Source organism: Rickettsia endosymbiont of Gonocerus acuteangulatus (assembly GCF_964026435.1).
Classification (GTDB): Bacteria; Pseudomonadota; Alphaproteobacteria; order Rickettsiales; family Rickettsiaceae; genus Rickettsia.
The window spans coordinates 1,600,846-1,831,531 of the sequence record NZ_OZ032147.1 but is presented as its reverse complement, the minus strand read 5'-3'; the positions used below and the strand labels follow the sequence as shown (position 1 = coordinate 1,831,531).

Here is a 230,686-nt window from a genome sequence, read left to right as displayed (position 1 = left end):
AGTAAATTATCTGCTGTTAGCAAATGCTCATCTGTAAGAATTTTTAGATTACCTTTAGCATATATTAATCCCTTATTTTCATTATATTCTACAAAATCAGCAATTAAATTATTAATTTTAACGCCGTTGCTTTTTGTCAAGCTATTTGCAAAACTAAACAAAGGAGATATTACGATAATAAATAGAAATATTACCCGTAGCATTTATCATTAACCAAATATTTAAATAGTAGGAAATAATAGCAAGCTATTATTAATATAGCAAATAATAAAAATTTTGCTTGCTCTTTTGATTATTGGAGGGTTATTCTATTGGGATGACACCGAACACGCTTTTCGAGCCATGCGACAACACTGGCTTGACCACGTGATAAAAAAAACAAAAAATATCCCAATGTTAGATAATTTTACTTCCAGTCAAACTACTAAAGAATTTTCCGTTAGTGAGCTTTCTAACAAAATTAAAGAATTATTAGAAAATAATTTTGGTTATATTAAAGTAAAAGGCGAGATTTCTGGCTTAAAAATAGCTAGTTCAGGACATGCTTATTTTAACTTAAAAGAAAACACTGCAATTTTAGCTTGTACTTGCTGGCGTCCTATTCTTGCTAAAATCAAGTTTCCGTTAAATGACGGGATGGAAGTAGTAATTAGCGGCAAGCTTTCGAGTTATGCCGGCAATTCACGTTATCAGCTATCAGTCGAGAATTTACAGCCCGCAGGACTCGGAGCTATGATACAAATTCTAAACGAACGTAAAGCACGTTTAGAAAAAGAGGGATTATTTAACAAAATACGTAAACCTATATCATTTTTACCTAGTAAAATAGGCGTTATAACTTCAATAACTGGTGCTGTTATACAAGATATCATTCATCGAATACGTGAACGTTTTCCAACTCATATAATAATATGGCCTGTTAGTGTACAAGGCGAGAATTCTGGTAATGAGATTGCTGAAGCTATAGATGGTTTTAACAAGCTAGAAGAAGTAAATAAGCCGGATGTTATAATAGTTGCAAGAGGCGGTGGTTCTATCGAAGATCTCTGGTCATTTAATGACGAAGTACTAGTGCGTGCTACTTACAACTCCAAAATCCCTATTATCTCAGCTGTAGGTCATGAAGTGGATTATACTTTGATAGATTTAGCAGCCGATAAAAGAGCACCTACCCCAACTGCTGCCGCTGAATTTGCTGTACCTGTGCGGTCTATTTTAAATAGTACTCTGCAATCTTATGAAAAAGTATTAGTAACTAATACAAAGCAGCTAGTTAAAAATCATGAACAAGCTATTACAAATTATGATAAAATAAATAGGTATCTTGCTCATTATATGAATCATAAACAACAATTACTCGATGAAACAGGCTTTAACCTACTAGACTCCTTACCATGCCTAATTAGTCTAAAAGAAACAAAGCTTAAATCATTTTCAAAAGAAAGAATCCATCCTCATAAAATCATTACTTATAAGACACTCGAATTAACACATAAAGCCGCTTATATCATAAAATCGGCAAATAATACTTTGAAAAATTTTGAGTATAAATTAGAATTAAATAGTCTGTTACTATTAAGCTTAGACTATCATAATGTACTAAAACGTGGCTTTGCTATAGTTAAAGGGGAATCAGGTAATTTTGTATCTTCTAAAACTACTACTGAAAAAGTTTTAAATATACAATTTTTTGATGGGAATATTAAAGCAGTTCGTGATTAATTTTATTTTAAGGTGTGTGAAGAAATGAAAATTTTCAAACTTTTTATTTTTATATTAATTATTTAAAAAAGTTTTTATTCCTTAAGCAATTCAATACCTAAACAAGAAGCAGCTTTAGAATGCGAGAACTTACCTGATAAAAAAACTTTAACAACTGCATGGTATATAAATGAGCCTTACCAATACTGGATGGTTACTTCAAACGGTAGTGCTAATATTTCTGGTATAGATATTGAATTAATTAATGCTCTTGCTGCAAAAATAGATATTAATATCGAATATCACCAAGATAATTGGTATCAAGATCAATTAGATATTCAAAGTGGTAATGCTGACATGACGGCAGGGGCTACTTATACTAATGAGAAAAATAATTACGCTTATTTTTCAAAGCCATATCGCATGGAAGAATTCTCTTTATTTATTATCGAACAATTAGCTAAAAAACTAAGTTTTCAAAATAGTGATGAATTAATGGCACAAATACGCTTATTTAATCTTCAGCTTGGAATAGTAAAAGGTACGATATACGGGGAGCAAAAATTTACAAACTTTTTATTTGACAATAAAAATCAAGATATAATTAAAATATATCAAAATAATGTAGAATTAATAAATGGGATGTTAAAAAAAGAGATTGATGGTTTTATCAGTGATAAAATAGTCGGTTCAGTTAATATTTTAAACAAACCTACAGATAGAAAAATAGTAGAAGTTCCTTATAAATATTAAAACCCCGTTACATTTAATGTTCAGTAAAAAAACCGTATCTTTAAATGTAGTTGAACAATTTAATTTTGCTATAGATGATTTTCTTACAAGTAGCGAATATAAAAAAATTGTTAAAACTTACATTTATCATATTTTACTGCCGAAATCTATCGACTCACACTGGTGTCATATAATAGGATTACTTGGCAGCATTGCTTTTGCCTTTTCTGGAATTATTTTAGGTATAAAAAATAATAGTACCTTATTCGGTACATTTTTATTGGCAATATTGCCATCTGTTAGCAGCTGTATAATGCTTGATTTAATAATAAATCACGATACAGGGCATTTAAATCTATATTTTACCCCATCTTATTTTTATTATATATTTACAGTGGTGCTACTTGGTTTTATCGCTGTCAAACTATTTAGTTATTATAACAAATTACTGAAGATAGTTATTTAGAAAATTCTTTAAACAATACAATCGCAGTTTGTGATGCATTCGGACAAGCAGCTTTTATAATCATCGGTGTTGCAATGGTTATTATTCAGAAGATTGAACCTCTAAATTTTGAGGGTCCACTATTTGCATTTCTTACTTCTAACGGCGGAATTATAATCAGAGATTTTATTCTTGGAGAAAATTCTGTAAAAAGAGTACCAAAAGGTCTTAGTATTGAAATAACGCTAATATGGGCTTTAGTCTTTAGTATATTGTTAGATATGTATGGTGCTAATCCAAATTACGATACGATAAAATATTTTATGATCATAATAATTGTCAGTGCATTTATTACCCATCTTCTACTTTATCATTTTGGTTTCCGTGAGTGGAGATTCAGCAATAAGGAAGTAATAACTAACGAACCAGAAAGTGACACAGAAAAATAAAATAGACTTCTTACATAACTTATTTTATAAAGAAAACTAGGTTTTGCTCGAGAGGTTTAATGAAGATTGCTACTTGGAATATTAATTCCATAAAAATGCGAATTAATATATTGCGTGATTTTTTAGCAAACGAAAATCCAGATATTTTATTACTACAAGAATTAAAATGCGAAAGTGATAAATTTCCTTTCGAGGAGTTATCTGATCTACCTTATAATTTTTATGTTCATGGACAGAAATCATATAATGGTGTTGCCATTCTTTCAAAATTTACTGCTGATGAAATAGTTAAAGATTTTCCAAATAATCACTGTTCTAATCAAGCAAGATTCATAGAAGCAAGAATATCACTACCTATCGGATTTTGTAATATAATTTCTTTGTATGCTCCTAATGGTTCAATGGTGGGTAGCGATAAATTTACGACAAAACTAGCTTTCTATGATAGTTTTCTTAATTATCTATCAAGCAAAAAATCTTTTGATGAAAAAACCATTATAGGTGGTGATTTTAATATTGCACCTTTTGATATTGATGTATATTCACCTACAGCACTTGCAAATACTACCTGCTTCACGGAAATTGAACAAAAAAAAATGCGGACTATTTTAAATTCTGGATTTGAAGATTGTTATAGGTTCTTGCATCCAAAAAAACAAGAATTTTCATGGTGGGACTATAGAGCTGGATGTTTCGAACAAAATAAAGGTATGAGAATAGATATGATCCTTGGTAGCAATAATAGCATTGACTATCTGGAAAATTGCTATATGTATTATAATTTAAGAACCAAGGAAAAACCCTCCGATCATATACCGGTAATTGCTAATTTTATTGTCACCTCATGACTTGCTAACTAGTTCCAATTAAAAAAATATCAAATATACTACTAATAAATGAAGAGTTGGATAGACGAAGTTTTATTTGGAAAAGAGTAATCGGTCCATAAGACGAGGAGCGGCAGCAGTTACTTAATACGTGAGCACCACAGTACTTATAGGACAACGTAGCCAATTTTTCAAATAAAACGAGTATATATATGCTTCCATCAATTGCTAAACATGCAGCAAGTCATCAAATCCATCCTCTCAAAAAGCATGGGCAGAACTTCATTTTTGATAGTAGCTTATGCGATAAGATCGTGCGAGCTAGTGGACTTGAAGAAAATAGTAACGTTCTAGAAATAGGACCAGGCACAGGCGGGCTTACTAGGTCAATATTACATAAAAATCCAAAACTTTTAACAGTTATTGAAAGAGATGAAAGATGCATCCCATTACTTAACGAGATTAAAGAACATCACCCTAATCTAAATATCATTAAACAGGATGCTCTTAAACTCAAATAAAAGTAATCCCCGCCGCAAGCAGCGGGGTATTTTAGAAGAAAGCTAGCTGATGATCCTCATGCAGTTTCTGATATTCCTTGCCTTGGTTTTTTACGTATTTTCCTATCATATTCTCATTTCCATGCTTACCTACCGTACTCATAAAATATCCATCAGTCCAAAATTCTCCACCCCATAATTGTTTCTTTACCTGTGGACACTGTCTAAATATTTGACGAGCTGTAACACTTTTAATTGTTGTTACTATTTTTGTTACGCTATAGGTTGGTACAGATTGTACCAAAAAATGGACATGATCTTCATCAACCCCTATTTCTAAAAATTTTATTTGATATCTCTTTTCTATCTCTAAACATATTTCTCGTAATACTTGATCAACTGATACGTCAAACACTGCTCGGCGATATTTTGCTGGAAATACCATGTGATACAGCAGTACCGTAACATTATGACTTTTATGTATATATTTGCTCATTCCGCCATATTACGCCGCAAGCGGCGGGGAATATACCCAAAAGAGATTTAAATGATTTAAACCTTGGTAAACTCACTATCATTTCTAATCTACCATATCATATAGGAACTGAACTAGTAATCAGATGGTTAAAAGAAGCAAGCCTTATTACTAGCATGACATTGATGTTACAAAAAGAAGTAGTAGAGCGGATTTGTGCTAAACCCTCGACCAAAGCATATGGTAGGTTATCGGTAATATGTAGCTTAATTGCAACAGTAGAAAAATGCTTTGATGTAGCACCTGCAGCTTTCTACCCGCCTCCTAAAGTATATTCAGCGATAGTTAAATTGACTCCTTTAGAAAATATACCAAATAGCGATTTAATAAGTAGAGTTGAATTGATAACTAGAATGGCTTTTGCAGGACGCCGAAAAATGATTAAATCATCACTAAAAAACCTTGCCCCTAACATATCTGCACTTTTAGCTAAGCTAGATATAAGCGATAATTGCCGAGCAGAAAACCTGACTCCTAACCATTATTTATCCTTGGCTAGTTTGATATAATTAAGGCTCATATGTCATTGCTGCGTATGCATTATTGCGTGTATCATTTTCTCGTCATTGCGAGGAAATTACGAAATAATTGACGAAGCAAGGAAGTAAAAAATGCTAACCTAGAGCATTTTTTATTATTTTTTCTGGATTGCCACGCTCATTGCATTCGCTCGCAATGACGATTTCCAATCCACACAACAACATCTATAATTAATGATATATTTGTAACAAAATAAATTTGCTTACATAAAAATTTTCAAAGGTTTGGTATAATTTAGCTTGAAAGCTGTTATAGCTTTGTTATAATTAAACTTACAAAACAAAAAAGGTTTATAAAAATGAAAAATTTATTAAAAGTTCTATTAGTTCTAGCTTTCTCAACAACAGCTTTTGGTGATATGGGTAGCAATATGAAGTGGCCTGATCCTGCTTCTGTAACTACAGATGCTATTATGAAAATGTCAACAGCTGATGTAAATGGTTGGTTAGCAAACTTAACAGCTGATCAATATGGTAAATTATCTTCAGATGTACAAAACTGGATGAATACTGGTTTAACAATGGATCAATATAATATGCTAAAACCTGAAGTTCAAGCATTAGTAACTAAGCCTGCTTCTATGTAATCGATAATTCTTTTAGATTTATTAAAGTTAAATTTTAGGTAGGTTTAGAGTAGTTTTATATTTACTCTAAACCTATTTTTATACTTTCTTCTCCAAAAACTTCCGCAAACAAAAATACAAAAAATAATAAAAAATTCTTATATTTTACTGTAAAAAGAAGTAATATTATCTATTTTGATTTATATATGTATCCTTAATAAATGAAGAATATATAATAAAAAATATATTGTGATAAATTTATAAGCATTATTGCATGGATTAAAAAGCACTTTCGGTGTCGTCCCCGTGGCTTGTACCTATGTTGGTGCATGATTCAAAAAACACCCAGTATGTCATCCTCGCAAAAGATGATGGGAGTAGACCTAATACAATGAGCAATACCTAACCCCTTTTGCCTTTATCATCGAACATTTAAAGAAAAATAAAATTAATTATGAAAATATTTATTACTGTAATAATCATGGAAATTTTAGCTGGAGCAGAAGTAGATTTATTTGTTCCAAGTTTCCCAGATATACAAGACACGTTTAACCTCTCACCCTTTATGACAGAGTTACTACTTGGTGTGAATCTAACCGCTTATTGTATTACCTCGCTTATAGTTGGTAATTTAGGGGACAGATACGGACGCAAACCAATAATCATACTTGGGTTACTAATTTTTAATCTTGGCAGTTTATTTTGTGTATTTTCCAATAATTACGAAAGCATATTATTTGGCAGATTTTTGCAAGGTGCTGGAATATCAGCTGTTGCGGTGTTAGTATATGTAGTACTTGCTGATATTTATTCAGTGCAGGAACAACAAAAATTAATGGGAATTCTAAATGGCACTATTTCGCTTTCTATGGCAGTTGCTCCCGTTATAGGTAGTTACGTTAATTTATTTTGGGGGTGGCATGCTAATTTTGTTTTATTACTTGTTTTAGGGCTTATCAGCTTAGTCCTTGCAATATTTTTTATCCCAAAAGGACAAGCTAATAGTAAAGTACAAATTTCCTTAAAAGAATATTATCCTATTTTCAAATCACAAAAAGCCATATATTATATACTTACCATGGTGTTTCTTGCACAAGGATATTGGATATTTATTGGAATTGCCCCTATTCTATATATGCAAGATTTAGTAGTTAGTTTAGAATATTTCGGATTATATCAAGGATCGATGGCAGCTTTATTTTCAGTTATGAGTTTTACAAGCGGCTATTGCTTTAAAAAATTTGGTGTTAAACATTGCTTTTACTTTGGCATTATATGTGTAGTATTGTTTTTACTTGGAAGTATTACATTAGCTATATTTAACATAAATGACCCATTAATAATAACAGCTGTGACGCTTTTATTATCGCTTGGCATAATATATCCTATTAATATATTATGGCCAATGCTGCTAGAAGCAATTCCTGATGGTAAAGCCCGCATGACCGCTATTTTTACCTCGGTTAGATTAATTCTAACAGCTATAGGATTACAATTAGTAGGTTGGTTATATAATGGCACTTTTGCTCCTCTTGGAATCACTATATGTGTTACTACGGCATTTGGTTTAATAACGTTACCTAAATTATTTAAATATAATAAAATCTTTGAGATTTCTAATGGTGGGTGAATCTGTTCTATGTCATTCCTGCGTAGATGACAATCCAGAAAAAATTATAAATACAACACAGGAGGCTTTGCCCGCGTGGATCAGTTTTTCCGTCATTGCGAGGAAATTACGAAGTAATTGACGAAGCAATCCAGTAAAAAATGCTAACTTATAGTATTTTTTATTATTTTTTCTGGATTGCCACGCTCATTTCATTCGCATAGCTCAGGCGATTCTCGATCCACGCGGGCAATGCCAACACAGGATGATAATAAACAACAAAAATGATTAATAATAACTTTATCTTTACAGTAGCTTTTAGATATTTTAAAGCCAAAAAAAATGAAAAATTTGTTTCTATTATTTCAGGATTTTCTTTGCTTGGAGTAATGATCGGCGTTGCGGCGTTAATAGTCGTTATGTCGGTTATGAATGGCTTTCATACAGAACTAACTAAAAATATTATTGGTTTAAACGGCGATATAGTTATAAGTCCACAAAATAGTAGTATTGATAATTACAAAGAAATTAAAGCTAAATTATTGCAGCAAGATTACGTAAAACACGTAAATATTATTGTTAATGGTCAAGCTTTGGCACTAGGCAAAAATAATAATAGCGGTGCTATTATTAAAGGTATTGATTTAAACGATTTAAAATTAAAAAATGAAATTTTTAAAAATGTCAATTTTGGTAGTTTTGATAATTTCCACGGTAAGAATGTAATAGCACTTGGACAAGGTTTAGCTGCTAATTTAGGTGTAACAGTTAACGATAAAGTTAAACTAATTTCACCGAATTCCATTTCCACCACTTTTGGCAGCGTACCAAGATCAAAAGAGTTTAAAGTTATAGCAGTTTTTAACAGTGGTATGTATGATTATGATTCAGCAACCATATTAATGCCACTTGAAGCAGCACAAAATTTTCTATCTCTTGGAAATAATATAAACTTAATTGAAGTTAATACCCTGCACCCTGATAAGGCTCTTGCATATTCACATAAAGTGCAGCTGTTACTAGGTACAAATTTACAAATATCTAGCTGGCAAACTTTGAATGCACCATTCTTAAGTGCTTTAGCTGTTGAGCGTACAGCTATGTTTACTATCCTTTCTTTAATCATCACAGTTGCTGCCTTTAATATTATCTCAAGCTTATTTATGCTAGTGAAAGATAAAACTTCTGATATAGCAATTTTAAGAACAATGGGAGCAAGCACTAAACAAATAATGTTAATTTTTATCTATAATGGCATGTTTATTGGTTTGCTTGGTACTATACTTGGCTTAATTCTTGGTATTACTTTTTCTTATAATATCGAGACTATCAAGAACTTTTTAGAAAATATAACCGGTACTAAGATTTTTGAAGCAGCAGTTTATTTTCTTTATAGTCTACCATCAGAAGTAAGAAGTCAGGATATTATCTTAATCGCTTCTTTATCTATAATATTATGCTTCTTAGCAACAATTTATCCCTCTTATAAAGCTTCAAAATTAAATCCTGTGGATGCCTTAAGATATGAGTAATAAAATCCTAACTTTAAAAAATGTCTCTAAACATTATTGGCAAGGCAACTCTATTATTAGAGTATTAGATGACCTTAATTTAAATATCAACGAGGGCGAGCTAATTACTGTAATTGGCTCTTCAGGTAGTGGTAAATCGACTTTACTACATATTGCAGGCTTGCTTGATAAACCAACTAATGGCGAAGTTATTATTGCAAATAGCGAGTATAAAACAAACCATCTAATCCGTCTTAATTATTTGGGTTTTATTTATCAACAACATCATTTATTAAAAGATTTTACTGCAATTGAAAACGTTATTATGCCTCGACTTATTAATGGCTCTAACCAAAAAGAAGCAATAGAAGCAGCAAAAAATATATTGGATAGTTTGGGTCTAGGTAAAAAGCTATATAATATGCCAGGTGAATTATCAGGAGGGGAGCAGCAACGTGTCGCAATAGCACGCAGCTTAATTAATAAGCCAAAAATTATCTTAGCAGACGAGCCTACAGGCAATTTAGACCCTAAAACTACCAATGAGGTATTTAATTTATTTTTGAAAGTAGCCAAGGAACAAAATACAGCTGTTGTGATGGTAACACATAATCATGAATTAGCACATAGAATGGATAAATTATATAAGTTAAAGCATGGAGCATTAAATATGTCTTGATTTAACTTCTTAAAATAAGGATAATAATAATTAACTCTTTTATTAAAAAAGGTTAATGATGGCTGAACCTATTATATTTACTCTTTTACTTGGTGGTAATAATCAAATATTAGAAAAAATATCTAAAGAAACAGTTCTAGACCTACCAACAATTGTCTCACTTCAGACTAATAAAGAATCAAACATACCAGATAAAGATCGTATTTTTGCAGAAATACTTAAAGAATCTAGGGAACAAAATAAAAGCCCTATTTTTAATGTTCAGCTCAGTAACAATAACACAGCCCCTATTTTTAAATTGCAAGATTTAATCAATCTACAAAATTTAAATATAAAAAGTACTATTACTTTTGAGCATTATAATTCATTAGCAGAAAATCCTACATTAGCAGCCTACTGGAAAGAACTTTTTACAAAAACCAGCCATGTATTTTTTGCAAATGAGCAAGATAGGGAGCTCGCTATAAATGAAAATACAATAAATAGAGGTAAAGCTACTACTATTACAGATATAGATTCAGTGCTATCAGTTCTTAACAACCTTGCCGATGATAAAAAGGTTAATAAATTACTTTCCGGCACTATACCTGACAAAGCAGAATTAGATAAGCTAGTAAAAACAACTAAAAATCAAGGAGGAAGAGTAATTGTAAAAACTTGGCCCTTATCCTTAGATCAGGCAATAAATCTTATAACAGCTAAATTTGGTATTACTTCTGAAGATCAAATTTATGGTCTTAAACTTGAAATTACCGAAATTTTAAAAGATCCAAATAATGCTGCTGAAAATCTTAAAAAATATGTATCTCTAATATCACGGCAATTTCAAAAAGATTTAGGAAAATCCGAAGTAAATCCTATAGATTTTAATTTCGATAGAGAGAAATTATGAAAAATATTCCTGATAATCAACAAAAAGAACCGACTATATCATATGAAACTAAACAGCCAGAACAGCCAAGTTTTTTTAGAAGAGTCTTTAACTATTTTAAAAGTGTAATAAATAGTTACTTTGGTACAAAAGAGGAAGCTCACCCCCCTCAACCACAACAATCTAATCTAATACAAAAACAGAAGCAGAGTTAATTGAATTACCAAAAGAACAAACGCAAGAAAAAACCAAGCCAACTTTAACGACAACAAAGCAACAAGCTGCACAACAAATTAATGCTAATTCCTCACAAAAAGATTGGAAAAAAGTAGGAAAGACAAAGCAAACTTATAAAGCAATGATATCAGATGATAATTCTACTAGACAGCAACGACCTACTTCTACATATCAAAAAAATAAAAGTAATCCCCGCCGCAAGCAGCGGGGTATTTTAGAAGAAAGCTAGCTGATGATCCTCATGCAGTTTCTGATATTCCTTGCCTTGGTTTTTTACGTATTTTCCTATCATATTCTCATTTCCATGCTTACCTACCGTACTCGTAAAATATCCATCAGTCCAAAATTCTCCACCCCATAATTGTTTCTTTACCTGTGGACACTGTCTAAATATTTGACGAGCTGTAACACTTTTAATTGTTGTTACTATTTTTGTTACGCTATAGGTTGGTACAGATTGTACCAAAAAATGGACATGATCTTCATCAACCCCTATTTCTAAAAATTTTATTTGATATCTCTTTTCTATCTCTAAACATATTTCTCGTAATACTTGATCAACTGATACGTCAAACACTGCTCGGCGATATTTTGCTGGAAATACCATGTGATACAGCAGTACCGTAACATTATGACTTTTATGTATATATTTGCTCATTCCGCCATATTACGCCGCAAGCGGCGGGGAATATACCCAAAAGAGATTTAACATGTTTAATAGGTGTTCTAGTTTTGTTGCTCCATCATGATCAGGTGCAAAAATTCGATAATCTATTACCCAAAACTTATTAATATCAGGGTTATAATATACCAGACTCACTACTCCTATACCTTTAGTAACTCTACCTGTAGCTCCACTGTACTGCGATCTTGCAATTTCTATTTGCTTCGTATTCCTTTTATTTAAAACCGTATCATCAAATATTGTATATCCATTAGATGAAAAAATAACATCATTCTTGATGTGTTCCCATAACTGTCATTGCTAAAATAAAAGGGACCAGTAAATTGCACGAAAAAGGGACCAGAGAAGTTGGTGTGACCTAATAAGGTTAATGTGCAATATTCACTAGATAATTAAGCAAGTAAATATCTAGTGATACAATGATAAGAATAAATATGTATACAACAATTATCACCCTTTATAAACAAGGCAATAGTCAAAGGAATATTGCCAAACTAACAAGAACAGACCGCAAAACAGTACGAAAAATAATAAACCGCTATGTAGAGGCTGGTACAGAATCCCCAGCAATCTATGAACGATCTTCAGTTTTGGATTTTTGGCACGAAAAAATAATTGAGTTATTAGAAAAAAATCTGAGTTACATAAGAATTTTTGAGGAGTTAAAAAATCAAGGTTATACAAGCAGTTATACTTCTTTGACCCGTTATATCAAAAAATATAAAATTAAGGATAACAGTTGCATTCGTTTTCATACTTTAGCAGGAGAGGAAGCACAAGTAGATTTTGGTGACATAGGCTTACAGTATAATTCTAAAGGGCGTAGAGTTAAAGCATATGTATTTAATATGCGTTTAAGCTATAGTCGCCTTGATTATTATGAAGTAGTGTTTGATCAAAGTTGTCAAACATGGATTCAATGTCATATCAATGCATTTAATTATTTTGTTGGTAGTCCAAAAGTAATAAAACTTGATAATCTTAAAGCTGGAGTAGTAGATGCCAATTTTTATGAGCCAGTATATCAGAAGGAATATAAGTGCTTAGCCGATCATTATGGAATTTTACTTTCTCCTTGTCGAGTGTATCAACCGCAAGAAAAAGGCAAAGTTGAGTCGGGAATAAAATACGTTAAAAATAATTTTTTTGCTGGTCGTAAATTTGATAGATATGAAGAATTAACAAATGGTCTTGCAAATTGGTTAAATAAGGCCAATAGCCGAATACATGGTACTACTAAGAGAATACCTAGAGAACTGTTTGAGCAAGAGGAAAGAAGTAGTTTGATTCCTTTACCATTAGAAACTTTTGATTTGTCATCTTGGCATAATCGAAAAGTAGCAAAAGATTGTCATATTACCATAGATAATAATTATTACTCTGTACCAGCAAAATATATATACAGTGAGGTAATGGTACAATTGTCCCCAAAACTTGTTCAAATATTTTCTATACAAAATGATTTAATAGCAAGACACGTTAGAACAGAGGGCAAGGGGATATTTACCACTAATCCGTCTCATTATGCTAAATACAAACGTCTATGCCCAGGTTTTATAGAATATAGTGAACATTATCAACAACAAATGCAGCAGATAGGGAATAATTGCAGTTTATTATTAGAATCATTACAACAAACAAGAGTGAATGATTGGCAACGTTGTGCACGAGGTATCATTTCTTTACGTAAGGTTTACAATGATGACTTAATAGATAAAGCCTGTCATAGAGCACTACATTATGGTATAAGTTCTTACTCTAAAATTAAGAATATTTTAAATAGTAATGCAGTAAACTTACCATTACCAGAGTTTGGAGGTAATAATGCAGAACTTATTTAATGACCTACGAAGCTTTAGATTATCAGGTATAGTCAATAGTTTAAATGAAAGGATTATTTATGCTCAAAATAATAAACTAGGATTTAAAGAATTTCTATCACTATTATGTGAAGATGAAAAATCTAACCGTAAGGATAATAATTACCGTCGCCGTAAAAGTGCTGCTAAATTGCCGGTAACTAAAAATTTAGAAGACTTTGATTTTAATTTCCAACCAAGTGTTGATGCCAAAGTAATAAGTGATTTATCAACTTGTGATTATATTAATACTAAGGGAAATGTAATATTCATAGGTGATTCAGGAACTGGGAAAACTCATCTTGCCATTGGGCTAGCATTAAAAGCTTTAACACGAGAATACTCTGTATATTTTACTACGGTATCGGATATGCTTTATAATTTACATATTGCAAGAGCAGATAATAGTTATCACAAAAAGGTTAAATCTCTTTTGGGTATATTCCCCGCCGCTTGCGGCGTAATATGGCGGAATGAGCAAATATATACATAAAAGTCATAATGTTACGGTACTGCTGTATCACATGGTATTTCCAGCAAAATATCGCCGAGCAGTGTTTGACGTATCAGTTGATCAAGTATTACGAGAAATATGTTTAGAGATAGAAAAGAGATATCAAATAAAATTTTTAGAAATAGGGGTTGATGAAGATCATGTCCATTTTTTGGTACAATCTGTACCAACCTATAGCGTAACAAAAATAGTAACAACAATTAAAAGTGTTACAGCTCGTCAAATATTTAGACAGTGTCCACAGGTAAAGAAACAATTATGGGGTGGAGAATTTTGGACTGATGGATATTTTACGAATACGGTAGGTAAGCATGGAAATGAGAATATGATAGGAAAATACGTAAAAAACCAAGGCAAGGAATATCAGAAACTGCATGAGGATCATCAGCTAGCTTTCTTCTAAAATACCCCGCTGCTTGCGGCGGGGATTACTTTTATTTACTCCTATCGTTTGATTTATTAATTCTTGATGAGCTCGGGTTTAAGCAATTGCCAAAACATTCAGTAGAAGACTTTTTTAATATTATTGCTAAACGATATGAAAATAAATCTACCATTATTACCACAAACAAGGATTTTGAAAAATGGAATGAAATATTTGCTGATGAAGTATTAACTCATGCAATTATTGATCGAGTGGTACATCATGCTCATATACTAAACATAAAAGGTAAAAGTTATCGTATTAATAACTATAAATCTGGAGGTAATATGGCATAAAAATTTTTAAATATAGTGGTTCCTTTTTCGTGCAATTTACTGGTCCCTTTTTAATTGACAATGACAACAGAGGTCTTTAAAACTTATATTAGGGATGTATTAATTACAGAATTACAACCTGGGCAAACCGTTATTATGGATAACATTAATTTTCATAAAAATTCTAAAGTTAAAGAGTTCATTGAATCCATTGGTTGTACCATATTGTATTTACCAACTTACTCTCCTGATTTAAATCCTATAGAGCATTACTGGTTTAAGATAAAAAATGAAATTAGGAAAGTTGTAGAAGATTTTGAAACATTTTATGATGCTGTTTTTAATACTATTAAATTGTCAGTATCTTAATGATTTATGCTATAGCAACTAATTCCTTTATCACTGCCCTTATTGATAACCATACAATTAAATTATCATGTTTTTGCCTATTATAATGTATTGATATCCTTTCAAATTCAGGATAATTAGCTATATCTTCTTCTTCAACATATGGCATGAACATTGCTAATGATTCATTCACCATTGCTTTATCTGGAGAGCTGGCTAATATTTCTTTTCCTACTGCATCATTTAGATTTATCACATGATTAATATTATGAATATTACTATCAAGAAAAATATGATCAAAATTCTGATCTAATAGTTCTTGTATCTCTTGGCTATTCTGGATTACAGTTAGTTTATTAGAATGAGCAAAACTAGTAATTTCCATAATGGTTGGGGGTATGTGCTTTCCTAAAAAATCTATTATGCATACTGCTCTTTGTAACGATTTTAAGTCTAAGTGTAATATAGAGCCTTGCTTAATACATCCAGTTGCTAAGACTACGGGATAACACTCTTCTGGTACATCTTGATAATGTACCTCTAAATTCAAGTTTTTAGCTTCTTTATAATACAATAATACAAAATGCTTTTTACTCTCAAATCCTATACACTTTAGCTTTTTTAAAGCCCTGACTAATAAATCTTCATTGTGGACCTTATAATATAATCTAGCAGGCATCATTGGCTCATTGGTAGTAGTATAGATTACTGTATCATTATGATCATTAATACAATTAGTTATCATACTATTTATTATCCTCTACTTGTTTTAGTAATGCACTTTTTCTTCTATAACTATCTGATTGAATTTCTAAAATTGTAGCATGATGAATGAGCCTATCAATCGCTGCTACAGTCATAGAATTAGTAGTAAAAATGCTATCCCACTGACTAAAAGGTTGGTTAGCAGTTACAATCATACTACCAGATTCATATCGTTGAGCAATCAACTCAAACAATACATGTGTTTCTCCTTCATCTTTACGTACATAACCAATATCATCAAGGATAATAACATCATACTTATCTAATTTGGTCAGTTCATTTGGTAATCTATACTCTTTACGTGCAGCTTGTAAAAGCTGTACTAGTTTAGTAGTAGATATAAATAATACCTTAACATGTTTCTCCACTAAAGCATATCCTATTGCAGCCGCTAAGTGACTTTTGCCTACTCCAGACGGACCGAAGATTAAAAGATTTTCTGATCTCTTTATCCAGGCAGTATTAAAAGCTAATTCCTCTATCTTAGCTTTATTCAGTGGCTGTACTTGACTAAAATCAAAAGTGGTTAAAGATTTACCAGGTGGTAAGTGTGCTTTCCTAAGATATAGCATAAGTCATTAAGGTACTGACAGAGCGAGAGTATCATGTTATAGTAAGCAAATATTAACAAGCATGTAAAGAGATATGGCACGAGCATATGCAATAGAACTAAGACTAAGAGTTATAAAAGCTGTAGAAAAAGGGATACGAATAAGTAAGGTAAGTCAATTATTTAATGTAAGTCGTGATACTATACAAAACTTACGCTATGTTTGGTTCTAAATATCGTAAAGATGGAGAACGCAGCTGTTGTTGCATATAGTCATCTAAAAGCCCTAACTTTATTTGGTAAACCGTTTTACCGATTGTATTTGCAGTCCTTTTGAGAAATGCCCAAACTAAAAATGCCCAACTAATATGATTACGTTGAATACGCTGTTTCCTGCATTGACAACGTTCTATCCCAGTAAGTTGCTTAATTTCTCTGTGCATGCTCTCAATTACCCATCGAAAGCCACACTCATCTTGTGCAGCTTTAGAAGATTTTTGAGTTTTGTTATTGGTAACAACATACTCAACTCTGTTGGTAGAAACAGTAAATTTAAACAAATTAACATGCTTATTTTTAGCAAAGCCTTTTATATGAATCTCTACTCCATGCCTGATCTCTTCATCTGAAAATGTCAACTCTTTTACAGCTTTATAAGGTTTAGAATCGTGTGTTTTACTAACGTTTCTATTGGCTTTAATAGGGGCATAATAATATTTCCCCAGAGAGTCAACATGTTGCATAATTTTGTGTGTAGAATACCATGTGTCAAAAAGTACTGTTTGAAAAGGAATATTCTTGCTATAAACAGCATTATTTAACATGTTTAATAGGTGTTCTAGTTTTGTTGCTCCATCATGATCAGGTGCAAAAATTCGATAATCTATTACCCAAAACTTATTAATATCAGGGTTATAATATACCAGACTCACTACTCCTATACCTTTAGTAACTCTACCTGTAGCTCCACTGTACTGCGATCTTGCAATTTCTATTTGCTTCGTATTCCTTTTATTTAAAACCGTATCATCAAATATTGTATATCCATTAGATGAAAAAATAACATCAAAACTTACGCTATGTTATAGCACATATGCTAAAAACCCTTACTACAAAGCTATGTTTTTACAGTGCATCACTTTATAATATCCTTTAATTTATAGGAATTATATCAAACATAGCGTAATTTTTGACATCATTCTTGATGTGTTCCCATAACAAAGAAGGTGTATATTTTTCATTCCTTAAAAATCTATTAATAACATCATGACTACATTTCTTTGCATGTTCAGCGTAGTAGGTTAAACTATAATTCTTTTGGCTAACTATTAAAAATTGACAATAATCTGTCTATTAATTGGTATTGCTTGCAACTTTATCCTCTTTGACATGTTTAATTATTTTTACAATAATTTATCACTTTTTTACTCATAGCGTAAGTTTTGTATATTTAATGTAAGTCGTGATACTATATATAAATGGAAAAAATTAAAAGATAAGCAAGGTACTTTAGAAGCAGCAACTGGTTATCAGAAAGGACATAGTCATAAGATAAAAGATTCAGAATCTTTTAAAGAATTTTTTAAAGCTAATATGAATAAAACATCAAAGGAGTTAGCAAAGCAATGGGGTAATATTGCATCTGTAACTATTTTAAGACAAATCAGAAAACTTGGCTATAGCTATAAACAAAACTCATTTTCATCCGAAAAGAGATATTAAATTAAGAAATGAATTTATAGCAAAGATACAAACCATCACAAAAGACAAATTAGTATATCTTGATGAATCTGGAATAGAGGATAATGCTTGCAAAGAGTATGGATGGAGCATTATAGGACAAAGGTGTTATGGAGAAAAGGTGTATCAACATAAATTTAGAATAAGTATGATAGCTGGTCTTTGTAATGGTAATCTTATTGCTCCTGTAATATTTGAAGGTAATTGTAATACAGAGGTCTTTAAAACTTATATTAGGGATGTATTAATTACAGAATTACAACCTGGGCAAACCGTTATTATGGATAACATTAATTTTCATAAAAATTCTAAAGTTAAAGAGTTCATTGAATCCGTTGGTTGTACCATATTGTATTTACCAACTTACTCTCCTGATTTAAATCCTATAGAGCATTACTGGTTTAAGATAAAAAATGAAATTAGGAAAGTTGTAGGAGATTTTGAAACATTTTATGATGCTGTTTTTAATACTATTAAATTGTCAGTATCTTAATGATTTATGCTATAAGCTTGTACTTTTTTCCTATGACGTGTCTCTACCTCCTGTTCTAAAAGAATAGAAAACAGTTTATTATAACTCCATCCTTCAATTTGTGCCTTCTCTAAAAAGTTTTCCCATGTCTCAAGTATAGTCAATAATCCTAATTCTTTTAGAAGAATTGGTAAAGTTGCAGAATCATGCATAACAACCTCCTACAGCAAACACAGATAAAAGATGATCATATGTTTGTAGCGAATGTTGTGTTACTCCTATAGGTGGTAATAATGGATTATTACTACAAGATTGAAAACGTATTTGCAATAAACTCAAAGAAGGTATCTGACCTTTAGAAAGAGATGACAGCACCAATTCTCCTAGTGCCAGTTCACAATCATAATCAGCAGCTAACTTTAAAATACCTACCATTAATTTATTCGCATGCTTTGGCTTACAATGCTGATTAATCAAATTCCAAATGTTTTTATATGTCTCATTTGGTAAAATATCATCCCGTAGAATAGAACCACGAAATGCTCCAGGCTTCTTTATCAAAGCATTTACTAAATGGCGGTAATTAATACATCTAGATCTTTGCCATTTTTTATTTTTATCAACTCTTACTTTTGCTAGATTTAATACATGATCAGCACCTAAATAACATGCAAGATAACTATCATAAATATGAATCTTCAGTTGCTGACCAATCAAACGTGATGGTACAGTATACATAACTTTTTGTACCGATATAGTACTAGACGTTGTTACCCTTGCAGTGATCTCAGTAAAATCAATCGTTCTTTTTTGAGGTAGTAATTGTAAATAAGGTCGCTCAATATTAAGTTGTGCTTCATGACGGTTATTGTGTTTTTGAACTATCACATCTATAAAATCTTGATATTCTTCAACTGATTTAAAATCATATGAACCACGGAGTAAAAGAGCTTGTTCTAACCTTCTTTTGAGATGCCCATGTGCTGCTTCAACACTGCCATGTTCATGTCCTTTACCTCGATTATTTCTGGTAGCAATCATACCATAATGGATACATATTGCTTCATAACTTTTAGTTATATCTTCTTCACTATTTGAATCTCTTTTGGGTATATTCCCCGCCGCTTGCGGCGTAATATGGCGGAATGAGCAAATATATACATAAAAGTCATAATGTTACGGTACTGCTGTATCACATGGTATTTCCAGCAAAATATCGCCGAGCAGTGTTTGACGTATCAGTTGATCAAGTATTACGAGAAATATGTTTAGAGATAGAAAAGAGATATCAAATAAAATTTTTAGAAATAGGGGTTGATGAAGATCATGTCCATTTTTTGGTACAATCTGTACCAACCTATAGCGTAACAAAAATAGTAACAACAATTAAAAGTGTTACAGCTCGTCAAATATTTAGACAGTGTCCACAGGTAAAGAAACAATTATGGGGTGGAGAATTTTGGACTGATGGATATTTTACGAGTACGGTAGGTAAGCATGGAAATGAGAATATGATAGGAAAATACGTAAAAAACCAAGGCAAGGAATATCAGAAACTGCATGAGGATCATCAGCTAGCTTTCTTCTAAAATACCCCGCTGCTTGCGGCGGGGATTACTTTTATTAGAGATTTTTAAAAGCTGCTGATAAACTATCTGTTCTATGCTCACGTGGGCAGCCACCTAACTTCCATAAAGCATCCTGTAGTGATTGAGATAAAGCAGTAAAGCTCTCTCCACCTTGAATAATTTTCATAAAAGACCAATTGCTATAAGCTAAGCGAAAGTGATATAAAATATGCTGAAATACCTGACCTTTAATTGTAATATTAATACCTTTTAAGACAGTGAAATCTGATAAACATTGATGTCCCGGTTCATGTAACTGACGAAAAACAATTTCTTTCTCCGGACCATGTAGTGCTTTCCACTTACTAACACGTCTTTGCATAGTTCTTAATATACTATCCGGATATTCTCCAGGATGATGATCCTGTAGATATTCTAATAATGTTAATGATGTTAAATGTGGTATTTGTTCTAATAAAGGCACTATAATTGGTTCCCACACTTTGTCTAAAGGATCATTAATACGTTTAGAAACTTTTTTATATTGTTTTTGTGGTAGCCCTCTTCTTTCTATATTTCTAGCAGTACGTTCTGAAAATCCTGCTTTAGCTGATGCAATAACTTGGTTTAAACCTGCTTTTCTTAATGTCATATATACCTTTACTTGTTGGTGTGTTATTCTTTTCCCAGACATCTTTGCAACTAATTAATTTGTTTAGATGTCTATTTTATTATCGGCAAAGAAAACTGTCACCCCTCGGCAATAATATCTGTCATTGCATAGTTGAAAAAATTAAAGAAACAAACTGGGGATGTCAAAGCAAAAAGTGGTTATCATACAGGACATCGTAGAATAATAAGAGACATAGAGGGATTTAAAAAATTTATAGAATTAAATTTTGATAAAACCACCATGGAGCTAGCTAATAACTGGAGTCAAAAAGTATCTGCAAGTACGATATCAAGATTGCTTAATAAATTAGGTTATAGTTATAAAAAAACTTTTCTTCATCCCAAAAGGGATATTGGTCTAAGGAATGAGTTTATATTGAAACTAAAAACTATAGATAAACAAGATTTAGTATTTATCGATGAGTCTGGGATAGAAGATAATAGCTGTAGAGAACACGGGTGGAGCATTATCGGTCAAAGATGTTATGGTGAAAAGGTCTATCAACATAAATCACGGATTAGTATGATTGCTGGGCTGTGTGTCAAAGATATTATTGCCCCAATAATATTTGATGGGACCTGTAACAAAACTTACGCTATGTTTGGTTCTAAATATCGTAAAGATGGAGAACGCAGCTGTTGTTGCATATAGTCATCTAAAAGCCCTAACTTTATTTGGTAAACCGTTTTACCGATTGTATTTGCAGTCCTTTTGAGAAATGCCCAAACTAAAAATGCACAACTAATATGATTACGTTGAAGACGCTGTTTCCTGCATTGACAACGTTCTATCCCAGTAAGTTGCTTAATTTCTCTGTGCATGCTCTCAATTACCCATCGAAAGCCACACTCATCTTGTGCAGCTTTAGAAGATTTTTGAGTTTTGTTATTGGTAACAACATACTCAACTCTGTTGGTAGGAACAGTAAATTTAAACAAATTAACATGCTTATTTTTAGCAAAGCCTTTTATATGAATCTCTACTCCATGCCTGATCTCTTCATCTGAAAATGTCAACTCTTTTACAGCTTTATAAGGTTTAGAATCGTGTGTTTTACTAACGTTTCTATTGGCTTTAATAGGGGCATAATAATATTTCCCCAGAGAGTCAACATGTTGCATAATTTTGTGTGTAGAATACCATGTGTCAAAAAGTACTGTTTGAAAAGGAATCTTCTTGCTATAAACAGCATTATTTAACATGTTTAATAGGTGTTCTAGTTTTGTTGCTCCATCATGATCAGGTGCAAAAATTCGATAATCTATTACCCAAAACTTATTAATATCAGGGTTATAATATACCAGACTCACTACTCCTATACCTTTAGTAACTCTACCTGTAGCTCCACTGTACTGCGATCTTGCAATTTCTATTTGCTTCGTATTCCTTTTATTTAAAACCGTATCATCAAATATTGTATATCCATTAGATGAAAAAATAACATCATTCTTGATGTGTTCCCATAACAAAGAAGGTGTATATTTTTCATTCCTTAAAAATCTATTAATAACATCATGACTACATTTCTTTGCATGTTCAGCGTAGTAGGTTAAACTATAATTCTTTTGGCTAACTATTAAAAATTGACAATAATCTGTCCTATTAATTGGTATTGCTTGCAACTTTATCCTCTTTGACATATTTAATTATTTTTACAATAATTTATCACTTTTTTACTCATAGCGTAAGTTTTGACAATTTAAAACTGAAGTAATACAATAGATAACAAGGAGATTGGGATGAGCAATACACTACCACCATAACCGGCAAAAAAAACTGTCACCCCTCGGCAAAGAAAACTGTCGTTGCATAAATGCTGAAAAAGAAACTTTATATTTATTAAAAAGCCCTAAAAATGCTAAGAGATTAAAGCGAACAATGAATGATTTTGAAGCAAATAAAAACTTTAAAACGACTTTTTTACAAAAACTCAAATGAAAAAAATTTTAGGAATTGAATCAAGTTGTGATGATACTAGTGTTTCTATAATAACTGAAGATAGGGAAATCTTATCGAATATAGTCATATCACAAAATACAGAACATGCAGATTATAAGGGAGTAGTGCCGGAAATAGCCGCACGTTCTCATTTAGCTAATCTTGAAAAAGCTATGAAGCAGGCTTTACTTGAAAGCAATACTAGCTTAGATAAAATTACGGCAATAGCTGCAACTTCAGGACCTGGTTTAATTGGCGGCGTTATAGTCGGATCAATGTTTGCAAAGTCCCTCTCTAGCGTTTTAAATAAGCATTTTATTGCAGTAAATCATTTAGAAGGACACGCATTAACTGCAAGATTGACCGATAATATCCCATACCCATATTTGCTTTTGCTAGCTTCTGGTGGGCATTGTCAATTTGTAGCAGTACTTGGGCTTGGAAAATATAAGATTCTTGGCAGTACTATCGATGATGCAGTAGGTGAGGCTTTTGACAAAGTAGCTAAGATGCTTGACTTGCCTTTCCCAGGTGGTCCTAAAATCGAAAAAAGGGCAAAGCTTGGCGATCCTTATAAATATAAACTCCCAAAGCCAATTATTAATAGTGGCGATTGTAATATGTCTTTCTCAGGACTTAAAACGGCAGTGCGTACTTTAATAATGAGTTTACAAGAGATTAACGATATTATAATTAACGATATAGCAGCAAGCTTTCAGTTTACGATAGGAGAAATTTTAAGCAGTAAGATATTAGAGGCTATTAAAGCTTATGAACAAATAACACATACCCCTAATAAGAATATAGTGATAGCCGGCGGAGTAGCCGCTAATAAATATTTGCACGAAATATTAAGTAATCGTACCAAAATACATGGCTACCAACTTATTTATCCTCCCACAAAGCTTTGTACCGATAATGCTGCAATGATTGCTTATGCAGGGCTTGAGCGTTATAACAATGAACTATTTACCCCTTTAAACTTCTGCCCTAAAGCTAGATGGAGCTTGGAAGAAATATAATTATACCTTTGATACTTTAATATTGGGTAAGCATAGAAATTGGTAATAGTTGTGATGAAAATACTATAAGTAAGTAGAACAGAACCTATTTAAAATAATAAGATTTTAAATAGGTAATGATGAACAGAAAATATAGACACTTATCTCGAGAAGAGAGATATAGCATAAGTCATTAAGGTACTGACAGAGCGAGAGTATCATGTTATAGTAAGCAAATATTAACAAGCATGTAAAGAGATATGGCACGAGCATATGCAATAGAACTAAGACTAAGAGTTATAAAAGCTGTAGAAGCAGGGATACGAATAAGTAAGGTAAGTAAATTATTTAATGTAAGTCGTGATACTATATATAAATGGAAAAAATTAAAAGATAAGCAAGGTACTTTAGAAGCAGCAACTGGTTATCAGAAAGGACATAGTCATAAGATAAAAGATTCAGAATCTTTTAAAGAATTTTTTAAAGCTAATATGAATAAAACATCAAAGGAGTTAGCAAAGCAATGGGGTAATATTGCATCTGTAACTATTTTAAGACAAATCAGAAAACTTGGCTATAGCTATAAACAAAACTCATTTTCATCCGAAAAGAGATATTAACAAAACTTACGCTATGAGTAAAAAAGTGATAAATTATTGTAAAAATAATTAAACATGTCAAAGAGGATAAAGTTGCAAGCAATACCAATTAATAGGACAGATTATTGTCAATTTTTAATAGTTAGCCAAAAGAATTATAGTTTAACCTACTACGCTGAACATGCAAAGAAATGTAGTCATGATGTTATTAATAGATTTTTAAGGAATGAAAAATATACACCTTCTTTGTTATGGGAACACATCAAGAATGATGTTATTTTTTCATCTAATGGATATACAATATTTGATGATACGGTTTTAAATAAAAGAAATACGAAGCAAATAGAAATTGCAAGATCGCAGTACAGTGGAGCTACAGGTAGAGTTACTAAAGGTATAGGAGTAGTGAGTCTGGTATATTATAACCCTGATATTAATAAGTTTTGGGTAATAGATTATCGAATTTTTGCACCTGATCATGATGGAGCAACAAAACTAGAACACCTATTAAACATGTTAAATATAATGCTGTTTATAGCAAGGATTCCTTTTCAAACAGTACTTTTTTTGACACATGGTATTCTACACACAAAATTATGCAACATGTTGACTCTCTGGGGAAATATTATTATGCCCCTATTAAAGCCAATAGAAACGTTAGTAAAACACACGATTCTAAACCTTATAAAGCTGTAAAAGAGTTGACATTTTCAGATGAAGAGATCAGGCATGGAGTAGAGATTCATATAAAAGGCTTTGCTAAAAATAAGCATGTTAATTTGTTTAAATTTACTGTTTCTACCAACAGAGTTGAGTATGTTGTTACCAATAACAAAACTCACAAATCTTCTAAAGCTGCACAAGATGAGTGTGGCTTTCGATGGGTAATTGAGAGCATGCACAGAGAAATTAAGCAACTTACTGGGATAGAACGTTGTCAATGCAGGAAACAGCGTATTCAACGTAATCATATTAGTTGGGCATTTTTAGTTTGGGCATTTCTCAAAAGGACTGCAAATACAATCGGTAAAACGGTTTACCAAATAAAGTTAGGGCTTTTAGATGACTATATGCAACAACAGCTGCGTTCTCCATCTTTACGATATTTAGAACCAAACATAGCGTAAGTTTTGTTAAATTAAGAAATGAATTTATAGCAAAGATACAAACCATCACAAAAGACAAATTAGTATATCTTGATGAATCTGGAATAGAGGATAATGCTTGCAAAGAGTATGGATGGAGCATTATAGAACAAAGGTGTTATGGAGAAAAGGTGTATCAACATAAATTTAGAATAAGTATGATGAAAATGCAAGGACTAAGTAGAACAAAACCTATAAATTTTCTGCCCAAATTTCATTGGGGGTTTTATAACCAAAAATCTTTCTTGGCATGTTATTTAAAATCTCAGCAACATTGTCAAGACCTCTTTGTGTAACGGTAGTAATATCTGTATTTTTAGGTAAAATTCTATGAATCATAGAATTCATTTTTTCCACTAATGCTTTTTGTCTAGGGCGGTATGGATCACAAAAGACAAAACTTACGCTATGTTTGATATAATGCCTATGAATTAAGGGATATTATGAAGTGCTTCACTATAAAACATTGCTGTGTAATAAGAGTTTTTAGCATATTTGCTATAACATAGCGTAAGTTTTGAAGAAAGTTTGAAACCCAGATAGTCTATAGGCAACATGCCCCACAAACTCTTTGCCATTATCCATAGTAATAGTCTTTCTCACACTATTTGGAAGAGTTTTTATCTTTCTTAAAAAACCATTGGTAACTGTTGTAGCTCTCTTGGAGTTATTCAGCACTAAAATAATCTTTTGACTCTTCAAAACTTACGCTATGTTATAGCAAATATGCTAAAAACTTTTATTACACAGCAATGTTTTATAGTGAAGCACTTCATAATATCCCTTAATTCATGGGCATTATATCAAACATAGCGTAAGTTTTGTCTTTTTATCCACCAGTGCACCAATATTCATACTTTGATTACCTTTATGAAATGTAAGATCTGCCTCAAAATGCCCTACTTCTACCTTTTTCGTAGCTATTGCATCACGCTGATGTATTGAGATCCTTTGTGGTATAATGATCCTTTGACGCCTCTTCCCTCTTTCTTGCCTTTTATATCTTTTAGAAGGTAAATAGCTATATAACTTTAATTTAGCTGCTACTGCAGAAGTGTAAACAAATCTATATATACTTTCTGTACTGATACACAAAGCTGTATTTTTGTCTAGTTTTAACTTTCCGGCTATAGCATCCGGCGACCATTTCTTGCGAATCATAGCATTTTTAATATAATCTAACAACATAGGGTTCTTTTCTATTTTTAATAACTCTTGCTGATACATCCTGTTTTCATATTTTTCCTGAGCAACACAAGGCATATACTTATCTTTTACCTTATTTCTTTTTAGCTCCATACTAATAGTGCTTTTAGACCTCGTAAGATGTTGTGCTATCTTATTAATACTGACGCCTAGGTCATACATTCTTTTTATCTCATATCTCTCTTCTCGAGATAAGTGTCTATATTTTCTGTTCATCATTACCTATTTAAAATCTTATTATTTTAAATAGGTTCTGTTCTACTTACTTATAGTATTTTCAGCTCTTCTGTAACAAGATACCATCCTGTGCAGATTTAGCTTCTAAAGCTTTGAGTCTTTTCTTTAAAGTCTCGAGATCATTGCGTAGCCAAATAGAACGTACCCCACTGGATGATACTATAATACCCTGTTTCAATAACTCTTGGCTCGCACGAAGCTGACCAAGAGCAGGATTTTCTATAGCAAGATTTATTACTGCTTGTTCTATATGTTCTGATACACGATTCTTAAGTATAGGTTTCTTACGACTTATATCTGTAAGTGCAGCTTCTACTCCTGTCTCATACAGTTCTTTAAATCGGTAAAAGCTATCTCTTGAATAGCCCATTACTTTACACGCAGTGCCTAACACTGCCTAGTTGTTTTGCAAGTTCTAATAATCCTAATTTAGGTTTGATTATTTTTTGATCATAGTTTGACATATTTTTCCTATTAATTGATTTTTATACAAAACTTACGCTATGTTTGGTTCTAAATATCGTAAAGATGGAGAACGCAGCTGTTGTTGCATATAGTCATCTAAAAGCCCTAACTTTATTTGGTAAACCGTTTTACCGATTGTATTTGCAGTCCTTTTGAGAAATGCCCAAACTAAAAATGCCCAACTAATATGATTACGTTGAATACGCTGTTTCCTGCATTGATAACGTTCTATCCCAGTAAGTTGCTTAATTTCTCTGTGCATGCTCTCAATTACCCATCGAAAGCCACACTCATCTTGTGCAGCTTTAGAAGATTTGTGAGTTTTGTTATTGGTAACAACATACTCAACTCTGTTGGTAGGAACAGTAAATTTAAACAAATTAACATGCTTATTTTTAGCAAAGCCTTTTATATGAATCTCTACTCCATGCCTGATCTCTTCATCTGAAAATGTCAACTCTTTTACAGCTTTATAAGGTTTAGAATCGTGTGTTTTACTAACGTTTCTATTGGCTTTAATAGGGGCATAATAATATTTCCCCAGAGAGTCAACATGTTGCATAATTTTGTGTGTAGAATACCATGTGTCAAAAAGTACTGTTTGAAAAGGAATCTTCTTGCTATAAACAGCATTATTTAACATGTTTAATAGGTGTTCTAGTTTTGTTGCTCCATCATGATCAGGTGCAAAAATTCGATAATCTATTACCCAAAACTTATTAATATCAGGGTTATAATATACCAGACTCACTACTCCTATACCTTTAGTAACTCTACCTGTAGCTCCACTGTACTGCGATCTTGCAATTTATATTTGCTTCGTATTCCTTTTATTTAAAACCGTATCATCAAATATTGTATATCCATTAGATGAAAAAATAACATCATTCTTGATGTGTTCCCATAACAAAGAAGGTGTATATTTTTCATTCCTTAAAAATCTATTAATAACATCATGACTACATTTCTTTGCATGTTCAGCGTAGTAGGTTAAACTATAATTCTTTTGGCTAACTATTAAAAATTGACAATAATCTGTCCTATTAATTGGTATTGCTTGCAACTTTATCCTCTTTGACATGTTTAATTATTTTTACAATAATTTATCACTTTTTTACTCATAGCGTAAGTTTTGATATATAACTTCTCAGTTATCTACATACCCACAAACTCATCTAATTTCAATCTTAATATGTCAGATCAAATCTGAAGGTTTACAACTTAGGAGTATGATTGAAAATACTATAAGTAAGTAGAACAGAACCTATTTAAAATAATAAGATTTTAAATAGGTAATGATGAACAGAAAATATAGACACTTATCTCGAGAAGAGAGATATGAGATAAAAAGAATGTATGACCTAGGAGTCAGTATTAATAAGATAGCACAACATCTTACGAGGTCTAAAAGCACTATTAGTATGGAGCTAAAAAGAAATAAGGTAAAAGATAAGTATATGCCTTGTGTTGCTCAGGAAAAATATGAAAACAGGATGTATCAGCAAGAGTTATTAAAAATAGAAAAGAACCCTATGTTGTTAGATTATATTAAAAATGCTATGATTCGCAAGAAATGGTCGCCGGATGCTATAGCCGGAAAGTTAAAACTAGACAAAAATACAGCTTTGTGTATCAGTACAGAAAGTATATATAGATTTGTTTACACTTCTGTAGTAGCAGCTAAATTAAAGTTATATAGCTATTTACCTTCTAAAAGATATAAAAGGCAAGAAAGAGGGAAGAGGCGTCAAAGGATCATTATACCACAAAGGATCTCAATACATCAGCGTGATGCAATAGCTACGAAAAAGGTAGAAGTAGGGAATTTTGAGGCAGATCTTACATTTCATAAAGGTAATCAAAGTATGAATATTGGTGCACTGGTGGATAAAAAGAGTCAAAAGATTATTTTAGTGCTGAATAACTCCAAGAGAGCTACAACAGTTACCAATGGTTTTTTAAGAAAGATAAAAACTCTTCCAAATAGTGTGAGAAAGACTATTACTATGGATAATGGCAAAGAGTTTGTGGGGCATGTTGCCTATAGACTATCTGGGTTTCAAACTTTCTTTTGTGATCCATACCGCCCTAGACAAAAAGCATTAGTGGAAAAAATGAATTCTATGATTCATAGAATTTTACCTAAAAATACAGATATTACTACCGTTACACAAAGAGGTCTTGACAATGTTGCTGAGATTTTAAATAACATGCCAAGAAAGATTTTTGGTTATAAAACCCCCAATGAAATTTGGGCAGAAAATTTATAGGTTTTGTTCTACTTAGTCCTTGAATTTTCAACTTACAGTGTTACCTTTTAAAGAGGAAGAAGCACGTATATATGCAAAAATTATAGATAATTTATATAAAAAGCATATAACTATTGATACTAATGATTTATTAATTGCAGCGACAGCAATAACTCATAATTACCCTATTCTTACCCTAAATACAAAAGACTTTAAAAGAATTCCTGGACTAGAAGTATTAACAGTTTCGCTTAAAGATTAAAATGTTTCAAAATACTAAACTATCATTTTTTCTTGCTAATTTTGAGCTAGTGTTCGACTTTAGCACGCAAAATCAATTAATAGCAGTAGCGTTTTTACTAATTACCGCTATTGCAAATTTATATGCGATTTCTCAAAATAGAAAACTTGAAAGTTTAATTGGTAGTTTATATTGTCTTTCATCTCTTACTTGCTTATTTTCAAGCGATTTTATCTCTATGATAATTTCGTTAGAATTTATGACAATTTTTGCCTGCATAATTATTTTTATAGGAAGTCGTAGTGTAAAACATACTAGGCAATATTTCTTAACTCATTTATTTAGCAGCGGATTAATTCTAATTGGCATGAGCTTGTTAATTGACAAAACAGCTAATATAGCTTTTACTCCATTAACAACAGCGATATATAATTCTGAATTACCGGCAATATTAATACTTGCAGGCTGCTTAATTAATGCTTCAACTATTTTCTTCAACGGATGGGTAGTTAATTGTTATCCTAAAGCTTCAAGTAATGGGATGATTTACCTACTTAGTTTTACTACTAAAATCGCATTAATCACCATATTTAAATTATTTAGCGGTCTTGAGATACTTAAGTTTTTCGGTCTAGCTATGATTATTTATGGTTTAATATTTGCTTTAATAGAAAAAAATCTCCGAAAATTAATATGTTACCTTACCGTTTCGCAGCTTGGTTTTATTTTAGCAGCCATCCGATTAAACTCTCCTAGAACCTTATATCTCATTCCAATTTTTATATTTATGCATATATTATATAACGGAGTATTTGCTTTATATTTTGCTATTATAGAAGATTCAAACAAAATTAAAAATTACCAAGACCTTAAAACTACTAAATATAATCCTATTTTATTAATTGGATTTGTACTTACCATATTAATATATGGCTCTATACTTCCTATTAATTCTTCTTATATAAAATTAGAACTAGTAAATGCTTTAAACGAAAACTACATTATGATTTTCTTTAAAATAGCAACCTGCACTATATTATTTAGCTTGGCTTTAGAAATGAGATTAATGTCATTCCCGCGAAAGCGGGAATCCAGTACTGTCGTACCGTTGTTATACCTAACCTCCTGCCTTATCACCTTAGGAATATGTGCATTTTATCCTGTTCAAATTTCTAGTGTAAGTAATAACTTATCAATTATCTTAATTGCACTATTCTTAGCTTTGCTACTCCGCTCATTGCCACGCATTTCAACAAAAAATATTAACCTTGATCTATACCGCTATATACAAAAAATTACTTACTTCAGTATTACCAAATATAAAGAAGCAAAAAGTGATGAAATAGAGAAAGATGAATATTTTAATTTCAAAGCTTTCTGGCAAGATGTTTTAAGTAAAATATCTGCTTGGCATAATGGTCAAACTGCTATATTTATTATAATATTGATGTTAATTAGCCTGATTTTAGTATTCAATGTCATTCCCGCATAGGCGGGAATCCAGCATAAAGTGAGATAAATCGAGCTTTTAATTTAAGAAATTTAACGTATTTAAACTTTTTAGTGACTGGATTCCCGCCTACGCGGGAATGACATCAAAGCTCCAACCCTATAACACTTATAAAAATATGAAACCACCTATTGCTGACAAACAAAACTATAATAATGATTATTACCATTGGCTGCGTGATCCTAAATGGCCAGATGTACAAGATAATAAAATCCTAGATCATTTAAAAGCTGAAAATAAATATACCGAGCATTTTTTTGCTGATTTACAAGATGATAAGGAAAAGATTTTTGAAGAATTAAAAGGACGCATTAAGCTAGATGATACATCCCCATACACTAAGAAAAATGATTATTACTATTACCATCGAGTAGAAGCAGATAAAAACTATCCGATATATTGCCGAAAATATAAAAATATAAATGCTCCTGAAGAAATAATATTAGACGTTAATCTTTTAAATACTGGCTTTACAGATGTTGGCGAAGTTGCAATATCACCTGATCAAAATTTAATGGCTTATAGTGTCGATTTCACCGGCAGCGAAAAATATGACATCAAAATATATGATCTCAAAGAACAAAAATATTTATCTGACATAGTGAAAGAAGTAGCTCCTACTATAATTTGGCATGAGAAATTAAAGGGCTTTTTCTATATTACTATCAATGAGAATCAACGCTGGGATAAAGTAATGTTTCATCATTTAGGCGAGGATGCAACAAATGACAAGCTCATATTTGAAGTAAAAAACTCCGCTCACTTTGTTAGTGGTGAGAAATCTAGTAGCCGCAAATATTTATTTATCAATACAGGTGATCATAATGAAAATGAAATTTATGCTATTTCTATGGAGGATGATAGCTTTACGCCAAAATTAGTACGACCTTTAGAGAGTCATATATTTTATGATGTAGCTCATCATGGGGATTATTTTTATATCAAAACCAATTATAAAGCTAAAAACTTCCGTATAGTCAAAGTTCCGGTAGATAACTTTAAAAATGATGACTGGCATAATGATTATATTAAGGAAGAACAAGATAAATATTTGAAAGATTTTGATATCACAGAAAATTACCTTATTTTAAATTATCGTGATAATGGCTTACCGCTGGTCAAAATAAAACGATTTAGCAACTCTTTAGAGAAAATTGTTTCCTTTCCCGACGAAAGCTTCCAAGCAAACGGCTATTCCACTAATTTCGATGAAGACGATATACGCTTAAACTACTCTTCTCTTGCAAGACCGAGTACCACTTATAGCTATGATTTTGATGGTAATAAACTAACAATATTAAAAGAGCAGGAAATACCATCTGGTTTTAATCCTGATGAGTATAAAGTAGAGCGAATATTTGCAGATAATCAGGGCGTTAAAGTTCCCATCACCCTCTTTTATAAAAAGTCCCTATTTAAAAAAGATGGCTCAAATCCTTTATATTTAATGGGTTATGGAGCTTATGGCATCGCAATGCCGGTTAATTTTAGAAATATGGCAGTAACACTTAGCGATCGTGGTTTTGTTTACGCAGTTGCTCATATTAGAGGCGGTGATGATCTTGGGCATGATTGGTATAAGGCTGCTAAATTCTTAAATAAAAAAAGAACTTTTGAAGATTTTATAGCTTGCTCAAAAACCCTAATTCAAGAAAAATATACAAGTAAAAATAATATAGTAATAATGGGCGGTAGTGCCGGCGGTATGTTAATCGGCTATGTTCTTAATGAGAAACCAGAACTCTATAAAGTAGCCGTCGCTCACGTGCCATTTGTCGATGTCCTTAACACCATGCTTGATGAGACTCTGCCACTAACTCTTTTAGAATATAATGAATGGGGTAACCCAAAAGAAAAAGAATATTTTGACTATATCAAATCCTATTCGCCTTATGATAACGTTAAAGCACAAAACTACCCTGCTCTATTTGTTACTTGCGGTATATCAGACCCACGTGTAGGATATTGGGAACCAGCAAAATGGGTAGCAAAATTACGTGAGTACAAAACTGATAATAACCCCTTATTGTTAAAAACAAATATGGATACGGGGCATAAAGGTGCTGCCGGTCGTTTCGACTATCTTAAAGAAACAGCTGAAGAGTTAGTATTTATTTTTAAGGTGTTTAATGTAGGGGTTTAGTGGGGTTTATGTCATTCCCGCGTAGGCGGGAATTCAGTAACTAAAAGTTTTAAAACTAAAAGCTCAATTTCTCTCGCTTTATGCTGGATTCCCGCCTACGCGGGAATGACATATAAGGCGTTTTTCGATCCACACCACCACCATGGCATGACACTATATAAGGTTAAACATGTTTGACAATAAACTCAGTAAAGATTTGTTACTATCTGCTAGAGCTAATAATACCAAAACTTACGCTATGAGTAAAAAAGTGATAAATTATTGTAAAAATAATTAAACATGTCAAAGAGGATAAAGTTGCAAGCAATACCAATTAATAGGACAGATTATTGTCAATTTTTAATAGTTAGCCAAAAGAATTATAGTTTAACCTACTACGCTGAACATGCAAAGAAATGTAGTCATGATGTTATTAATAGATTTTTAAGGAATGAAAAATATACACCTTCTTTGTTATGGGAACACATCAAGAATGATGTTATTTTTTCATCTAATGGATATACAATATTTGATGATACGGTTTTAAATAAAAGGAATACGAAGCAAATAGAAGTTGCAAGATCGCAGTACAGTGGAGCTACAGGTAGAGTTACTAAAGGTATAGGAGTAGTGAGTCTGGTATATTATAACCCTGATATTAATAAGTTTTGGGTAATAGATTATCGAATTTTTGCACCTGATCATGATGGAGCAACAAAACTAGAACACCTATTAAACATGTTAAATAATGCTGTTTATAGCAAGAAGATTCCTTTTCAAACAGTACTTTTTGACACATGGTATTCTATACACAAAATTATGCAACATGTTGACTCTCTGGGGAAATATTATTATGCCCCTATTAAAGCCAATAGAAACGTTAGTAAAACACACGATTCTAAACCTTATAAAGCTGTAAAAGAGTTGACATTTTCAGATGAAGAGATCAGGCATGGAGTAGAGATTCATATAAAAGGCTTTGCTAAAAATAAGCATGTTAATTTGTTTAAATTTACTGTTTCTACCAACAGAGTTGAGTATAGCATAAGTCATTAAGGTACTGACAGAGCGAGAGTATCATGTTATAGTAAGCAAATATTAACAAGCATGTAAAGAGATATGGCACGAGCATATGCAATAGAACTAAGACTAAGAGTTATAAAAGCTGTAGAAGCAGGGATACGAATAAGTAAGGTAAGTAAATTATTTAATGTAAGTCGTGATACTATATATAAATGGAAAAAATTAAAAGATAAGCAAGGTACTTTAGAAGCAGCAACTGGTTATCAGAAAGGACATAGTCATAAGATAAAAGATTCAGAATCTTTTAAAGAATTTTTTAAAGCTAATATGAATAAAACATCAAAGGAGTTAGCAAAGCAATGGGGTAATATTGCATCTGTAACTATTTTAAGACAAATCAGAAAACTTGGCTATAGCTATAAACAAAACTCATTTTCATCCGAAAAGAGATATTAAATTAAGAAATGAATTTATAGCAAAGATACAAACCATCACAAAAGACAAATTAGTATATCTTGATGAATCTGGAATAGAGGATAATGCTTGCAAAGAGTATGGATGGAGCATTATAGGACAAAGGTGTTATGGAGAAAAGGTGTATCAACATAAATTTAGAATAAGTATGATAGCTGGTCTTTGTAATGGTAATCTTATTGCTCCTGTAATATTTGAAGGTAATTGTAATACAGAGGTCTTTAAAACTTATATTAGGGATGTATTAATTACAGAATTACAACCTGGGCAAACCGTTATTATGGATAACATTAATTTTCATAAAAATTCTAAAGTTAAAGAGTTCATTGAATCCGTTGGTTGTACCATATTGTATTTACCAACTTACTCTCCTGATTTAAATCCTATAGAGCATTACTGGTTTAAGATAAAAAATGAAATTAGGAAAGTTGTAGAAGATTTTGAAACATTTTATGATGCTGTTTTTAATACTATTAAATTGTCAGTATCTTAATGATTTATGCTATATGTTGTTACCAATAACAAAACTCACAAATCTTCTAAAGCTGCACAAGATGAGTGTGGCTTTCGATGGGTAATTGAGAGCATGCACAGAGAAATTAAGCAACTTACTGGGATAGAACGTTGTCAATGCAGGAAACAGCGTCTTCAACGTAATCATATTAGTTGTGCATTTTTAGTTTGGGCATTTCTCAAAAGGACTGCAAATACAATCGGTAAAACGGTTTACCAAATAAAGTTAGGGCTTTTAGATGACTATATGCAACAACAGCTGCGTTCTCCATCTTTACGATATTTAGAACCAAACATAGCGTAAGTTTTGAATAATTTAGCTATAATAAGAATATTAAATGACACAACCAATACAATTAACCCAAATCTACAAGACGAGACTGGGAAAACTGCCTTACATTGGGCAGTAATAAATTTAAATCCTCTTATAACTTGCTATATACTTAAATATAAAAACATAGATATTAATATCCAAGATAATAGAGATTGCAATGTATTACATTACCTAGCTAAAACAATAAGTAACCTTAAATTTACTAATAAAGATATATCATTTGGCCCTGTTGCAAATAGGAAATATTAGTATATAAGAATAGGGAATAAATTGTCAAAACTTACGCTATGTTATAGCAAATATGCTAAAAACTCTTATTACACAGCAATGTTTTATAGTGAAGCACTTCATAATATCCCTTAATTCATGGGCATTATATCAAACATAGCGTAAGTTTTGTTGTTATAGATAAGCTTTATGAATTTTTTTAAGAGACGTCATTTTAAATACGATATAATAATATGGGCAGTAAGGTGGTACTGTAAGTATAGCATAAGTCATTAAGGTACTGACAGAGCGAGAGTATCATGTTATAGTAAGCAAATATTAACAAGCATGTAAAGAGATATGGCACGAGCATATGCAATAGAACTAAGACTAAGAGTTATAAAAGCTGTAGAAGCAGGGATACGAATAAGTAAGGTAAGTAAATTATTTAATGTAAGTCGTGATACTATATATAAATGGAAAAAATTAAAAGATAAGCAAGGTACTTTAGAAGCAGCAACTGGTTATCAGAAAGGACATAGTCATAAGATAAAAGATTCAGAATCTTTTAAAGAATTTTTTAAAGCTAATATGAATAAAACATCAAAGGAGTTAGCAAAGCAATGGGGTAATATTGCATCTGTAACTATTTTAAGACAAATCAGAAAACTTGGCTATAGCTATAAACAAAACTCATTTTCATCCGAAAAGAGATATTAAATTAAGAAATGAATTTATAGCAAAGATACAAACCATCACAAAAGACAAATTAGTATATCTTGATGAATCTGGAATAGAGGATAATGCTTGCAAAGAGTATGGATGGAGCATTATAGGACAAAGGTGTTATGGAGAAAAGGTGTATCAACATAAATTTAGAATAAGTATGATAGCTGGTCTTTGTAATGGTAATCTTATTGCTCCTGTAATATTTGAAGGTAATTGTAATACAGAGGTCTTTAAAACTTATATTAGGGATGTATTAATTACAGAATTACAACCTGGGCAAACCGTTATTATGGATAACATTAATTTTCATAAAAATTCTAAAGTTAAAGAGTTCATTGAATCCGTTGGTTGTACCATATTGTATTTACCAACTTACTCTCCTGATTTAAATCCTATAGAGCATTACTGGTTTAAGATAAAAAATGAAATTAGGAAAGTTGTAGGAGATTTTGAAACATTTTATGATGTTGTTTTTAATACTATTAAATTGTCAGTATCTTAATGATTTATGCTATACGGTATTAGCTATCGAGATTTAGAAGAGATGTTAGAGGAAAGAGGTGTAGAGGTAGATCACTCTACAATTTACCGTTGGGTTCAGTATTATGCCCCAAAGATATTAGATAAATTAAAATGGTGCTGGAAGCCTAAGTCAGGGTTTAGTTGGAGAGTATGAAAATTCAAGGACTAAGTAGAACAAAACCTATAAATTTTCTGCCCAAATTTCATTGGGGGTTTTATAACCAAAAATCTTTCTTGGCATGTTATTTAAAATCTCAGCAATATTGTCAAGACCTCTTTGTGTAACGGTTGTAATATCTGTATTTTTAGGTAAAATTCTATGAATCATAGAATTCATTTTCTCCACTAGTGCTTTTTGTCTAGGGCGGTATGGATCACAAAAGAAAGTTTGAAACCCAGATAGTCTATAAGCAAGATGCCCTACAAACTCTTTGCCATTATCCATAGTAATAGTCTTTCTAACACTACTTGGCAGCGTTTTGATCTTTTTTAAAAACCCAGTGGTAACTGTTTTAGCTCTCTTGGAGTTATTCAGCACTAAAATAATCTTTTGACTCTTTTTATCCACCAGCACACCGATATTCATACTTTGATTACCTTTATGAAATGTAAGATCTGCCTCAAAATGCCCTACTTCTACCTTTTTCGTAGCTATTGCATCACGCTGATGTATTGAGATCCTTTGTGGTATAATGATCCTTTGACGCCTCTTCCCTCTTTCTTGCCTTTTATATCTATTTAGAAGGTAAATAGCTATATAACTTTAATTTAGCTGCTACTGCAGAAGTGTAAATAAATCTATATATACTTTCTGTACTGATACACAAAGCTGTATTTTTGTCTAGTTTTAACTTTCCGGCTATAGCATCCGGCGACCATTTCTTGCGAATCATAGCATTTTTAATATAATCTAACAACATAGGGTTCTTTTCTATTTTTAATAACTCTTGCTGATACATCCTGTTTTCATATTTTTCCTGAGTGTCATTGTCAATTAAAAAGGGACCAGTAAATTGCACGAAAAAGGAACCACTATATTTAAAAATTTTTATGCCATATTACCTCCAGATTTATAGTTATTAATACGATAACTTTTACCTTTTATGTTTAGTATATGAGCATGATGTACCACTCGATCAATAATTGCATGAGTTAATACTTCATCAGCAAATATTTCATTCCATTTTTCAAAATCCTTGTTTGTGGTAATAATGGTAGATTTATTTTCATATCGTTTAGCAATAATATTAAAAAAGTCTTCTACTGAATGTTTTGGCAATTGCTTAAACCCGAGCTCATCAAGAATTAATAAATCAAACGATAGGAGTAATTTAACCTTTTTGTGATAACTATTATCTGCTCTTGCAATATGTAAATTATAAAGCATATCCGATACCGTAGTAAAATATACAGAGTATTCTCGTGTTAAAGCTTTTAATGCTAGCCCAATGGCAAGATGAGTTTTCCCAGTTCCTGAATCACCTATGAATATTACATTTCCCTTAGTATTAATATAATCACAAGTTGATAAATCACTTATTACTTTGGCATCAACACTTGGTTGGAAATTAAAATCAAAGTCTTCTAAATTTTTAGTTACCGGCAATTTAGCAGCACTTTTACGGCGACGGTAATTATTATCCTTACGGTTAGATTTTTCATCTTCACATAATAGTGATAGAAATTCTTTAAATCCTAGTTTATTATTTTGAGCATAAATAATCCTTTCATTTAAACTATTGACTATACCTGATAATCTAAAGCTTCGTAGGTCATTAAATAAGTTCTGCATTATTACCTCCAAACTCTGGTAATGGTAAGTTTACTGCATTACTATTTAAAATATTCTTAATTTTAGAGTAAGAACTTATACCATAATGTAGTGCTCTATGACAGGCTTTATCTATTAAGTCATCATTGTAAACCTTACGTAAAGAAATGATACCTCGTGCACAACGTTGCCAATCATTCACTCTTGTTTGTTGTAATGATTCTAATAATAAACTGCAATTATTCCCTATCTGCTGCATTTGTTGTTGATAATGTTCACTATATTCTATAAAACCTGGGCATAGACGTTTGTATTTAGCATAATGAGACGGATTAGTGGTAAATATCCCCTTGCCCTCTGTTCTAACGTGTCTTGCTATTAAATCATTTTGTATAGAAAATATTTGAACAAGTTTTGGGGACAATTGTACCATTACCTCACTGTATATATATTTTGCTGGTACAGAGTAATAATTATTATCTATGGTAATATGACAATCTTTTGCTACTTTTCGATTATGCCAAGATGACAAATCAAAAGTTTCTAATGGTAAAGGAATCAAACTACTTCTTTCCTCTTGCTCAAACAGTTCTCTAGGTATTCTCTTAGTAGTACCATGTATTCGGCTATTGGCCTTATTTAACCAATTTGCAAGACCATTTGTTAATTCTTCATATCTATCAAATTTACGACCAGCAAAAAAATTATTTTTAACGTATTTTATTCCCGACTCAACTTTGCCTTTTTCTTGCGGTTGATACACTCGACAAGGAGAAAGTAAAATTCCATAATGATCGGCTAAGCACTTATATTCCTTCTGATATACTGGCTCATAAAAATTGGCATCTACTACTCCAGCTTTAAGATTATCAAGTTTTATTACTTTTGGACTACCAGCAAAATAATTAAATGCATTGATATGACATTGAATCCATGTTTGACAACTTTGATCAAACACTACTTCATAATAATCAAGGCGACTATAGCTTAAACGCATATTAAATACATATGCTTTAACTCTACGCCCTTTAGAATTATACTGTAAGCCTATGTCACCAAAATCTACTTGTGCTTCCTCTCCTGCTAAAGTATGAAAACGAATGCAACTGTTATCCTTAATTTTATATTTTTTGATATAACGGGTCAAAGAAGTATAACTGCTTGTATAACCTTGATTTTTTAACTCCTCAAAAATTCTTATGTAACTCAGATTTTTTTCTAATAACTCAATTATTTTTTCGTGCCAAAAATCCAAAACTGAAGATCGTTCATAGATTGCTGGGGATTCTGTACCAGCCTCTACATAGCGGTTTATTATTTTTCGTACTGTTTTGCGGTCTGTTCTTGTTAGTTTGGCAATATTCCTTTGACTATTGCCTTGTTTATAAAGGGTGATAATTGTTGTATACATATTTATTCTTATCATTGTATCACTAGATATTTACTTGCTTAATTATCTAGTGAATATTGCACATTAACCTTATTAGGTCACACCAACTTCTCTGGTCCCTTTTTCGTGCAATTTACTGGTCCCTTTTATTTTAGCAATGACAACTCTGAACAAAACTTACGCTATGTTATAGCAAATATGCTAAAAACTCTTATTACACAGCAATGTTTTATAGTGAAGCACTTCATAATATCCCTTAATTCATGGGCATTATATCAAACATAGCGTAAGTTTTGTGAAAATACTATAAGTAAGTAGAACAGAACCTATTTAAAATAATAAGATTTTAAATAGGTAATGATGAACAGAAAATATAGACACTTATCTCGAGAAGAGAGATATGAGATAAAAAGAATGTATGACCTAGGAGTCAGTATTAATAAGATAGCACAACATCTTACGAGGTCTAAAAGCGCTATTAGTATGGAGCTAAAAAGAAATAAGGTAAAAGATAAGTATATGCCTTGTGTTGCTCAGGAAAAATATGAAAACAGGATGTATCAGCAAGAGTTATTAAAAATAGAAAAGAACCCTATGTTGTTAGATTATATTAAAAATGCTATGATTCGCAAGAAATGGTCGCCGGATGCTATAGCCGGAAAGTTAAAACTAGACAAAAATACAGCTTTGTGTATCAGTACAGAAAGTATATATAGATTTGTTTACACTTCTGCAGTAGCAGCTAAATTAAAGTTATATAGCTATTTACCTTCTAAAAGATATAAAAGGCAAGAAAGAGGGAAGAGGCGTCAAAGGATCATTATACCACAAAGGATCTCAATACATCAGCGTGATGCAATAGCTACGAAAAAGGTAGAAGTAGGGCATTTTGAGGCAGATCTTACATTTCATAAAGGTAATCAAAGTATGAATATTGGTGCACTGGTGGATAAAAAGAGTCAAAAGATTATTTTAGTGCTGAATAACTCCAAGAGAGCTACAACAGTTACCAATGGTTTTTTAAGAAAGATAAAAACTCTTCCAAATAGTGTGAGAAAGACTATTACTATGGATAATGGCAAAGAGTTTGTGGGGCATGTTGCCTATAGACTATCTGGGTTTCAAACTTTCTTTTGTGATCCATACCGCCCTAGACAAAAAGCATTAGTGGAAAAAATGAATTCTATGATTCATAGAATTTTACCTAAAAATACAGATATTACTACCGTTACACAAAGAGGTCTTGACAATGTTGCTGAGATTTTAAATAACATGCCAAGAAAGATTTTTGGTTACAAAACCCCCAATGAAATTTGGGCAGAAAATTTATAGGTTTTGTTCTACTTAGTCCTTGCATTTTCATAGTATTTTCAGTATTACTAATTATTACATTCCCCTCACAGTAATTATCCTTTATGTTTTGTTGCTTTAATTGCAATAAAGAAGACCAGCTGCCAATATCATTCCAAATAAAATTCGCTTTGACCATAACCATTTGAGAAATATATTCCATTATAGCGTGATCTATCGAAATAGATTCGGCTTCGTTGTATACCAACGAGTTTATTACTATATTATTTTTAGTTTTTATAGCACTATCATATGCCGCAGCTGCAATTTTAAATAATTGAGGTTGTATACCCATCGCTAAACTTAAGAAAAAATTAATATCATATATAAAAATTCCTGAATTCCAAAAATATTTATTACTATTACAATATCTTTTTGCTTCCTTAAATTCAGGCTTTTCAATAAAATTGTCAACTTGATAAATATTTTCTGCAATCGAAATTCCCGATTTTATATAGCCATACTCGGTATTTACGCTATTTATTGGAATACCGATAATACAAATTCCATATTGCTCAATAGAACATAAAGCTTTATTTATAGTATTGAAGTAATTTTCTTCATCTTCTATATGATGGTCCGCCGGTAGTAATACTAACCTATCAAACCCTTGTGCCTTAGCCGACAGAGACGTAATAATTGCACAAATTGCTGTATTTTTCTGCTCCGGTTCGGTGATGAGTTCAAATTCTATTTCTATATCTGCTGCTTGCTGTTTAGTAATTTCTTCATATTGATTAGAAGTAATTATTGTAGGCTTTCCTAAAAATTTATTTCTGATTAAAGTTTGCTGTAATAAAGTTAAATCACCTAATATCTTCTTAAATTGTTTTGGCTTATCACCGGCAGATAAAGGCCATAACCTCTTACCACTACCGCCTGCCATAATAACCGGCTTTACTTTCATATGATTTCAACTATTGATCGAGTAAATAATGACAGGCTTTATAGATGGCTTTATACAAATAAGTCAAGCTTTTTGACAGATTTTACAATAAAAAGTGCTTCTTCCTGAGTGTTTAGTCTTAATAATGCTACTAGAGCAACTTAGGCACTCCTGCCCATCTCTTGCATAAACCATAAGTTGTTGAGTAAAATAACCAGGTTTATTATCACCATTAACAAAATCTTTAAGAGTAGTGCCGCCGGCAATTATAGCTTTAGATAGAACATTCTTAACTGCTGCGATTAAATTCTTTATCTCATCATCGTTTAAATCTTTTCCTAATTTATCAGGATGAATTTTAGCTAAATGAAGACTTTCAGAAGCATAAATATTACCAACTCCAACCACAATTCTGTTATCCATGAGTAAGTTTTTTATCGGTACTTTTTTATTAATCAGCTTACTCTTTAAATATTGAAGCTCAAACGAATCAGATAAAGGCTCTAATGCTAGATTAGCAAAAAAATCTTTCTCCAAAAACTCAGTATGAAAGCTATAAATCATTCCAAATCTTCTAGTATCGTTGAAAATCAGTTTTTCATTATTACTTAAGTTAAAAACTACATGGTCATGTTTTTTGACTTCATAATTATTTTGTTGCAAAGTAAATCTGCCGCTCATACCCAAATGGACGATTAAAGAATAATCATTATCAAAATCAATAATTAAATATTTGGCACGACGCCTAACATTTATTATATTCGTATTTACGATTTGCTCGGCTAAATCAGCAGATAATTTATAACGTAGATTATCTCTTTTAAATTCCACTTTCTTTATAATAAGCCCTATTAATTTACTTTCTAGGGAGTTTTTTAAAGTTTCTACTTCAGGAAGTTCCGGCATTTTTACTATTATTTTAATAATTTTATGTTTATACTATATCAGATAATTATAATTAAAGCATCATCGATGTCATTGCTTATTGCATGGCTCGGAAAATACTCTGTATGTCATTCCCGCGTAGGCGGGAATCCAGCATAAAGCGAGATAATATCGAGCTTTTAGTTTTAAAAATTTGCTGTATTTATAATTTTTTCTGGATTCCCGCCTTCGCGGGAATGACATATAAAGTCATACAATAATGACAAAGCCAAACCTATAAAAATTTCATATAAATCGTAAACCAAATGAACCAAACAAATTTTGGATTTAAGAAAATAAAAGCAAACGAAAAACAATCGCTTGTAAATAGCGTTTTTTCTAACGTTGCTGATAAATACGACTTAATGAATGATCTTATGAGCTTTGGAATGCATCGCTTATGGAAAGATGAGTTTATTAGACAAATCCCCAATCTTAACTCTAATATATTAGATGTTGCTAGCGGTAGCGGCGATATTGCTTTGAAGCTTGCTAAAAAAGCGAAAGATAGGGGTAGTAACATCTCTTTAACTTTAAGCGATATTAATGAAGAGATGCTAAGGCAGGCTAAGAAAAAATCAATTGATCTAAACCTATTTCAGAATCTTAAATTTACTGTAGCAAGTGCCGAAGAATTACCATTTCCTGATAATAGCTTTGACTATTATACCATTGCATTTGGGATTCGAAACGTTCCTGATATTAATAAAGCTCTAAAAGAAGCTTATAGAGTTTTAAAACCGATGGGTAAGAAGTTTGTATGTCTTGAATTTTCTAAGGTAAAAGAAAGTTTATTGCAAGATTTCTACAAATTCTACTCGTTTAATGTTATCCCTAAAATTGGTCAAATAATTACCGGCAATAAAGAAGCCTATGACTATTTAGTCGAGAGTATAGATTTATTTCCATCACAAGATGAGTTTAGAATAATGATTAAAGAAGCAGGCTTTGAAGAAATCAACTATAAAAATTTGAATGGTGGAATTGTCGCCATCCACAGTGCATATAAGTTATGATTTGTAATTTTTTTAATCTAATACGCATTTTTCATATCATTAGCAAAAAACAAATTTTGACTAATACAGATTATGTTAAAATACCGGTATATTTAAAGTTTATCGGCTATATATTAGTATTATTCTTTGCTCCATTATCGTTATTTAGAAAATCAAAAGAAGATTACGGCAAACGCTTAATAGACACTTTAAGCAGCCTTGGACCGATTTATATAAAATTTGGGCAGACACTTTCTACCAGACCAGATTTAGTAGGAGCACAAATAGCAGATTACTTAAGATTATTACAGGATAAATTACCACCATTTGATAGTAAGGTGGCAAGGGGAATAATAGAGAGGGAATTTTTATGTCATCCCCGTGAAAACGGGGATCCAGAAAAAAAATTATTGGATTCCCGCCTCCGCGGGAATGACATAGAGGGAAGCGGGAACGACATAGAGGAAGGCGGGATGACAACAATATTCATCCACTTCAATGACACACCCATAGCTGCTGCATCGATCTCGCAGGTACATAAGGCACAGCTTACAACAGGTGAATATGTAACGGTAAAAATATTGCGTCCTGATATTCATAAAAAATATAACCGGGATATTAAACTACTATATTTCCTTGCAAAAATCGCCTCAAAATTCTCAAAAGCAAAAAGGCTAAAACCTCTTAAAGTAGTTGATAAATTTCATGAAACTATGAAATTTGAGCTTGATTTACGTCTCGAGGTTGCTGCTGCTGCAGAGCTTGCTGATAATATGCGTAAAGATCATAACGTAATAATTCCTAAAATATATTGGGATTTAACATCAGAAAATATACTAACTACACAATGGTTAGAAGGCACTTCCATATATGATACTTCACTATTAAAAGAAATGGGGCTAGAGCCGGCAAAAATAGCCCAAAACTTTGCCGTAATGTTCTTTAATCAAGTTTATAGAGACGGTTTTTTCCATGCTGATTTACACCCAGGAAATATTTTAGTAGATAAACAAGGTAAGCTCATTCTACTTGATTTCGGTATTATGGGTAGACTTAAAGAAAAAGATCGTTTAGCTATTGCTGAAAGCTTATTCGGATTTTTAAGCCGTGATTATAAATTAGTTGCTAAAGTACATTTAAGAGCCGGTTACGTCCCTATAAATACCGATTTAGACTTATTTGCTCAAAGTTGCAGAGCTGTTACCGAACCGGTCGTTGGTAAGAATATTTCGGTAGGTAAGTTACTTGCTCATCTATTTAAAATCACTGAAGATTTTGGCATGGAAGTCCAACCGGATTTATTATTATTACAGAAAACTTTAATAATGGTCGAAGGAATAGGCAGACAATTAGACGAAAACATTAATATGTGGCAACTCGCCGAACCTTGGATTAAAAAATGGGCTATCAAAAACCTTAGCCCTGAAGCAAAAATATTACGTCTAGTAAAGCATCATTTGGAAAAATTGTATGATAAAATAGATGAATTAGACTAAAAATTTTGTAATTGTTTTGTTATAGTTATATTGTAAATTCAAAGTCATACTATAGAAATTGCAAGGATGATAGAAAGAAATTATTACTTAGAATATATCAAAGACTCTTTATGATATATTCTCTATATATGCCATTCTTGGACCAAGACAGTGTGAAAAAACTACCTTAGCACATAGCTATATCAAATAGCTTAATGATAAAAATTATTTTTTTGACTTAGAAAATCCATCCCATTTATATCAGCTTAAAAATCCTAAAGCAACTCTAGACCCACTAGATGGATTAATAGTTATCGATGAAATTCAAAGGCAGCCGGAACTTTTCCCTTATTTACGTGTTCTTGCTGATTATTCAACAAAACTTACGCTATGTTTGGTTCTAAATATCGTAAAGATGGAGAACGCAGCTGTTGTTGCATATAGTCATCTAAAAGCCCTAACTTTATTTGGTAAACCGTTTTACCGATTGTATTTGCAGTCCTTTTGAGAAATGCCCAAACTAAAAATGCCCAACTAATATGATTACGTTGAATACGCTGTTTCCTGCATTGACAACGTTCTATCCCAGTAAGTTGCTTAATTTCTCTGTGCATGCTCTCAATTACCCATCGAAAGCCACACTCATCTTGTGCAGCTTTAGAAGATTTGTGAGTTTTGTTATTGGTAACAACATACTCAACTCTGTTGGTAGAAACAGTAAATTTAAACAAATTAACATGCTTATTTTTAGCAAAGCCTTTTATATGAATCTCTACTCCATGCCTGATCTCTTCATCTGAAAATGTCAACTCTTTTACAGCTTTATAAGGTTTAGAATCGTGCGTTTTACTAACGTTTCTATTGGCTTTAATAGGGGCATAATAATATTTCCCCAGAGAGTCAACATGTTGCATAATTTTGTGTGTAGAATACCATGTGTCAAAAAGTACTGTTTGAAAAGGAATCTTCTTGCTATAAACAGCATTATTTAACATGTTTAATAGGTGTTCTAGTTTTGTTGCTCCATCATGATCAGGTGCAAAAATTCGATAATCTATTACCCAAAACTTATTAATATCAGGGTTATAATATACCAGACTCACTACTCCTATACCTTTAGTAACTCTACCTGTAGCTCCACTGTACTGCGATCTTGCAATTTCTATTTGCTTCGTATTCCTTTTATTTAAAACCGTATCATCAAATATTGTATATCCATTAGATGAAAAAATAACATCATTCTTGATGTGTTCCCATAACAAAGAAGGTGTATATTTTTCATTCCTTAAAAATCTATTAATAACATCATGACTACATTTCTTTGCATGTTCAGCGTAGTAGGTTAAACTATAATTCTTTTGGCTAACTATTAAAAATTGACAATAATCTGTCCTATTAATTGGTATTGCTTGCAACTTTATCCTCTTTGACATGTTTAATTATTTTTACAATAATTTATCACTTTTTTACTCATAGCGTAAGTTTTGGAGATAAAAAGAATGTATGACCTAGGAGTCAGTATTAATAAGATAGCACAACATCTTACGAGGTCTAAAAGCACTATTAGTATGGAGCTAAAAAGAAATAAGGTAAAAGATAAGTATATGCCTTGTGTTGCTCAGGAAAAATATGAAAACAGGATGTATCAGCAAGAGTTATTAAAAATAGAAAAGAACCCTATGTTGTTAGATTATATTAAAAATGCTATGATTCGCAAGAAATGGTTGCCGGATGCTATAGCCGGAAAGTTAAAACTAGACAAAAATACAGTTTTGTGTATCAGTACAGAAAGTATATATAGATTTGTTTACACTTCTGCAGTAGCAGCTAAATTAAAGTTATATAGCTATTTACCTTCTAAAAGATATAAAAGGCAAGAAAGAGGGAAGAGGCGTCAAAGGATCATTATACCACAAAGGATCTCAATACATCAGCGTGATGCAATAGCTACGAAAAAGGTAGAAGTAGGGCATTTTGAGGCAGATCTTACATTTCATAAAGGTAATCAAAGTATGAATATTGGTGCACTGGTGGATAATAAAGAGTCAAAAGATTATTTTAGTGCTGAATAACTCCAAGAGAGCTACAACAGTTACCAATGGTTTTTTAAGAAAGATAAAAACTCTTCCAAATAGTGTGAGAAAGACTATTACTATGGATAATGGCAAAGAGTTTGTGGGGCATGTTGCCTATAGACTATCTGGGTTTCAAACTTTCTTTTGTGATCCATACCGCCCTAGACAAAAAGCATTAGTGGAAAAAATGAATTCTATGATTCATAGAATTTTACCTAAAAATACAGATATTACTACCGTTACACAAAGAGGTCTTGACAATGTTGCTGAGATTTTAAATAACATGCCAAGAAAGATTTTTGGTTATAAAACCCCCAATGAAATTTGGGCAGAAAATTTATAGGTTTTGTTCTACTTAGTCCTTGCATTTTCAATATTATTTACAGTATGTAGACGAAGATCAACTTTAAAAAGAGCAAGGAGACTATAAGTCAAGGATCGCAGCGTATAATAATAATACGTGAGAACCGCAGATCTTATAAGGCGACGTAGCCAATTTTTGAAGTTCATCGAGTATACATTACTCTTTAGGCAATAATACTTGCACAAAGTCAGTTTTAGATAGATCGGCAGCGATGTTAACTATAACATCATTTTCTGTAACTTTAGAAACATAACCCACTAAGATACCTGCTGGGTAAGTACTGCCGTGACCAGAAGTGATTATCTCTTCATCTTTCTGTACTAAATGATTATTAGGTAAGTATAAAATTTTACTATTGTTATTATTACCTGCTAAAATGCCTCGTTCTCTCGAGGAACTTGTTTTAATGGGTATTCTAGAGTTAACATCACTAATTAGCATCACTTTAGCATAATTATTACTTACTTCTATTACTTTACCTACTAATACTTGTGAATTAGTAGTAACAATTTGATCAGGTTCAACTCCGTGTTTTCTACCAGCAGAAATTAATGCTGTTTTAGAAAAAGGACTAAAAGACACACTTAATAACTTAGCAGTAACATATTTAAATTCTTCTTCCTCAGTAACTGTTAAAAGATCTTTTAGAGCAATATTTTCAGCCCTTACTGATTCTACTTCGCTCTGAAGATGCTTAAGTCTTGCTACTTCAAGCTCAAGCTCTATATTTCGTTTTTCTAGATCTTGAAAATAAACAAATTTTTGTTTTATAGAATTTACACTTTCAAATATATTTTCATAAAATACTAATCCAGCTGATAATACGCTGCCTGTTATTTCAATAGATATATTGAATATTTTTTTAGGTGAAACAAAAAATAAATACAAAGATAATCCAAGAAAAAATATGATAAAAAAGCGTTTAAGAGTAACTAATATAGTTCTCACTAGCTCCAAGGAACTTGAAGAATTTTTTACTCTATTCGCAAGTATTGCCATCTTTAATCCTGTTTAAATAGTACATGTTTCAGTTTTGTAAAATCTTCAAGTGCTTTTCCTGTGCCGAGTGCTACACATGATAGTGCATCATCTGCAATTATCACAGGTAATTTTGTTGCCTCACTAAGAACAAAATCAAGATTTCGAAGTAATGAGCCACCACCTGTTAGCACTATTCCTTTATCCACTATATCCGAAGATAATTCAGGAGGCGTCGCCTCTAATGCTACTTTTACCGCCTCAACAATTTGACTTACCGGTTCTATTAGACTATCAGCAATTTGCCTTTCATTCAATACCATTTCCTTTGGAATGCCATAAATTAAATCACGACCTTTTATTTCCATAACCCTTGGTTCTGCATTTTGATCTACATAAGCAGCACCTATTTCTTGCTTTATCTTTTCAGCTGTAGCCTCACCAATTAGGAGGTTATAATGCCTTCTTATATATGAAATAATCGCTTCATCCATCTTGTCGCCACCGACTCTTACGGACCTTGCATATACTATGCCACATAGTGACAAAACTGCAACTTCTGTGGTACCGCCGCCGATATCAACAATCATTGAGCCAGTTGCTTCTGTTACAGGAAGCCCTGCACCAATTGCTGCCGCCATAGGCTCTTCAATTAAATATACATCCTTACCACCCGCACTTTCTGCTGCTTCTTGAATAGCACGGCGTTCAACAGGGGTAGAGCCTGACGGTACACAAACAACAATCGTTGGACCAAAAAAAGAACGACGATTATGTACCATTTTAATAAAGTACTTAATCATTTCTTCTGCACCTTTGAAATCGGCAATTACGCCGTCTTTTAAAGGTCTTTTAGCTTCAATATCAGTTGGAGTACGACCAAGCATCATTTTTGCTTCATGACCAAAAGCATAAGGCACAAAAGAGCCATCTTTTTTTATTAATGCAACTACTGAAGGTTCACGTAGAACAATACCACGTCCTTTTTGATATACGATAGTATTCGCTGTTCCAAGGTCAATAGCCATACCGGAAGAAAATCCTTCCAAAAATTTCATTATCATTTTTCTTTTTCTCTCTAAATTCTAAAAATTCTTCCATGCTAAATTAATTATAGACGAAGTTTTATTTGGAAAAAGCAAGGCGTCTTAAAGCTTAAACCTTTACTTATATAGTAGCAGATTATCAGCAAAAAACAATTTTCAGCGTATTTTAGAAAGCTCTAGACAAGATGAATTTCAAGATGCACCTGCACAGCGTACATACTTAGTACGTGAGCACAGGCGAATCCTGCAAAATTAGCTTGTATATAGCTTTCTAAAATAGCTGAAGCCAATTTTTCAAATAAAACGAGTATAATTTAAATTTCTTTATAATGTAAAATAATAAAGTTACTAATAAAAAATATTAACATACTTGGTAACAAAATAGCAGCAATTAAAGATAGAATATTATAGGTCAATACTTTAAGTAATATTTCTGATAATGAATATACTATAAAACCTGAAAATAATCCTAATATTAATATTTTTTCCTGTGAATTATCACGTTGTTTTAGGCTAATAAAACAACTGGCTAAAATTATAGTCGCTATCATCATTGCAGGTTTAAATAGTTGCTTATAATAATAAACTTGGTAGTTAGTAATAGGTAGACCTGAATTTAATAATTCATCGATTAATTTAGGTAGATTCCAAATGGAAACCATTTCAGGATGAGTAAACTTATTGACCAAGCTGTTAACAGATAAATTAGTTGGTATAGTTAAGCTATTATATGCTTCTGTACTATCTTTTGTAAAAACTTTGACCCTATTTAAATGCAGTGATTTATTCTCAATGATGCCATATAATGCATCAATTCTCTTTAAGAAGTTGTTGTTATTATCGATAAATAAAACTGTAACATTATTTAATTTTTTCTCAGAAATATTAATAAATTGTGTTTGAATTATTTGATTTTTTCCGTTTAAAGCTTCAAAAAATAATAAACCTGATTTAGATATTACTGCTTCATTATGTGTTTTTTTAGTAAGCTTTGCTTCTAGTAAATCATATTTTCGTAAGCCTAAAGCACCGATAGGATTTAATATAGTCGTAAAGGCTATACCTAAAATTAAAGTCACGATACACGGAATTATCAATACCTGCCAAATATGAATACCACTAGATAGTATAGCAGTCAATTCATTATTTTTTGTTAAGTTTCTAAGGAAAAAAAGCATAGAAGTAAAGCTGATTAAAGCAGAAACTTGATTCAAAAGATATGGAACTTTATATAATATAAATCGCCAAAAAAAATCAAAAGGCACATACATATTTTTGAATTTTTGTAAGAAATCAAAGAGATTGGATATGATTAATAATCCAATTAAAATAGATAATATTATGAAAAAACACTTAAAATATAATTTAGCAAGATACCAAGAAAGTGTTTTTAAATTAATCATTTAAATTCAATTTAATAATGATTTTTTATGTAACTCGTCATTGCGAGGATAATGAAGTAGTTGCATGTACGCACAAATTTGTGTGGTGGGGCTGGTAGGACTTGAACCTACGACCACACCGTTATGAGCGGCGTGCTCTAACCAACTGAGCTACAGCCCCTGTCATTTGAAGTTTATATAATTATTATGGCTATAAGTCTAGTAAAATTTTTATTTTTTTAAGTATCTTTGCTAGGCTAGCAAAATATGGATATTGTTTGAGTTATGCAGCTGTAAGTGTTGTTGTATGGGTTTGGGGTATATCTATTCCAAAATTTGGTACGTTAAATTTCGAGATTCATACCTAGACATGTAGTTTACTACGCTGTACGTGCCCTTAACTTCTAACTTCTAACTTCTAAAGTATCTGTTGTATAATTCCATTGATCGCATGGTGTTGTCAACTTAAGAGAAGAAAAAGCTTTTGATGCCATGTCGTGGTTGCATTGTTATCCGTACAACAAAGCATTGTACAGATAGGCGAGTCGACGAATAACGAGATACCTGCATTTAGATTGATTGAATATATCAAGTATATTATATATTTCCTGCATATATTTAGGCTTTAGCCAAAACTCCGCATTACCGATAACATAGAGATTATTTTTAGCCCTACTAATACCAACGTTTAAGACATTCGGCTTACTTGTCATGATGCCTCTTGCTCCCTTATCTTCAGGATGTTGAGCTCCTAGCATCATAATTACCGTATCGTTTTCTTTGCCCTGAAAAGCATGGATCGTGCCGATATTGTTAATACAAAAACCATCAACCTGATTTTCGATTTTTAGCTTATATAGCATAAGTCATTAAGGTACTGACAGAGCGAGAGTATCATGTTATAGTAAGCAAATATTAACAAGCATGTAAAGAGATATGGCACGAGCATATGCAATAGAACTAAGACTAAGAGTTATAAAAGCTGTAGAAGCAGGGATACGAATAAGTAAGGTAAGTAAATTATTTAATGTAAGTCGTGATACTATATATAAATGGAAAAAATTAAAAGATAAGCAAGGTACTTTAGAAGCAGCAACTGGTTATCAGAAAGGACATAGTCATAAGATAAAAGATTCAGAATCTTTTAAAGAATTTTTTAAAGCTAATATGAATAAAACATCAAAGGAGTTAGCAAAGCAATGGGGTAATATTGCATCTGTAACTATTTTAAGACAAATCAGAAAACTTGGCTATAGCTATAAACAAAACTCATTTTCATCCGAAAAGAGATATTAAACAAAACTTACGCTATGTTTGGTTCTAAATATCGTAAAGATGGAGAACGCAGCTGTTGTTGCATATAGTCATCTAAAAGCCCTAACTTTATTTGGTAAACCGTTTTACCGATTGTATTTGCAGTCCTTTTGAGAAATGCCCAAACTAAAAATGCACAACTAATATGATTACGTTGAAGACGCTGTTTCCTGCATTGACAACGTTCTATCCCAGTAAGTTGCTTAATTTCTCTGTGCATGCTCTCAATTACCCATCGAAAGCCACACTCATCTTGTGCAGCTTTAGAAGATTTGTGAGTTTTGTTATTGGTAACAACATACTCAACTCTGTTGGTAGAAACAGTAAATTTAAACAAATTAACATGCTTATTTTTAGCAAAGCCTTTTATATGAATCTCTACTCCATGCCTGATCTCTTCATCTGAAAATGTCAACTCTTTTACAGCTTTATAAGGTTTAGAATCGTGCGTTTTACTAACGTTTCTATTGGCTTTAATAGGGGCATAATAATATTTCCCCAGAGAGTCAACATGTTGCATAATTTTGTGTGTAGAATACCATGTGTCAAAAAGTACTGTTTGAAAAGGAATCTTCTTGCTATAAACAGCATTATTTAACATGTTTAATAGGTGTTCTAGTTTTGTTGCTCCATCATGATCAGGTGCAAAAATTCGATAATCTATTACCCAAAACTTATTAATATCAGGGTTATAATATACCAGACTCACTACTCCTATACCTTTAGTAACTCTACCTGTAGCTCCACTGTACTGCGATCTTGCAATTTCTATTTGCTTCGTATTCCTTTTATTTAAAACCGTATCATCAAATATTGTATATCCATTAGATGAAAAAATAACATCATTCTTGATGTGTTCCCATAACAAAGAAGGTGTATATTTTTCATTCCTTAAAAATCTATTAATAACATCATGACTACATTTCTTTGCATGTTCAGCGTAGTAGGTTAAACTATAATTCTTTTGGCTAACTATTAAAAATTGACAATAATCTGTCCTATTAATTGGTATTGCTTGCAACTTTATCCTCTTTGACATGTTTAATTATTTTTACAATAATTTATCACTTTTTTACTCATAGCGTAAGTTTTGTCTTATTTAATGTGTTAGTATAATAAACTCAGTTGAATGTTGTGGATTCCGTGGTCAAGCCAATAGTACCGGACAGTTATTAAAAAAATGTTATATTTTATTCAGATGTAGGTGACCTTTACAATGCTTCCCGTGGTTTGTCCACAGGATCCAGAAAAAAGCGAGATTAATCGAGCTTTTAGTTTTAAAATTTGCTGTATTTAGGCTTTTTAAGTATTGGATCCTATGATAAATCACGGGATAACAGAGGAAAAATTGATCCACGCGGGCAACAGATCTTGCATGTTTTTTCGAGCCATGCAACAAAGCTCTATCTAACAAGCCATCACTTAAATAATTATTCTTATGCAAATGTTGTTGCATAATAAAGCTATCGCTTATATACTTTACGGGACAAATTAAATCCGCTAAAATTCTGCATGGTAAATAGTAATTTTTATAGAAATCTGGGAACGAGAAAGCTAACGGCAATTGCAGATTTTCTACAAGATTTTATAGAAGCTCCTAAAATTCATGAAGATGTAGCTATTCATGATATTAAAATTTTACAAGAAGCTTCTTCTAGTGATATTAGCTTTTTAAGTAATATTAAATATTCTCAATTTTTAAAGAATACTAAAGCTGCAGCTTGTATTGTGCCAAAAGATTTTGCTGGAGAAGTAAATCCCAATACTGTCTTACTGCGTGCTAAAAATTCATATTTTGCTTACGGCAAGCTAATAGATTTTTTCTATATTTCGGTAAAATCGTATCCTGCTAAAATAATGAAATCAGCTTATGTTGCAGAATCAGCAACTATAGGTAAAAATTGTTATATAGGTCATAATGCAGTTATTGAGGATAATGTTGTTATAGGTGATGATAGTATAATAGAAGCAGGCAGCTTTATAGGTACAGGAGTGGTTATTGGCAGAAATGCTAGAATTGAATCTAATGTATCAATAAATTATTCTGTTATAGGGGATGATGTTGTAATACTTTCAGGAGCAAGGATCGGACAAGATGGGTTCGGCTTTTCTACTGAAAAAGGTATGCATCATAAAATATTTCATACCGGAATTGTTAAAATCGGTAATAATGTTGAAATCGGTGCTAACACTACTATTGATAGGGGATCGCTGCAAGATACTATTATAGAAGATTTATGCCGTATAGATAATTTAGTGCAGATCGGACATAGCGTCAAAATAAGTAAAGGCTCTATTATTGTAGCACAAGCAGGCATAGCCGGAAGTAGCGTAATTGGTAAATATTGTGCTCTTGGAGGGCAAGTGGGAGTCGCCGGACATCTAAATATAGGTGATGGAGCTCAGGTAGCAGCACAAGGCGGTGTAGCACAAAATATAGAAGCTGGTAAAATTGTTGGCGGTAGTCCAGCTGTACCTATTATGGATTGGCACAGACAATCTATTATTATGAAACAATTAATAAATAAGAGATCTAAATAAATGACTATCGATATTACCGAAATTATGGATTTGATACCTCATCGTTATCCGTTTTTATTAGTGGATAAAGTAGTTGAAATTGATCCTAATAAATCAATAACTGGCATTAAAAATGTTACTGTTAATGAGCCTCAATTTACAGGACATTTTCCAGCAAGACCTGTCATGCCTGGAGTTTTAATGGTTGAAGCTATGGCACAGCTTGCAGCTATATTAGTCGCTAAATCTCTCGGCTCTACTAAAAATAAAGAAGTATTTTTAATGGCTATAGAGAATTCAAAATTTCGTAAAGTTGTCCAGCCAGGGGATACAATGCACATTCATGCTACTATTGATCAGCAAAGAGCTAATGTGTGGAAGTTTTCAAGTACGGTTAAAGTTGATGGTGAAATGGCAGCGGAGAGTAAATTTACCGCAATGATCAAAGATAAATCTTAAGGGTATAGTAGTGTCTAATTCTAATATACATCCAACTAGTATAATTGCTGAAGGTGCAAAACTTGGTAAGAACGTAAAAGTTAGTCCATATTGTATTATTGGTCCGGAAGTAGTGCTGCATGATAATGTAGAACTAAAGTCTCACGTAGTTATTGAGGGGATTACTGAAATCGGCGAAAGTACAGTAATTTATCCGTTTGCGTCTATTGGTCAACCCCCGCAAATCTTAAAATATAATAATGAGCGGTCAAATACGATAATTGGTTCTAAAAATATTATTAGAGAATATGTTACAGTGCAGGCAGGAAGCCAAGGCGGCGGAATGATTACAAGGATAGGAAATAATAATTTATTTATGGTTGGTGTTCATATCGGTCATGATTGTAAAATTGGTAATAATGTAGTGTTTGCTAATTATGTAAGCCTAGCCGGACATATAGAAGTGCAAGACTATGTCATAATTGGTGGCTTATCTGCGGTTCATCAATATGCAAGAATTGGTAAACACTCAATGATTGGTGGCTTATCACCAGTTGGAGCGGATGTAATACCTTTTGGTCTTGCAAGCGGCAAACGTGCAGTACTTGAGGGGCTAAACTTAATCGGCATGAATAGGAAAGGGTTTGACAAAGCGGAGTCTTTAAACGCTTTAAAAATAGTTCAAGAAATCTTTTTAGGTGAAGGTAATTTCGTTGATAGAATTAAGCAAGCTCAAGAGAAATATAAAAACAATACTATAGTAATGCAAATTATTGATTTTCTTGAGCAGGGCAGTAATAGATCATTTTGTTCTTTTGAGAAGTAATTTTACTATAATGGTTACTTCTCATAAATGAAAAATTAGTAGACGAGTATATTTAAATTCCTAAAGTATCTCTATATAGCTCAAGCATAGCATCCTGCTCCGCTAGCTTATCTTTATCAAGTTTTTTTAGCTTTAAAACAGTTTTCATCGCTTTAACATCCAATCCGTGCGAAGAAGCATCTTGAAAAATATCCTTAATTTCTTCAGATAGATCAGCTTTTTCTTGCTCTAATCTTTCTATTTTGCTTAAATATTGCTCTAATTGTTCTTTTACTACTACTTCAGACATAAAAAATCATTTAACCTTTTTGAATTTACTATATAATACAGATATAAATCCTATTTAACAATATATAAAATGCAAATTTATCCTTTGAGGCTTTTGCCTAATAAAATCGATTTTGATTTTATGAATTTTAAAAAAGTCAGTTACACTTTCTCAATTATTTTATCACTCATTAGCTTTATTTGGATTGGTATGTACAAATTTAATTTCGGTATTGATTTTGCCGGAGGTATAGTTATAGAAGTAAGGCTTGATCAAACACCAGATTTACCAAAAATGCGTCAAGTTTTAGGTGAACTTGGAATTGGTGAGGTAGTGCTGCAAAACTTTGGTAGTGAGCGTGATTTATCAATTAGGTTCGGTAGTAGTAGCGAAGATAATTTAATGAAAAATATTGAGCTAATTAAATCGACGCATCAAAATAATTTTCCTTATAATTTTGAATATCGTAAGGTGGATTTCGTTGGTCCGCAGGTCGGTAGGCAGTTAATTGAGGCAGGGACTATGGCAATGCTATTTTCGTTTGCGGCAATTATGGTTTATATTTGGGTACGTTTTGAATGGTATTTCGGGCTTGGTATACTTATCGCTTTAATACATGACGTTATATTAGCACTCGGGTTTATGAGTATAACAAAACTTGATTTTAACTTAAGTACTATTGCAGCCGTGTTAACTATCATAGGATATTCTGTTAATGACTCGGTAGTGATATATGATAGGATCAGGGAAAATTTACGTAAATATCATAAGAAAGGCATCACGGAAATTATAAATTTAAGTATCAACGAAACTCTATCCAGAACAATTTTAACAGTAGTGACTACCCTACTTGCTAATTTAGCACTGGTTCTTTTTGGTGGTGAGGCAATCCGTAGTTTTAGCGTACTGGTATTTTTTGGAATAATAGCAGGGACTTATTCGTCTATTTTTATTTCTGCCCCGATACTTACGATATTTGCCAATAGAAAATTTGAGAAGAAGTAATTAAAAGTTGTCATTGCGAGGAGCGAAGCGACGTGGCAATCTCGTAAAGCCAGCCTCCTGAGATTGCCGCGTCGTGGCCTTGCCATGCCTCGCAATGACGTTTTTGAGCCATAATAAGAGTAATTTATGCTGAAAAAAGAAGACAGAATTTTTACTAATTTACATGGTGAGCAGAGCCATGATTTGAAATCTAGCAAGAAGCGTGGTGATTGGGATAATACTAAAGCATTACTTAATAAAGGCAAAGAATGGATTATTGAAGAAGTTAAGAAATCGGGACTTAGAGGGCGAGGTGGTGCAGGATTTTCTACCGGCACTAAATGGTCGTTTATGCCTAAAGAATCAAAAAAGCCATCTTATCTAGTAGTTAATGCTGATGAATCTGAACCAGGTACTTGCAAAGATCGAGATATATTAAGATATGAACCACATAAATTAATAGAGGGGTGTTTGCTTGCCAGTTTTGCCATAGGAGCAAATAGCTGTTATATCTATATTAGAGGGGAGTTTTACAATGAAGCTTCCAATATTCAGCGTGCGTTAGATGAAGCATATAAAGATGGTTTGATAGGAAAAAATGCTTGCGGTTCAGGCTTTAATTGTGATATTTATTTGCATCGTGGAGCTGGAGCTTATATTTGCGGCGAAGAAACAGCTCTGCTTGAAAGCTTAGAAGGTAAAAAAGGCATGCCAAGGCTAAAACCACCTTTTCCGGCGGGCTTCGGATTGTATGGCTGTCCAACCACTATAAATAATGTTGAATCTATTGCGGTAGTGCCAACTATTTTAAGGCGAGGGGCTAGTTGGTTTGCATCGATCGGTAAGCCAAATAATACCGGCACTAAGATTTTTTGTATATCAGGTCATGTTAATAAGCCTTGTAATGTTGAAGAGGCAATGGGAATTCCTTTAAAAGAAATCATTGAGAAATATGCGGGCGGTGTTCGTGGCGGTTGGGATAACCTTAAAGCTATAATACCAGGTGGCTCTTCTGTTCCTCTGCTTCCTAAGTCTCTATGCGAAACTGCCGATATGGACTTTGATAGCTTAAAGGCAGCAAGCTCTAGTTTAGGTACTGGCGGGATTATTGTTATGGATAAATCGACTGATATTATTTATGCAATAGCACGTCTTAGTAAGTTCTATATGCACGAATCTTGCGGGCAGTGTACCCCGTGCCGTGAGGGTACGGGCTGGATGTGGCGTGTTATGATGAGGCTCATTAAAGGTGATGCCAAAAAATCCGAGATAGATCAGCTTCTTGAAGTTACAAAGGAAATAGAGGGGCATACTATTTGTGCTTTAGGTGACGCTGCAGCTTGGCCAATTCAGGGGCTTATACGTCATTTCAGAAGCGAGATTGAAGAGCGAATGTATACGTGTAGATAGAACTTGAAAAATTGGCTATGTCGTTTCTCATTTTTGATCCTCACGTACTAATATGTACGCTGCGGTCAAAAATTCCGAGACTCTTTGCTCTTTTCCAAGTTGATCTTCGTATACTAGTGTATCAATAAAATGTTATGCCGTGGCTTGATCGTCATTGCGAGGAAAAACTGTAAATTTCGACAAAACAATCTTAGGAGTATCGTATTGTTTCATGAGATTGCCTCCGCCCTCTGCTATGCATCTCCTCGCAATGACGATTTTTGGCTAACGCAACAAGATAACAAATAACTAAAAAACTTTATGCAAACAAATACCGAATCAAACAATAATAAAACAACTGCTAAAGAATGGAAATCTTTTATTTTAGTAGTAGTTGTTGCACTAATGATTAGAATATTAATAATAGAATCTTTTGTTGTTCCGACTGGATCAATGAAAGCTACTATACTTGAAAATGATCGGATTTTCGGCACAAAATATAGTTATGGATATAGTAATTATTCTTTATCTTTTTTTGACTTTATTCATTTATTTAAAGGACGAATATTTGCTCGCACACCAGAGCGTGGCGATATCATAATTTTTCGTCCTCCTCACGAAATGAGTACTAGATATATAAAGCGTTTGATAGGGCTTCCTGGGGATAAAGTGCAATTAATTGATGATGTAATATATATTAATGATGAAAAAATAGAGCGTATAGAGTCAGGAACTTATGTTAGTGAAGAGGGAAGAAAATATTTAAAATTTAAAGAAACATTGCCAAATGGCAAAACATATTTTTCTTATAAGCTCGCTCCTGTTTTAGGAATTATGTCTAATGATAAATATGGTAATACGGATGCTTTTTATGTGCCGGAAGGGGAATATTTCTTTATAGGTGATAATAGAGATCAGTCAAATGATAGTAGGATTGATTTAGGTTTTGTGCCGTTTGAGAATTTTATTGCCAAAGCACAATTTATTTGGTTTTCAACAAAAATAACATGGTGGGATAGTGATATAGGGGTTGTTAATCTGATATTAAAGTTAAAGCCTTGGGTAGAGTCCATTAGGTTTAATAGGATATTTAGAAATCTATACAGCATAGAGGATTGATGGAGTCATTTGAGGAGTTAGAAAAATTACTCGATTATAGTTTTAAGAATAAGGCACTTTTAACAGAAGCTTTAAGTCATCCGTCCTTAAGGCAACATCATGAATATAAGGCTAATAAAGATTATGAGCGGTTAGAGTTTCTAGGGGATGCAATATTAAATTTAGTTATCACAGAAATTTTATTTAAGAATTTCAAAGAATATAACGAAGGAAATTTAGCTAAAATTAGATCATATTTAGTTTGTAAAGAAACAATTTGCGTCGTAGGAGCTAAGCTTGGTTTAAAAGATTATATTATTATGACTCATGGTGAAGAAATAGCCGGCGGGCGTGATAATCCTAATAATATTGAAAATGTTACGGAAGCTTTAATCGCAGCTATATATCTCGATAGTGATATTACTACAATTCATAATATTATAGGGAAATTATGGGCAGAATTTATAAAAGTCAAAGATTTAACAGATTATGACCCTAAAACCGCCTTGCAAGAATGGGCACAAAGCAAAGATCATCATATCCCTATATACCGCCTAATTAAAAGAGAGGGTGTAGCTCACTTATCAACCTTTACAGTATTGGTAAAAATAAACGGCTACGAGCAAACAGGTAAGGGACACTCTATAAAAGAAGCTGAAAAAAACGCTGCGAGAAGTTTATTGCATAGGCTAAAAAATGATTAAGCAGAAAACAGTTTCGGTTTGTATAATTGGGCGCCCAAATAGTGGCAAGTCCACTTTGCTAAATAGAATAATTGGTGAAAAGCTTTCAATAGTCACCCCAAAAGTTCAAACAACTAGGTCGATCATTACCGGCATTATTACCCTAAAAGATACGCAAGTGATCTTATATGATACGCCAGGGATATTTGAGCCAAAAGGGACTTTAGAAAAGGCAATGGTTAGATGTGCTTGGTCTAGCCTGCATAGTGCCGATATTGTCATGTTAATTATTGATAGTTTGAAGCCGCTAGATAACATAACGCATGATATTTTAAACAAACTTCGCTCACTTAATGTTGTGCCGGTAATTTTATTAAACAAGATAGATATCGAGTCAAAATATCTAAACGACATTAAAGCTTTCTTAACAGAACTACATCCTGACAGCTTACTTTTCCCTATTTCTGCTATATCGGGTGAGAATGTTGATAAGTTACTTGAATATATAACGAGTAAAGCAAAAATCGCTCCTTGGCTTTATGAAGAGGACGACATAACCGATTTACCGATGTGTTTTATCGCTGCGGAAATTACGAGAGAACAGTTATTTTTAGGTTTGCAGCAGGAATTGCCTTATAAGCTAACAGTGCAAACCGAAAAATGGGAAGAGCTTGAAGATAAATCCGTAAAGATTAATCAGGTTATAGTAGTTTCAAGAGAAAGCTACAAAACTATAATACTCGGTAAAAACGGCTCAAAAATCAAAGAACTCGGAATGAAATCTCGCAAACAGATGGAACAGTTTTTTGGCTTCCCCGTGCATTTGTTTTTATTCGTCAAAGTGCGTGAGTTGTGGGAAGATAATTCTGAATATTACCAGCATATGAAAATATGAGGAATTCAAACGTCATTGCGAGGAGAGGCAACGCATAGACGCGGCAATCTCTGGAATCTTGTTTTTCTCATGAGATTGCCACGCCACTTTCAGTGGCTCGGAATGATAGATCGCAATGACATTTTGAGAAAAATAACAATAAACTAAAAACAACAATGATAGTACTTGGGATTGATCCGGCACTTGGGAGTTTAGGATGGGCGGTAGTTGCAAAAGAGTCGGCAAAACTGAAATACTTAGCTAGCGGTACGATAAAAACAACTAGTAAAGATGAAATACATCATAGGCTTGCCTTTATCAATGCTACTCTAGAAAAAGTAATATTAGAATATCAGCCAAATATGGCAGCAATTGAAGAAACGTTTGTTAATACTAATAGCGTAACTTCGTTAAAGCTTGGCTATGCTAGAGGTGCCATAATGTCGCTGATTGGTAGATATGGTTTAGATATGCAAGAATTTAAACCTAACGCGATAAAAAAAACTGTCACAGGATATGGGCATGCTGAAAAGGATCAGATTTTGCATATGATTAAGTTACTTCTGCCTGGCACTTTCCAAATTACTAATTCTGATGAAGCTGATGCTGTAGCAATCGCTTATACTTGCCTAGTTACGAAAAATTACTAAAATGAAACCAATAATAATATTAGTTGCACCGCAAATGGGTGAGAATATCGGTGCTACCGCAAGAGCCATGAAGAATTTTGGCTTAGATGAGCTTAGAATAGTAACCCCAAGAGATGGTTGGCCAAACGAACAAGCCCGCAGTAACGCAGTTGGAGCTGTTAATATCATAGATAATGCAAAAATTTATAATAGCTTAGAGGAATGTATTAAAGACCTCGAATATTTATATGCGACTACCTGCATTAAGCGGGCTATAAATAAGGATTATGTATTTTCACAAAATTTGACTACCGATTATCCGCACTCCGCAAAAGTCGGGATAATGTTCGGGCGGGAAAATAATGGGCTTAGTAATGAAGAAATATGGCTTGCCAACAAGATTATTACCATCAATACCACAGAATTTAGCTCGCTAAACATTGCACAAGCAGTTATAGCATAAGTCATTAAGGTACTGACAGAGCGAGAGTATCATGTTATAGTAAGCAAATATTAACAAGCATGTAAAGAGATATGGCACGAGCATATGCAATAGAACTAAGACTAAGAGTTATAAAAGCTGTAGAAGCAGGGATACGAATAAGTAAGGTAAGTAAATTATTTAATGTAAGTCGTGATACTATATATAAATGGAAAAAATTAAAAGATAAGCAAGGTACTTTAGAAGCAGCAACTGGTTATCAGAAAGGACATAGTCATAAGATAAAAGATTCAGAATCTTTTAAAGAATTTTTTAAAGCTAATATGAATAAAACATCAAAGGAGTTAGCAAAGCAATGGGGTAATATTGCATCTGTAACTATTTTAAGACAAATCAGAAAACTTGGCTATAGTTATAAACAAAACTCATTTTCATCCGAAAAGAGATATTAAATTAAGAAATGAATTTATAGCAAAGATACAAACCATCACAAAAGACAAATTAGTATATCTTGATGAATCTGGAATAGAGGATAATGCTTGCAAAGAGTATGGATGGAGCATTATAGGACAAAGGTGTTATGGAGAAAAGGTGTATCAACATAAATTTAGAATAAGTATGATAGCTGGTCTTTGTAATGGTAATCTTATTGCTCCTGTAATATTTGAAGGTAATTGTAATACAGAGGTCTTTAAAACTTATATTAGGGATGTATTAATTACAGAATTACAACCTGGGCAAACCGTTATTATGGATAACATTAATTTTCATAAAAATTCTAAAGTTAAAGAGTTCATTGAATCCGTTGGTTGTACCATATTGTATTTACCAACTTACTCTCCTGATTTAAATCCTATAGAGCATTACTGGTTTAAGATAAAAAATGAAATTAGGAAAGTTGTAGAAGATTTTGAAACATTTTATGATGCTGTTTTTAATACTATTAAATTGTCAGTATCTTAATGATTTATGCTATATTATTGTATGTTATGAATTATTTCGTAATTCTGCATCAAGGGAAGATATCCATAATATTCATGGCAACAAAAGAAGAAATAGATCATTTCCTAACAAATTTATTTGGAAAATTAGATAAAACCGGATTCTTTAAAATTCCGGAAAGAAAACTTATAATGCAGCAAAATATCACCAATATATTTATGCGTATCAATAACCTATCCACGCCTGAAGTACAAACTTTACAAGGTATTATAAAGTTACTGAATCAATAATACTTAGTAACCTCTTAAATTCAGGGGTATAATTTTTGATGTGTTCATAAATTTCATCGGCAAGTTTCTTATTATAGGTTTGTGAGGTCATATTACGATCAAGAAGCATGTAAATCCATAAATCTTCATCATTTATAATGCCCACTGTGCCCACTGCGTAAGCTTCTTTAATGACTTCTTTGGGATAATTGAGAACTATACCCATTTGAGCAAAATACTCTTTTAAAAATTTCCAAGCAAGTTCAAAAGTAAATTCAAATCTTTGAATTGTTGCGTCTATATAAGCACGATCTTCTGTGATTGGTTTTAAATAAATAGCTTCAAGTGCTATAAAAGCTTTACGAAAGTTTTCAAGTTTTGTTTTAAGTTTAATATTTATTTTTAACATATAAAATTTTTTTATTTCTTATTATATTTTCATAAAGCTCACGGCTTATTTTCGTGTTATTGTCATTGTCAATTAAAAAGGGACCAGTAAATTGCACGAAAAAGGAACCACTATATTTAAAAATTTTTATGCCATATTACCTCCAGATTTATAGTTATTAATACGATAACTTTTACCTTTTATGTTTAGTATATGAGCATGATGTACCACTCGATCAATAATTGCATGAGTTAATACTTCATCAGCAAATATTTCATTCCATTTTTCAAAATCCTTGTTTGTGGTAATAATGGTAGATTTATTTTCATATCGTTTAGCAATAATATTAAAAAAGTCTTCTACTGAATGTTTTGGCAATTGCTTAAACCCGAGCTCATCAAGAATTAATAAATCAAACGATAGGAGTAATTTAACCTTTTTGTGATAACTATTATCTGCTCTTGCAATATGTAAATTATAAAGCATATCCGATACCGTAGTAAAATATACAGAGTATTCTCGTGTTAAAGCTTTTAATGCTAGCCCAATGGCAAGATGAGTTTTCCCAGTTCCTGAATCACCTATGAATATTACATTTCCCTTAGTATTAATATAATCACAAGTTGATAAATCACTTATTACTTTGGCATCAACACTTGGTTGGAAATTAAAATCAAAGTCTTCTAAATTTTTAGTTACCGGCAATTTAGCAGCACTTTTACGGCGACGGTAATTATTATCCTTACGGTTAGATTTTTCATCTTCACATAATAGTGATAGAAATTCTTTAAATCCTAGTTTATTATTTTGAGCATAAATAATCCTTTCATTTAAACTATTGACTATACCTGATAATCTAAAGCTTCGTAGGTCATTAAATAAGTTCTGCATTATTACCTCCAAACTCTGGTAATGGTAAGTTTACTGCATTACTATTTAAAATATTCTTAATTTTAGAGTAAGAACTTATACCATAATGTAGTGCTCTATGACAGGCTTTATCTATTAAGTCATCATTGTAAACCTTACGTAAAGAAATGATACCTCGTGCACAACGTTGCCAATCATTCACTCTTGTTTGTTGTAATGATTCTAATAATAAACTGCAATTATTCCCTATCTGCTGCATTTGTTGTTGATAATGTTCACTATATTCTATAAAACCTGGGCATAGACGTTTGTATTTAGCATAATGAGACGGATTAGTGGTAAATATCCCCTTGCCCTCTGTTCTAACGTGTCTTGCTATTAAATCATTTTGTATAGAAAATATTTGAACAAGTTTTGGGGACAATTGTACCATTACCTCACTGTATATATATTTTGCTGGTACAGAGTAATAATTATTATCTATGGTAATATGACAATCTTTTGCTACTTTTCGATTATGCCAAGATGACAAATCAAAAGTTTCTAATGGTAAAGGAATCAAACTACTTCTTTCCTCTTGCTCAAACAGTTCTCTAGGTATTCTCTTAGTAGTACCATGTATTCGGCTATTGGCCTTATTTAACCAATTTGCAAGACCATTTGTTAATTCTTCATATCTATCAAATTTACGACCAGCAAAAAAATTATTTTTAACGTATTTTATTCCCGACTCAACTTTGCCTTTTTCTTGCGGTTGATACACTCGACAAGGAGAAAGTAAAATTCCATAATGATCGGCTAAGCACTTATATTCCTTCTGATATACTGGCTCATAAAAATTGGCATCTACTACTCCAGCTTTAAGATTATCAAGTTTTATTACTTTTGGACTACCAGCAAAATAATTAAATGCATTGATATGACATTGAATCCATGTTTGACAACTTTGATCAAACACTACTTCATAATAATCAAGGCGACTATAGCTTAAACGCATATTAAATACATATGCTTTAACTCTACGCCCTTTAGAATTATACTGTAAGCCTATGTCACCAAAATCTACTTGTGCTTCCTCTCCTGCTAAAGTATGAAAACGAATGCAACTGTTATCCTTAATTTTATATTTTTTGATATAACGGGTCAAAGAAGTATAACTGCTTGTATAACCTTGATTTTTTAACTCCTCAAAAATTCTTATGTAACTCAGATTTTTTTCTAATAACTCAATTATTTTTTCGTGCCAAAAATCCAAAACTGAAGATCGTTCATAGATTGCTGGGGATTCTGTACCAGCCTCTACATAGCGGTTTATTATTTTTCGTACTGTTTTGCGGTCTGTTCTTGTTAGTTTGGCAATATTCCTTTGACTATTGCCTTGTTTATAAAGGGTGATAATTGTTGTATACATATTTATTCTTATCATTGTATCACTAGATATTTACTTGCTTAATTATCTAGTGAATATTGCACATTAACCTTATTAGGTCACACCAACTTCTCTGGTCCCTTTTTCGTGCAATTTACTGGTCCCTTTTATTTTAGCAATTGACAGTTATCGAACCTGACACAATCTATTTTTAAAAGCGTATCAGCATCATTTATAATATCTACAACTTTTAACCATTCTTGATCTGTAATATTAGGGCAAATGATAGCAAGATCAATATCGGAACGCTCCGTTGTTATCGCCTCTAGCACGAGAACCAAAAAGCCATATTTCTTCGATAAATGGTAAAGATTTTAGCTTTTTGATAAATATGTAGGATTGTATATCTTTATTCATTTAATTTCCAGCTTTTATATTAAAGGTTTAATAATCTTAGCTACTCTTCCTGCTTCATCTAAAGGTGGATAGCTATACTCTTCTAATTTCGTTACAGACTCATCAAACATTTTTGCTATTTTCAGCTCAACTAGTTTTTTTACAAAAATTTTGTGCTTTGGAGAGTTAAAATTTGATGGACAGAATATGTAAAGAGGTTTGCCGCTTGAAGCTGCTTCGCTGCACATAGAAATCGAATCAGCTGTAGAGATTATATATTTTGCCCTAGAGAGCATAGCGATATATGGGTTAAACCTTGTATCAGTAGTTGGGTCATAAATAATTGTCGAAGCCGGTATGTTATTTTTAATAATTGATTTTACTGTGTCAGGTGTGCGTCTGCTAAAACTAATGAAAAAAGGAGTTTTTTGATTATCATATATTCTTTTTAATAATGAAGAAAAATGAATAGCTTCTTTTTCAATAAAATTAAATTTCTTATTATTCCCACCGATTATTACGGCAATAAATTCTTTAAGTTCAGGATAATATTTTTGTAGTTCTAAGTTCGCGGCCGCGAACTTTTGAGTTATATTATTGATAGCTCCGTTTATTGGGATGATGTTGCTGTGTTCATTGTCCTCTCCACCGCCTATGTCATTCCCGCGAAAGCGGGAATCCAGTAATTTTAAAGAATTAAATACTTTAAACTTTTTAAATAGCTTTTTTTTTTGCTGGATTCCCGCTTTCGCGGGAATGACATAAGAGTCTTTGCAGAATGACAAGTCAAGATCATGATAAGGCAAGATAACAGCTTCGAAATATTTATAAGGCAAGGACGGTTGCATTATTTGAATCAGTTTAATTTCTTTTTTTAACTTCTTTTTTAAATAAAATGCTAAAGCTGCTGTTCTTCTTCCAGCAGTAATAATTATATCAGGTAGAGGCTTATCTAAAATATCCCGTAATATCTCTTTTTTTATATGTACAGGATAATATTTAAGTAAAAAATTTGGCAGTTTAGCCACGCAATTATATTCAAGTCTAATGACTGTATATTCTTCGGATAATTTTTCAGCAAGTGCAATTGCTTGGTGGTTATTTCCTGTTCTACTATCTGTAAACACCCATATCATAAATATTCCTTTAAAGATAATGTTAGTAAGTCAGTAAGTGGCAGTGATTTATCGCATGCATTAGCTATTTTTGGTATAACTGGAATTTGAGCTATTAATGGTATATTATATTTTTGTGATAAATGACTTCCACTATTACCATCAAATAAATCGCTCATATTCTCAATTATTCCAATTATCGGTAAATTTAATTTTTGATATAAATCTATAGAGCGTACAACATCTATCTCTGACATTTTTTGCGGAGTAGTGACGATTACCACGCCGTCTAAATGATAATTCTCAAGCATACTTAAATGAATATCCCCTGTTCCTGGCGGCATATCAATAATTAAATAATCAAGGTTATCCCATTTCGTCACTGATAACAATTGATAAATAGTTTTACTAGCCATAGGACCACGCCAAATAATTGCGGAATAATCTTTAACGAAGAAGCCTATTGATATCACCTCGATATTTTTTGCTCTTACCGGTATTATTCGTCCATTGACTGTTTGCGGTACTTCATTAATACCAAATATATGGGGAATTGAAGGTCCGTAAATATCAGCATCAACTATGCCAACTCGGTAATTCTCTAAACTTAATTGCTGAGCAATAAGAGCCGAAATAGTAGATTTGCCGACTCCTCCTTTACCTGAAGCGACTAAGATAATCTTTTTAACATTCTCTATAAAATGTTTGGGTTTTTGAGGTTTTTTTTCTACTGTTTTACTCTCAGTAAAAACAATAGTTATTTTACCTATGCCAACTATTTCATTAAGCTTTTTAATTGCTTCATTTTTTATTTCTTCTGCTTCTAATTTGTCAATGCCTGATATATCTATTGAAAAACCAACATTATTATGTTTAATTATAATATTTGATATAACTTGTTTTAAAAAAGTACCGTCTTTAAAAGCAATATTATGCAGTTTATCGATAATTTGGTTTTGGTGTAAATCAGCCATAATTAAATTTCCTTTTTAAGTCTGCTATAAGTTCGCAACTTGACGTTAAATACTATAATATATATAATCACTAAATATTCAAATTTCAAAATTAATATAAAAAGCAAATGCTTAGTAAAAAATATATCCCAATTTTCAAAAAATCTCCGTGGAAAGATTTTGATAATGATAAAGATGATAACATATTCACAAGACCAAGAAAAAATCAATTTAATTTTGATAAATTTCAGTTTCAATTTAATTTCAGTACAAAAACAATAATTTTAGTTGCTCTAGCATCTTTTGTTTTGTGGCTTGCTTCAGGTATTTATGAAGTAAAAGAAGGTGAAGAAGCGGCTGTAACAAGATTTGGACGTTTTGTTCGTAAAGGTTACGCTGGTCTTAATTATCGTTTACCTGCCCCGTTTGAAAAAGAAATAGTCGAGAAAGTTAAACAATCAAGACGAATTGAGATTGGATATCGTACAAACAATTCTGTGCGTAGTGGTGGTGATACCAAAAATATTGCCGGTGAAAGTATTATGTTAACTGGTGATGAGAATATTGTTGCTTTAAATTGTGACGTAATGTGGCATATTAGTAATCTTGAGGATTTTATGTTTAACGTACAAAAGCCTGAAGAAACAGTTAAGTCAACAGTAGAAAGTGCCGTTAGAGAAGTGATAGGGAACACACCCATTTCTTGGGTCTTATCTGATCAAAAGCAGGAAATTACTCATAAAATAGAAACATTAGCACAAAAAATTCTAGATAGTTATAACGTTGGAGTAATGATTGAAAAGGTGCAATTATTAAAAGCTGAGCCACCTGCTGAGGTTATAGATGCTTATAGAGATGTGCAAACTTCAAAAGCAGATAAAGAAAAAGAAATAAATCAAGCTCAGGCCTATAATAATAAAGTATTACCGGAAGCTAGAGGTGCAGCAGCTAGAATTATAGAAGAAGCAGAAGCCTATAGAGAGGAAATAATATCAAAAGCTGAGGGAGATAGCCAAAGATTTAGTGCAATTTATAAGCAATATGCTGCAAATAAGCAAGTAACTAGAGACAGGCTATATTTAGAAGTAGTTGAAGAAGTATTAAGTGGCTCAAGTAAGACTATTATTAATAATGCGTTGCTGCCACACATGGCTATTAAGCCTTAATGTCATCCCCGCGTAGGCGGGATCCAGCATAAAGCGAGATATATCGAGCTTTTTATTTTAAACATTTACTGTATTCATGTTTATTTTTCTGGATTCCCGCCTCCGCGGGAATGACATAAAAAACAGTTCTCGATTTATGCAACAACATCGGTCAAGCCGCAGTGTGACATACAAAAAATAATAAAAAATGTTAAATTAAATGCAAAAGATTTACTATATAATTTTTACGGCTATTTTTGGGCTGATATTAATTTCTAGCTCACTATTTTCAGTTGATCAACGTCAATCTGCTGTAGTATTCCAATTTGGTGAAGCAGTAAGAACCATAGAAAAACCTGGACTGCATATTAAAGTTCCGTTAATTCAAAACGTTGAATTTTTTGATAAGCGTCTTTTAGATGTTGAAGTTGAAGCAAAAGAGTTAACGGCTGCTGATGGTAAAAGAGTTATCGTTGATGCTTACGCTAAATTTCAAATTAATAATCCTGTAATGTTTTATAAAACTGTCCATGATTATCAAGGAGTCAAAATTAGGCTGACTCGTAACCTTGAATCTTCGATGCGGAAAGTAATAGGTAAGATTTCGCTAAGTAGTTTATTATCGCAAGAGCGTAGTAATGTAATGCTTAATATTTTAAATCAAGTAGATGGTGAAGCTAAAAGTTTCGGTATTGATGTAGTTGATGTTAGAATTTTAAGAGCTGACTTACCAAAGGAAAATAGTGCGGCTATTTATCGTCGTATGCAAACTGCTCGTGAAAAAGAAGCAACACAAATTAGGGCTGAGGGGCAAGAAGAAAGTGTTCGAATTTGCTCAAAAGCAGATAAAGAAAGTAAGATAATACTTGCTAAAGCTTACAAAGATGCTCAAATTATCAAAGGTGATGGTGATGAGAAAGCGGCTAAAATTTATAATTCTGCTTATTCTGCCGATCCGGAATTTTACAAATTTTATAAGTCGCTTTTAGTATATAAAAATTCTTTAAAGAAAGAAGATACTAATTTTATCATTTCACCCGATGCTGAAGTTTTAAAATATCTTAATTTAGCTAAGTAGTATATGAATCTGAAAATATTTTTTGTTATAATAATTTTAATATTTAATAACAATGTTTTAGCGAAACAAAATAATAAATCTTCAAAAGCAATAGATTTGGAAGAGGAAAGTGAATTTACTGAAATAAATTCCATACCTCTAAAAGTAAATAATGCATCACGTTATAGTTTTGCTGATATAGTTGAGCCTTTAATCCCTGCTGTTGTTAATATTTCTACTATAGAATATGTTAATAGTAAGTCAGAAGCTGCAGAAAAAGATCCTTTACAAGAAAAAAAACCTTTAGATTTCATTAATGATTTTCTAGAACGTCTTAACATACCTCTTAACCTTGAAGAAGTTGACCCTACTCCAAAAGCGATGCCGCTCGGTTCTGGCTTTATTATTGAGCCTAATGGTTTGATAGTTACAAATTATCATGTAATTGCTAACGTTAGTAAAATTAATGTAAAATTAGCCGATAACACTGAATTACCAGCTAAATTAATAGGTAGTGATACTAAAACTGATTTAGCTCTTTTAAAAATAGATGTTGAAGAACCGCTGCCTTTCGTCGAATTTGGTGACTCAAATGATGCAAGAGTAGGGGACTGGGTTATTGCAATCGGTAATCCTTTCGGTAATCTTGGTGGTACTGTTACTGCCGGTATTATTTCTTCAAAAGGACGAGATATTGATATTGACACTAACAATATAGTCGATAATTTTATCCAAACAGATGCAGCAATTAATAACGGCAATTCTGGTGGTCCTATGTTTAATCTGGACCAAAAAGTAATTGGTGTAAATACGGCAATTTTCTCACCGCTTGGCACTAATATAGGTATTGGTTTTGCTATCCCTTCAAATACTGCAAAGCCTATAATTGAGCGTCTTAAAAAAGATGGTAAAATAAATAGAGGTCGTCTTGGTGTAACAATACAAGATTTGACCGAAGAAATATCAGAAGGATTAGGGCTAAAAGACACTAATGGTGTGTTAGTTGCTAAAATACAAAAAGATGATCCAGGTGATAAAGCAGGCATTAAAACAGGCGATATAATATTAGAGTTTGCAGGGCAGACAGTTAAAAATACTAAAAGATTACGTGTAATTGTTGCTGATATTCCTGTTGATCAAGAAGTGAAAGTAAAAGTATTAAGAGACGGAGAAACAATAGAACTACCAATAAAAATGACATCAGATAATGAGGAAGTTAAACAAGAAGCTGCGGAAGAAAATATAGAAAAAGTTACTAAGAAAGAAGATAATGGCACGTCTATTACAAAGAGTAATATTACTTTTAGTAATTTGACTGAAGAATTAAAACAAAAATTTGCTATATCTGCTGATAAAAGTAGGATTAGTTATTACAAATGTTGAAGAAGAAGATAGTAGCTTTAGAGTTGGTGATTTAGTAAGTAATGTTAATCAAGAAAGCATAAGCGATATAAATAAACTAGAAGAATTATACGAAAATGCTAAAAAATCAGAAAAGCAAAATATTTTGCTTTTGATTGAGAGAGGTGATAGTAGTATGTTCGTGCCATTATCTGTAATGTGATTAAGCGTTATCTTATGCATTAGGTTACAGTGTCATCCCGTGGTCAAGCCACGGGATGACATAAACCATATAAAATAAAAACAACCAATACCATAATTTATGAGTGAAAAAATTGCAATTTTAAGTGCATATAGTTTTGTAAATATAGAAGAGCCGGAAAACTTAATACCGAAACTATTATTTGTCGGTAAAAGAAAATATGTTAAAGGTACTATCTTATTATCGAAAGAGGGCTTTAATGGTTCTTTTTCAGGTTCATATGAAAGTGTAAATCTTGTACTTGAAGAATTAAAAAAACTAACTAATGCGAAAGACGTGAATGTTAAAATAAATTACTGCGAAATACATCCTTTTCAAAAGTTAAAAGTCAGGCTTAAAAAAGAAATCGTTGCGATGAATGTTGACAATTTAAATGTTAATCTGTTTAAAGGCGAGTATATAGAGACAAAAGATTGGGATGAATTTATTATACAAAAAGATGTTATAGTAATAGATACACGTAACGACTATGAAGTAGAAGTTGGTACATTTAAATCGGCAATCAATCCGTATACTGAAACATTTAAACAATTTCCGGCTTGGGCTGAGCAAAATACTGAATTACTTAAAGGTAAGAAAATTGCGATGTTCTGTACTGGTGGTATACGTTGTGAGAAATCTACTAGCTTACTGAAAAGTATGGGACATGAAGAGGTATATCACTTAAAAGGTGGTATATTGCAATATCTAGAAGATACGCAAAATAAGAATAATTTATGGCAAGGTGAGTGCTTTGTTTTTGATGATAGAAGAGCGGTGGCGGATGATCTAGCACCTGCTCAAGGGTACTGGCTCGAGAGAAAGTAATGTCATCCCGTAGCTGCATGGATCAGTTTTTTCGTCATTGCGAGAAGCAAAGAGACGAAGCAATCTCATCAAATAATACTAATACTCCTGAGATTGCCACGCTCATTTCATTCGCTCGCAATGACGATCAAGTGACATAGAGTTATGCAGTGCTATACAAATTAATAATGTATTATTTTATGACTAAAACCAAACAAGAAATTTATAATAAGCGTCCGACTTCGCCGCATTTAACTATATATAAGCCACAAATAAGCTCTACCTTGTCGATTTTGCATCGTATGACAGGGGTAGCTTTATTTTTTGCAGTTTCAATTTTGGCATGGTGGTTTATTCTTAGTAAATTTAATAGTAATTATATACAGCTAGCTAATTGTTGTTGCATTATAAAAATATGTTTGATCCTAACTAGCTTTGCTTGGTTCTATCATTTATGCAACGGCATCAGGCATTTATTTTGGGATATTGGTTATGGCTTTTCCATAAAAGCAGTTAATTTAACAGGTTGGAGCGTGGTTGTTTGGTCTATCTTATTAACTGTATTGTTGTGGGTGTGAAATGTACAATGCTATTTCAACGTAGGTATTGCGTAGATCGATATTTCCCCTGTCATCCCGCGACTTGATCGCGGGATCCAAAAAATAATTGGTTATTTAATAAAATGAAAGAATATTATGTTTATATACTTTCGAATAAATGCAATGGTACTTTATATATAGGTGTTACTTCTAATATTATAAAACGTATTTGGTAGCACAAAAATAAAATAATAAAAGGTTTTACTACAAAATACGATATAGATAAGTTAGTTTATTTTGAGCAATTTAATGATGTTAATATTGCAATTGGTTGTGAAAAACGTCTAAAAGAGTATAAGAGAAAATGGAAGCTAGATTTAATTAACTCTAGTAATCCAAGTTAGCATGATTTATATGAAGATTTTTTAAAATAAATCATATCGTATTAGTAGCAAGGTTTTTTGGATACCGCGATCAAGTCGCGGTATGACAACGTTTAACAAAAAAAATGCGTTTAGAGAAAATTAATGACATATGATTTTAGAGCAGAGATTGTAAAAGCAAAAAATACTGGTTCTGCTAAAAGTGGTTCACATCATTGGTTGTTACAAAGAATTACCGCTATTATATTAGTGTTGTGTTCTGTATGGTTACTATATTTTACGCTAGCCAATAAAAACAGTGATGTAAATATTATTATTTGGGAACTGAAAAGACCTATTAATTTAATACCTTTATTAATCGCAGTAATTACTTCTTTATATCATGCCATGCTTGGAATGCAGGTAGTAATAGAGGACTATATAAGCTGCAACAAGTTACGTAATACATTAATTATAGCAGTGAAGCTATTTAGTATTTTAACTATCGTAGCTTTTATAGTAGCTGTGTTTTATAAAGGATAAATATGAGTCCTATGTCATTCCCGCAAAAGCGGGAATCCAGCATAAAGCGAGATAAATCGAGCTTTTAGCCTTAAAAATTTACTGTGTTTATGCTTTTTTCTGGATTCCCGCCTCCGCGGGAATGACATTGAGTTTGCTTAAAAATTTAAAAATAGAAAATTAACTTAATGACCAAATCGTATAATATAATTCATCATAAATTTGACGTAATAGTCGTAGGAGCAGGCGGTGCAGGTTTACGTGCTGCGTTCGGTATGGCTAAAGAGGGTCTTAATACGGCTTGTATATCAAAGCTTTTTCCTACTCGTAGCCATACTGTTGCAGCACAAGGCGGTATTAGTGCAGCTCTTGGGAATATGGGGACAGATGATTGGCGTTGGCATATGTATGATACAGTTAAAGGTTCTGATTGGTTAGGCGATCAGGATGCAATCGAATATATGTGCAAGAATGCTCCGGATGCGATTTTAGAGCTTGAGCATTACGGCGTACCTTTTTCAAGAACCGAAGAGGGAAAAATTTATCAGCGTCCTTTTGGTGGTATGACTACCGAGTATGGCAAAGGCAAGGCAGCACAACGTACATGTGCGGCAGCAGATCGTACTGGGCACGCTATACTTCACACTTTATATCAACAATCATTAAAGCATAAAGTACAGTTTTTTATCGAATATTTCGCTATTGATTTATTGATGGAAGATGGTGAATGTAGAGGGGTAGTTGCATGGAATTTAGATGATGGTAGTCTGCATTGTTTCAGAGCTCATAATGTAGTGCTTGCAACGGGCGGATATGGGCGTGCTTATTTTTCAGCAACTTCGGCTCATACTTGCACGGGTGACGGGGGTGGTATGGCAATTAGAGCAGGCTTGCCGCTGCAAGATATGGAGTTTGTCCAGTTCCATCCAACCGGAATATATTCAGCTGGTTGCCTTATAACAGAGGGAGCAAGAGGTGAGGGGGGTTATCTTGTTAACGCTAATGGTGAGCGTTTCATGGAACGTTATGCACCGGCTGCAAAGGATTTAGCATCACGGGATGTGGTTTCAAGAGCGATGACTATCGAGATTCGTGAGGGGCGAGGGGTTGGAGAGCATAAGGATCATGTATTCTTACATTTAAATCATTTATCACCTGAAATTTTACATAGTCGTTTGCCTGGTATTTCTGAAACAGCTAAAATTTTTGCTGGTGTTGATGTAACCAAAGAGCCGGTCCCGGTACTTCCGACAGTGCATTATAATATGGGAGGAATCCCTACTAATTATCATGGTCAGGTAATAATTAAAGACGGTGAAAATTATAATAAGATAGTGAATGGACTTATGGCAATTGGTGAAGCTGCTTGTGTATCGGTTCATGGGGCTAATAGGTTAGGCTCAAATTCTTTGCTTGATTTAGTGGTATTCGGTAGAAGTGCGGCACTAAAAGCAGCTGAGCTTATTAAGCCAGCAAGCCCGCATAAACCTGTATCAGAGGAAGTATTTGAAAAAATTATTAGTAGATTCGATAAAATTCGTCATAGTAGCGGTAATATTTCGGTTGCAGATTTAAGGCTTAAAATGCAAAGAACTATGCAAAGTCATGCTTCAGTGTTTAGAACTCAAGAAGTGCTAGATGAGGGGGCAGAAATGATTAGCGAGATAAGAAGCGGTTATAAAGATATAAAAGTTAATGATAAATCTTTAATTTGGAACAGTGATTTAGTCGAAGCTTTAGAGCTAGATAATTTACTTGATCAGGCTTTAGTAACTGTATATTCAGCAGCTGCCAGAAAAGAAAGCAGAGGAGCACACGCAAGAGAGGATTATCCTGATCGTAACGATAAAGATTGGATGCAGCACACTCTTAGCGGGGTTGATGAAGCCGGTAAGGTAGTGCTTGATTACAAACCTGTTACTTTAACTACTTTGAGTGATGAAGTGAAAGCAATTCCACCAGCGAAAAGGGTTTATTAAAAAATTGTCATTGCGAGGAAAAGCTGTAAGTTTTGACGAAGCAATCTCATGAAGTACTATGTCATTCCCGCGTAAGCGGGAATCCAGCATAAAGCGAGATAAATCGAGCTTTTAGTCTTAAAAACTTACTATATCTAAACTTTGTATTACTAGATCTAGTTCCCAAGCCACGAGATGACAGAATACAGCTAAAAAATTATATCACTAAAAACATGTTTGAATATTTAATAAAATTTTCTCCAAAAATTCTTTTTATTGTAGAAGGAACTTTGGTTACTTTAAAATATAGTGTTATTGCTGTTATATTTGGCTTAGTTATAGGTGTATTGCTAGCACTTTGTAAAGTAAATAAAAATCGTGCGTTAAGACTTTTTGCAGATTTTTATACTTCTATTTTTAGAGGCACACCTTTATTAATCCAATTAAGTATTATATATTTTGCATCGCCTTATTTAATAGGTATTAAATTTACTGTATTTATGGCAGGTGCTATTTCTTTTTCTCTTAATTCAGGTGCATATGTTTCAGAAGTAATTAGAGCAGGAATTAATGCAGTTGATAAAGGGCAGTTTGAAGCGGCAGAAGCTCTTGCTATTCCCAAATTTTTGATTATGAAAGATATAATTTTGCCACAAGCAATTAAAAATATTTTTCCATCGTTAACCAACGAGCTTATCAATTTAATTAAGGAGTCAGCCATTATTTCAATGTTTGGAGAAATGGACTTAATGAAAAGAGCACAAATTGTATCGCTTGAGACGTATAATTATTTTTTCCCAATGATTGTTGCCGCTTGTTGTTACTATATTTTAGTGATGCTAATAAGTTTTATAGCAAGAATAATAGAGAAAAAACTAATTGTTAGTTAAAACATACTTGCTTTTATGGAAAAAGTAATTATAATTTAAATTTAGTGTAATTTAATTTAACAGTGTAAATATATTATTTGCATTTGTAAAATCATTTAAAATTCAAAGGGCAAAAGTAGTTTTTGCCCTTTAATCATCGTATGTACCATAGAGACTTCAAAAGTTGGAAGTCAAATTTCGGGATTCGTCTTTGCTCACGTACTTCTGTACGCCTAGCCGCCTCACCGCTTATTTGACTTCCAACTTTTGAAGTCTCTATGGTACTTGTAAGTTTTTTTGGAGTGTTTTTTTAATGCCAACATATAATCAATTAGTACGTTTTGGAAGAAAATCAAAAGTTCGTAAAACTAAATCTCCTGCGTTAGAGGCTAATCCTTTTAAAAGTGGAGTTTGTTTAGTAGTGAAAACTGTTACTCCTAAAAAGCCTAACTCAGCTCTTCGTAAAGTAGCAACTGTGCGTTTAAGTAATAAAAGAACAGTGAATGTTTATATTCCTGGTGAGAAGCATAGTGTGAAAGAGCACGATAGAGTATTAGTAAGAGGTGGGCAGGTTCCTGATCTTCCAGGGGTAAAATATCACGTGGTACTCGGTGCTTATGATATTGCTGGAGTTAAAGGGCGTAAACAAGGTCGTTCACGTTATGGTGCTCCTCGTAAACAAGTTGTAGCTACAAAAAAATAATTATTAGTTAGAGAGAAAAAGTCAAATGTCACGTCGTCATGCCGCAGAAAAGCGAGTAATTTTACCTGATATGAAGTATAACAGTGTTTTACTTTCTAGGTTTATCAATAATATTATGAAAGAGGGAAAAAAAGCTCTCGCAGAAAAAATAGTTTATTCTGCTTTCGATAAAATTGAAAAGAAACATAAAGCTGATCCATATCAGACTTTCAATAATGCTATGAATAATGTAAAGCCATATTTGGAAGTAACTTCTGTAAGAGTAGGAGGAGCTAATTATCAAGTTCCAACTCCAGTTGATGAAAGAAGAGGCTATGCTCTTGCATCTCGTTGGATTATTACAGCGGCAACAAAACGTTCTGAAAAAATGATGATTGATAAACTCGCTGAAGAATTATTTGAAGCTTCAAATAATAGAGGTGTTGCTATTAAGAAAAAAGAAGACACTCATAAAATGGCTGAAGCTAATAAAGCTTTCTCACACTTTAGCCCTAAAAAAACAAAGCAGGGTAACTAAATATGAGTAAAAAGCTTGAAAATATCCGTAATATCGGTATATGTGCTCATATTGATGCAGGTAAAACTACTACTACAGAACGTATTCTATATTATACAGGTAAATCCCATAAAATAGGTGAAGTTCATGAGGGCGGTGCTACCATGGACTGGATGGAACAGGAGCAGGAACGTGGTATAACAATTACCTCAGCTGCTACTACTTGTAGATGGCAAGATAAACAAATTAATATTATTGATACTCCTGGACACGTTGACTTTACTATCGAAGTAGAGCGTTCTTTACGTGTTCTTGATGGTGCTGTTGCAGTATTTGACGGCGTTGCAGGTGTAGAACCTCAATCTGAAACAGTATGGAGACAAGCTGATAAATATAATGTTCCTAGAATGTGTTTTGTCAATAAAATGGACAGAATGGGAGCAGATTTTTATAGATGCGTTGACATGATCAAGGATCGTTTAGGAGCAAAGCCTTTAGTTATTCAGTTGCCTATAGGTATTGAAGAAAATTTCAAAGGAGTTGTTGATCTTGTTAAAATGCAAGCAATAGTTTGGAAAGACGAGTCTTTAGGTGCTGAGTATTTTTATCAAGAAATTCCTGATGATTTAAAAGAAAAAGCAGAAGAATATCGTGCTAATTTGCTTGATATGGTTGTTGAGCTAGACGATAAAATCATGGAAAAATATTTGTCTGGTGAAGAAGTAACTGAAAAAGAGATTAAAAAATTAATAAGAAAAGGTACTATTTCTGCAGCTTTTTATCCAGTTTTATGTGGTAGTGCATTTAAAAATAAAGGTGTACAGCCGCTACTTGATGCTGTAGTAGATTATTTACCATCGCCTATTGATATTGCTACAGTAAAAGGCGTTGAAGTTAGTACAGGTGAAGAAAAAGATTTCCCTATTTCTGTGTCTGAGCCATTTTCTGCATTAGCATTTAAAATTATGAATGATCCATTTGTTGGTTCATTAACTTTTATTAGAGTGTATTCAGGTAAGATTACTTTCGGAACAACTGTTATTAATACTGTAAAAAATAAGAGAGAGAAAATAGGTAGAATGCTATTAATGCATGCTAATAACCGTGAGGATGTAAAAGAAGCATCAGCAGGTGATATAGTAGCATTAGCAGGTCTTAAAGATACTACTACTGGTGATACATTATCAGATGAAGATAAAAAAGTAATTCTAGAAAGAATGGAATTCCCTGAGCCAGTTATTGTGCTTGCAGTAGAGCCTAAATCAAAGGTCGATCAAGAAAAAATGGGGCTAGCTCTTTCTCGTTTAGCAGCTGAAGATCCTTCATTTAGAACTTCAACTGATCAAGAAACAGGTCAAACTGTTATTAAAGGAATGGGAGAGCTCCATTTAGAGATCATCATCGATCGTATGAGAAGAGAGTTTAAAGTTGAAGCAAATATTGGAGCTCCTCAAGTTGCATATCGTGAAACAATTACTAAAGCTTGTGAAATAGATTATACCCATAAAAAGCAATCAGGTGGTGCAGGACAATTTGCTCGTGTAAAAATTATTTTTGAACCTCTAAAAGATGTAAAAGATCTAAAAGAAGAAGATAAAAATAGGAGCTTTATTTTTGAAAGTAAAATTGTTGGTGGTGCTGTACCTAAAGAATATATTCCTGGTGTAGAAAAAGGATTAAATAACATTAGAGAAACAGGCGTAATTGCAGGTTATCCTATGATCGATTTTAAAGCTACATTAATTGATGGTGCTTTCCATGATGTGGATTCTAGCGTACTTGCGTTTGAAATTGCAGCAAAAGCAGCATTTAGAGAGGGAATGCCTAAAGGTAATCCTAAATTACTTGAACCTATTATGAAAGTTGAGGTGATTACACCAGATGAGTATATGGGTGATGTTATTGGTGATCTAAATAGTCGTAGAGGACAAGTTCAAGGTATGGAGCCAAGAGGTAATGCTCAAGTGATTAAGGCATATGTTCCTTTAGCTGAAATGTTCGGTTATGTTAATACGCTTAGATCTTTATCACAAGGTAGAGCTCAGTATAGCATGGTGTTTAATCATTATGATCAGGTACCAATTCAAGTTGCGGATACTATTAAAGCTAAAAAATAATATTTATTATTAGCTTAAAATTAAAAATATTATATTTAAATAAAAAGGTTTTCAATAAATTTTGTTGATTTTTTATTTAAAATATGATAGGAGTGTAGCTCAATTGGTAGAGCACCGGTCTCCAAAACCGGAGGTTGCGGGTTCGATGCCTGTCGCTCCTGCCATTACAAGTAATAGGGCTTTTTACTATAAAATGACTTAATAAATATGTTTAAAGAGTATAAAATATATAAGTTTTTTGAACAAGTTAAACAAGAAGCTTATAAAGTAGTTTGGCCCACTAAAAAAGAGTTAACTGCTTCGACTTTAGTAGTCATAGTAGCGGTTTTTGTTTTTAGCCTAATTTGTTTAGTGCTCGATTATGGTATACATAATATAATGCAAATTTTACTTAACATCGGTAAATAAGTTATCAAGGAATAAATTGTGGCAGAACAAAATATAGATAATATATTGTCAAATTCTGAAAAAGATACAAAAAAATGGTATGTTATACATACTGCTTCAGGAGCAGAAAATCGTATAAAACGAATGATGCTTGAGAGAATTAGCAAGCAAAAACTGTCAGATTTTTTTGATGATATATTAGTACCAGTTTTTGGTGTTTCCGAAGTTAAACGCGGTAAAAACGTCAAGGTAGAAAAAAAATTAATGCCTAGTTATATTCTAATAAAAATGAATATGACAGATAAATCTTGGCATTTAGTAAAAAATATACCAGGAGTAACAGGCTTTTTAGGTAGTAAAACTACTCCAAAAGCACTTACGGAAAGCGAGATACAGAATATTAGATTAGAAACTGAAGCTCAAGAAGCAAAAGATGCGAAATTATATGAGGTCGGTGAAATAGTAACTGTTACAGAAGGACCTTTTGAAACCTTTACAGGCACTGTAGAAGAAGTAGACCAAGAAAAAGCTAGATTAAAAGTTTCAGTATCAATATTTGGCAAAGCAACCCCGATAGAGTTGAGCTTTACTCAAGTAAAGAAAAACGACTAATGTAAATAAATTGTAGATAAATAAAATTATTATTTGATTATATTTAAAGATAAAAGAAGTTTTAAGGCTATAATTAAGAGAGAAAAGAAGGATATTTGTAAATGACACAAAAAAAAATAGAAGGTCATATTAACTTGAATGTAAATGCTGGTGAAGCTACCCCTGCTCCTCCTATAGGACCGGCATTGGGGCAAAGAAAAGTTAATATCATGGAATTTTGTAAAGCTTTTAACGCTGCTACACAAAGTATTGAAAAAGGGACACCTCTTCCAACTGTTATTACTATATACGCAGATAAAAGTTTTACTTTTATAGTTAAAACACCGCCGGCATCTTATCTTATAAAGAAATTTGCTAAAGTTAAAAAAGGGTCTGGTGCTACTAAAAAAGAAGCCGTAATAGGTAAAATCACTATTGATGATTGTCGTGAGATTGCAAAGTTAAAAATGCCTGATTTAAATACAAAAGATATTAAAGCTGCAACAAAGATTATTTGCGGAAGTGCGGCATCTATGGGAATTGAAGTTGTAGGGAATTAATTATTATGTCAAATAACAAAGATGTTGCTATAAAATCTAGCGGCGGTAAGAAAATAAGAGAAGCACGCGTTAAAGTAAAATTGGATAGTTTATATAATTTAACAACTGCGGTTGAGAGATTAAAATCTGCTTCTTATGTTAAATTTGATCCAACTTTAGAAATAGTTATGAAGCTTGGAATTGATCCAAGACATTCTGATCAAATGGTACGTGGTGTAGTGAATTTACCAGCAGGAACAGGTAAGACTGTAAGAGTTGCCGTTATTTGTAAAGAAGAAAGAGAAGAAGAAGCTAAAGCTGCAGGTGCAGATTTAGTAGGTTCAAGCAACATTATCGATGAAATTAAAGCTGGTAAGATCAATTTTGATGTATGTATAGCTACTCCTGATATGATGGCAGCTATAGGTTCAGTTGCAAGAATTTTAGGACCAAAAGGTTTAATGCCAAATCCTAAACTTGGAACTGTGACATTAGATATTAAAGGTGCTGTTAAGAATGCTAAAAGCGGTCAAGTAGAATATAGAGCAGAAAAAGCAGGCATAATTCATGCAGGTCTTGGAAAATTATCTTTTTCAGATCAAGATTTATTAAAAAATTTGAAAGCGTTTATTGATGCAGTAATTAAAGCAAAGCCTACTGGAGTGAAAGGAAGTTATTTAAAAGCAATATATTTATCTTCTACTATGGGGGCATCAGTACAAATAGATTTAGCTAGTATAGCATAAACTAAATTTAATACATTTGAGTCTATATTTTTTAGCTATCTAACTTATTGATTTATGCAAAGTCTAATATATATAATAAACTTATTTGTACTAAATTTTATAAATATAGCTTAAAGTAAAACTTCAAATATTAATCTAAATTTTTGTAAGTAGACTAATAAAGTATAAAAAAATAGCTATCTTAATAGATAATAAGTTATTAAGAAAAATATAGAAACATCTCAAATGTTGTAACAAGGAGAATTAATAAAGTGTTAAGATCAGAAAAACCGGAAGTTGTAGAAGAAATAGCAAGTATTTATAAAGATTCACCATCTGTAATCGTTGCTCATTATCACGGATTAACTGTTAGTGAAGTCAATTCACTTAGGGAGTCTCTTAAGTCTAAGGATGCAGGTTTTAAAGTTGTAAAAAATACTTTAGCAAAAATAGCAGCAAATAAAGCAGGTATTGATGATATCGTAAGCTTATTTTCGGGTCCTACCGCTATTGTTTATTCTAAAGAACCGGTTGAAATGGCAAAGTTAGTAGTTAATTTTGCTAAAAGCAATAAAAATCTTAAGATTGTTGGCGGTATAGTCGATAAACAAGTATTAAATGAACATTCAATAAAAGAACTTTCTAAGTTACCTTCATTAAATGAGCTTAGAAGTAAAATTGTTGGGTTATTACAAGCTCCGGCTACTAAGATTGCAGGCGTTTTACAAGCACCGTCTTCAAGCTTAGCCAGGGTAATACAAGCAAATGCTAGTAAAAATTAATTCAGATAATAATATATAATAAGTAAAAAGGAAAAAATTATGGCAGATTTAGCTAAAATTGAAGAACAATTATCATCTTTAACATTAATGCAAGCAGCTGAGCTTGTAAAAATGTTAGAAGAAAAATGGGGTGTATCTGCAGCAGCACCTGTAGCTGTAGCAGCTGCTGCCGCTCCTGCTGCTAAAGCAGCTGCTGAAAAAACTGATTTTGAAGTAGTTTTAGCTTCTAGCGGTGATAAAAAAGTGGAAGTAATTAAAGTTGTAAAAGAAATTACTGGTCTTGGTTTAATTGAAGCTAAAAAATTAGTTGATGAAGCTCCAAAGCCAATTAAGAGCAACGTGAAAAAAGCAGAAGCAGAAGAAATTAAAAGTAAACTAGAAGCTGCTGGAGCAAAAGTAGAATTAAAGTAATTTTATTTTTATAATAAATTTTTTACGTTAATATAAAATTTAAAATTGCTTATTAGAATTTTTAAAAGCCTTATTTTAGTAGTTAAATTTAAATAAGGCTTTTAGCTATTTTGTTAATGGATTGCTTTTTTATAAAGTAATTTGTTAGCAATTTCTAGTAATTAACGCTAAGTTAAAAATTACCATTAAAAGTTTTTATCAAAATTATCTTCATTTAACAAAAATTTTAGTTAATGTATTTAAGTTATAAAAGTGTAATACCATATTTACGTAACTTAAACCTTAAGCATTAAAATATATACACTTTGAAAAGTGTTAATAATGCAGATTTTAAGATAAGAATTTAATCTTAAATTTGACTAAAAAGATTAGGGTTCTGGCAAGATTTGTCCTTAATTAAATGAAGATTTACCGTAAATTATATTAAAAAAATTTACAGTATAAAAATGATAGCAAAAGCCACCTTAAGCTATTATTTCCTTGTTTTTATCAGTATTAAGACAGATTTTTAAAATCTTATTTTAATGCTTGCGTTAATAAAGTTTAATAATAAGTCTATTAAGTTTCTTTAACTGTTAACTTCAATGTTGATAGTTAATTTTTTATCAGTCAGGAGATTATATGGTTTCATTAAGGGATAATATTGAAGTACAACCCTTGTCACATAATAAAAGAGTAAGAAAAAATTTTGGTCATATAAATTTAGTAGCAGATATACCGAATTTGATTGAAATTCAAAAAAATTCATATGAAAAAAATTTTCTACAGCTAGATACAAAAGATTCCGAAAGAAAAAATAAAGGCTTACAATCTATATTAAATTCAATTTTTCCTATCTCTGACCCTTCTAATATAGCTAATTTAGAATTCGTTAAATATGAATTTGATACTCCAAAATATGATGTAGAGGAATGCACTCAAAGAAGCTTAAGCTATGATTCTGCTCTTAAAGTAACCTTAAGATTAAGTATCTGGGATATAGACGAAGATACTGGAAGCCGAGAGATTAAAGGTATCAAAGAACAGCAAGTATATATGGGTAATATCCCATTAATGACTAAAAATGGTACTTTTATCATCAATGGTACAGAAAGAGTAGTTGTATCGCAAATGCATCGCTCACCTGGGGTGTTCTTCTATCATGATGAGGGCAAGGTTCATTCTTCTAGAAAACTTTTATATTCTGCACGTGTAATTCCATATAGAGGATCATGGCTTGATTTAGAGTTTGATGCTAAAGATATTATTTATTTTAGAATAGATAGAAAAAGAAAACTTTATGCTACTACTTTGCTTAAAGCAATAGGCATGAGTACAGAAGAAATTATAAAATTTTATTATGATTCAGTAAATTATAAAGCTGTTAAAAATAAGGGGTGGGCAGTTAAATTTATGCCTAGCCATATTACTGCACATAGATTAACAAGTGATTTAATAGATGCTGATACGGGAAATGTTTTGCTTAAAGCAGGACAAAAAATTACTCCTCGCTTAGCTAAAAAATATGCTGGGGAAGGACTTAATAATATTTTAGTATCTCATGAGGCTTTAATTGGTAAATATTTATCTGAGGATTTAAAAGATCCTGAAAGTGATGAAATATTAGCAAAAATTGGTGAAATGGTTACTGTTGAGTTACTTAGTGTAATTAGTGATCTTAAAATTAAAAATATTAGCGTATTAGTAATTAATCCTCAATCCGGTCCATATATAAGAAATACTTTATTTTCTGATAAAAACCAAGATCGTGAATCAGCATTATTTGATATTTTTAGAGTATTAAGACCAGGAGAGCCTGCTAATATTGAAGCTGCTGAAAGTTTATTTTATAATTTATTCTTTGACCCTGAAAGATATGATCTTTCAGAAGTAGGTCGAATAAAAATGAATTCAAGGTTAGAACTAAATATCTCTGATGAAACTACAGTTTTAACTACAGACGATATAAAAAATATACTAAGGGTTTTAGTAGAACTTAAAGATGGCAAAGGGATTATAGACGATATTGATCACTTAGGTAACAGAAGGGTTAGATCGGTTGGTGAATTGATAGAAAATCAATTCAGGATCGGTCTTGTTCGAATGGAAAAGTCAGTGGTTGAAAGAATGTCGGCAGGTGATATTGATACAGTAATGCCTCACGATTTAGTGAATTCTAAGATCTTGGTTTCAGTAGTAAAGGAATTTTTCAGTACTTCGCAATTATCTCAATTTATGGATCAAACAAATCCATTATCTGAAATAACTCATAAAAGAAGATTATCAGCATTAGGTCCTGGTGGTCTTAGTCGTGATAGAGCCGGCTTTGAAGTGCGTGACGTGCATCCAACTCACTACGGTCGTATTTGTCCTATTGAAACACCTGAAGGTCAAAATATCGGACTAATTAACTCTATGGCAACTTATGCTAGAATAAATAAGCATGGTTTCATAGAAAGCCCATATAGAAAAGTCAAAGACGGACATGTAACCGATGAAGTAGTATATCTTTCAGCTATTGAAGAAGGGAAGTATAAGATCGGTCAAGCAAATTCTAAGGTTGATAAAGACGGAATATTGCAAGGCGAATTTATTAATTGCCGAGTTGAAGGTGGCAATTTTGTAATGGTAGAGCCGCATGAAGTGGACTTCATTGATGTAACGCCTATGCAGGTTGTATCTGTTGCAGCTTCTCTTATACCGTTCTTAGAAAATGATGATGCTAACCGTGCTTTGATGGGATCAAACATGCAAAGGCAAGCGGTTCCTTTAATTAAAACTGATGCACCTTTTGTGGGTACAGGAGTTGAGGGTGTAGTAGCAAAAGATTCTGGAGCATCTGTACTTGCATTAAATGATGGTATAGTTGAACAAGTAGATTCAAATAGAATTGTAATTAGAGCTATTGGTCAAAAAACCGAAAGTGCACCTTCAGTTGATATTTATAACTTATTAAAATTCCAAAAGTCTAACCATAATACTTGTATCAATCAAAAGCCTTTAGTTAAGGTAGGTCATTATGTTAAGAAGAATGATATTATAGCTGATGGACCTAGTACCGATAATGGTGAAATTGCTTTAGGCAGAAACGTTTTAGTCGCTTTCTTGCCTTGGAATGGATACAATTTTGAAGATTCAATTTTAATATCAGAGCGAATAGTAAAAGAAGACGTATTTACTTCTATCCATATTGAAGAGTTTGAAGTAATAGCAAGGGATACTCGCCTTGGTCCTGAAGAAATCACGCGTGATATACCGAATGTAAGTGAAGAAGCACTTCGTCATCTTGATGAGGTTGGAATAATTTATGTAGGTGCAGAAGTAAAAGCAGGTGATATTTTAGTAGGGAAAGTAACGCCGAAAAGTGAATCACCTATTACTCCTGAGGAAAAATTACTGAGAGCTATTTTTGGAGAAAAAGCTTTTGATGTGAAAGATTCCTCTCTACATGTTCCGTCCGGAGTTAGTGGAACAGTAGTAGAGGTAAGAGTATTTTCTCGTCGAGGTGTTGAAAAAGATCAGCGTGCTATTGCTATCGAAAAGCAGCAAATTGAAAAACTAGCAAAAGATCGTGATGATGAATTAGAAATTATCGAGCATTTTGTATTTGGTTGGCTTGAAAAGCTTTTAGTAGGGCAGGTAAGCATTAATGGTCCTAAGACAGTGAAAGCTGGGCAAACTATTACAAGCGAAATATTAAAAGGTTTATCTAAAGGACAACTTTGGCAGTTTACTGTTGAAGATGCAAATGTAATGAATGAAATAGAACAGCTCAAAAGTCATTATGATAGTAAGAAAGAAGCTCTTAATAAAAGGTTTGCTACTAAGGTAGAAAAATTACAAAGTGGAGATGATTTACCTCAAGGTGCTTTAAAAGTTGTAAAAGTATTTATTGCAACTAAGCATAAATTACAGCCTGGTGATAAGATGGCAGGAAGACACGGAAATAAAGGTGTTATTTCACGTATTGTGCCAGAAGAGGATATGCCATTCTTAGAAGATGGAACTGTAGTTGATATTGTTCTCAATCCTTTAGGTCTTCCTTCTCGTATGAATATAGGGCAGGTGCTTGAAACTCATCTTGGTTGGGCATCAGTGAATCTAGCAAGAAAAATAGCAGGTTTAGTAGAAGAATATAAAACTAACCATGTAAGTATTGAAAAGATTAAAAAGTTTTTAATCGAGCTATATGGTAAAAATATTAACCATATACTTGAAAAATCTGAAGAGGAAATTATTTCATTCTGTAATGAAGCTGCTAAGGGAGTATATTTTGCAACTCCAGTATTTGATGGTGCAAAAGTTGAAGACGTTAAGGATATGCTAAGGCTTGCAGGTCAAGATCTTTCAGGGCAAGTAAAGCTAATTGATGGTAAAACTGGGGAGTATTTTGATCGCCTAGTAACTGTAGGACAAAAATATTTATTAAAGCTACATCACTTGGTAGATAATAAAATTCACTCTCGTTCTATAGGTCCTTATAGTTTAGTGACTCAGCAACCTCTTGGAGGAAAATCGCATTTTGGTGGTCAGCGTTTTGGGGAAATGGAATGCTGGGCATTACAAGCATATGGAGCTGCTTATACGTTACAAGAAATGTTAACTGTTAAATCAGATGACGTAAATGGTAGAATTAAGATTTATGACTCTATAGTGCGTGGTGAAAATAATTTTGAATCTGGTATTCCTGAGTCATTCAATGTGATGATAAAAGAATTTAGATCTTTATGTCTTAATGTAAAACTTGAAGTGACATCTTAAGAATCATTAAATCTCTTTTGGGTATATTCCCCGCCGCTTGCGGCGTAATATGGCGGAATGAGCAAATATATACATAAAAGTCATAATGTTACGGTACTGCTGTATCACATGGTATTTCCAGCAAAATATCGCCGAGCAGTGTTTGACGTATCAGTTGATCAAGTATTACGAGAAATATGTTTAGAGATAGAAAAGAGATATCAAATAAAATTTTTAGAAATAGGGGTTGATGAAGATCATGTCCATTTTTTGGTACAATCTGTACCAACCTATAGCGTAACAAAAATAGTAACAACAATTAAAAGTGTTACAGCTCGTCAAATATTTAGACAGTGTCCACAGGTAAAGAAACAATTATGGGGTGGAGAATTTTGGACTGATGGATATTTTACGAGTACGGTAGGTAAGCATGGAAATGAGAATATGATAGGAAAATACGTAAAAAACCAAGGCAAGGAATATCAGAAACTGCATGAGGATCATCAGCTAGCTTTCTTCTAAAATACCCCGCTGCTTGCGGCGGGGATTACTTTTATTAGGAGGAGTATATAATGCTGCTCTTGAAAGAAAAAAATTATACTCACACAACGACTCTAATAAAGAAGTATAATGCAGATACTTCAAAATTTGGAAGCAAATAAGCAGTGAGGCTTAGAAAATTACGTGAGCACAAGCCCCCAAATCTTGAAGCATCAAAGGTATAAAGAGCAATTTTAAGGAAAAAGTATTTATGAGTGTAGTAAATTTTTACGGACAATTAAGTAATACTCAACAATTTGATCAGATAAGAATTAATATAGCAAGTCCAGAACAAGTACGTTCATGGTCTTTTGGTGAAGTAATAAAACCTGAAACTATTAATTATCGTACTTTTAAGCCTGAGAAAGATGGTTTATTTTGTGCAAGAATTTTTGGTCCAGTAAAAGATTATGAATGTCTTTGCGGCAAGTATAAGCGAATGAAAAATCGTGGTATTACTTGTGAAAAATGTGGCGTTGAGGTTACTGTTTCTAGGGTAAGACGTGAAAGAATGGGGCATATTGAACTTGCGGCTCCCGTTGCTCATATTTGGTTTCTAAAGTCTCTTCCTTCAAGAATTAGTACGCTTCTTGATATGACGATGCGAGATATAGAAAAAATTCTTTATTTTGAAAATTATGTGGTAGTTGATCCTGGATTATCTATTCTACAAAAAGGTGAGCTTTTAACTGAAGAAGAACTGCAAAAAGCAAAGGATAAATATGGGGAAGATGCATTTACTGCGTCTATCGGTGCAGAAGTAGTACAGCAAATGCTAAAAGAGCTTGATTTCCCAACATTAAAGCAAGAGCTGTACGAAGAACTACAAAATACGACTTCAGAAGTAAAAAAGAAAAAGTTAGTAAAGCGTTTAAAATTAGTAGAGGACTTTTTAGAATCTGAAAATAAGCCAGAATGGATGATTATGAACGTGTTACCGGTCATGCCTCCTGAACTTAGACCACTTGTTATGTTAGATGGTGGAAGATTCGCTACTTCAGATCTTAATGAGCTTTATAGAAGAGTAATTAATAGAAATAATCGTCTAAAGAAGCTTATAGAGTCAAAAGCACCTGATATAATTGTTAGAAATGAAAAAAGAATGCTGCAAGAAGCAGTGGATGCGTTATTTGATAACGGACGCCGTGGTAGAGCAGCAAAAAATGCTAATAAGCGTCCGTTTAAATCATTAAGCGATATGCTAAAAGGTAAGCAAGGTCGTTTCCGTCAAAACTTACTTGGTAAAAGGGTGGACTACTCAGGACGTTCAGTTATCGTAGTAGGACCGGAGCTTAAACTTCATCAGTGCGGTTTACCTAAAAAAATGGCTCTAGAATTGTTCAAGCCGTTCATTTATTCAAAGCTTGAATTATATGGTATTGCTACAACTATTAAAGCAGCTAAAAGAATGGTTGAGGCTGAAAAGCCTGAAGTTTGGGATGTGCTTGAGGAAGTTATAAGAGAACACCCTGTATTACTTAACAGAGCTCCGACATTGCACCGTTTGGGTATTCAGGCATTTGAGCCGTTATTAATCGAAGGTAAGGCAATACAGCTTCATCCGCTTGTTTGTGCCGCTTTCAATGCGGACTTTGATGGTGATCAAATGGCTGTACATATTCCTTTATCGATTGAAGCCCAGCTTGAAGCTAGGGTATTTATGATGTCTACTAATAATATTTTAAGCCCTGCTAATGGACGTCCTATTATTGTACCAGATAAAGATATAGTACTCGGCTTATATTATTTAACGCTTGCTTTTGATCATGAGGTAGGCGAGGGTATGATGTTCTCAGACCTAACTGAAATGGAGCATGCTCTATATAACAAATTTATAACGATTCATACTAAGATAAAATATCGTCGTAATCAGTTAAATGCTGAGGGCAAAATAGTTCCTGTAATAGTTGATACTACTTATGGAAGATTAATGGTTGGTGAGTTATTGCCTTCTAATCCTAACATAGAATATAAGTTTATTAATAAGCCTTTAACTAAAAAGGATATATCTCTAGTAATAGATTTAGTCTATCGTCACTGCGGTCAAAAAGCTACAGTAATTTTTGCTGATCAGTTAATGAAGCTTGGTTTCAAATATGCTTGTTCTTCAGGTATTTCTTTTGGTATGGATGATATGGTTGTACCAAAATCTAAAATTGTTCATATCGATAAAACTCAGCTTGAAATCAAGGAATTTGAGCAACAATATTCAAATGGTTTAATTACTTACGGCGAAAAATATAATAAAGTAATTGATGCATGGTCAAGATGTACTGATAGAGTCGCTAATGATATGATGAAAGAAATTGCTAAGCCACCTGTTAGTGATGATTCAAATCAACAGAAGATAAACTCTATATATATGATGGCTATTTCAGGTGCTAGAGGGTCTTTCCAGCAAATTAAACAGCTTGGTGGTATGCGTGGACTTATGACTAAATCAAATGGTCAAATTATACCAACACCTATTATCGCTAACTTTAAGGAAGGATTAACAGTATTTGAATGCTTTAACTCTGCTAACGGAATGCGTAAAGGACAAATAGATACGGCTTTAAAAACTGCAAGCTCAGGTTACTTAACAAGAAAATTAGTAGATGTTGCACAAGATTGTATTATTACTGAAAAAGATTGTAACACCGATAAGGGTATTGAAGTAAAGAGTATTATAGAGGGTGGTGAAGTAATAGTGCCTTTAGCTGAAATGATTCTAGGTCGTACGGCAGCTATTAATATATATCATCCAGTAACTAATGATTTAATTCTCACCAAAGGTGAATTAATTAATGAGTCTAAATTAGAGCAAATCGAGTCTGCAGGTTTAGATAGAATTATGATTAAGTCAGTACTAACCTGTAAAAGTTCCACCGGTATATGTGTTATATGTTATGGTAGAGATCTTGCTACCGGTTCGTTAGTTTCCGAAGGGGAAGCTATAGGGGTGATTGCTGCTCAATCTATCGGTGAGCCAGGTACACAGCTTACAATGAGAACTTTCCATATCGGAGGAGCAGCAACGAAAGGAGCAGAAGTTTCTTCTGTAGAAGCTTCATATGATGCAAAAGTAAAAATTCTTAGCCGTAACGTGGTGATTAATTCCGAAGAACGAAAAATTGTTATGAGCTGTAACTGTGAGTTATTATTACTTGATAATAATGGTAATGAAAAAGCTCGTAGTAAAATCCCATATGGTGCTAGATTACTTGTCGATGAGGGTGATATGGTTACCAAGACGCAAAAGCTTGCAGAATGGGATCCATATACCATACCTATTATTACTGAAAAATCTGGTAAGGTATTATTTAAAGATATGGTTGAGGGGATTTCGGTTCGTGATGTAACTGATGAAGCAACTGGTATTCCAAGCAAAGTTATCATCGAATCAAAACAATATTCACGTGGAGCCGAACTAAGACCACGAATCCAGCTTCTTGACGCTAAAGGTGAAATTATTATGTTATCAAATGGTTTAGAAGCAAGATATTATTTACCAGTTGGAGCGGTTTTAAGTGTAGAAGATGGGGTACAAATATCAGTAGGTGATATAATTGCACGTATTCCTAAAGAGTCAACTACTACTAAGGATATTACGGGTGGTTTACCAAGAGTAGCCGAGCTTTTCGAAGCAAGACGTCCAAAAGATCATGCAGTGATTGCTGAGATAGATGGTCGAGTAGAGTTTGGTAAAGATTATAAGTCTAAGAGACGTATTATTATACACCCAGTTGATGGTTCAATGGGTCTTGAGTATATGGTGCCAAAAGGTAAGCATGTTGTGGTTAATGAGGGAGACTTTGTTAAGAAAGGTGACTTATTAATTGATGGTAATCCAGTACTTCAGGATATTTTAAAAGTGATGGGTGTAGAGCTTCTTGCAAGCTATATTGTTAAAGAGGTTCAGGCTGTTTATCGTCTACAAGGTGTAAAAATTGATGATAAGCACATAGAAGTAATTATTCGTCAGATGTTACAGAAAGTAGAAATAACAGACTCAGGCGGTACTACATTATTAGTAGGTGAGAAGATAGATCGACGTGAATTTGACGAAATAAATGAAAAAGCAATTAAGAATGGTTTAAGACCTGCTGATGCTCAGTTAATATTACAAGGTATTACTAAGTCTTCTCTGCAAACTAGATCATTTATATCTGCTGCATCATTCCAAGAAACCACTAGGGTTTTAACTGAAGCTGCTATCGCTGGTAAGGTTGATAAGCTACGAGGACTTAAAGAGAATGTTATAGTTGGGCGTTTAGTACCTGCAGGAACAGGTTTCTTTATGGATAAAATGCGTAAAGTAGCAGCAAAACTTGACGAAGAAAATGCTTAAGGTTAGAAAGCAATCTCATAAGGAAATATATTCCTGAGGTTGCTTCGTCAAAATTCAGCTGTTAATTAAAAAAGATATAGAATCTTATTATATTAACTAAAGATAGTATTATCCGCTTTTTTCTCAACGGATAATACTGAAGTAGTAATTATTTCCCCTTTTCTACACTTGGCTTACATAATAATTTGCCTAAACATAAAAATGAATATATCCCACAAAAACCAATAATTATATAAAGTAACTTAACAATAATTGGAAATGAACCAAATAAAAGTGTTACTAGGTTAAAATTGAATAATCCAATTAGCCCCCAATTTATAGCACCTATAGAAGATAGTGTCATTGCTAAAATAAAAGGGACCAGTAAATTGCACGAAAAAGGGACCAGAGAAGTTGGTGTGACCTAATAAGGTTAATGTGCAATATTCACTAGATAATTAAGCAAGTAAATATCTAGTGATACAATGATAAGAATAAATATGTATACAACAATTATCACCCTTTATAAACAAGGCAATAGTCAAAGGAATATTGCCAAACTAACAAGAACAGACCGCAAAACAGTACGAAAAATAATAAACCGCTATGTAGAGGCTGGTACAGAATCCCCAGCAATCTATGAACGATCTTCAGTTTTGGATTTTTGGCACGAAAAAATAATTGAGTTATTAGAAAAAAATCTGAGTTACATAAGAATTTTTGAGGAGTTAAAAAATCAAGGTTATACAAGCAGTTATACTTCTTTGACCCGTTATATCAAAAAATATAAAATTAAGGATAACAGTTGCATTCGTTTTCATACTTTAGCAGGAGAGGAAGCACAAGTAGATTTTGGTGACATAGGCTTACAGTATAATTCTAAAGGGCGTAGAGTTAAAGCATATGTATTTAATATGCGTTTAAGCTATAGTCGCCTTGATTATTATGAAGTAGTGTTTGATCAAAGTTGTCAAACATGGATTCAATGTCATATCAATGCATTTAATTATTTTGCTGGTAGTCCAAAAGTAATAAAACTTGATAATCTTAAAGCTGGAGTAGTAGATGCCAATTTTTATGAGCCAGTATATCAGAAGGAATATAAGTGCTTAGCTGATCATTATGGAATTTTACTTTCTCCTTGTCGAGTGTATCAACCGCAAGAAAAAGGCAAAGTTGAGTCGGGAATAAAATACGTTAAAAATAATTTTTTTGCTGGTCGTAAATTTGATAGATATGAAGAATTAACAAATGGTCTTGCAAATTGGTTAAATAAGGCCAATAGCCGAATACATGGTACTACTAAGAGAATACCTAGAGAACTGTTTGAGCAAGAGGAAAGAAGTAGTTTGATTCCTTTACCATTAGAAACTTTTGATTTGTCATCTTGGCATAATCGAAAAGTAGCAAAAGATTGTCATATTACCATAGATAATAATTATTACTCTGTACCAGCAAAATATATATACAGTGAGGTAATGGTACAATTGTCCCCAAAACTTGTTCAAATATTTTCTATACAAAATGATTTAATAGCAAGACACGTTAGAACAGAGGGCAAGGGGATATTTACCACTAATCCGTCTCATTATGCTAAATACAAACGTCTATGCCCAGGTTTTATAGAATATAGTGAACATTATCAACAACAAATGCAGCAGATAGGGAATAATTGCAGTTTATTATTAGAATCATTACAACAAACAAGAGTGAATGATTGGCAACGTTGTGCACGAGGTATCATTTCTTTACGTAAGGTTTACAATGATGACTTAATAGATAAAGCCTGTCATAGAGCACTACATTATGGTATAAGTTCTTACTCTAAAATTAAGAATATTTTAAATAGTAATGCAGTAAACTTACCATTACCAGAGTTTGGAGGTAATAATGCAGAACTTATTTAATGACCTACGAAGCTTTAGATTATCAGGTATAGTCAATAGTTTAAATGAAAGGATTATTTATGCTCAAAATAATAAACTAGGATTTAAAGAATTTCTATCACTATTATGTGAAGATGAAAAATCTAACCGTAAGGATAATAATTACCGTCGCCGTAAAAGTGCTGCTAAATTGCCGGTAACTAAAAATTTAGAAGACTTTGATTTTAATTTCCAACCAAGTGTTGATGCCAAAGTAATAAGTGATTTATCAACTTGTGATTATATTAATACTAAGGGAAATGTAATATTCATAGGTGATTCAGGAACTGGGAAAACTCATCTTGCCATTGGGCTAGCATTAAAAGCTTTAACACGAGAATACTCTGTATATTTTACTACGGTATCGGATATGCTTTATAATTTACATATTGCAAGAGCAGATAATAGTTATCACAAAAAGGTTAAATTACTCCTATCGTTTGATTTATTAATTCTTGATGAGCTCGGGTTTAAGCAATTGCCAAAACATTCAGTAGAAGACTTTTTTAATATTATTGCTAAACGATATGAAAATAAATCTACCATTATTACCACAAATGTCATTGCTAAAATAAAAGGGACCAGTAAATTGCACGAAAAAGGGACCAGAGAAGTTGGTGTGACCTAATAAGGTTAATGTGCAATATTCACTAGATAATTAAGCAAGTAAATATCTAGTGATACAATGATAAGAATAAATATGTATACAACAATTATCACCCTTTATAAACAAGGCAATAGTCAAAGGAATATTGCCAAACTAACAAGAACAGACCGCAAAACAGTACGAAAAATAATAAACCGCTATGTAGAGGCTGGTACAGAATCCCCAGCAATCTATGAACGATCTTCAGTTTTGGATTTTTGGCACGAAAAAATAATTGAGTTATTAGAAAAAAATCTGAGTTACATAAGAATTTTTGAGGAGTTAAAAAATCAAGGTTATACAAGCAGTTATACTTCTTTGACCCGTTATATCAAAAAATATAAAATTAAGGATAACAGTTGCATTCGTTTTCATACTTTAGCAGGAGAGGAAGCACAAGTAGATTTTGGTGACATAGGCTTACAGTATAATTCTAAAGGGCGTAGAGTTAAAGCATATGTATTTAATATGCGTTTAAGCTATAGTCGCCTTGATTATTATGAAGTAGTGTTTGATCAAAGTTGTCAAACATGGATTCAATGTCATATCAATGCATTTAATTATTTTGCTGGTAGTCCAAAAGTAATAAAACTTGATAATCTTAAAGCTGGAGTAGTAGATGCCAATTTTTATGAGCCAGTATATCAGAAGGAATATAAGTGCTTAGCCGATCATTATGGAATTTTACTTTCTCCTTGTCGAGTGTATCAACCGCAAGAAAAAGGCAAAGTTGAGTCGGGAATAAAATACGTTAAAAATAATTTTTTTGCTGGTCGTAAATTTGATAGATATGAAGAATTAACAAATGGTCTTGCAAATTGGTTAAATAAGGCCAATAGCCGAATACATGGTACTACTAAGAGAATACCTAGAGAACTGTTTGAGCAAGAGGAAAGAAGTAGTTTGATTCCTTTACCATTAGAAACTTTTGATTTGTCATCTTGGCATAATCGAAAAGTAGCAAAAGATTGTCATATTACCATAGATAATAATTATTACTCTGTACCAGCAAAATATATATACAGTGAGGTAATGGTACAATTGTCCCCAAAACTTGTTCAAATATTTTCTATACAAAATGATTTAATAGCAAGACACGTTAGAACAGAGGGCAAGGGGATATTTACCACTAATCCGTCTCATTATGCTAAATACAAACGTCTATGCCCAGGTTTTATAGAATATAGTGAACATTATCAACAACAAATGCAGCAGATAGGGAATAATTGCAGTTTATTATTAGAATCATTACAACAAACAAGAGTGAATGATTGGCAACGTTGTGCACGAGGTATCATTTCTTTACGTAAGGTTTACAATGATGACTTAATAGATAAAGCCTGTCATAGAGCACTACATTATGGTATAAGTTCTTACTCTAAAATTAAGAATATTTTAAATAGTAATGCAGTAAACTTACCATTACCAGAGTTTGGAGGTAATAATGCAGAACTTATTTAATGACCTACGAAGCTTTAGATTATCAGGTATAGTCAATAGTTTAAATGAAAGGATTATTTATGCTCAAAATAATAAACTAGGATTTAAAGAATTTCTATCACTATTATGTGAAGATGAAAAATCTAACCGTAAGGATAATAATTACCGTCGCCGTAAAAGTGCTGCTAAATTGCCGGTAACTAAAAATTTAGAAGACTTTGATTTTAATTTCCAACCAAGTGTTGATGCCAAAGTAATAAGTGATTTATCAACTTGTGATTATATTAATACTAAGGGAAATGTAATATTCATAGGTGATTCAGGAACTGGGAAAACTCATCTTGCCATTGGGCTAGCATTAAAAGCTTTAACACGAGAATACTCTGTATATTTTACTACGGTATCGGATATGCTTTATAATTTACATATTGCAAGAGCAGATAATAGTTATCACAAAAAGGTTAAATTACTCCTATCGTTTGATTTATTAATTCTTGATGAGCTCGGGTTTAAGCAATTGCCAAAACATTCAGTAGAAGACTTTTTTAATATTATTGCTAAACGATATGAAAATAAATCTACCATTATTACCACAAACAAGGATTTTGAAAAATGGAATGAAATATTTGCTGATGAAGTATTAACTCATGCAATTATTGATCGAGTGGTACATCATGCTCATATACTAAACATAAAAGGTAAAAGTTATCGTATTAATAACTATAAATCTGGAGGTAATATGGCATAAAAATTTTTAAATATAGTGGTTCCTTTTTCGTGCAATTTACTGGTCCCTTTTTAATTGACAATGACACACAAACAAGGATTTTGAAAAATGGAATGAAATATTTGCTGATGAAGTATTAACTCATGCAATTATTGATCGAGTGGTACATCATGCTCATATACTAAACATAAAAGGTAAAAGTTATCGTATTAATAACTATAAATCTGGAGGTAATATGGCATAAAAATTTTTAAATATAGTGGTTCCTTTTTCGTGCAATTTACTGGTCCCTTTTTAATTGACAATGACAAGATAGTAAATGTATAGTAGTGATAAGTGGATTACTAGAAGTATTTATTAGCATATTTTGCTCTCCATATTATTGATGTTTAAGTAAATCTAGACTTCAAAACAATTTACCATACAATTATAATTTCCTATTTTTAGATAGATGTCCATTAAAATTTTTATATTTGTAAAATTATTTTACAAGTTATTAATTTTTCTTAAATGTTTGGTATATTACAGGGATAACAAAAATTGTAAATATAGTGCCAATGCTTAAGCCACCAACTATTACAAGACCAATAGAATTACGGGCACTAGCTCCCGCACCTGTTGCAAAAATTAGTGGTATACTACCTAAGACAGCAGCAAGTGTAGTCATTAAAATTGGTCGCAGGCGAAGAGTACAAGCTTCTATTATAGCATTTCTAATATTTGCTCCTTTTTCTCTTAGTTGGTTAGCAAATTCTACTATCATAATAGAGTTCTTAGTGATTAGCCCAATTAAAGTAATAAGCCCGATATTACTATACATATTAAGGCTGTTACCTGAAATCCAGAGAGCAAGCACGCCACCGGTTATAGAAAAAGGTACGGCAAGTAATATTAATAACGGATCAACAAAGCTTTCGAATTGTGATGCAAGCACTAAATAAATGAATATAAGAGCAAAGCCAAATGTCATAAGCATATTACTATCTGCTTCTTTCATTTGTTTAATTTCTCCGATATATTCGAGTATAGTATTACTCGAATCAAGTAAGTTAGCTGCTATTTTATTAATTTCGTTAATCGCATCTTCAATTTTGCTATCAGGGCTAAGGTCGGAAGAGATGGTAACAGATTTTGAGTTGTTATAATGGCTATATGATTTTACGGATATTTTTTCTGTGATATTAGCTATTGATTCAAGGGGCAACATATTATTATTCTTTGTTGGTATCAGAATTTTACTAAAATCACTAATGCTACTGCGGTCTTTTTGATTAAATTGCAGCATCACTTCATACAGATCGTTACCTTTTCTAAAGTCACCTACTTGTTGACCTGCCAGTAAATACTGCACTGTTTTACCAATGTTTGCCATATTCGTTCCATATAAATAAGCTTTATCACGATTAATTTCGATAGCAATAGTTGGCATTGCTGATTGTAGGTTTCTATTAACATTAGAAAAAATCGGGTTTGCTTTCATTATATCTATAAATTGCTGTGATATTTTATCTAAATCATCATATTCAAGATTTGTTTGAATAGTAAATTCGATAGGGCTACCTCCGCCACTACTGACGATTGAGCGAGGATCCATAGCAAAAACTTTCATACCTGCTATCTCGGAAAATTGCTTATTCAGCATATTCTTAATTGTTTCTTGCGATCTAGAACGCTGCTTCCAATCTTTTAATGGTACAAAAGAAAGGACATTATCACTACCGTCTGCTCCTATTACCATTAAGTAACCTGCTATGTCTTTGTAATTAGCAAGGATTTTCTCGGCTTCTATTACTACTTCAGTAGAATGTTCTAAGCTAGAACCTTCCGGTCCTTTGAAAGATAGTTGCAGGAATCCATCATCTTCTTGGGGTATAAAGGTTTTTTTCACAAATTTAAAACTGATGATTAATACCACAAATGATGCAGCAATAATTAGGACAAATTTCTTTTTATTATCAAAAGTTAGGTTTAGGTAATGAATATATCTATCCTGTATTAATTGTAAAAGCTCATTAAATTTAACTAAAAACTTAAGAGTCGGAGCGTTATGTTTAGTAATCATACGACTTGACATCATAGGCGTTAAGGTTAAGGCTACAAATCCTGAAAATAAAATGCAAAACGCTAAAGTCCATGCGAATTCTATGAATAATTTCCCAACAAACCCATCTATAAATCCAACAGGTAAAAATACAGCAGCAAGTGTAATAGTCATTGCAATAATTGCGAACCCTATTTCTTTAGATGCGAGCAATGCCGCCTCCATAGGTTTATGACCCATTTCATTGTATCTAAATATATTTTCAAGCATAACTATTGCATCATCTACCACAAGTCCGATTGCAAGGATCATGGCAAGTAGCGTAAAGATATTGATAGAAAACCCCATAGCATACATTACGCTGAAAGTACCTATTAACGATACAGGAATAGTAACAAATGGAATTAAGGTGATTTTAGCAGAGGCAAGAAATAAATATGTTACTAAAATCACTAATATTAAAGCTTCAAAAATGGTTTGAAATACTGCATAAATCGAGGCTCTAACGGGTTTTGCTCCATCATACGCAATATTTAAGCTTATTCCTTTAGGAATTGACTCTTTTACTTTTTCAATTTCTTTTGTAACATCGTTTGATAAATCTATAACATTAGCCTTAGATTCTTTGATAAGTCCAAGAGCAATAGAATTTTTCCCATTATACCTAAATAATACTTCATTATCTGGAGCAGTTAAATATACTTTAGCTATATCTCGTAGTTTGATTATACTATTATCTTGGACTTTTATTATAATATTGCCAAATTCTTCGGGAGTAGACAAAGAACCTTCAAGAGTTACTATAAAATTATTTATTCCTGTTTTAATATTGCCGGCAGGATAATCTTTATTTTGCTCTCTTATGGCAACCTCAATATCTAATAAAGAAATTTTATGTTGATATAATTTTTTAGGATCAGGCTCTATCCTCATTATATATTCGTTACCACCATAAATTTGTGACTGTCCTACGCTTTCTAGTTTATCTAAAGGAGTTTGCAAGTAATCTTCAACAATTTTTGTTAATTCTAAATCGTTATATTGTTCACTTTCAACGCTTATAAAAAGACTTGGAAAGCTATCAGCATCAAGCTTTGCAACTGAAGGTGCTTTCATATCCTGCGGAAACATATAAGTTATATCGGATATTTTAGAGCGTACATCATTTAATGCCACTTCAATATCTGTAGATAATAAGAAAGATAAAGTAATACTACTTTGCCCAGTGCTACTTTGTGAAGTTATATAATCTAGGTTTTTAACTGTTTTTAAAGCCTTTTCTATTCGGGTTGTTATTTCTTTTTCCATATATAAAGCATCAGCACCAGCATAAAAAGCATTGACGTTTATAATAGGAATTGAAATATCTGGCGTACCTCTAATTTGTAGCTTAGTGAAAAAAATTGTTCCAAGAACTAAAATAACTAAACTTAAAACAGTTGCAAATACCGGACGTTTTATGCAAATTTCAGATAATAACATTTGATTTGATGTTCTCTTTGATATATTTATTGTAAATTTTTACTTGAATTATTTAATTATATCCAGCTTTAAAAGCATAACTGATGTAAAATGGCTACATTTTTTTTATTAGTTATATAATTATATATATCTTTAAAACTTTATAAATAACGGATATTTGCAGTAAACTAAGACGTTTGTTATAATTAAATAACCTAGTTAAAAAATAAAAAAATATATTGATGTGCATTATTGCTAGTTGTATATATTGTACTACAACAGTAATGTATTAACCCATTAAAAGAGAGTTGATTTCTTATGAGTACACAACCTAAAAAAATGAATAAAACAGAATTTATTGCTTTTATGACTGAGCATGGTCATCACCATAAGCATCAGGGGCATAAATCATTTACAAAAGCTGATGCAGAAAAGGCACTTAACTGGGTGCTTGAATCTATAATTTCTGCTACTAAACATCAACATAGTGTTAATATCACTAGTTTTGGTTCGTTTGGAATACAAAGTAGAAAATCAAGAGAAGGTCGTAATCCAAAAACAGGAGCAAAAATGACCATACCTGCTTATAAGCAACCTGTATTTAAAGCTGGAAGTAAACTTAAAAAAGCTTGTAATAATAAGTAACTTATATTTTTTTCCTATAGTTAGTACCACAGTTAAGCCTTAGGTACAGTCGTAGGACTGTTAGCAGTCCTATAGCTTTAGTAATATAATTATGTTTCAAGGATCAGGGCATTAAAGGAAGCCTTAACTATTAGTTTATATGATAATTGAGCATCTAGAGTTTAGTTTAAAATATAAAAAGCTACATAATAGCTGGCTTATTGAAGCAGAAAATATAGAGCAAGCTTTAAAAGATATAGAGAAATTTGTATGTTCAAAGCTTTTAAAGAATAATATTCCTCTTGAAAATAATCCAGATTATCATCTTATTGTTAGAGAAGTTTCTGCTACGTCTAATGTTAAGAATATCTCTATCGAGCAAATAAGAAAATTACAGGAGTTCTTAAGTAAAACTTCTGCAATTTCAGGATGTAAGGTTGCCGTAATTTATTCGGCAGATCTTATGAATCTGAACGCAGCAAATTCATGTTTAAAGATTTTAGAAGACACGCCTAAAAATAGTTATATATTTTTGATTACTTCAAGAGCTTCAAGTATAATTTCTACGATCAGATCAAGGTGTTTTAAAATTAGTACTAAATCGTTTGAAAGTCATTCTGAAGAAGAATTATATTCTAAATTTATTCAACCTATCGCAGATAATGAAAACTTAAATTCTAAATTAGAGTTTATTAAGCAATTTAACGCTAAAGATAGAGAGTTATGGTTAGATTTTACTGATAATATACTCCTATTAATGAATAGAATTCTAAAAAAATCTTCAAATATTGATATTGTGTTTTCTGATTTAGAAAATAAAATATTTCATGCATTACCGAATCGTAACCTTTCTTATCTAATTCAAAAATTTGCTGACATAAAAAAGCTAATATATAATACAATCGATTATGATTTAGACTTAAAAGCTAGTTATATATTAGTGATGGAAGAATTTTCTTAAGGTATCTATTCATCAAATATGGTGTTAATAAGTACAGTATTGTCTATTGTTTCCATATGTTTTTCAAATAATAGAATATTATTTATATTAGTTTCAGTTGAGGCTTTAAAATTATTAGTTTGTAAGATTGATTTAGCACAATTAATAATATCTAGATTATTATTAAGTAATTCGCATATTAATAATACTGTATCCTGAACAGCTAGCTTTGCTATTTGATCGTTTATAGATTTAGGATGAGATTCAAAATTTATTAGTTTTTTAAAATTTTTATTCCTAATAATTTCCCGTTATTTGGCTTTGGCAGATTGTTATTAAAACGATCTTCCAAATTTAAAATCTGTTCTTTTCTATTATCAGTAATGAAAATGGCAGAATTTAGTAAGATATTATCTAGCTTTTCTATAGTGTTATAGCTTTCAGCCACATTAATAATTGTATTTGTTATATCTTTAAGCTTTTTAGTTTTGACCACATCATGTATTAAATGAGTTATATCATTTGCAATTTCGGTAAAATTACTTACTAAAGGTATATGTTTTGTAACAATATGTACTTTATCAATTGTTGTTTTGGTATTATTTAAGTATTTGTCTTTCTTAGTTTCTGCGTAGTCAGTGTTATATGTTATTAAATCTCTTTTGGGTATATTCCCCGCCGCTTGCGGCGTAATATGGCGGAATGAGCAAATATATACATAAAAGTCATAATGTTACGGTACTGCTGTATCACATGGTATTTCCAGCAAAATATCGCCGAGCAGTGTTTGACGTATCAGTTGATCAAGTATTACGAGAAATATGTTTAGAGATAGAAAAGAGATATCAAATAAAATTTTTAGAAATAGGGGTTGATGAAGATCATGTCCATTTTTTGGTACAATCTGTACCAACCTATAGCGTAACAAAAATAGTAACAACAATTAAAAGTGTTACAGCTCGTCAAATATTTAGACAGTGTCCACAGGTAAAGAAACAATTATGGGGTGGAGAATTTTGGACTGATGGATATTTTACGAGTACGGTAGGTAAGCATGGAAATGAGAATATGATAGGAAAATACGTAAAAAACCAAGGCAAGGAATATCAGAAACTGCATGAGGATCATCAGCTAGCTTTCTTCTAAAATACCCCGCTGCTTGCGGCGGGGATTACTTTTATTTATATATTTTTTAGCATAAAACTAATATGTTGTATAAAAGTCACAAATATTATTGTTGCTAAAATGCAAAGAGAGAAATATATTAGACAAAGACTTTATTTAATTATTTATCTTTATGTTTAAAACTTTAACGCAAAATTTAACGAAGATTTTTGATCGGCTAGTAAGTTCAGGGCTTTTAACTGAAGAGCAGATAGATGCTGCTTTAAGAGATATAAGAGTTGCTCTTTTAGAATCGGATGTTGCTCTACCTGTAATAAAAAATTTTGTAGCAGAAGTTAAACAAAAAGCCTTAGGGCAAGAAGTTATCAAATCTGTTTCGCCTGGGCAAATGATAATTAAAATTATCCATGAAGAGATGATAAATATTTTATCGTCTAATGAAGATGAAATAAAACTAAATTTAAATGCAAAACCGCCGGTAAATCTTTTAATGGTAGGGTTGCAAGGTAGCGGTAAAACTACAGCAAGCGGTAAGCTAGCGTTGCGTCTTAAAAATCAGAATAAAAAAGTTTTATTAGTCTCTCTTGATACTTATAGACCGGCCGCACAAGAGCAGCTAGAGATACTTGCAAATTCGGTAAAAATTAATTCACTACCGATTGTTAAAGGTGAAAAGCCACTTGAGATAGTTAAAAGAGCAATGGCTGAAGCCAGGTTATCGGCATATGATGTAGTTATTTATGATACTGCCGGAAGAACGCAAATTGATCAAGAAATGATGAATGAGGCGATAGCGATTAAGAAACTGGTAGAGCCAACCGAAACGTTGTTAGTAATCGACAGCATGACAGGACAAGATGCAGTAGTTACGGCTAGTAGCTTTAATGAGCAGCTAGAAATTTCAGGGTTAATTTTGTCAAGAATTGATGGTGACTCTAAGGGTGGTGCGGCATTAAGCGTAAAATATATTACACAAAGACCAATTAAGTTTTTAAGCAGTGGCGAGAAACTAACCGATTTAGAAGAGTTCGATGCTAAACGTATAGCGTCTAGAATACTTGATATGGGAGATATTATCTCTTTCGTTGAAAAAGCAGCAAGTATAGTAGATAGAGAACAAGCAGAAAAAACAGCAGCTAAATTAAAAAAAGGTAAGTTTGATTTAAATGATTATTTGCAACAAATGAAAAGTATAAAAAAAATGGGTGGTTTTGGTAGTATACTTAGTATGCTTCCAGGTAGTGGTAAGATTATGGATCAGATAGATCAATCGAAGTTAAACAGTAAAATAATCGAGCATCAAGAAGCAATTATTTTATCTATGACTCCAAAAGAGCGAAGAAATCCTGATATTATTAATGCTTCACGTAGAAAACGTATAGCTCTAGGTGCAGGAACTACAGTGCAGAAAGTAAATATTTTGTTAAAACAATTCAAGCAAATAAGCGATATGATGAAAAAAGCAAGCAACATGAATCCTAAAAACTTGCTTCGCAGTGGTCTTGGAAAGTTGTTTTCCTAAAAGCAAATCAGCATTTTTAATTAAAAAAATAATATTATTGTTGTACTATTAGTAGAAAATGTATATAGTGCGTTTATAGTTTTTTAACTGGGGACAGTCAACAAAACTTACGCTATGTTTGGTTCTAAATATCGTAAAGATGGAGAACGCAGCTGTTGTTGCATATAGTCATCTAAAAGCCCTAACTTTATTTGGTAAACCGTTTTACCGATTGTATTTGCAGTCCTTTTGAGAAATGCCCAAACTAAAAATGCCCAACTAATATGATTACGTTGAATACGCTGTTTCCTGCATTGACAACGTTCTATCCCAGTAAGTTGCTTAATTTCTCTGTGCATGCTCTCAATTACCCATCGAAAGCCACACTCATCTTGTGCAGCTTTAGAAGATTTGTGAGTTTTGTTATTGGTAACAACATACTCAACTCTGTTGGTAGAAACAGTAAATTTAAACAAATTAACATGCTTATTTTTAGCAAAGCCTTTTATATGAATCTCTACTCCATGCCTGATCTCTTCATCTGAAAATGTCAACTCTTTTACAGCTTTATAAGGTTTAGAATCGTGTGTTTTACTAACGTTTCTATTGGCTTTAATAGGGGCATAATAATATTTCCCCAGAGAGTCAACATGTTGCATAATTTTGTGTGTAGAATACCATGTGTCAAAAAGTACTGTTTGAAAAGGAATCTTCTTGCTATAAACAGCATTATTTAACATGTTTAATAGGTGTTCTAGTTTTGTTGCTCCATCATGATCAGGTGCAAAAATTCGATAATCTATTACCCAAAACTTATTAATATCAGGGTTATAATATACCAGACTCACTACTCCTATACCTTTAGTAACTCTACCTGTAGCTCCACTGTACTGCGATCTTGCAATTTCTATTTGCTTCGTATTCCTTTTATTTAAAACCGTATCATCAAATATTGTATATCCATTAGATGAAAAAATAACATCATTCTTGATGTGTTCCCATAACAAAGAAGGTGTATATTTTTCATTCCTTAAAAATCTATTAATAACATCATGACTACATTTCTTTGCATGTTCAGCGTAGTAGGTTAAACTATAATTCTTTTGGCTAACTATTAAAAATTGACAATAATCTGTCCTATTAATTGGTATTGCTTGCAACTTTATCCTCTTTGACATGTTTAATTATTTTTACAATAATTTATCACTTTTTTACTCATAGCGTAAGTTTTGTCAATTTTTCAAGTTTCGTCTGTGCTCACGTATTAAGTAACTGCTTCCGTTCCTCGCCTTATGAACTTCTAGCTCTTTTTGAAGTTGATCTTCGTATATTGCACTTTATGGATATTTTATTAATAATAGACGGTAGACGAAGTTTTATTTGGAAAAGAGCAAGGTGGTTTGAAGCTGATAACCGGAGCGTACAAAAAGTACGTTAGGATTATCAGCAAAAGACTTTGTCGTCAATTTTTCAAATTAAATGAGTATACAGCTGATCTTTTGCCTAAATTCGCTAAAGTTGATATTGGTATTGAGCATATAGAACTAATTTTATGCTACACTTTGACCAGAATTAAGCAAGGTGATATAATAGAAGTAGAAAAACTACTTCAATCAAAATTAAATCCTAAAAAAAGAGAGAACATTATGAAAAGTATAGCTCATCATTGGATGCAACAAGATAGAGAAGAAAAAAAAGCTATCATGGTAAAGAAAATGCAGGAAGAAAAGATTGCCATAGCTAGAAATTTATTAAAGCAGGTCTAAAAATTGATTTAATTGCTACCTCAACCGGTTTAAATGAAGACGAAATCAAAAAACTTAAATAAACCAATTAATAAATGCATGTATTATTACAAATATTAGTGGTAAAGAAAATGCAAGAAGAAAAAGTGATTATGGCAAAAGAAATGATGAAAGAAAGACTTCCCTTAGAGTCTGTTATAAAAATTACGAAATTATCTAAAGCAGAAATTGAGTAGTTAAAAAAAGTTATATTTATGCAAGAAGTTAAGGCGAGTGATTTAAGCATATATATTCATTGGCCTTTTTGTTTGTCTAAATGTCCTTATTGTGATTTTAATTCCCATATAGCGAATAGTATAGATGATGGTAATTGGCTTAAATCCTATGAAAAAGAAATAGAATATTTTAAAGATATTATTCAAAATAAATATATAAAATCTATTTTTTTCGGCGGCGGTACTCCCTCTTTGATGAATCCTAAAATTGTTGAGGGAATAATAAATAAAATTAGTGAGTTCGCAAGAATAGATAAGCAAACTGAAATAACCCTAGAGGCTAACCCAACTTCATTTGAGACAGAAAAATTTAAGGCGTTTAAAGCCGCTGGTATTAATCGTGTTTCGATTGGAGTACAATCTTTAAGAGAGGATGACTTAAAAAAGCTTGGCAGAACTCATGATTCATTGCAAGCTATTAAAACGATTGAATCCGCTAATAAAATTTTTCCTAGAGTTTCGTTTGATCTGATATATGCTCGCAGCAGTCAGGAATTAAAAGATTGGCAGCAAGAACTAAAGCAAGCAATGGAACTTGTTACGGGGCATATTTCTCTTTATCAGCTTACCATCGAAAAAGGTACGCCGTTTTATAAATTATTTCATGATGGTAATTTGATCCTTCCAAGTTCCGATATAGCAGCTGAAATGTATGAGTGGACGAATGATTATCTAGAATCTCAAAATTATTTTAGATATGAAATATCTAATTATGCGAAAGTAGGGCAAGAATGTGTGCATAATTTAACCTATTGGAATTATAATTATTATTTAGGTATAGGTCCTGGTGCTCACAGTAGAATAATTGAAAATCCTAGTTCAGTATCGGCGATTATGATGTGGCATAAACCAGAAAAATGGTTAGAAGTAGTTAATAATAAGAATAATGGTATTCAAACTAATTCTAAGTTAACCAAGCAAGAGATAATTGAAGAAATCTTGATGATGGGATTACGCCTTAAAAATGGCATAAATATTTCTGCATTGGAGCAGAAAATAGATGCAAAATTAGAGAATATTTTAAATATTTGTAGCCTTAACCATTATCAAGAATTAGATTTAATTAGGTTAGATGAAAATCTCTATTTAACCGATAAAGGGCTAATGTTGCATAGTTATATAGTTCCAAGGCTTTTGCAAACCTAAAAATAGAGAGTACTAACTCTGTACTCTCCTTATTTTCTTAGTTAATCGTTAAGTTGCTTTTCTATCCATTTTTTATGTTTTTGTTCATCCTTAAAACCTTGTTCTAGAATCTTTTCTGCATCATTGTCAACAGCGGTCGAAAAATGATACAGATTTTTAATATGCAACGGCTGAAAATTGATACAGTATCATAAAAAAATTATCTGATATTTAAGTCATAAAATTATCCTCCTGTTTATTACAAAACTTACGCTATGTTTGGTTCTAAATATCGTAAAGATGGAGAACGCAGCTGTTGTTGCATATAGTCATCTAAAAGCCCTAACTTTATTTGGTAAACCGTTTTACCGATTGTATTTGCAGTCCTTTTGAGAAATGCCCAAACTAAAAATGCCCAACTAATATGATTACGTTGAATACGCTGTTTCCTGCATTGACAACGTTCTATCCCAGTAAGTTGCTTAATTTCTCTGTGCATGCTCTCAATTACCCATCGAAAGCCATACTCATCTTGTGCAGCTTTAGAAGATTTTTGAGTTTTGTTATTGGTAACAACATACTCAACTCTGTTGGTAGGAACAGTAAATTTAAACAAATTAACATGCTTATTTTTAGCAAAGCCTTTTATATGAATCTCTACTCCATGCCTGATCTCTTCATCTGAAAATGTCAACTCTTTTACAGCTTTATAAGGTTTAGAATCGTGCGTTTTACTAACGTTTCTATTGGCTTTAATAGGGGCATAATAATATTTCCCCAGAGAGTCAACATGTTGCATAATTTTGTGTGTAGAATACCATGTGTCAAAAAGTACTGTTTGAAAAGGAATCTTCTTGCTATAAACAGCATTATTTAACATGTTTAATAGGTGTTCTAGTTTTGTTGCTCCATCATGATCAGGTGCAAAAATTCGATAATCTATTACCCAAAACTTATTAATATCAGGGTTATAATATACCAGACTCACTACTCCTATACCTTTAGTAACTCTACCTGTAGCTCCACTGTACTGCGATCTTGCAATTTCTATTTGCTTCGTATTCCTTTTATTTAAAACCGTATCATCAAATATTGTATATCCATTAGATGAAAAAATAACATCATTCTTGATGTGTTCCCATAACAAAGAAGGTGTATATTTTTCATTCCTTAAAAATCTATTAATAACATCATGACTACATTTCTTTGCATGTTCAGCGTAGTAGGTTAAACTATAATTCTTTTGGCTAACTATTAAAAATTGACAATAATTTGTCCTATTAATTGGTATTGCTTGCAACTTTATCCTCTTTGACATGTTTAATTATTTTTACAATAATTTATCACTTTTTTACTCATAGCGTAAGTTTTGCCTTATAAAGCTGTAAAAGAGTTGACATTTTCAGATGAAGAGATCAGGCATGGAGTAGAGATTCATATAAAAGGCTTTGCTAAAAATAAGCATGTTAATTTGTTTAAATTTACTGTTTCTACCAACAGAGTTGAGTATGTTGTTACCAATAACAAAACTCACAAATCTTCTAAAGCTGCACAAGATGAGTGTGGCTTTCGATGGGTAATTGAGAGCATGCACAGAGAAATTAAGCAACTTACTGGGATAGAACGTTGTCAATGCAGGAAACAGCGTATTCAACGTAATCATATTAGTTGGGCATTTTTAGTTTGGGCATTTCTCAAAAGGACTGCAAATACAATCGGTAAAACGGTTTACCAAATAAAGTTAGGGCTTTTAGATGACTATATGCAACAACAGCTGCGTTCTCCATCTTTACGATATTTAGAACCAAACATAGCGTAAGTTTTGTATATTTGCTTACTATAACATGATACTCTCGCTCTGTCAGTACCTTAATGACTTATGCTATAATAGCTGTAGAGAACACGGGTGGAGCATTATCGGTCAAAGATGTTATGGTGAAAAGGTCTATCAACATAAATCACGGATTAGTATGATTGCTGGGCTGTGTGTCAAAGATATTATTGCCCCAATAATATTTGATGGGACATGTAATAAGGACATTTTTGAAACTTATGTACAAGAGATATTGATCAAGGAATTAAAGACTGGTCAGATAGTAGTAATGGATAATATTAATTTTCATAAAAGTACAAAAGTGAAAACGTTAATTGAATCTGTTGGTTGCAGTATTTTATTTTTACCAACTTACTCTCCTGACTTAAATCCTATTGAGCATTACTGGTTTAAAATCAAGAATGAAATAAGAAAAACTATTTCTAATTTTGAGCACTTTTTTGATGCTGTTTACTATGCTCTTAAAAAATCACTACCTTATCGCATTAAGCTATATAAGTAAGTAGAACAAAACTTATTTAAAATAATAAGATTTTAAATAGGTAATGATGAACAGAAAATATAGACACTTATCTCGCGAAGAGAGATATGAAATAAAAAGAATGTATAACCTAGGAGTCAGTATTAACAAGATAGCACAACATCTTACGAGGTCTAAAAGCACTATTAGTATGGAGCTAAAAAGAAATAAAGTAAAAGGTAAGTATATGCCTTGTGTTGCTCAGGAACAATATAAAAAAAGGATGCATCAGCAAGAGTTATTAAAAATAGAGAAGTTACCTATTTTGTTAAATTATATCAAAAATGCTATGATTCACAAGAAATGGTCACCGGATGCTATAGCCGGAAAGTTAAAACTGGACAAAAATACAGCTTGTTGTATCAGTACAGAAAGTATATATAGATTCGTCTACACTTCTGCAGTAGCAGCTAAATTAAAGTTATATAGCTATTTACCTTCTAAAAGATATAAAAGGCAAGAAAGGGGGACAAGGCATCAAAGGATCATTATACCACAAAGGATCTCAATACATCAGCGTGATGCAATAGCAATGCAAAAGCTAGAAGTAGGGCATTTGGAGGCAGATCTTACATTTCATAAAGGTAATCAAAGTATGAATATCAGTGTGCTGGTGGATAAAAAGAGTCAAAAGATTATTTTAGTGCTGAATAACTCCAAGAGAGCTAAAACAGTTACCACTGGGTTTTTAAAAAAGATCAAAACGCTGCCAAGTAGTGTTAGAAAGACTATTACTATGGATAATGGCAAAGAGTTTGTAGGGCATCTTGCTTATAGACTATCTGGGTTTCAAACTTTCTTTTGTGATCCATACCGCCCTAGACAAAAAGCACTAGTGGAGAAAATGAATTCTATGATTCATAGAATTTTACCTAAAAATACAGATATTACAACCGTTACACAAAGAGGTCTTGACAATATTGCTGAGATTTTAAATAACATGCCAAGAAAGATTTTTGGTTATAAAACCCCCAATGAAATTTGGGCAGAAAATTTATAGGTTTTGTTCTACTTAGTCCTTGCATTTTCACACTTCTGCAGTAGCAGCTAAATTAAAGTTATATAGCTATTTACCTTCTAAAAGATATAAAAGGCAAGAAAGAGGGAAGAGGCATCAAAGGATCATTATACCACAAAGGATCTCAATACATCAGCGTGATGCAATAGCTACGAAAAAGGTAGAAGTAGGGAATTTTGAGGCAGATCTTACATTTCATAAAGGTAATCAAAGTATGAATATTGGTGCACTGGTGGATAAAAAGAGTCAAAAGATTATTTTAGTGCTGAATAACTCCAAGAGAGCTACAACAGTTACCAATGGTTTTTTAAGAAAGATAAAAACTCTTCCAAATAGTGTGAGAAAGACTATTACTATGGATAATGGCAAAGAGTTTGTGGGGCATGTTGCCTATAGACTATCTGGGTTTCAAACTTTCTTTTGTGATCCATACCGCCCTAGACAAAAAGCATTAGTGGAAAAAATGAATTCTATGATTCATAGAATTTTACCTAAAAATACAGATATTACTACCGTTACACAAAGAGGTCTTGACAATGTTGCTGAGATTTTAAATAACATGCCAAGAAAGATTTTTGGTTATAAAACCCCCAATGAAATTTGGGCAGAAAATTTATAGGTTTTGTTCTACTTAGTCCTTGCATTTTCATTATTAATACTGACTCCTAGGTCATACATTCTTTTTATCTCATATCTCTCTTCTCGAGATAAGTGTCTATATTTTCTGTTCATCATTACCTATTTAAAATCTTATTATTTTAAATAGGTTCTGTTCTACTTACTTATAGTATTTTCACACCCATAGGAGCAAGAGTTTCTGCTAATGCTCCGCTACTGCTAAGCAGTAATGCTGCGGTTGAAGTGGTGAATAATGCTAATTTGCGACTTGTATGAATTGCTTTTTGCAATAACTTAGGAGAAACATTTGCCATAAAATCCTTAACAAAAATTAAATAATTAATAGATCTTTTTTGAGATTAATCTTAGTTTAATTAAAATGTCTATTAAGATTTACAGAAAATATTAATAAATAATATGATGTGACTTTAAAACCAATAAGTATGTGAGTTTAATGGCGTTTAGTGCAAGCTTTGTTGTGTGGATCGATTTTTTCTCTGTCACCCCGTGACTTGTTCTATAGTACCGGACATTTTAAAAAAAATGTTATATTTTTTCAGGTATAGGTGACCTTATATGTCATTCTTAGCTAGAGGCGGGAATCCAGCATAAAGCGAGATAAATCGAGCTTTTTATTTAAAAAACTTGCTGCTTTTATGTTTATTTTTCTGGATTCCCGCCTCTAGCTAAGAATGACATAGAATAATAACTGTCCGGTACTATTGGATAAGCCATGGGGTGACAGGGGAGACTAATGCACATGGATAATGCCGCCACATGGTGATAGAGGAAAATGATCACATGGGCAAAGCCAGCAGAGGGCGGAGGCAATTTTGTTAAACATCCTGAGATTGCGTACGTACAAGTTACTTCGTAATTTCCTTAGCTCAGACGGAAAAACTTATATACGCAAACAATACTTTTTCATAATGACGACTCTTAAGGCACACAATAATATTTTTAGTAAGGAATAATCGAGAAATAAGGATGGTGACCCCTACGGGACTCGAACCCGTGTTCCCACCGTGAAAGGGTGGTGTCCTAACCGCTAGACGAAGGGGCCTTTAAGAAATATTATTATAATTTGTTATCCCCGCAGAGCATTGCCTGCATGGATCATTTTTTCCGTCATTGCGAGCGACTAAAAGGAGCGTGGCAATCTCAGGATGCTTGACAAGATTGCCACGTCGATACTTTGTATCTCCTCGCAGTGACGACTCTATATCCACATCCACTTAAGCAAGCCTTACGGGGTAACAGATAATATAACAATGCACTTTAATTACAATAACTTCAAAGGTTTTATACAATATCTTTTTAAGTATTGCAAGCAAAATTATAGATTTACTTTAAGTTTAATACTACCTTGATGGCTATGATAACGTTTACTCAAATAATAGTTGTAGCCAGATAATTATTGCTGCTGCTGATATAGAAGCAAGTAAAGAATATTTTAAAAGTCTTAGTTTTTTGTGGAATTATTTGTCGTCATTTTACTCATACTCTAAATACCTAAATTTAGTTATGCCTACCAAAGCTGCGTACAATAGTAATATGGTTAATTAATTTAAATAATTTGATCTTGCTATTGAAAAGGAACACTGGGTGGGTATAATGCATTTTTAATTTATAATTGAAAATGCTAGATTATTTAAAAGCAACTTTTGAAGCCGAATATAACCATCTTAATTTATGGTATTTCGTTAGTTTTATCTGCGGAATTATAGTTTATTTTTCTTTAAATTTTGATTTTTCTTTTTTAACTATTGGGATTATTTTACTTACTCTTTTAATATTATCTACTAGCAAAAGATATGGCATCATCATCAAGTTTATTTATGGTATTATTATTGCTTTTACAATTGGTTTATTGATCGCAAAATACCGCACGGCAAGTGTGCATGGTCAAACCATTCATAAGCCTATAATTACTGTAGTTGGCGGCAAAATAGAATCTATCAAACCAACTATTATCGGAGGACAAGTAATATTAAGCGAAATAAAAATCGAGAAAATTAAGCGTGATTTACAAAAAGTAAAAATTAGTATACCGAAAAAATATTTACAGGAAATTAGAGTTAATGATTACATTTCTCTACTTGCTAAGCTTTATACACCTCAGAATAGTATATTACCTGGCGGCTATGATTTCGGGTTTTATGCATATCTTGCTGATATAGGAGCAAATGGCTATGCGATGTCAGAGCCTAAAATTATAGCACGCAATGAAACGACTATTGATAGCTTTACAAAACTTACGCTATGTTATAGCAAATATGCTAAAAACTCTTATTACACAGCAATGTTTTATAGTGAAGCACTTCATAATATCCCTTAATTCATGGGCATTATATCAAACATAGCGTAAGTTTTGTTTATTTATAAAATACGTATTTTCATTTATAATAATTTAATAAACAAACTTGGTAGCGATAAAGGAAATTTTGCAGCTGCGATATTACTTGGTGAGACGAAAGGCTTAAACAGGCAAATCATGCAAGATATGCGGCAAAGCGGTATATCGCACGTATTATGTGTTTCAGGGTTGCATTTGTCATTAGTGGTAATGATTATTTTTACTACTACAAGGTTTTTACTGAATCTATCGAATTATTTGGCATATAATTACAATATAAAATTGGTTTTTGCTTACTGTGCATTAATCGGCAGCTTTGGATATTTAGAGCTAAGCGGGATGCAAATCGCAGCAACGAGAGCTGTGAAAATGCAAGGACTAAGTAGAACAAAACCTATAAATTTTCTGCCCAAATTTCATTGGGGGTTTTATAACCAAAAATCTTTCTTGGCATGTTATTTAAAATCTCAGCAACATTGTCAAGACCTCTTTGTGTAACGGTAGTAATATCTGTATTTTTAGGTAAAATTCTATGAATCATAGAATTCATTTTTTCCACTAATGCTTTTTGTCTAGGGCGGTATGGATCACAAAAGAAAGTTTGAAACCCAGATAGTCTATAGGCAACATGCCCCACAAACTCTTTGCCATTATCCATAGTAATAGTCTTTCTCACACTATTTGGAAGAGTTTTTATCTTTCTTAAAAAACCATTGGTAACTGTTGTAGCTCTCTTGGAGTTATTCAGCACTAAAATAATCTTTTGACTCTTTATTATCCACCAGTGCACCAATATTCATACTTTGATTACCTTTATGAAATGTAAGATCTGCCTCAAAATTCCCTACTTCTACCTTTTTTGTAGCTATTGCATCACGCTGATGTATTGAGATCCTTTGTGGTATAATGATCCTTTGACGCCTCTTCCCTCTTTCTTGCCTTTTATATCTTTTAGAAGGTAAATAGCTATATAACTTTAATTTAGCTGCTACTGCAGAAGTGTAAACAAATCTATATATACTTTCTGTACTGATACACAAAGCTGTATTTTTGTCTAGTTTTAACTTTCCGGCTATAGCATCCGGCGACCATTTCTTGCGAATCATAGCATTTTTAATATAATCTAACAACATAGGGTTCTTTTCTATTTTTAATAACTCTTGCTGATACATCCTGTTTTCATATTTTTCCTGAGCAACACAAGGCATATACTTATCTTTTACCTTATTTCTTTTTAGCTCCATACTAATAGTGCTTTTAGACCTCGTAAGATGTTGTGCTATCTTATTAATACTGACTCCTAGGTCATACATTCTTTTTATCTCATATCTCTCTTCTCGAGATAAGTGTCTATATTTTCTGTTCATCATTACCTATTTAAAATCTTATTATTTTAAATAGGTTCTGTTCTACTTACTTATAGTATTTTCATTTGTAATGGTAATCTTATTGCTCCTGTAATATTTGAAGGTAATTGTAATACAGAGGTCTTTAAAACTTATATTAGGGATGTATTAATTACAGAATTACAACCTGGGCAAACCGTTATTATGGATAACATTAATTTTCATAAAAATTCTAAAGTTAAAGAGTTCATTGAATCCGTTGGTTGTACCATATTGTATTTACCAACTTACTCTCCTGATTTAAATCCTATAGAGCATTACTGGTTTAAGATAAAAAATGAAATTAGGAAAGTTGTAGGAGATTTTGAAACATTTTATGATGCTATTTTTAATACTATTAAATTGTCAGTATCTTAATGATTTATGCTATATACTGGAGGCATTATGAACCTACAGCACCAACGTATAGAAGAGCTATGCCGCTCTTTAAACCTTATTCAGATAGCTGAAAATTATTTTGATATAGCTTAATGCGATAAGGTAGTGACTTATAGTATGAGTTGGATTATACTAAATGAAAAACTTATGGCAAAGGCATATTCATACGATTTAAGAATACGAGTAATAAAAAGTTTAACAGATGGTAAAACAATAAAAGAGACTTCAGAGATATACTCTATTAGTAGGAAGACTATAATAGAGTGGAAAAAATTAAAGAAACAAACTGGGGATGTCAAAGCAAAAAGTGGTTATCATACAGGACATCGTAGAATAATAAGAGACATAGAGGGATTTAAAAAATTTATAGAATTAAATCTCTTTTGGGTATATTCCCCGCCGCTTGCGGCGTAATATGGCGGAATGAGCAAATATATACATAAAAGTCATAATGTTACGGTACTGCTGTATCACATGGTATTTCCAGCAAAATATCGCCGAGCAGTGTTTGACGTATCAGTTGATCAAGTATTACGAGAAATATGTTTAGAGATAGAAAAGAGATATCAAATAAAATTTTTAGAAATAGGGGTTGATGAAGATCATGTCCATTTTTTGGTACAATCTGTACCAACCTATAGCGTAACAAAAATAGTAACAACAATTAAAAGTGTTACAGCTCGTCAAATATTTAGACAGTGTCCACAGGTAAAGAAACAATTATGGGGTGGAGAATTTTGGACTGATGGATATTTTACGAGTACGGTAGGTAAGCATGGAAATGAGAATATGATAGGAAAATACGTAAAAAACCAAGGCAAGGAATATCAGAAACTGCATGAGGATCATCAGCTAGCTTTCTTCTAAAATACCCCGCTGCTTGAGGCGGGGATTACTTTTATTTTTGATAAAACCACCATGGAGCTAGCTAATAACTGGAGTCAAAAAGTATCTGCAAGTACGATATCAAGATTGCTTAATAAATTAGGTTATAGTTATAAAAAAAACTTTTCTTCATCCCAAAAGGGATATTGGTCTAAGGAATGAGTTTATATTGAAACTAAAAACTATAGATAAACAAGATTTAGTATTTATCGATGAGTCTGGGATAGAAGATAATAGCTGTAGAGAACACGGGTGGAGCATTATCGGTCAAAGATATTATGGTGAAAAGGTCTATCAACATAAATCACGGATTAGTATGATTGCTGGGCTGTGTGTCAAAGATATTATTGCCCCAATAATATTTGATGGGACATGTAATAAGGACATTTTTGAAACTTATGTACAAGAGATATTGATCAAGGAATTAAAGGCTGGTCAGATAGTAGTAATGGATAATATTAATTTTCATAAAAGTACAAAAGTGAAAACGTTAATTGAATCTGTTGGTTGCAGTATTTTATTTTTACCAACTTACTCTCCTGACTTAAATCCTATAGAGCATTACTGGTTTAAAATCAAGAATGAAATAAGAAAAACTATTTCTAATTTTGAGCACTTTTTTGATGCTGTTTACTATGCTCTTAAAAAATCACTACCTTATCGCATTAAGCTATATTGCACAATCTTCTAGTAAAGAAGACTCAAGTTATACGGATTTCCTTGAGTCAATATTAAAAACAGAGCTGTTGGCACTGAAAATACTATAAGTAAGTAGAACAGAACCTATTTAAAATAATAAGATTTTAAATAGGTAATGATGAACAGAAAATATAGACACTTATCTCGAGAAGAGAGATATGAGATAAAAAGAATGTATGACCTAGGAGTCAGTATTAATAAGATAGCACAACATCTTACGAGGTCTAAAAGCGCTATTAGTATGGAGCTAAAAAGAAATAAGGTAAAAGATAAGTATATGCCTTGTGTTGCTCAGGAAAAATATGAAAACAGGATGTATCAGCAAGAGTTATTAAAAATAGAAAAGAACCCTATGTTGTTAGATTATATTAAAAATGCTATGATTCGCAAGAAATGGTCGCCGGATGCTATAGCCGGAAAGTTAAAACTAGACAAAAATACAGCTTTGTGTATCAGTACAGAAAGTATATATAGATTTGTTTACACTTCTGTAGTAGCAGCTAAATTAAAGTTATATAGCTATTTACCTTCTAAAAGATATAAAAGGCAAGAAAGAGGGAAGAGGCGTCAAAGGATCATTATACCACAAAGGATCTCAATACATCAGCGTGATGCAATAGCTACGAAAAAGGTAGAAGTAGGGAATTTTGAGGCAGATCTTACATTTCATAAAGGTAATCAAAGTATGAATATTGGTGCACTGGTGGATAAAAAGAGTCAAAAGATTATTTTAGTGCTGAATAACTCCAAGAGAGCTACAACAGTTACCAATGGTTTTTTAAGAAAGATAAAAACTCTTCCAAATAGTGTGAGAAAGACTATTACTATGGATAATGGCAAAGAGTTTGTGGGGCATGTTGCCTATAGACTATCTGGGTTTCAAACTTTCTTTTGTGATCCATACCGCCCTAGACAAAAAGCATTAGTGGAAAAAATGAATTCTATGATTCATAGAATTTTACCTAAAAATACAGATATTACTACCGTTACACAAAGAGGTCTTGACAATGTTGCTGAGATTTTAAATAACATGCCAAGAAAGATTTTTGGTTATAAAACCCCCAATGAAATTTGGGCAGAAAATTTATAGGTTTTGTTCTACTTAGTCCTTGCATTTTCACTATATTTTTTAAAAACCCATCTTTTATCAATTCTGAGGTTTTTTTATATATATTATTTTCTTCTTCTTTAGGAATTTCTTTATATTTACAATAATCTATAATTGCTTGATTAATTTCCTCAATTTCATCATCTAATTCTGGGTAATCACTATTTTTTTGAATTGAGCCGCTGCTTACTATTTGTTCTGCAATATAGCTAATAGTAATTTCCTGCTTATTATATTCTAAGGGAAATATATTTTGTATTATTGATTTTAAGTTTATTTAAATTGTCCCATAAAGTTCTTGGGAAATCGATAAATTATCTTTTTCTTTCATATTAATACTTTATTAAAATTCCGGTATATTTTAATAAATAATTATTAATTTATCAATAATTTATTAACTATTTGAGGTAGGATAGATTAATATATTGTTTGTTAAATCAAATTTAAAGCTCTATTAAATCTCTTTTGGGTATATTCCCCGCCGCTTGCGGCGTAATATGGCGGAATGAGCAAATATATACATAAAAGTCATAATGTTACGGTACTGCTGTATCACATGGTATTTCCAGCAAAATATCGCCGAGCAGTGTTTGACGTATCAGTTGATCAAGTATTACGAGAAATATGTTTAGAGATAGAAAAGAGATATCAAATAAAATTTTTAGAAATAGGGGTTGATGAAGATCATGTCCATTTTTTGGTACAATCTGTACCAACCTATAGCGTAACAAAAATAGTAACAACAATTAAAAGTGTTACAGCTCGTCAAATATTTAGACAGTGTCCACAGGTAAAGAAACAATTATGGGGTGGAGAATTTTGGACTGATGGATATTTTACGAGTACGGTAGGTAAGCATGGAAATGAGAATATGATAGGAAAATACGTAAAAAACCAAGGCAAGGAATATCAGAAACTGCATGAGGATCATCAGCTAGCTTTCTTCTAAAATACCCCGCTGCTTGCGGCGGGGATTACTTTTATTTCTATTAAACCTTTTTTAGAATCAATAATTTAGTATTACCATACAATTTCTCACATATAATTTCGATATTTTCATCTAAAATATAATCATCGGTTTTAGCCATTTCAACGACTATTATAGCGTCTGTATTGAGCCAGTTATTTTTTATAAGCAGCTTCATTACTTTCGGCACTATTTTATTATGATAAGGGGGGTCAACGAAGACGAGATCAAAAACTGTGTTTGCTTTTGGCAGATTTAAGGCATTAATATTAACGAGATTAACTTTATCATAAATATTTAAGGTCTTAGCAAATTCTTCTGCTATTTTTAATGAATATAGATCAATATCAATTAAAGTAGCAAAGCCTGCTCCTCTTGATAGACTCTCAAAAGCTAGGCTACCGCTACCAGCAAATAAATCTAGTACTTTAATATTTTCATTGAATAATTTATTACCTATAAACTCACCGGAAGTTAATATGCTAAATATTGCTTCCTTGAGTTTACCAGTAGAGGGACGATATTTTATATTTTTAGCAATAGGTATTTTCTGATTTTGAAATTTACCTGATATTATTTTTAACACTTATATAATTTTTTAGTTACTTCTCGATATTCATTCGGCTTAAGATTATCAAGTTTAAAATCACCATACTCAGTTCTAATTAACTTATTAACTTTTAATCCAAAATGCTCGAATATTCTTCTAATTTCCCGATTTTTGCCCTCAAATAGAACCACCTCAAACCAAGCATTACTAGAACTCTTTTTAATTAATTTTATTGATTGTGGATTATAAAATATTCCGTCAATTTCTAAATTTTTATAATTACTTTTTAATAGAGGATCCGGATTTCCGTAAGCTCTAACATGATATACTCGTTTTAACTTACTTGAGGGTAGTTCAAACTGCCGAGCTAAATCACCATTATTGGTTAGTAGTAATAAACCCTCGCTATTTAAATCTAGTCTACCTATCGAAATTACACGCGGTAACCCAGTTAATTGTTCGAATACAGTTTTACGAGATAGTGGATCTTTATGAGTAGTAATTAAACCAACAGGCTTGTAGTAAATCCATAGCCTTGATTTTTGAGAAGAAGTAATTAATGAACCTGATAGCTCAATTTGATTATCAATATCAACATTTGTAGCAGGCGAGGTAACTATAATGCCATCTACTTTCACTTGTCCATCAATAATTAGTTTTTCGGCATCTCGCCTAGAACAAACTCCTGCATTACTAATTAATTTGGCTAACCTTTGCACTTTATTATTTTTTTAGGCTCATGATTCTGATGTCACACAATAAATAATCTAATTTACAGCTAGCTTGTATTTTAAATTTACTAGTTTTATATGACAGTTGATACTACATTTATTGTTTGCTACCTTAGTAGAAGAAGGTTTTTTAGAACTTTTAGCCAAGGTTTTATTTGAGGATTTATTTACTTTAATATTCTTCAAAAACTTTTCGGTTTCAGCATGTAAATATTCTATTTTTACTTTAGCTAAACCTTGCTTTTTAAAAGCTAAAACTTCTGCTGCTTTTACAGATACATCTATTATACGGTTTGGCTTAAAAGGTCCACGGTCATTAACCATTAAAATTACTGATTTATTATTAGCTTTGTTAGTTACTTTAACTAAACATGGAAGAGGGAGAGTTTTGTGAGCAGCTGTTAATAAATTCTTATTAAACATATCACCATTAGCAGTTTTTTTACCATGGAATTTGTCGCCGCCCCCACCATACCAAGAAGCATAGCCTGTTTCAGTAAAGCTTTTTGGAGCATTAGGTTTATAAGTTTTGCCCTTTATTTTATATTGGTTACCAACCTTATAATGCCCTTTATAAACTAAATTATGGGGATCGTCTTTTGATAGTTCTTTATGTGAATGCTTACGAGAACATGGTAGCTTTTTTGAATTATTACAACCACTTAAGACAAGACAATAAAAGATTAATAAAATTAGTAAACCAAATTTATGATTCATCACCATCAGTGTTACTATTAAAATTATCTGCTATTTTAGCATAACACACAACTTTTTCAACACCTTTTATTTTTGAGGCAAGATCAGCAAAGTTTTCTAGCTCTTCTTCTGACCTTGCAACTCCAAATAAATAAACCACGTTATCTACTGTTAAAACAGTATAATTAGCAAATTTAATATCCTTTCTGACTAGATTCTTAGCTTTAATTTGTGCTGTTATCATACTATCTCTAGTATATTGTGCTAAGTCAAAGTGATTACTATTTTTACTTACTTTTAACTCATTAATTACTTCAGTTACGCCTTTTTGATTCCAAGCAATCTCAACTGCTTTCAATGCATCTTCCTCTTTCTGAATATTTCCTGTTAACAGCACTCTACTTTCAGACACCTCAACTTTGATTTTAGCACCTAGCTCTTTAAAATTATTTTTTACTAGATCAGCTTTAATACCAGCTGAAATTCTTGAATCATTTAATGTTCCAGATATTGGCTGATCTTTCGAAGCAACAATACCGGTAGTAGTTGCTGCGGTAAAGATAGCAGGCAAACAGCCTAAAAGATTAAAAGTTAGAGCTATGAAAAATAAAATTCTTAACATAATATTATTAGTAAATGAAAAGTTGGTAGACGAGTATATATTAGAGTTTACTATCTGGTAACTTATTTTTCAATAGTAGAGGTAATTGAAGTAAAATGAACACAAAAGTAATAGGCACTACGCCGAATATTTTAAACTTAACCCATGTTTCATCTGAAAAATGACGCCAAACTATTTCGTTAACTATAGCCATGAAAAAGAAAAAAGTCGCTGTTCTATAGCTTAAAGTTATCCAACTTTCTTCTTTGAGACGGATTATGCTTTCTAAAGCATATTTAATAAAAGGATTTTTCTTTATACCGCTTGTAAGGAAAATTATTCCAAAAATAACATATAATATAGTCGGTTTGATTTTTATATACATTGAATCACCACTAATTAAAGTTATAATACCCGAAACAAGTAATACAGTTGTAGAAATAATGGAAAGCTTTGACACTTTTTTATCTATAATATAACAAAGGGTAATACAAATAACAGAGGTAATAAGCATATAAAGGGTAGCACTTTGTATAGCACCACCATAAAAAAATCCTGCAAAGAATGCTATTACTGGACCAATTTCTGATAAAAGTTTAAACATATTTTGATATTTCTTAACTTATTTGTTGTGTATTTTCTTTTGGTAATGGTGCTAAGATATTTTTAGAGTATCTTAGTCGCACTTGTATGAAAATATTTATTAATAATATAGTGGTAAAGTAAGCAAGCACTTGTAAACCATTAGGTCTTGCAATATAACCAGTAACAATATGTAAAATTTTACCTATCATACTTCTATCTGCTACTAACCAAGAGCTATCCCAAACTTGATCAGATAAGAACATAACTAAACCAGATGAGGTTAAAATTCCTGCAGCACTCGCTGCAAAACCACCTGCGATCAACATTAATAGTATAGTAGAAATTTTAAAAATATATTTTTGATTAGCTATTTTAATTAAACCAAAATATATTATTAGACCAAGTAGAAACCCGCTTGTAGCACCTATGATTAAGCCTTGTATATAGTTACTACTTGTTATAGTTTCAACTGAAGAAATACTATATACCAAAATAATAATTTCTGCACCTTCTCGCAATATAGTACTAGCGACTAAAAAAAACAACATTAAATAGCTGGAATTACCTTCATGAATTTTTGTTGAGATATTGTTTATATGTTGTTTAACTTTTGTTCCATAGCCTTGCATCCATATTATTGTCCAGCTAAGTAAAATAGTGATCAATATCATAATTACGGAATCAAATAATTCATCCCCCATGCCGCCGAAAGATAAAGATAACTTACGAGTAAAAAAGGCAAAAATTGAAGCGGATACTACCCCAAGCATTCCACCAGCAATAATATAAATACGTGATTTTTCTATATGCTTTGTTACTGCAAGTATTATACCAACTAACAAAGATATTTCCAAACATTCACGAAATACTATTAAAGCAATTTTAAACATATTTTTACTTAATCCTTAACAATTAAAAACCCTTGTGCTGTATCTTGGTGAAAATCTCCAAAAAAATCATATTTTCCCAGCTTTAAAGGAGCAAGTATAATTTTTATAGAATCATGTGGCATCACGATTTTTTCTCGATGTAAATCATGACTTTCAAATTCTTCTACAGTATCATCTTCATTATGAATAACTAGCCTTATTTTAGTAGATTTTGGCACTTCTACTATGTTTGGAACAAATTTATGATCCTTTATAACTATTTTTACTTCTAATATCTCATCATTATTATTGTTAGAATTTTTATTTGCTGAAATAAAAAGACTTATCCCTGCTATTAATAAAAATATTAAACTTGCCAATATAATAATATTTTTATTCTTTTGATTCGTTTGCATATTAAACTCCCAGCTTAAATAAAGTTTAAAACAAATTTTTGTTTATAAAATTTTTAATGTTCTCACATATCAATTAAATCTCATATCTTTAATAATTATAAAATTCACCCTGCAAATTTTATTAAAGCTACAAGATATACAATTATTATCATAATGACAAGCACAGATAATAAAATATAATTTTTTTGTTTCTTAATATCAGATATTTTACGTTGTTTCATATTTATTATTTAAAATCATTAATTTCAAGCATTAGATATTCATTTAAAGGTAGTGATTCTTGTGAAATTATCTTATTTATATTAGACCCTAATGCCTTAAAAGTTTGTCCTTTAGCAATAACAGTTCTAGTACCCACTGGTACTTTACCTTGCAAAGCATAAGAAAAAATTAGAGGATAGGTAATATCACCAATTTTCATATCGACTTTTTGTCCTTTAGCTTTTGAGTCGTATAACACTTCACCATTTGCAAGGCGAGTAATTTTAGCATTAAAAGCTATTTTTTCACCACATAATAAAGGAATACGATAAGCTATTTCATTATCATAAATTTTAACTTCATTACTGTTAATAAAATTTTGTGGCAATATAGATTTGAGCATGACATTAACTCTATATGCACTATCGGCATTATCATTATTAGCACCAACACTAGCAGCATATTTAGCAGGAATAATAGCCTCTCTTGCTTGCCCTACATTCATCCCTACTATTACGTTATCAAGACCAAGCATTACAGCACCGGAACCTATAGTAAAAGTTTTAGTATCTTCTGAGATTAAATTATTACTCATATCCGATATTTGATAAAATACTGTAACTACATGACCGCAAGAAGCAGGACCGACGTTTCCAGTACCAATTGTATTAATTTTAAATAGAGAGGTTATTAAGTCTTTATGTACAGGAATGGTATAATCTTTAGTATCTATAGGTTTATTTAGTGGCTGTAAAATATTTTCGAAAAACGCTTTACCTTCCTCAGTTTTAAGAGCATTAATTACTATTTTGGAAATTGTTCGTTCAAATAAATTGCCATTTAGAGAGACAGGAGGATCGTTATTAATACTAACTTGATTTTCGTCATTAGCAGAGTTATTTACACTTGCTTGTTCTACAATCGTAGTATTATCATCAGAAGAGATTTTTAACTTTGCTATATTATAAAGCACTAAAGCTACAATTATTAAAGATAGAAGTTTTTGCATATTAATAATATTAGTATTACAATTAAATTTACTATAACAATCAATTATTTAATAATCAAATGAGAATAAACAAAACTTACGCTATGTTTGGTTCTAAATATCGTAAAGATGGAGAACGCAGCTGTTGTTGCATATAGTCATCTAAAAGCCCTAACTTTATTTGGTAAACCGTTTTACCGATTGTATTTGCAGTCCTTTTGAGAAATGCCCAAACTAAAAATGCCCAACTAATATGATTACGTTGAATACGCTGTTTCCTGCATTGACAACGTTCTATCCCAGTAAGTTGCTTAATTTCTCTGTGCATGCTCTCAATTACCCATCGAAAGCCACACTCATCTTGTGCAGCTTTAGAAGATTTTTGAGTTTTGTTATTGGTAACAACATACTCAACTCTGTTGGTAGGAACAGTAAATTTAAACAAATTAACATGCTTATTTTTAGCAAAGCCTTTTATATGAATCTCTACTCCATGCCTGATCTCTTCATCTGAAAATGTCAACTCTTTTACAGCTTTATAAGGTTTAGAATCGTGTGTTTTACTAACGTTTCTATTGGCTTTAATAGGGGCATAATAATATTTCCCCAGAGAGTCAACATGTTGCATAATTTTGTGTGTAGAATACCATGTGTCAAAAAAAGTACTGTTTGAAAAGGAATCCTTGCTATAAACAGCATTATTTAACATGTTTAATAGGTGTTCTAGTTTTGTTGCTCCATCATGATCAGGTGCAAAAATTCGATAATCTATTACCCAAAACTTATTAATATCAGGGTTATAATATACCAGACTCACTACTCCTATACCTTTAGTAACTCTACCTGTAGCTCCACTGTACTGCGATCTTGCAATTTCTATTTGCTTCGTATTCCTTTTATTTAAAACCGTATCATCAAATATTGTATATCCATTAGATGAAAAAATAACATCATTCTTGATGTGTTCCCATAACAAAGAAGGTGTATATTTTTCATTCCTTAAAAATCTATTAATAACATCATGACTACATTTCTTTGCATGTTCAGCGTAGTAGGTTAAACTATAATTCTTTTGGCTAACTATTAAAAATTGACAATAATCTGTCCTATTAATTGGTATTGCTTGCAACTTTATCCTCTTTGACATGTTTAATTATTTTTACAATAATTTATCACTTTTTTACTCATAGCGTAAGTTTTGTATTAACAAGCATGTAAAGAGATATGGCACGAGCATATGCAATAGAACTAAGACTAAGAGTTATAAAAGCTGTAGAAGCAGGGATACGAATAAGTAAGGTAAGTAAATTATTTAATGTAAGTCGTGATACTATATATAAATGGAAAAAATTAAAAGATAAGCAAGGTACTTTAGAAGCAGCAACTGGTTATCAGAAAGGACATAGTCATAAGATAAAAGATTCAGAATCTTTTAAAGAATTTTTTAAAGCTAATATGAATAAAACATCAAAGGAGTTAGCAAAGCAATGGGGTAATATTGCATCTGTAACTATTTTAAGACAAATCAGAAAACTTGGCTATAGCTATAAACAAAACTCATTTTCATCCGAAAAGAGATATTAAATTAAGAAATGAATTTATAGCAAAGATACAAACCATCACAAAAGACAAATTAGTATATCTTGATGAATCTGGAATAGAGGATAATGCTTGCAAAGAGTATGGATGGAGCATTATAGGACAAAGGTGTTATGGAGAAAAGGTGTATCAACATAAATTTAGAATAAGTATGATAGCTGGTCTTTGTAATGGTAATCTTATTGCTCCTGTAATATTTGAAGGTAATTGTAATACAGAAGTCTTTAAAACTTATATTAGGGATGTATTAATTACAGAATTACAACCTGGGCAAACCGTTATTATGGATAACATTAATTTTCATAAAAATTCTAAAGTTAAAGAGTTAATTGAATCCGTTGGTTGTACCATATTGTATTTACCAACTTACTCTCCTGATTTAAATCCTATAGAGCATTACTGGTTTAAGATAAAAAATGAAATTAGGAAAGTTGTAGGAGATTTTGAAACATTTTATGATGCTGTTTTTAACACTATTAAATTGTCAGTATCTTAATGATTTATGCTATATCTTCTATCCCAGACTCATCGATAAATACTAAATCTTGTTTATCTATAGTTTTTAGTTTCAATCTCTTTTGGGTATATTCCCCGCCGCTTGCGGCGTAATATGGCGGAATGAGCAAATATATACATAAAAGTCATAATGTTACGGTACTGCTGTATCACATGGTATTTCCAGCAAAATATCGCCGAGCAGTGTTTGACGTATCAGTTGATCAAGTATTACGAGAAATATGTTTAGAGATAGAAAAGAGATATCAAATAAAATTTTTAGAAATAGGGGTTGATGAAGATCATGTCCATTTTTTGGTACAATCTGTACCAACCTATAGCGTAACAAAAATAGTAACAACAATTAAAAGTGTTACAGCTCGTCAAATATTTAGACAGTGTCCACAGGTAAAGAAACAATTATGGGGTGGAGAATTTTGGACTGATGGATATTTTACGAGTACGGTAGGTAAGCATGGAAATGAGAATATGATAGGAAAATACGTAAAAAACCAAGGCAAGGAATATCAGAAACTGCATGAGGATCATCAGCTAGCTTTCTTCTAAAATACCCCGCTGCTTGCGGCGGGGATTACTTTTATTTCTATAAATTTTTTAAATCCCTCTATGTCTCTTATTATTCTACGATGTCCTGTATGATAACCACTTTTTGCTTTGACATCCCCAGTTTGTTTCTTTAATTTTTTCCACTCTATTATAGTCTTCCTACTAATAGAGTATATCTCTGAAGTCTCTTTTATTGTTTTACCATCTGTTAAACTTTTTATTACTCGTATTCTTAAATCGTATGAATATGCCTTTGCCATAAGTTTTTCATTTAGTATAATCCAACTCATACTATAAGTCACTACCTTATCGCATTAAGCTATAGTATTTTCACATTGCGGCGTTTGTAATATTATCGCTAAATCCCGAATATATTTTTCATCCAAGTTTTCAGCTATCTTTTATTGCCGTATTATCACTTGTAGCAGGTTATGAGTTTTATCTTAAAAATTCGTGGTTACTCGGAGAGAAAAAAGGCATTTTTGGAGTAATAAAATTTTATACCATATCAAATATTTATTCTAGTTTTTTAGCAAGCATCATTACTGCCCCCGTAGTAATAAATCAGTTTTTTATATTTTCTACTTACTCAGTACCAACAAATCTTATTGCTGTACCTGTAATGTCCTTTTTGTTTATGCCATCTCTGCCTTTTACTATGATTGGGTTTGATAGTTATATTTTAAAAATTATAGGATTTTTCATTGAAATAATAATCAGATCAGCCCACTATTTTAATAATTTACCCGGTTCGGTTTGGTATTTTGGCTATATTACAAATTTCAGTATCTTACTATTTTTATTTGGATTTTTTTGGATTTGTATATGGAAAACTACGTGGCGGTTATTTGGATTAGTAATTATGGCAATATCCTTTATATTTATGCTTTATTCGCCAAAACCTGAATTAATATTCGATGTGGGTAATATGGCAATTGGGGTTAAAAATAAGCAAGGTAAGCTTGAAATTTATGCTGATAAAATGGCAACATTTAATAGAGTTTATTAGGCTAATTGGTTTGACAAAAAGGCAGCACGCTACTGCCTCTAAAAGATAATATTTTTGCTACTAATTACGGGCAGAGAATCATCTTTAATAAAAATAACTATTGCAAAGAAGCCGAAATTCATATCAATCTTAATCATAGAGCAAAATGCACGGGAAATCTGATGACTATTGATAAAGATTTTTTAAACAAAAATCCGGTTATACTTATATTTTGCAATTCTAAAAAATGTCGAATAAAATCTAGTCATGCAAACTATTAATAAAACATTAAACATTACTTCAAAAGGGTATAAAAAAATTTTGAATCTTCTTAACAAAAAAGGAGAAGCAAGATTAATTGGTGGTTCAGTCCGAGATGCTTTGCTTGGTAAAGATAGTTATGATATTGATATAGCGACAAACTTACTACCAAATGAAGTAACAAGCATTTTATCCCAAGCTAAGATAAAAACTATACCAACTGGCTTAAAATTTGGTACAATTACAGCTATCTTAGAAAAGGAACAATTTCAAATTACAACTCTTCGGAAAGATATTGAATGTAACGGCAGACACGCTAAGGTAATCTTTACCAATGATTTTGCCGAAGATGCTGAAAGAAGAGACTTCACTATTAATGCTTTAAGCTATTGTCCTTTTAAAGGTAAAATATATGATTATTTTAATGGGTTTGAAGATTTAGAACAGCGAAAAGTAATATTTATAGGGGCTGCTCACCAAAGAATTAAAGAAGATTATTTAAGGATTTTACGATTCTTTCGTTTTTCTAGCTATTATGCAAATAGGCTTGATCCAGAAAGCCTTAAAGCATGCGAGGAACTAAAAAACGGCTTAATGAGCTTATCACGAGAACGGATAAAAAGCGAGTTCAATAGAATTATAGTCTCAAGCAATAGCCCCGAAATTTTAAAGGTAATGTTTGAAATAGGAATTTTGGCATTGATATTTTCCATCCAAAATTATGAAATAAAAATTGCAGAGCAAGCTAAAAACTTTAATCTAGAACTAGTTTATAGATATGCATTATTATTATATCATCAAAAAGATTTAGACTTAAAAATCTTCTTGAACTGGAAATTTTCAAAACACGAAACTATCCAAATATTATCCATATTAGATTTTATTCGTAAAAATATAATCACTGAATTTGATATAAAAAAAATCTGGCTGGAACATAAAAATTATAAAGAATATCTGTTAACAGCAAATATATTAGGTAAGATAGAATATTTACAAATAACAAAATTTATAAATATATATGATTCATTAGAACGACCTAAATTCCCAATAAATGGTACTGATTTACTGACTATGAATATAGAGCAAAAGAAAATAGGCGAAAAACTAAACCACTTAAAAAAGATTTGGATAGATCAAGATTTTAAGCCTAGTAAGTTGGAGTTATTGGACACGATAATGTCATTCCCGCGGAGGCGGGAATCCAGTTATGTGAAAATACTATAAGTAAGTAGAACAGAACCTATTTAAAATAATAAGATTTTAAATAGGTAATGATGAACAGAAAATATAGACACTTATCTCGAGAAGAGAGATATGAGCTAAAAAGAATGTATGACCTAGGAGTCAGTATTAATAAGATAGCACAACATCTTACGAGGAAAAGCACTATTAGTATGGAGCTAAAAAGAAATAAGGTAAAAGATAAGTATATGCCTTGTGTTGCTCAGGAAAAATATGAAAACAGGATGTATCAGCAAGAGTTATTAAAAATAGAAAAGAACCCTATGTTGTTAGATTATATTAAAAATGCTATGATTCGCAAGAAATGGTCGCCGGATGCTATAGCCGGAAAGTTAAAACTAGACAAAAATACAGCTTTGTGTATCAGTACAGAAAGTATATATAGATTTGTTTACACTTCTGCAGTAGCAGCTAAATTAAAGTTATATAGCTATTTACCTTCTAAAAGATATAAAAGGCAAGAAAGAGGGAAGAGGCGTCAAAGGATCATTATACCACAAAGGATCTCAATACATCAGCGTGATGCAATAGCTACGAAAAAGGTAGAAGTAGGGAATTTTGAGGCAGATCTTACATTTTATAAAGGTAATCAAAGTATGAATATTGGTGCACTGGTGGATAATAAAGAGTCAAAAGATTATTTTAGTGCTGAATAACTCCAAGAGAGCTACAACAGTTACCAATGGTTTTTTAAGAAAGATAAAAACTCTTCCAAATAGTGTGAGAAAGACTATTACTATGGATAATGGCAAAGAGTTTGTGGGGCATGTTGCCTATAGACTATGCTGGGTTTCAAACTTTCTTTTGTGATCCATACCGCCCTAGACAAAAAGCATTAGTGGAAAAAATGAATTCTATGATTCATAGAATTTTACCTAAAAATACAGATATTACTACCGTTACACAAAGAGGTCTTGACAATGTTGCTGAGATTTTAAATAACATGCCAAGAAAGATTTTTGGTTATAAAACCCCCAATGAAATTTGGGCAGAAAATTTATAGGTTTTGTTCTACTTAGTCCTTGAATTTTCAAGAGTTGATAAAAATAAAAAATGGCAAAGATCTAGATGTATTAATTACCGCCATTTAGTAAATGCTTTGATAAAGAAGCCTGGAGCATTTCGTGGTTCTATTCTACGGGATGATATTTTACCAAATGAGACATATAAAAACATTTGGAATTTGATTAATCAGCATTGTAAGCCAAAGCATGCGAATAAATTAATGGTAGGTATTTTAAAGTTAGCTGCTGATTATGATTGTGAACTGGCACTAGGAGAATTGGTGCTGTCATCTCTTTCTAAAGGTCAGATACCTTCTTTGAGTTTATTGCAAATACGTTTTCAATCTTGTAGTAATAATCCATTATTACCACCTATAGGAGTAACACAACATTCGCTACAAACATATGATCATCTTTTATCTGTGTTTGCTGTAGGAGGTTGTTATGCATGATTCTGCAACTTTACCAATTCTTCTAAAAGAATTAGGATTATTGACTATACTTGAGACATGGGAAAACTTTTTAGAGAAGGCACAAATTGAAGGATGGAGTTATAATAAACTGTTTTCTATTCTTTTAGAACAGGAGGTAGAGACACGTCATAGGAAAAAAGTACAAGCTTATCTTAGGAAATCACACTTACCACCTGGTAAATCTTTAACCACTTTTGATTTTAGTCAAGTACAGCCACTGAATAAAGCTAAGATAGAGGAATTAGCTTTTAATACTGCCTGGATAAAGAGATCAGAAAATCTTTTAATCTTCGGTCCGTCTGGAGTAGGCAAAAGTCACTTAGCGGCTGCAATAGGATATGCTTTAGTGGAGAAACATGTTAAGGTATTATTTATATCTACTACTAAACTAGTACAGCTTTTACAAGCTGCACGTAAAGAGTATAGATTACCAAATGAACTGACCAAATTAGATAAGTATGATGTTATTATCCTTGATGATATTGGTTATGTACGTAAAGATGAAGGAGAAACACATGTATTGTTTGAGTTGATTGCTCAACGATATGAATCTGGTAGTATGATTGTAACTGCTAACCAACCTTTTAGTCAGTGGGATAGCATTTTTACTACTAATTCTATGACTGTAGCAGCGATTGATAGGCTCATTCATCATGCTACAATTTTAGAAATTCAATCAGATAGTTATAGAAGAAAAAGTGCATTACTAAAACAAGTAGAGGATAATAAATAGTATGATAACTAATTGTATTAATGATCATAATGATACAGTAATCTATACTACTACCAATGAGCCAATGATGCCTGCTAGATTATATTATAAGGTCCACAATGAAGATTTATTAGTCAGGGCTTTAAAAAAGCTAAAGTGTATAGGATTTGAGAGTAAAAAGCATTTTGTATTATTGTATTATAAAGAAGCTAAAAACTTGAATTTAGAGGTACATTATCAAGATGTACTAGAAGAGTGTTATCCCGTAGTCTTAGCAACTGGATGTATTAAGCAAGGCTCTATATTACACTTAGACTTAAAATCGTTACAAAGAGCAGTATGCATAATAGATTTTTTAGGAAAGCACATACCCCCAACCATTATGGAAATTACTAGTTTTGCTCATTCTAATAAACTAACTGTAATCCAGAATAGCCAAGAGATACAAGAACTATTAGATCAGAATTTTGATCATATTTTTCTTGATAGTAATATTCATAATATTAATCATGTGATAAATCTAAATGATGCAGTAGGAAAAGAAATATTAGCCAGCTCTCCAGATAAAGCAATGGTGAATGAATCATTAGCAATGTTCATGCCATATGTTGAAGAAGAAGATATAGCTAATTATCCTGAATTTGAAAGGATATCAATACATTATAATAGGCAAAAACATGATAATTTAATTGTATGGTTATCAATAAGAGCAGTGATAAAGGAATTAGTTGCTACAACACATTACGAAGGCAATAAGAATTATTCTTCTAAAGATGCTCTAAATGAGTTATTTATAATGCTTAATTATGATTTAAATCTCTTTTGGGTATATTCCCCGCCGCTTGCGGCGTAATATGGCGGAATGAGCAAATATATACATAAAAGTCATAATGTTACGGTACTGCTGTATCACATGGTATTTCCAGCAAAATATCGCCGAGCAGTGTTTGACGTATCAGTTGATCAAGTATTACGAGAAATATGTTTAGAGATAGAAAAGAGATATCAAATAAAATTTTTAGAAATAGGGGTTGATGAAGATCATGTCCATTTTTTGGTACAATCTGTACCAACCTATAGCGTAACAAAAATAGTAACAACAATTAAAAGTGTTACAGCTCGTCAAATATTTAGACAGTGTCCACAGGTAAAGAAACAATTATGGGGTGGAGAATTTTGGACTGATGGATATTTTACGAGTACGGTAGGTAAGCATGGAAATGAGAATATGATAGGAAAATACGTAAAAAACCAAGGCAAGGAATATCAGAAACTGCATGAGGATCATCAGCTAGCTTTCTTCTAAAATACCCCGCTGCTTGCGGCGGGGATTACTTTTATTCCTAATAAGAATGAGGGATGACAACATTCAAACAATTTAAAACTGAAGTAATACAATAGATAACAAGGAGATTGGGATGAGCAACCTATTTTGTTAAATTATATCAAAAATGCTATGATTCACAAGAAATGGTCACCGGATGCTATAGCCGGAAAGTTAAAACTGGACAAAAATACAGCTTGTTGTATCAGTACAGAAAGTATATATAGATTCGTCTACACTTCTGCAGTAGCAGCTAAATTAAAGTTATATAGCTATTTACCTTCTAAAAGATATAAAAGGCAAGAAAGGGGGACAAGGCATCAAAGGATCATTATACCACAAAGGATCTCAATACATCAGCGTGATGCAATAGCAATGCAAAAGCTAGAAGTAGGGAATTTTGAGGCAGATCTTACATTTTATAAAGGTAATCAAAGTATGAATATCGGTGTGCTGGTGGATAAAAAGAGTCAAAAGATTATTTTAGTGCTGAATAACTCCAAGAGAGCTAAAACAGTTACCACTGGGTTTTTAAAAAAGATCAAAACGCTGCCAAGTAGTGTTAGAAAGACTATTACTATGGATAATGGCAAAGAGTTTGTAGGGCATCTTGCTTATAGACTATCTGGGTTTCAAACTTTCTTTTGTGATCCATACCGCCCTAGACAAAAAGCACTAGTGGAGAAAATGAATTCTATGATTCATAGAATTTTACCTAAAAATACAGATATTACAACCGTTACACAAAGAGGTCTTGACAATATTGCTGAGATTTTAAATAACATGCCAAGAAAGATTTTTGGTTATAAAACCCCCAATGAAATTTGGGCAGAAAATTTATAGGTTTTGTTCTACTTAGTCCTTGAATTTTCAATCAAAACTATGAAGTATAAAAATTTATTTTTTCTGGATTCCCGCTTTTGCGGGAATGACATAGGAGCCACGCCACAACGCTGGACAAGTCACGGGATAACAATAACTCTACTCTACTTCCTATTCTTCAGCTTTACTAGCTACGCTAAACCAAAAATAGTTACGAGCATTACCCCAATCGCAAGTATTGCTGCAATGCTGGTTAAAGATAAAGTAGAGATAGAAAGTTTAGCCGTAAGTAATGGCTGCCCGCATCATTATAATTTAAAACCAAGTGATCTAGCGAAAGTCAAAAATGCCGATATTGCTATTTATATAGATGAAGAGTTTGATGGCTTTGCTGAAAAATTAATTAATAATCATGCTAAAACAATTATAAAAATCAGTGATATTAAAGATTTAAAAACCATGAAAGATAATTGGCATATTTGGCTTGATCTTGATAATGTTCAAATTATGACAAAAGAATTTGCTAAAATATTTAGTGAAAAATTTCCTGATTTACAAGCAGATATTAATAATAACCTTGAGCTAGCAATGAAAGAATTACAAGATTTGCAAGAAGCTAAAAATAACGAGTTTGCTAATATAAAAGATGTGATTTTATTAAGCGACAGTAGCGAGTATTTTTTTGTTGATACAAATATCCGTACGACAAAATTATATAGTGACAGTCAAAAAAGCTTAAGATATTTTAGTAAATTAGACTCTTTAATTAAAGAGTCTAATAATAAATGCCTTATTTTAAGTACTGAGCAAAACCCAAACTTATATAACAAATTAAATGTTAAAACAGTAATACTAAATAGTGAAAACTGGGATATTAAAAATATTGATTCCAGAAGCTTCCAGAATCAATATTTACAGATGATTAACCAGGTTAGGGGGTGTTTATGAATATTAAATGCGTAATATCTAAAAATAGAAAAATTAAATTTCTTGAATTTTTAATTAATTAGTGCTAAATTGAAACTATTAAATTCAATTAGGCAATATTTAAAATGTATCAACGTTTTATACAAGGAGTTTTAGAAAAATTTTCTAAATTTTACCCAGTTTTAGGTATTACTGGACCAAGACAATCAGGGAAAACTACTCTTGCAAAAATATTATTTCCTCATTTAACTTATGTATCGTTAGAAAACCTAGACACTAGAATTCAAGCACAACAAGATTTACGCTCATTTTTGGCTCATTATCAAAATGGAGCTATTTTTGATGAAGTTCAACATGTTCCAGAACTTTTATCATATCTGCAAGGTGTGGTAGATGAATCATCCCAAAAAGGACGATATGTAATTACAGGCTCTCAAAATTTTAGTTTAAGTCACCATATATCACAATCTCTTTCTGGTCGTATAGGTATGGTTACTCTTTTACCTCTTAGCTTATCAGAACTAAAAGAAGCAAAAAATCCTTTAGCTAGTATATTTAAAGGTGGATATCCATTATTGCATAATTTAAATATGCATCCCTTAGATTTTTACCCAAGCTATATTCAGACCTATATTGAGCGTGATGTACGTCAATTAAAAAACATTGAAAATTTTAATCGATTTCAAACTTTTTTAAAATTATGTGCTGGAAGAATTGGACAGATTGTAAATTTTTCATCACTTGCTTTAGATTGCGGTATTTCTCATACAACAGCCCGTCAATGGCTTGGCATACTGGAAGCAAGCTATATTATTTTTTTTCTTCAACCATTCTATAAAAATTTTAATAAACGTCTTATTAAAATGCCAAAATTGTATTTTTACGATACAGGTATTGCATGCACATTACTAGGACTTGAAAAAGAACAACAATTAGAAACACATTATCTTAAAGGAGCACTTTATGAAAATTTAGTAATATTAGAGCTGCTGAAGGGACGTTTGAATTTAGGATTACCGGCAAATTTTTATTTTTGGAAAGATAAGAGCGGTCATGAAATAGATTTTGTTGCAGAGTGGGGTGGAACAATAAAAGCTGTTGAAATTAAATTTAATTCAACTTTCCAACCTGATTATGTAAAAAATCTAAACTATTTTTATAAACTCGATCCAAATATTGAAAGTTACTTGGTTTATAATGGAATACAAGAAGGTAAATTTTTAATTACCTCTCTAATTCCTCTAAAACAGATTGATAAAATATTAAAATAATCGTTATTTCGAATTAATATAATCCTAATAAATATAGTACCAAATTCCTGAGATTGCCGCGTCAATGCTACACATCTAATAAACTATATCATTTCAAATACTGCTTTAGATACCTACCAGTATGGCTTTCAGAGCAAGCAGCAATATCGGCAGGGGTGCCATGTACCACTATCTTACCACCTTTATCACCGCCCTCAGGACCAACATCGATAATGTAATCAGCTGTTTTTATAACATCTAGATTATGCTCGATAACTAAAACAGTATTTCCCATATCAACAAGCTTATGCAGTACTTTTAGCAATTTATTAATATCGTCAATATGCAGCCCTGTAGTCGGCTCATCTAGTATATAAAGCGTTTTACCAGTGGAACGTCTTGATAGCTCTTTAGCAAGTTTAACACGCTGTGCCTCCCCTCCGGAAAGAGTAGTTGCCGATTGACCGATTTTAATGTAACCAAGCCCTACTTCATTCAAGGTAATAAGCTTTTCATAAATTAATGGGATTTTTTCAAAGAATTGCATTGCGTCTTCAACAGTTATCATTAATATATCAGCAATAGATTTACCTTTATATTTTATCTCTAAAGTTTCTCTATTATATCTATGACCATTACAAATGTCGCATTTTACATATACATCAGGCAAGAAGTGCATCTCTATCTTAATTAGCCCATCACCTTGACATGCCTCACATCTACCACCCTTAACGTTGAATGAAAACCTACCGACTTTATAACCTCTGGCTTTTGACTCAGGCAGTTCTACAAACCAGTCCCTAATATGAGTAAAGGCACCAGTATAAGTTGCAGGGTTAGAACGTGGAGTTCTGCCGATTGGTGACTGATTAATATCGATAATTTTATCTATATATTCAAGCCCTTTTAATTTTTGATATTTTCCTGGAAATACTTTTGCTGTAGGCTCTAAATGTTTTAAAGCAGCCTTATATAAAGTATGAATCATTAAGCTTGATTTTCCGCTTCCTGATACCCCCGTTATGGCAGTAAATGTACCAAGCGGAATTTTTATATCGACATTATCCAAATTATTAGAAACAGCTCCAATAAGCTCTATTGCTCTGTTATCATGTCCTGTCCGAGTTTGCGTTGGCACTTTAATTGTTTGACGACCGCTTAAATATCTTCCTGTAATACTTTCTTCAAAATTCTTTATTTCTTCAGCATTACCTTCAGCAATAACACGACCACCGTGAATTCCAGCCCCTGGACCTATATCAATAATATGATCAGCCTCATACATTGTTTCTTCGTCATGTTCTACCACTAAAACAGTATTGCCAAGATCCCTTAGCCTTTTTAGCGTTTCAATTAATCTAGTGTTATCACGTTGATGCAAGCCAATGGACGGCTCGTCAAGTACGTATAAAACACCGCTTAAACCTGATCCTATTTGCGAAGCAAGACGGATACGCTGACTTTCACCTCCTGATAAAGTACCAGATTCTCGTGACAATGTTAGATAATCAAGCCCAACATTCATCAAAAATTTTAGTCTTTCATTAATTTCTTTAAGGATACGTTCAGCGATAAATAATTGTTTTTTATTTAATTTTTGTTCTAGGTGAGCAAACCATTGTTGCAGTGTTGCAATACTCATATCTGCTACTTCACCTATATGAATATTTACTATTTTAACACATAAAGCTTCATCTTTTAGCCTATAGCCATTACAAGCCGTACATTTATGTTCGGACTTAAATTTAGCTAACTCTTCCTTGATCAAAACCGATTCTATAGTACGATCTTTTTCTTGCAAACTCGGTATTATTCCAGCGAATGGCTGATGAATTACTTGTGTTTTAGAACCATCATGAAACTCAAACCTTATCGCCTCTTCTCCAGAACCTTCAAACAAAATTGTTTTAATATTATCAGATAAAGCTGAAAAAGGTGACTCTATAGAAAATTTATAATGCTCAGCAAGTGCTTTTAACGTCTCTAGGATAAATTTTGAGGACGTACTGCCCCACGGCACTATTGCACCATCTTTAATGGATATTCTATGATCTGGTACAATTAAATCACAATCGAAGAAAAACTCTTTACCAATTCCCTCACATTTAGGACATGCACCAAAAGGACTATTAAAGGAAAATATTCTTGGTTCAATTTCTGTAAGCTGAAATCCTGACACTGGACAAGAATATTTTTCAGAAAAAGTTATACGTTGATTTTTTTCGTATTCAGTATTAGCTGCAGTTGGTAATTCTACGATTTCTACGTAGGTAATACCATCAGCAAGATTTAATGAACTCTCTAAACTATCAGCTAGCCTATTGCCTAAATTCTCATCTAAAACTATTCTGTCAACAATTACTTCAATATTATGTTTTTTATTTTTATCAAGCTTTGGTAAATCATCTATTTCACAAGTTTCCCCGTTAACAATTAATTTCTGAAATCCTTGCTTTTTCAGATTCATAATCTCACGTTTGAATTCCCCTTTATGTCCTCTGACAATCGGAGCTAGTAAATATATCTTCGTTCCCATAGGCAATTCGTTTATTATATCTACCATTTCAGAAACAGTTTGACTATGTATAGGAAGACCCGTTGCCGGAGAATAAGGAATCCCAACCCTTGCATATAATAATCTGAGATAATCGTAAATCTCGGTTATAGTTCCAACTGTAGAACGCGGATTCTTAGAGGTAGTCTTCTGATCAATCGCAATAGCTGGCGATAGCCCAGAAATAGACTCAACATTTGGCTTGTTTTGTAAATGCAAGAATTGCCTTGCATATGAAGATAAGCTCTCAACATATCTTCTTTGACCCTCTGCATAAATCGTATCAAACGCTAAGGAAGATTTACCCGAACCGCTAAGACCAGTTATAACGACAAATTTATTCCTTGGAATATCAACATTTATATTCTTTAGATTGTGCTCTTTAGCACCACGTACCTTGATATATTCTTGGTTCATATCACTCTTACTGAAAAATTTTAGGATATTTTAAAAAACCTGTAGTATTATAGGCTCTTTTATTTTATTATTGCAATAATAATATTTTTAAAATAGGTAATCTATGGCAGGTAGCTTAAATAAAGTGACATTAATAGGCAATTTAGGACGTGATCCTGAAATTAGAACTACGGGGGAAGGAAAGGAAATAGCGAATCTTTCTTTAGCCACCACCGATATTTGGAAAGACCGTGTTACCGGTGAAAAAAAAGAAAAGACCGAATGGCATAGAGTAGTGATATTTAACGAAGGGTTAGTATCTGTTGTAAAAAATTACGTTAAAAAAGGTAGTAAATTATATATTGAAGGCTCGTTACAAACTCGTAAATGGAATGATAGTTCAGGCGTGGAAAAATATACTACAGAAATCGTGTTGCAAAATTTTAATTCACAATTAATATTGTTGGATAGCAAAAATTCTACTAGTTCTAATCTTCAAGATTCAGGTCATAGTGAATATAAACATTCCAAACCTTCTTTTGATCATAGCGACTTAGATGACGAAATACCGTTCTAATTATCGTAACGTCATTGCGAGGAGTGGCGAAGCTTACTGTGTCATCTAGTTGCTTGAAATAGTACCGGACAGTTTTAAAAAAATGCTATATTTTATTTAGATGTGGGGGACCTTATATGTCATTCTTAGCAACGGCGGACTTGCTGTATCTATGCTTATTATTTCTGAATTCCCGCCTACGCGGGAATGACATTGGAGTCATACAACAAAGCCAGTTTTTACTCGCAATGACGAGGAAAATAACCATTAAATACATTATGAAAAATTTTATTTGGATAATATTTTTAGTTTCTGTTCTACTTTCTGGTTGTTCTACTACCCATGACGTTGCGAGTAGAGTGAAACACTCTCAAGATATAGCTAAACAAAATAATTTTCAGCAACAACTTGTAAAAGGTGGTGATTTTATTCTTACGACTTATCAGCGTGTTACTGATCGTAATCAGCCTTTTGTATTTTACATTGAAGGGGACGGGCATCTTGCAGATGGAGGCATTAATTCTGACAACCCTACCCCTGTTAATCCGATGTTGTTAAGACTTGCTACAATCGATAAGCGACCAAACGTTGTTTATATAGCAAGACCTTGTCAAGATACTCCTTTAGAGATGAATGGAAAATGCGTTAATGATTATTGGTTAGATAAAAGAATGAACTATGAAGTAGTAAATTCAATTAATGATGTCATAAATACTATTAATAACGGGCAGAAATTTAGCTTAGTTGGCTTTTCAGGCGGTGGTGGGCTTACTATATTAATTGCTAGCCAAAATAGTAATGTGAAAGATATTATAACGATTGCCGGTAATTTAGATACTGAGAAATTTGACAAACACCATAATTATCGTGGTTATCTAACTAAATCATTAAATCCAATAAATTACGCAAAGCAAATCAGTCATATCCCTCAACTGCATCTCTCAGGAGCAGATGACAAAAGAGTTCCAACTTTCATCACAGAACTTTATATAAAAGCTAGCTCATCTAATTGCGTTAAGTATAAGGTTTTCCCTAATATTACTCATGCAAAAGGCTGGGATACAGTTTGGACTAGTATATTAAATATTCCGCTAAACTGTAATTAATACAATTTTGTGAGATTGCCCATGTGGCTTAATTGTACCTCTGTCACCTCGTGATTTATTCTATAGTACCGGACATTTTTAAAAAAATGTTATATTTTTTTCAGGTATAGGTAACCTTATATGTCAAAACTTACGCTATGAGTAAAAAAGTGATAAATTATTGTAAAAATAATTAAACATGTCAAAGAGGATAAAGTTGCAAGCAATACCAATTAATAGGACAGATTATTGTCAATTTTCAATAGTTAGCCAAAAGAATTATAGTTTAACCTACTACGCTGAACATGCAAAGAAATGTAGTCATGATGTTATTAATAGATTTTTAAGGAATGAAAAATATACACCTTCTTTGTTATGGGAACACATCAAGAATGATGTTATTTTTTCATCTAATGGATATACAATATTTGATGATACGGTTTTAAATAAAAGGAATACGAAGCAAATAGAAATTGCAAGATCGCAGTACAGTGGAGCTACAGGTAGAGTTACTAAAGGTATAGGAGTAGTGAGTCTGGTATATTATAACCCTGATATTAATAAGTTTTGGGTAATAGATTATCGAATTTTTGCACCTGATCATGATGGAGCAACAAAACTAGAACACCTATTAAACATGTTAAATAATGCTGTTTATAGCAAGAAGATTCCTTTTCAAACAGTACTTTTTGACACATGGTATTCTACACACAAAATTATGCAACATGTTGACTCTCTGGGGAAATATTATTATGCCCCTATTAAAGCCAATAGAAACGTTAGTAAAACGCACGATTCTAAACCTTATAAAGCTGTAAAAGAGTTGACATTTTCAGATGAAGAGATCAGGCATGGAGTAGAGATTCATATAAAAGGCTTTGCTAAAAATAAGCATGTTAATTTGTTTAAATTTACTGTTTCTACCAACAGAGTTGAGTATGTTGTTACCAATAACAAAACTCACAAATCTTCTAAAGCTGCACAAGATGAGTGTGGCTTTCGATGGGTAATTGAGAGCATGCACAGAGAAATTAAGCAACTTACTGGGATAGAACGTTGTCAATGCAGGAAACAGCGTATTCAACGTAATCATATTAGTTGGGCATTTTTAGTTTGGGCATTTCTCAAAAGGACTGCAAATACAATCGGTAAAACGGTTTACCAAATAAAGTTAGGGCTTTTAGATGACTATATGCAACAACAGCTGCGTTCTCCATCTTTACGATATTTAGAACCAAACATAGCGTAAGTTTTGATGTTTCAAAATCTCCTACAACTTTCCTAATTTCATTTTTTATCTTAAACCAGTAATGCTCTATAGGATTTAAATCAGGAGAGTAAGTTGGTAAATACAATATGGTACAACCAACGGATTCAATGAACTCTTTAACTTTAGAATTTTTATGAAAATTAATGTTATCCATAATAACGGTTTGCCCAGGTTGTAATTCTGTAATTAATACATCCCTAATATAAGTTTTAAAGACCTCTGTATTACAATTACCTTCAAATATTACAGGAGCAATAAGATTACCATTACAAAGACCAGCTATCATACTTATTCTAAATTTATGTTGATACACCTTTTCTCCATAACACCTTTGTCCTATAATGCTCCATCCATACTCTTTGCAAGCATTATCCTCTATTCCAGATTCATCAAGATATACTAATTTGTCTTTTGTGATGGTTTGTATCTTTGCTATAAATTCATTTCTTAATTTAATATCTCTTTTCGGATGAAAATGAGTTTTGTTTATAGCTATAGCCAAGTTTTCTGATTTGTCTTAAAATAGTTACAGATGCAATATTACCCCATTGCTTTGCTAACTCCTTTGATGTTTTATTCATATTAGCTTTAAAAAATTCTTTAAAAGATTCTGAATCTTTTATCTTATGACTATGTCCTTTCTGATAACCAGTTGCTGCTTCTAAAGTACCTTGCTTATCTTTTAATTTTTTCCATTTATATATAGTATCACGACTTACATTAAATAATTTACTTACCTTACTTATTCGTATCCCTGCTTCTACAGCTTTTATAACTCTTAGTCTTAGTTCTATTGCATATGCTCGTGCCATATCTCTTTACATGCTTGTTAATATTTGCTTACTATAACATGATACTCTCGCTCTGTCAGTACCTTAATGATTTATGCTATATAACGATATTATTTTATCATCAAATCCTTCAATACGTCTTTGACGCTTTGGAATTAATGCAGGTTCAAATGTACTACTTCTATCCCTTGGAACCTCAATCTCTATAACTCCATTATTTGTTACTAGATTCTTTACATTCTTACCATTACGAACATTATCACTATCAGTATGACAATATTTATCATATCCTAAGTGATTATTCATCTCTGACTGCAATGCCTTCTCTACAAGCCGTTTGGTTAATTGCTTTAATAAACCATCCTCTTTAAGTAATGTTGATATATCTGTATCATTATTTATTAATAAATCTATCGCTTGATTTATTGCTTCATTTTGTTTTTGGCGCATATAATTTCTCCTTTTGTTATATTATATTTTTATATAACCTTTGAGAAATTCCCACACTTATTTGGACAGAGCCTAAAAATTTATGAAAATTATTGCGAAGATTCCAGCATGGATGCTTTTATGCTTATTCACGTTATCACCCATAACGGAAACAGTCTATACTTCAGGTCTACCAAGTATCACTGAATATTTTAACACCGATGGTAATACTACCCAAATCACATCTAGCCTATATTATCTAGGTTTTGCTCTTGGTATATTAACGCTTGGCAGATTATCCGATATTTACGGCAGAAGACTGATTGTTTTATTTGGGCTTTGTATTTACGCTATATCTTCCATTATTAGCATTTTTGCACCTAACATAGAAACATTAATGTTAGCCCGTTTTGTGCAGGCTTTCGGCGTAAGTGTTGGTTCAGTGATCGGGCAGGCTATGGCTCGTGATTCTTATCAAGGTTCAGAATTATCATATGTTTATGCTAGCCTATCTCCATGGCTTTTATTTATCCCTTCTTTGGGTTCATCTATGGGGGGGTATATTATAGAATATTCAAGTTGGCATTACACTTTTGTATTCTTCAGTCTTACAGGTACAGTATTATTAATTTTATATTATAAAATTTTACCTGAAACAAATCCTTATATAAATTTTTCGCAAACTAGCAAATATTTTGAGGTTTTAAAAGTAGTTATCAGAGATAAAAGCTTATGGTTATATGCTTTTATTATTGGAGCATTTAACGGCATATATTATGGTTTTTATATAGAAGCCCCTTTTATTTTCATTTATAAAATGAAAGTTGCTCCATCTTTTTATGGTAAATTGGCATTCTTATTATCTTTCGCCGGTATTTTTGGTGGATTTTTAGGAGGATATTTAATAAAAAAACGTCACATACATGATCAAAAAGTGATGATTTTAGGGCTTATTTTTAGTGTAATAGGCTGTAGCTTGCTTGCAATTGATGCTCGAATATTACAGGATAAAGAGGTGAGTCAAAACATAGCGGTTATTATGATATTTGCACCTATGATGCTACACATGGTCGGGCATAATTTACTGATTCCTATGACTCTTCGTTATGCTTTAGAAGATTATGCTAAGGTAACAGGCACAGCAGGTTCTGTATTTGGTGCAATATATTATGTACTAATCGCAGCCGTAACTTTTTTAGTCTCTAAATTACATAGTGATACAATAGGTAATTTTGCTTTATTGTTCTTAGTTTTAAGTATTAGCTCTGCTGCTGCATTTTATTGCATTTGGAATTTATATAAGAAAAAATTGACATGAGCCGCTATATGTCCTACAATAGCGGATGTATACTAAGATAGAACTTCAAAATTGGCATTTAAGTAACGGCTTACGTTCCTCGCTTTATGAACCGATTACTCTTTTTTAAGTTGAGTCAAAGTATACTAATATTTTATTAAAAATGGTTAATATAGCTTAATGCGATAAGGTAGTGACTTATAGTATGAGTTGGATTATACTAAATGAAAAACTTATGGCAAAGGCATATTCATACGATTTAAGAATACGAGTAATAAAAAGTTTAACAGATGGTAAAACAATAAAAGAGACTTCAGAGATATACTTTATTAGTAGGAAGACTATAATAGAGTGGAAAAAATTAAAGAAACAAACTGGGGATGTCAAAGCAAAAAGTGGTTATCATACAGGACATCGTAGAATAATAAGAGACATAGAGGGATTTAAAAAATTTATAGAATTAAATTTTGATAAAACCACCATGGAGCTAGCTAATAACTGGAGTCAAAAAGTATCTGCAAGTACGATATCAAGATTGCTTAATAAATTAGGTTATAGTTATAAAAAAAACTTTTCTTCATCCCAAAAGGGATATTGGTCTAAGGAATGAGTTTATATTGAAACTAAAAACTATAGATAAACAAGATTTAGTATTTATCGATGAGTCTGGGATAGAAGATAATAGCTGTAGAGAACACGGGTGGAGCATTATCGGTCAAAGATGTTATGGTGAGAAAAGGTCTATCAACATAAATCACGGATTAGTATGATTGCTGGGCTGTGTGTCAAAGATATTATTGCCCCAATAATATTTGATGGGACATGTAATAAGGACATTTTTGAAACTTATGTACAAGAGATATTGATCAAGGAATTAAAGGCTGGTCAGATAGTAGTAATGGATAATATTAATTTTCATAAAAGTACAAAAGTGAAAACGTTAATTGAATCTGTTGGTTGCAGTATTTTATTTTTACCAACTTACTCTCCTGACTTAAATTCTATTGAGCATTACTGGTTTAAAATCAAGAATGAAATAAGAAAAACTATTTCTAATTTTGAGCACTTTTTTGATGCTGTTTACTATGCTCTTAAAAAATCACTACCTTATCGCATTAAGCTATAGTTTATGAAATAAAAGAAGATGTATAGCATAAGTCATTAAGGTACTGACAGAGCGAGAGTATCATATTATAGTAAGCAAATATTAACAAGCATGTAAAGAGATATGGCACGAGCATATGCAATAGAACTAAGACTAAGAGTTATAAAAGCTGTAGAAGCAGGGATACGAATAAGTAAGGTAAGTAAATTATTTAATGTAAGTCGTGATACTATATATAAATGGAAAAAATTAAAAGATAAGCAAGGTACTTTAGAAGCAGCAACTGGTTATCAGAAAGGACATAGTCATAAGATAAAAGATTCAGAATCTTTTAAAGAATTTTTTAAAGCTAATATGAATAAAACATCAAAGGAGTTAGCAAAGCAATGGGGTAATATTGCATCTGTAACTATTTTAAGACAAATCAGAAAACTTGGCTATAGCTATAAACAAAACTCATTTTCATCCGAAAAGAGATATTAAATTAAGAAATGAATTTATAGCAAAGATACAAACCATCACAAAAGACAAATTAGTATATCTTGATGAATCTGGAATAGAGGATAATACTTGCAAAGAGTATGGATGGAGCATTATAGGACAAAGGTGTTATGGAGAAAAGGTGTATCAACATAAATTTAGAATAAGTATGATAGCTGGTCTTTGTAATGGTAATCTTATTGCTCCTGTAATATTTGAAGGTAATTGTAATACAGAAGTCTTTAAAACTTATATTAGGGATGTATTAATTACAGAATTACAACCTGGGCAAACCGTTATTATGGATAACATTAATTTTCATAAAAATTCTAAAGTTAAAGAGTTCATTGAATCCGTTGGTTGTACCATATTGTATTTACCAACTTACTCTCCTGATTTAAATCCTATAGAGCATTACTGGTTTAAGATAAAAAATGAAATTAGGAAAGTTGTAGGAGATTTTGAAACATTTTATGATGCTGTTTTTAACACTATTAAATTGTCAGTATCTTAATGATTTATGCTATAGTTATTTTATACCGGACAGGAACTCATTCTGATTTATTTTAAATACAAAGAAAACTAAAGGATAAGCTAGAAACTTATTCTTTAGTTTTATTATCTAGATAAAACCTGTTTTTTAACGCTCTACCTCTGTTGAGATTGTTTAGCGTTTCGTTCTCTTCTGGTTAAAACTTTTTTACTTCTAGTACTAACATTGCTAGCCTATCCTGAATCAGTTCCGCTGTCACTATTACTTCTTTCGCTATCGCTAGATACTTTTGCTGACCGTATTTTATTTAGAGCAGCTATCATAGGATCAGATGTTTCTTTAGTATCCTCTTTATTTTTAGGTATAGGTTTACCATCTTCACCATATTCAATTTTTTTAAGATTAAATCCCCCCTGTATTTGTTTCATTAAATCTGTAGTGTCTACTGCTGGGCGAGGTTGGTTAGTTTCTTTAGCCTTTTGAGGTATTAATGTAGCGGTATTATCACCAACAGGAGGAGGTGGTGGTGGAATATCACCTTTAGGCATAGGTGGAGAGGTGGTGAGTTAGATGCAGTAGTCTCTGCGTTTTTATGCTCGGTAACTTTTGTTTCTGGCATAGGTGGAGGAGGCGGTGTAAAAAGTTTTTCCTCAGTTGATGTTGTAGGTATAGGCGAAGTAGGTACAGCATTATTAGGTGGTACAATAGCAACTGGCTTAGTTTCAGCAGATTGCGAGTGAGAAGAGTTCGCTTGTTCAGTTATATTATTCGTATCTTTTACGTTTATATGCTTTTGAAGCTTTTCTTTTATCGCTTCTAATCTTTTACTATCAGGTAAATTTGAAATTATATTTTCAATATCTTGCTTTTTATTACTTGAAAATGCAAGGACTAAGTAGAACAAAACCTATAAATTTTCTGCCCAAATTTCATTGGGGGTTTTATAACCAAAAATCTTTCTTGGCATGTTATTTAAAATCTCAGCAACATTGTCAAGACCTCTTTGTGTAACGGTAGTAATATCTGTATTTTTAGGTAAAATTCTATGAATCATAGAATTCATTTTTTCCACTAATGCTTTTTGTCTAGGGCGGTATGGATCACAAAAGAAAGTTTGAAACCCAGATAGTCTATAGGCAACATGCCCCACAAACTCTTTGCCATTATCCATAGTAATAGTCTTTCTCACACTATTTGGAAGAGTTTTTATCTTTCTTAAAAAACCATTGGTAACTGTTGTAGCTCTCTTGGAGTTATTCAGCACTAAAATAATCTTTTGACTCTTTTTATCCACCAGTGCACCAATATTCATACTTTGATTACCTTTATGAAATGTAAGATCTGCCTCAAAATTCCCTACTTCTACCTTTTTCGTAGCTATTGCATCACGCTGATGTATTGAGATCCTTTGTGGTATAATGATCCTTTGACGCCTCTTCCCTCTTTCTTGCCTTTTATATCTTTTAGAAGGTAAATAGCTATATAACTTTAATTTAGCTGCTACTGCAGAAGTGTAAACAAATCTATATATACTTTCTGTACTGATACACAAAGCTGTATTTTTGTCTAGTTTTAACTTTCCGGCTATAGCATCCGGCGACCATTTCTTGCGAATCATAGCATTTTTAATATAATCTAACAACATAGGGTTCTTTTCTATTTTTAATAACTCTTGCTGATACATCCTGTTTTCATATTTTTCCTGAGCAACACAAGGCATATACTTATCTTTTACCTTATTTCTTTTTAGCTCCATACTAATAGTGCTTTTAGACCTCGTAAGATGTTGTGCTATCTTATTAATACTGACTCCTAGGTCATACATTCTTTTTATCTCATATCTCTCTTCTCGAGATAAGTGTCTATATTTTCTGTTCATCATTACCTATTTAAAATCTTATTATTTTAAATAGGTTCTGTTCTACTTACTTATAGTATTTTCAATGATCAAGCTCAGTTATCTTTGCCATATAAACCCATTATAATTTAATAAAGCATTATAATGAGTTTAAACCTTGAAATCAAATAAAATTAATATTTTTTAATGCATTAGCAGCATGAATATTAACGTAATTTAAGAGATGATAATCCAATAAGGACAAATATGATAGAGATAATCCAGAATCTTATTACGACTTTTGATTCTGCCCAGCCACTTTTTTCAAAGTGATGATGTAAAGGTGCCATTTTAAATATTCGCTTTCCTTTAGTAGCTTTAAAGTAATATACCTGCATAATCACCGATATTGTTTCAATAACAAATAATCCGCCAACAATGCCTAAAACTATTTCATGTTTAGTAATAACGCTGATAATTCCAAGTACACCGCCAAGGCTTAAGCTGCCAGTATCACCCATAAAAACTTCAGCTGGTTGTGCGTTAAACCATAAAAATCCAAGACAGCTACCTATTATACTTGCACAAAAAATCGTTAATTCTCCAGTATTTGGTAGGTAAGTTAGTTGTAGATAATTTGAGTAAATTAAATTTCCGACTAGGTAGCTTATTAAAGCAAAAGAACCGGCAGTTAAGGCAATAGGAACTGTTGCGAGTCCATCAAGCCCGTCAGTGAGGTTAACAGCATTAGAAGCACCGACTATAACGAATATAGCGAAGAATATATATAAATAACCAAGGTCCATACTTAAACTTTTAAAAAATGGTATGTTAAGCATGTGACTAGGGTTATCAATCGTATATTCTAGTAAAATACATACTATTAAGCTAATAATACCTTGAAGTAAGAGTTTACTTTTTCCTTTTACGCCATAATGATTATTTTTAGTTACTTTTGCATAATCATCAAGAAAACCGATAATACCGAAGCTAATAAAACCAAACAGAGTAATCCAAATATATTTATTGGTTAAATCAGCAAGCAATAAAGTAGAAAAACAGCTGGATAATATAATTATAATACCACCCATAGTAGGAGTGCCGGCTTTTGCTTGATGTGATTCAGGTCCATCTAAACGTATCGGTTGACCATGTTTTTGAAGAGCTTGTAAAAACTTTATTAATCTTGGACCAATAAGAAAACTGAGGCTAAGAGTAACTAGAACGGCAAGCCCGCTACGAAAAGTTATATAATGAAATAAGTTAGCTATATGTGAATTGTGAATATAAGGGAGTAATAGGTTGTATAACATATTTTAGGTTAAAAATAAAAATTTATTGAAAGTGTTATTTGGTTGCTTGACTGGCTTTATTTTATGATTTTGATGTCATTCCCGCGTAGGCGGGAATCCAGTAGCTAAAAATTCTAAACACAATAAATTTTTAAAATTAAAAGCTTAGGTTATCTAGCTTTATGGTGGATTTCCGCTTATGCGGGAATGGCATCAAAGCAGTTTTTTGGTTATAAAACAATACCAGTCAAGTCACGGTAAAACATTAGATTATACTAATTTACTTTAGTGTAATAATCAATAGCCTTATCAAGTTTTACTCCTCTTGATCCTTTTATCAAAATAAGCTCATCATTTTTGAATAAATCATTTGTAGATGTAATTAATTCATCAACGTTTTTAAAATATGCTTTAGTTATTTTTTCAGGTAATGAATCATAAATATATTTAGTATTTGTACCTACCAAAAAAACCTTAGAACAACCTGAATCTAATATATAAGGTACTAGCTCTTTATGAAGCCTTTCTGAATTCTGCCCGAGCTCCAGCATCTCGCCTATTATAGCGGTTTTATTTGTGGCAGGTATTTGCTCTAAATATTCTAAGGCAGCTTTCATTGACGCAGGGCTTGCATTATAATAATCACAAATAATGCGGCTATTTCCTATGTTAATAATTTCGCCTCTACCTTTTGTTAACCGAATATCACCTAAATAGCTTGCAGCTTTATTTAAAGCTTGATTAAGCAAAAAGATGATTAATAATATACCGGCATAATTTTCGGCAAAGTGCTTAGGTATAAAGGGTATAGTAGTATCTATAATCGCATCATATATCTTGTATTTTAAATGAACTTGCTCTCCAGAAACTTCATATAAAATTAATTCAGATGAGGATGATTTACCAAAATTGTGTATATTTTCTATAGATAATTTTTTTAATATAGATAAGATTTTATCATAACAATTAGTGTCAGAATTAATAACGGCAATTCCATTTTTGTCAAAGCTCTCAAAAATTTCGCATTTAGCTTCAGCGATATCTTCAAGTGAGTTAAAAAACTCCAAATGTGCTTCTGAAATATTAGTGATCATAGTGATATTTGGCTTTAATATTTGGACTAACTCCTTTATCTCACCTTTATGGTTCATACCAAGTTCAAAAATAGCAAATTCTGTATCATCGGGCATCGAAGCAAGATTAATAAGTAACCCTAAATTATTATTGAAATTACCTCGGCTAGCAAAAGTTAGTGCCTCATGCTGTAATAGAGTTTTAAAGGCTTCTTTAGTAGAGGTTTTACCAACACTACCAGTTATGGCAATAAATTTGGCTTTTGAATTTTTTCTTTTATACAAAGCCAGCTGCTCTAAGGCTTTAAGGCAATCATCTACTAAGATAATCTTGCTTTGATCAGATATATCTAATTGCTTGCTAACTATTACTGCGGATGCTCCTTGATTAATGGCATCCTGAACATAATCGTGACCATCTTTATTGCCTTGAAGTGCTATAAATAAATCACCTTTTTTAACATCTTTAGAGTTAAATTGTATTTCGTTAGCGATAATAGATTGCGGTATTAATAGCCCTAATGCATCGCTTAAAGTTTTAGAATTCCAAATCATGTATTTTTGTTGTTATGTGTTTTAATTGTATTACTATGTCATTCCCGCGGAGGCGGGAATCCAGCATAAAGCGAGATAACCTACGCTTTTAATTTAAGAAATTTAGCACACTTAGGCTTTTTAGTGACTGGATTCCCGCCTCCGCGGGAATGACATAGATGCCACCTCAGAGTCATCAAACTCTATCTTCTCATCACCTATAATTTGATAATTTTCATGACCTTTGCCGGCAATTAGTAAAATATCATTTTCTTTTAAATTATTTATCCCGTATTTAAGAGCTTCTTTTCTGTCAGCTATTTCTATGTAGTTTGTTGTTACTATCCCGCTAATAATTTCTTGTCTTATAGCCTTTGGGTCTTCATGGCGTGGGTTATCGTCCGTCACAATAACATTATCCGCTATTGAGGCTGCTATTTTTCCCATAATCTTTCTTTTGGTAGTATCACGATTACCGCCACAGCCAAAAATTACACTTAATTTACTAGCTCGTACTTTAATATTTTTTAGCTCAGTTAAAGCTTTTTTAAGAGCATCGGAAGTGTGGGCATAATCAATAAATATATTAGTATCTTCTATTCGCTCCATTCGTCCCTTTACCGATTTAATTTCTGTTAAAGTATCAATAACTTTACTAAAATCAAAACTGGTATAATAAACACTAAGTCCAGCTATTAATAAATTACTAGCCTGAAAGCTACCTATTATTGGAGTATCAAAATCATAATTTTTATTATCAAAGATAAAATTAATATTTTGTCCTTTTAAAGAATTGTTAGTTTTATTTATTTTATAATCACCGTTTGCTCCAACGCATAAATATTTTATTTTATGCTTATCTAAATAGTCTTTAATAAAGTCTATCTCTTTTATATCAGAATTTAATATTGCAATGCCATCTTTTGCTAAATGATCGGTAAATAAATTTAATTTAGCAAGCAAATAATTTTCTTTTGTGTGATGATAGTCAAGGTGATCTTGGCTAAAGCTAGTGAAACATGCAATATTTACCTTTAAATCACCAAGCCTTTGTTGATCTAATCCATGACTTGAAGCTTCAAATGCTAAATAATCTATACCATTTTCAGCTAGCTTATGAGCGATTTTTCGGAAGCTTAAATAGTCAGCTGTAGTTAGCCCGCCTATAGACTCACTAAATTCATCAATGCCAAAAACTTCTACGCCTATTGTGCCTATTGAGGCTGCTTTTTGTCCAAGTAACGAATATATTTGAGCTATGTATGATACTACTGAGCTTTTGCCATTAGTACCGGTTACTGCTATCATGGTTTTAGGTTTTTTAGGGTAGAAGAGTTCTATAGCTTCATATAAAGTTTCTTTAATGTCTTCTACAAAGATTACTTTATTTGTAGTGTTTTTTTTATCATCAGTAATTATTAATACTGCCCCTTGATCTAAAGCATCTGCAATAAAATCATTCCCACCTTTAATGGCAAAAAAAGCATCATTTGCCTTAATAGTTTTAGAATTATTCGATAAACCTTTTACTTTATGTTTTTCAAATAGTTGTGTTAAGGTAGGGGTCATATTATTATGTATATTTTTAAAAGTTTTATGTCATTCCCGCAAAGGTATTGTTGCGTAGATACCAAATCGTCATTGCGAACGAATGAAGTCCTTGTTGCATGGCTCTAATGTCATTCCCGCGGAGGCGGGAATCCAGAAAAAAAAGCATTAATACAGCAAATTTTTAGAATTAAAAGCGTAGGTTATCTCGCTTTATGCTGGATTCCCGCCTACGCGGGAATGACACAGAAAACCATCGCAGGATGACATAAAAAATCTACATTTCTGATAAATTCCATAATAACTGATTCGCCTCTAAAATTATATTCTTACCTACTAATTTCTTGATAAATACTAATTTGTTATCAGGTTTAATTTTTGCGTTAGCAGTATAGATACTGACAAATTTTAGAATCTTATAAGCCATATCAGCGTTTTTATAAAATTTAATTACAAAACCGTTATCGCCTGAATCTAGATTTTCAATGTTCAATTTAAAGCATAATAGTTTTATTTTAACAATATCAAGTAAATTATTAAATTCAGTTGGCAGGCTGCCAAATCTATCTATCATTTCGTCTTTAAATTTTTCTACTTCCAGATCATCGTTTAGATTACCTATTCTTCTATATAAGCCAAGCTTTAGAACTGAATCTGATACATAATTATCAGGAATAAAAACCGATAAACCTAAATTAATAGTTGGGATGAAAGGCTGTTCACCGCTTATCGGCTCATCTTTAAAAATAGCTATCTGTTCTTCCAGCATTTCTTGATAAAGCTCTGTTCCGACCTCTCTAATTTGTCCTGATTGCTCTTCACCGATTAAGTTACCGAAACCCCGTAAGTCCATATCATGACTTGCGATAGTAAAGCCTGAACCAAGGGCACAGCTATTTTGGATTATCTCTAAGCGTTTTAGGCTATGCGGAGTCATTTTCTTATGACTTGGCAGCGTTAAGTAGGCATAACCTCGCATCTTACCACGCCCGATTCTTCCACGTAACTGATATAGCTGACTAAGCCCCAACATATCGGCTTTATGGATAATCATAGTATTAGCGTCTTGTATATCAATTCCTGACTCTATTATAGTTGTTGAGACTAATATATCGAATTTGCTGGCACAAAATTCGCTCATAATCTCATCAATTTTATTCGGCGACATTTTACCATGTGCGACTTTATAACTTAATTCGGGGACGATTTGCTTTAACTGCTTTTCGATATCCTCTATATCGTTAATTCTCGGAACAACGAAAAAGCTTTTACCGCCCCTAAAATGCTCACGCAGTAGTGCGTCCCTGATAATTACGGGATCAAACGGCATAACGGAAGTGCGGACTTCCAGCCTATTTAGTGGAGGTGTTGCAATAATACTTAACTCTTTTAAGCCGGTCATCGACATTTGTAAGGTGCGAGGTATCGGTGTTGCAGACATTGCAAGCACATGGGTAGAAGATTTTAGCGATTTAAGGAATTCCTTTTGACCAACCCCAAAATGCTGCTCTTCATCTATAATTAATAGTTTAAGATTACAAAATTTAGTAACTTTATGTAATAAAGAATGCGTACCTATTACTATATTTATCTTACCGCTTTCAAGTTCCGATCTAACAATTTTTGCTTCTTTGGAGCTAACAACGCTAGATAACTGCTTGATATTTAAGCCAAAATCTTTAAATCTTTCAGTAAATCTTGCAAAATGTTGGCTGCATAAGATAGTAGTTGGTACGACAACCGCCACTTGTGGTGAATTTTCGTTTAGGGATTTAGCAACCATAAAGGCAGCACGCATTGCTACTTCGGTTTTACCAAAACCAACATCTCCGCATATTAGCCTATCCATTAGCCTGCCATTGCTTAAATCTTCTCTAATATCGTTTATTGCATTTAATTGATCTTCAGTTTCGGTAAAAGGAAATTTAGCACAAAATTTATCATATTCTTCAAGGTCAAATTCAATAGCAGCAGTGGTATTAAGTTTTCTCTTGGCAGCTATTTGCATTAAATGCAAGGCAATTTCCTTAATATGGTTTTTAAGCTTAGCTTTATTTTTTTGCCATGAGACACTGCCTAGCTTATCAAGCTGTGTCACATCACTGCCATATTTCTTTATTACCTCAATATTTTCAACTGGTATATATAGCTTATCATTACCGGCATAGAGAATCTTTAAGAAATCATGAAGCTTGCCTTTAATCTCTAAAGCTTCAAGCTTTAAGAACTGCCCTATACCATGATCCTTATGGACTATCAGCTCTCCCTCGGCTAAATGATCTAGCTCAAGTAAAATATTCTTAAGTTTTTTATTAGTATTTGTAGGGATAACTTTTTCTTCTAATAGTTCGCTAGCTGAAATAAATAAATATTCAGAAGTAGAAAAGCTTTGATTTAAAGGTAATATAGCAATATTTATTGCACCAAGATTTGCTTCTTCTAAATACTTTACTTCATTATAGCTATATTCATAATTTTCGATTATGCTTTTAACTCTTTCAAAGCTACTTAAAACGCTTGAGCCTATAATAATCTTCTTACAAGAATTAGCTTTGATAACTTCAAATAACTTATCGAAAACAGTTTTCTTTTCTACAAAGCTTGCAGCTGCTATATTTTCAACTATGCTAGCCTGCTTGGAATTTTCATAACTAATTAGGATATTATTCTCCTGCTCAAGTAATTCTATAGCTTCAAGAGAGGTAAAGTATAAGGCAGCAGGTGAAAGAGTAGGATAAAAGCTGTGAAATTTAAGCTTATTGGCATCTAGCCTTGCTTTGTAAAAATCGTTATAGCTATGTTCGAATTCTAAAATAGCCAGCTTTGTTAGATTATCAAAAATAATGACCGGATTGTTAAGGTAGTCTGTTAGACCCGAATAGCTATCATAAAATAGAGGTAGTAACTGCTCATAACCTGAGAATTTTCTTTCGCCAGTTATTGCTTTATATAAAGGATTATCAGTATGGTTAACTCCAAAATTACGTAGGTAATTATCTTTAAAATTACTGATTGTCTCAGAATTTAAAACTATCTCATTTGCCGGACTAATAATTAGTTCATTACATGATTTAGTTGAGATTTGCGTATCAATATCAAATTGTTTGATAGACTCGACATAATCCCAGCTAAAATTAATTCTATAACCTTTAGATTCAGATAATATTAAGTCAACAATCTCGCCTCTTACTGCAAATTCTCCAACATCAACAGTGCTTGCATTCCTCGTAAAGCTATTTTCTACCAAAAACTTACTTAGCTCATTTGCACTCAGCTTCATTTTAGGAAATAATTTTAGATAATATTTAGCAAAGAAATCTCTAGGCGGTAATTTATTCAATAAATTCGTTGCGTGAGTAATGACTAATTTATTTCCTTTATTGGTCGTAAGTTTGGTTAATGTTTCGGCTCGCTTAGATAAGATATTGCAATTTGGTGACGTATGGTCATAAGGAATTGTATCATAGCTCGGAAAATAATATATATTTTTGCTTGGTAAAAAAAATAAAGCCTGCTTGTATAATTGCAACGTCTCCTCTTCATTGCTTGTAACTAAAATGAAATCTTGCTTAGAATTCTTTATAAAGCTATCAATTGTGAAGAAAGATTTAGCAGCTTGTGGAAATTTTTGTTGTAACATGTATGATGGAAAATTATATTTTTATTATTTTGCGTAATTGCTCCATTATTTCGGCATCCAAATTAGAAGGAACGGAAGATTTATTAGTAATCCAATTATAAAAATCATTGTCATTTTGATCAAGTATTAAAGCATAGCTTAAAAGTTTTTCTTCCGCCATGAAAGGTAGATAAAGACTAGCAAAATTGCCTAATATATAATCCATTTCTTTGCAGCCACGATTTTTACTACGATAAAAAAGTTTCTTTTGTAAAGAGTTTTTATTTAATTTATTCATGTTATAAAATCTTGCAAAATTTTTTTATGATAATATTATTAAAACTATCAGAGACCAAGAATATTTTAAAAATATTTAAGGTTTTACGAAAGCTATACTATCTTAATAAATTCATCTTCGCATGAATAAAATCCAATAGTTTAAACATTTTTATTATATATAACAGCAATATAAGTAATAGGCAAAATATGTTAGTTCAAAATATCTGTTCTAAAGAAGCTTATAATATGCTGGTTTCGAATAATAATACTTTTCTTGTTGATGTTAGAACAGAAGAAGAATGGAAAAATGTGGGTGTTCCGAGTTTAAGTAATAAAAATAATGTGGTCTTTTTAAGTTGGCAGCTATCACCTTTTATGGAGCTGAATAAAGATTTTGAAGATAAATTTTTATCTATTATTGATGATAAAATGTCTAACATTATATTTTTTTATGCAGATCAGGGCATAGATCATTAATGGCAGCAAATTTTATGGCTAATATAGGTTATAAAAATTGTTATAATATTATTGATGGTTTCGAAGGAAATCTTCAAGATAAAGGCTGGAAACAAAATAACTTACCGTGGCAGTTTTAAGTGAATACTAATCAAATAATTTTAACAAATCAAAATGATAATAGTGTAAATGTCTGGAGTAACGTAACCCAAGACCTTTATAACTATTACGGTGAGGCTTTATATAATAGCTGGTTTAGTAAGGTCAATTTTATAGAATCTACATTAAATACTGTTATTCTTTGTGCCCCTACTAATTTTATTAGAGATTGGATAAAATCTAAATATTCTGCCGTTATATTGCAATTATTTCAGCATTATAATAATGCTATTAAAACAGTAGATATAATTACTAAAGAATTGCCGGCATCTAATCAAGCAACTCTTGAGTTGCCTACTAAAACTTTTGCTGATATTGGTAGTAGTGAGCTTAATTCAGAAAATATTTTCTCAACACTTGATATACGTTTTACTTTTGATAATTTTGTTGTCGGTGCTCCAAATGAACTTGCTTATGCTGCTGCAAGAGCAGTAGCTGAATCCTCAAGTGCAGTTTCCGAATCTAATCCTCTTTTCCTATATGGCGGAGTAGGGCTTGGTAAAACCCATTTAATGCATGCAATTGGTTGGTACATAAAACAGAATAATCCAAGCCGTAAGGTTATATACATGTCGGCAGAGAAATTTATGTACCAATTTGTTAAAGCTTTGCGTAACAAAGAAGTAATGTCTTTTAAAGAGAAATTTCGCTCAGTTGATGTGTTAATGATTGATGATATTCAGTTTATTTGTGGTAAAGATAGTACGCAGGAAGAGTTCTTCCATACGTTCAATACGCTGATTGATAATAACCGTCAGATGGTTATTTCTTGCGATAGGTCACCTTCCGATTTAGACGATATTGAAGACCGAATTAAATCCCGTTTAGGATGGGGTTTAGTGGCAGATGTTCATAGCACTACTTATGAGTTACGTCTTGGTATTTTAGAGTCTAAAATTGAACAGATGAACGTTAAAGTTCCAAAAGATGTAATTGATTTTCTAGCTTCTAAAATTGTTTCAAATGTAAGAGAGCTTGAGGGAGCGTTAAATAAGGTTATTGCCCACTCTAATTTTACTGCAAAAGAAATAACTTTAGAAAATACACAAAATATTTTAAGGGATTTGCTCCGTTCTAATGAAAGGATAATTACAGTTGAAGATATTCAGAAAAAAGTAGCTAATCGTTACAATATTAAATTATCCGATATGTCCTCACCTCGTAGAATGCGTACTATAGCAAGACCACGTCAGATAGCTATGTATTTAAGTAAAATCCTCACCCCTAAAAGTCTAGTCGATATCGGTAAAAAATTCGGTAAAAAAGACCACACAACAGTTATGCACGCCATCAAAAAAGTAGAAGAGCTACTAGAAAGCGACCTAGAACTACGTGAAGAAATTAACCTAATGATGAAAATCTTGCAGAATTAGCTTATGTGTCATTGCGAGGAGAGACAAAGTCTCGACGTGGCAATCTCATGAAGTAATATTAAGACTCCTGAGATTGCTTCGTTGAAACTTGCGGTTTCTTCTCGCAATGACGATTAACAGAGCATCTATAAAAAATCCTTTTAAAATTATCTATTATTGCTATTACATAAATAGTGTGGTACAAGAGCGTATACTCGCTTAATTTGAAAAATTGGCAGCGTCGTCTTTGTAAGACCTCGGGTGCTCACATATTAATACGCTCCGCTCGGAAGGTATAAGTCTCCTTGCTCTTTTCCAAATTGAGCTTCTTCGTCTACTAACTCTTCATTTATTAGGAGTATATAACTATTTTAGGTATATAATTGTGACTATTTACACTAGTAGCCAAGCACGAGCTAAACTATTTAATCTTACAAAACTTACGCTATGTTTGATATAATGCCCATGAATTAAGGGATATTATGAAGTGCTTCACTATAAAACATTGCTGTGTAATAAGAGTTTTTAGCATATTTGCTATAACATAGCGTAAGTTTTGCTTATTGATGAGACTAATGAAACTCATGAGCCTATTTATATAAAAGGAAAACGTAATAATGCAGTAATCATATCAAAGGAAGATTACGAAGGGCTACAGAAAACTTTAGCTATTTATTCTGTACCTGGATTAGTAGAAAGAATTCTTGAATCTAGTAAAGAACCGTTAGAAGACTGCATTACTCATGAAGAATTTTGGAAAAAATAAAATCTTTGCAAATCTTTCCGGAAAATATGTTATTAAAAGAACCATAGAGAATTATGGTTATGGGGAAGGGTGTGCATATTTTTTAGAAATTAATCCTAACGAATTACTAATATAAAGAAGAGCTAATTTTTAATTATTATGGCTGTGATAATCAAATATTTGCAGTAAAAGAATATAAATATATTCTGGAAAATAATAATATCACCAAATATTTTACTACTCCAGAGAATAGCTTGTTTTATTAGTTAGATTTCATCAATAATGTATACTCGAATGATTTGGAGAACTGGAATGTAAAACAAGGGGCGAGCACACACATCTTATACTTAATAGGTGAACACGCAAGTTCCCCGAAGTTTTGCAGAGCCAATTCTTTTCAGAGCAGAAGAGTATAAAGGCTGTAGGTAGGCATTTATGCGGTAAAGACCACTATAATGCTACCTATATATTTCTAAATCCTGATTCTTTTATTCTTAATTATCAAGTCCTAGGACCAGAAAAAAATTATAATATTAATAGTAGTTTTACAAGGATATAAAATTCACTGTTATACCAATTGAGAAAGAAAAGTAATAGCCAATATACTCGTCTCATTTTTACCTCACTTTAAATTAGACGCGGCTAATTTAAAGTATAGTCAAAATTAGTCGGAAGTAAATATTAAACTATAATAGTAGTTTTACAAAGATATAGAGCCTCTATCTTCCCCCATTATCTTATAATATTCTTTTATTGCATCATCTAAACTTGAATCATAAGTTTCTTCATTATGAGTTTTTAAAAGTTTGTTATTAATATTTTCAGTACTAACTATTTTTCTTTTAATAGGAGGTATTGAAAATTTTAATTTATCTCTGGATTGAGAAAATATAGAATTAGAGTTATTGATTTTGGCGGTAATATCTTTTAATACTTCTGTATTTTTAAGCTCTTCTACTGTTTTTACATTTGTGATATATTCAGATGCATCAATATTGTACCATTCTTTTATTTTCGTGCATAAAATTTGTAAAATCTCAGGTAATAATTCCTCTATCTCTTCTTTTAAAGTAAGTTGTTTTTGGTCTAAAAATTTTTTAAATTCTTGTAAGCTCTCAGTAAATTTAATATAAACTTTTTCTACTAAATCTTTTAAATCCGGAGAAAGTTTTTTAAAAGGTTGAGTTTTTATAAGTTTTAAGCTTCGTTCTCCTAAATTATCTATTTTAGGAAGCAAATCGGTTAGTTTACTATTTAATGATTTGAATGTTTCTGTATGATGGAAATTTAGCCCATGAGCTTTTTCTAAAAAAGTTTTGATATAATGTATACTAATATTATTTATATCTTGAAACTGATATAATGTTATTAAATTTTTAGTATCAAAGAATGTAATTAATTTTTCTAGCTTTAAATTATTTAATCTCTTTTGGGTATATTCCCCGCCGCTTGCGGCGTAATATGGCGGAATGAGCAAATATATACATAAAAGTCATAATGTTACGGTACTGCTGTATCACATGGTATTTCCAGCAAAATATCGCCGAGCAGTGTTTGACGTATCAGTTGATCAAGTATTACGAGAAATATGTTTAGAGATAGAAAAGAGATATCAAATAAAATTTTTAGAAATAGGGGTTGATGAAGATCATGTCCATTTTTTGGTACAATCTGTACCAACCTATAGCGTAACAAAAATAGTAACAACAATTAAAAGTGTTACAGCTCGTCAAATATTTAGACAGTGTCCACAGGTAAAGAAACAATTATGGGGTGGAGAATTTTGGACTGATGGATATTTTACGAGTACGGTAGGTAAGCATGGAAATGAGAATATGATAGGAAAATACGTAAAAAACCAAGGCAAGGAATATCAGAAACTGCATGAGGATCATCAGCTAGCTTTCTTCTAAAATACCCCGCTGCTTGCGGCGGGGATTACTTTTATTAATGCTGTTTATAGCAAGAAGATTCCTTTTCAAACAGTACTTTTTGACACATGGTATTCTACACACAAAATTATGCAACATGTTGACTCTCTGGGGAAATATTATTATGCCCCTATTAAAGCCAATAGAAACGTTAGTAAAACACACGATTCTAAACCTTATAAAGCTGTAAAAGAGTTGACATTTTCAGATGAAGAGATCAGGCATGGAGTAGAGATTCATATAAAAGGCTTTGCTAAAAATAAGCATGTTAATTTGTTTAAATTTACTGTTTCTACCAACAGAGTTGAGTATGTTGTTACCAATAACAAAACTCACAAATCTTCTAAAGCTGCACAAGATGAGTGTGGCTTTCGATGGGTAATTGAGAGCATGCACAGAGAAATTAAGCAACTTACTGGGATAGAACGTTGTCAATGCAGGAAACAGCGTCTTCAACGTAATCATATTAGTTGGGCATTTTTAGTTTGGGCATTTCTCAAAAGGACTGCAAATACAATCGGTAAAACGGTTTACCAAATAAAGTTAGGGCTTTTAGATGAATATATGCAACAACAGCTGCGTTCTCCATCTTTACGATATTTAGAACCAAACATAGCGTAAGTTTTGATTAATTTTCATAAAAATTCTAAAGTTAAAGAGTTAATTGAATCCGTTGGTTGTACCATATTGTATTTACCAACTTACTCTCCTGATTTAAATCCTATAGAGCATTACTGGTTTAAGATAAAAAATGAAATTAGGAAAGTTGTAGGAGATTTTGAAACATTTTATGATGCTGTTTTTAATACTATTAAATTGTCAGTATCTTAATGATTTATGCTATATATTATCTAGTATCACTCTTGCTAATACTAATCTTAAAATATTTATCGCTGTTATCGCTTTTACTGCTGTTTATTTACCGCTTGCATTACAATTTTTTTTACCAAGCTTGCTAAAATGGAACAAGATAAGCAGGATTCTTGGTATAATTTATTTGGTATAGTAGCCGATTGCATAACAAATATTTTTACTGTTTTTTCGTTTGCATCAAAAAAGCGTGAATTAAATAAAGTACAAGATTATTACCGCAAAGTGCATAACCCTTTGACGATTAGGTATTTTAAATATGATCTGATTATCTGTATAATATTATCTTTAGTATATTGGGTATATTTGATAGGAATATTTATATATGTAATTTACTTGCGAAATCTAGGTGAAATTAGTATTGGTGACATAGCTTTTATTATGTCGCTAACTTTTTTAGTTGCTGAAAATTCATGGCATACAACTGAAAATTCAAGGACTAAGTAGAACAAAACCTATAAATTTTCTGCCCAAATTTCATTGGGGGTTTTATAACCAAAAATCTTTCTTGGCATGTTATTTAAAATCTCAGCAATATTGTCAAGACCTCTTTGTGTAACGGTTGTAATATCTGTATTTTTAGGTAAAATTCTATGAATCATAGAATTCATTTTCTCCACTAGTGCTTTTTGTCTAGGGCGATATGGATCACAAAAGAAAGTTTGAAACCCAGATAGTCTATAAGCAAGATGCCCTACAAACTCTTTGCCATTATCCATAGTAATAGTCTTTCTAACACTACTTGGCAGCGTTTTGATCTTTTTTAAAAACCCAGTGGTAACTGTTTTAGCTCTTTTGGAGTTATTCAGCACTAAAATAATCTTTTGACTCTTTTTATCCACCAGCACACCGATATTCATACTTTGATTACCTTTATGAAATGTAAGATCTGCCTCAAAATGCCCTACTTCTAGCTTTTGCATTGCTATTGCATCACGCTGATGTATTGAGATCCTTTGTGGTATAATGATCCTTTGATGCCTTGTCCCCCTTTCTTGCCTTTTATATCTTTTAGACGGTAAATAGCTATATAACTTTAATTTAGCTGCAACTGGAGAAGTGTAGACAAATCTATATATACTTTCTGTACTGATACAACAAGCTGTATTTTTGTCCAGTTTTAACTTTCCGGCTATAGCATCCGGTGACCATTTCTTGTGAATCATAGCATTTTTGATATAATTTAACAAAATAGGTAACTTCTCTATTTTTAATAACTCTTGCTGATGCATCCTTTTTTTATATTGTTCCTGAGCAACACAAGGCATATACTTACCTTTTACTTTATTTCTTTTTAGCTCCATACTAATAGTGCTTTTAGACCTCGTAAGATGTTGTGCTATCTTGTTAATACTGACTCCTAGGTCATACATTCTTTTTATTTCATATCTCTCTTCGCGAGATAAGTGTCTATATTTTCTGTTCATCATTACCTATTTAAAATCTTATTATTTTAAATAAGTTTTGTTCTACTTACTTATAGTATTTTCACAACTATGGAGCTTAAAAGCTTTTTGGAGAAAATTGCGGCTTTCCGTTCCGCCTTTACAATTATACAAGCACCGCAAGATACAATAGATAAAGAAAATGCAGCTGAAATAAAAATTTCCAAAGGCGAAATAATATTTAAAGAAATATTTTTTGCCTATAAAGAAGATAGTAATGTATTTAAGTATCTTTTACATATTAAAGCCGGTGAGAAAATTGGTATTGTCGGGCATTCAGGTGGTGGTAAATCTACTTTGGTTGTACTATTATTGAAGAATTTTAAAGCCTCAAGCGGCGATATCATAATCGATAATCAAAGTATTTATGATACCTCATCTGATAGTTTACGATCACAAATATCATTAATCCCTCAAGATATTATGCTGTTCCATTGCTCTATCGGTGAGAATATCGGTTATGCAAAAGAAAATGCTACGCAAGGTGAGATAGAAAATGCTGCAAAAGCTGCAAATATTCATGAGTTTATTGAAAATTTACCGGAGAAATATGAAACAATAGTTGGTGAGAGGGGCGTAAAGCTAAGTGGTGGGCAGAGGCAACGCATAGCTATTGCTATTCTCAAAAATGCTCCGATCTTAATTTTGGATGAAGCAACCTCAAGTCTTGATAGCCATACCGAGTAGGAAATACAGAAATCCATTAACGCAATGCTCGATATTGATAATGTAACTATACTTGCTATAGCTCACAGACTATCCACCATCAAACATATGGATAGAATTATCGTTATGGATAAAGGTAATATTGTTGAAAGCGGTACTTTTACTGAACTGCTTTCCATAGAAAAAGGTAAATTTAAGGAGCTATGGGAGCATTAAATTAATGGCTTTGTTTAATTTACTATATGCCTTAATATTTAACCTTTTGAAAAATAGATGATGACTTTTCTATTATATTTTTGTACAATCTAAGTGATTTAAAATAATATTATAATTTTTAAGTTGTGAATATAAGGCAATATTTAAATTATTTTTAATATATTCAAAATCAGAGTTTTTCTTAATGTCAATATTGAATCTAATATAGAAAGTTAAGCCGTTATTATCTACTTTTGTCAAAAATACATTCGCTTCTTCATTAGGAATTATAAAATCTAATTTGCTCATCGATGTTTTAAGTTTATCCATCAAACTTTCAGGATTTAATTTAGTTTCGCTACTCGGGAATGTTATTTCTAGCTGATATTTTACTATATTATTGTCTAGGGTCCAATTTGTTACATTATTTAAAATAATTTCACTACTAGGAATAAGGATAGAATGATTAGTAGTAGTCTTTAGAATAATACATCTAATGCCTATTGTTTTTACTTTTCCGATTACCCCTTTTATTTCAATTATATCACCCTCTTTAATTGGTTGCTCGATCATTATAATAATTCCGCTAATAAAATTAGTAATTAATGTTTGCGTACCGAACCCTAAACCGAATGCTAATGCTCCACCTAAAATGGCTAAGCTTCCCATAGGGATATTAGCTAGAGACATAGCAATAATTATATATAAAATACGTATTGAATATATAATTAGCTTACTTAAAATGCTTGCACTAGTATTATTTCCTTTCAATCTATGATTTACAAAGTTATTAACAGATCTAGATAAGCGTTCTGAATATTTAACACCAAATAATAAAAGTAGTATGAAAATACAAATATTACTTACTGTGATCTGGTTATTAGCAATAGGAAACAATTCATATTTCCATAAAGCAAGAAATTTTTGAGTAATTAATTCAATCCCCTCTTCAATGTGATACATACTAAATTCCTTTATAATAATTTGTTTTTTAAACGTAATAAGAATAAGTTAATATGTAAATAATATAATAAATTTAAAATATATCAAAAATATAAACTTAACTTAGAAAATCCATTGATTGATAAGTTGCTTTTGAGTAACACATAATTTAATAAAGCTTGAAAGAAAAGTTGCATTTTAGCTTTTACAAAGATTATAATATTAGTTTTAAAAAGTAATATTATGGAATTTAAAATATGGACTTAATTCCTAAAAAGTGATACTATTTAGGAATATACTCCTAAATAGTAATGAAAAATGTATAATAGATATTTAAAATTAAGCTTGGATAAAAAACAGACAGCTTTTTTATGGGGAGCAAGAAAAACAGGCAAATCTACTTATCTAAAAGAATTATATCCAAACTCTATATATTACGATTTATTAAAAACAGATTTACAGCTGAAATATTTAAAGAAACCTTCAGATTTTCGAGAAGAAATTTTAGGTCTTGAAAGAGATAAATTCGCTTTACCTATTATAATAGATGAAATCCAAAAAGTACCTGTATTGCTTGATGAAATACATTGGCTTATAGAAAATACGGATTGTTATTTTATTTTGTGCGGTTCAAGTATAAGAAAATTAAGAATTGCCGGTACAAATTTATTGGGAGGCAGAGCGATAAAATATAATTTTTATCCATTAGTATATCCAGAAATAAAAGAAGGTTTTAAATTACTCAAGATATTCAATAATGGCTTAATTCCATCACATTTTATCAGTAATAACCCTCGTAAATTGTTAAAAGCATATGTAGAAGATTATTTAACAAATGAAATCAGAGTCGAAGGGTTAGTACGAAACATAGCAGCTTTCGGTAGATTTATGGATAGTATTGCTTTTTCTCATGGTGAGTTATTAAACTATTCTAATATAGCACGTGATTGTAGTATAGATGCAAAAACAGTTAAGGAGTATTATCAAATACTTGTTGATACTTTAGTAGGATATTTACTTTATCCATATAGCAAAAAAGTTAGCAGAGAAATTATATCATCTGTGCCAAAATTTTATTATTTTGATGTTGGGGTTGCAAATAATATTACCCAGCATCAATTTGATAATACAAAAGGGCAAGAAGCAGGAAAAGCCTTAGAACATTATATATTTACCGAGCTAAAAGCTTATATAGGTTTAAATGATCTTGATTATCGTATAAATTATTGGCATACTAAAACAGGTCTAGAGGTTGATTTTATAATTAGCACAGTTCGTGGTAATAAGATTTTACCGATAGAAGTAAAAATCTCAGAAAATGTACATAATAGTGAGCTTCGAGGTATTAAATCTTTTATGGAAGAACATCAAGTGCATAAAGGTTATATAGTATGCTTAGAAGAAAGGCTAAGAAAAATAACTTGGAGTACGCAAGAAATAGATATAATACCTCTGCAGAAATTTTTAGAAAAATTATGGAATAATGAAATTATTTTTTAAAGTTGTAGAACCGTCATCCTATTAGGGGTATTGTTGCATGACTCATTTGTCATCCCAGATTCTGCGGGAATGGCATAGAAATCATGCCGCAATACTACTTTTAGCTAAGAATGAATTAAAATATAGGCTGTCCAGTTATCATTTTTTCATAGCAGTTATAAATTAATTTTGAAGTTTATATAGCATAAGTCATTAAGGTACTGACAGAGCGAGAGTATCATGTTATAGTAAGCAAATATTAACAAGCATGTAAAGAGATATGGCACGAGCATATGCAATAGAACTAAGACTAAGAGTTATAAAAGCTGTAGAAGCAGGGATATGAATAAGTAAGGTAAGTAAATATACAAAACTTACGCTATGTTTGGTTCTAAATATCGTAAAGATGGAGAACGCAGCTGTTGTTGCATATAGTCATCTAAAAGCCCTAACTTTATTTGGTAAACCGTTTTACCGATTGTATTTGCAGTCCTTTTGAGAAATGCCCAAACTAAAAATGCCCAACTAATATGATTACGTTGAATACGCTGTTTCCTGCATTGACAACGTTCTATCCCAGTAAGTTGCTTAATTTCTCTGTGCATGCTCTCAATTACCCATCGAAAGCCACACTCATCTTGTGCAGCTTTAGAAGATTTGTGAGTTTTGTTATTGGTAACAACATACTCAACTCTGTTGGTAGAAACAGTAAATTTAAACAAATTAACATGCTTATTTTTAGCAAAGCCTTTTATATGAATCTCTACTCCATGCCTGATCTTTTCATCTGAAAATGTCAACTCTTTTACAGCTTTATAAGGTTTAGAATCGTGCGTTTTACTAACGTTTCTATTGGCTTTAATAGGGGCATAATAATATTTCCCCAGAGAGTCAACATGTTGCATAATTTTGTGTGTAGAATACCATGTGTCAAAAAGTACTGTTTGAAAAGGAATCTTCTTGCTATAAATAGCATTATTTAACATGTTTAATAGGTGTTCTAGTTTTGTTGCTCCATCATGATCAGGTGCAAAAATTCGATAATCTATTACCCAAAACTTATTAATATCAGGGTTATAATATACCAGACTCACTACTCCTATACCTTTAGTAACTCTACCTTTAGCTCCACTGTACTGCGATCTTACAATTTCTATTTGCTTCGTATTCCTTTTATTTAAAACCGTATCATCAAATATTGTATATCCATTAGATGAAAAAATAACATCATTCTTGATGTGTTCCCATAACAAAGAAGGTGTATATTTTTCATTCCTTAAAAATCTATTAATAACATCATGACTACATTTCTTTGCATATTCAGCGTAGTAGGTTAAACTATAATTCTTTTGGCTAACTATTAAAAATTGACAATAATCTGTCCTATTAATTGGTATTGCTTGCAACTTTATCCTCTTTGACATGTTTAATTATTTTTACAATAATTTATCACTTTTTTACTCATAGCGTAAGTTTTGTATATTTAATGTAAGTCGTGATACTATATATAAATGGAAAAAATTAAAAGATAAGCAAGGTAATTTAGAAGCAGCAACTGGTTATCAGAAAGGACATAGTCATAAGATAAAAGATTCAGAATCTTTTAAAGAATTTTTTAAAGCTAATATGAATAAAACATCAAAGGAGTTAGCAAAGCAATGGGGTAATATTGCATCTGTAACTATTTTAAGACAAATCAGAAAACTTGGCTATAGCTATAAAAAAACTCATTTTCATCCGAAAAGAGATATTAAATTAAGAAATGAATTTATAGCAAAGATACAAACCATCACAAAAGACAAATTAGTATATCTTGATGAATCTGGAATAGAGGATAATGCTTGCAAAGAGTATGGATGGAGCATTATAGGACAAAGGTGTTATGGAGAAAAGGTGTATCAACATAAATTTAGAATAAGTATGATAGCTGGTCTTTGTAATGGTAATCTTATTGCTCCTGTAATATTTGAAGGTAATTGTAATACAGAGGTCTTTAAAACTTATATTAGGGATGTATTAATTACAGAATTACAACCTGGGCAAACCGTTATTATGGATAACATTAATTTTCATAAAAATTCTAAAGTTAAAGAGTTAATTGAATCCATTGGTTGTACCATATTGTATTTACCAACTTACTCTCTTGATTTAAATCCTATAGAGCATTACTGGTTTAAGATAAAAAATGAAATTAGGAAAGTTGTAGGAGATTGTGAAACATTTTATGATGCTGTTTTTAATACTATTAAATTGTCAGTATCTTAATGATTTATGCTATACGGTTTTAAATAAAAGGAATACGAAGCAAATAGAAATTGCAAGATCGCAGTACAGTGGAGCTACAGGTAGAGTTACTAAAGGTATAGGAGTAGTGAGTCTGGTATATTATAACCCTGATATTAATAAGTTTTGGGTAATAGATTATCGAATTTTTGCACCTGATCATGATGGAGCAACAAAACTAGAACACCTATTAAACATGTTAAATAATGCTGTTTATAGCAAGAAGATTCCTTTTCAAACAGTACTTTTTGACACATGGTATTCTACACACAAAATTATGCAACATGTTGACTCTCTGGGGAAATATTATTATGTCCCTATTAAAGCCAATAGAAACGTTAGTAAAACGCACGATTCTAAACCTTATAAAGCTGTAAAAGAGTTGACATTTTCAGATGAAGAGATCAGGCATGGAGTAGAGATTCATATAAAAGGCTTTGCTAAAAATAAGCATGTTAATTTGTTTAAATTTACTGTTCCTACCAACAGAGTTGAGTATGTTGTTACCAATAACAAAACTCACAAATCTTCTAAAGCTGCACAAGATGAGTGTGGCTTTCGATGGGTAATTGAGAGCATGCACAGAGAAATTAAGCAACTTACTGGGATAGAACGTTGTCAATGCAGGAAACAGTGTCTTCAACGTAATCATATTAGTTGGGCATTTTTAGTTTGGGCATTTCTCAAAAGGACTGCAAATACAATCGGTAAAACGGTTTACCAAATAAAGTTAGGGCTTTTAGATGACTATATGCAACAACAGCTGCGTTCTCCATCTTTACGATATTTAGAACCAAACATAGCGTAAGTTTTGTATAAAGAATATGTTGAAAAATACGGCAATGATTACCTAAAAATCTGATAATAAAAAATATATATTTAATTCATTAGCACATTCTTATATATTGTTAAACCATAATATAAAGATTTGCATAATATGGATTTTCAAGAGTTTAAGCATAAATATGGTTATGATGCTGCTACTAAAATGATGCAGCAATATTTGGATATTAAATTTGCTCATCTAGATTGTTTATTGCTTTTTAGAATGGGTGACTTTTATGAAATGTTTTATGAAGATGCGGTGCTTGCTAGTGGTGTGCTTGGTATTGCCCTAACTAAGAGGGGTAAGAATGGTGATGAAGAAGTCCCAATGTGCGGCGTACCTTACCATGCTCTTGAAAATTACCTAACTAAATTAATCGAAGAAAATTATAAAGTTGCTATTTGTGATCAGCTAGAAACTCCAGAAGAAGCAAAGAATAGAGGCGGTTATAAAGCGGTAGTTAACAGAAATGTTACCCGGATTATAACACCTGGCACAGTGATTGAAGAAAATCTTATTACCACTGCTGAGCCAAATTATCTAGCAAGTCTTGTTGTGCCAAAAAACAGAGATACGGCAGCACTTTGCTATGCTGACCTTTCTACTTCTACGATTTTTGTGGTTAATGTTCCTGAGCTTGAAATTCTTAATGAACTTGCCCGCCTAAAACCTCGTGAAATCCTGCTTAGCGAGCATTTAAGGTCTTCTGATCTTGCTAGTATTATTTCCAAACAACTAAATTTCCGCATTACTTATCAAGTTGATAGTTTTTTTGCCGCTAATAAATGTGAAAAGATTATTCTAGATTTTTATAAGATGAAAGATATTAAAGGGGTAGGGGAAATATCTAGCAGTCAAATTTGTGCGATAGGTAGTATTTTGGAATATCTTACCCTAACGCAAAAAGAAAATATCCCCAATTTACCAAAGCCAAAGATTATCGATTTTCATAGCTATATGACAATTGATTTTTCAACAAGACGCAATCTTGAGATCGTCACAAATTCATGTGGGGGTAATAAAGGAAGTTTGCTTAGTACTCTTAACCATACTGTTACTAAACAAGGCGGGCGGTTGTTATATAATTTCCTATCAAGCCCGTTAACTGATACTCATAAAATAAATCAGCGTTTAAATATAACGGAGTTTTTCCATTCTAATCTAGATATAACCGCAAAAGTCCGTGAGCTACTAAAGAAAACCAGTGATATAGAGCGTTGTTTAACCCGTATTACTATGAATAGAGGTTCGGGGCGTGATTTGCTTAGTATTAAATATACGCTAGAGACGGCTAACTCTATCAAAGAAATATTCTTTGATAATTATGGTTTTGAGCTACCAAGCTTTATTGAAAAAATCATTAAGCCTTTAATAAGAAATGATGAGCTATATAATTTAATCGAGGAAAGCATATGCGAAGATGCCCCGAATAATTTAAATGATGGTGGTGTTATAAAACATTCATATCATCCGAAAGTATTACAGTTGCATGATCTGATTAATAACGGCAAATTACATATTGAGAAACTAAAAGATCAGTATAAAAGAGAAACAGGGATAGATAGTTTAAAAATATCTCATAATAATGTGATAGGGCTGTTTATCGATATCACCGCTAAAAATGCTAATAAGATTAATGACCCTAAATTTATTCATCGTCAAACGACTGTTAATAGCGTACGTTATACTACTACCGAGTTACAAAAACTTGAAAGTGATTTAGTTAATGCTAAAACCCTAGTAATAAGTTTGGAAAAAGAGTTGTACGAAGATATATGCAAGCGAGTAACAAAACAATCCGATTATTTGCGGATTCTTGCCAGTTCTTTAAGCGGTATTGATGTGTTTTGTAATTTTGCCTATATTGCAAGCGAAAATGATTATGTCAGACCTGAATTTACCGATGATTTAAGCTTTGACATCGTTAAAGGGCGTCATCCGGTAGTCGAAGAGGCTTTAAATAAAGAGAGAAAAAGCTTTGTGCATAATGATTGTCATTTATCGGAAGCGGAGCGTATTTGGCTAATTACCGGTCCTAATATGGCGGGTAAAAGTACTTTTTTACGTCAAAACGCCATTATTGCAATAATTGCTCAAATAGGTTCATTTGTGCCTGCTAAAAGTGCTAGAATAGGGATGGTGGATAAGATATTTAGCAGAATCGGGGCAGCTGATGATTTGATTAAAGGACAATCGACTTTTATGGCAGAGATGTTAGAGACGTCGGCGATCCTTGCACAATCTACTAAAAACTCATTGATTATACTAGATGAGGTAGGGCGTGGAACTTCTACTTATGATGGCGTATCTATTGCTTGGTCGGTGCTTGAATATATTCATGATAAACTAAAATGCCGCTGTTTGTTTGCTACGCATTATCATGAGCTAACTATTATGGATAATTTTCTGCCAGCTATGCAAAATTACACTATTGCTATTGAGGAATCAGGCAAAGATATTTTATTTTTGCATAATATTATAGCAGGTGCAGCTGATAGATCATATGGCATTCATGTTGCAGCCTTAGCAGGGCTGCCTGCAAGCGTTATAAATAGAGCAGAACAGATTCTGCTTAAATTTGAGAAAAATGCGGCAGGCAAGGAAAAGAATATTTTATCGACGGAGTCAAATAATTTAAGTTTATTTGCCATTGAACCCGCTAAACAGATACCAAATTCTAAACTTGAAGAAAAATTTAAAACCATCGATCCCGATAAGCTATCTCCTAAAGAAGCTTTAGAGCTATTATATCAATTAAAAAGCAATTTTATTAAATAATAACAATTATTAACTGCTAAAAATAGTTAATAAATATTTACAAATATGTAAATATTTATATTATACCTTTTCATAATCAACTTAATATATGGAGAGTGTTATATAGCATAAGTCATTAAGGTACTGACAGAGCGAGAGTATCATGTTATAGTAAGCAAATATTAACAAGCATGTAAAGAGATATGGCACGAGCATATGCAATAGAACTAAGACTAAGAGTTATAAAAGCTGTAGAAGCAGGGATACGAATAAGTAAGGTAAGTAAATTATTTAATGTAAGTCGTGATACTATATATAAATGGAAAAAATTAAAAGATAAGCAAGGTACTTTAGAAGCAGCAACTGGTTATCAGAAAGGACATAGTCATAAGATAAAAGATTCAGAATCTTTTAAAGAATTTTTTAAAGCTAATATGAATAAAACATCAAAGGAGTTAGCAAAGCAATGGGGTAATATTGCATCTGTAACTATTTTAAGACAAATCAGAAAACTTGGCTATAGCTATAAACAAAACTCATTTTCATCCGAAAAGAGATATTAAATTAAGAAATGAATTTATAGCAAAGATACAAACCATCACAAAAGACAAATTAGTATATCTTGATGAATCTGGAATAGAGGATAATGCTTGCAAAGAGTATGGATGGAGCATTATAGGACAAAGGTGTTATGGAGAAAAGGTGTATCAACATAAATTTAGAATAAGTATGATAGCTGGTCTTTGTAATGGTAATCTTATTGCTCCTGTAATATTGAAGGTAATTGTAATACAGAGGTCTTTAAAACTTATATTAGGGATGTATTAATTACAGAATTACAACCTGGGCAAACCGTTATTATGGATAACATTAATTTTCATAAAAATTCTAAAGTTAAAGAGTTCATTGAATCCGTTGGTTGTACCATATTGTATTTACCAACTTACTCTCCTGATTTAAATCCTATAGAGCATTACTGGTTTAAGATAAAAAATGAAATTAGGAAAGTTGTAGGAGATTTTGAAACATTTTATGATGCTGTTTTTAATACTATTAAATTGTCAGTATCTTAATGATTTATGCTATACCTAAACAATTTCAATTAAGTCTACAACCTATTTCTAGGATTAAAGAAAATCCTAATATGTTCGGTAATTTTACCAATTTTTTTCTAGGAGGTGAAGAATATGTTATATCTAATGATAGTTATATTACTCCTAAATTATGTGTTATACAAGCTCGAAAATTTTTTGAATCATTAGGTAATACATGCCAATTGGGCATACAATATGTAAAGGGAGAATTTAAGGGAATTTTTGAAATAAAAGATAATATCGTAACTGCATTACAAAATAATGAAGTAGCTCATAACTATATGCAATATGAGTTAAACGGTACATTTTATTTGTATGATAATAAAAAATCTCAAGTATGTGTCATTGTCAATTAAAAAGGGACCAGTAAATTGCACGAAAAAGGAACCACTATATTTAAAAATTTTTATGCCATATTACCTCCAGATTTATAGTATTAATACGATAACTTTTACCTTTTATGTTTAGTATATGAGCATGATGTACCACTCGATCAATAATTGCATGAGTTAATACTTCATCAGCAAATATTTCATTCCATTTTTCAAAATCCTTGTTTGTGGTAATAATGGTAGATTTATTTTCATATCGTTTAGCAATAATATTAAAAAAGTCTTCTACTGAATGTTTTGGCAATTGCTTAAACCCGAGCTCATCAAGAATTAATAAATCAAACGATAGGAGTAATTTAACCTTTTTGTGATAACTATTATCTGCTCTTGCAATATGTAAATTATAAAGCATATCCGATACCGTAGTAAAATATACAGAGTATTCTCGTGTTAAAGCTTTTAATGCTAGCCCAATGGCAAGATGAGTTTTCCCAGTTCCTGAATCACCTATGAATATTACATTTCCCTTAGTATTAATATAATCACAAGTTGATAAATCACTTATTACTTTGGCATCAACACTTGGTTGGAAATTAAAATCAAAGTCTTCTAAATTTTTAGTTACCGGCAATTTAGCAGCACTTTTACGGCGACGGTAATTATTATCCTTACGGTTAGATTTTTCATCTTCACATAATAGTGATAGAAATTCTTTAAATCCTAGTTTATTATTTTGAGCATAAATAATCCTTTCATTTAAACTATTGACTATACCTGATAATCTAAAGCTTCGTAGGTCATTAAATAAGTTCTGCATTATTACCTCCAAACTCTGGTAATGGTAAGTTTACTGCATTACTATTTAAAATATTCTTAATTTTAGAGTAAGAACTTATACCATAATGTAGTGCTCTATGACAGGCTTTATCTATTAAGTCATCATTGTAAACCTTACGTAAAGAAATGATACCTCGTGCACAACGTTGCCAATCATTCACTCTTGTTTGTTGTAATGATTCTAATAATAAACTGCAATTATTCCCTATCTGCTGCATTTGTTGTTGATAATGTTCACTATATTCTATAAAACCTGGGCATAGACGTTTGTATTTAGCATAATGAGACGGATTAGTGGTAAATATCCCCTTGCCCTCTGTTCTAACGTGTCTTGCTATTAAATCATTTTGTATAGAAAATATTTGAACAAGTTTTGGGGACAATTGTACCATTACCTCACTGTATATATATTTTGCTGGTACAGAGTAATAATTATTATCTATGGTAATATGACAATCTTTTGCTACTTTTCGATTATGCCAAGATGACAAATCAAAAGTTTCTAATGGTAAAGGAATCAAACTACTTCTTTCCTCTTGCTCAAACAGTTCTCTAGGTATTCTCTTAGTAGTACCATGTATTCGGCTATTGGCCTTATTTAACCAATTTGCAAGACCATTTGTTAATTCTTCATATCTATCAAATTTACGACCAGCAAAAAAATTATTTTTAACGTATTTTATTCCCGACTCAACTTTGCCTTTTTCTTGCGGTTGATACACTCGACAAGGAGAAAGTAAAATTCCATAATGATCGGCTAAGCACTTATATTCCTTCTGATATACTGGCTCATAAAAATTGGCATCTACTACTCCAGCTTTAAGATTATCAAGTTTTATTACTTTTGGACTACCAGCAAAATAATTAAATGCATTGATATGACATTGAATCCATGTTTGACAACTTTGATCAAACACTACTTCATAATAATCAAGGCGACTATAGCTTAAACGCATATTAAATACATATGCTTTAACTCTACGCCCTTTAGAATTATACTGTAAGCCTATGTCACCAAAATCTACTTGTGCTTCCTCTCCTGCTAAAGTATGAAAACGAATGCAACTGTTATCTTTAATTTTATATTTTTTGATATAACGGGTCAAAGAAGTATAACTGCTTGTATAACCTTGATTTTTTAACTCCTCAAAAATTCTTATGTAACTCAGATTTTTTTCTAATAACTCAATTATTTTTTCGTGCCAAAAATCCAAAACTGAAGATCGTTCATAGATTGCTGGGGATTCTGTACCAGCCTCTACATAGCGGTTTATTATTTTTCGTACTGTTTTGCGGTCTGTTCTTGTTAGTTTGGCAATATTCCTTTGACTATTGCCTTGTTTATAAAGGGTGATAATTGTTGTATACATATTTATTCTTATCATTGTATCACTAGATATTTACTTGCTTAATTATCTAGTGAATATTGCACATTAACCTTATTAGGTCACACCAACTTCTCTGGTCCCTTTTTCGTGCAATTTACTGGTCCCTTTTATTTTAGCAATGACAGTATGTATACAAAATCTACATAAAGCACTAAATATTTTTCAACAACGCACTTTTGAGGAGGTTAAAAATTATACTTGAGAAGATATTTGGAATTTTATAAATAATAAGAAAAATATACAGGAACTAATATACCCAAACAATGATGAACAATTTATTCAACAATTTTTCCAGCTTATAGATTGTAGGGTATTTAAAATATTGAATGATATAACTCAAGCAACAAATAGTACTGTATCTGAAATAGTAAATACTACTGTAACTACATTATTAAATTCAATGACAGAGCAGCAAGAGGATAAGGAAAGCCACAATGATGGTTATTCACTAGGTGTGTACATTGCAGGTGGATCGGCATTTAGGAGTTATAAGTGCAATTGGTTATGCCGGTTATAAGTGGTATAAAAGTTATGCAAATAATAAGTATATATCTCATGAATCAGAAATGGAATTAGGTAGAAATAATAGCCAATACTTTTGCCCCTTTAATACAACAGACAGCTCTCTTTTAATAGGAGAAAATTTAAATGAAGATAAAGCTAATGGAGGCGTCTCTGAGTCTTATGTATCTTTTAAAGACAATAGTATGGAGTATATAACACCTATTATCGGTGATTCAGAAGGATAAATGAAAAGTAGCAAGTTTATCAGCTAGTGCAAAGGGGGCCGATTTATGGAAGAAATCGTTTTAAAAATAAATGTGATAAATTAATAATTTTCTAATTTAACTGTTGCAATTTATTCCATTATTTCTTATATTCAAAGTCGCTTAAATAAAAAGCACAAGGGCGTTTTAATATTAATAATGAATTTTATCCCCTTAAATTCATATATTAAAATGCCCACAGCTAATTACTCTATATTTAAGCGGGTGTAGCTCAGGGGTAGAGTGCTACCTTGCCAAGGTCGAAGTCGAGGGTTCGAATCCCTTCACCCGCTCCAATAATTTTTTTCCGAATTTTTGCTTTTAGTTAAAATGATATTTTCGTTAAATCAATAGGATTGGTGACAACGTAACGCCATAGCTTATCTATGCCTTTAGTTATACCAATGCGTGTAGTGGTAGAATAGGGGAGTTTTAGGTTAATATCACTAACAAAAAATTCGTTGTTATTGATTAGGTCAATTTTATTATGAGCAATATTAATTCCTAGATATCTACATAATTTCCCCGGACCATTTAAGTTTACATTCTCAGGCGAAATAACATGTATCCCTCTAATTAAAGTAGCAGCAGGAAAGCCGTCAGTTTCAGTTACGAAATTTAGACAATAATACATGCCGTAAATCAGATAAACATAGCTAAAACCAGCCGGACCAAACATTATATCAGTTCTTTTTGTACGACCTCTTGCAGCATGACAAGCCGGATCGTCCTGACCTATATAGCTTTCAGTCTCAGTAATAATAGCTGTTTTACCTTGGAAGTATAAAACCTTACCCAGCAGCTCTTGACTTATTATATTAGTATCTCTTGCAAAGAATTCTCGAGATAAAGGGATTAATTTATTGTTCATTTTTATTTAGTAGTGGAACAGGATCATATCCGCCATCACAAAAAGGATGGCATTTGATTATTCTTTTAACAGTAAGCCATAATCCTTTTATATTTCCGTGCGAGGTTATAGCATCTTTAGCATAATCTGAACAAGTAGGGTAAAAGCGGCAATTACTACCTAGCAGTGGGGAGATGAAGTATTGGTAAAATTTGAGTAACAATAATAATATACTAGTCATTTTGTAACTTATCTATAATTGCTTCCATCTTTTCCGGCGTTAAATCTTCATAATAATCGTCGTTAATCTGTACTACGGGAGCGTTAACGCATGCTCCTAAACATTCGATTTCTATTAAGCTAAATTTCTGATCTTTTGTAACTTCTTTATCTTTTATGCCAAGTTTTTCCTTACAAGTTTTCATTATATCATCGCTACCACGTAGCCAACAAGGGGTAGTAGTGCACACTTGGATATGATTCTTACCCACAGGCTTGAGATTAAACATAGTATAAAAAGTTGCCACCTCATAAGCTCGCATATACGGCATTTCTAGCATATTAGCTACATATTCAATAGCAGGAACAGGCAGCCAACCACCATTTTGACGTTGAGCTAAATCAAGAAGTGGTAATATGGCACTTCTTTTCCCCTCCGGAGGATATTTTTTTATGATATCCTCCGCTAGACTTAAATTTTTCTTATCAAAACTAAAATTTGTAATTTTTGTATTCATATGTTTTTAATAAATTTTGTCATTTCTGTATTAGGTTCTCGGTGTCTAAGGAGCAATGTCATTCCTGCGAAAGCAGGAATCCAGTAATTAAAAAATTAAATAAATAAGCTTTGAAATAAAAAGCTTAGATTATTTCGCTTTTTTCTGGATTCCTGCTTTCGCAGGAATAACATAAGACATTAATCTACCTATCGATCTCACCAAATACTATATCAAGCGTTGCTATAATAGTAATAACATCTGCCATTAAATGACCTTTTGACATAAAATCAAGTCCCTGCAAGTGAGCAAATCCTGGGGCTTTAATTCGGCATCTATAAGGTCTATTACCACCAGTAGAGTATAAATATACACCAAATTCACCTTTAGGGGCTTCTACTGCCTTATAAGTCTCACCAGCTGGAACATCATACCCCTCGGTATAAAGCTTAAAGTGATGGATCATCGCTTCCATAGATTCTTTCATTTTAGCCCTTGTTGGTGGTGCTAGTTTTGGATCATCAGTTTTAACCGGACCTTGCGGCATTTTTTCTATACATTGCTTGATTATCTTAACAGATTCATACATTTCGAGTATACGCACTAAATACCTATCATAACAATCGCCATTTTTGCCGATCGGTACTTCAAAATTCATTTCACTATATACGTCGTAAGGGTTTGATTTACGCAAATCCCAAGCTATACCAGAACCTCTGAGCATCGGACCTGAAAACCCCCAGTCCATTGCCTCTTTTTGGGAAACAACACCAATATCCACTAAACGCTGCTTCCATAACCTATTTTCATTTAATAGATTTTCAATATCTTGCAGCTTAGAAGGGAACTGATCAATAAATTTGTCTATATCCTCGAGTAAACCATCAGGTAAATCCTCAGCAACGCCGCCTGGTCTAAAATAGTTTGAGTGCATCCGAGAGCCAGAAACACGCTCGTAAAATTCCATGATTTTCTCACGCTCTTCAAATAGCCATAATAAAGGGGTAGTTGCCCCGACATCTAAAGCTTGGCTGCCTATATTTAACGTATGGTTTAGGATTCTCGTTAGTTCTGAGAATAGTACTCTAATAAACTGAGCTCTTCTTGGTATTTCGCACTCTAATAATGACTCGGTAGCTAAAGCAAAAGCATGTTCTTGACACATTGGCGAAACATAATCAAGGCGATCAAAGTAGGGGATAGCCTGCAAATATGTTTTATGCTCAATCAGCTTTTCCGTACCACGATGAAGTAATCCAATGTGAGGATCAGCATTATTTACTACTTCCCCGTCCATTTCAAGAATTAGCCTTAAAACTCCGTGCGTTGCCGGATGCTGCGGACCAAGATTTAATGTTATACTTTTGGTGTTATTTTGCATGGTGGTTATTTTTTATATTTAAGATTCTTCTATATTAATAGAACCTAAGGGTAATACTTCAAAATTATCGGTTATTATACAATCAAATTGAAAAGGCTTAAAATAAGCAAAAGTATTATATAATTCTTGATTTTGTTTATTTGCTAAAACAAGTTGGTATGAAAAAGAAAATTTATTATAATTTATTTGCCATCCATAATTAGACTTAGAATCTTCAATGTAACGTATAAATGATTTATTTATAGGATCAATTACCATATGTTTTGAAAGGTCATTAAGAGTACGTAGATCTATATAGGGTACTTCTTTTTCAACAAATGCTTTAAAAAATTCTGTATCTATTTTTAATGAAAAATTTTTATCTAAAGTTAAGTTATTTCGTTGACCTTTTACGATATACGGAATCATTGCTTTACTAGTAATCACTCTAATCATTTAGCCTTCTCATCACCAGGTAGTACATAAGTAGGGCTGTGCCAAGGTGAGCTAAAATCAAACTCACGATATTCTATATCTAAATTGACTGGTTCATAAGCTACTTTTTTTGCCTGTTCATCATATTTAACTTGCGTATATCCAGTTAACGGGAAATCTTTACGCAAAGGATGCCCTTCAAATTCATAATCGGTAAGTATTCGCCGTTTATCATCATTGCCGTCAAAATTTATGCCATACATATCATAAACTTCACGCTCATACCAACAAGCAGCATTAAATATATTGATTATAGATGGTACGCTTTCTTTTTCAGACACATAAGTTTTAATGATAAGACGTTTATTTAATTTTAAGCTTAATAAATTATATACTACTTCGAACCTCTTATTTATTAAGGTTGTCTTTTCTGGATTCCTGCCTCCGCGGGAATGACATCGTTCAGGAAAATCGCTACCAAATAAGTCGGTTAGTACAGTAAAACGCAGTTCTTCTGATTCTTTTAAAGTTTTTAAGAAAGGTAGTAAAAAATTCGGCTCAACTTTATACGCTAGGTAATCCTTAACTGTGATGGGGTTTATCAATATACTTGATTTAGCGGCAAGCTTCTCAATGATTTTTTCTAGCGTCATATTTAAAACCTGTAGTGCGTTTGATTTTCTTTTGTAATTGCATAAGTCCGTAAATTAAAGCTTCCGCTGTAGGAGGGCAGCCAGGGACATATACGTCAACCGGTACAATGTGGTCGCAGCCTCGGACTACTGAATAAGAGAAGTGATAATATCCCCCGCCATTAGCACAGCTACCCATTGAAAGTACCCATTTAGGCTCAGCCATTTGATCGTATACTTTGCGTAATGCTGGTGCCATTTTGTTAGTCAGCGTTCCCGCAACTATCATAAGATCGGACTGTCTTGGGCTTGGTCTAAACAGCATGCCAAAGCGATCCATATCATACCTACTTGCTGCTGCTTGCATCATCTCAACTGCACAACAAGCAAGCCCAAAGGTCATAGGCCATAGGGAATTGCTCCTTGCCCAGCCGATGACATCATCGACTTTGGTTAATAAGAACCCTCGATTTGAAAGCTCATTATTCAGCAATTCGTCTTCCTGATAAAAATTATTATGCATTTTTATTCTTATATAAGTTAAATATAGTGAATATGTGTTATTCTTTCTACTATGTCATTCCCGCGTAGGCGGGAATCCAGAAAAATAAATATAAAAGCAGCAAGTTTTTTTAATTAAAAGGTTGATATTATCTCGCTTTATGCTGGATTCCCGCCTACGCGGGAATGACATAGCACTTAATAATATTAGTTGATTTTTACTCCCAATCTAAAGCTCCTTTCTTCCATTCATATACAAATCCTATAGTAAGTACGAATAAGAAGAACATCATTGAGAAAAAGCCTATTTTGCCTATTGTTCCAAGGCTAATAGCCCACGGAACTAAAAACGTAATTTCAAGGTCAAAGATAATAAATAAAATAGCAACTAGATAAAATCGTATATCAAATTTTGATCTGGCATCGTCGAAAGGTTCAAATCCGCATTCGTAAGGCTCTAATTTATCTTTATTATATTTTTTAGCAGCTAATAAATTCGGTAGAATCATTATTAAGCTAGATACTAATGTTGCAATACCAAAAAATATAGCAATAGGTAAATATTCTTGTAAGAGTTCTGAATTCTGCAGCATATATTTTTTTGTTGTTTTAAATTTCTCATTGTCATTCCTGCGAAAGCAGGAATCCAGTATAAAGCGAGATAAATCGAGCTTTAATTTTAAAAATTTGCTGTATTAATGGTTTTTCTCTGGATTCCCGCCTACGCGGGAATGACATAAAAACACTATATTCTATATTTACCCCAAATAACATTATTTATCAATGACAATATCGGGTTTGACTAATAACTTCATTAAAATTAGTACCCAAATGCTGCTTGCCACCCACCATATTTGCCAAACATTATATGAAATCATGCCGATAATATAGTAATTTATGAAACATGCATAAGAAATTGCGCTAAAAATATCATTTCCTATATTACCAATTTGTTTAAGGTATTTGTAAACCAAGCTTAAGAATAAAGCTAATCCCACTAGCCCTAGCTCAAGAGTAATTTGTAGTATATTGTTATGCGGGTGAAGCGGTAAAGGATGCCATTTTTTACTTTTATAATCAATCATTTCGCTGTCTTTAACTTGGATATATTTAGAAGAATTAAAGCCATTAATCATAAGCGGTTTTTCAGCAATTTTATTTGCAACGAAATGCCAGATAAATAAACGATGTGCCGCTGATGGGTGGGTAGATAAATATTTATCTGATAACTCCTTAGGATTAATTTGTCCGGCTATGATCGGAAACAATAACGAACCTGTTATTAGACCGAATATTATCAATTTAGAAAATATCGATTTTACAAGCCTTGCTAAAATAAACACTATTCCGCCTAAACTAAATCCTAGAAAACTTGCTAAACTATCAGAGATACTTAATAAATAAAGTACTAAGATATATAATATTAGAGCGTGATAATATTTTTTATCATAAATTAAAATAGCTATTACTACCCACGCAGTAATTGAAAGTAAAGCACAACCTCGATCTAACATATAAAGGTTAAAATTTGCTTTAAATATTCTAGTTAAAAAGCCATCAGAAAAATATTCGACAAAGAATAATAAAATTGCCGTAAGAGTACCAAATATTAAAGCTTTTTTAAGCTGTGGGCGATTTTGAAATGGTTTGAAATTACTAACAACAAAGCCAAGAAATAAGATTGTAAAGACTTGAACAAAATTAATTAGGCTGTTGGTAGGTTTAATTGCAAATAAACAGGATATCAAGCAACAGCTAGGGAATAGTAGTTCTGTTTTATACTGTAGTGTCATCCCGTGGCGTGTCCACGGGATCCAGAAAAATAAATTTCTACTGGATTCCTGCTTTCGCAGGAATGACATGGACATGCAAATAATACTCAACAAAAACACCGTAACAGTAGCTGCGACTGATAAGCCGGCAACCATGCCGAGGCTAGGGACTAAGAATATAAAAAAATAGTTTATCATGTTAACTTAAAAACATTCTTTAGCGAATATTTCATAAATAGGGTGTTCGAATGTAGAAAGTGAAATGCTGCCGGAGGTCATCCACCCTTGAAAAAGTAATTTAGGGTCTTCGTCAATTATATATTCAGTTATAGTCATTAATATGTAATTATCTTCGTTATACGGATCAAGATTTTTAACACATTTATGTATTTTGATTTTTATATTACCGAAATATTGTTCTTCACCAACTTTAAACGTAAGTTTTTCAGATTTAGCAGTAGTTTTATTTAAGGCAGTAATCTCACAATTATCACAATTTTTGAATTCTGTACTACTAATGGCTTGATTAAAATTTAAAACCGGCGGATCATTATTAATAAGGTTAAATATATCATTCTCAATATCTTCAGTAGTTGTAATAGAATCTAACTCTTCTGCAAATATAATAGGCGAGCAGGTAAATATAATAAACGCTAAAATGATCTTTAAATGCTTCATAAGTAAATTAATTATAATTTTTTAAATTATATACTATGAGAGATTAATGGCAAAGATAATTTGTGATAGGTTATTATTTATGTCATTCCCGCGTAGGCGGGAATCCAGAGTAAAGCGAGATAAATCGAGCTTTTAGCTTTAAAAATTTATCGTTTTTAAAACTTTTAGTTACTGGATTCCCGCCTACGCGGGAATGACATATGAGCTATGTAACAACCTAGGCACAAGCCACAGGATGACAGGAATGAAGCCCTGACTACTACAATAATCTATTATGATCTATTCAAAAGAATTATTAAATTCAGTTTTGCGTCAGGATTTTCCTAGTTTTATAATTAAAGTGTTTAATACTATTAATCCAGGTGCTGAGTATTATCCTAGTAAACACATAAACATAATTAGTGATTATCTAAGTGCTGTGCAGAATGGTGATATTAATCGTTTAATAATTAACATACCGCCTAGGAGTTTGAAATCTATTTGTGTTAGTGTTGCTTGGACTGCTTTTTTATTAGGGCTTGATCCAACTAAGCATATAATGTCGGCTAGCTATTCTCAAATGCTTAGTATTAAACATTCACTCGATTGTCGATTTATTTTAAACTCTGATTGGTATAAAGAACTGTTCCCAAATACTATACTTAGCAAAACTCATAATCAGAAAAGCAAGTTCCTTACAACTGCTAATGGTTTTAGATTTACAACATCGGTAGGTGGTTCAGCTACAGGGGAGGGCGGAGATATCTTAATTATCGATAATCCGCATAACCCTACGCAAATACATTCTTATAAAATATAGCTTAATGCGATAAGGTAATGACTTATAGTATGAGTTGGATTATACTAAATGAAAAACTTATGGCAAAGGCATATTCATACGATTTAAGAATACGAGTAATAAAAAGTTTAACAGATGGTAAAACAATAAAAGAGACTTCAGAGATATACTCTATTAGTAGGAAGACTATAATAGAGTGGAAAAAATTAAAGAAACAAACTGGGGATGTCAAAGCAAAAAGTGGTTATCATACAGGACATCGTAGAATAATAAGAGACATAGAGGGATTTAAAAAATTTATAGAATTAAATTTTGATAAAACCACCATGGAGCTATTAACCCACCAATGAAATACCTGACATAATAATTGCAAATAGTAAAGTATAATGTTAGAATAAAATCATGCTAAAAAAAGAAGATTTTAGGACATTATCAACGAGTGCACAAGCAGCTTTAAGAAAAGTTGCATTAAGAGCAATTGATAAAGGAGAAAAACAATTAGATGTAGCAAGTCTTATAGGAGTAACACGTCAGACTATTAATAACTGGGTGAGCAAAAGAAGAAGAGGTGATAAATATGCAGTAACTGGAAAGTCTAGAGGAAGAAAGACAGGAGAAAAAAGAATAATAAACGCAATGCTGTGTAAAAAAATACAAGATTATATAAATAACTCTAGACCAGAAGAGCAGAATATTAAATCTGCACTATGGTCAAGAAAATCTATTAATGCCCTAATTAAAAAATACTGTGGTTTCTTTTTGCCATTAAGCACGATTGGAGAATATTTAAGAAGATGGGGATATACTGCACAAAAACCAAAGAAATTAGCTTATGAACAACAGCCAAAACAAGTTCAAGTATGGCTAGATGAAAAATATCCTGCAATAGTAAAACAAGCACAAATGGAACAAGCAGAAATACACTGGGGTGATGAAGTGGGAATAAAATCAGAATGTCAGGTGTTACAAAGCTATTCTTTAAAAGGCAAAACACCCGTAGTTATTCATAAATCAAAACGATTTACTATAAATATGATATCAACTATTATGAACAATGGTAAACTAAGGTTCATGTTATATGAAGATACACTAAAAACAGATATATTTATAGAATTTCTAAGAAGATTAGTTAAATATGCAAAAAGGAAGATCTTTTTAATATTAGACAATTTAAAAGTACATCATAGTAAAAAAGTATACAACTGGACAAATAAGCATAAAGATAAAATTTCTTTGTTTTTTTTGCCTCCTTATACTCCACAACATAATCCAGATGAATACTTAAATAATGACTTAAAAAGAAATGTAAATAGAAAAATACCTCTTACAAAAGATGAGTTAAAACACAATCTTAAATCTTATTTACGTTGCTTACAGAACAATCCTAAACATATACAAAAATTATTCCAAGCTGATAATGTTAAATATGCCTCTTAAGTCAGGTATTTAATTGGTGGTTAATAGCTAATAACTGGAGTCAAAAAGTATCTGCAAGTACGATATCAAGATTGCTTAATAAATTAGGTTATAGTTATAAAAAAAACTTTTCTTCATCCCAAAAGGGATATTGGTCTAAGGAATGAGTTTATATTGAAACTAAAAACTATAGATAAACAAGATTTAGTATTTATCGATGAGTCTGGGATAGAAGATAATAGCTGTAGAGAACACGGGTGGAGCATTATCGGTCAAAGATGTTATGGTGAAAAGGTCTATCAACATAAATCACGGATTAGTATGATTGCTGGGCTGTGTGTCAAAGATATTATTGCCCCAATAATATTTGATGGGACATGTAATAAGGACATTTTTGAAACTTATGTACAAGAGATATTGATCAAGGAATTAAAGGCTGGTCAGATAGTAGTAATGGATAATATTAATTTTCATAAAAGTACAAAAGTGAAAACGTTAATTGAATCTGTTGGTTGCAGTATTTTATTTTTACCAACTTACTCTCCTGACTTAAATCCTATTGAGCATTACTGGTTTAAAATCAAGAATGAAATAAGAAAAACTATTTCTAATTTTGAGCACTTTTTTGATGCTGTTTACTATGCTCTTAAAAAATCACTACCTTATCGCATTAAGCTATACGTCAAAAAGTGATAGATTGGTTTGAACAAACCTTTGTCAGTAGGCTCAATAATCGTAATCGTGGTGCGATAGTTTTGGTTATGCAGCGTCTACATAGTGATGATTAAGTTGGATATTTGCTTTGAAAATGCAAGGACTAAGTAGAACAAAACCTATAAATTTTCTGCCCAAATTTGAGTCTTTCTAATTAAGTGTGTAAATTTTTCATAGGGCTTAAATTCTACCTTCAAATTTTATCAAAAAGTGAGCCATAGCTGCGTTCCAGTTTGGAATCGGCATAGCCCATTTCTTGGTCATATAATCAATTGCCAAATATAAGGTCTTAAAAACGGCATTATCATTTGGAAAAACCCGTTTATTCTTGGTAACCTTACGTAATTGGCTATTGACAGATTCTACACTATTTGTTGTGTATATTACTTTCCTTATCGCCTCAGGGTATCCTAGAAAAACCATTAAATTTTCCCAATGAACATACCAAGATTTAGCAATTTGTGGATACTGTTTACTCCATTTAGCTTCAAAAGATTCTAAAGCAAGATGTGCTTCTTCCTCTGTGCTAGCAGTATAAATAGGCTTTAAATCAGCCGCTAATTCTTTTCGGTCTTTATATGATACATATTTTAAACTATTTCTAATCTGATGTACAATACATAATTGATGTTCGGTTTTCGGAAAAACTGCCTCTATCGCCTCAGACATACCGGTTAAATTATCACTGCAAGCAATAAGCATGTCTTGCATACCTCTGTTCTTCATCTCAGTAAAATTACCAAGCCAAAATTTTGCTCCTTCATTTTCACTGATCCACAATCCTAAAATATCCTTCCTGCCAGATAAATCAATACCTAATGCTACATATACAGACTTATTGATAATTCGTTTATCTTGACGTACTTTTACTACTAAACAGTCAAAAAATACTATAGCATATACTCGATCCAATGGTCGGCTTTGCCATATCTTGACATCCTCAATTACATCATCAGTAATTTGACTTATCAAACTTTCGCTAACGTCAGCTCCATACAATTCTTGTATTTGAATCTTAATATCAGATAAGCTCATTCCTTTAGCGTATAACGATATTATTTTATCATCAAATCCTTCAATACGTCTTTGACGCTTTGGAATTAATGCAGGTTCAAATGTACTACTTCTATCCCTTGGAACCTCAATCTCTATAACTCCATTATTTGTTACTAGATTCTTTACATTCTTACCATTACGAACATTATCACTATCAGTATGACAATATTTATCATATCCTAAGTGATTATTCATCTCTGACTGCAATGCCTTCTCTACAAGCCGTTTGGTTAATTGCTTTAATAAACCATCCTCTTTAAGTAATGTTGATATATCTGTATCATTATTTATTAATAAATCTATCGCTTGATTCATTGCTTCATTTTGTTTTTGGTGCATATAATTTCTCCTTTTGTTATATTATATTTTTATATAACCTTTGAGAAATTCCCACACTTATTTGGACAGAGCCCCAAATTTCATTGGGGGTTTTATAACCAAAAATCTTTCTTGGCATGTTATTTAAAATCTCAGCAACATTGTCAAGACCTCTTTGTGTAACGGTAGTAATATCTGTATTTTTAGGTAAAATTCTATGAATCATAGAATTCATTTTTTCCACTAATGCTTTTTGTCTAGGGCGGTATGGATCACAAAAGAAAGTTTGAAACCCAGATAGTCTATAGGCAACATGTCCCACAAACTCTTTGCCATTATCCATAGTAATAGTCTTTCTCACACTATTTGGAAGAGTTTTTATCTTTCTTAAAAAACCATTGGTAACTGTTGTAGCTCTCTTGGAGTTATTCAGCACTAAAATAACAAAACTTACGCTATGTTTGGTTCTAAATATCGTAAAGATGGAGAACGCAGCTGTTGTTGCATATAGTCATCTAAAAGCCCTAACTTTATTTGGTAAACCGTTTTACCGATTGTATTTGCAGTCCTTTTGAGAAATGCCCAAACTAAAAATGCCCAACTAATATGATTACGTTGAATACGCTGTTTCCTGCATTGACAACGTTCTATCCCAGTAAGTTGCTTAATTTCTCTGTGCATGCTCTCAATTACCCATCGAAAGCCACACTCATCTTGTGCAGCTTTAGAAGATTTTTGAGTTTTGTTATTGGTAACAACATACTCAACTCTGTTGGTAGAAACAGTAAATTTAAACAAATTAACATGCTTATTTTTAGCAAAGCCTTTTATATGAATCTCTACTCCATGCCTGATCTCTTCATCTGAAAATGTCAACTCTTTTACAGCTTTATAAGGTTTAGAATCGTGTGTTTTACTAACGTTTCTATTGGCTTTAATAGGGGCATAATAATATTTCCCCAGAGAGTCAACATGTTGCATAATTTTGTGTGTAGAATACCATGTGTCAAAAAGTACTGTTTGAAAAGGAATCTTCTTGCTATAAACAGCATTATTTAACATGTTTAATAGGTGTTCTAGTTTTGTTGCTCCATCATGATCAGGTGCAAAAATTCGATAATCTATTACCCAAAACTTATTAATATCAGGGTTATAATATACCAGACTCACTACTCCTATACCTTTAGTAACTCTACCTGTAGCTCCACTGTACTGCGATCTTGCAATTTCTATTTGCTTCGTATTCCTTTTATTTAAAACCGTATCATCAAATATTGTATATCCATTAGATGAAAAAATAACATCATTCTTGATGTGTTCCCATAACAAAGAAGGTGTATATTTTTCATTCCTTAAAAATCTATTAATAACATCATGACTACATTTCTTTGCATGTTCAGCGCGTAGTAGGTTAAACTATAATTCTTTTGGCTAACTATTAAAAATTGACAATAATCTGTCCTATTAATTGGTATTGCTTGCAACTTTATCCTCTTTGACATGTTTAATTATTTTTACAATAATTTATCACTTTTTTACTCATAGCGTAAGTTTTGATAATCTTTTGACTCTTTTTATCCACCAGTGCACCAATATTCATACTTTGATTATAGCATAAATCATTAAGATACTGACAATTTAATAGTATTAAAAACAGCATCATAAAATGTTTCAAAATCTCCTACAACTTTCCTAATTTCATTTTTTATCTTAAACCAGTAATGCTCTATAGGATTTAAATCAGGAGAGTAAGTTGGTAAATACAATATGGTACAACCAACGGATTCAATGAACTCTTTAACTTTAGAATTTTTATGAAAATTAATGTTATCCATAATAACGGTTTGCCCAGGTTGTAATTTTGTAATTAATACATCCCTAATATAAGTTTTAAAGACCTCTGTATTACAATTACCTTCAAATATTACAGGAGCAATAAGATTACCATTACAAAGACCAGCTATCATACTTATTCTAAATTTATGTTGATACACCTTTTCTCCATAACACCTTTGTCCTATAATGCTCCATCCATACTCTTTGCAAGCATTATCCTCTATTCCAGATTCATCAAGATATACTAATTTGTCTTTTGTGATGGTTTGTATCTTTGCTATAAATTCATTTCTTAATTTAATATCTCTTTTCGGATGAAAATGAGTTTTGTTTATAGCTATAGCCAAGTTTTCTGATTTGTCTTAAAATAGTTACAGATGCAATATTACCCCATTGCTTTGCTAACTCCTTTGATGTTTTATTCATATTAGCTTTAAAAAATTCTTTAAAAGATTCTGAATCTTTTATCTTATGACTATGTCCTTTCTGATAACCAGTTGCTGCTTCTAAAGTACCTTGCTTATCTTTTAATTTTTTCCATTTATATATAGTATCACGACTTACATTAAATAATTTACTTACCTTACTTATTCGTATCCCTGCTTCTACAGCTTTTATAACTCTTAGTCTTAGTTCTATTGCATATGCTCGTGCCATATCTCTTTACATGCTTGTTAATATTTGCTTACTATAACATGATACTCTCGCTCTGTCAGTACCTTAATGACTTATGCTATACCTTTATGAAATGTAAGATCTGCCTCAAAATGCCCTACTTCTACCTTTTTCGTAGCTATTGCATCACGCTGATGTATTGAGATCCTTTGTGGTATAATGATCCTTTGATGCCTCTTCCCTCTTTCTTGCCTTTTATATCTTTTAGAAGGTAAATAGCTATATAACTTTAATTTAGCTGCTACTGCAGAAGTGTAAACAAATCTATATATACTTTCTGTACTGATACACAAAGCTGTATTTTTGTCTAGTTTTAACTTTCCGGCTATAGCATCCGGCGACCATTTCTTGCGAATCATAGCATTTTTAATATAATCTAACAACATAGGGTTCTTTTCTATTTTTAATAACTCTTGCTGATACATCCTGTTTTCATATTTTTCCTGAGCAACACAAGGCATATACTTATCTTTTACCTTATTTCTTTTTAGCTCCATACTAATAGTGCTTTTAGACCTCGTAAGATGTTGTGCTATCTTATTAATACTGACTCCTAGGTCATACATTCTTTTTATCTCATATCTCTCTTCTCGAGATAAGTGTCTATATTTTCTGTTCATCATTACCTATTTAAAATCTTATTATTTTAAATAGGTTCTGTTCTACTTACTTATAGTATTTTCAGCTTAATAACAGCAATGCGTGGCATCATTTAAAAATTCCAGCTATTGCTGATTGTGATTATTCTTTTAAACTCACAGCTAATTCTTATATTAAAGGTGAAGTATTGGAGAGTTATAAAGAGCCTGCTGATATTGCTTAGCAAAATTAGAGCATGAAATAGGTAGCTATAATTACCATGCTCAATATTTGCAAGAGCCTATACCGCAAGGCTCATCACTGCTTAATATCGAAGATATTAGTTTTTATGAAAGTTTGCCTGAGAAGTTTGATTATTTCATCCAAAGCTGGGATACGGCAATTAAAATTTTTGAAGATTCAGATTATAGCGTCTGCACTATATGGGGTATTTTAGGGCAGAAATATTATTTAGTATCATTAATACGAAAAAGAATTAATTATCCTGAATTGAAGAATTTGACAGAAAAATTAGCCAATCAATATAAGCCGAGATTTATATTGATAGAAGACAAAGCAAGCGGTCAGCAACTAATTCAAGATTTAGGTTTTTTAGCTGACAATATTAGAGTGATAGGGATTAAGCCTAAGTTTGATAAAGTTACGAGATTTGCTGCAGTAGTGCCTTTATTTCAAGCCGGTATAGTGTTAATACCTAAACCATCAACCATAGCCTTAAAGGAATTACTAAACTTCCCGCATATAAAAAATGACGATATAGTAGACTCAGTTAGCCAATTTTTAAATTTCATGAAAGATAAATCATTAAAACTACCTGCAAGAATCAGGAGTTTGTAGTTAATTATTAAGGAATAGAGACGAGTTTCCAAATTTCCAAGCTAAAAATATTTTAATTGACAATTAGGAATAAGTTACCATATATTTAATTGCTTAAACTATTTTAAATAGAATTATAGTGTATGTTAAATTATCCACAAAATGAGAAAAAAATATAGCATATGCAAAAGGAACAACTACTATTACAGAGGCTCTAAGGTTCGTAATGAAAGATATAATATGGTTATATCCAAAGTCTAGATTAATTCTTGAGTATAATCAAAAAATGTTAGAGAATGCATCCGATACTGATATAATAGAATATACACTTCAAAATAATGAATATGTACTCTCAGGTGTTGTGCTTCCTGAACAAGTATAAATTAGCCGTAAATTTTGTAAGATTTGTATGGGTATAGTTATATATAAATTAGCAATATATTTAACAGAAACTTAAACTTAATAGCAATCCGGCATAATGATTTGCTTTAAATCTTGTCATGCAATTAGCTGGATTATGAATGTCTAAAGTTGCTATTTGTAGTATTAATAAGGTTGAAGCACCGAGGATAGGTAGATAGTCTAGATTATAGCCGGCAGCTGAAATAAATAATAAAATAAATCCAACGTAAAATATATAAAGCCAAAATTTATATGCTTTATTTTCTAAATAAATGCTTAAGGATTTCACTCCTATTTCCTTATCGTCCTTTATATCCATAAATCCATATATCGTATCATACCCCATCGTCCATAAACAGCAGGCTAAATACATCGTAATTGCTGCTATATCAAGCTTATTCTGAACTGCTGTATAGGCTATTAGCGTTCCTAAATTAAATGTAAAACCTAAAAAAACTTGGGGGAGATAAGTAACACGCTTCATTAGCGGATATATACTAATCATAATTACTGCGAAAAAACCTATATATATGGCTGTCTTATTCAAAGCTAGCAAAGTAAAAAGCGAGATTACACCAAGAATAAAAAGTATAGCAATAGCATATTTTATAGACAAAGTACCGCTAGCTAGAGGGCGGTTTTTAGTCCTTGCAACATACTTATCGAATTTTCGGTCAAATATATCATTGATAATACATCCGCTACTTCTTGTTGTAATGCTACCTAGGATAAATAGTGGGAGTAAATATATTAAATCTTCTCTAGACGGATTGGCAAGCAGTAAACCAAATAAGGCAGGGAAGAAGACCAGTAAATAAGCTACCGGCTTATCTGCTCGCATTAATTTTAAAGTTAATAAGAATTTATGCATGATTTTTTGGCTTTCAGATGATTATTATGTTTAGTTTATCTATCATCGGATGGTAAATTAATGCAAATATAGCTGAATTAGCTAAAGATATTATAGGAAAATATACAAATATGTATAATGAATTTAATATTTAGTATATTTGTGATTAATTGCGAATGATTTGAATGGTGGAAGCAAGTAGTACGATTTGCTAACCACCATGGATAAAAGACAGTATATAAATGATACCTTTCAAAACTTACGCTATGTTTGGTTCTAAATATCGTAAAGATGGAGAACGCAGCTGTTGTTGCATATAGTCATCTAAAAGCCCTAACTTTATTTGGTAAACCGTTTTACCGATTGTATTTGCAGTCCTTTTGAGAAATGCCCAAACTAAAAATGCACAACTAATATGATTACGTTGAATACGCTGTTTCCTGCATTGACAACGTTCTATCCCAGTAAGTTGCTTAATTTCTCTGTGCATGCTCTCAATTACCCATCGAAAGCCACACTCATCTTGTGCAGCTTTAGAAGATTTTGAGTTTTGTTATTGGTAACAACATACTCAACTCTGTTGGTAGGAACAGTAAATTTAAACAAATTAACATGCTTATTTTTAGCAAAGCCTTTTATATGAATCTCTACTCCATGCCTGATCTCTTCATCTGAAAATGTCAACTCTTTTACAGCTTTATAAGGTTTAGAATCGTGCGTTTTACTAACGTTTCTATTGGCTTTAATAGGGGCATAATAATATTTCCCCAAAGAGTCAACATGTTGCATAATTTTGTGTGTAGAATACCATGTGTCAAAAAGTACTGTTTGAAAAGGAATCTTCTTGCTATAAACAGCATTATTTAACATGTTTAATAGGTGTTCTAGTTTTGTTGCTCCATCATGATCAGGTGCAAAAATTCGATAATCTATTACCCAAAACTTATTAATATCAGGGTTATAATATACCAGACTCACTACTCCTATACCTTTAGTAACTCTACCTGTAGCTCCACTGTACTGCGATCTTGCAATTTCTATTTGCTTCGTATTCCTTTTATTTAAAACCGTATCATCAAATATTGTATATCCATTAGATGAAAAAATAACATCATTCTTGATGTGTTCCCATAACAAAGAAGGTGTATATTTTTCATTCCTTAAAAATCTCAAAACTTACGCTATGTTTGATATAATGCCCATGAATTAAGGGATATTATGAAGTGCTTCACTATAAAACATTGCTGTGTAATAAGAGTTTTTAGCATATTTGCTATAACATAGCGTAAGTTTTGATCTATTAATAACATCATGACTACATTTCTTTGCATGTTCAGCGTAGTAGGTTAAACTATAATTCTTTTGGCTAACTATTAAAAATTGACAATAATCTGTCCTATTAATTGGTATTGCTTGCAACTTTATCCTCTTTGACATGTTTAATTATTTTTACAATAATTTATCACTTTTTTACTCATAGCGTAAGTTTTGCTTTTTTATGCAACAAAATTTACAAGCAACATGAATTTAAGGGGAGCAAATTGTCCTTGTCCGTTTTTCAGCCAAACGTACTATCTATTCCAAGGACATTAGTATCATCATTTATGCTTTGTTGTTCTATTAATTCCTCAAGCTCTTCTTTTATGCCCATAAATTTTGACGCTGCAAACTTATTATCTAAAAGCTTCTGTATATCAGTTATTATTTGGTCTCGGTCGATTGTCCTAGTAAGAAGAGGAGTTTTTTGTATTATATACTTTATAGTATCTTCTACTATAGATTTATTTTTAATGTTAGCATCGTTAGCTATTTTATCGTTTAACTTATCTACTAACTTTTGAAAACTATTATGTTCTTCCAATAAATTTTTATTTCGCTGTAAATATTTCTCGATTATAATTTGACTTTGTTGATCTATATTATTTTGCTTTAAATCTATATGCGTAATGGTGGTATTTTCTTTTAAAGCTTCAATAATTGCGTTTATTCCTACAGTCCCTATATAATTTGCATTAAGGCAAAGGTGGGTAAGAGTCTTAAGTTGTAAAACTTCGGCTAATATTGATATTTTTTGATCACCTAAATCACATCCGCTAAAATCAAGTTTCTTTAGTTGTGTACTTGTTTTTAGAGCTTCAGTAATAATTTTTATACTTTGATCACTTATAGTGCTACCCATAAAATCGATAGCAGTAATCGTTTTAATAACTTTTAATTTATCTGCAACTAATTTAGCAAAATCATCTGTTATTATTTGATAACAAAGACTGACAGCTGTAGGATCGTGAAAAAATTTATTTACTATTTCAGCAAGTTCGTCATTTTCTGAAAGTATTTGTTTTTTCTGTTCTTCATATTTCTTTTCTGCTTTTTTTTGATTTTTTTCGTATAATTCTAATTTATCTTGGTCATATGATATAAGTTTTATTGCAGCTTTATATTTTTCTATGGCTTCACTATATTTTTCTTGATTGTATAAATCATCGCCTGCGGCATTCAAACTTTCTGCTTTTTTCTCTGCTAAATCTTTGTTTCTGACTAGATATTTGTTAATTCTTCTTAATATTGAGCCTATTTTGTTACTTGAAAGATAAAGTGATGTAAGAGTAGAATTATCTTTTAGAACTCTAGCTAGTTCCGTTGCTCCGGCTTCGCCTATGTTGTTCTCTGAAAGATCAAGCGATTTATCATCTTTGCTTAAGTTATCTGCTTTGTGCTTTAATCCTCTTGTTTCTAAAAATTCTATTAAGTTTTCATGTGGTGTTTTTATTGTTGTTACTTCTTGCGTAATTTGAGACTGTCCCTTAAACATAATTATACTCTTATCAAATTCTATAATTTTTAATGTTTTGTTAAAAACGAGCTATAGACGAAATAATAATAAGGAGTTTTAAGAAATCAATGGAAATTTAACCAAGGATATAAATTAATGAATTAGGGATAATTTGTGAAATGTAAATATTAATATAGGATAAAGGAAAATAATAGAGAGTTTTAATAATTAGTAATGAATACCACTTATAATTATAATAAAATATTTAAGAAACTTTTATTAAGATGTAAATATGATGGTATTTTAGGCAGAGCTAAAAACCGCTGCTGTAGCTGCTTCGCTCAAGAACAATGACCGCTCTATATTACGACGCTTTACTAAGCCTTGCAGCGTAACGCCGCCTTTAGCTTTTACCCATCGCAGCAACTCATCGGCAGCGTTTGAGTATTCGCCTCGGTTAAGTTTCTGCCGCAAGGTTGATGCTTGAAATGCACCACTACCGCAGTTAAAGATGAACGAAATTAAAATGGATTATTGGCTTTTAGTTAATAGTAAGTTAGTACTATTAAGAAACATATCACTGGTAAAGGTAACGCTACTAAATATGACTTAATAGAAGCTGTTAAAAGAAAGGATTTAAGCCGGTTGATAATAACAAAGCCGATTATGGAAAAGAATAGCTTATGAGTTGATTATTTTTTTATACTGTCTCAATATTAAAATTAAGTATTTTGGAACCTATAAGAAACATATATTTTTTTAGAAGATTTAAGAAAGGCTGAAAAGCCTTAAAGTAACTGGTGGAGCCAGGGGGAATCGAACCCCCGACCTTTTGAATGCCATTCAAACGCTCTACCAACTGAGCTATGACCCCAATAAAAAGATAATTGTTTATACTCTAATAATGATATTAAATCTATAAGTTTTTTATGTGTTGTGTTAAGATATTGTCATTGTGAGGAGATTCGGGAGTTGTTGCATGGCTTGTTTATGTCATTGCGAGCGAATTAAATGAGCGTGGCAATCCAGAAAAAAATAAAAAATACTAATAATATGGCCCTGTATGCAATGACAGATATTATTGCCGAGGGGTGACAGTTTTCTTTGCCGATAATAAAATAGACATCTAAACAAATTAATTAGTTGCAAAGATGTCTGGGAAAAGAATAACACACCAACAAGTAAAGGTATATATGACATTAAGAAAAGCAGGTTTAAACCAAGTTATTGCATCAGCTAAAGCAGGATTTTCAGAACGTACTGCTAGAAATATAGAAAGAAGAGGGCTACCACAAAAACAATATAAAAAAGTTTCTAAACGTATTAATGATCCTTTAGACAAAGTGTGGGAACCAATTATAGTGCCTTTATTAGAACAAATACCACATTTAACATCATTAACATTATTAGAATATCTACAGGATCATCATCCTGGAGAATATCCGGATAGTATACAAAACTTACGCTATGAGTAAAAAAGTGATAAATTATTGTAAAAATAATTAAACATGTCAAAGAGGATAAAGTTGCAAGCAATACCAATTAATAGGACAGATTATTGTCAATTTTTAATAGTTAGCCAAAAGAATTATAGTTTAACCTACTACGCTGAACATGCAAAGAAATGTAGTCATGATGTGTTATTAATAGATTTTTAAGGAATGAAAAATATACACCTTCTTTGTTATGGGAACACATCAAGAATGATGTTATTTTTTCATCTAATGGATATACAATATTTGATGATACGGTTTTAAATAAAAGGAATACGAAGCAAATAAAAATTGCAAGATCGCAGTACAGTGGAGCTACAGGTAGAGTTACTAAAGGTATAGGAGTAGTGAGTCTGGTATATTATAACCCTGATATTAATAAGTTTTGGGTAATAGATTATCGAATTTTTGCACCTGATCATGATGGAGCAACAAAACTAGAACACCTATTAAACATGTTAAATAATGCTGTTTATAGCAAGAAGATTCCTTTTCAAACAGTACTTTTTGACACATGGTATTCTACACACAAAATTATGCAACATGTTGACTCTCTGGGGAAATATTATTATGCCCCTATTAAAGCCAATAGAAACGTTAGTAAAACACACGATTCTAAACCTTATAAAGCTGTAAAAGAGTTGACATTTTCAGATGAAGAGATCAGGCATGGAGTAGAGATTCATATAAAAGGCTTTGCTAAAAATAAGCATGTTAATTTGTTTAAATTTACTGTTTCTACCAACAGAGTTGAGTATGTTGTTACCAATAACAAAACTCACAAATCTTCTAAAGCTGCACAAGATGAGTGTGGCTTTCGATGGGTAATTGAGAGCATGCACAGAGAAATTAAGCAACTTACTGGGATAGAACGTTGTCAATGCAGGAAACAGCATATTCAACGTAATCATATTAGTTGTGCATTTTTAGTTTGGGCATTTCTCAAAAGGACTGCAAATACAATCGGTAAAACGGTTTACCAAATAAAGTTAGGGCTTTTAGATGACTATATGCAACAACAGCTGCGTTCTCCATCTTTACGATATTTAGAACCAAACATAGCGTAAGTTTTGTGAAAATTAATATTATCCATTACTACTATCTGACCAGCCTTTAATTCCTTGATCAATATCTCTTGTACATAAGTTTCAAAAATGTCCTTATTACATGTCCCATCAAATATTATTGGGGCAATAATATCTTTGACACACAGCCCAGCAATCATACTAATCCGTGATTTATGTTGATAGACCTTTTCACCATAACATCTTTGACCGATAATGTTCCACCCGTGTTCTCTACAGCTATTATCTTCTATCCCAGACTCATCGATAAATACTAAATCTTGTTTATCTATAGTTTTTAGTTTCAATATAAACTCATTCCTTAGACCAATATCCCTTTTGGGATGAAGAAAAGTTTTTTTTATAACTATAACCTAATTTATTAAGCAATCTTGATATCGTACTTGCAGATACTTTTTGACTCCAGTTATTAGCTAGCTCCATGGTGGTTTTATCAAAATTTAATTCTATAAATTTTTTAAATCCCTCTATGTCTCTTATTATTCTACGATATCCTGTATGATAACCACTTTTTGCTTTGACATCCCCAGTTTGTTTCTTTAATTTTTTCCACTCTATTATAGTCTTCCTACTAATAGAGTATATCTCTGAAGTCTCTTTTATTGTTTTACCATCTGTTAAACTTTTTATTACTCGTATTCTTAAATCGTATGAATATGCCTTTGCCATAAGTTTTTCATTTAGTATAATCCAACTCATACTATAAGTCACTACCTTATCGCATTAAGCTATAGTATCTTCAAAACTAAAATATCTGACTTCATAATTAACGCCGTTAATAGTTACTTTCGAACTGCAAATTTCAGGATGAGCAGAAGAAGAGGAGGTAGCATTTGCTATTTGCGGCATTACGTCCAACAGTTCTTTTAATTTTAAATTTCCTTCAGTGCCATACATTGCAGCTGATAAAATTAGAAGAATAAATAAACTTGAGAAATATTTTTTAAACATAATTTTACTATTATACTAAATCTGAAATATTTTTACTGTCACCTATAACTTTTTTAGCAAGCTCTAAGTTATTACTTTTAGCAATTATATGAATAATATTACTACTTAAAGGAGCCGGCTTTATACCATTATCGGTTAAATCAACAGATTCTGAATATATTACAAAATACCCTTTAATAATTTCTCTTACTTCTTCCCAGCTATATTGAGATCAAGAAAAGTTCCACAATGTTTTCATAAATAACCCTCTTATCAATTACTTTCTGTTCCTATTGGATGATCGCCTAAAATTTCTTGCTCATCAGGACTAGTTGAATCCATATTTAATAAGCTTTCTACTAACTTTTCAATTGGAACATTGTCATTAAGAACCTCTGTTTGTCTCTTTTTAATTTGATCTAAAACAGTTTGGTATTTTGAATCTTCTAAACATTCAAAACTTACGCTATGTTATAGCAAATATGCTAAAAACTCTTATTACACAGCAATGTTTTATAGTGAAGCACTTCATAATATCCCTTAATTCATGGGCATTATATCAAACATAGTGTAAGTTTTGCATTTATTTTGATAATATTCAATTAATTTTTCAAAGAAATCTTTTCCAGTTTGTGTGGTTTCTGAATCTTTTAATATTACTGTATTTACTTGAGGTAATTTCATGCTGAGTTCAAGAAAATATTTGGTCATATCCAAATCAAGTTTACTAACACTCAATTCTATAATAGTTTTGATGCCTGATGTTACAGTAAAGAGGCTTAAAGTATTATCATCTTTATTAAATCTCTTTTGGGTATATTCCCCGCCGCTTGCGGCGTAATATGGCGGAATGAGCAAATATATACATAAAAGTCATAATGTTACGGTACTGCTGTATCACATGGTATTTCCAGCAAAATATCGCCGAGCAGTGTTTGACGTATCAGTTGATCAAGTATTACGAGAAATATGTTTAGAGATAGAAAAGAGATATCAAATAAAATTTTTAGAAATAGGGGTTGATGAAGATCATGTCCATTTTTTGGTACAATCTGTACCAACCTATAGCGTAACAAAAATAGTAACAACAATTAAAAGTGTTACAGCTCGTCAAATATTTAGACAGTGTCCACAGGTAAAGAAACAATTATGGGGTGGAGAATTTTGGACTGATGGATATTTTACGAGTACGGTAGGTAAGCATGGAAATGAGAATATGATAGGAAAATACGTAAAAAACCAAGGCAAGGAATATCAGAAACTGCATGAGGATCATCAGCTAGCTTTCTTCTAAAATACCCCGCTGCTTGCGGCGGGGATTACTTTTATTAGAACACTATCATCCTCTATTTTTGGAATTGGTATATTTATATCAGCACCTTGATTTACTAAAAATTTTACTAATTCTAAATTTTGATCTAAACAAGCTATATGAAGTGCTTTGAAAATACTATAAGTAAGTAGAACAGAACCTATTTAAAATAATAAGATTTTAAATAGGTAATGATGAACAGAAAATATAGACACTTATCTCGAGAAGAGAGATATGAGATAAAAAGAATGTATGACCTAGGAGTCAGTATTAATAAGATAGCACAACATCTTACGAGGTCTAAAAGCGCTATTAGTATGGAGCTAAAAAGAAATAAGGTAAAAGATAAGTATATGCCTTGTGTTGCTCAGGAAAAATATGAAAACAGGATGTATCAGCAAGAGTTATTAAAAATAGAAAAGAACCCTATGTTGTTAGATTATATTAAAAATGCTATGATTCGCAAGAAATGGTCGCCGGATGCTATAGCCGGAAAGTTAAAACTAGACAAAAATACAGCTTTGTGTATCAGTACAGAAAGTATATATAGATTTGTTTACACTTCTGCAGTAGCAGCTAAATTAAAGTTATATAGCTATTTACCTTCTAAAAGATATAAAAGGCAAGAAAGAGGGAAGAGGCGTCAAAGGATCATTATACCAGAAAGGATCTCAATACATCAGCGTAATGCAATAGCTACGAAAAAGGTAGAAGTAGGGAATTTTGAGGCAGATCTTACATTTCATAAAGGTAATCAAAGTATGAATATTGGTGCACTGGTGAATAAAAAGAGTCAAAAGATTATTTTAGTGCTGAATAACTCCAAGAGAGCTACAACAGTTACCAATGGTTTTTTAAGAAAGATAAAAACTCTTCCAAATAGTGTGAGAAAGACTATTACTATGGATAATGGCAAAGAGTTTGTGGGGCATGTTGCCTATAGACTATCTGGGTTTCAAACTTTCTTTTGTGATCCATACCGCCCTAGACAAAAAGCATTAGTGGAAAAAATGAATTCTATGATTCATAGAATTTTACCTAAAAATACAGATATTACTACCGTTACACAAAGAGGTCTTGACAATGTTGCTGAGATTTTAAATAACATGCCAAGAAAGATTTTTGGTTATAAAACCCCCAATGAAATTTGGGCAGAAAATTTATAGGTTTTGTTCTACTTAGTCCTTGCATTTTCAGCTTTTTTCCTTGATGCACAGATGCATTAACATCAATATTCTCAACTTCTAAAATCTTTTTAATAAGGTTTAAATCACCGCTGAGTAATCCTATATATAAAAGGTTTAAATTCTCAATAAAAGTAATCCCCGCCGCAAGCAGCGGGGTATTTTAGAAGAAAGCTAGCTGATGATCCTCATGCAGTTTCTGATATTCCTTGCCTTGGTTTTTTACGTATTTTCCTATCATATTCTCATTTCCATGCTTACCTACCGTACTCGTAAAATATCCATCAGTCCAAAATTCTCCACCCCATAATTGTTTCTTTACCTGTGGACACTGTCTAAATATTTGACGAGCTGTAACACTTTTAATTGTTGTTACTATTTTTGTTACGCTATAGGTTGGTACAGATTGTACCAAAAAATGGACATGATCTTCATCAACCCCTATTTCTAAAAATTTTATTTGATATCTCTTTTCTATCTCTAAACATATTTCTCGTAATACTTGATCAACTGATACGTCAAACACTGCTCGGCGATATTTTGCTGGAAATACCATGTGATACAGCAGTACCGTAACATTATGACTTTTATGTATATATTTGCTCATTCCGCCATATTACGCCGCAAGCGGCGGGGAATATACCCAAAAGAGATTTAATAAAGTCTTAGAAGAACATAATAAGATTTTTGCTATTTCGCTCCAGCTATATTGAGACCAAGAAATATCTTTAAGTGTTTTTGTGGGATAGATTATTTCAGGTAAATATTTTTTAGTAAGTTCTGTCTTTAAAGTTTGAGGTAAAAAACTAATATCTTCATAGGTTGCATCTTTTATGAGTGAAAGCATACATAAAGTTTTTAACTTTAGATTACACCCTAGTCCTGCATCTTTAAAGTTTCTTATTCCTGTGTAATTATTTAATGCTTCTTCTAAATTAGTCTTCAATTCATCATCTCTAAAATATGAATTAATCTCTAAAAATTCCTGTAAAGAGTAAAGATCGTTAATATGCTTTGCAAAAAGTTCTGGAGTTTCTTTAAAATCTCTTGGCAATGTTTGTATTTTTTTATTAGCAAAAACTATAATGTGATTAGGCGTTATACCTTCATTTATTAAATCGTTATTAAAATTATTTCCTTGAAATAGTTGTTCCAGTTTAGTGTTAATCAATTTTTTATAAAGTTTTATCCTAGTTCTGAAATTATTTAAGCTTTGTACTAATGCAAGATCTGTTTTTATATCATGGTTAAACATTGATCCTGCTCTAACACTATGTAAGCTAGGAACTTCAATAATACCGACTGGTTTAGGCGGTATCTCTGCTCCTTGCGTTATCAAATATTCTGCAATTTCTTGATTAATACATTTGAAACTCAAATCCATTGCCGTATGATTATTATCATTTTTTGCACTAATATCAGCTCCTTCTTCCTCTACTAAAAATTTCGTCATTTCAAGATTTCCTAAATAAGCTGCTATATGTAGTGCTGTCCAACCCTTTTCATCTTGCTTATTTATATCTATGTTCTCTTCGCTATTTAATAATATTTTCTTGAGAAGTGCTAGATCACCACTTTTTGCGGCTATATGAAGGAGATTATTATTAAAAGACTCTTCATCAGAAACTCTGACGCAATGAGCTTTAAGAATTTGCCATCTTTCCCACTAACTATATGATGACCAAGAAAGATCCTCTAATTGTTTCATATTAATAATAATTTAAAGAGTTAAGAAATATATAAATTATATTATATAAAAAAGCAATAATTTAATCGTAGGTTGTTAAAATTCTAAATTATCTACACCAAGTACTATGTTCATTTATTTTACCTATAAGCTTTTCTAAATGATCTGATAAGTATGGGCAATTGTTTTCTAAATGCTCGAATATTTCTTTTTCTTTAACTTTTTCAGCAAATTTTTTGTTAGAAAGGAGAGGTAAAGTAGATAAATCTGAAAATTCTCTATTTCACTGAGTTTTAAGATAGCGAGGTTCTTAAGGCTAAATATTGGTTTACTATCATTATCTAATGCTTTTACGATTTCTGGAAAACAATCTAATATATTATTTATATTTTTCAATTCCTTACTATCTTTATATTCTTCAAGAGTTTTTAAATACTTACTTAAATTATAAATTTCTACTAAATGAAGCTTTAAAGGTTTAGTTTTAAATTCAATATCATAAGGTTTTATAGATGCTTTCCATTTTAAAAAACTAGGTAAAAGTTTATTAGGAGTATCAATTGACATATTAGTAAAACTTTCATCGCGACATATTATTGTTAATGCTAGAGAATTTTTTGATTCTGCATCAGTGAACATTAATGCAGACTTCTTAATAAGTTCTATATTTAAATTAGTACCATATTGTAACAATAGCTTAACTACATCATGATACCCGTTCATTACTGCTTCAATTACAATAGGAATAGGATCAGAAAGTAAGTTTTCCGTTTTATCTTCTAGATCAGCTCCATGTTTGAGAAGAGACTTAACTATATTAACATGATTTTTATGAGCTGCTATCCTTAAAGGAGATTCCCCGCTCTGCTTCCTAATATTAGGATTTGCTCCGGCATTAAGAAATATATTTACTATATCTTCTTTACCTTCAAGGCACGCGTCATATAAAAGTGGATTAAGACCTATATAAGAAGTATCTGGACTCGCTCCTGCTTGCAGTAAAATGGATATTATATGTTTATTATTATCCAAATATGCAGTGCGTAAATAACTAGGGTCATAATATTTACTGTTTAAAAAATTAGGTATAGTTTTTAAAATATCTTCTAGAATGAAGGTGTATCCAAAGAGACAAGCTCGATCTATTTCTTTTTTAACAGCTTCTACTTGCATTTTTTATAGTCATCATATACAATAGGGAACATATTTGTACTTATTAAATTTATTGCTAATTTTTATGCTATATTTTATAAAATTCAACAATAAATTAATAATTTAATTCATATTAACTTTTCTAAATAATTAATAGAGTTGTTTAGGAATTATATAATTGGCTACAAATTAATTAAATTTATCAATAGATAAGCTTTTATACGATGTCTATGTTTTGCCTTAATAGTTTTAATTCCATCAATAATACTAATATATCATTAATATATAAAATAAGTACCTTTTAAATTAAAAGTAGAACAAAATTAAAATTTGTGATATAATAATACTAGACAGTTTTAAAAAATCAGTGTCATTGCAAGGAAAAATTAATGCTGTTGTATGGCTACTATGTCATTCCCGCTTAAGGCTTGCCCAGCGTGGATTGAAAAGCACTCTCGAGGTTATCTAGTTGCTTGTCCACGGCATCCAGAAAAATAGTTTAAAATACTAATTTTATTAGTATTTTTAACTGGCTCTAGTTCATAAATCACGGGATGACAGGAGAAAATGATCCACGCAGGCAAGTCTTACGGGGGATATTGCCTCTTACTATTATATCTAATTTCTTTAATAATTTTTCTTCGTCTATTTCATTAAATTTTTTTGCCATTTTTACTAATTCTTGCTCGTTTGTTAAATTGGCATTTCTAACTAAATATTTTGCTGATTCTACTGAATTCCATGTCAAATTAAGAAAAATAAGAGTTGTATTTGCTTTTAATGCTTTCTCAATTTCGTTTGCCCCTGTTTTATCTATATCGTTATTCCCAAGGTCAAGACCAATAAGAGTTTTATTAAGCTTAAAGCAGTTTCGCAAGCTCTATAGCTCCGTTTGTACTTATGTTATTACCAAACAAATCGAGCTGGATAATATTATTATCGCTTGCTAGCAATTTAGAGATTTCTTTAACATCTGTATCTGTAAGTCTTTTTTTTGAAAGATTAAGAATATCACCGCCATTTTTTAAACTTATTGCTTCTTCTGTAAAATCTTTTTCTTCTAGAAACTTTATTAAATTATCCATACATTTTGAGTTATATTATTATATTTACTCTTTTCTGTTATTATTTAAACTTTAAATTGCATCCGTTAAATTCCTATTCTTGAAGCTATTATAGCTATTTATATTGTATTTGCAATGATATTAATATAATTTTTTTTACTTTTGATTTACTGCTGAATAGAATAGCAGAAATTATAGATTATTTTATGAATAGTGATATAAAACAGGAAACTAAAAAGACTTGCAAATAAAATAAAGAATTTAGTGGGAAGTTTACAAGTTAAAAGTGGAGGTCTTCTATGTGCTTTAACATGTGGTACCCGCGGCCGGACTTGAACCGGCAAGAGCTTACGCTCCACGGATTTTAAGTCCGTTATGTCTACCATTTCATCACGCGGGCAATTAAAAATACAATACTGTATTTTGTTAAGTGGACAGATTAATAAAAAAAAGAAAAAAAAGCAAGAACTTTTATTTATTAATTACATAATAATAAAGGTCTAATGTAGGCAAATCAAATTTTGCCTGTAATATATTAACTAAAATAGTGACAAAATAGTAATAATATGATATAATTAGACCCAGAAAGTAATACTTTCTTTTGCATGTTATTGACAAATGCCGCAAGGTAAGATAGTTTTACATAGTGAATTTTTTATTAATCTTAATATTAAATGTAAGTCTGATCTTTAATTTTTTATTAAGCATAATTTAAATTCCAATAAGCAATTTCTATCTAAAAAGGTTTTTATGACTACAAATATAGTAGGTAAAGTTAAATGGTTTGATCCGATGAAAAATTTTGGATTTATTGAACAGAAAAATGGCGGCAAAGATGTGTTTGTACACAAATCTGCCGTAGACATAGCAGGTCTTGCAGATTTTAATGAAGGACAAGATGTAGTTTTTGATCTTGAAGAAAAGGATGGTAAAATTTCTGCAGTTAACCTCAGAATTAAATAAATATATTTGTACCAAAAACAGCTATCCAAAGTTTTTAAATTTTGGATAGCCTCGTCACCTTTTACAACAAAATATTAGATATTTTGTTTTGTCTTATAATAACCTTATACATGTCTTAAGCATTGGGATGATTTTATGCTTAAAAGTAAAAAAATATCATAATTGTGGTACTGTTAACAAATAATTTTAAAGCTAATTAAAATCTTTATTTGCTGTAAATTATAAGATTTTTTTGAAATAGGTTCGTTATTACTTCAAATCAATTAAAGCTATTTTGTTAATATGCTATAGATAATTTAATGGCTGCTATTAGTATATTTTTGTAATACAAAGATACTAAAGTCATTATTTTTTGCTGTGAGATATTTTTATACAATCAATAATGTGCATATTTTAACTTAAACTTTATTGGATTATATAATGAAAAATTTTAATTTACCTGAAGAATTAACTAATACGCTTGAAGCGATGAAGATAACAGAGCCAACCGAAATACAAAAGCAATCGATTCCGGTTGCTATCGCAGGTTCTGATATACTTGCTTCTAGCCAAACTGGTTCAGGCAAGACTTTAGCTTACTTGTTACCAGTAATTAATGCATTTATTAAAGATAAAACTACTACTTTAATATTAGTACCGACAAGAGAGCTTGCAACACAAATCTGTTCTACCTTAAACAAAGTAACTACGTCTTTCAAAATAAATAATGCAGTTTTGATAGGTGGTGAGCCTATGCCTAAGCAATTTACGCAATTAAAGAAAAATCCTAAAGTAATTATAGGAACTCCTGGGCGTATTATTGATCATTTAAATCGTGGAAGCCTAAAAATTGATCGTATAGGTATAACTGTGCTTGACGAAATGGATAGAATGCTAGATATGGGTATGAAAGAGCAGTTAGAAGAAATCAATAAATTCTTGCCCGAAAAAAGACAAGTTTTAATGTTTTCTGCTACTATGCCAAAACATATTATTTCTCTTTCACAAAAATATTTAAATAATCCTGTACGTATTACAGTAGGTGCTACTAATAAAGCAGCAGCAGAAATAAAACAAGAGTCAGTACATATTACAGATAAAGAAAAATTTACTGAGTTAAATAAGCAGCTTGGCGATAGAGAGGGATCAGTAATTATTTTTGTAAAAACAAAACGTTCTGCTGATCAATTAGCTAAAATGCTAAGATATGAAAATCATAAAGCAGAAGCTATACATGGTGATTTAAGTCAGCGTCAACGTGATAGAGTAATTTTATCATTCCGTAAGTCAAATCATAGAATAATGGTAGCAACTGATGTGGCTGCTCGTGGACTTGATATTCCGCATACTCAGCACGTAATTAATTATGATTTACCGATGTGTCCGGAAGATTACCTGCACAGAATAGGTAGAACTGGTAGAGCTGGTGCTAAAGGTAATGCATTATCATTTATTTCACCTGATGATGTTGTTAGATGGCGTGCTATTGATCGTTTAATAAATCAAGGCGAATCTACTCCTAGAGAGAGCTTTAGAAGTAACAAAAATAATCGTAAAAGATCATTTGGTAATAATAGAAGAGGCGATAACTCTAATAAAAGATTCGGTGCTGGCAATAAAAGAAGTTCTGAGAGTAATAGTAATAATTACAGTCAAAAAAGAAGTAAAGTATCTTAAGAGGAAAGTCTGTCATCCCGCAACTTGTTTGCGGGATCTTGCAGACCGTGAGATGCTGTGATTAAGGAATGAGCATGACGTTTCCAATCAACGCAATGGCACATAATTATAGGAGGATAAATTCATAATTTCTAATTTTTCACGATTACAAAATATATATAGTATTTTATTTATATTATTCATTTCGTTCCCTGGTGGTTTAATTTATCTACTTACCGGTTCGACGCTTTCTTTTTGGCTTCGAGAATCCGGTTTTGATAAAATTACCATCGGTCTTTTTAGTCTGGTTAACTTCATTCACATATTTAAATTTCTATGGGGACCGCTACTTGAAAAAATAAGTTTTATACCCTCAAATAGTCGTGGATATAAATATTGTTTAATCTTTTCACTGCTTAGCTGCATTTGTTGCGTATATATTCTAACTGGCTTTAATCCCAGTACTAATTTTATATCCTTCTTTTTATGTTTGATAATTCTAGCATTTTTTTCCTCTATTTATGACATGCTTTTGCAATCTTCCCAAATGCTACTTATTAATAATAAAAATTGGGGAATAAGCGAGGCAGCTTGCACTAGTGGGTTCAGAATCGGTATACTTATATCAGGTTCTGGTGCATTATATTTATCGACTATCATATCTTGGCAAGAAGTCTATCGCACTATGGCGATTTTATGTGTGCCATCATTATTACTAATTATTTTCTATCCGCTAAAGTTTAAAGAAAAAATAGCCGTTAATGATTTTGATAGATTTTGGCATGCTTTCTATGATTTTATCAAAAAAACTAAATGGATAATAATTGTTGGCTTTATGCTTCTATATCGCTTGCAGGATAACTTTCTTTCAGTCATGCCAAATATGTTTTATCTTGATATCGGCTATACGAAAAAAGATTTAGCTCTTGGATATAAGGCTTTTGGTATGTGTGCTACTATAGCTGGAGGATTTATAGGCGGTTTTCTATGCCGAAAATATGAATATGCTTATATATTTAGAAGAGTATTAGTTTATCATGCTTTATCTAGCATAACTTTTTTACTGCTTTATTCTTATAGTCAAACTATTACAACTCTTTATATAGCAGTGTTTTTTCAGGAGTTTACCAAAGGGCTAACTATGTCGCCGTTTTTTTCTTACCAATTAAGATGTTGTAGCTCTAAATATTGCATAACGCAGATCGCCTTGATTACTTCTATTGCTTATATTAGCACTGTATTTTTTGGTAGTATTTCCGGTTACGCCGCTACTTATTTAGGCTGGGGTTATTTTTTTGCTATTGCAGGTTTTTGTTTTATACCGGCATATATTCTAATCAGATATTTACCTAGAGTATAATTTTGATACTGCAAGATTTGGTAAGCCAAATTTCGGGATTCGTATGTAGCCATGTATTATATAGCATAAATCATTAAGATACTGACAATTTAATAGTATTAAAAACAGCATCATAAAATGTTTCAAAATCTCCTACAACTTTCCTAATTTCATTTTTTATCTTAAACCAGTAATGCTCTATAGGATTTAAATCAGGAGAGTAAGTTGGTAAATACAATATGGTACAACCAACGGATTCAATGAACTCTTTAACTTTAGAATTTTTATGAAAATTAATGTTATCCATAATAACGGTTTGCCCAGGTTGTAATTCTGTAATTAATACATCCCTAATATAAGTTTTAAAGACCTCTGTATTACAATTATCTTCAAATATTACAGGAGCAATAAGATTACCATTACAAAGACCAGCTATCATACTTATTCTAAATTTATGTTGATACACCTTTTCTCCATAACACCTTTGTCCTATAATGCTCCATCCATACTCTTTGCAAGCATTATCCTCTATTCCAGATTCATCAAGATATACTAATTTGTCTTTTGTGATGGTTTGTATCTTTGCTATAAATTCATTTCTTAATTTAATATCTCTTTTCGGATGAAAATGAGTTTTTTTATAGCTATAGCCAAGTTTTCTGATTTGTCTTAAAATAGTTACAGATGCAATATTACCCCATTGCTTTGCTAACTCCTTTGATGTTTTATTCATATTAGCTTTAAAAAATTCTTTAAAAGATTCTGAATCTTTTATCTTATGACTATGTCCTTTCTGATAACCAGTTGCTGCTTCTAAAGTACCTTGCTTATCTTTTAATTTTTTCCATTTATATATAGTATCACGACTTACATTAAATAATTTACTTACCTTACTTATTCGTATCCCTGCTTCTACAGCTTTTATAACTCTTAGTCTTAGTTCTATTGCATATGCTCGTGCCATATCTCTTTACATGCTTGTTAATATTTGCTTACTATAACATGATACTCTCGCTCTGTCAGTACCTTAATGACTTATGCTATAAAACAATAAAAGAGACTTCAGAGATATACTCTATTAGTAGGAAGACTATAATAGAGTGGAAAAAATTAAAGAAACAAACTGGGGATGTCAAAGCAAAAAGTGGTGATCATACAGGACATCGTAGAATAATAAGAGACATAGAGGGATTTAAAAAATTTATAGACAAAACTTACGCTATGTTTGGTTCTAAATATCGTAAAGATGGAGAACGCAGCTGTTGTTGCATATAGTCATCTAAAAGCCCTAACTTTATTTGGTAAACCGTTTTACCGATTGTATTTGCAGTCCTTTTGAGAAATGCCCAAACTAAAAATGCCCAACTAATATGATTACGTTGAATACGCTGTTTCCTGCATTGACAACGTTCTATCCCAGTAAGTTGCTTAATTTCTCTGTGCATGCTCTCAATTACCCATCGAAAGCCACACTCATCTTGTGCAGCTTTAGAAGATTTGTGAGTTTTGTTATTGGTAACAACATACTCAACTCTGTTGGTAGAAACAGTAAATTTAAACAAATTAACATGCTTATTTTTAGCAAAGCCTTTTATATGAATCTCTACTCCATGCCTGATCTCTTCATCTGAAAATGTCAACTCTTTTACAGCTTTATAAGGTTTAGAATCGTGTGTTTTACTAACGTTTCTATTGGCTTTAATAGGGGCATAATAATATTTCCCCAGAGAGTCAACATGTTGCATAATTTTGTGTGTAGAATACCATGTGTCAAAAAGTACTGTTTGAAAAGGAATCTTCTTGCTATAAACAGCATTATTTAACATGTTTAATAGGTGTTCTAGTTTTGTTGCTCCATCATGATCAGGTGCAAAAATTCGATAATCTATTACCCAAAACTTATTAATATCAGGGTTATAATATACCAGACTCACTACTCCTATACCTTTAGTAACTCTACCTGTAGCTCCACTGTACTGCGATCTTGCAATTTCTATTTGCTTCGTATTCCTTTTATTTAAAACCGTATCATCAAATATTGTATATCCATTAGATGAAAAAATAACATCATTCTTGATGTGTTCCCATAACAAAGAAGGTGTATATTTTTCATTCCTTAAAAATCTATTAATAACATCATGACTACATTTCTTTGCATGTTCAGCGTAGTAGGTTAAACTATAATTCTTTTGGCTAACTATTAAAAATTGACAATAATTTGTCCTATTAATTGGTATTGCTTGCAACTTTATCCTCTTTGACATGTTTAATTATTTTTACAATAATTTATCACTTTTTTACTCATAGCGTAAGTTTTGATATTTTTAATCAAAACTTACGCTATGTTTGATATAATGCCCATGAATTAAGGGATATTATGAAGTGCTTCACTATAAAACATTGCTGTGTAATAAGAGTTTTTAGCATATTTGCTATAACATAGCGTAAGTTTTGTCATATTAGTTGTGCATTTTTAGTTTGGGCATTTCTCAAAAGGACTGCAAATACAATCGGTAAAACGGTTTACCAAATAAAGTTAGGGCTTTTAGATGACTATATGCAACAACAGCTGCGTTCTCCATCTTTACGATATTTAGAACCAAACATAGCGTAAGTTTTGATAATCTAACAACATAGGGTTCTTTTCTATTTTTAATAACTCTTGCTGATACATCCTGTTTTCATATTTTTCCTGAGCAACACAAGGCATATACTTATCTTTTACCTTATTTCTTTTTAGCTCCATACTAATAGTGCTTTTAGACCTCGTAAGATGTTGTGCTATCTTATTAATACTGACTCCTAGGTCATACATTCTTTTTATCTCATATCTCTCTTCTCGAGATAAGTGTCTATATTTTCTGTTCATCATTACCTATTTAAAATCTTATTATTTTAAATAGGTTCTGTTCTACTTACTTATAGTATTTTCACATTATTAATTTTGGAATATGACTTAGACTTATAAAATATAAACAACCCAATGGAAATAATTGACAAAAATATACCTACTGGGGGACCCCAATTTTGATGCTCTAGTTCCTGACTTATACTCGGTGATGGTGTCTGATTATTTTGTATATCTTGATCATCAATGGCACGTCTATAAGCAAAAATGCTAGTAAGTCTTGACATACACGACTCCACCTCCTCGATAAAAGAGGTTAATGAAATGCCAAGTATGAATTTGTTATAAAAATGTAACCTTTTGCATATAAGTAAATAAGGCCCTGTTGCAAATAGGAAATATTAGTATATAAGAATAGGGAATAAATTGTTATAGATAAGCTTTATGAATTTTTTTAAGAGACGTCATTTTAAATACGATATAATAATATGGGCAGTAAGGTGGTACTGTAAGTACGGTATTAGCTATCGAGATTTAGAAGAGATGTTAGAGGAAAGAGGTGTAGAGGTAGATCACTCTACAATTTACCGTTGGGTTCAGTATTATGCCCCAAAGATATTAGATAAATTAAAATGGTGCTGGAAGCCTAAGTCAGGGTTTAGTTGGAGAGTAGATGAGACATACATTAAAGTAAAAGGTAAATGGGCATATTTGTATAGAGCTGTAGACAAATATGGGGATACAATTGATTTTTACCTATCATCTACTCGTAATGCTAACGCTGCTAAGCGTTTCCTAGGTAAAGCCTTGAAATCAATCCCAGAATATTCACATCCGGAAACAATTAATACTGATAAGAACCCAGCTTATAGTAAAGCAATTACTCTACTCAAATCAGAAGGCAAATGCTCACAAGAGTTAGAACATCGGCAGATTAAGTATCTGAATAATATAATAGAATCTGATCATGGTAAGCTGAAACGACTGATTAAACCTACTCTTGGTTTTAAATCAATGAAAACAGCTTATGCAACTATTAAAGGATTTGAGATAATGCGAATGTTTAAAAAAGGAAGATTTGAATTATGGAAATATGGTCAAGGTATTCACGGCGAAATCAGAATTATTACTGAAAATCTATTAGCCTTTTAATACATAACATATTTCACTCCCTTCACAAAATACACCCACAATACCTATTTGCAACAGTGCCTAGAAAACTAATATATGCAAGATTTGCAGATGAGATAGCGGCTAAGCCAAGTGATGCTGCAGAGAATCAGAACCTTGAGACCAAGAGCCATACTGCAAGAGAGCACGCAGAAGCTTGCAGTACTTACAGCATTACAGAGGAGTTTAAAATGTTTAAGGAACAAGGATACGATTTTGCAGCAACTAGAAAAGTATTGCAAAACCGAAACCAAGACACAAACCAAAGTCCCAAAAACATGCATGAGCGTATGAAGGAGTTATCCATATCAGGTTTTTTCTCAAGTTATGCGGGGGAGTCATTTTTAAGAGAGAATTTAAAGCAAATGAGCATTCAGAAGGACTTGGTAATTAATGAGTTCATGGAAAGAGTTGCAAGTAGGGTAGGTGAGCTAGAAGAATATAGCAGTGAATTACTAGGTTAATGAAGTCTTAAAACCAAGAGTTAACAACCAAAAAAGAATTAATACAAAACTTACGCTATGAGTAAAAAAGTGATAAATTATTGTAAAAATAATTAAACATGTCAAAGAGGATAAAGTTGCAAGCAATACCAATTAATAGGACAGATTATTGTCAATTTTTAATAGTTAGCCAAAAGAATTATAGTTTAACCTACTACGCTGAATATGCAAAGAAATGTAGTCATGATGTTATTAATAGATTTTTAAGGAATGAAAAATATACACCTTCTTTGTTATGGGAACACATCAAGAATGATGTTATTTTTTCATCTAATGGATATACAATATTTGATGATACGGTTTTAAATAAAAGGAATACGAAGCAAATAGAAATTGCAAGATCGCAGTACAGTGGAGCTACAGGTAGAGTTACTAAAGGTATAGGAGTAGTGAGTCTGGTATATTATAACCCTGATATTAATAAGTTTTGGGTAATAGATTATCGAATTTTTGCACCTGATCATGATGGAGCAACAAAACTAGAACACCTATTAAACATGTTAAATAATGCTGTTTATAGCAAGAAGATTCCTTTTCAAACAGTACTTTTTGACACATGGTATTCTACACACAAAATTATGCAACATGTTGACTCTCTGGGGAAATATTATTATGCCCCTATTAAAGCCAATAGAAACGTTAGTAAAACGCACGATTCTAAACCTTATAAAGCTGTAAAAGAGTTGACATTTTCAGATGAAGAGATCAGGCATGGAGTAGAGATTCATATAAAAGGCTTTGCTAAAAATAAGCATGTTAATTTGTTTAAATTTACTGTTTCTACCAACAGAGTTGAGTATGTTGTTACCAATAACAAAACTCAAAAATCTTCTAAAGCTGCACAAGATGAGTGTGGCTTTCGATGGGTAATTGAGAGCATGCACAGAGAAATTAAGCAACTTACTGGGATAGAACGTTGTCAATGCAGGAAACAGCGTCTTCAACGTAATCATATTAGTTGTGCATTTTTAGTTTGGGCATTTCTCAAAAGGACTGTAAATACAATCGGTAAAACGGTTTACCAAATAAAGTTAGGGCTTTTAGATGACTATATGCAACAACAGCTGCGTTCTCCATCTTTACGATATTTAGAACCAAACATAGCGTAAGTTTTGTAGAATTAAATTTTCAAAACTTACGCTATGTTTGATATAATTCCTATAAATTAAAGGATATTATAAAGTGATGCACTGTAAAAACATAGCTTTGTAGTAAGGGTTTTTAGCATATTTGCTATAACATAGCGTAAGTTTTGTTTTGATAAAACCACCATGGAGCTAGCTAATAACTGGAGTCAAAAAGTATCTGCAAGTACGATATCAAGATTGCTTAATAAATTAGGTTATAGTTATAAAAAAAACTTTTCTTCATCCCAAAAGGGATATTGGTCTAAGGAATGAGTTTATATTGAAACTAAAAACTATAGATAAACAAGATTTAGTATTTATCGATGAGTCTGGGATAGAAGATAATAGCTGTAGAGAACACGGGTGGAGCATTATCGGTCAAAGATGTTATGGTGAAAAGGTCTATCAACATAAATCACGGATTAGTATGATTGCTGGGCTGTGTGTCAAAGATATTATTGCCCCAATAATATTTGATGGGACATGTAATAAGGACATTTTTGAAACTTATGTACAAGAGATATTGATCAAGGAATTAAAGGCTGGTCAGATAGTAGTAATGGATAATATTAATTTTCATAAAAGTACAAAAGTGAAAAAGTTAATTGAATCTGTTGGTTGCAGTATTTTATTTTTACCAACTTACTCTCCTGACTTAAATCCTATTGAGCATTACTGGTTTAAAATCAAGAATGAAATAAGAAAAACTATTTCTAATTTTGAGCACTTTTTTGATGCTGTTTACTATGCTCTTAAAAAATCACTACCTTATCGCATTAAGCTATATAGGTAAAACGTGTAAAAACTGGAAAATGTCTAAAGAATATAGAAACCGCCGGAACAGTATCAAAAGAGTATGATATTATGCATATTTGAATTAAAAGAAGTTGTATAGGTGTAGTCACATTTCCTAAAAGATATGGGGAAGATAAAATAAATATAACAAAACTTACGCTATGTTTGGTTCTAAATATCGTAAAGATGGAGAACGCAGCTGTTGTTGCATGTAGTCATCTAAAAGCCCTAACTTTATTTGGTAAACCGTTTTACCGATTGTATTTGCAGTCCTTTTGAGAAATGCCCAACTAATATGATTACGTTGAAGACGCTGTTTCCTGCATTGACAACGTTCTATCCCAGTAAGTTGCTTAATTTCTCTGTGCATGCTCTCAATTACCCATCGAAAGCCACACTCATCTTGTGCAGCTTTAGAAGATTTGTGAGTTTTGTTATTGGTAACAACATACTCAACTCTGTTGGTAGAAACAGTAAATTTAAACAAATTAACATGCTTATTTTTAGCAAAGCCTTTTATATGAATCTCTATTCCATGCCTGATCTCTTCATCTGATCTCGCCTACGGATGCCATACCTTGGACTGCACGGCAAACTGTGATTAATACAGCAGCAAAATAACCTATTTGCTCGTAAGTTAGGAGCATTAGCCATCACTATACATGATAAAGCCATTAAGGTAGTTGTCATAATAACAGTGGACTTTCTACCTAATTTATCACCAATTCTTCCGAAGATATATGCTCCTAATGGTCTAAATATAAAGGTAGAGCAAAAAGTAAAAGCAGATAGAAGAGAAGTAACACTAGGCTCATATTTAGGGAAAAATAGTTCATTTAATAATACTGCTAAATGAACATATAGCATTAAGTCAAAATATTCTAAAAAGGTGGCAGTAGATAAAATACCAGCAGCTTCTTTTTGCTCTCTGGTCAAAGTTGTTTGTTCTTTTACGTAACCCAGCATAATTTTCCTACAAAATAAATTGTCAAAACTTACGCTATGAGTAAAAAAGTGATAAATTATTGTAAAAATAATTAAACATGTCAAAGAGGATAAAGTTGCAAGCAATACCAATTAATAGGACAGATTATTGTCAATTTTTAATAGTTAGCCAAAAGAATTATAGTTTAACCTACTACGCTGAACATGCAAAGAAATGTAGTCATGATGTTATTAATAGATTTTTAAGGAATGAAAAATATACACCTTCTTTGTTATGGGAACACATCAAGAATGATGTTATTTTTTCATCTAATGGATATACAATATTTGATGATACGGTTTTAAATAAAAGGAATACGAAGCAAATAGAAATTGCAAGATCGCAGTACAGTGGAGCTACAGGTAGAGTTACTAAAGGTATAGGAATAGTGAGTCTGGTATATTATAACCCTGATATTAATAAGTTTTGGGTAATAGATTATCGAATTTTTGCACCTGATCATGATGGAGCAACAAAACTAGAACACCTATTAAACATGTTAAATAATGCTGTTTATAGCAAGAAGATTCCTTTTCAAACAGTACTTTTTGACACATGGTATTCTACACACAAAATTATGCAACATGTTGACTCTCTGGGGAAATATTATTATGCCCCTATTAAAGCCAATAGAAACGTTAGTAAAACGCACGATTCTAAACCTTATAAAGCTGTAAAAGAGTTGACATTTTCAGATGAAGAGATCAGGCATGGAGTAGAGATTCATATAAAAGGCTTTGCTAAAAATAAGCATGTTAATTTGTTTAAATTTACTGTTCCTACCAACAGAGTTGAGTATGTTGTTACCAATAACAAAACTCACAAATCTTCTAAAGCTGCACAAGATGAGTGTGGCTTTCGATGGGTAATTGAGAGCATGCACAGAGAAATTAAGCAACTTACTGGGATAGAACGTTGTCAATGCAGGAAACAGCGTATTCAACGTAATCATATTAGTTGGGCATTTTTAGTTTGGGCATTTCTCAAAAGGACTGCAAATACAATCGGTAAAACGGTTTACCAAATAAAGTTAGGGCTTTTAGATGACTATATGCAACAACAGCTGCGTTCTCCATCTTTACGATATTTAGAACCAAACATAGCGTAAGTTTTGTTGTAAAAAAGTTATACTGTTTTATATAAAAGTCAATAAAGAATTTTATTTAAGAGTTAAAAAAGTTAAGTATGAGTTTAAAGCTCTTTTATTTAAATCAATATCTTCTATTTCGCCACTTTTGCGGTTTTTAAGTTCGACAATATTATTTACAGCTTTTTTAGGACCGATTATAATTTGGTAAAGTGAGCCGATCAGATCGTGCGTGGCAAACTTACTACCAGATCTTGCGTCAGTATCATCGTATAACACTTCAATATTTTGAGCAAGTAGCTCATTATATATTCTTTCTGCAAGTTCTGTGCATTTGCTATCATGGATATTTAAGTTGATTAATGAAATTTTAAAAGGTGCAACAGCGGCAGACCATATAATACCTTTTGCATCACTATTTGCTTCTATGATAGCTGCAACTAGCCTTGAGATACCTATGCCGTATGAACTCATCTCTACCGGAGTTAATTTGCCATGTTCATCATTGAGAAGAGCATTCATTTGTACTGAATATTTTGTTCCAAGGTAAAAAATATGCCCAACTTCTATACCTTTGCTACTAGCTATTTCTTTATCAGAAGACAGCTTGCTTGCATCATGCTTTTCTTCAGCTGCTGCATACCAGCTTTTTATTTCTTCAATATCTATATTATCTTTTAGCGTCTTAAATCTTTTATCATAATAAATAGTGCTTTCACCGGTTTCGGCAATAATATGAAACTCATGGCTTAAATTCCCGCCTATCGGACCATTATCGGCAATAACCGGAATAGCGAACACGCCTAAATCTCTGAAAGTATTAATATAAGCCTTATACATTTGATTGTAAGTCTTAACTGCACTTTCTTCATCAATATCAAAAGAATAAGCATCTTTCATGAGAAATTCTCGACATCTCATAACACCAAAGCGTGGTCTAATTTCATCACGAAACTTCCATTGAATATGATAAAGATTCTTTGGTAAATCCCTATATGATTTAATATTATTACGGAAAATATCCGTAACCATATCTTCGTTAGTTGGACCAAATAACAAAGTATTATCATGACGATCTTGAAATTTTAGCATCTCTTTGCCGTAATTGTCAAAGCGTCCAGATTCTACCCATAAATGAGCCGGTTGAATGCAAGGCATTAAGACTTCTAAGCAACCTGCCTTATTCATATTTTGACGTACAATATTCTCGATATTTTTAAGCACCTTTAAACCGAGTGGAAGCCAGCTATAAATACCTGCGGCTTGCTGCCTAATCATTCCGCTTCTAAGCATGAGCTTATGAGAAGTTATTTGGGCTTCACTTGGGTCTTCCTTTAAAACAGGTAAGAAATATTTGGATAATAGCATATTATTTTTTTGAAGTAAGGTTGAGGAATTCATGACGATATTTTTGCTGTTCGGCAAATATACCGGTATAATGCATAGTGTTCATGATGCTGTTATCTTGCATTACACCACGCATTGACATACAGCTATGTAAAGCTGATATTTTAACTGCAACACCAAGTGGCTTTAAATTTTCCTGTACGCTTTCAGCTATTTGTACTGTCATTTTTTCTTGAATTTGCAATCTTTTAGCAAAAGCATTTACTATTCTAGCAAGCTTACTTATGCCAACAATACAATTATCTGGAATATAAGCTATATGTACTGTACCGCTAAAAGGTAACATATGATGTTCACAAAAAGAGGTAAATTTTATGCCCTCTAATGAGATAAAATCTTGAAAATTACCAGTATCACTAAATTTTGTTTCTAATATTTCCTCAATATTTTTACCATATCCTGAAAATATTTCTTCATAACTTTTGATTACTCTATCCGGAGTTTTAAATAATCCTTCACGATTAGGATCCTCACCGATAAATCTTAGTAATGTTCTGACTGCCTCTTTTGCTTCTTCTTTTGTCGGTTTTTTAATCGTCATAATTTTGTTTATTTTTCAAAAAGATTGTTTTACCACAAATATAAACAAACATCAAGCCAGCCATTATAGCAATAAGCCCGCCGCCGCCCATCATACCCATTAGTAGCTTAGCAGATAACGGCATTACAGTATTAGGATCTTTACGCATAACGCCATAACCACCAGCAAAAGCAAGCCCGAGTATATGCAAGATTTGCCCGAATGTGAGGTGGTAGAGTGCGGTTGTCATCATATTTTTTATGTCATTCCCGCGGAGGCGGGAATCCAGAAAAGTTTTTAAAAAACTTTTCTTTTTTACAATTTTATGGATTCCTGCTTTCGCAGGAATGACACTAATACCCAAATAACAATACCCCATACAAGCAATGCTTATTCCCACAATAGAGCCATGATAATGTGCAGGGATTACTACATTTATGCCTGATATATTCATGGCTATTAAACCACCAAGTAGGAATAGGGTAATGGAGCAGAGTAGGGTGGATTTGATTATAGAGGCCGTCATTCCTGCGGAAGCAGGAATCCAGTAGATTTTTTTTTCTGGATTCCCGCTTTCGCGGGAATGACATACCCACTCAAGCCCTATTCCTCCAATACATAATATAGGTGCTATTCCGCCTAAATATTTCATATGGTTGGTATAAAATTCTTTAAAGTTGCCATCGATAATATCATAAGAGATATGCCCCCAGATAATAAGAGTGCTGAAAACAAAGTTTAAATATAACAAAAATAGATAGAATTTTTGGAATTTTGATTCTTTGCCTATTAACTTTTCAAATAACATACCCCAAATAAACATTGCTATTTGAGTATAAATAAATTGCAATAAATGACCGCCACTCCAAAAAAGTAGCTCATAATAAAATTCTATCTCGATAGGAATGATTTGGATAACATTTTGTAAATCACCATAAGAACACCAAAAACAAACCCAAGTTAATATGAACATTATTATAGTCGATAGAATAGTGAAATTAATTAAACCACTCCAGTTTGCCCAATCAAATAAATATAGAATATTTATAGCGTATAGAAGTAAAGTAATACCGAATAAGCTAAGACCTAAGACAAATATTATATTCTCAAGCATTGGTATATAATTATTCATAACCGGATTATGCCCAGCTATTGGTGAGATAGCTATAAGGAGGGTGGCAAGGAAAGAGAGTTTACACATTATGTCATTCCCGCGAAAGCGGGAATCTAGAAAAAATATACTGGATTCCCGCTTTCGCGGGAATGACATAGAGGGTTGCGAGAATGACAAAGACCAAACACTTGCCGTAATCGACAGCAGCCAAATCAATACCGATAAATCAACGTGAATAATCAAGGCAGATTTAAAAATATGAGGATTGGGGAAAAAGCTAGCAAGTTGCGGTGTGCGAAGCATTACTAAAACAACTGAATATAAACCGGCAAACCCTAAAGATATTATCCCAAGCTTAAACCAAGCTAAGGATAAATTATTGCCTTGTAAACGAGTATAATCAAAATTCATGATAGAATAATAATTAATTAAAATTAATTGCTTGTAAAAGATAAAAATTATATTTTAAGGTTATGAAATCAAAAAAGCATAGTTATGTTCAATTTCTTGCAATCGAATTATGAGTTATTTTTAATATCAATCTATACATTTTTAATCATATTAACAATAAGACATTTTATTAAAAATAAATATCTAATAATTTTGTATCATGCGGTCACATTTTTAACATTTTTGTTATGTCTATTGGCGGAGGAAGTGTAGAAAATGACGCATATAAGCGATATGAAGAATTTGTTTCGTTAGAGCAGAATAAGCAATTAGAAAATGCTAAAAAAATCCTGATCAATTTGATTCAATGTTTCAAATTGATCTTAGGCAATTCAAAGATTCAGATGCATTCAAAAAATATCTGCTAGAGATAGATGATTCTGTAGATAAAAGTGAAGCTATGATGGTAGGATGGATTTTCGCATTTTTATATGAAATTTCTAAAATTTTTGCTTTTTTATTTGCTTTAGTTCTCAGGAAAAACTGTATGAATAAATTTTTAAGCAGATATGTTAGGCGGCATGGTTAAATATTCTTCTTTCCACAACTCATTATAAAGGATAGGGTCGATATTGCCTCCTGATATTAGCACAAGCAGCTTTTTAGGAGTTGTTTGTGTTTTTAGCCAATTTACTACCGAAACCATATTTATACTACTTGACGGCTCACATATTACTTTAAGTAAATGAGTAAGCCAAGCAGTCCAATAATATATTTCATATTCATCTGCTAAATAAAAATGATCAAGTTTTTTTAAATACTCAAAAGTACGAGCCGAAACACTAAGAGTTTTAAGACCATCTGCAATGGTACTAGGTGAATCCTTAAACCTAAATATATCATTATTCTTAACTGATAAATAAGCATCATTAGCTGATAGCGGTTCTGAACCTATCAACAAACTAGTTGGTGATATTAATTCTTTTGCAAGGTAAGAGCCTGAGATCAGTCCGCCACCACCGCAAGAGGCAAAAATAGCATCAGGGCTAAACCCTAATTGTTGTAAAGCCTCATAACATAACGTACCTGCTCCCGCTATCGTAGAATCGCTATCCGATGGATGCATATAGTAAAAGCCTTGCATTTCATCTAGCTTTGCTTTTTCTTCTGCCTCTTGCCGAGTATCGGTATATATAACTTCCCCACCATAATGAATCACTGCTTGCTGTTTTACACGAGAAGTATTTAACGGCAAATAAATTCTTGCTTTAATACCAAGTATTTTATCGGCATAAGCAAGTCCGATTCCATGATTACCTGTGCTATAACCAACTATTTTTTCAGGTAGCTTTCCTTGTTCTTTTAATTCTAACAAATGATTTAATACTCCTCTTACTTTAAATGCACCAGTTTTTTGTAGTGATTCAACCTTAAAAAAAACCTCATGCCCAAGCATCTCGTTTAAGCTTTCGGAATGAACCATAGGAGTTAAATGCAGATATTGTTTAATCCTGTTATGTGCAGTTGCTACATTTTTAGGATTTTGAAGTAATAAATTCATAAATAATAATGGTAGCTTGAAATCGTCTTAATACTATATTATATAATTAATAACCGTCAAATTTCAAAGGTTTTAATTGATGAATAAAAAATCACTGCCATTAATGGCACTGCGAGATATAGTAGTATTTCCTGGTGTAATTGCTCCTGTATTTGTAGGTAGGCAAAAATCCCTGCATGCTCTCTCTAATACTACAATTTCTGAAGAAGATAATAGCAAGTACATTTTAGTAACATTGCAGAAAAAATTTGATCAAGAAAATCCAAATAAAAACGAGCTTTATGATGTTGGCATACTTGCTAAGGTTATTCAAATAGTAAAATTGCCTAACACTACCGCAAAAATTTTAGTGGAGGCGATAGCAAGAGTAAAGATAAGTAATATTAAAGGTGATGAAGCATTTGAAGCAAATTATGAAATTATTCCTGATGAAGAAATATTCGATGCTTATAATATGCGGTCATTAGTTGATAATGCTGTGCAGTTATTTGCTAAATATGCAGGTAGTGATAAAAAAATCAATGCAGAAATTATTGAAACTATAAATAAAGAAATAAGTGAGACTACTAATTTTATAAATATTATAAATATTTTAGCCTCACATCTAATTACTTCTCTTGAAGAAAAACAACGCTTACTTGAGGAAACAAGTCCTTTTAAGCGTATCAGTACAATTATTAACATTCTTACATCAAATATAGTTAATTCAGAAACTGAACAAGCTTTGCAGCAAAGGGTAAAAAAACAAATAGAAAAAACCCAGCGTGATTATTATTTGCACGAGCAGATGAAAGCAATTCAGAAAGAGCTTGATGAAGATAAATCAGATCTTGCTGAATTTGATAAAAAAATTAAAGCTGCAAAACTATCAAAAGAAGCTAGAGAAAAAGCCGCAGCTGAACTTAAAAAGCTTCGTACTATGAACCAGATGTCAGCAGAATCCGGAGTAACACGTAATTACCTTGAGACGTTACTTAGCCTGCCTTGGGGTAAATATGATAATAGTAAAATCGATATTAACCAAGCTGAAAAAATCCTAAATCGTGATCATTTTGGCTTAGAGAAAGTTAAAGAGCGAATCATTGAGTATTTAGCAGTATTGCAGCGTTCCAGTAAAATTAGAGGTCCTATATTATGCTTAATCGGTCCTCCTGGGGTTGGTAAAACATCTTTAATAAAATCTATTGCCGAAGGGATGGGTAGAAAATACACCAAATTTGCTTTAGGTGGTGTTCGAGATGAGGCTGAAATTAGAGGGCATAGAAAAACTTATCTTGGCTCAATGCCTGGTAAAATCCTTACTCAGCTTAGGAAAGTTAAGACAAGTAACCCTGTTATGTTACTTGATGAAATAGATAAAATGGGTTCGGATTTTAGAGGTGATCCTGCATCAGCATTACTTGAGGTACTAGATCCTGAACAAAATAGCCATTTTGTCGATCATTATCTAGAATTGGAATATGATTTATCAAATTTAATATTTATTGCGACTGCTAACTCTTATAATTTACCTAGAGCTTTAATCGATAGAATGGAAATTATCGATATTTCAGGTTATGTAGAAGAGGAAAAAATTCAAATTGCTAAGAATTATTTAGTTCCTAAGCAGTTTAAGATGCATAAAATTAAGAAAGATGAGATTACTATCTCCGATGACGCTATTTTAGATTTAATTAGATATTATACTAAAGAGTCAGGTGTAAGGTCATTAGAGCGTGAAATAGGAGCATTAACTAGAAAGGCTTTAAAGCAAATTTTAGCTGATAAAAAAATTAAGCATATTTCTATAGATAGCAGTAATTTAGAAGAGTTTTTAGGTGCTAGAAAATATAATTTTGGTCTTGCTGAAAAAAAGGATCAAATAGGTAGTACTACAGGGCTTGCTTATACGGAAGTAGGTGGGGAGCTTTTAACTATTGAAGCGTTATCATTCCCAGGAAAAGGTGAAATCAAAACTACCGGAAAACTTGGTGATGTAATGAAAGAATCAGCAATGGCTGCATATAGCTGTTTTCGAAGTAGAGCGGCTGATTTCGGCTTAAAATATGAAGATTATAAAGATTCTGATATTCATATCCACGTTCCTGCTGGTGCTATTCCAAAAGATGGTCCTTCTGCTGGTTGTGCTTTGTTTACCACCATTGTTTCGTTGATGACTAGAATACTGGTACGCCGCACTGTTGCTATGACTGGTGAGGTTACTTTACGAGGCAATGTTTTACCGATTGGTGGTCTTAAGGAAAAGCTGCTAGCAGCAAGTAGGGGAGGAATTAAGACAGTACTAATTCCGGAAGAAAATGTCAAAGACTTGAAAGACATACCACCGAATATAAGAAGTAGCCTAGAAATTATCCCTGTTTCAAATATTGATCAGGTACTAGAGCATGCATTGACGAAGAAGCCTTAGAATACTAATTATCACAGCGTTATTTCTGTCATTCTACGACTTGTTCGGCTTTATGCATGAATCGCTAATATCATTTTTCTGGAGGTGTATGGGTGTCAACTTAAGGCTCGGTGTCATCCCGTGATTTATTCACGGGATCCAGAAAAAAGTGAGGGAATCGAGCTTTTAACTCTAAAAATTTACTGCGTTTATATTTTTTCTTGACCCATGAATAAATCACGGGGTAGCTTTAAAGATTACTGGATCCCGTGGCGGGACCACAGGATGACAGAATGACTATCAAAAATAATATCTATCATAGCATAAATATCAAAACTTACGCTATGTTTGATATAATTCCTATAAATTAAAGGATATTATAAAGTGATGCACTGTAAAAACATAGCTTTGTAGTAAGGGTTTTTAGCATATTTGCTATAACATAGCGTAAGTTTTGATATTATATTTAATTAAATTTACTTTAAGTTAAGAATTTATTATAAAAATTAAAGTCTATAATTTTCGTAAAAAAATAATAAATTAAAACGCTTGACATATTTTTTAGAGGAGTATCTTGTGGCTGTAGGTTGTTTATCAGCTTACGTTAACTTACTAATAGTGTTTAACATAAGGAGGTTATTATGACCATTCATAAAAACAATCTTCACAGTAAAAATGAAGAAAAACACAGCATTACTATAATTTTTGAGCTTCTAATAATAAAAATATATTAGATTTTTTTATTATATCTAGCTCTCTATTTGTAAAAGCTTGTAGACTAATTTCATCTAA

The 230,686-nt window shown here is 32.0% G+C and carries 242 protein-coding genes, 6 tRNA genes and 32 pseudogenes (2 of these 280 running past the window's edge); 160 read left to right on the top strand and 120 right to left on the bottom strand.

All coding sequences use genetic code 11. From position 1 onward, the window contains the following. A protein-coding gene (locus AAGD55_RS11340) for an LPS-assembly protein LptD (protein ID WP_341791535.1) crosses the window boundary here: on the bottom strand, positions 1-203 show its beginning. The gene continues 1,936 nt to the left of window position 1, outside the view; only the first 203 of its 2,139 coding nucleotides appear in the window; the start codon lies at positions 201-203; its stop codon lies off the left edge, out of view. A gap of 190 nt (positions 204-393) precedes the next feature. Between AAGD55_RS11340 and xseA the strand changes: the two genes are divergently transcribed. The 6 genes and pseudogenes from xseA to AAGD55_RS11310 all read left to right on the top strand — a co-directional run. Continuing rightward, on the top strand, positions 394-1,722 hold the full coding sequence (xseA, locus tag AAGD55_RS11335; protein ID WP_341792597.1) for an exodeoxyribonuclease VII large subunit: 1,329 nt from the start codon (positions 394-396) through the stop codon (positions 1,720-1,722). Positions 1,723-1,911: 189 nt separating this feature from the next. After that, positions 1,912-2,454 carry a substrate-binding periplasmic protein gene (locus tag AAGD55_RS11330; RefSeq protein WP_341791534.1) on the top strand — a complete coding sequence of 181 codons (543 nt, stop codon included), beginning with the start codon at positions 1,912-1,914 and terminating at the stop codon, positions 2,452-2,454. A gap of 16 nt (positions 2,455-2,470) precedes the next feature. Continuing rightward, positions 2,471-2,899, top strand: a complete 429-nt coding sequence (locus tag AAGD55_RS11325; RefSeq protein ID WP_341791533.1) for a TRIC cation channel family protein — start codon at positions 2,471-2,473, stop codon at positions 2,897-2,899. A 74-nt stretch (positions 2,900-2,973) separates the two neighbouring features. Next, positions 2,974-3,327 carry a hypothetical protein gene (locus tag AAGD55_RS11320; protein ID WP_341791532.1) on the top strand — a complete coding sequence of 118 codons (354 nt, stop codon included), beginning with the start codon at positions 2,974-2,976 and terminating at the stop codon, positions 3,325-3,327. A 59-nt stretch (positions 3,328-3,386) separates the two neighbouring features. Continuing rightward, positions 3,387-4,175, top strand: coding sequence for an exodeoxyribonuclease III (gene xth, locus AAGD55_RS11315; RefSeq protein WP_341791531.1), 789 nt, complete (start codon positions 3,387-3,389; stop codon positions 4,173-4,175). Between the two features lie 191 nt (positions 4,176-4,366). Continuing rightward, a pseudogene (locus tag AAGD55_RS11310) lies at positions 4,367-4,669 on the top strand (rRNA adenine N-6-methyltransferase family protein); the annotation flags it as partial. A 37-nt stretch (positions 4,670-4,706) separates the two neighbouring features. Here the strand turns inward: AAGD55_RS11310 and tnpA (AAGD55_RS11305) are convergent. Continuing rightward, a complete protein-coding gene (gene tnpA / locus AAGD55_RS11305) occupies positions 4,707-5,150 on the bottom strand; it encodes an IS200/IS605 family transposase (RefSeq protein WP_341791220.1) in 444 nt (147 codons plus the stop codon). Positions 5,151-5,197: 47 nt separating this feature from the next. On the opposite strand from tnpA (AAGD55_RS11305), the pseudogene rsmA reads away from it, so the two are divergent. From rsmA to AAGD55_RS11290, 3 genes and pseudogenes are all read left to right on the top strand, one after another. After that, a pseudogene (gene rsmA, locus AAGD55_RS11300) lies at positions 5,198-5,698 on the top strand (16S rRNA (adenine(1518)-N(6)/adenine(1519)-N(6))-dimethyltransferase RsmA); the annotation flags it as partial. A 329-nt stretch (positions 5,699-6,027) separates the two neighbouring features. Then, entirely contained in the window at positions 6,028-6,315 is a 288-nt protein-coding gene (locus AAGD55_RS11295) for a DUF2673 domain-containing protein (RefSeq protein ID WP_341791530.1), read from the top strand. 433 nt (positions 6,316-6,748) lie between these two features. Beyond that, entirely contained in the window at positions 6,749-7,924 is a 1,176-nt protein-coding gene (locus AAGD55_RS11290; RefSeq protein WP_341791529.1) for a multidrug effflux MFS transporter, read from the top strand. A gap of 82 nt (positions 7,925-8,006) precedes the next feature. Here AAGD55_RS11290 and AAGD55_RS12465 read toward each other — a convergent pair. Then, a pseudogene (locus tag AAGD55_RS12465) lies at positions 8,007-8,110 on the bottom strand (lytic transglycosylase domain-containing protein); the annotation flags it as partial. Positions 8,111-8,187: 77 nt separating this feature from the next. On the opposite strand from AAGD55_RS12465, the gene AAGD55_RS11285 reads away from it, so the two are divergent. The 3 genes and pseudogenes from AAGD55_RS11285 to AAGD55_RS11275 all read left to right on the top strand — a co-directional run. Next, complete coding sequence (locus AAGD55_RS11285; RefSeq protein ID WP_341791528.1) at positions 8,188-9,435, top strand: lipoprotein-releasing ABC transporter permease subunit; 1,248 nt, start codon at positions 8,188-8,190, stop codon at positions 9,433-9,435. Continuing rightward, positions 9,428-10,093: an ABC transporter ATP-binding protein gene (locus AAGD55_RS11280; protein ID WP_341791527.1), complete on the top strand. Its 666-nt coding sequence runs from the start codon at positions 9,428-9,430 to the stop codon at positions 10,091-10,093. The genes AAGD55_RS11285 and AAGD55_RS11280 overlap by 8 nt, the downstream gene beginning before the upstream one ends. Before the next feature lie 58 nt (positions 10,094-10,151). After that, positions 10,152-11,319: pseudogene (locus AAGD55_RS11275) on the top strand (hypothetical protein); the annotation flags it as partial. Between the two features lie 96 nt (positions 11,320-11,415). Here the strand turns inward: AAGD55_RS11275 and tnpA (AAGD55_RS11270) are convergent. Beyond that, complete coding sequence (gene tnpA / locus AAGD55_RS11270; RefSeq protein WP_341790826.1) at positions 11,416-11,859, bottom strand: IS200/IS605 family transposase; 444 nt, start codon at positions 11,857-11,859, stop codon at positions 11,416-11,418. A gap of 9 nt (positions 11,860-11,868) precedes the next feature. Beyond that, positions 11,869-12,021 carry a hypothetical protein gene (locus AAGD55_RS11265; RefSeq protein WP_341791526.1) on the bottom strand — a complete coding sequence of 51 codons (153 nt, stop codon included), beginning with the start codon at positions 12,019-12,021 and terminating at the stop codon, positions 11,869-11,871. Positions 12,022-12,320: 299 nt separating this feature from the next. Between AAGD55_RS11265 and istA (AAGD55_RS11260) the strand changes: the two genes are divergently transcribed. The 5 genes and pseudogenes from istA (AAGD55_RS11260) to AAGD55_RS11240 all read left to right on the top strand — a co-directional run. After that, positions 12,321-13,727 carry an IS21 family transposase gene (gene istA / locus AAGD55_RS11260; protein ID WP_341791525.1) on the top strand — a complete coding sequence of 469 codons (1,407 nt, stop codon included), beginning with the start codon at positions 12,321-12,323 and terminating at the stop codon, positions 13,725-13,727. Next, a complete protein-coding gene (locus tag AAGD55_RS11255) occupies positions 13,711-14,238 on the top strand; it encodes an ATP-binding protein (RefSeq protein ID WP_341791524.1) in 528 nt (175 codons plus the stop codon). The genes istA (AAGD55_RS11260) and AAGD55_RS11255 overlap by 17 nt, the downstream gene beginning before the upstream one ends. Further along, positions 14,219-14,662: an IS200/IS605 family transposase gene (gene tnpA / locus AAGD55_RS11250; RefSeq protein ID WP_341791202.1), complete on the top strand. Its 444-nt coding sequence runs from the start codon at positions 14,219-14,221 to the stop codon at positions 14,660-14,662. The genes AAGD55_RS11255 and tnpA (AAGD55_RS11250) overlap by 20 nt, the downstream gene beginning before the upstream one ends. 86 nt (positions 14,663-14,748) lie before the next feature. Beyond that, the gene (locus AAGD55_RS11245) at positions 14,749-14,979 is read left to right on the top strand and encodes an ATP-binding protein (protein WP_341791523.1); all 231 of its coding nucleotides are present in this window, start codon (positions 14,749-14,751) and stop codon (positions 14,977-14,979) included. Positions 14,980-15,048: 69 nt separating this feature from the next. After that, positions 15,049-15,327 (top strand): annotated as a pseudogene (locus tag AAGD55_RS11240) (transposase); the annotation flags it as partial. A 4-nt stretch (positions 15,328-15,331) separates the two neighbouring features. On the opposite strand, the gene AAGD55_RS11235 reads toward AAGD55_RS11240, so the two are convergent. Next, the gene (locus tag AAGD55_RS11235; protein ID WP_341791522.1) at positions 15,332-15,988 is read right to left on the bottom strand and encodes a hypothetical protein; all 657 of its coding nucleotides are present in this window, start codon (positions 15,986-15,988) and stop codon (positions 15,332-15,334) included. A gap of 64 nt (positions 15,989-16,052) precedes the next feature. Then, a complete protein-coding gene (gene istB / locus AAGD55_RS11230; protein WP_341791521.1) occupies positions 16,053-16,643 on the bottom strand; it encodes an IS21-like element helper ATPase IstB in 591 nt (196 codons plus the stop codon). A gap of 73 nt (positions 16,644-16,716) precedes the next feature. On the opposite strand from istB (AAGD55_RS11230), the gene AAGD55_RS11225 reads away from it, so the two are divergent. Continuing rightward, positions 16,717-16,854, top strand: coding sequence for a helix-turn-helix domain-containing protein (locus tag AAGD55_RS11225; RefSeq protein ID WP_341791520.1), 138 nt, complete (start codon positions 16,717-16,719; stop codon positions 16,852-16,854). Here the strand turns inward: AAGD55_RS11225 and AAGD55_RS11220 are convergent. Continuing rightward, positions 16,834-17,616 carry a transposase gene (locus AAGD55_RS11220; RefSeq protein ID WP_341792596.1) on the bottom strand — a complete coding sequence of 261 codons (783 nt, stop codon included), beginning with the start codon at positions 17,614-17,616 and terminating at the stop codon, positions 16,834-16,836. The genes AAGD55_RS11225 and AAGD55_RS11220 overlap by 21 nt on opposite strands. Positions 17,617-18,067: 451 nt before the next feature. Here AAGD55_RS11220 and AAGD55_RS11215 point away from each other — a divergent pair. Further along, a pseudogene (locus AAGD55_RS11215) lies at positions 18,068-18,854 on the top strand (IS630 family transposase); the annotation flags it as partial. On the opposite strand, the gene AAGD55_RS11210 reads toward AAGD55_RS11215, so the two are convergent. Continuing rightward, a complete protein-coding gene (locus AAGD55_RS11210; RefSeq protein ID WP_341791519.1) occupies positions 18,851-19,045 on the bottom strand; it encodes a hypothetical protein in 195 nt (64 codons plus the stop codon). The pseudogene AAGD55_RS11215 and the gene AAGD55_RS11210 sit on opposite strands and share 4 nt — an antisense overlap. Further along, positions 19,038-19,874, bottom strand: a complete 837-nt coding sequence (locus AAGD55_RS11205; protein ID WP_341791518.1) for a hypothetical protein — start codon at positions 19,872-19,874, stop codon at positions 19,038-19,040. Before AAGD55_RS11205 ends, AAGD55_RS11210 begins: the two co-directional genes overlap by 8 nt. Positions 19,875-19,978: 104 nt before the next feature. On the opposite strand from AAGD55_RS11205, the gene tnpA (AAGD55_RS11200) reads away from it, so the two are divergent. Beyond that, positions 19,979-20,422: an IS200/IS605 family transposase gene (gene tnpA / locus AAGD55_RS11200; protein ID WP_341790826.1), complete on the top strand. Its 444-nt coding sequence runs from the start codon at positions 19,979-19,981 to the stop codon at positions 20,420-20,422. A 34-nt stretch (positions 20,423-20,456) separates the two neighbouring features. Here tnpA (AAGD55_RS11200) and AAGD55_RS11195 read toward each other — a convergent pair whose 3' ends face one another. Next, positions 20,457-21,053, bottom strand: a complete 597-nt coding sequence (locus AAGD55_RS11195; RefSeq protein ID WP_341791517.1) for a hypothetical protein — start codon at positions 21,051-21,053, stop codon at positions 20,457-20,459. A gap of 132 nt (positions 21,054-21,185) precedes the next feature. Here AAGD55_RS11195 and AAGD55_RS11190 point away from each other — a divergent pair, with 132 nt between their 5' ends. After that, positions 21,186-21,725, top strand: a complete 540-nt coding sequence (locus AAGD55_RS11190; RefSeq protein ID WP_341791516.1) for a transposase — start codon at positions 21,186-21,188, stop codon at positions 21,723-21,725. On the opposite strand, the gene AAGD55_RS11185 is transcribed toward AAGD55_RS11190, so the two are convergent. Continuing rightward, on the bottom strand, positions 21,665-22,714 hold the full coding sequence (locus AAGD55_RS11185; RefSeq protein ID WP_341791515.1) for a transposase: 1,050 nt from the start codon (positions 22,712-22,714) through the stop codon (positions 21,665-21,667). The two genes, AAGD55_RS11190 and AAGD55_RS11185, sit on opposite strands and share 61 nt — an antisense overlap. Before the next feature lie 294 nt (positions 22,715-23,008). Here AAGD55_RS11185 and tsaD point away from each other — a divergent pair, with 294 nt between their 5' ends. From tsaD to AAGD55_RS11160, 5 genes and pseudogenes are all read left to right on the top strand, one after another. Next, entirely contained in the window at positions 23,009-24,034 is a 1,026-nt protein-coding gene (tsaD, locus tag AAGD55_RS11180; RefSeq protein ID WP_341791514.1) for a tRNA (adenosine(37)-N6)-threonylcarbamoyltransferase complex transferase subunit TsaD, read from the top strand. Between the two features lie 239 nt (positions 24,035-24,273). Beyond that, a complete protein-coding gene (locus AAGD55_RS11175) occupies positions 24,274-24,633 on the top strand; it encodes an IS630 transposase-related protein (protein ID WP_341790906.1) in 360 nt (119 codons plus the stop codon). 54 nt (positions 24,634-24,687) lie between these two features. Next, positions 24,688-25,308: a hypothetical protein gene (locus tag AAGD55_RS11170; RefSeq protein WP_341791513.1), complete on the top strand. Its 621-nt coding sequence runs from the start codon at positions 24,688-24,690 to the stop codon at positions 25,306-25,308. Then, complete coding sequence (locus tag AAGD55_RS11165; RefSeq protein ID WP_341791512.1) at positions 25,209-25,739, top strand: transposase; 531 nt, start codon at positions 25,209-25,211, stop codon at positions 25,737-25,739. Before AAGD55_RS11170 ends, AAGD55_RS11165 begins: the two co-directional genes overlap by 100 nt. Before the next feature lie 8 nt (positions 25,740-25,747). Next, a pseudogene (locus AAGD55_RS11160) lies at positions 25,748-25,921 on the top strand (IS630 family transposase); the annotation flags it as partial. A 28-nt stretch (positions 25,922-25,949) separates the two neighbouring features. On the opposite strand, the gene AAGD55_RS11155 reads toward AAGD55_RS11160, so the two are convergent. From AAGD55_RS11155 to AAGD55_RS11130, 6 genes and pseudogenes are all read right to left on the bottom strand, one after another. Beyond that, positions 25,950-26,114, bottom strand: a complete 165-nt coding sequence (locus tag AAGD55_RS11155) for a hypothetical protein (RefSeq protein ID WP_341791511.1) — start codon at positions 26,112-26,114, stop codon at positions 25,950-25,952. A 141-nt stretch (positions 26,115-26,255) separates the two neighbouring features. Continuing rightward, complete coding sequence (locus AAGD55_RS11150) at positions 26,256-26,459, bottom strand: hypothetical protein (protein WP_341791510.1); 204 nt, start codon at positions 26,457-26,459, stop codon at positions 26,256-26,258. Positions 26,460-26,555: 96 nt separating this feature from the next. After that, positions 26,556-27,182, bottom strand: coding sequence for an IS30 family transposase (locus AAGD55_RS11145; protein ID WP_341791509.1), 627 nt, complete (start codon positions 27,180-27,182; stop codon positions 26,556-26,558). Between the two features lie 61 nt (positions 27,183-27,243). Continuing rightward, positions 27,244-27,664 (bottom strand): annotated as a pseudogene (locus AAGD55_RS11140) (helix-turn-helix domain-containing protein); the annotation flags it as partial. Between the two features lie 32 nt (positions 27,665-27,696). Further along, a complete protein-coding gene (locus AAGD55_RS11135; RefSeq protein ID WP_341791508.1) occupies positions 27,697-28,416 on the bottom strand; it encodes a transposase in 720 nt (239 codons plus the stop codon). Positions 28,417-28,473: 57 nt separating this feature from the next. Continuing rightward, positions 28,474-28,746 (bottom strand): hypothetical protein, encoded by a 273-nt coding sequence (locus AAGD55_RS11130; protein WP_341791507.1) that lies wholly within the window; start codon positions 28,744-28,746, stop codon positions 28,474-28,476. Between the two features lie 214 nt (positions 28,747-28,960). Here AAGD55_RS11130 and AAGD55_RS11125 point away from each other — a divergent pair, with 214 nt between their 5' ends. The 11 genes and pseudogenes from AAGD55_RS11125 to AAGD55_RS11075 form a co-directional block, all read left to right on the top strand. Next, entirely contained in the window at positions 28,961-29,935 is a 975-nt protein-coding gene (locus AAGD55_RS11125; RefSeq protein WP_341791506.1) for an IS30 family transposase, read from the top strand. Between the two features lie 19 nt (positions 29,936-29,954). Then, a complete protein-coding gene (locus tag AAGD55_RS11120) occupies positions 29,955-30,176 on the top strand; it encodes a PIN domain-containing protein (RefSeq protein ID WP_341791505.1) in 222 nt (73 codons plus the stop codon). Between the two features lies 1 nt (position 30,177). Then, positions 30,178-31,647, top strand: coding sequence for a proton-conducting transporter membrane subunit (locus AAGD55_RS11115; RefSeq protein ID WP_341791504.1), 1,470 nt, complete (start codon positions 30,178-30,180; stop codon positions 31,645-31,647). A 136-nt stretch (positions 31,648-31,783) separates the two neighbouring features. Next, positions 31,784-33,808 carry a S9 family peptidase gene (locus AAGD55_RS11110; RefSeq protein WP_341792595.1) on the top strand — a complete coding sequence of 675 codons (2,025 nt, stop codon included), beginning with the start codon at positions 31,784-31,786 and terminating at the stop codon, positions 33,806-33,808. A gap of 279 nt (positions 33,809-34,087) precedes the next feature. Then, the gene (locus AAGD55_RS11105; protein WP_341791503.1) at positions 34,088-34,843 is read left to right on the top strand and encodes a transposase; all 756 of its coding nucleotides are present in this window, start codon (positions 34,088-34,090) and stop codon (positions 34,841-34,843) included. 63 nt (positions 34,844-34,906) lie between these two features. Further along, positions 34,907-35,777 (top strand): IS630 family transposase gene (locus AAGD55_RS11100; protein ID WP_341791135.1). Its coding sequence is split into 2 segments (ribosomal slippage): positions 34,907-35,233 and positions 35,235-35,777, totalling 870 coding nucleotides; the frame shifts between segments, so codons are not numbered across the junction. A 6-nt stretch (positions 35,778-35,783) separates the two neighbouring features. Further along, complete coding sequence (locus AAGD55_RS11095; protein ID WP_341791502.1) at positions 35,784-36,101, top strand: transposase; 318 nt, start codon at positions 35,784-35,786, stop codon at positions 36,099-36,101. Positions 36,102-36,104: 3 nt separating this feature from the next. Then, positions 36,105-36,353 (top strand): annotated as a pseudogene (locus AAGD55_RS11090) (ankyrin repeat domain-containing protein); the annotation flags it as partial. A gap of 195 nt (positions 36,354-36,548) precedes the next feature. Beyond that, positions 36,549-36,632 (top strand): annotated as a pseudogene (locus tag AAGD55_RS11085) (IS6 family transposase); the annotation flags it as partial. Positions 36,633-36,698: 66 nt separating this feature from the next. After that, positions 36,699-37,569, top strand: a protein-coding gene (locus AAGD55_RS11080; RefSeq protein ID WP_341791501.1) for an IS630 family transposase whose coding sequence is annotated in 2 segments (ribosomal slippage) — positions 36,699-37,025 and positions 37,027-37,569 — 870 coding nt in all. Because the reading frame shifts where the segments join, the coding sequence is not laid out codon by codon here. Between the two features lie 12 nt (positions 37,570-37,581). Beyond that, positions 37,582-37,740, top strand: a pseudogene (locus AAGD55_RS11075) (IS6 family transposase); the annotation flags it as partial. A gap of 30 nt (positions 37,741-37,770) precedes the next feature. On the opposite strand, the gene AAGD55_RS11070 reads toward AAGD55_RS11075, so the two are convergent. The 4 genes from AAGD55_RS11070 to istA (AAGD55_RS11055) all read right to left on the bottom strand — a co-directional run bounded on the left by AAGD55_RS11070 (position 37,771) and on the right by istA (AAGD55_RS11055) (position 40,771). Then, positions 37,771-38,262 (bottom strand): IS30 family transposase, encoded by a 492-nt coding sequence (locus AAGD55_RS11070; RefSeq protein WP_341792594.1) that lies wholly within the window; start codon positions 38,260-38,262, stop codon positions 37,771-37,773. Between the two features lie 61 nt (positions 38,263-38,323). Then, positions 38,324-38,608: a hypothetical protein gene (locus AAGD55_RS11065; protein WP_341791500.1), complete on the bottom strand. Its 285-nt coding sequence runs from the start codon at positions 38,606-38,608 to the stop codon at positions 38,324-38,326. 29 nt (positions 38,609-38,637) lie between these two features. After that, a complete protein-coding gene (gene istB, locus AAGD55_RS11060) occupies positions 38,638-39,381 on the bottom strand; it encodes an IS21-like element helper ATPase IstB (protein WP_341790851.1) in 744 nt (247 codons plus the stop codon). Then, the gene (gene istA, locus AAGD55_RS11055) at positions 39,365-40,771 is read right to left on the bottom strand and encodes an IS21 family transposase (protein ID WP_341790850.1); all 1,407 of its coding nucleotides are present in this window, start codon (positions 40,769-40,771) and stop codon (positions 39,365-39,367) included. Before istA (AAGD55_RS11055) ends, istB (AAGD55_RS11060) begins: the two co-directional genes overlap by 17 nt. 336 nt (positions 40,772-41,107) lie before the next feature. Between istA (AAGD55_RS11055) and AAGD55_RS11050 the strand changes: the two genes are divergently transcribed. Further along, entirely contained in the window at positions 41,108-42,082 is a 975-nt protein-coding gene (locus tag AAGD55_RS11050; RefSeq protein ID WP_341791499.1) for an IS30 family transposase, read from the top strand. Here the strand turns inward: AAGD55_RS11050 and AAGD55_RS11045 are convergent. Continuing rightward, positions 41,979-43,001 (bottom strand): annotated as a pseudogene (locus tag AAGD55_RS11045) (mannose-1-phosphate guanylyltransferase); the annotation flags it as partial. The gene AAGD55_RS11050 and the pseudogene AAGD55_RS11045 overlap by 104 nt on opposite strands. A 69-nt stretch (positions 43,002-43,070) precedes the next feature. Beyond that, positions 43,071-43,892 (bottom strand): bifunctional DNA-formamidopyrimidine glycosylase/DNA-(apurinic or apyrimidinic site) lyase, encoded by an 822-nt coding sequence (mutM, locus tag AAGD55_RS11040; protein ID WP_341791498.1) that lies wholly within the window; start codon positions 43,890-43,892, stop codon positions 43,071-43,073. Positions 43,893-44,176: 284 nt separating this feature from the next. Between mutM and ubiE the strand changes: the two genes are divergently transcribed. Both ubiE and ubiB read left to right on the top strand, forming a co-directional pair. Beyond that, complete coding sequence (gene ubiE, locus AAGD55_RS11035; RefSeq protein WP_341791497.1) at positions 44,177-44,926, top strand: bifunctional demethylmenaquinone methyltransferase/2-methoxy-6-polyprenyl-1,4-benzoquinol methylase UbiE; 750 nt, start codon at positions 44,177-44,179, stop codon at positions 44,924-44,926. After that, the gene (ubiB, locus tag AAGD55_RS11030) at positions 44,923-46,401 is read left to right on the top strand and encodes a 2-polyprenylphenol 6-hydroxylase (protein ID WP_341791496.1); all 1,479 of its coding nucleotides are present in this window, start codon (positions 44,923-44,925) and stop codon (positions 46,399-46,401) included. The genes ubiE and ubiB overlap by 4 nt, the downstream gene beginning before the upstream one ends. Positions 46,402-46,763: 362 nt before the next feature. Here ubiB and AAGD55_RS11025 read toward each other — a convergent pair whose 3' ends face one another. Further along, on the bottom strand, positions 46,764-47,813 hold the full coding sequence (locus AAGD55_RS11025) for a transposase (protein WP_341790834.1): 1,050 nt from the start codon (positions 47,811-47,813) through the stop codon (positions 46,764-46,766). Positions 47,814-47,864: 51 nt separating this feature from the next. Here AAGD55_RS11025 and AAGD55_RS11020 point away from each other — a divergent pair, with 51 nt between their 5' ends. Both AAGD55_RS11020 and AAGD55_RS11015 read left to right on the top strand, forming a co-directional pair. Next, on the top strand, positions 47,865-48,452 hold the full coding sequence (locus AAGD55_RS11020) for an IS30 family transposase (RefSeq protein ID WP_341791495.1): 588 nt from the start codon (positions 47,865-47,867) through the stop codon (positions 48,450-48,452). Beyond that, positions 48,403-48,798: an IS30 family transposase gene (locus AAGD55_RS11015; protein ID WP_341790873.1), complete on the top strand. Its 396-nt coding sequence runs from the start codon at positions 48,403-48,405 to the stop codon at positions 48,796-48,798. The genes AAGD55_RS11020 and AAGD55_RS11015 overlap by 50 nt, the downstream gene beginning before the upstream one ends. A 177-nt stretch (positions 48,799-48,975) precedes the next feature. Here the strand turns inward: AAGD55_RS11015 and mreC are convergent, their stop codons facing one another. The 5 genes from mreC to AAGD55_RS10985 form a co-directional block, all read right to left on the bottom strand. Next, positions 48,976-49,818 carry a rod shape-determining protein MreC gene (gene mreC / locus AAGD55_RS11010; protein ID WP_341791494.1) on the bottom strand — a complete coding sequence of 281 codons (843 nt, stop codon included), beginning with the start codon at positions 49,816-49,818 and terminating at the stop codon, positions 48,976-48,978. Positions 49,819-49,820: 2 nt separating this feature from the next. Then, positions 49,821-50,861 carry a rod shape-determining protein gene (locus AAGD55_RS11005; RefSeq protein WP_341791493.1) on the bottom strand — a complete coding sequence of 347 codons (1,041 nt, stop codon included), beginning with the start codon at positions 50,859-50,861 and terminating at the stop codon, positions 49,821-49,823. Positions 50,862-51,157: 296 nt separating this feature from the next. Next, the gene (locus AAGD55_RS10995; protein ID WP_341791492.1) at positions 51,158-52,246 is read right to left on the bottom strand and encodes an LptF/LptG family permease; all 1,089 of its coding nucleotides are present in this window, start codon (positions 52,244-52,246) and stop codon (positions 51,158-51,160) included. Positions 52,247-52,329: 83 nt separating this feature from the next. Further along, positions 52,330-52,406: transfer RNA gene (locus AAGD55_RS10990), tRNA-Ile, on the bottom strand. Between the two features lie 328 nt (positions 52,407-52,734). After that, positions 52,735-53,088: an AAA domain-containing protein gene (locus tag AAGD55_RS10985; protein WP_341791491.1), complete on the bottom strand. Its 354-nt coding sequence runs from the start codon at positions 53,086-53,088 to the stop codon at positions 52,735-52,737. A gap of 73 nt (positions 53,089-53,161) precedes the next feature. On the opposite strand from AAGD55_RS10985, the gene AAGD55_RS10980 reads away from it, so the two are divergent. Next, positions 53,162-53,521 carry an IS630 transposase-related protein gene (locus tag AAGD55_RS10980; protein ID WP_341790906.1) on the top strand — a complete coding sequence of 120 codons (360 nt, stop codon included), beginning with the start codon at positions 53,162-53,164 and terminating at the stop codon, positions 53,519-53,521. A gap of 7 nt (positions 53,522-53,528) precedes the next feature. Here AAGD55_RS10980 and AAGD55_RS10975 read toward each other — a convergent pair whose 3' ends face one another. Beyond that, positions 53,529-54,578 carry a transposase gene (locus AAGD55_RS10975; RefSeq protein WP_341791490.1) on the bottom strand — a complete coding sequence of 350 codons (1,050 nt, stop codon included), beginning with the start codon at positions 54,576-54,578 and terminating at the stop codon, positions 53,529-53,531. A gap of 473 nt (positions 54,579-55,051) precedes the next feature. Between AAGD55_RS10975 and lpxD the strand changes: the two genes are divergently transcribed. From lpxD to lpxA, 3 genes are read left to right on the top strand one after another with little or no spacing between them, the layout of a single operon-like run. Continuing rightward, positions 55,052-56,080 (top strand): UDP-3-O-(3-hydroxymyristoyl)glucosamine N-acyltransferase, encoded by a 1,029-nt coding sequence (gene lpxD, locus AAGD55_RS10970; RefSeq protein ID WP_341791489.1) that lies wholly within the window; start codon positions 55,052-55,054, stop codon positions 56,078-56,080. Next, positions 56,081-56,518 (top strand): 3-hydroxyacyl-ACP dehydratase FabZ, encoded by a 438-nt coding sequence (gene fabZ / locus AAGD55_RS10965; RefSeq protein ID WP_011477847.1) that lies wholly within the window; start codon positions 56,081-56,083, stop codon positions 56,516-56,518. A 10-nt stretch (positions 56,519-56,528) separates the two neighbouring features. After that, the gene (gene lpxA, locus AAGD55_RS10960) at positions 56,529-57,323 is read left to right on the top strand and encodes an acyl-ACP--UDP-N-acetylglucosamine O-acyltransferase (protein ID WP_341791488.1); all 795 of its coding nucleotides are present in this window, start codon (positions 56,529-56,531) and stop codon (positions 57,321-57,323) included. Between the two features lie 52 nt (positions 57,324-57,375). Here lpxA and AAGD55_RS10955 read toward each other — a convergent pair whose 3' ends face one another. Next, the gene (locus AAGD55_RS10955) at positions 57,376-57,612 is read right to left on the bottom strand and encodes a DUF2312 domain-containing protein (RefSeq protein WP_341791487.1); all 237 of its coding nucleotides are present in this window, start codon (positions 57,610-57,612) and stop codon (positions 57,376-57,378) included. A 69-nt stretch (positions 57,613-57,681) separates the two neighbouring features. Here AAGD55_RS10955 and secF point away from each other — a divergent pair, with 69 nt between their 5' ends. The 9 genes and pseudogenes from secF to AAGD55_RS10910 form a co-directional block, all read left to right on the top strand. Continuing rightward, complete coding sequence (secF, locus tag AAGD55_RS10950; RefSeq protein WP_341791486.1) at positions 57,682-58,596, top strand: protein translocase subunit SecF; 915 nt, start codon at positions 57,682-57,684, stop codon at positions 58,594-58,596. Positions 58,597-58,722: 126 nt separating this feature from the next. Then, positions 58,723-59,985: an NADH-quinone oxidoreductase subunit NuoF gene (gene nuoF, locus AAGD55_RS10945; RefSeq protein WP_341791485.1), complete on the top strand. Its 1,263-nt coding sequence runs from the start codon at positions 58,723-58,725 to the stop codon at positions 59,983-59,985. Between the two features lie 300 nt (positions 59,986-60,285). Next, a complete protein-coding gene (gene lepB / locus AAGD55_RS10940) occupies positions 60,286-61,083 on the top strand; it encodes a signal peptidase I (RefSeq protein ID WP_341791484.1) in 798 nt (265 codons plus the stop codon). Further along, positions 61,083-61,766: a ribonuclease III gene (rnc, locus tag AAGD55_RS10935; RefSeq protein ID WP_341791483.1), complete on the top strand. Its 684-nt coding sequence runs from the start codon at positions 61,083-61,085 to the stop codon at positions 61,764-61,766. The genes lepB and rnc overlap by 1 nt, the downstream gene beginning before the upstream one ends. Continuing rightward, entirely contained in the window at positions 61,759-62,640 is an 882-nt protein-coding gene (gene era, locus AAGD55_RS10930) for a GTPase Era (RefSeq protein ID WP_341791482.1), read from the top strand. Before rnc ends, era begins: the two co-directional genes overlap by 8 nt. A gap of 155 nt (positions 62,641-62,795) precedes the next feature. Then, positions 62,796-63,269: a crossover junction endodeoxyribonuclease RuvC gene (gene ruvC / locus AAGD55_RS10925; protein ID WP_341791481.1), complete on the top strand. Its 474-nt coding sequence runs from the start codon at positions 62,796-62,798 to the stop codon at positions 63,267-63,269. 1 nt (position 63,270) lies between these two features. Continuing rightward, a pseudogene (locus AAGD55_RS10920) lies at positions 63,271-63,705 on the top strand (RNA methyltransferase); the annotation flags it as partial. A 77-nt stretch (positions 63,706-63,782) separates the two neighbouring features. Then, positions 63,783-64,653, top strand: a protein-coding gene (locus AAGD55_RS10915; RefSeq protein WP_341791135.1) for an IS630 family transposase whose coding sequence is annotated in 2 segments (ribosomal slippage) — positions 63,783-64,109 and positions 64,111-64,653 — 870 coding nt in all. Because the reading frame shifts where the segments join, the coding sequence is not laid out codon by codon here. A 13-nt stretch (positions 64,654-64,666) separates the two neighbouring features. Next, positions 64,667-64,922, top strand: a pseudogene (locus tag AAGD55_RS10910) (RNA methyltransferase); the annotation flags it as partial. On the opposite strand, the gene AAGD55_RS10905 reads toward AAGD55_RS10910, so the two are convergent. The 5 genes from AAGD55_RS10905 to AAGD55_RS10885 all read right to left on the bottom strand — a co-directional run bounded on the left by AAGD55_RS10905 (position 64,900) and on the right by AAGD55_RS10885 (position 70,013). Next, positions 64,900-65,310: an HI0074 family nucleotidyltransferase substrate-binding subunit gene (locus AAGD55_RS10905; protein ID WP_341791480.1), complete on the bottom strand. Its 411-nt coding sequence runs from the start codon at positions 65,308-65,310 to the stop codon at positions 64,900-64,902. The pseudogene AAGD55_RS10910 and the gene AAGD55_RS10905 overlap by 23 nt on opposite strands. Before the next feature lie 126 nt (positions 65,311-65,436). Further along, a complete protein-coding gene (gene istB / locus AAGD55_RS10900) occupies positions 65,437-66,180 on the bottom strand; it encodes an IS21-like element helper ATPase IstB (RefSeq protein ID WP_341790851.1) in 744 nt (247 codons plus the stop codon). Then, a complete protein-coding gene (gene istA, locus AAGD55_RS10895; protein ID WP_341790850.1) occupies positions 66,164-67,570 on the bottom strand; it encodes an IS21 family transposase in 1,407 nt (468 codons plus the stop codon). Before istA (AAGD55_RS10895) ends, istB (AAGD55_RS10900) begins: the two co-directional genes overlap by 17 nt. A 389-nt stretch (positions 67,571-67,959) precedes the next feature. Continuing rightward, on the bottom strand, positions 67,960-69,060 hold the full coding sequence (locus AAGD55_RS10890) for a mitochondrial fission ELM1 family protein (RefSeq protein ID WP_341791479.1): 1,101 nt from the start codon (positions 69,058-69,060) through the stop codon (positions 67,960-67,962). Continuing rightward, on the bottom strand, positions 69,057-70,013 hold the full coding sequence (locus tag AAGD55_RS10885; protein ID WP_341791478.1) for an Mrp/NBP35 family ATP-binding protein: 957 nt from the start codon (positions 70,011-70,013) through the stop codon (positions 69,057-69,059). Before AAGD55_RS10885 ends, AAGD55_RS10890 begins: the two co-directional genes overlap by 4 nt. A gap of 107 nt (positions 70,014-70,120) precedes the next feature. Here AAGD55_RS10885 and hflK point away from each other — a divergent pair, with 107 nt between their 5' ends. The 9 genes and pseudogenes from hflK to AAGD55_RS10840 all read left to right on the top strand — a co-directional run bounded on the left by hflK (position 70,121) and on the right by AAGD55_RS10840 (position 78,854). After that, positions 70,121-71,158, top strand: coding sequence for an FtsH protease activity modulator HflK (hflK, locus tag AAGD55_RS10880; RefSeq protein WP_341791477.1), 1,038 nt, complete (start codon positions 70,121-70,123; stop codon positions 71,156-71,158). A 199-nt stretch (positions 71,159-71,357) separates the two neighbouring features. Then, positions 71,358-72,215 carry a protease modulator HflC gene (locus AAGD55_RS10875; RefSeq protein ID WP_341791476.1) on the top strand — a complete coding sequence of 286 codons (858 nt, stop codon included), beginning with the start codon at positions 71,358-71,360 and terminating at the stop codon, positions 72,213-72,215. A gap of 3 nt (positions 72,216-72,218) precedes the next feature. Further along, positions 72,219-73,758: pseudogene (locus tag AAGD55_RS10870) on the top strand (Do family serine endopeptidase). A 99-nt stretch (positions 73,759-73,857) separates the two neighbouring features. Further along, positions 73,858-74,604 (top strand): rhodanese-like domain-containing protein, encoded by a 747-nt coding sequence (locus tag AAGD55_RS10865; protein WP_341791475.1) that lies wholly within the window; start codon positions 73,858-73,860, stop codon positions 74,602-74,604. Between the two features lie 179 nt (positions 74,605-74,783). Next, positions 74,784-75,161 carry a succinate dehydrogenase, cytochrome b556 subunit gene (gene sdhC / locus AAGD55_RS10860; RefSeq protein WP_341791474.1) on the top strand — a complete coding sequence of 126 codons (378 nt, stop codon included), beginning with the start codon at positions 74,784-74,786 and terminating at the stop codon, positions 75,159-75,161. Positions 75,162-75,265: 104 nt separating this feature from the next. Further along, positions 75,266-75,526: pseudogene (locus AAGD55_RS10855) on the top strand (GIY-YIG nuclease family protein). A 123-nt stretch (positions 75,527-75,649) separates the two neighbouring features. Further along, on the top strand, positions 75,650-76,027 hold the full coding sequence (sdhD, locus tag AAGD55_RS10850) for a succinate dehydrogenase, hydrophobic membrane anchor protein (RefSeq protein ID WP_341791473.1): 378 nt from the start codon (positions 75,650-75,652) through the stop codon (positions 76,025-76,027). A 167-nt stretch (positions 76,028-76,194) separates the two neighbouring features. Beyond that, positions 76,195-77,985 (top strand): succinate dehydrogenase flavoprotein subunit, encoded by a 1,791-nt coding sequence (gene sdhA / locus AAGD55_RS10845; RefSeq protein ID WP_341791472.1) that lies wholly within the window; start codon positions 76,195-76,197, stop codon positions 77,983-77,985. Positions 77,986-78,197: 212 nt separating this feature from the next. After that, a complete protein-coding gene (locus AAGD55_RS10840; protein ID WP_341791471.1) occupies positions 78,198-78,854 on the top strand; it encodes an amino acid ABC transporter permease in 657 nt (218 codons plus the stop codon). A 169-nt stretch (positions 78,855-79,023) separates the two neighbouring features. Here the strand turns inward: AAGD55_RS10840 and AAGD55_RS10835 are convergent. Next, positions 79,024-79,116: pseudogene (locus tag AAGD55_RS10835) on the bottom strand (palindromic element RPE5 domain-containing protein); the annotation flags it as partial. A 30-nt stretch (positions 79,117-79,146) separates the two neighbouring features. On the opposite strand from AAGD55_RS10835, the gene rpsL reads away from it, so the two are divergent. The 13 genes from rpsL (at position 79,147) to rpoC (ending at position 95,173) form a co-directional block, all read left to right on the top strand. Beyond that, positions 79,147-79,536 (top strand): 30S ribosomal protein S12, encoded by a 390-nt coding sequence (gene rpsL / locus AAGD55_RS10830; RefSeq protein ID WP_341788384.1) that lies wholly within the window; start codon positions 79,147-79,149, stop codon positions 79,534-79,536. Positions 79,537-79,561: 25 nt separating this feature from the next. Continuing rightward, the gene (gene rpsG / locus AAGD55_RS10825) at positions 79,562-80,053 is read left to right on the top strand and encodes a 30S ribosomal protein S7 (RefSeq protein WP_341788383.1); all 492 of its coding nucleotides are present in this window, start codon (positions 79,562-79,564) and stop codon (positions 80,051-80,053) included. A gap of 2 nt (positions 80,054-80,055) precedes the next feature. After that, positions 80,056-82,149 carry an elongation factor G gene (fusA, locus tag AAGD55_RS10820; RefSeq protein WP_341791470.1) on the top strand — a complete coding sequence of 698 codons (2,094 nt, stop codon included), beginning with the start codon at positions 80,056-80,058 and terminating at the stop codon, positions 82,147-82,149. Positions 82,150-82,237: 88 nt separating this feature from the next. Continuing rightward, positions 82,238-82,313, top strand: a tRNA-Trp gene (locus tag AAGD55_RS10815). Between the two features lie 43 nt (positions 82,314-82,356). Beyond that, positions 82,357-82,557 carry a preprotein translocase subunit SecE gene (secE, locus tag AAGD55_RS10810; RefSeq protein ID WP_341791469.1) on the top strand — a complete coding sequence of 67 codons (201 nt, stop codon included), beginning with the start codon at positions 82,357-82,359 and terminating at the stop codon, positions 82,555-82,557. Positions 82,558-82,575: 18 nt separating this feature from the next. Beyond that, the gene (gene nusG, locus AAGD55_RS10805; RefSeq protein WP_341791468.1) at positions 82,576-83,148 is read left to right on the top strand and encodes a transcription termination/antitermination protein NusG; all 573 of its coding nucleotides are present in this window, start codon (positions 82,576-82,578) and stop codon (positions 83,146-83,148) included. Between the two features lie 101 nt (positions 83,149-83,249). Further along, complete coding sequence (gene rplK / locus AAGD55_RS10800) at positions 83,250-83,687, top strand: 50S ribosomal protein L11 (RefSeq protein ID WP_341791467.1); 438 nt, start codon at positions 83,250-83,252, stop codon at positions 83,685-83,687. Between the two features lie 5 nt (positions 83,688-83,692). Next, positions 83,693-84,412 (top strand): 50S ribosomal protein L1, encoded by a 720-nt coding sequence (rplA, locus tag AAGD55_RS10795; protein ID WP_341791466.1) that lies wholly within the window; start codon positions 83,693-83,695, stop codon positions 84,410-84,412. 251 nt (positions 84,413-84,663) lie between these two features. Next, entirely contained in the window at positions 84,664-85,173 is a 510-nt protein-coding gene (rplJ, locus tag AAGD55_RS10790; protein ID WP_341791465.1) for a 50S ribosomal protein L10, read from the top strand. A gap of 39 nt (positions 85,174-85,212) precedes the next feature. After that, the gene (gene rplL, locus AAGD55_RS10785; protein ID WP_341791464.1) at positions 85,213-85,584 is read left to right on the top strand and encodes a 50S ribosomal protein L7/L12; all 372 of its coding nucleotides are present in this window, start codon (positions 85,213-85,215) and stop codon (positions 85,582-85,584) included. A gap of 621 nt (positions 85,585-86,205) precedes the next feature. Beyond that, positions 86,206-90,324, top strand: coding sequence for a DNA-directed RNA polymerase subunit beta (gene rpoB / locus AAGD55_RS10780; RefSeq protein WP_341791463.1), 4,119 nt, complete (start codon positions 86,206-86,208; stop codon positions 90,322-90,324). Positions 90,325-90,381: 57 nt separating this feature from the next. Continuing rightward, positions 90,382-90,825 (top strand): IS200/IS605 family transposase, encoded by a 444-nt coding sequence (tnpA, locus tag AAGD55_RS10775; RefSeq protein ID WP_341790826.1) that lies wholly within the window; start codon positions 90,382-90,384, stop codon positions 90,823-90,825. Positions 90,826-91,054: 229 nt separating this feature from the next. Then, the gene (gene rpoC / locus AAGD55_RS10770) at positions 91,055-95,173 is read left to right on the top strand and encodes a DNA-directed RNA polymerase subunit beta' (RefSeq protein ID WP_341791462.1); all 4,119 of its coding nucleotides are present in this window, start codon (positions 91,055-91,057) and stop codon (positions 95,171-95,173) included. A 148-nt stretch (positions 95,174-95,321) separates the two neighbouring features. Here the strand turns inward: rpoC and AAGD55_RS10765 are convergent, their stop codons facing one another. Further along, a complete protein-coding gene (locus tag AAGD55_RS10765; RefSeq protein ID WP_341791461.1) occupies positions 95,322-95,516 on the bottom strand; it encodes a DUF378 domain-containing protein in 195 nt (64 codons plus the stop codon). A gap of 136 nt (positions 95,517-95,652) precedes the next feature. Between AAGD55_RS10765 and istA (AAGD55_RS10760) the strand changes: the two genes are divergently transcribed. The 5 genes from istA (AAGD55_RS10760) to AAGD55_RS12460 all read left to right on the top strand — a co-directional run bounded on the left by istA (AAGD55_RS10760) (position 95,653) and on the right by AAGD55_RS12460 (position 100,134). Further along, complete coding sequence (gene istA, locus AAGD55_RS10760) at positions 95,653-97,059, top strand: IS21 family transposase (protein WP_341790850.1); 1,407 nt, start codon at positions 95,653-95,655, stop codon at positions 97,057-97,059. Next, positions 97,043-97,705 (top strand): IS21-like element helper ATPase IstB, encoded by a 663-nt coding sequence (istB, locus tag AAGD55_RS10755; RefSeq protein WP_341791460.1) that lies wholly within the window; start codon positions 97,043-97,045, stop codon positions 97,703-97,705. Before istA (AAGD55_RS10760) ends, istB (AAGD55_RS10755) begins: the two co-directional genes overlap by 17 nt. A gap of 72 nt (positions 97,706-97,777) precedes the next feature. Continuing rightward, complete coding sequence (gene istA / locus AAGD55_RS10750) at positions 97,778-99,184, top strand: IS21 family transposase (protein ID WP_341790850.1); 1,407 nt, start codon at positions 97,778-97,780, stop codon at positions 99,182-99,184. After that, positions 99,168-99,911, top strand: a complete 744-nt coding sequence (gene istB, locus AAGD55_RS10745) for an IS21-like element helper ATPase IstB (RefSeq protein WP_341790851.1) — start codon at positions 99,168-99,170, stop codon at positions 99,909-99,911. Before istA (AAGD55_RS10750) ends, istB (AAGD55_RS10745) begins: the two co-directional genes overlap by 17 nt. 97 nt (positions 99,912-100,008) lie before the next feature. Beyond that, entirely contained in the window at positions 100,009-100,134 is a 126-nt protein-coding gene (locus tag AAGD55_RS12460) for an ATP-binding protein (RefSeq protein ID WP_410526137.1), read from the top strand. A 252-nt stretch (positions 100,135-100,386) separates the two neighbouring features. Here the strand turns inward: AAGD55_RS12460 and AAGD55_RS10740 are convergent, their stop codons facing one another. Next, on the bottom strand, positions 100,387-103,413 hold the full coding sequence (locus tag AAGD55_RS10740; protein ID WP_341791459.1) for an efflux RND transporter permease subunit: 3,027 nt from the start codon (positions 103,411-103,413) through the stop codon (positions 100,387-100,389). Positions 103,414-103,731: 318 nt separating this feature from the next. On the opposite strand from AAGD55_RS10740, the gene AAGD55_RS10735 reads away from it, so the two are divergent. Further along, complete coding sequence (locus AAGD55_RS10735; protein ID WP_341792592.1) at positions 103,732-104,037, top strand: HU family DNA-binding protein; 306 nt, start codon at positions 103,732-103,734, stop codon at positions 104,035-104,037. Positions 104,038-104,176: 139 nt separating this feature from the next. After that, positions 104,177-104,977 (top strand): DNA polymerase III subunit delta', encoded by an 801-nt coding sequence (locus tag AAGD55_RS10730; RefSeq protein WP_341791458.1) that lies wholly within the window; start codon positions 104,177-104,179, stop codon positions 104,975-104,977. 253 nt (positions 104,978-105,230) lie between these two features. On the opposite strand, the gene AAGD55_RS10725 is transcribed toward AAGD55_RS10730, so the two are convergent. After that, positions 105,231-105,452, bottom strand: a complete 222-nt coding sequence (locus AAGD55_RS10725; protein WP_341791457.1) for a hypothetical protein — start codon at positions 105,450-105,452, stop codon at positions 105,231-105,233. Positions 105,453-105,658: 206 nt separating this feature from the next. On the opposite strand from AAGD55_RS10725, the gene tnpA (AAGD55_RS10720) reads away from it, so the two are divergent. Both tnpA (AAGD55_RS10720) and ffh read left to right on the top strand, forming a co-directional pair. Beyond that, complete coding sequence (gene tnpA / locus AAGD55_RS10720; RefSeq protein WP_341790826.1) at positions 105,659-106,102, top strand: IS200/IS605 family transposase; 444 nt, start codon at positions 105,659-105,661, stop codon at positions 106,100-106,102. Between the two features lie 151 nt (positions 106,103-106,253). Beyond that, positions 106,254-107,603: a signal recognition particle protein gene (ffh, locus tag AAGD55_RS10715; protein WP_341791456.1), complete on the top strand. Its 1,350-nt coding sequence runs from the start codon at positions 106,254-106,256 to the stop codon at positions 107,601-107,603. A 107-nt stretch (positions 107,604-107,710) separates the two neighbouring features. Here ffh and AAGD55_RS10710 read toward each other — a convergent pair whose 3' ends face one another. Continuing rightward, positions 107,711-108,760: a transposase gene (locus tag AAGD55_RS10710; protein WP_341790834.1), complete on the bottom strand. Its 1,050-nt coding sequence runs from the start codon at positions 108,758-108,760 to the stop codon at positions 107,711-107,713. A 321-nt stretch (positions 108,761-109,081) separates the two neighbouring features. Here AAGD55_RS10710 and AAGD55_RS10705 point away from each other — a divergent pair, with 321 nt between their 5' ends. Further along, a complete protein-coding gene (locus AAGD55_RS10705) occupies positions 109,082-109,348 on the top strand; it encodes a hypothetical protein (RefSeq protein ID WP_341791455.1) in 267 nt (88 codons plus the stop codon). A gap of 233 nt (positions 109,349-109,581) precedes the next feature. Then, positions 109,582-110,748: a radical SAM family heme chaperone HemW gene (hemW, locus tag AAGD55_RS10700; protein ID WP_341791454.1), complete on the top strand. Its 1,167-nt coding sequence runs from the start codon at positions 109,582-109,584 to the stop codon at positions 110,746-110,748. Positions 110,749-110,995: 247 nt separating this feature from the next. On the opposite strand, the gene AAGD55_RS10695 is transcribed toward hemW, so the two are convergent. Beyond that, positions 110,996-112,045 (bottom strand): transposase, encoded by a 1,050-nt coding sequence (locus AAGD55_RS10695; RefSeq protein WP_341791453.1) that lies wholly within the window; start codon positions 112,043-112,045, stop codon positions 110,996-110,998. A 51-nt stretch (positions 112,046-112,096) separates the two neighbouring features. Here AAGD55_RS10695 and AAGD55_RS10690 point away from each other — a divergent pair, with 51 nt between their 5' ends. The 4 genes and pseudogenes from AAGD55_RS10690 (at position 112,097) to AAGD55_RS10675 (ending at position 114,718) form a co-directional block, all read left to right on the top strand. Continuing rightward, positions 112,097-112,546 carry a transposase gene (locus tag AAGD55_RS10690; protein WP_341791452.1) on the top strand — a complete coding sequence of 150 codons (450 nt, stop codon included), beginning with the start codon at positions 112,097-112,099 and terminating at the stop codon, positions 112,544-112,546. A 67-nt stretch (positions 112,547-112,613) separates the two neighbouring features. Next, a pseudogene (locus tag AAGD55_RS10685) lies at positions 112,614-113,063 on the top strand (IS630 family transposase); the annotation flags it as partial. Positions 113,064-113,106: 43 nt separating this feature from the next. Next, positions 113,107-114,081 carry an IS30 family transposase gene (locus AAGD55_RS10680; protein ID WP_341791451.1) on the top strand — a complete coding sequence of 325 codons (975 nt, stop codon included), beginning with the start codon at positions 113,107-113,109 and terminating at the stop codon, positions 114,079-114,081. A gap of 19 nt (positions 114,082-114,100) precedes the next feature. Then, complete coding sequence (locus tag AAGD55_RS10675) at positions 114,101-114,718, top strand: IS30 family transposase (protein ID WP_341791450.1); 618 nt, start codon at positions 114,101-114,103, stop codon at positions 114,716-114,718. Positions 114,719-114,881: 163 nt separating this feature from the next. Here the strand turns inward: AAGD55_RS10675 and AAGD55_RS10670 are convergent, their stop codons facing one another. Together AAGD55_RS10670 and AAGD55_RS10665 are read right to left on the bottom strand one after the other, a co-directional pair. Then, positions 114,882-115,031 (bottom strand): hypothetical protein, encoded by a 150-nt coding sequence (locus AAGD55_RS10670; RefSeq protein ID WP_341791449.1) that lies wholly within the window; start codon positions 115,029-115,031, stop codon positions 114,882-114,884. A 674-nt stretch (positions 115,032-115,705) separates the two neighbouring features. Beyond that, positions 115,706-115,780: transfer RNA gene (locus AAGD55_RS10665), tRNA-Glu, on the bottom strand. A 576-nt stretch (positions 115,781-116,356) separates the two neighbouring features. Between AAGD55_RS10665 and AAGD55_RS10660 the strand changes: the two genes are divergently transcribed. Together AAGD55_RS10660 and AAGD55_RS10655 are read left to right on the top strand one after the other, a co-directional pair. Continuing rightward, complete coding sequence (locus AAGD55_RS10660; protein ID WP_341791448.1) at positions 116,357-117,055, top strand: DUF4131 domain-containing protein; 699 nt, start codon at positions 116,357-116,359, stop codon at positions 117,053-117,055. 165 nt (positions 117,056-117,220) lie between these two features. Next, positions 117,221-117,436: pseudogene (locus tag AAGD55_RS10655) on the top strand (ComEC/Rec2 family competence protein); the annotation flags it as partial. A gap of 31 nt (positions 117,437-117,467) precedes the next feature. Here AAGD55_RS10655 and AAGD55_RS10650 read toward each other — a convergent pair. Beyond that, the gene (locus AAGD55_RS10650) at positions 117,468-117,863 is read right to left on the bottom strand and encodes an IS30 family transposase (RefSeq protein ID WP_341790873.1); all 396 of its coding nucleotides are present in this window, start codon (positions 117,861-117,863) and stop codon (positions 117,468-117,470) included. Next, complete coding sequence (locus tag AAGD55_RS10645; protein WP_341791447.1) at positions 117,814-118,443, bottom strand: IS30 family transposase; 630 nt, start codon at positions 118,441-118,443, stop codon at positions 117,814-117,816. Before AAGD55_RS10645 ends, AAGD55_RS10650 begins: the two co-directional genes overlap by 50 nt. 60 nt (positions 118,444-118,503) lie before the next feature. Between AAGD55_RS10645 and AAGD55_RS10640 the strand changes: the two are divergent. The 5 genes and pseudogenes from AAGD55_RS10640 to AAGD55_RS10620 form a co-directional block, all read left to right on the top strand. After that, positions 118,504-118,836: pseudogene (locus AAGD55_RS10640) on the top strand (transposase); the annotation flags it as partial. Positions 118,837-118,974: 138 nt separating this feature from the next. Next, positions 118,975-119,271, top strand: a complete 297-nt coding sequence (locus AAGD55_RS10635; RefSeq protein WP_341791446.1) for an IS630 transposase-related protein — start codon at positions 118,975-118,977, stop codon at positions 119,269-119,271. A 9-nt stretch (positions 119,272-119,280) separates the two neighbouring features. Beyond that, positions 119,281-119,724 carry an IS200/IS605 family transposase gene (gene tnpA / locus AAGD55_RS10630; protein WP_341790826.1) on the top strand — a complete coding sequence of 148 codons (444 nt, stop codon included), beginning with the start codon at positions 119,281-119,283 and terminating at the stop codon, positions 119,722-119,724. 39 nt (positions 119,725-119,763) lie between these two features. Further along, positions 119,764-120,433 (top strand): annotated as a pseudogene (locus tag AAGD55_RS10625) (IS630 family transposase); the annotation flags it as partial. Between the two features lie 123 nt (positions 120,434-120,556). Further along, on the top strand, positions 120,557-121,531 hold the full coding sequence (locus tag AAGD55_RS10620) for an IS30 family transposase (protein ID WP_341791445.1): 975 nt from the start codon (positions 120,557-120,559) through the stop codon (positions 121,529-121,531). 4 nt (positions 121,532-121,535) lie between these two features. Here the strand turns inward: AAGD55_RS10620 and AAGD55_RS10615 are convergent. Next, a pseudogene (locus AAGD55_RS10615) lies at positions 121,536-121,826 on the bottom strand (hypothetical protein); the annotation flags it as partial. Between the two features lie 228 nt (positions 121,827-122,054). On the opposite strand from AAGD55_RS10615, the gene tnpA (AAGD55_RS10610) reads away from it, so the two are divergent. Next, on the top strand, positions 122,055-122,498 hold the full coding sequence (tnpA, locus tag AAGD55_RS10610) for an IS200/IS605 family transposase (protein WP_341790826.1): 444 nt from the start codon (positions 122,055-122,057) through the stop codon (positions 122,496-122,498). A gap of 40 nt (positions 122,499-122,538) precedes the next feature. Here tnpA (AAGD55_RS10610) and rsmD read toward each other — a convergent pair whose 3' ends face one another. The 9 genes from rsmD to AAGD55_RS10565 form a co-directional block, all read right to left on the bottom strand. After that, positions 122,539-123,102, bottom strand: a complete 564-nt coding sequence (gene rsmD, locus AAGD55_RS10605; RefSeq protein WP_341791444.1) for a 16S rRNA (guanine(966)-N(2))-methyltransferase RsmD — start codon at positions 123,100-123,102, stop codon at positions 122,539-122,541. Then, entirely contained in the window at positions 123,096-123,785 is a 690-nt protein-coding gene (locus AAGD55_RS10600) for a pseudouridine synthase (protein ID WP_341791443.1), read from the bottom strand. The genes rsmD and AAGD55_RS10600 overlap by 7 nt, the downstream gene beginning before the upstream one ends. A gap of 48 nt (positions 123,786-123,833) precedes the next feature. After that, on the bottom strand, positions 123,834-124,514 hold the full coding sequence (locus tag AAGD55_RS10595; protein ID WP_341791442.1) for a septal ring lytic transglycosylase RlpA family protein: 681 nt from the start codon (positions 124,512-124,514) through the stop codon (positions 123,834-123,836). Beyond that, the gene (locus AAGD55_RS10590; RefSeq protein ID WP_341792591.1) at positions 124,504-125,118 is read right to left on the bottom strand and encodes a BON domain-containing protein; all 615 of its coding nucleotides are present in this window, start codon (positions 125,116-125,118) and stop codon (positions 124,504-124,506) included. The genes AAGD55_RS10595 and AAGD55_RS10590 overlap by 11 nt, the downstream gene beginning before the upstream one ends. Before the next feature lie 37 nt (positions 125,119-125,155). Beyond that, positions 125,156-125,698 (bottom strand): septation protein A, encoded by a 543-nt coding sequence (locus AAGD55_RS10585; protein WP_341791441.1) that lies wholly within the window; start codon positions 125,696-125,698, stop codon positions 125,156-125,158. A gap of 13 nt (positions 125,699-125,711) precedes the next feature. After that, positions 125,712-126,569, bottom strand: a complete 858-nt coding sequence (locus AAGD55_RS10580; RefSeq protein ID WP_341791440.1) for an FTR1 family protein — start codon at positions 126,567-126,569, stop codon at positions 125,712-125,714. A gap of 8 nt (positions 126,570-126,577) precedes the next feature. Further along, positions 126,578-126,964: a cupredoxin domain-containing protein gene (locus AAGD55_RS10575; protein ID WP_341791439.1), complete on the bottom strand. Its 387-nt coding sequence runs from the start codon at positions 126,962-126,964 to the stop codon at positions 126,578-126,580. A 226-nt stretch (positions 126,965-127,190) separates the two neighbouring features. Then, positions 127,191-128,174 (bottom strand): FKBP-type peptidyl-prolyl cis-trans isomerase, encoded by a 984-nt coding sequence (locus tag AAGD55_RS10570; protein WP_341791438.1) that lies wholly within the window; start codon positions 128,172-128,174, stop codon positions 127,191-127,193. A gap of 76 nt (positions 128,175-128,250) precedes the next feature. Continuing rightward, on the bottom strand, positions 128,251-129,300 hold the full coding sequence (locus AAGD55_RS10565; RefSeq protein WP_341791437.1) for a transposase: 1,050 nt from the start codon (positions 129,298-129,300) through the stop codon (positions 128,251-128,253). Positions 129,301-129,377: 77 nt separating this feature from the next. Here AAGD55_RS10565 and AAGD55_RS10560 point away from each other — a divergent pair. Continuing rightward, a protein-coding gene (locus tag AAGD55_RS10560; RefSeq protein ID WP_341790894.1) for an IS630 family transposase occupies positions 129,378-130,248 on the top strand; the annotation gives its coding sequence in 2 pieces (ribosomal slippage) (positions 129,378-129,704 and positions 129,706-130,248; 870 coding nt in all). 4 nt (positions 130,249-130,252) lie between these two features. Here the strand turns inward: AAGD55_RS10560 and AAGD55_RS10555 are convergent. Next, complete coding sequence (locus tag AAGD55_RS10555; RefSeq protein ID WP_341791436.1) at positions 130,253-130,378, bottom strand: hypothetical protein; 126 nt, start codon at positions 130,376-130,378, stop codon at positions 130,253-130,255. Here AAGD55_RS10555 and tnpA (AAGD55_RS10550) point away from each other — a divergent pair. Next, positions 130,371-130,814, top strand: a complete 444-nt coding sequence (tnpA, locus tag AAGD55_RS10550) for an IS200/IS605 family transposase (RefSeq protein ID WP_341790826.1) — start codon at positions 130,371-130,373, stop codon at positions 130,812-130,814. The two genes, AAGD55_RS10555 and tnpA (AAGD55_RS10550), sit on opposite strands and share 8 nt — an antisense overlap. Here the strand turns inward: tnpA (AAGD55_RS10550) and AAGD55_RS10545 are convergent. Continuing rightward, entirely contained in the window at positions 130,811-131,104 is a 294-nt protein-coding gene (locus AAGD55_RS10545; protein WP_341791435.1) for an IS630 transposase-related protein, read from the bottom strand. The two genes, tnpA (AAGD55_RS10550) and AAGD55_RS10545, sit on opposite strands and share 4 nt — an antisense overlap. 44 nt (positions 131,105-131,148) lie before the next feature. Between AAGD55_RS10545 and AAGD55_RS10540 the strand changes: the two are divergent. The 12 genes and pseudogenes from AAGD55_RS10540 to AAGD55_RS10485 form a co-directional block, all read left to right on the top strand. Beyond that, a pseudogene (locus AAGD55_RS10540) lies at positions 131,149-131,589 on the top strand (ComEC/Rec2 family competence protein); the annotation flags it as partial. A 480-nt stretch (positions 131,590-132,069) separates the two neighbouring features. Continuing rightward, a complete protein-coding gene (locus AAGD55_RS10535; RefSeq protein ID WP_341791434.1) occupies positions 132,070-133,287 on the top strand; it encodes a CCA tRNA nucleotidyltransferase in 1,218 nt (405 codons plus the stop codon). Positions 133,288-133,334: 47 nt separating this feature from the next. Next, positions 133,335-133,961, top strand: coding sequence for an IS30 family transposase (locus AAGD55_RS10530; protein ID WP_341791433.1), 627 nt, complete (start codon positions 133,335-133,337; stop codon positions 133,959-133,961). After that, positions 133,912-134,115 (top strand): hypothetical protein, encoded by a 204-nt coding sequence (locus AAGD55_RS10525; RefSeq protein WP_341791432.1) that lies wholly within the window; start codon positions 133,912-133,914, stop codon positions 134,113-134,115. Before AAGD55_RS10530 ends, AAGD55_RS10525 begins: the two co-directional genes overlap by 50 nt. After that, a complete protein-coding gene (locus AAGD55_RS10520) occupies positions 134,072-134,308 on the top strand; it encodes a hypothetical protein (RefSeq protein ID WP_341791431.1) in 237 nt (78 codons plus the stop codon). The genes AAGD55_RS10525 and AAGD55_RS10520 overlap by 44 nt, the downstream gene beginning before the upstream one ends. Positions 134,309-134,311: 3 nt before the next feature. Next, positions 134,312-134,761, top strand: a complete 450-nt coding sequence (locus tag AAGD55_RS10515; protein ID WP_341791430.1) for a hypothetical protein — start codon at positions 134,312-134,314, stop codon at positions 134,759-134,761. Further along, positions 134,754-135,515 (top strand): IS21-like element helper ATPase IstB, encoded by a 762-nt coding sequence (gene istB, locus AAGD55_RS10510; RefSeq protein ID WP_341791429.1) that lies wholly within the window; start codon positions 134,754-134,756, stop codon positions 135,513-135,515. The genes AAGD55_RS10515 and istB (AAGD55_RS10510) overlap by 8 nt, the downstream gene beginning before the upstream one ends. Positions 135,516-135,579: 64 nt before the next feature. Beyond that, positions 135,580-136,347 (top strand): hypothetical protein, encoded by a 768-nt coding sequence (locus AAGD55_RS10505; RefSeq protein ID WP_341791428.1) that lies wholly within the window; start codon positions 135,580-135,582, stop codon positions 136,345-136,347. 9 nt (positions 136,348-136,356) lie between these two features. Further along, entirely contained in the window at positions 136,357-136,800 is a 444-nt protein-coding gene (tnpA, locus tag AAGD55_RS10500) for an IS200/IS605 family transposase (protein WP_341790826.1), read from the top strand. Between the two features lie 126 nt (positions 136,801-136,926). Beyond that, a complete protein-coding gene (locus AAGD55_RS10495; protein ID WP_341791427.1) occupies positions 136,927-137,661 on the top strand; it encodes an IS30 family transposase in 735 nt (244 codons plus the stop codon). A gap of 39 nt (positions 137,662-137,700) precedes the next feature. Next, positions 137,701-138,588 (top strand): metal ABC transporter solute-binding protein, Zn/Mn family, encoded by an 888-nt coding sequence (locus AAGD55_RS10490; RefSeq protein WP_410526136.1) that lies wholly within the window; start codon positions 137,701-137,703, stop codon positions 138,586-138,588. A gap of 104 nt (positions 138,589-138,692) precedes the next feature. Continuing rightward, positions 138,693-139,838 (top strand): ATP-binding protein, encoded by a 1,146-nt coding sequence (locus AAGD55_RS10485; protein WP_341791426.1) that lies wholly within the window; start codon positions 138,693-138,695, stop codon positions 139,836-139,838. Between the two features lie 88 nt (positions 139,839-139,926). Here the strand turns inward: AAGD55_RS10485 and uvrA are convergent, their stop codons facing one another. After that, positions 139,927-142,788, bottom strand: a complete 2,862-nt coding sequence (gene uvrA, locus AAGD55_RS10480; protein WP_341791425.1) for an excinuclease ABC subunit UvrA — start codon at positions 142,786-142,788, stop codon at positions 139,927-139,929. 103 nt (positions 142,789-142,891) lie between these two features. Between uvrA and AAGD55_RS10475 the strand changes: the two genes are divergently transcribed. The 3 genes from AAGD55_RS10475 (at position 142,892) to AAGD55_RS10465 (ending at position 145,657) form a co-directional block, all read left to right on the top strand. Further along, a complete protein-coding gene (locus AAGD55_RS10475; RefSeq protein ID WP_341791424.1) occupies positions 142,892-143,344 on the top strand; it encodes a single-stranded DNA-binding protein in 453 nt (150 codons plus the stop codon). A 257-nt stretch (positions 143,345-143,601) separates the two neighbouring features. Beyond that, complete coding sequence (locus AAGD55_RS10470) at positions 143,602-144,429, top strand: alpha/beta hydrolase (protein ID WP_341792589.1); 828 nt, start codon at positions 143,602-143,604, stop codon at positions 144,427-144,429. Positions 144,430-144,607: 178 nt separating this feature from the next. Next, positions 144,608-145,657 (top strand): transposase, encoded by a 1,050-nt coding sequence (locus AAGD55_RS10465; protein WP_341791423.1) that lies wholly within the window; start codon positions 144,608-144,610, stop codon positions 145,655-145,657. On the opposite strand, the pseudogene AAGD55_RS10460 reads toward AAGD55_RS10465, so the two are convergent. Both AAGD55_RS10460 and AAGD55_RS10455 read right to left on the bottom strand, forming a co-directional pair. Next, positions 145,629-146,490, bottom strand: a pseudogene (locus tag AAGD55_RS10460) (IS630 family transposase); the annotation flags it as partial. The gene AAGD55_RS10465 and the pseudogene AAGD55_RS10460 sit on opposite strands and share 29 nt — an antisense overlap. Before the next feature lie 63 nt (positions 146,491-146,553). Continuing rightward, positions 146,554-146,919: a transposase gene (locus AAGD55_RS10455; RefSeq protein WP_341791422.1), complete on the bottom strand. Its 366-nt coding sequence runs from the start codon at positions 146,917-146,919 to the stop codon at positions 146,554-146,556. An 82-nt stretch (positions 146,920-147,001) separates the two neighbouring features. Here AAGD55_RS10455 and AAGD55_RS10450 point away from each other — a divergent pair, with 82 nt between their 5' ends. The 3 genes and pseudogenes from AAGD55_RS10450 to AAGD55_RS10440 all read left to right on the top strand — a co-directional run bounded on the left by AAGD55_RS10450 (position 147,002) and on the right by AAGD55_RS10440 (position 150,294). Then, positions 147,002-148,216, top strand: a complete 1,215-nt coding sequence (locus AAGD55_RS10450) for a Bcr/CflA family efflux MFS transporter (protein WP_341791421.1) — start codon at positions 147,002-147,004, stop codon at positions 148,214-148,216. A gap of 214 nt (positions 148,217-148,430) precedes the next feature. Then, positions 148,431-149,321: pseudogene (locus tag AAGD55_RS10445) on the top strand (IS630 family transposase). 102 nt (positions 149,322-149,423) lie between these two features. Further along, a protein-coding gene (locus tag AAGD55_RS10440) for an IS630 family transposase (protein ID WP_341791420.1) occupies positions 149,424-150,294 on the top strand; the annotation gives its coding sequence in 2 pieces (ribosomal slippage) (positions 149,424-149,750 and positions 149,752-150,294; 870 coding nt in all). A 212-nt stretch (positions 150,295-150,506) separates the two neighbouring features. Here AAGD55_RS10440 and AAGD55_RS10435 read toward each other — a convergent pair. The 8 genes from AAGD55_RS10435 to AAGD55_RS10400 form a co-directional block, all read right to left on the bottom strand. Continuing rightward, a complete protein-coding gene (locus AAGD55_RS10435) occupies positions 150,507-150,821 on the bottom strand; it encodes a hypothetical protein (RefSeq protein WP_341791419.1) in 315 nt (104 codons plus the stop codon). Further along, entirely contained in the window at positions 150,761-151,177 is a 417-nt protein-coding gene (locus tag AAGD55_RS10430) for a hypothetical protein (protein WP_341791418.1), read from the bottom strand. Before AAGD55_RS10430 ends, AAGD55_RS10435 begins: the two co-directional genes overlap by 61 nt. 3 nt (positions 151,178-151,180) lie before the next feature. After that, complete coding sequence (locus AAGD55_RS10425; protein WP_341791293.1) at positions 151,181-152,155, bottom strand: IS30 family transposase; 975 nt, start codon at positions 152,153-152,155, stop codon at positions 151,181-151,183. A gap of 182 nt (positions 152,156-152,337) precedes the next feature. After that, on the bottom strand, positions 152,338-153,423 hold the full coding sequence (gene mraY, locus AAGD55_RS10420) for a phospho-N-acetylmuramoyl-pentapeptide-transferase (protein ID WP_341791417.1): 1,086 nt from the start codon (positions 153,421-153,423) through the stop codon (positions 152,338-152,340). A 254-nt stretch (positions 153,424-153,677) separates the two neighbouring features. Beyond that, positions 153,678-155,030, bottom strand: a complete 1,353-nt coding sequence (gene murF, locus AAGD55_RS10415) for a UDP-N-acetylmuramoyl-tripeptide--D-alanyl-D-alanine ligase (RefSeq protein ID WP_341791416.1) — start codon at positions 155,028-155,030, stop codon at positions 153,678-153,680. Positions 155,031-155,150: 120 nt separating this feature from the next. Continuing rightward, positions 155,151-156,578 carry a UDP-N-acetylmuramoyl-L-alanyl-D-glutamate--2,6-diaminopimelate ligase gene (locus AAGD55_RS10410; RefSeq protein ID WP_341791415.1) on the bottom strand — a complete coding sequence of 476 codons (1,428 nt, stop codon included), beginning with the start codon at positions 156,576-156,578 and terminating at the stop codon, positions 155,151-155,153. Positions 156,579-156,834: 256 nt separating this feature from the next. Beyond that, on the bottom strand, positions 156,835-160,197 hold the full coding sequence (gene mfd, locus AAGD55_RS10405) for a transcription-repair coupling factor (RefSeq protein WP_341791414.1): 3,363 nt from the start codon (positions 160,195-160,197) through the stop codon (positions 156,835-156,837). A gap of 13 nt (positions 160,198-160,210) precedes the next feature. Beyond that, positions 160,211-160,474 (bottom strand): succinate dehydrogenase assembly factor 2, encoded by a 264-nt coding sequence (locus AAGD55_RS10400; protein ID WP_341791413.1) that lies wholly within the window; start codon positions 160,472-160,474, stop codon positions 160,211-160,213. A gap of 188 nt (positions 160,475-160,662) precedes the next feature. On the opposite strand from AAGD55_RS10400, the pseudogene AAGD55_RS10395 reads away from it, so the two are divergent. The 4 genes and pseudogenes from AAGD55_RS10395 (at position 160,663) to AAGD55_RS10380 (ending at position 163,726) form a co-directional block, all read left to right on the top strand. Continuing rightward, positions 160,663-161,051, top strand: a pseudogene (locus AAGD55_RS10395) (rhodanese-like domain-containing protein). Beyond that, positions 161,052-162,443 carry a chromosomal replication initiator protein DnaA gene (gene dnaA, locus AAGD55_RS10390; RefSeq protein ID WP_341791412.1) on the top strand — a complete coding sequence of 464 codons (1,392 nt, stop codon included), beginning with the start codon at positions 161,052-161,054 and terminating at the stop codon, positions 162,441-162,443. 535 nt (positions 162,444-162,978) lie between these two features. Next, entirely contained in the window at positions 162,979-163,188 is a 210-nt protein-coding gene (locus tag AAGD55_RS10385) for a type II toxin-antitoxin system prevent-host-death family antitoxin (RefSeq protein ID WP_341791411.1), read from the top strand. Between the two features lie 358 nt (positions 163,189-163,546). Further along, positions 163,547-163,726 carry a DUF6314 family protein gene (locus AAGD55_RS10380; protein ID WP_341791410.1) on the top strand — a complete coding sequence of 60 codons (180 nt, stop codon included), beginning with the start codon at positions 163,547-163,549 and terminating at the stop codon, positions 163,724-163,726. Positions 163,727-163,867: 141 nt separating this feature from the next. Here the strand turns inward: AAGD55_RS10380 and AAGD55_RS10375 are convergent, their stop codons facing one another. After that, positions 163,868-164,644 carry a hypothetical protein gene (locus AAGD55_RS10375; protein ID WP_341791409.1) on the bottom strand — a complete coding sequence of 259 codons (777 nt, stop codon included), beginning with the start codon at positions 164,642-164,644 and terminating at the stop codon, positions 163,868-163,870. On the opposite strand from AAGD55_RS10375, the gene tnpA (AAGD55_RS10370) reads away from it, so the two are divergent. From tnpA (AAGD55_RS10370) to AAGD55_RS10355, 4 genes and pseudogenes are all read left to right on the top strand, one after another. Then, positions 164,637-165,080, top strand: coding sequence for an IS200/IS605 family transposase (tnpA, locus tag AAGD55_RS10370; protein WP_341790826.1), 444 nt, complete (start codon positions 164,637-164,639; stop codon positions 165,078-165,080). The genes AAGD55_RS10375 and tnpA (AAGD55_RS10370) overlap by 8 nt on opposite strands. Positions 165,081-165,188: 108 nt before the next feature. Beyond that, on the top strand, positions 165,189-165,719 hold the full coding sequence (locus AAGD55_RS10365; RefSeq protein ID WP_341791408.1) for a transposase: 531 nt from the start codon (positions 165,189-165,191) through the stop codon (positions 165,717-165,719). Between the two features lie 6 nt (positions 165,720-165,725). Further along, positions 165,726-165,929: pseudogene (locus AAGD55_RS10360) on the top strand (transposase); the annotation flags it as partial. 129 nt (positions 165,930-166,058) lie between these two features. Beyond that, positions 166,059-166,415, top strand: coding sequence for an ABC transporter transmembrane domain-containing protein (locus tag AAGD55_RS10355; protein WP_341791407.1), 357 nt, complete (start codon positions 166,059-166,061; stop codon positions 166,413-166,415). Between the two features lie 8 nt (positions 166,416-166,423). On the opposite strand, the gene AAGD55_RS10350 is transcribed toward AAGD55_RS10355, so the two are convergent. Then, entirely contained in the window at positions 166,424-167,398 is a 975-nt protein-coding gene (locus AAGD55_RS10350) for an IS30 family transposase (protein WP_341791000.1), read from the bottom strand. 84 nt (positions 167,399-167,482) lie between these two features. On the opposite strand from AAGD55_RS10350, the gene AAGD55_RS10345 reads away from it, so the two are divergent. Then, positions 167,483-168,100 (top strand): ATP-binding cassette domain-containing protein, encoded by a 618-nt coding sequence (locus AAGD55_RS10345; RefSeq protein ID WP_341791406.1) that lies wholly within the window; start codon positions 167,483-167,485, stop codon positions 168,098-168,100. 24 nt (positions 168,101-168,124) lie between these two features. Continuing rightward, positions 168,125-168,295, top strand: coding sequence for a multidrug ABC transporter permease (locus AAGD55_RS10340; RefSeq protein ID WP_341791405.1), 171 nt, complete (start codon positions 168,125-168,127; stop codon positions 168,293-168,295). Between the two features lie 72 nt (positions 168,296-168,367). Here AAGD55_RS10340 and AAGD55_RS10335 read toward each other — a convergent pair whose 3' ends face one another. After that, a complete protein-coding gene (locus AAGD55_RS10335) occupies positions 168,368-169,237 on the bottom strand; it encodes a mechanosensitive ion channel family protein (protein ID WP_341791404.1) in 870 nt (289 codons plus the stop codon). 324 nt (positions 169,238-169,561) lie between these two features. Between AAGD55_RS10335 and AAGD55_RS10330 the strand changes: the two genes are divergently transcribed. Continuing rightward, positions 169,562-170,716 (top strand): ATP-binding protein, encoded by a 1,155-nt coding sequence (locus tag AAGD55_RS10330; protein ID WP_341791403.1) that lies wholly within the window; start codon positions 169,562-169,564, stop codon positions 170,714-170,716. Positions 170,717-171,069: 353 nt separating this feature from the next. Here the strand turns inward: AAGD55_RS10330 and AAGD55_RS10325 are convergent, their stop codons facing one another. Further along, the gene (locus tag AAGD55_RS10325; protein ID WP_341791402.1) at positions 171,070-172,119 is read right to left on the bottom strand and encodes a transposase; all 1,050 of its coding nucleotides are present in this window, start codon (positions 172,117-172,119) and stop codon (positions 171,070-171,072) included. Positions 172,120-172,174: 55 nt separating this feature from the next. On the opposite strand from AAGD55_RS10325, the pseudogene AAGD55_RS10320 reads away from it, so the two are divergent. The 5 genes and pseudogenes from AAGD55_RS10320 to AAGD55_RS10300 form a co-directional block, all read left to right on the top strand. Further along, positions 172,175-172,960, top strand: a pseudogene (locus AAGD55_RS10320) (IS630 family transposase); the annotation flags it as partial. Continuing rightward, on the top strand, positions 172,920-173,786 hold the full coding sequence (locus tag AAGD55_RS10315) for a transposase (protein ID WP_341791401.1): 867 nt from the start codon (positions 172,920-172,922) through the stop codon (positions 173,784-173,786). The pseudogene AAGD55_RS10320 and the gene AAGD55_RS10315, both read left to right, overlap by 41 nt. Positions 173,787-173,915: 129 nt before the next feature. Next, the gene (gene mutS / locus AAGD55_RS10310) at positions 173,916-176,582 is read left to right on the top strand and encodes a DNA mismatch repair protein MutS (protein WP_341792588.1); all 2,667 of its coding nucleotides are present in this window, start codon (positions 173,916-173,918) and stop codon (positions 176,580-176,582) included. 182 nt (positions 176,583-176,764) lie between these two features. After that, positions 176,765-177,634 (top strand): annotated as a pseudogene (locus tag AAGD55_RS10305) (IS630 family transposase). Then, on the top strand, positions 177,634-178,011 hold the full coding sequence (locus tag AAGD55_RS10300; RefSeq protein WP_341791400.1) for a hypothetical protein: 378 nt from the start codon (positions 177,634-177,636) through the stop codon (positions 178,009-178,011). The pseudogene AAGD55_RS10305 and the gene AAGD55_RS10300 overlap by 1 nt, the downstream one beginning before the upstream one ends. Before the next feature lie 40 nt (positions 178,012-178,051). On the opposite strand, the gene istB (AAGD55_RS10295) is transcribed toward AAGD55_RS10300, so the two are convergent. After that, positions 178,052-178,804 carry an IS21-like element helper ATPase IstB gene (gene istB, locus AAGD55_RS10295; RefSeq protein WP_341791399.1) on the bottom strand — a complete coding sequence of 251 codons (753 nt, stop codon included), beginning with the start codon at positions 178,802-178,804 and terminating at the stop codon, positions 178,052-178,054. Next, positions 178,788-180,194 carry an IS21 family transposase gene (gene istA / locus AAGD55_RS10290; RefSeq protein WP_341790850.1) on the bottom strand — a complete coding sequence of 469 codons (1,407 nt, stop codon included), beginning with the start codon at positions 180,192-180,194 and terminating at the stop codon, positions 178,788-178,790. Before istA (AAGD55_RS10290) ends, istB (AAGD55_RS10295) begins: the two co-directional genes overlap by 17 nt. Positions 180,195-180,673: 479 nt before the next feature. Here istA (AAGD55_RS10290) and AAGD55_RS10285 point away from each other — a divergent pair, with 479 nt between their 5' ends. Then, positions 180,674-180,961, top strand: a complete 288-nt coding sequence (locus AAGD55_RS10285) for a hypothetical protein (RefSeq protein ID WP_341791398.1) — start codon at positions 180,674-180,676, stop codon at positions 180,959-180,961. A 239-nt stretch (positions 180,962-181,200) separates the two neighbouring features. Beyond that, positions 181,201-181,275, top strand: a tRNA-Gly gene (locus tag AAGD55_RS10280). A gap of 29 nt (positions 181,276-181,304) precedes the next feature. On the opposite strand, the gene AAGD55_RS10275 is transcribed toward AAGD55_RS10280, so the two are convergent. The 10 genes from AAGD55_RS10275 to AAGD55_RS10230 all read right to left on the bottom strand — a co-directional run bounded on the left by AAGD55_RS10275 (position 181,305) and on the right by AAGD55_RS10230 (position 187,923). Further along, entirely contained in the window at positions 181,305-181,850 is a 546-nt protein-coding gene (locus tag AAGD55_RS10275) for a DNA-3-methyladenine glycosylase (RefSeq protein ID WP_341791397.1), read from the bottom strand. After that, positions 181,840-182,070, bottom strand: coding sequence for a membrane protein insertion efficiency factor YidD (gene yidD / locus AAGD55_RS10270; RefSeq protein WP_341791396.1), 231 nt, complete (start codon positions 182,068-182,070; stop codon positions 181,840-181,842). The genes AAGD55_RS10275 and yidD overlap by 11 nt, the downstream gene beginning before the upstream one ends. After that, positions 182,063-182,566 (bottom strand): NADH-quinone oxidoreductase subunit NuoE, encoded by a 504-nt coding sequence (nuoE, locus tag AAGD55_RS10265; RefSeq protein ID WP_341791395.1) that lies wholly within the window; start codon positions 182,564-182,566, stop codon positions 182,063-182,065. The genes yidD and nuoE overlap by 8 nt, the downstream gene beginning before the upstream one ends. 184 nt (positions 182,567-182,750) lie before the next feature. Next, the gene (gene nuoD, locus AAGD55_RS10260) at positions 182,751-183,926 is read right to left on the bottom strand and encodes an NADH dehydrogenase (quinone) subunit D (RefSeq protein ID WP_341791394.1); all 1,176 of its coding nucleotides are present in this window, start codon (positions 183,924-183,926) and stop codon (positions 182,751-182,753) included. Between the two features lie 18 nt (positions 183,927-183,944). Next, positions 183,945-184,361: a hypothetical protein gene (locus AAGD55_RS10255; RefSeq protein WP_341791393.1), complete on the bottom strand. Its 417-nt coding sequence runs from the start codon at positions 184,359-184,361 to the stop codon at positions 183,945-183,947. After that, positions 184,358-184,993, bottom strand: a complete 636-nt coding sequence (locus AAGD55_RS10250) for an NADH-quinone oxidoreductase subunit C (protein WP_341791392.1) — start codon at positions 184,991-184,993, stop codon at positions 184,358-184,360. Before AAGD55_RS10250 ends, AAGD55_RS10255 begins: the two co-directional genes overlap by 4 nt. After that, on the bottom strand, positions 184,971-185,495 hold the full coding sequence (locus AAGD55_RS10245; protein WP_341791391.1) for an NADH-quinone oxidoreductase subunit B family protein: 525 nt from the start codon (positions 185,493-185,495) through the stop codon (positions 184,971-184,973). Before AAGD55_RS10245 ends, AAGD55_RS10250 begins: the two co-directional genes overlap by 23 nt. Positions 185,496-185,691: 196 nt before the next feature. Next, a complete protein-coding gene (locus AAGD55_RS10240; RefSeq protein WP_341791390.1) occupies positions 185,692-186,066 on the bottom strand; it encodes an NADH-quinone oxidoreductase subunit A in 375 nt (124 codons plus the stop codon). Positions 186,067-186,246: 180 nt separating this feature from the next. Further along, a complete protein-coding gene (locus tag AAGD55_RS10235) occupies positions 186,247-187,443 on the bottom strand; it encodes an O-antigen ligase (protein WP_341791389.1) in 1,197 nt (398 codons plus the stop codon). 6 nt (positions 187,444-187,449) lie between these two features. Next, positions 187,450-187,923, bottom strand: coding sequence for a DUF2155 domain-containing protein (locus AAGD55_RS10230; RefSeq protein WP_341791388.1), 474 nt, complete (start codon positions 187,921-187,923; stop codon positions 187,450-187,452). A gap of 274 nt (positions 187,924-188,197) precedes the next feature. Between AAGD55_RS10230 and AAGD55_RS10225 the strand changes: the two genes are divergently transcribed. The 4 genes and pseudogenes from AAGD55_RS10225 to AAGD55_RS10210 form a co-directional block, all read left to right on the top strand. Further along, a complete protein-coding gene (locus tag AAGD55_RS10225; RefSeq protein WP_341791387.1) occupies positions 188,198-188,722 on the top strand; it encodes a hypothetical protein in 525 nt (174 codons plus the stop codon). Between the two features lie 29 nt (positions 188,723-188,751). Beyond that, positions 188,752-189,051, top strand: coding sequence for an IS630 transposase-related protein (locus AAGD55_RS10220; protein ID WP_341791386.1), 300 nt, complete (start codon positions 188,752-188,754; stop codon positions 189,049-189,051). A 52-nt stretch (positions 189,052-189,103) separates the two neighbouring features. After that, entirely contained in the window at positions 189,104-190,138 is a 1,035-nt protein-coding gene (locus tag AAGD55_RS10215) for an IS630 family transposase (RefSeq protein WP_341791385.1), read from the top strand. An 83-nt stretch (positions 190,139-190,221) separates the two neighbouring features. Further along, a pseudogene (locus AAGD55_RS10210) lies at positions 190,222-190,810 on the top strand (IS630 family transposase); the annotation flags it as partial. Between the two features lie 201 nt (positions 190,811-191,011). Here the strand turns inward: AAGD55_RS10210 and AAGD55_RS10205 are convergent. From AAGD55_RS10205 to AAGD55_RS10180, 6 genes are all read right to left on the bottom strand, one after another. After that, a complete protein-coding gene (locus tag AAGD55_RS10205) occupies positions 191,012-192,226 on the bottom strand; it encodes an IS256 family transposase (RefSeq protein WP_341791384.1) in 1,215 nt (404 codons plus the stop codon). Positions 192,227-192,242: 16 nt separating this feature from the next. Then, positions 192,243-192,641 (bottom strand): IS30 family transposase, encoded by a 399-nt coding sequence (locus tag AAGD55_RS10200; protein ID WP_341791383.1) that lies wholly within the window; start codon positions 192,639-192,641, stop codon positions 192,243-192,245. Between the two features lie 14 nt (positions 192,642-192,655). Continuing rightward, positions 192,656-193,573 (bottom strand): transposase, encoded by a 918-nt coding sequence (locus AAGD55_RS10195; RefSeq protein WP_410526135.1) that lies wholly within the window; start codon positions 193,571-193,573, stop codon positions 192,656-192,658. After that, positions 193,558-193,707, bottom strand: coding sequence for a hypothetical protein (locus tag AAGD55_RS10190; protein WP_341791381.1), 150 nt, complete (start codon positions 193,705-193,707; stop codon positions 193,558-193,560). Before AAGD55_RS10190 ends, AAGD55_RS10195 begins: the two co-directional genes overlap by 16 nt. Before the next feature lie 120 nt (positions 193,708-193,827). Then, positions 193,828-194,698 (bottom strand): IS630 family transposase gene (locus AAGD55_RS10185; protein WP_341791380.1). Its coding sequence is split into 2 segments (ribosomal slippage): positions 193,828-194,370 and positions 194,372-194,698, totalling 870 coding nucleotides; the frame shifts between segments, so codons are not numbered across the junction. Positions 194,699-194,769: 71 nt separating this feature from the next. Continuing rightward, the gene (locus AAGD55_RS10180; RefSeq protein WP_341791379.1) at positions 194,770-195,339 is read right to left on the bottom strand and encodes an IS30 family transposase; all 570 of its coding nucleotides are present in this window, start codon (positions 195,337-195,339) and stop codon (positions 194,770-194,772) included. A gap of 247 nt (positions 195,340-195,586) precedes the next feature. On the opposite strand from AAGD55_RS10180, the gene terL reads away from it, so the two are divergent. Together terL and AAGD55_RS10170 are read left to right on the top strand one after the other, a co-directional pair. Further along, on the top strand, positions 195,587-196,153 hold the full coding sequence (gene terL, locus AAGD55_RS10175) for a phage terminase large subunit (RefSeq protein WP_341791378.1): 567 nt from the start codon (positions 195,587-195,589) through the stop codon (positions 196,151-196,153). A gap of 205 nt (positions 196,154-196,358) precedes the next feature. Continuing rightward, entirely contained in the window at positions 196,359-196,514 is a 156-nt protein-coding gene (locus tag AAGD55_RS10170; protein ID WP_341791377.1) for a hypothetical protein, read from the top strand. Positions 196,515-196,574: 60 nt separating this feature from the next. Here the strand turns inward: AAGD55_RS10170 and ubiA are convergent, their stop codons facing one another. The 7 genes from ubiA to AAGD55_RS10135 form a co-directional block, all read right to left on the bottom strand. Next, positions 196,575-197,405 carry a 4-hydroxybenzoate octaprenyltransferase gene (gene ubiA / locus AAGD55_RS10165; protein ID WP_341791376.1) on the bottom strand — a complete coding sequence of 277 codons (831 nt, stop codon included), beginning with the start codon at positions 197,403-197,405 and terminating at the stop codon, positions 196,575-196,577. Between the two features lie 238 nt (positions 197,406-197,643). Then, entirely contained in the window at positions 197,644-197,874 is a 231-nt protein-coding gene (locus tag AAGD55_RS10160; RefSeq protein WP_341791151.1) for a hypothetical protein, read from the bottom strand. Between the two features lie 8 nt (positions 197,875-197,882). Then, entirely contained in the window at positions 197,883-198,557 is a 675-nt protein-coding gene (locus AAGD55_RS10155) for a transposase (RefSeq protein WP_341791375.1), read from the bottom strand. A 33-nt stretch (positions 198,558-198,590) separates the two neighbouring features. Continuing rightward, positions 198,591-198,821: a hypothetical protein gene (locus AAGD55_RS10150; RefSeq protein ID WP_341791374.1), complete on the bottom strand. Its 231-nt coding sequence runs from the start codon at positions 198,819-198,821 to the stop codon at positions 198,591-198,593. A 121-nt stretch (positions 198,822-198,942) separates the two neighbouring features. Continuing rightward, entirely contained in the window at positions 198,943-200,196 is a 1,254-nt protein-coding gene (locus tag AAGD55_RS10145) for a ribonuclease inhibitor (RefSeq protein WP_341791373.1), read from the bottom strand. 264 nt (positions 200,197-200,460) lie between these two features. Continuing rightward, positions 200,461-200,685 (bottom strand): lysozyme, encoded by a 225-nt coding sequence (locus tag AAGD55_RS10140; protein WP_410526134.1) that lies wholly within the window; start codon positions 200,683-200,685, stop codon positions 200,461-200,463. A 270-nt stretch (positions 200,686-200,955) separates the two neighbouring features. Beyond that, positions 200,956-201,031: transfer RNA gene (locus AAGD55_RS10135), tRNA-Ala, on the bottom strand. 319 nt (positions 201,032-201,350) lie between these two features. On the opposite strand from AAGD55_RS10135, the gene AAGD55_RS10130 reads away from it, so the two are divergent. Genes AAGD55_RS10130 through AAGD55_RS10120 form a run of 3 tightly spaced genes read left to right on the top strand, consistent with a single transcriptional unit; the run spans position 201,351 to position 202,717 of the window. Continuing rightward, entirely contained in the window at positions 201,351-201,632 is a 282-nt protein-coding gene (locus tag AAGD55_RS10130; protein ID WP_341791371.1) for a hypothetical protein, read from the top strand. A gap of 33 nt (positions 201,633-201,665) precedes the next feature. Beyond that, positions 201,666-201,815: a hypothetical protein gene (locus tag AAGD55_RS10125; protein WP_341791370.1), complete on the top strand. Its 150-nt coding sequence runs from the start codon at positions 201,666-201,668 to the stop codon at positions 201,813-201,815. A gap of 23 nt (positions 201,816-201,838) precedes the next feature. Then, complete coding sequence (locus AAGD55_RS10120; protein ID WP_341791369.1) at positions 201,839-202,717, top strand: transposase; 879 nt, start codon at positions 201,839-201,841, stop codon at positions 202,715-202,717. On the opposite strand, the gene AAGD55_RS10115 is transcribed toward AAGD55_RS10120, so the two are convergent. The 4 genes from AAGD55_RS10115 to AAGD55_RS10100 all read right to left on the bottom strand — a co-directional run bounded on the left by AAGD55_RS10115 (position 202,657) and on the right by AAGD55_RS10100 (position 204,523). Continuing rightward, positions 202,657-203,022 (bottom strand): transposase, encoded by a 366-nt coding sequence (locus AAGD55_RS10115; RefSeq protein ID WP_341791368.1) that lies wholly within the window; start codon positions 203,020-203,022, stop codon positions 202,657-202,659. The genes AAGD55_RS10120 and AAGD55_RS10115 overlap by 61 nt on opposite strands. A 7-nt stretch (positions 203,023-203,029) precedes the next feature. After that, positions 203,030-203,434 (bottom strand): helix-turn-helix domain-containing protein, encoded by a 405-nt coding sequence (locus AAGD55_RS10110; RefSeq protein WP_341791367.1) that lies wholly within the window; start codon positions 203,432-203,434, stop codon positions 203,030-203,032. A gap of 24 nt (positions 203,435-203,458) precedes the next feature. Continuing rightward, the gene (locus AAGD55_RS10105) at positions 203,459-203,686 is read right to left on the bottom strand and encodes a hypothetical protein (protein ID WP_341791366.1); all 228 of its coding nucleotides are present in this window, start codon (positions 203,684-203,686) and stop codon (positions 203,459-203,461) included. Between the two features lie 519 nt (positions 203,687-204,205). Beyond that, positions 204,206-204,523 carry a hypothetical protein gene (locus AAGD55_RS10100; RefSeq protein WP_341791365.1) on the bottom strand — a complete coding sequence of 106 codons (318 nt, stop codon included), beginning with the start codon at positions 204,521-204,523 and terminating at the stop codon, positions 204,206-204,208. On the opposite strand from AAGD55_RS10100, the gene tnpA (AAGD55_RS10095) reads away from it, so the two are divergent. After that, complete coding sequence (tnpA, locus tag AAGD55_RS10095; RefSeq protein WP_341790826.1) at positions 204,516-204,959, top strand: IS200/IS605 family transposase; 444 nt, start codon at positions 204,516-204,518, stop codon at positions 204,957-204,959. The two genes, AAGD55_RS10100 and tnpA (AAGD55_RS10095), sit on opposite strands and share 8 nt — an antisense overlap. Here the strand turns inward: tnpA (AAGD55_RS10095) and AAGD55_RS12455 are convergent. Further along, positions 204,956-205,096, bottom strand: coding sequence for an ankyrin repeat domain-containing protein (locus AAGD55_RS12455; protein WP_410526133.1), 141 nt, complete (start codon positions 205,094-205,096; stop codon positions 204,956-204,958). The genes tnpA (AAGD55_RS10095) and AAGD55_RS12455 overlap by 4 nt on opposite strands. A 72-nt stretch (positions 205,097-205,168) precedes the next feature. Here AAGD55_RS12455 and AAGD55_RS10090 point away from each other — a divergent pair, with 72 nt between their 5' ends. Beyond that, complete coding sequence (locus AAGD55_RS10090) at positions 205,169-206,143, top strand: IS30 family transposase (protein ID WP_341791364.1); 975 nt, start codon at positions 205,169-205,171, stop codon at positions 206,141-206,143. Between the two features lie 181 nt (positions 206,144-206,324). Here the strand turns inward: AAGD55_RS10090 and tnpA (AAGD55_RS10085) are convergent, their stop codons facing one another. The 6 genes from tnpA (AAGD55_RS10085) to AAGD55_RS10060 form a co-directional block, all read right to left on the bottom strand. Then, positions 206,325-206,768, bottom strand: a complete 444-nt coding sequence (tnpA, locus tag AAGD55_RS10085; RefSeq protein WP_341790826.1) for an IS200/IS605 family transposase — start codon at positions 206,766-206,768, stop codon at positions 206,325-206,327. Positions 206,769-206,777: 9 nt separating this feature from the next. Next, entirely contained in the window at positions 206,778-207,710 is a 933-nt protein-coding gene (locus tag AAGD55_RS10080; RefSeq protein ID WP_341792587.1) for an ankyrin repeat domain-containing protein, read from the bottom strand. Between the two features lie 327 nt (positions 207,711-208,037). Beyond that, positions 208,038-209,021: an ankyrin repeat domain-containing protein gene (locus AAGD55_RS10075; protein WP_341791363.1), complete on the bottom strand. Its 984-nt coding sequence runs from the start codon at positions 209,019-209,021 to the stop codon at positions 208,038-208,040. Between the two features lie 526 nt (positions 209,022-209,547). Continuing rightward, positions 209,548-209,877, bottom strand: a complete 330-nt coding sequence (locus AAGD55_RS10070) for a hypothetical protein (RefSeq protein ID WP_341791362.1) — start codon at positions 209,875-209,877, stop codon at positions 209,548-209,550. Then, complete coding sequence (locus AAGD55_RS10065) at positions 209,861-210,085, bottom strand: hypothetical protein (protein WP_341791361.1); 225 nt, start codon at positions 210,083-210,085, stop codon at positions 209,861-209,863. Before AAGD55_RS10065 ends, AAGD55_RS10070 begins: the two co-directional genes overlap by 17 nt. A 293-nt stretch (positions 210,086-210,378) precedes the next feature. Beyond that, positions 210,379-210,464 (bottom strand) — tRNA-Leu (locus AAGD55_RS10060). 350 nt (positions 210,465-210,814) lie between these two features. Between AAGD55_RS10060 and AAGD55_RS10055 the strand changes: the two genes are divergently transcribed. The 3 genes from AAGD55_RS10055 (at position 210,815) to AAGD55_RS10045 (ending at position 214,022) form a co-directional block, all read left to right on the top strand. After that, the gene (locus tag AAGD55_RS10055) at positions 210,815-211,027 is read left to right on the top strand and encodes a cold-shock protein (protein WP_341791360.1); all 213 of its coding nucleotides are present in this window, start codon (positions 210,815-210,817) and stop codon (positions 211,025-211,027) included. A 420-nt stretch (positions 211,028-211,447) separates the two neighbouring features. Further along, complete coding sequence (locus AAGD55_RS10050; protein ID WP_341791359.1) at positions 211,448-212,683, top strand: DEAD/DEAH box helicase; 1,236 nt, start codon at positions 211,448-211,450, stop codon at positions 212,681-212,683. Positions 212,684-212,807: 124 nt separating this feature from the next. Next, positions 212,808-214,022 (top strand): MFS transporter, encoded by a 1,215-nt coding sequence (locus AAGD55_RS10045; RefSeq protein WP_341792586.1) that lies wholly within the window; start codon positions 212,808-212,810, stop codon positions 214,020-214,022. Positions 214,023-214,095: 73 nt separating this feature from the next. On the opposite strand, the gene AAGD55_RS10040 is transcribed toward AAGD55_RS10045, so the two are convergent. Next, positions 214,096-214,965, bottom strand: coding sequence for an IS630 family transposase (locus AAGD55_RS10040; RefSeq protein WP_341791358.1), 870 nt, complete (start codon positions 214,963-214,965; stop codon positions 214,096-214,098). 38 nt (positions 214,966-215,003) lie between these two features. Between AAGD55_RS10040 and AAGD55_RS10035 the strand changes: the two genes are divergently transcribed. Next, positions 215,004-215,276: a hypothetical protein gene (locus AAGD55_RS10035; RefSeq protein ID WP_341791357.1), complete on the top strand. Its 273-nt coding sequence runs from the start codon at positions 215,004-215,006 to the stop codon at positions 215,274-215,276. On the opposite strand, the gene AAGD55_RS10030 is transcribed toward AAGD55_RS10035, so the two are convergent. Both AAGD55_RS10030 and AAGD55_RS10025 read right to left on the bottom strand, forming a co-directional pair. Further along, positions 215,216-216,265: a transposase gene (locus AAGD55_RS10030; RefSeq protein WP_341791356.1), complete on the bottom strand. Its 1,050-nt coding sequence runs from the start codon at positions 216,263-216,265 to the stop codon at positions 215,216-215,218. The genes AAGD55_RS10035 and AAGD55_RS10030 overlap by 61 nt on opposite strands. Positions 216,266-216,594: 329 nt before the next feature. Further along, the gene (locus AAGD55_RS10025) at positions 216,595-216,873 is read right to left on the bottom strand and encodes a helix-turn-helix domain-containing protein (RefSeq protein ID WP_341791355.1); all 279 of its coding nucleotides are present in this window, start codon (positions 216,871-216,873) and stop codon (positions 216,595-216,597) included. A gap of 420 nt (positions 216,874-217,293) precedes the next feature. On the opposite strand from AAGD55_RS10025, the gene AAGD55_RS10020 reads away from it, so the two are divergent. The 4 genes and pseudogenes from AAGD55_RS10020 to AAGD55_RS10005 all read left to right on the top strand — a co-directional run. Further along, positions 217,294-218,001, top strand: coding sequence for an IS6 family transposase (locus tag AAGD55_RS10020; protein ID WP_341790969.1), 708 nt, complete (start codon positions 217,294-217,296; stop codon positions 217,999-218,001). A 56-nt stretch (positions 218,002-218,057) separates the two neighbouring features. After that, positions 218,058-218,483: a hypothetical protein gene (locus AAGD55_RS10015; protein WP_341791354.1), complete on the top strand. Its 426-nt coding sequence runs from the start codon at positions 218,058-218,060 to the stop codon at positions 218,481-218,483. 98 nt (positions 218,484-218,581) lie between these two features. Further along, positions 218,582-219,631, top strand: coding sequence for a transposase (locus AAGD55_RS10010; protein WP_341791353.1), 1,050 nt, complete (start codon positions 218,582-218,584; stop codon positions 219,629-219,631). Between the two features lie 150 nt (positions 219,632-219,781). Further along, positions 219,782-220,442, top strand: a pseudogene (locus AAGD55_RS10005) (IS630 family transposase); the annotation flags it as partial. 156 nt (positions 220,443-220,598) lie between these two features. Here the strand turns inward: AAGD55_RS10005 and AAGD55_RS10000 are convergent. Both AAGD55_RS10000 and AAGD55_RS09995 read right to left on the bottom strand, forming a co-directional pair. Further along, positions 220,599-220,931 (bottom strand): hypothetical protein, encoded by a 333-nt coding sequence (locus AAGD55_RS10000; protein ID WP_341791352.1) that lies wholly within the window; start codon positions 220,929-220,931, stop codon positions 220,599-220,601. Positions 220,932-220,998: 67 nt separating this feature from the next. Continuing rightward, a pseudogene (locus AAGD55_RS09995) lies at positions 220,999-221,410 on the bottom strand (MFS transporter); the annotation flags it as partial. Positions 221,411-221,487: 77 nt separating this feature from the next. On the opposite strand from AAGD55_RS09995, the gene AAGD55_RS09990 reads away from it, so the two are divergent. Beyond that, positions 221,488-222,537 carry a transposase gene (locus tag AAGD55_RS09990; protein WP_341791351.1) on the top strand — a complete coding sequence of 350 codons (1,050 nt, stop codon included), beginning with the start codon at positions 221,488-221,490 and terminating at the stop codon, positions 222,535-222,537. A gap of 51 nt (positions 222,538-222,588) precedes the next feature. On the opposite strand, the gene proS is transcribed toward AAGD55_RS09990, so the two are convergent. Genes proS through AAGD55_RS09975 form a run of 3 tightly spaced genes read right to left on the bottom strand, consistent with a single transcriptional unit; the run spans position 222,589 to position 225,968 of the window. After that, positions 222,589-223,884, bottom strand: a complete 1,296-nt coding sequence (gene proS, locus AAGD55_RS09985; RefSeq protein ID WP_341792585.1) for a proline--tRNA ligase — start codon at positions 223,882-223,884, stop codon at positions 222,589-222,591. A 1-nt stretch (position 223,885) separates the two neighbouring features. Next, positions 223,886-224,464 (bottom strand): GTP cyclohydrolase I FolE, encoded by a 579-nt coding sequence (folE, locus tag AAGD55_RS09980; protein ID WP_011477471.1) that lies wholly within the window; start codon positions 224,462-224,464, stop codon positions 223,886-223,888. Next, on the bottom strand, positions 224,454-225,968 hold the full coding sequence (locus AAGD55_RS09975) for a hypothetical protein (protein ID WP_341791350.1): 1,515 nt from the start codon (positions 225,966-225,968) through the stop codon (positions 224,454-224,456). Before AAGD55_RS09975 ends, folE begins: the two co-directional genes overlap by 11 nt. Positions 225,969-226,314: 346 nt before the next feature. Here AAGD55_RS09975 and AAGD55_RS09970 point away from each other — a divergent pair, with 346 nt between their 5' ends. Then, positions 226,315-226,536, top strand: coding sequence for a hypothetical protein (locus tag AAGD55_RS09970; RefSeq protein WP_341791349.1), 222 nt, complete (start codon positions 226,315-226,317; stop codon positions 226,534-226,536). Here the strand turns inward: AAGD55_RS09970 and AAGD55_RS09965 are convergent. Then, positions 226,507-227,508, bottom strand: a complete 1,002-nt coding sequence (locus AAGD55_RS09965; RefSeq protein WP_341791348.1) for a serine/threonine dehydratase — start codon at positions 227,506-227,508, stop codon at positions 226,507-226,509. The two genes, AAGD55_RS09970 and AAGD55_RS09965, sit on opposite strands and share 30 nt — an antisense overlap. A 79-nt stretch (positions 227,509-227,587) precedes the next feature. Here AAGD55_RS09965 and lon point away from each other — a divergent pair, with 79 nt between their 5' ends. Then, complete coding sequence (gene lon / locus AAGD55_RS09960; RefSeq protein WP_341792584.1) at positions 227,588-229,915, top strand: endopeptidase La; 2,328 nt, start codon at positions 227,588-227,590, stop codon at positions 229,913-229,915. 675 nt (positions 229,916-230,590) lie between these two features. On the opposite strand, the gene AAGD55_RS09955 is transcribed toward lon, so the two are convergent. Continuing rightward, positions 230,591-230,686 carry the 3' portion of a hypothetical protein gene (locus tag AAGD55_RS09955; RefSeq protein WP_341791347.1) on the bottom strand. 174 nt of this gene lie beyond the right edge of the window, so only the last 96 of its 270 coding nucleotides appear in the window; the start codon falls outside the window, past its right edge; the stop codon is at positions 230,591-230,593.

Excerpts from the sequence above, each read along its gene's own strand:
- xseA (WP_341792597.1), top strand. The coding sequence starts at position 394 with ATGTTAGATAATTTTACTTCCAGTCAAACTACTAAAGAATTTTCCGTT.
- AAGD55_RS11330 (WP_341791534.1), top strand. The coding sequence starts at position 1,912 with ATGGTTACTTCAAACGGTAGTGCTAATATTTCTGGTATAGATATTGAA.
- AAGD55_RS11325 (WP_341791533.1), top strand. The coding sequence starts at position 2,471 with ATGTTCAGTAAAAAAACCGTATCTTTAAATGTAGTTGAACAATTTAAT.
- AAGD55_RS11320 (WP_341791532.1), top strand. The coding sequence starts at position 2,974 with ATGGTTATTATTCAGAAGATTGAACCTCTAAATTTTGAGGGTCCACTA.
- xth (WP_341791531.1), top strand. The coding sequence starts at position 3,387 with ATGAAGATTGCTACTTGGAATATTAATTCCATAAAAATGCGAATTAAT.
- tnpA (WP_341791220.1), bottom strand. The coding sequence starts at position 5,150 with ATGAGCAAATATATACATAAAAGTCATAATGTTACGGTACTGCTGTAT.
- AAGD55_RS11295 (WP_341791530.1), top strand. The coding sequence starts at position 6,028 with ATGAAAAATTTATTAAAAGTTCTATTAGTTCTAGCTTTCTCAACAACA.
- AAGD55_RS11290 (WP_341791529.1), top strand. The coding sequence starts at position 6,749 with ATGAAAATATTTATTACTGTAATAATCATGGAAATTTTAGCTGGAGCA.
- AAGD55_RS11285 (WP_341791528.1), top strand. The coding sequence starts at position 8,188 with ATGATTAATAATAACTTTATCTTTACAGTAGCTTTTAGATATTTTAAA.
- AAGD55_RS11280 (WP_341791527.1), top strand. The coding sequence starts at position 9,428 with ATGAGTAATAAAATCCTAACTTTAAAAAATGTCTCTAAACATTATTGG.
- tnpA (WP_341790826.1), bottom strand. The coding sequence starts at position 11,859 with ATGAGCAAATATATACATAAAAGTCATAATGTTACGGTACTGCTGTAT.
- istA (WP_341791525.1), top strand. The coding sequence starts at position 12,321 with ATGTATACAACAATTATCACCCTTTATAAACAAGGCAATAGTCAAAGG.
- AAGD55_RS11255 (WP_341791524.1), top strand. The coding sequence starts at position 13,711 with ATGCAGAACTTATTTAATGACCTACGAAGCTTTAGATTATCAGGTATA.
- tnpA (WP_341791202.1), top strand. The coding sequence starts at position 14,219 with ATGAGCAAATATATACATAAAAGTCATAATGTTACGGTACTGCTGTAT.
- AAGD55_RS11235 (WP_341791522.1), bottom strand. The coding sequence starts at position 15,988 with ATGATGCCTGCTAGATTATATTATAAGGTCCACAATGAAGATTTATTA.
- istB (WP_341791521.1), bottom strand. The coding sequence starts at position 16,643 with ATGCTATATCTTAGGAAAGCACACTTACCACCTGGTAAATCTTTAACC.
- AAGD55_RS11225 (WP_341791520.1), top strand. The coding sequence starts at position 16,717 with ATGGCACGAGCATATGCAATAGAACTAAGACTAAGAGTTATAAAAGCT.
- AAGD55_RS11210 (WP_341791519.1), bottom strand. The coding sequence starts at position 19,045 with ATGCATGATTCTGCAACTTTACCAATTCTTCTAAAAGAATTAGGATTA.
- AAGD55_RS11205 (WP_341791518.1), bottom strand. The coding sequence starts at position 19,874 with ATGATTGCTACCAGAAATAATCGAGGTAAAGGACATGAACATGGCAGT.
- tnpA (WP_341790826.1), top strand. The coding sequence starts at position 19,979 with ATGAGCAAATATATACATAAAAGTCATAATGTTACGGTACTGCTGTAT.
- AAGD55_RS11195 (WP_341791517.1), bottom strand. The coding sequence starts at position 21,053 with ATGACATTAAGAAAAGCAGGTTTAAACCAAGTTATTGCATCAGCTAAA.
- AAGD55_RS11185 (WP_341791515.1), bottom strand. The coding sequence starts at position 22,714 with ATGTCAAAGAGGATAAAGTTGCAAGCAATACCAATTAATAGGACAGAT.
- tsaD (WP_341791514.1), top strand. The coding sequence starts at position 23,009 with ATGAAAAAAATTTTAGGAATTGAATCAAGTTGTGATGATACTAGTGTT.
- AAGD55_RS11175 (WP_341790906.1), top strand. The coding sequence starts at position 24,274 with ATGGCACGAGCATATGCAATAGAACTAAGACTAAGAGTTATAAAAGCT.
- AAGD55_RS11170 (WP_341791513.1), top strand. The coding sequence starts at position 24,688 with ATGTCAAAGAGGATAAAGTTGCAAGCAATACCAATTAATAGGACAGAT.
- AAGD55_RS11165 (WP_341791512.1), top strand. The coding sequence starts at position 25,209 with ATGCAACATGTTGACTCTCTGGGGAAATATTATTATGCCCCTATTAAA.
- AAGD55_RS11145 (WP_341791509.1), bottom strand. The coding sequence starts at position 27,182 with ATGATGAACAGAAAATATAGACACTTATCTCGAGAAGAGAGATATGAG.
- AAGD55_RS11130 (WP_341791507.1), bottom strand. The coding sequence starts at position 28,746 with ATGTCAAAGAGGATAAAGTTGCAAGCAATACCAATTAATAGGACAGAT.
- AAGD55_RS11125 (WP_341791506.1), top strand. The coding sequence starts at position 28,961 with ATGATGAACAGAAAATATAGACACTTATCTCGAGAAGAGAGATATGAG.
- AAGD55_RS11115 (WP_341791504.1), top strand. The coding sequence starts at position 30,178 with ATGTTTCAAAATACTAAACTATCATTTTTTCTTGCTAATTTTGAGCTA.
- AAGD55_RS11110 (WP_341792595.1), top strand. The coding sequence starts at position 31,784 with ATGAAACCACCTATTGCTGACAAACAAAACTATAATAATGATTATTAC.
- AAGD55_RS11105 (WP_341791503.1), top strand. The coding sequence starts at position 34,088 with ATGTCAAAGAGGATAAAGTTGCAAGCAATACCAATTAATAGGACAGAT.
- AAGD55_RS11095 (WP_341791502.1), top strand. The coding sequence starts at position 35,784 with ATGCTATATGTTGTTACCAATAACAAAACTCACAAATCTTCTAAAGCT.
- istB (WP_341790851.1), bottom strand. The coding sequence starts at position 39,381 with ATGCAGAACTTATTTAATGACCTACGAAGCTTTAGATTATCAGGTATA.
- istA (WP_341790850.1), bottom strand. The coding sequence starts at position 40,771 with ATGTATACAACAATTATCACCCTTTATAAACAAGGCAATAGTCAAAGG.
- AAGD55_RS11050 (WP_341791499.1), top strand. The coding sequence starts at position 41,108 with ATGATGAACAGAAAATATAGACACTTATCTCGAGAAGAGAGATATGAG.
- mutM (WP_341791498.1), bottom strand. The coding sequence starts at position 43,892 with ATGCCGGAACTTCCTGAAGTAGAAACTTTAAAAAACTCCCTAGAAAGT.
- ubiE (WP_341791497.1), top strand. The coding sequence starts at position 44,177 with ATGAACCAAACAAATTTTGGATTTAAGAAAATAAAAGCAAACGAAAAA.
- ubiB (WP_341791496.1), top strand. The coding sequence starts at position 44,923 with ATGATTTGTAATTTTTTTAATCTAATACGCATTTTTCATATCATTAGC.
- AAGD55_RS11025 (WP_341790834.1), bottom strand. The coding sequence starts at position 47,813 with ATGTCAAAGAGGATAAAGTTGCAAGCAATACCAATTAATAGGACAGAT.
- mreC (WP_341791494.1), bottom strand. The coding sequence starts at position 49,818 with ATGGCAATACTTGCGAATAGAGTAAAAAATTCTTCAAGTTCCTTGGAG.
- AAGD55_RS11005 (WP_341791493.1), bottom strand. The coding sequence starts at position 50,861 with ATGATAATGAAATTTTTGGAAGGATTTTCTTCCGGTATGGCTATTGAC.
- AAGD55_RS10995 (WP_341791492.1), bottom strand. The coding sequence starts at position 52,246 with ATGATTAATTTAAAAACACTTTCTTGGTATCTTGCTAAATTATATTTT.
- AAGD55_RS10985 (WP_341791491.1), bottom strand. The coding sequence starts at position 53,088 with ATGCTATATAAGCTAAAAATCGAAAATCAGGTTGATGGTTTTTGTATT.
- AAGD55_RS10980 (WP_341790906.1), top strand. The coding sequence starts at position 53,162 with ATGGCACGAGCATATGCAATAGAACTAAGACTAAGAGTTATAAAAGCT.
- AAGD55_RS10975 (WP_341791490.1), bottom strand. The coding sequence starts at position 54,578 with ATGTCAAAGAGGATAAAGTTGCAAGCAATACCAATTAATAGGACAGAT.
- lpxD (WP_341791489.1), top strand. The coding sequence starts at position 55,052 with ATGGTAAATAGTAATTTTTATAGAAATCTGGGAACGAGAAAGCTAACG.
- fabZ (WP_011477847.1), top strand. The coding sequence starts at position 56,081 with ATGACTATCGATATTACCGAAATTATGGATTTGATACCTCATCGTTAT.
- AAGD55_RS10955 (WP_341791487.1), bottom strand. The coding sequence starts at position 57,612 with ATGTCTGAAGTAGTAGTAAAAGAACAATTAGAGCAATATTTAAGCAAA.
- secF (WP_341791486.1), top strand. The coding sequence starts at position 57,682 with ATGCAAATTTATCCTTTGAGGCTTTTGCCTAATAAAATCGATTTTGAT.
- nuoF (WP_341791485.1), top strand. The coding sequence starts at position 58,723 with ATGCTGAAAAAAGAAGACAGAATTTTTACTAATTTACATGGTGAGCAG.
- lepB (WP_341791484.1), top strand. The coding sequence starts at position 60,286 with ATGCAAACAAATACCGAATCAAACAATAATAAAACAACTGCTAAAGAA.
- rnc (WP_341791483.1), top strand. The coding sequence starts at position 61,083 with ATGGAGTCATTTGAGGAGTTAGAAAAATTACTCGATTATAGTTTTAAG.
- era (WP_341791482.1), top strand. The coding sequence starts at position 61,759 with ATGATTAAGCAGAAAACAGTTTCGGTTTGTATAATTGGGCGCCCAAAT.
- ruvC (WP_341791481.1), top strand. The coding sequence starts at position 62,796 with ATGATAGTACTTGGGATTGATCCGGCACTTGGGAGTTTAGGATGGGCG.
- AAGD55_RS10905 (WP_341791480.1), bottom strand. The coding sequence starts at position 65,310 with ATGTTAAAAATAAATATTAAACTTAAAACAAAACTTGAAAACTTTCGT.
- istB (WP_341790851.1), bottom strand. The coding sequence starts at position 66,180 with ATGCAGAACTTATTTAATGACCTACGAAGCTTTAGATTATCAGGTATA.
- istA (WP_341790850.1), bottom strand. The coding sequence starts at position 67,570 with ATGTATACAACAATTATCACCCTTTATAAACAAGGCAATAGTCAAAGG.
- AAGD55_RS10890 (WP_341791479.1), bottom strand. The coding sequence starts at position 69,060 with ATGATATGGGTGTTTACAGATAGTAGAACAGGAAATAACCACCAAGCA.
- AAGD55_RS10885 (WP_341791478.1), bottom strand. The coding sequence starts at position 70,013 with ATGGCTGATTTACACCAAAACCAAATTATCGATAAACTGCATAATATT.
- hflK (WP_341791477.1), top strand. The coding sequence starts at position 70,121 with ATGCTTAGTAAAAAATATATCCCAATTTTCAAAAAATCTCCGTGGAAA.
- AAGD55_RS10875 (WP_341791476.1), top strand. The coding sequence starts at position 71,358 with ATGCAAAAGATTTACTATATAATTTTTACGGCTATTTTTGGGCTGATA.
- AAGD55_RS10865 (WP_341791475.1), top strand. The coding sequence starts at position 73,858 with ATGAGTGAAAAAATTGCAATTTTAAGTGCATATAGTTTTGTAAATATA.
- sdhC (WP_341791474.1), top strand. The coding sequence starts at position 74,784 with ATGACTAAAACCAAACAAGAAATTTATAATAAGCGTCCGACTTCGCCG.
- sdhD (WP_341791473.1), top strand. The coding sequence starts at position 75,650 with ATGACATATGATTTTAGAGCAGAGATTGTAAAAGCAAAAAATACTGGT.
- sdhA (WP_341791472.1), top strand. The coding sequence starts at position 76,195 with ATGACCAAATCGTATAATATAATTCATCATAAATTTGACGTAATAGTC.
- AAGD55_RS10840 (WP_341791471.1), top strand. The coding sequence starts at position 78,198 with ATGTTTGAATATTTAATAAAATTTTCTCCAAAAATTCTTTTTATTGTA.
- rpsL (WP_341788384.1), top strand. The coding sequence starts at position 79,147 with ATGCCAACATATAATCAATTAGTACGTTTTGGAAGAAAATCAAAAGTT.
- rpsG (WP_341788383.1), top strand. The coding sequence starts at position 79,562 with ATGTCACGTCGTCATGCCGCAGAAAAGCGAGTAATTTTACCTGATATG.
- fusA (WP_341791470.1), top strand. The coding sequence starts at position 80,056 with ATGAGTAAAAAGCTTGAAAATATCCGTAATATCGGTATATGTGCTCAT.
- secE (WP_341791469.1), top strand. The coding sequence starts at position 82,357 with ATGTTTAAAGAGTATAAAATATATAAGTTTTTTGAACAAGTTAAACAA.
- rplK (WP_341791467.1), top strand. The coding sequence starts at position 83,250 with ATGACACAAAAAAAAATAGAAGGTCATATTAACTTGAATGTAAATGCT.
- rplA (WP_341791466.1), top strand. The coding sequence starts at position 83,693 with ATGTCAAATAACAAAGATGTTGCTATAAAATCTAGCGGCGGTAAGAAA.
- rplL (WP_341791464.1), top strand. The coding sequence starts at position 85,213 with ATGGCAGATTTAGCTAAAATTGAAGAACAATTATCATCTTTAACATTA.
- rpoB (WP_341791463.1), top strand. The coding sequence starts at position 86,206 with ATGGTTTCATTAAGGGATAATATTGAAGTACAACCCTTGTCACATAAT.
- tnpA (WP_341790826.1), top strand. The coding sequence starts at position 90,382 with ATGAGCAAATATATACATAAAAGTCATAATGTTACGGTACTGCTGTAT.
- rpoC (WP_341791462.1), top strand. The coding sequence starts at position 91,055 with ATGAGTGTAGTAAATTTTTACGGACAATTAAGTAATACTCAACAATTT.
- AAGD55_RS10765 (WP_341791461.1), bottom strand. The coding sequence starts at position 95,516 with ATGACACTATCTTCTATAGGTGCTATAAATTGGGGGCTAATTGGATTA.
- istA (WP_341790850.1), top strand. The coding sequence starts at position 95,653 with ATGTATACAACAATTATCACCCTTTATAAACAAGGCAATAGTCAAAGG.
- istB (WP_341791460.1), top strand. The coding sequence starts at position 97,043 with ATGCAGAACTTATTTAATGACCTACGAAGCTTTAGATTATCAGGTATA.
- istA (WP_341790850.1), top strand. The coding sequence starts at position 97,778 with ATGTATACAACAATTATCACCCTTTATAAACAAGGCAATAGTCAAAGG.
- istB (WP_341790851.1), top strand. The coding sequence starts at position 99,168 with ATGCAGAACTTATTTAATGACCTACGAAGCTTTAGATTATCAGGTATA.
- AAGD55_RS10740 (WP_341791459.1), bottom strand. The coding sequence starts at position 103,413 with ATGTTATTATCTGAAATTTGCATAAAACGTCCGGTATTTGCAACTGTT.
- AAGD55_RS10735 (WP_341792592.1), top strand. The coding sequence starts at position 103,732 with ATGAATAAAACAGAATTTATTGCTTTTATGACTGAGCATGGTCATCAC.
- AAGD55_RS10730 (WP_341791458.1), top strand. The coding sequence starts at position 104,177 with ATGATAATTGAGCATCTAGAGTTTAGTTTAAAATATAAAAAGCTACAT.
- tnpA (WP_341790826.1), top strand. The coding sequence starts at position 105,659 with ATGAGCAAATATATACATAAAAGTCATAATGTTACGGTACTGCTGTAT.
- ffh (WP_341791456.1), top strand. The coding sequence starts at position 106,254 with ATGTTTAAAACTTTAACGCAAAATTTAACGAAGATTTTTGATCGGCTA.
- AAGD55_RS10710 (WP_341790834.1), bottom strand. The coding sequence starts at position 108,760 with ATGTCAAAGAGGATAAAGTTGCAAGCAATACCAATTAATAGGACAGAT.
- hemW (WP_341791454.1), top strand. The coding sequence starts at position 109,582 with ATGCAAGAAGTTAAGGCGAGTGATTTAAGCATATATATTCATTGGCCT.
- AAGD55_RS10695 (WP_341791453.1), bottom strand. The coding sequence starts at position 112,045 with ATGTCAAAGAGGATAAAGTTGCAAGCAATACCAATTAATAGGACAAAT.
- AAGD55_RS10680 (WP_341791451.1), top strand. The coding sequence starts at position 113,107 with ATGATGAACAGAAAATATAGACACTTATCTCGCGAAGAGAGATATGAA.
- AAGD55_RS10670 (WP_341791449.1), bottom strand. The coding sequence starts at position 115,031 with ATGGCAAATGTTTCTCCTAAGTTATTGCAAAAAGCAATTCATACAAGT.
- AAGD55_RS10660 (WP_341791448.1), top strand. The coding sequence starts at position 116,357 with ATGCTAGATTATTTAAAAGCAACTTTTGAAGCCGAATATAACCATCTT.
- AAGD55_RS10645 (WP_341791447.1), bottom strand. The coding sequence starts at position 118,443 with ATGATGAACAGAAAATATAGACACTTATCTCGAGAAGAGAGATATGAG.
- AAGD55_RS10635 (WP_341791446.1), top strand. The coding sequence starts at position 118,975 with ATGAGTTGGATTATACTAAATGAAAAACTTATGGCAAAGGCATATTCA.
- tnpA (WP_341790826.1), top strand. The coding sequence starts at position 119,281 with ATGAGCAAATATATACATAAAAGTCATAATGTTACGGTACTGCTGTAT.
- AAGD55_RS10620 (WP_341791445.1), top strand. The coding sequence starts at position 120,557 with ATGATGAACAGAAAATATAGACACTTATCTCGAGAAGAGAGATATGAG.
- tnpA (WP_341790826.1), top strand. The coding sequence starts at position 122,055 with ATGAGCAAATATATACATAAAAGTCATAATGTTACGGTACTGCTGTAT.
- AAGD55_RS10595 (WP_341791442.1), bottom strand. The coding sequence starts at position 124,514 with ATGAATCATAAATTTGGTTTACTAATTTTATTAATCTTTTATTGTCTT.
- AAGD55_RS10585 (WP_341791441.1), bottom strand. The coding sequence starts at position 125,698 with ATGTTTAAACTTTTATCAGAAATTGGTCCAGTAATAGCATTCTTTGCA.
- AAGD55_RS10580 (WP_341791440.1), bottom strand. The coding sequence starts at position 126,569 with ATGTTTAAAATTGCTTTAATAGTATTTCGTGAATGTTTGGAAATATCT.
- AAGD55_RS10575 (WP_341791439.1), bottom strand. The coding sequence starts at position 126,964 with ATGCAAACGAATCAAAAGAATAAAAATATTATTATATTGGCAAGTTTA.
- AAGD55_RS10570 (WP_341791438.1), bottom strand. The coding sequence starts at position 128,174 with ATGCAAAAACTTCTATCTTTAATAATTGTAGCTTTAGTGCTTTATAAT.
- AAGD55_RS10565 (WP_341791437.1), bottom strand. The coding sequence starts at position 129,300 with ATGTCAAAGAGGATAAAGTTGCAAGCAATACCAATTAATAGGACAGAT.
- tnpA (WP_341790826.1), top strand. The coding sequence starts at position 130,371 with ATGAGCAAATATATACATAAAAGTCATAATGTTACGGTACTGCTGTAT.
- AAGD55_RS10545 (WP_341791435.1), bottom strand. The coding sequence starts at position 131,104 with ATGAGTTGGATTATACTAAATGAAAAACTTATGGCAAAGGCATATTCA.
- AAGD55_RS10535 (WP_341791434.1), top strand. The coding sequence starts at position 132,070 with ATGCAAACTATTAATAAAACATTAAACATTACTTCAAAAGGGTATAAA.
- AAGD55_RS10530 (WP_341791433.1), top strand. The coding sequence starts at position 133,335 with ATGATGAACAGAAAATATAGACACTTATCTCGAGAAGAGAGATATGAG.
- AAGD55_RS10520 (WP_341791431.1), top strand. The coding sequence starts at position 134,072 with ATGTTGCCTATAGACTATGCTGGGTTTCAAACTTTCTTTTGTGATCCA.
- istB (WP_341791429.1), top strand. The coding sequence starts at position 134,754 with ATGCATGATTCTGCAACTTTACCAATTCTTCTAAAAGAATTAGGATTA.
- AAGD55_RS10505 (WP_341791428.1), top strand. The coding sequence starts at position 135,580 with ATGATGCCTGCTAGATTATATTATAAGGTCCACAATGAAGATTTATTA.
- tnpA (WP_341790826.1), top strand. The coding sequence starts at position 136,357 with ATGAGCAAATATATACATAAAAGTCATAATGTTACGGTACTGCTGTAT.
- AAGD55_RS10490 (WP_410526136.1), top strand. The coding sequence starts at position 137,701 with ATGAAGTATAAAAATTTATTTTTTCTGGATTCCCGCTTTTGCGGGAAT.
- AAGD55_RS10485 (WP_341791426.1), top strand. The coding sequence starts at position 138,693 with ATGTATCAACGTTTTATACAAGGAGTTTTAGAAAAATTTTCTAAATTT.
- uvrA (WP_341791425.1), bottom strand. The coding sequence starts at position 142,788 with ATGAACCAAGAATATATCAAGGTACGTGGTGCTAAAGAGCACAATCTA.
- AAGD55_RS10475 (WP_341791424.1), top strand. The coding sequence starts at position 142,892 with ATGGCAGGTAGCTTAAATAAAGTGACATTAATAGGCAATTTAGGACGT.
- AAGD55_RS10470 (WP_341792589.1), top strand. The coding sequence starts at position 143,602 with ATGAAAAATTTTATTTGGATAATATTTTTAGTTTCTGTTCTACTTTCT.
- AAGD55_RS10465 (WP_341791423.1), top strand. The coding sequence starts at position 144,608 with ATGTCAAAGAGGATAAAGTTGCAAGCAATACCAATTAATAGGACAGAT.
- AAGD55_RS10455 (WP_341791422.1), bottom strand. The coding sequence starts at position 146,919 with ATGCGCCAAAAACAAAATGAAGCAATAAATCAAGCGATAGATTTATTA.
- AAGD55_RS10450 (WP_341791421.1), top strand. The coding sequence starts at position 147,002 with ATGAAAATTATTGCGAAGATTCCAGCATGGATGCTTTTATGCTTATTC.
- AAGD55_RS10435 (WP_341791419.1), bottom strand. The coding sequence starts at position 150,821 with ATGCCTAAAGGTGATATTCCACCACCACCTCCTCCTGTTGGTGATAAT.
- AAGD55_RS10425 (WP_341791293.1), bottom strand. The coding sequence starts at position 152,155 with ATGATGAACAGAAAATATAGACACTTATCTCGAGAAGAGAGATATGAG.
- mraY (WP_341791417.1), bottom strand. The coding sequence starts at position 153,423 with ATGTTATACAACCTATTACTCCCTTATATTCACAATTCACATATAGCT.
- murF (WP_341791416.1), bottom strand. The coding sequence starts at position 155,030 with ATGATTTGGAATTCTAAAACTTTAAGCGATGCATTAGGGCTATTAATA.
- AAGD55_RS10410 (WP_341791415.1), bottom strand. The coding sequence starts at position 156,578 with ATGACCCCTACCTTAACACAACTATTTGAAAAACATAAAGTAAAAGGT.
- mfd (WP_341791414.1), bottom strand. The coding sequence starts at position 160,197 with ATGTTACAACAAAAATTTCCACAAGCTGCTAAATCTTTCTTCACAATT.
- AAGD55_RS10400 (WP_341791413.1), bottom strand. The coding sequence starts at position 160,474 with ATGAATAAATTAAATAAAAACTCTTTACAAAAGAAACTTTTTTATCGT.
- tnpA (WP_341790826.1), top strand. The coding sequence starts at position 164,637 with ATGAGCAAATATATACATAAAAGTCATAATGTTACGGTACTGCTGTAT.
- AAGD55_RS10365 (WP_341791408.1), top strand. The coding sequence starts at position 165,189 with ATGCAACATGTTGACTCTCTGGGGAAATATTATTATGCCCCTATTAAA.
- AAGD55_RS10355 (WP_341791407.1), top strand. The coding sequence starts at position 166,059 with ATGGAACAAGATAAGCAGGATTCTTGGTATAATTTATTTGGTATAGTA.
- AAGD55_RS10350 (WP_341791000.1), bottom strand. The coding sequence starts at position 167,398 with ATGATGAACAGAAAATATAGACACTTATCTCGCGAAGAGAGATATGAA.
- AAGD55_RS10340 (WP_341791405.1), top strand. The coding sequence starts at position 168,125 with ATGCTCGATATTGATAATGTAACTATACTTGCTATAGCTCACAGACTA.
- AAGD55_RS10335 (WP_341791404.1), bottom strand. The coding sequence starts at position 169,237 with ATGTATCACATTGAAGAGGGGATTGAATTAATTACTCAAAAATTTCTT.
- AAGD55_RS10325 (WP_341791402.1), bottom strand. The coding sequence starts at position 172,119 with ATGTCAAAGAGGATAAAGTTGCAAGCAATACCAATTAATAGGACAGAT.
- AAGD55_RS10315 (WP_341791401.1), top strand. The coding sequence starts at position 172,920 with ATGATGCTGTTTTTAATACTATTAAATTGTCAGTATCTTAATGATTTA.
- mutS (WP_341792588.1), top strand. The coding sequence starts at position 173,916 with ATGGATTTTCAAGAGTTTAAGCATAAATATGGTTATGATGCTGCTACT.
- AAGD55_RS10300 (WP_341791400.1), top strand. The coding sequence starts at position 177,634 with ATGATTTATGCTATACCTAAACAATTTCAATTAAGTCTACAACCTATT.
- istB (WP_341791399.1), bottom strand. The coding sequence starts at position 178,804 with ATGCAGAACTTATTTAATGACCTACGAAGCTTTAGATTATCAGGTATA.
- istA (WP_341790850.1), bottom strand. The coding sequence starts at position 180,194 with ATGTATACAACAATTATCACCCTTTATAAACAAGGCAATAGTCAAAGG.
- AAGD55_RS10275 (WP_341791397.1), bottom strand. The coding sequence starts at position 181,850 with ATGAACAATAAATTAATCCCTTTATCTCGAGAATTCTTTGCAAGAGAT.
- yidD (WP_341791396.1), bottom strand. The coding sequence starts at position 182,070 with ATGACTAGTATATTATTATTGTTACTCAAATTTTACCAATACTTCATC.
- nuoE (WP_341791395.1), bottom strand. The coding sequence starts at position 182,566 with ATGAATACAAAAATTACAAATTTTAGTTTTGATAAGAAAAATTTAAGT.
- nuoD (WP_341791394.1), bottom strand. The coding sequence starts at position 183,926 with ATGCAAAATAACACCAAAAGTATAACATTAAATCTTGGTCCGCAGCAT.
- AAGD55_RS10255 (WP_341791393.1), bottom strand. The coding sequence starts at position 184,361 with ATGATTAGAGTGATTACTAGTAAAGCAATGATTCCGTATATCGTAAAA.
- AAGD55_RS10250 (WP_341791392.1), bottom strand. The coding sequence starts at position 184,993 with ATGACGCTAGAAAAAATCATTGAGAAGCTTGCCGCTAAATCAAGTATA.
- AAGD55_RS10245 (WP_341791391.1), bottom strand. The coding sequence starts at position 185,495 with ATGCATAATAATTTTTATCAGGAAGACGAATTGCTGAATAATGAGCTT.
- AAGD55_RS10240 (WP_341791390.1), bottom strand. The coding sequence starts at position 186,066 with ATGCTGCAGAATTCAGAACTCTTACAAGAATATTTACCTATTGCTATA.
- AAGD55_RS10235 (WP_341791389.1), bottom strand. The coding sequence starts at position 187,443 with ATGATAAACTATTTTTTTATATTCTTAGTCCCTAGCCTCGGCATGGTT.
- AAGD55_RS10230 (WP_341791388.1), bottom strand. The coding sequence starts at position 187,923 with ATGAAGCATTTAAAGATCATTTTAGCGTTTATTATATTTACCTGCTCG.
- AAGD55_RS10225 (WP_341791387.1), top strand. The coding sequence starts at position 188,198 with ATGATCTATTCAAAAGAATTATTAAATTCAGTTTTGCGTCAGGATTTT.
- AAGD55_RS10220 (WP_341791386.1), top strand. The coding sequence starts at position 188,752 with ATGAGTTGGATTATACTAAATGAAAAACTTATGGCAAAGGCATATTCA.
- AAGD55_RS10215 (WP_341791385.1), top strand. The coding sequence starts at position 189,104 with ATGCTAAAAAAAGAAGATTTTAGGACATTATCAACGAGTGCACAAGCA.
- AAGD55_RS10205 (WP_341791384.1), bottom strand. The coding sequence starts at position 192,226 with ATGCACCAAAAACAAAATGAAGCAATGAATCAAGCGATAGATTTATTA.
- AAGD55_RS10190 (WP_341791381.1), bottom strand. The coding sequence starts at position 193,707 with ATGTCAAAGAGGATAAAGTTGCAAGCAATACCAATTAATAGGACAGAT.
- AAGD55_RS10180 (WP_341791379.1), bottom strand. The coding sequence starts at position 195,339 with ATGATGAACAGAAAATATAGACACTTATCTCGAGAAGAGAGATATGAG.
- AAGD55_RS10170 (WP_341791377.1), top strand. The coding sequence starts at position 196,359 with ATGAAAGATATAATATGGTTATATCCAAAGTCTAGATTAATTCTTGAG.
- ubiA (WP_341791376.1), bottom strand. The coding sequence starts at position 197,405 with ATGCATAAATTCTTATTAACTTTAAAATTAATGCGAGCAGATAAGCCG.
- AAGD55_RS10160 (WP_341791151.1), bottom strand. The coding sequence starts at position 197,874 with ATGCACAGAGAAATTAAGCAACTTACTGGGATAGAACGTTGTCAATGC.
- AAGD55_RS10150 (WP_341791374.1), bottom strand. The coding sequence starts at position 198,821 with ATGTCAAAGAGGATAAAGTTGCAAGCAATACCAATTAATAGGACAGAT.
- AAGD55_RS10145 (WP_341791373.1), bottom strand. The coding sequence starts at position 200,196 with ATGTTTAAGGGACAGTCTCAAATTACGCAAGAAGTAACAACAATAAAA.
- AAGD55_RS10130 (WP_341791371.1), top strand. The coding sequence starts at position 201,351 with ATGACATTAAGAAAAGCAGGTTTAAACCAAGTTATTGCATCAGCTAAA.
- AAGD55_RS10125 (WP_341791370.1), top strand. The coding sequence starts at position 201,666 with ATGTCAAAGAGGATAAAGTTGCAAGCAATACCAATTAATAGGACAGAT.
- AAGD55_RS10110 (WP_341791367.1), bottom strand. The coding sequence starts at position 203,434 with ATGAGTTGGATTATACTAAATGAAAAACTTATGGCAAAGGCATATTCA.
- AAGD55_RS10105 (WP_341791366.1), bottom strand. The coding sequence starts at position 203,686 with ATGTTTAAAAAATATTTCTCAAGTTTATTTATTCTTCTAATTTTATCA.
- tnpA (WP_341790826.1), top strand. The coding sequence starts at position 204,516 with ATGAGCAAATATATACATAAAAGTCATAATGTTACGGTACTGCTGTAT.
- AAGD55_RS10090 (WP_341791364.1), top strand. The coding sequence starts at position 205,169 with ATGATGAACAGAAAATATAGACACTTATCTCGAGAAGAGAGATATGAG.
- tnpA (WP_341790826.1), bottom strand. The coding sequence starts at position 206,768 with ATGAGCAAATATATACATAAAAGTCATAATGTTACGGTACTGCTGTAT.
- AAGD55_RS10075 (WP_341791363.1), bottom strand. The coding sequence starts at position 209,021 with ATGCAAGTAGAAGCTGTTAAAAAAGAAATAGATCGAGCTTGTCTCTTT.
- AAGD55_RS10065 (WP_341791361.1), bottom strand. The coding sequence starts at position 210,085 with ATGGATAATTTAATAAAGTTTCTAGAAGAAAAAGATTTTACAGAAGAA.
- AAGD55_RS10055 (WP_341791360.1), top strand. The coding sequence starts at position 210,815 with ATGACTACAAATATAGTAGGTAAAGTTAAATGGTTTGATCCGATGAAA.
- AAGD55_RS10050 (WP_341791359.1), top strand. The coding sequence starts at position 211,448 with ATGAAAAATTTTAATTTACCTGAAGAATTAACTAATACGCTTGAAGCG.
- AAGD55_RS10040 (WP_341791358.1), bottom strand. The coding sequence starts at position 214,965 with ATGGCACGAGCATATGCAATAGAACTAAGACTAAGAGTTATAAAAGCT.
- AAGD55_RS10035 (WP_341791357.1), top strand. The coding sequence starts at position 215,004 with ATGATACTCTCGCTCTGTCAGTACCTTAATGACTTATGCTATAAAACA.
- AAGD55_RS10030 (WP_341791356.1), bottom strand. The coding sequence starts at position 216,265 with ATGTCAAAGAGGATAAAGTTGCAAGCAATACCAATTAATAGGACAAAT.
- AAGD55_RS10025 (WP_341791355.1), bottom strand. The coding sequence starts at position 216,873 with ATGATGAACAGAAAATATAGACACTTATCTCGAGAAGAGAGATATGAG.
- AAGD55_RS10020 (WP_341790969.1), top strand. The coding sequence starts at position 217,294 with ATGAATTTTTTTAAGAGACGTCATTTTAAATACGATATAATAATATGG.
- AAGD55_RS10010 (WP_341791353.1), top strand. The coding sequence starts at position 218,582 with ATGTCAAAGAGGATAAAGTTGCAAGCAATACCAATTAATAGGACAGAT.
- AAGD55_RS09990 (WP_341791351.1), top strand. The coding sequence starts at position 221,488 with ATGTCAAAGAGGATAAAGTTGCAAGCAATACCAATTAATAGGACAGAT.
- proS (WP_341792585.1), bottom strand. The coding sequence starts at position 223,884 with ATGCTATTATCCAAATATTTCTTACCTGTTTTAAAGGAAGACCCAAGT.
- folE (WP_011477471.1), bottom strand. The coding sequence starts at position 224,464 with ATGACGATTAAAAAACCGACAAAAGAAGAAGCAAAAGAGGCAGTCAGA.
- AAGD55_RS09975 (WP_341791350.1), bottom strand. The coding sequence starts at position 225,968 with ATGAATTTTGATTATACTCGTTTACAAGGCAATAATTTATCCTTAGCT.
- AAGD55_RS09970 (WP_341791349.1), top strand. The coding sequence starts at position 226,315 with ATGTTTCAAATTGATCTTAGGCAATTCAAAGATTCAGATGCATTCAAA.
- AAGD55_RS09965 (WP_341791348.1), bottom strand. The coding sequence starts at position 227,508 with ATGAATTTATTACTTCAAAATCCTAAAAATGTAGCAACTGCACATAAC.
- lon (WP_341792584.1), top strand. The coding sequence starts at position 227,588 with ATGAATAAAAAATCACTGCCATTAATGGCACTGCGAGATATAGTAGTA.